Source organism: Novosphingobium sp. GV079 (assembly GCF_003058045.1).
GTDB lineage: Bacteria > Pseudomonadota > Alphaproteobacteria > Sphingomonadales > Sphingomonadaceae > Novosphingobium > Novosphingobium capsulatum.
This window is the reverse complement of sequence record NZ_QBUE01000008.1, coordinates 1-193,089: the sequence shown is the minus strand read 5'-3', so window position 1 is coordinate 193,089 and position 193,089 is coordinate 1. Positions and strand designations below refer to the sequence as shown.

182 protein-coding genes, 2 tRNA genes and 1 pseudogene are annotated in these 193,089 nt (G+C 65.3%); 71 read left to right on the top strand and 114 right to left on the bottom strand.

All coding sequences use genetic code 11. The features are described 5' to 3' along the window. Positions 1-303: 303 nt before the first annotated feature. The 4 genes from C8K14_RS12660 to aguB all read right to left on the bottom strand — a co-directional run bounded on the left by C8K14_RS12660 (position 304) and on the right by aguB (position 3,149). Positions 304-813, bottom strand: a complete 510-nt coding sequence (locus C8K14_RS12660) for an AlpA family transcriptional regulator (protein ID WP_133726809.1) — start codon at positions 811-813, stop codon at positions 304-306. A gap of 854 nt (positions 814-1,667) precedes the next feature. Continuing rightward, positions 1,668-1,743: transfer RNA gene (locus tag C8K14_RS12655), tRNA-Lys, on the bottom strand. A 32-nt stretch (positions 1,744-1,775) separates the two neighbouring features. Beyond that, positions 1,776-2,288, bottom strand: a complete 513-nt coding sequence (gene folK / locus C8K14_RS12650; RefSeq protein ID WP_107716910.1) for a 2-amino-4-hydroxy-6-hydroxymethyldihydropteridine diphosphokinase — start codon at positions 2,286-2,288, stop codon at positions 1,776-1,778. Positions 2,289-2,294: 6 nt separating this feature from the next. Further along, complete coding sequence (aguB, locus tag C8K14_RS12645; RefSeq protein WP_107716909.1) at positions 2,295-3,149, bottom strand: N-carbamoylputrescine amidase; 855 nt, start codon at positions 3,147-3,149, stop codon at positions 2,295-2,297. Positions 3,150-3,287: 138 nt separating this feature from the next. On the opposite strand from aguB, the gene msrA reads away from it, so the two are divergent. After that, complete coding sequence (msrA, locus tag C8K14_RS12640; protein WP_107716908.1) at positions 3,288-3,845, top strand: peptide-methionine (S)-S-oxide reductase MsrA; 558 nt, start codon at positions 3,288-3,290, stop codon at positions 3,843-3,845. A gap of 75 nt (positions 3,846-3,920) precedes the next feature. Here the strand turns inward: msrA and C8K14_RS12635 are convergent, their stop codons facing one another. Then, positions 3,921-5,162: an aspartate kinase gene (locus C8K14_RS12635; protein WP_171792895.1), complete on the bottom strand. Its 1,242-nt coding sequence runs from the start codon at positions 5,160-5,162 to the stop codon at positions 3,921-3,923. 103 nt (positions 5,163-5,265) lie between these two features. On the opposite strand from C8K14_RS12635, the gene ubiG reads away from it, so the two are divergent. Then, positions 5,266-6,006: a bifunctional 2-polyprenyl-6-hydroxyphenol methylase/3-demethylubiquinol 3-O-methyltransferase UbiG gene (gene ubiG, locus C8K14_RS12630; protein WP_107716907.1), complete on the top strand. Its 741-nt coding sequence runs from the start codon at positions 5,266-5,268 to the stop codon at positions 6,004-6,006. Position 6,007: 1 nt separating this feature from the next. Here ubiG and C8K14_RS12625 read toward each other — a convergent pair whose 3' ends face one another. Next, positions 6,008-6,361, bottom strand: coding sequence for an arsenate reductase (locus tag C8K14_RS12625; protein ID WP_107716906.1), 354 nt, complete (start codon positions 6,359-6,361; stop codon positions 6,008-6,010). Continuing rightward, a complete protein-coding gene (locus tag C8K14_RS12620) occupies positions 6,358-6,669 on the bottom strand; it encodes an antibiotic biosynthesis monooxygenase (RefSeq protein WP_054130825.1) in 312 nt (103 codons plus the stop codon). Before C8K14_RS12620 ends, C8K14_RS12625 begins: the two co-directional genes overlap by 4 nt. 77 nt (positions 6,670-6,746) lie before the next feature. On the opposite strand from C8K14_RS12620, the gene aroC reads away from it, so the two are divergent. Together aroC and C8K14_RS12610 are read left to right on the top strand one after the other, a co-directional pair. After that, entirely contained in the window at positions 6,747-7,826 is a 1,080-nt protein-coding gene (aroC, locus tag C8K14_RS12615; protein WP_107716905.1) for a chorismate synthase, read from the top strand. Between the two features lie 112 nt (positions 7,827-7,938). Then, a complete protein-coding gene (locus tag C8K14_RS12610) occupies positions 7,939-8,220 on the top strand; it encodes a hypothetical protein (RefSeq protein ID WP_054130826.1) in 282 nt (93 codons plus the stop codon). 79 nt (positions 8,221-8,299) lie between these two features. Here C8K14_RS12610 and C8K14_RS12605 read toward each other — a convergent pair whose 3' ends face one another. Continuing rightward, on the bottom strand, positions 8,300-11,095 hold the full coding sequence (locus C8K14_RS12605; RefSeq protein WP_107716904.1) for a TonB-dependent siderophore receptor: 2,796 nt from the start codon (positions 11,093-11,095) through the stop codon (positions 8,300-8,302). A 204-nt stretch (positions 11,096-11,299) separates the two neighbouring features. On the opposite strand from C8K14_RS12605, the gene C8K14_RS12600 reads away from it, so the two are divergent. Continuing rightward, positions 11,300-13,246: an isoaspartyl peptidase/L-asparaginase gene (locus C8K14_RS12600; protein WP_107716930.1), complete on the top strand. Its 1,947-nt coding sequence runs from the start codon at positions 11,300-11,302 to the stop codon at positions 13,244-13,246. 117 nt (positions 13,247-13,363) lie between these two features. On the opposite strand, the gene metH is transcribed toward C8K14_RS12600, so the two are convergent. From metH to C8K14_RS12580, 4 genes are read right to left on the bottom strand one after another with little or no spacing between them, the layout of a single operon-like run. Further along, entirely contained in the window at positions 13,364-16,000 is a 2,637-nt protein-coding gene (metH, locus tag C8K14_RS12595; protein ID WP_369974054.1) for a methionine synthase, read from the bottom strand. Then, complete coding sequence (locus C8K14_RS12590) at positions 16,000-17,064, bottom strand: homocysteine S-methyltransferase family protein (protein WP_107716903.1); 1,065 nt, start codon at positions 17,062-17,064, stop codon at positions 16,000-16,002. The genes metH and C8K14_RS12590 overlap by 1 nt, the downstream gene beginning before the upstream one ends. Next, entirely contained in the window at positions 17,061-18,002 is a 942-nt protein-coding gene (gene metF / locus C8K14_RS12585; protein ID WP_107716902.1) for a methylenetetrahydrofolate reductase [NAD(P)H], read from the bottom strand. Before metF ends, C8K14_RS12590 begins: the two co-directional genes overlap by 4 nt. A 5-nt stretch (positions 18,003-18,007) precedes the next feature. Beyond that, positions 18,008-19,030 (bottom strand): metalloregulator ArsR/SmtB family transcription factor, encoded by a 1,023-nt coding sequence (locus tag C8K14_RS12580; protein ID WP_233251067.1) that lies wholly within the window; start codon positions 19,028-19,030, stop codon positions 18,008-18,010. Between the two features lie 203 nt (positions 19,031-19,233). Here C8K14_RS12580 and C8K14_RS12575 point away from each other — a divergent pair, with 203 nt between their 5' ends. Next, on the top strand, positions 19,234-19,581 hold the full coding sequence (locus C8K14_RS12575) for a hypothetical protein (RefSeq protein WP_054132703.1): 348 nt from the start codon (positions 19,234-19,236) through the stop codon (positions 19,579-19,581). Between the two features lie 61 nt (positions 19,582-19,642). Continuing rightward, positions 19,643-19,840 carry a hypothetical protein gene (locus C8K14_RS12570; protein WP_062786878.1) on the top strand — a complete coding sequence of 66 codons (198 nt, stop codon included), beginning with the start codon at positions 19,643-19,645 and terminating at the stop codon, positions 19,838-19,840. 316 nt (positions 19,841-20,156) lie between these two features. Here C8K14_RS12570 and C8K14_RS12565 read toward each other — a convergent pair whose 3' ends face one another. Together C8K14_RS12565 and C8K14_RS12560 are read right to left on the bottom strand one after the other, a co-directional pair. Beyond that, a complete protein-coding gene (locus C8K14_RS12565) occupies positions 20,157-21,158 on the bottom strand; it encodes a cation diffusion facilitator family transporter (protein ID WP_107716900.1) in 1,002 nt (333 codons plus the stop codon). 56 nt (positions 21,159-21,214) lie between these two features. Beyond that, positions 21,215-22,477, bottom strand: a complete 1,263-nt coding sequence (locus tag C8K14_RS12560) for an RsmB/NOP family class I SAM-dependent RNA methyltransferase (protein WP_107716899.1) — start codon at positions 22,475-22,477, stop codon at positions 21,215-21,217. Positions 22,478-22,549: 72 nt separating this feature from the next. On the opposite strand from C8K14_RS12560, the gene C8K14_RS12555 reads away from it, so the two are divergent. Continuing rightward, the gene (locus C8K14_RS12555; RefSeq protein WP_107716898.1) at positions 22,550-22,738 is read left to right on the top strand and encodes a DUF1674 domain-containing protein; all 189 of its coding nucleotides are present in this window, start codon (positions 22,550-22,552) and stop codon (positions 22,736-22,738) included. Between the two features lie 18 nt (positions 22,739-22,756). On the opposite strand, the gene C8K14_RS12550 is transcribed toward C8K14_RS12555, so the two are convergent. The 9 genes from C8K14_RS12550 to C8K14_RS12510 all read right to left on the bottom strand — a co-directional run bounded on the left by C8K14_RS12550 (position 22,757) and on the right by C8K14_RS12510 (position 29,158). Beyond that, positions 22,757-23,437: a murein L,D-transpeptidase catalytic domain-containing protein gene (locus tag C8K14_RS12550; protein ID WP_233251066.1), complete on the bottom strand. Its 681-nt coding sequence runs from the start codon at positions 23,435-23,437 to the stop codon at positions 22,757-22,759. Positions 23,438-23,491: 54 nt separating this feature from the next. Continuing rightward, positions 23,492-23,980: a GNAT family N-acetyltransferase gene (locus C8K14_RS12545; RefSeq protein WP_022678147.1), complete on the bottom strand. Its 489-nt coding sequence runs from the start codon at positions 23,978-23,980 to the stop codon at positions 23,492-23,494. Continuing rightward, a complete protein-coding gene (locus C8K14_RS12540) occupies positions 23,977-24,567 on the bottom strand; it encodes a hypothetical protein (protein WP_022678146.1) in 591 nt (196 codons plus the stop codon). Before C8K14_RS12540 ends, C8K14_RS12545 begins: the two co-directional genes overlap by 4 nt. Next, complete coding sequence (gene ispG, locus C8K14_RS12535; protein ID WP_022678145.1) at positions 24,564-25,703, bottom strand: flavodoxin-dependent (E)-4-hydroxy-3-methylbut-2-enyl-diphosphate synthase; 1,140 nt, start codon at positions 25,701-25,703, stop codon at positions 24,564-24,566. The genes C8K14_RS12540 and ispG overlap by 4 nt, the downstream gene beginning before the upstream one ends. Before the next feature lie 54 nt (positions 25,704-25,757). After that, positions 25,758-26,276: a GNAT family N-acetyltransferase gene (locus tag C8K14_RS12530; protein ID WP_022678144.1), complete on the bottom strand. Its 519-nt coding sequence runs from the start codon at positions 26,274-26,276 to the stop codon at positions 25,758-25,760. Between the two features lie 33 nt (positions 26,277-26,309). Beyond that, positions 26,310-26,864, bottom strand: a complete 555-nt coding sequence (locus tag C8K14_RS12525) for a DUF924 family protein (protein ID WP_107716896.1) — start codon at positions 26,862-26,864, stop codon at positions 26,310-26,312. 15 nt (positions 26,865-26,879) lie between these two features. Further along, positions 26,880-27,302 carry a hypothetical protein gene (locus C8K14_RS12520; RefSeq protein WP_022678142.1) on the bottom strand — a complete coding sequence of 141 codons (423 nt, stop codon included), beginning with the start codon at positions 27,300-27,302 and terminating at the stop codon, positions 26,880-26,882. Positions 27,303-27,392: 90 nt separating this feature from the next. Then, on the bottom strand, positions 27,393-28,835 hold the full coding sequence (tldD, locus tag C8K14_RS12515) for a metalloprotease TldD (protein ID WP_107716928.1): 1,443 nt from the start codon (positions 28,833-28,835) through the stop codon (positions 27,393-27,395). Between the two features lie 89 nt (positions 28,836-28,924). Continuing rightward, the gene (locus tag C8K14_RS12510; RefSeq protein WP_062786897.1) at positions 28,925-29,158 is read right to left on the bottom strand and encodes a zinc-finger domain-containing protein; all 234 of its coding nucleotides are present in this window, start codon (positions 29,156-29,158) and stop codon (positions 28,925-28,927) included. A 96-nt stretch (positions 29,159-29,254) separates the two neighbouring features. Between C8K14_RS12510 and C8K14_RS12505 the strand changes: the two genes are divergently transcribed. Then, on the top strand, positions 29,255-30,214 hold the full coding sequence (locus tag C8K14_RS12505; protein WP_107716895.1) for an ABC transporter ATP-binding protein: 960 nt from the start codon (positions 29,255-29,257) through the stop codon (positions 30,212-30,214). Between the two features lie 90 nt (positions 30,215-30,304). Here C8K14_RS12505 and C8K14_RS12500 read toward each other — a convergent pair whose 3' ends face one another. Continuing rightward, positions 30,305-30,532, bottom strand: a complete 228-nt coding sequence (locus tag C8K14_RS12500) for a hypothetical protein (RefSeq protein ID WP_133726808.1) — start codon at positions 30,530-30,532, stop codon at positions 30,305-30,307. 187 nt (positions 30,533-30,719) lie between these two features. On the opposite strand from C8K14_RS12500, the gene nadB reads away from it, so the two are divergent. Next, positions 30,720-32,312, top strand: coding sequence for an L-aspartate oxidase (gene nadB / locus C8K14_RS12495; protein WP_022678137.1), 1,593 nt, complete (start codon positions 30,720-30,722; stop codon positions 32,310-32,312). 60 nt (positions 32,313-32,372) lie between these two features. Here the strand turns inward: nadB and C8K14_RS12490 are convergent, their stop codons facing one another. After that, positions 32,373-32,624, bottom strand: a complete 252-nt coding sequence (locus C8K14_RS12490; protein WP_022678136.1) for a GlsB/YeaQ/YmgE family stress response membrane protein — start codon at positions 32,622-32,624, stop codon at positions 32,373-32,375. Positions 32,625-33,291: 667 nt separating this feature from the next. On the opposite strand from C8K14_RS12490, the gene C8K14_RS12485 reads away from it, so the two are divergent. Together C8K14_RS12485 and C8K14_RS12480 are read left to right on the top strand one after the other, a co-directional pair. Beyond that, entirely contained in the window at positions 33,292-35,358 is a 2,067-nt protein-coding gene (locus tag C8K14_RS12485) for a ribonucleoside-diphosphate reductase subunit alpha (protein WP_233251065.1), read from the top strand. Between the two features lie 355 nt (positions 35,359-35,713). Further along, positions 35,714-36,106 carry a PepSY-associated TM helix domain-containing protein gene (locus C8K14_RS12480; RefSeq protein ID WP_107716893.1) on the top strand — a complete coding sequence of 131 codons (393 nt, stop codon included), beginning with the start codon at positions 35,714-35,716 and terminating at the stop codon, positions 36,104-36,106. 128 nt (positions 36,107-36,234) lie between these two features. Here the strand turns inward: C8K14_RS12480 and C8K14_RS12475 are convergent, their stop codons facing one another. Further along, positions 36,235-36,492: a DUF2171 domain-containing protein gene (locus tag C8K14_RS12475; protein WP_054132693.1), complete on the bottom strand. Its 258-nt coding sequence runs from the start codon at positions 36,490-36,492 to the stop codon at positions 36,235-36,237. A 320-nt stretch (positions 36,493-36,812) separates the two neighbouring features. On the opposite strand from C8K14_RS12475, the gene C8K14_RS12470 reads away from it, so the two are divergent. Then, positions 36,813-37,868, top strand: a complete 1,056-nt coding sequence (locus C8K14_RS12470; protein WP_054132692.1) for a ribonucleotide-diphosphate reductase subunit beta — start codon at positions 36,813-36,815, stop codon at positions 37,866-37,868. Between the two features lie 90 nt (positions 37,869-37,958). On the opposite strand, the gene C8K14_RS12465 is transcribed toward C8K14_RS12470, so the two are convergent. Next, positions 37,959-38,771 carry a MerR family transcriptional regulator gene (locus tag C8K14_RS12465; protein ID WP_107716892.1) on the bottom strand — a complete coding sequence of 271 codons (813 nt, stop codon included), beginning with the start codon at positions 38,769-38,771 and terminating at the stop codon, positions 37,959-37,961. Positions 38,772-38,952: 181 nt separating this feature from the next. Here C8K14_RS12465 and C8K14_RS12460 point away from each other — a divergent pair, with 181 nt between their 5' ends. Further along, a complete protein-coding gene (locus C8K14_RS12460; protein WP_107716891.1) occupies positions 38,953-40,116 on the top strand; it encodes an acyltransferase in 1,164 nt (387 codons plus the stop codon). A 479-nt stretch (positions 40,117-40,595) separates the two neighbouring features. On the opposite strand, the gene C8K14_RS12455 is transcribed toward C8K14_RS12460, so the two are convergent. The 5 genes from C8K14_RS12455 to C8K14_RS12435 form a co-directional block, all read right to left on the bottom strand. After that, positions 40,596-40,976 carry a VOC family protein gene (locus C8K14_RS12455; RefSeq protein ID WP_197279289.1) on the bottom strand — a complete coding sequence of 127 codons (381 nt, stop codon included), beginning with the start codon at positions 40,974-40,976 and terminating at the stop codon, positions 40,596-40,598. Between the two features lie 481 nt (positions 40,977-41,457). Continuing rightward, positions 41,458-42,510 (bottom strand): winged helix DNA-binding protein, encoded by a 1,053-nt coding sequence (locus tag C8K14_RS12450; RefSeq protein WP_107716890.1) that lies wholly within the window; start codon positions 42,508-42,510, stop codon positions 41,458-41,460. A 106-nt stretch (positions 42,511-42,616) separates the two neighbouring features. Then, positions 42,617-43,165, bottom strand: coding sequence for a murein L,D-transpeptidase family protein (locus tag C8K14_RS12445; protein ID WP_107716889.1), 549 nt, complete (start codon positions 43,163-43,165; stop codon positions 42,617-42,619). 30 nt (positions 43,166-43,195) lie between these two features. Continuing rightward, complete coding sequence (locus C8K14_RS12440; RefSeq protein WP_022678126.1) at positions 43,196-44,485, bottom strand: adenylosuccinate synthase; 1,290 nt, start codon at positions 44,483-44,485, stop codon at positions 43,196-43,198. A gap of 143 nt (positions 44,486-44,628) precedes the next feature. Further along, positions 44,629-45,777 carry an ATP phosphoribosyltransferase regulatory subunit gene (locus C8K14_RS12435; RefSeq protein ID WP_107716888.1) on the bottom strand — a complete coding sequence of 383 codons (1,149 nt, stop codon included), beginning with the start codon at positions 45,775-45,777 and terminating at the stop codon, positions 44,629-44,631. 586 nt (positions 45,778-46,363) lie between these two features. On the opposite strand from C8K14_RS12435, the gene C8K14_RS12430 reads away from it, so the two are divergent. Both C8K14_RS12430 and C8K14_RS22875 read left to right on the top strand, forming a co-directional pair. Continuing rightward, on the top strand, positions 46,364-47,680 hold the full coding sequence (locus C8K14_RS12430) for an HD-GYP domain-containing protein (RefSeq protein ID WP_107716927.1): 1,317 nt from the start codon (positions 46,364-46,366) through the stop codon (positions 47,678-47,680). A gap of 70 nt (positions 47,681-47,750) precedes the next feature. Continuing rightward, the gene (locus C8K14_RS22875; RefSeq protein ID WP_166643354.1) at positions 47,751-47,927 is read left to right on the top strand and encodes a hypothetical protein; all 177 of its coding nucleotides are present in this window, start codon (positions 47,751-47,753) and stop codon (positions 47,925-47,927) included. Between the two features lie 4 nt (positions 47,928-47,931). Here C8K14_RS22875 and C8K14_RS12425 read toward each other — a convergent pair whose 3' ends face one another. The 4 genes from C8K14_RS12425 to C8K14_RS12410 all read right to left on the bottom strand — a co-directional run bounded on the left by C8K14_RS12425 (position 47,932) and on the right by C8K14_RS12410 (position 51,710). Continuing rightward, positions 47,932-48,270: a hypothetical protein gene (locus C8K14_RS12425; protein ID WP_199223728.1), complete on the bottom strand. Its 339-nt coding sequence runs from the start codon at positions 48,268-48,270 to the stop codon at positions 47,932-47,934. A gap of 77 nt (positions 48,271-48,347) precedes the next feature. Then, a complete protein-coding gene (locus tag C8K14_RS12420) occupies positions 48,348-48,695 on the bottom strand; it encodes a YigZ family protein (protein WP_054132686.1) in 348 nt (115 codons plus the stop codon). 96 nt (positions 48,696-48,791) lie between these two features. Next, on the bottom strand, positions 48,792-50,375 hold the full coding sequence (gene serA, locus C8K14_RS12415; protein WP_107716887.1) for a phosphoglycerate dehydrogenase: 1,584 nt from the start codon (positions 50,373-50,375) through the stop codon (positions 48,792-48,794). 198 nt (positions 50,376-50,573) lie between these two features. After that, the gene (locus C8K14_RS12410; RefSeq protein WP_062786925.1) at positions 50,574-51,710 is read right to left on the bottom strand and encodes a phosphoserine transaminase; all 1,137 of its coding nucleotides are present in this window, start codon (positions 51,708-51,710) and stop codon (positions 50,574-50,576) included. Between the two features lie 209 nt (positions 51,711-51,919). Here C8K14_RS12410 and C8K14_RS12405 point away from each other — a divergent pair, with 209 nt between their 5' ends. Then, positions 51,920-52,615, top strand: coding sequence for an extensin family protein (locus C8K14_RS12405; protein ID WP_107716886.1), 696 nt, complete (start codon positions 51,920-51,922; stop codon positions 52,613-52,615). Between the two features lie 118 nt (positions 52,616-52,733). Then, positions 52,734-53,390, top strand: a complete 657-nt coding sequence (locus C8K14_RS22385; RefSeq protein ID WP_133726807.1) for a hypothetical protein — start codon at positions 52,734-52,736, stop codon at positions 53,388-53,390. Positions 53,391-53,775: 385 nt separating this feature from the next. Here C8K14_RS22385 and C8K14_RS12400 read toward each other — a convergent pair whose 3' ends face one another. The 6 genes from C8K14_RS12400 to C8K14_RS12375 form a co-directional block, all read right to left on the bottom strand. Continuing rightward, complete coding sequence (locus C8K14_RS12400) at positions 53,776-54,435, bottom strand: response regulator transcription factor (protein WP_233251064.1); 660 nt, start codon at positions 54,433-54,435, stop codon at positions 53,776-53,778. Between the two features lie 260 nt (positions 54,436-54,695). After that, positions 54,696-55,433 (bottom strand): proteasome-type protease, encoded by a 738-nt coding sequence (locus C8K14_RS12395; RefSeq protein WP_022678113.1) that lies wholly within the window; start codon positions 55,431-55,433, stop codon positions 54,696-54,698. 106 nt (positions 55,434-55,539) lie between these two features. Beyond that, complete coding sequence (locus C8K14_RS12390) at positions 55,540-56,355, bottom strand: transglutaminase family protein (RefSeq protein ID WP_107716885.1); 816 nt, start codon at positions 56,353-56,355, stop codon at positions 55,540-55,542. Positions 56,356-56,374: 19 nt separating this feature from the next. Then, entirely contained in the window at positions 56,375-57,322 is a 948-nt protein-coding gene (locus C8K14_RS12385) for an alpha-E domain-containing protein (protein ID WP_107716884.1), read from the bottom strand. Positions 57,323-57,343: 21 nt separating this feature from the next. Next, the gene (locus C8K14_RS12380) at positions 57,344-58,777 is read right to left on the bottom strand and encodes a circularly permuted type 2 ATP-grasp protein (protein WP_054132257.1); all 1,434 of its coding nucleotides are present in this window, start codon (positions 58,775-58,777) and stop codon (positions 57,344-57,346) included. A gap of 222 nt (positions 58,778-58,999) precedes the next feature. Next, complete coding sequence (locus tag C8K14_RS12375) at positions 59,000-59,788, bottom strand: triacylglycerol lipase (RefSeq protein WP_107716882.1); 789 nt, start codon at positions 59,786-59,788, stop codon at positions 59,000-59,002. A 142-nt stretch (positions 59,789-59,930) separates the two neighbouring features. On the opposite strand from C8K14_RS12375, the gene C8K14_RS12370 reads away from it, so the two are divergent. After that, complete coding sequence (locus C8K14_RS12370; protein WP_107716924.1) at positions 59,931-60,554, top strand: glutathione S-transferase family protein; 624 nt, start codon at positions 59,931-59,933, stop codon at positions 60,552-60,554. A 328-nt stretch (positions 60,555-60,882) separates the two neighbouring features. Here the strand turns inward: C8K14_RS12370 and C8K14_RS12365 are convergent, their stop codons facing one another. Beyond that, the gene (locus tag C8K14_RS12365) at positions 60,883-61,476 is read right to left on the bottom strand and encodes a DUF3617 domain-containing protein (RefSeq protein ID WP_158271909.1); all 594 of its coding nucleotides are present in this window, start codon (positions 61,474-61,476) and stop codon (positions 60,883-60,885) included. A 116-nt stretch (positions 61,477-61,592) separates the two neighbouring features. Here C8K14_RS12365 and uvrB point away from each other — a divergent pair, with 116 nt between their 5' ends. Further along, positions 61,593-63,779, top strand: coding sequence for an excinuclease ABC subunit UvrB (gene uvrB / locus C8K14_RS12360; protein ID WP_107716880.1), 2,187 nt, complete (start codon positions 61,593-61,595; stop codon positions 63,777-63,779). A gap of 125 nt (positions 63,780-63,904) precedes the next feature. Further along, a complete protein-coding gene (locus C8K14_RS12355) occupies positions 63,905-64,471 on the top strand; it encodes a hypothetical protein (RefSeq protein ID WP_062786945.1) in 567 nt (188 codons plus the stop codon). Positions 64,472-64,475: 4 nt separating this feature from the next. Here the strand turns inward: C8K14_RS12355 and C8K14_RS12350 are convergent, their stop codons facing one another. From C8K14_RS12350 to C8K14_RS12340, 3 genes are all read right to left on the bottom strand, one after another. Then, a complete protein-coding gene (locus C8K14_RS12350) occupies positions 64,476-64,961 on the bottom strand; it encodes a helix-hairpin-helix domain-containing protein (RefSeq protein WP_062786948.1) in 486 nt (161 codons plus the stop codon). A gap of 170 nt (positions 64,962-65,131) precedes the next feature. Continuing rightward, positions 65,132-66,235 carry an acyltransferase gene (locus tag C8K14_RS12345; RefSeq protein WP_107716879.1) on the bottom strand — a complete coding sequence of 368 codons (1,104 nt, stop codon included), beginning with the start codon at positions 66,233-66,235 and terminating at the stop codon, positions 65,132-65,134. Positions 66,236-66,408: 173 nt separating this feature from the next. Then, entirely contained in the window at positions 66,409-68,562 is a 2,154-nt protein-coding gene (locus C8K14_RS12340) for a malate synthase G (protein WP_233251063.1), read from the bottom strand. A gap of 188 nt (positions 68,563-68,750) precedes the next feature. Between C8K14_RS12340 and C8K14_RS12335 the strand changes: the two genes are divergently transcribed. The 4 genes from C8K14_RS12335 (at position 68,751) to C8K14_RS12320 (ending at position 72,727) form a co-directional block, all read left to right on the top strand. Beyond that, positions 68,751-69,956: a hydrolase gene (locus C8K14_RS12335; RefSeq protein WP_107716878.1), complete on the top strand. Its 1,206-nt coding sequence runs from the start codon at positions 68,751-68,753 to the stop codon at positions 69,954-69,956. 6 nt (positions 69,957-69,962) lie between these two features. Further along, complete coding sequence (locus tag C8K14_RS12330) at positions 69,963-71,000, top strand: arginine N-succinyltransferase (protein WP_107716877.1); 1,038 nt, start codon at positions 69,963-69,965, stop codon at positions 70,998-71,000. A gap of 17 nt (positions 71,001-71,017) precedes the next feature. Beyond that, positions 71,018-72,283: an N-succinylarginine dihydrolase gene (locus C8K14_RS12325; RefSeq protein WP_054132263.1), complete on the top strand. Its 1,266-nt coding sequence runs from the start codon at positions 71,018-71,020 to the stop codon at positions 72,281-72,283. 183 nt (positions 72,284-72,466) lie between these two features. Continuing rightward, positions 72,467-72,727 carry a hypothetical protein gene (locus C8K14_RS12320; RefSeq protein WP_022678100.1) on the top strand — a complete coding sequence of 87 codons (261 nt, stop codon included), beginning with the start codon at positions 72,467-72,469 and terminating at the stop codon, positions 72,725-72,727. An 80-nt stretch (positions 72,728-72,807) separates the two neighbouring features. Here the strand turns inward: C8K14_RS12320 and C8K14_RS12315 are convergent, their stop codons facing one another. From C8K14_RS12315 to rplU, 3 genes are all read right to left on the bottom strand, one after another. Next, a complete protein-coding gene (locus tag C8K14_RS12315; RefSeq protein ID WP_054132264.1) occupies positions 72,808-73,371 on the bottom strand; it encodes a GNAT family N-acetyltransferase in 564 nt (187 codons plus the stop codon). 227 nt (positions 73,372-73,598) lie between these two features. Then, a complete protein-coding gene (rpmA, locus tag C8K14_RS12310) occupies positions 73,599-73,868 on the bottom strand; it encodes a 50S ribosomal protein L27 (protein ID WP_022678099.1) in 270 nt (89 codons plus the stop codon). 23 nt (positions 73,869-73,891) lie between these two features. Next, on the bottom strand, positions 73,892-74,188 hold the full coding sequence (rplU, locus tag C8K14_RS12305) for a 50S ribosomal protein L21 (RefSeq protein WP_022678098.1): 297 nt from the start codon (positions 74,186-74,188) through the stop codon (positions 73,892-73,894). 227 nt (positions 74,189-74,415) lie between these two features. Between rplU and C8K14_RS12300 the strand changes: the two genes are divergently transcribed. Beyond that, positions 74,416-74,970, top strand: coding sequence for a hypothetical protein (locus tag C8K14_RS12300; protein ID WP_107716876.1), 555 nt, complete (start codon positions 74,416-74,418; stop codon positions 74,968-74,970). 4 nt (positions 74,971-74,974) lie between these two features. Here the strand turns inward: C8K14_RS12300 and C8K14_RS12295 are convergent, their stop codons facing one another. The 10 genes from C8K14_RS12295 to C8K14_RS22660 form a co-directional block, all read right to left on the bottom strand. Beyond that, complete coding sequence (locus tag C8K14_RS12295) at positions 74,975-75,430, bottom strand: molybdenum cofactor biosynthesis protein MoaE (RefSeq protein ID WP_062786965.1); 456 nt, start codon at positions 75,428-75,430, stop codon at positions 74,975-74,977. Positions 75,431-75,435: 5 nt separating this feature from the next. Next, positions 75,436-76,251 carry a ferredoxin--NADP reductase gene (locus C8K14_RS12290; RefSeq protein WP_062786968.1) on the bottom strand — a complete coding sequence of 272 codons (816 nt, stop codon included), beginning with the start codon at positions 76,249-76,251 and terminating at the stop codon, positions 75,436-75,438. Positions 76,252-76,518: 267 nt separating this feature from the next. Further along, positions 76,519-76,755 (bottom strand): MoaD/ThiS family protein, encoded by a 237-nt coding sequence (locus C8K14_RS12285; protein WP_062786970.1) that lies wholly within the window; start codon positions 76,753-76,755, stop codon positions 76,519-76,521. A gap of 5 nt (positions 76,756-76,760) precedes the next feature. Continuing rightward, entirely contained in the window at positions 76,761-77,768 is a 1,008-nt protein-coding gene (gene moaA, locus C8K14_RS12280; protein WP_107716875.1) for a GTP 3',8-cyclase MoaA, read from the bottom strand. Continuing rightward, positions 77,765-78,529: an SDR family oxidoreductase gene (locus C8K14_RS12275; protein WP_022678092.1), complete on the bottom strand. Its 765-nt coding sequence runs from the start codon at positions 78,527-78,529 to the stop codon at positions 77,765-77,767. Before C8K14_RS12275 ends, moaA begins: the two co-directional genes overlap by 4 nt. Further along, positions 78,526-78,900, bottom strand: coding sequence for a dihydroneopterin aldolase (locus C8K14_RS12270; RefSeq protein WP_022678091.1), 375 nt, complete (start codon positions 78,898-78,900; stop codon positions 78,526-78,528). Before C8K14_RS12270 ends, C8K14_RS12275 begins: the two co-directional genes overlap by 4 nt. 49 nt (positions 78,901-78,949) lie before the next feature. Beyond that, positions 78,950-79,840, bottom strand: coding sequence for a class I SAM-dependent methyltransferase (locus tag C8K14_RS12265; RefSeq protein WP_107716874.1), 891 nt, complete (start codon positions 79,838-79,840; stop codon positions 78,950-78,952). After that, on the bottom strand, positions 79,840-81,270 hold the full coding sequence (gene thrC, locus C8K14_RS12260; RefSeq protein ID WP_107716873.1) for a threonine synthase: 1,431 nt from the start codon (positions 81,268-81,270) through the stop codon (positions 79,840-79,842). The genes C8K14_RS12265 and thrC overlap by 1 nt, the downstream gene beginning before the upstream one ends. Positions 81,271-81,358: 88 nt before the next feature. Next, on the bottom strand, positions 81,359-81,964 hold the full coding sequence (locus tag C8K14_RS12255) for an SURF1 family protein (protein ID WP_107716872.1): 606 nt from the start codon (positions 81,962-81,964) through the stop codon (positions 81,359-81,361). After that, complete coding sequence (locus C8K14_RS22660; protein ID WP_233251062.1) at positions 81,964-82,353, bottom strand: DUF983 domain-containing protein; 390 nt, start codon at positions 82,351-82,353, stop codon at positions 81,964-81,966. Before C8K14_RS22660 ends, C8K14_RS12255 begins: the two co-directional genes overlap by 1 nt. Before the next feature lie 99 nt (positions 82,354-82,452). On the opposite strand from C8K14_RS22660, the gene C8K14_RS12245 reads away from it, so the two are divergent. Next, a complete protein-coding gene (locus C8K14_RS12245) occupies positions 82,453-84,228 on the top strand; it encodes a DUF885 family protein (RefSeq protein WP_233251061.1) in 1,776 nt (591 codons plus the stop codon). 21 nt (positions 84,229-84,249) lie between these two features. Here C8K14_RS12245 and C8K14_RS12240 read toward each other — a convergent pair whose 3' ends face one another. The 5 genes from C8K14_RS12240 to C8K14_RS12220 form a co-directional block, all read right to left on the bottom strand. Continuing rightward, on the bottom strand, positions 84,250-85,683 hold the full coding sequence (locus C8K14_RS12240) for a HAMP domain-containing sensor histidine kinase (protein ID WP_233251060.1): 1,434 nt from the start codon (positions 85,681-85,683) through the stop codon (positions 84,250-84,252). After that, entirely contained in the window at positions 85,683-86,414 is a 732-nt protein-coding gene (locus C8K14_RS12235; protein ID WP_107716870.1) for a response regulator, read from the bottom strand. Before C8K14_RS12235 ends, C8K14_RS12240 begins: the two co-directional genes overlap by 1 nt. Positions 86,415-86,432: 18 nt before the next feature. Then, positions 86,433-87,122, bottom strand: coding sequence for an EF-hand domain-containing protein (locus C8K14_RS22655; protein ID WP_158271907.1), 690 nt, complete (start codon positions 87,120-87,122; stop codon positions 86,433-86,435). 468 nt (positions 87,123-87,590) lie between these two features. Next, entirely contained in the window at positions 87,591-87,968 is a 378-nt protein-coding gene (locus tag C8K14_RS12225) for a VOC family protein (RefSeq protein ID WP_107716921.1), read from the bottom strand. 64 nt (positions 87,969-88,032) lie between these two features. Next, entirely contained in the window at positions 88,033-89,832 is a 1,800-nt protein-coding gene (locus C8K14_RS12220; protein WP_107716920.1) for an aminopeptidase P family protein, read from the bottom strand. 113 nt (positions 89,833-89,945) lie between these two features. Between C8K14_RS12220 and C8K14_RS12215 the strand changes: the two genes are divergently transcribed. After that, a complete protein-coding gene (locus C8K14_RS12215; RefSeq protein WP_107716868.1) occupies positions 89,946-92,036 on the top strand; it encodes a S9 family peptidase in 2,091 nt (696 codons plus the stop codon). 236 nt (positions 92,037-92,272) lie between these two features. Here C8K14_RS12215 and clpX read toward each other — a convergent pair whose 3' ends face one another. From clpX to C8K14_RS12190, 5 genes are all read right to left on the bottom strand, one after another. After that, on the bottom strand, positions 92,273-93,529 hold the full coding sequence (clpX, locus tag C8K14_RS12210; protein ID WP_022678079.1) for an ATP-dependent Clp protease ATP-binding subunit ClpX: 1,257 nt from the start codon (positions 93,527-93,529) through the stop codon (positions 92,273-92,275). Positions 93,530-93,677: 148 nt separating this feature from the next. Continuing rightward, the gene (gene clpP / locus C8K14_RS12205; RefSeq protein ID WP_022678078.1) at positions 93,678-94,373 is read right to left on the bottom strand and encodes an ATP-dependent Clp endopeptidase proteolytic subunit ClpP; all 696 of its coding nucleotides are present in this window, start codon (positions 94,371-94,373) and stop codon (positions 93,678-93,680) included. A 125-nt stretch (positions 94,374-94,498) separates the two neighbouring features. Then, positions 94,499-95,338 (bottom strand): hypothetical protein, encoded by an 840-nt coding sequence (locus tag C8K14_RS12200; RefSeq protein WP_107716867.1) that lies wholly within the window; start codon positions 95,336-95,338, stop codon positions 94,499-94,501. A 162-nt stretch (positions 95,339-95,500) separates the two neighbouring features. Next, the gene (gene tig / locus C8K14_RS12195; RefSeq protein ID WP_054132274.1) at positions 95,501-97,063 is read right to left on the bottom strand and encodes a trigger factor; all 1,563 of its coding nucleotides are present in this window, start codon (positions 97,061-97,063) and stop codon (positions 95,501-95,503) included. A gap of 71 nt (positions 97,064-97,134) precedes the next feature. After that, positions 97,135-97,219: transfer RNA gene (locus tag C8K14_RS12190), tRNA-Leu, on the bottom strand. 190 nt (positions 97,220-97,409) lie between these two features. Between C8K14_RS12190 and C8K14_RS22870 the strand changes: the two genes are divergently transcribed. Continuing rightward, positions 97,410-97,577, top strand: coding sequence for a hypothetical protein (locus C8K14_RS22870; RefSeq protein WP_166643352.1), 168 nt, complete (start codon positions 97,410-97,412; stop codon positions 97,575-97,577). An 18-nt stretch (positions 97,578-97,595) separates the two neighbouring features. Here C8K14_RS22870 and sppA read toward each other — a convergent pair whose 3' ends face one another. Beyond that, entirely contained in the window at positions 97,596-99,485 is a 1,890-nt protein-coding gene (gene sppA, locus C8K14_RS12185) for a signal peptide peptidase SppA (RefSeq protein WP_107716866.1), read from the bottom strand. Positions 99,486-99,569: 84 nt separating this feature from the next. Here sppA and C8K14_RS12180 point away from each other — a divergent pair, with 84 nt between their 5' ends. The 3 genes from C8K14_RS12180 (at position 99,570) to galE (ending at position 102,939) form a co-directional block, all read left to right on the top strand. Beyond that, positions 99,570-100,613, top strand: coding sequence for an aspartate carbamoyltransferase catalytic subunit (locus tag C8K14_RS12180; RefSeq protein ID WP_107716865.1), 1,044 nt, complete (start codon positions 99,570-99,572; stop codon positions 100,611-100,613). Beyond that, the gene (locus tag C8K14_RS12175) at positions 100,610-101,842 is read left to right on the top strand and encodes a dihydroorotase family protein (protein WP_107716864.1); all 1,233 of its coding nucleotides are present in this window, start codon (positions 100,610-100,612) and stop codon (positions 101,840-101,842) included. The genes C8K14_RS12180 and C8K14_RS12175 overlap by 4 nt, the downstream gene beginning before the upstream one ends. 83 nt (positions 101,843-101,925) lie before the next feature. Next, positions 101,926-102,939 (top strand): UDP-glucose 4-epimerase GalE, encoded by a 1,014-nt coding sequence (gene galE, locus C8K14_RS12170; protein WP_107716863.1) that lies wholly within the window; start codon positions 101,926-101,928, stop codon positions 102,937-102,939. Positions 102,940-102,966: 27 nt separating this feature from the next. Here the strand turns inward: galE and C8K14_RS12165 are convergent, their stop codons facing one another. The 3 genes from C8K14_RS12165 to C8K14_RS12155 form a co-directional block, all read right to left on the bottom strand. Next, the gene (locus tag C8K14_RS12165) at positions 102,967-103,215 is read right to left on the bottom strand and encodes a ribbon-helix-helix domain-containing protein (RefSeq protein ID WP_028657920.1); all 249 of its coding nucleotides are present in this window, start codon (positions 103,213-103,215) and stop codon (positions 102,967-102,969) included. A 43-nt stretch (positions 103,216-103,258) separates the two neighbouring features. After that, the gene (gene phbB / locus C8K14_RS12160) at positions 103,259-103,981 is read right to left on the bottom strand and encodes an acetoacetyl-CoA reductase (RefSeq protein ID WP_062787004.1); all 723 of its coding nucleotides are present in this window, start codon (positions 103,979-103,981) and stop codon (positions 103,259-103,261) included. A gap of 296 nt (positions 103,982-104,277) precedes the next feature. Then, positions 104,278-105,060: a hypothetical protein gene (locus tag C8K14_RS12155; RefSeq protein ID WP_107716862.1), complete on the bottom strand. Its 783-nt coding sequence runs from the start codon at positions 105,058-105,060 to the stop codon at positions 104,278-104,280. Positions 105,061-105,785: 725 nt separating this feature from the next. Here C8K14_RS12155 and C8K14_RS12145 point away from each other — a divergent pair. The 6 genes from C8K14_RS12145 to C8K14_RS12125 all read left to right on the top strand — a co-directional run bounded on the left by C8K14_RS12145 (position 105,786) and on the right by C8K14_RS12125 (position 112,063). Further along, positions 105,786-106,202 carry a DUF3576 domain-containing protein gene (locus tag C8K14_RS12145; protein ID WP_369801301.1) on the top strand — a complete coding sequence of 139 codons (417 nt, stop codon included), beginning with the start codon at positions 105,786-105,788 and terminating at the stop codon, positions 106,200-106,202. A gap of 89 nt (positions 106,203-106,291) precedes the next feature. Then, positions 106,292-108,832, top strand: coding sequence for a leucine--tRNA ligase (gene leuS, locus C8K14_RS12140; RefSeq protein WP_107716860.1), 2,541 nt, complete (start codon positions 106,292-106,294; stop codon positions 108,830-108,832). Between the two features lie 19 nt (positions 108,833-108,851). Continuing rightward, positions 108,852-109,388, top strand: coding sequence for an LPS assembly lipoprotein LptE (gene lptE / locus C8K14_RS12135; protein ID WP_107716859.1), 537 nt, complete (start codon positions 108,852-108,854; stop codon positions 109,386-109,388). Positions 109,389-109,398: 10 nt separating this feature from the next. Further along, positions 109,399-110,421 (top strand): DNA polymerase III subunit delta, encoded by a 1,023-nt coding sequence (holA, locus tag C8K14_RS12130; RefSeq protein ID WP_107716858.1) that lies wholly within the window; start codon positions 109,399-109,401, stop codon positions 110,419-110,421. A gap of 83 nt (positions 110,422-110,504) precedes the next feature. Then, on the top strand, positions 110,505-110,633 hold the full coding sequence (locus C8K14_RS23125; protein ID WP_255421341.1) for a hypothetical protein: 129 nt from the start codon (positions 110,505-110,507) through the stop codon (positions 110,631-110,633). Between the two features lie 8 nt (positions 110,634-110,641). Next, complete coding sequence (locus tag C8K14_RS12125) at positions 110,642-112,063, top strand: exopolysaccharide biosynthesis polyprenyl glycosylphosphotransferase (protein WP_233251058.1); 1,422 nt, start codon at positions 110,642-110,644, stop codon at positions 112,061-112,063. Between the two features lie 51 nt (positions 112,064-112,114). Here C8K14_RS12125 and C8K14_RS12120 read toward each other — a convergent pair whose 3' ends face one another. Next, on the bottom strand, positions 112,115-113,119 hold the full coding sequence (locus C8K14_RS12120; RefSeq protein ID WP_158271906.1) for an acyltransferase family protein: 1,005 nt from the start codon (positions 113,117-113,119) through the stop codon (positions 112,115-112,117). 26 nt (positions 113,120-113,145) lie between these two features. On the opposite strand from C8K14_RS12120, the gene C8K14_RS22380 reads away from it, so the two are divergent. From C8K14_RS22380 to C8K14_RS12105, 4 genes are all read left to right on the top strand, one after another. Then, positions 113,146-113,439 (top strand): hypothetical protein, encoded by a 294-nt coding sequence (locus C8K14_RS22380; RefSeq protein WP_133726806.1) that lies wholly within the window; start codon positions 113,146-113,148, stop codon positions 113,437-113,439. A gap of 168 nt (positions 113,440-113,607) precedes the next feature. Then, complete coding sequence (locus tag C8K14_RS12115; RefSeq protein WP_062787015.1) at positions 113,608-113,880, top strand: hypothetical protein; 273 nt, start codon at positions 113,608-113,610, stop codon at positions 113,878-113,880. A 306-nt stretch (positions 113,881-114,186) separates the two neighbouring features. Then, positions 114,187-114,456, top strand: coding sequence for a hypothetical protein (locus C8K14_RS12110; RefSeq protein ID WP_062787018.1), 270 nt, complete (start codon positions 114,187-114,189; stop codon positions 114,454-114,456). A gap of 240 nt (positions 114,457-114,696) precedes the next feature. Beyond that, positions 114,697-116,238, top strand: a complete 1,542-nt coding sequence (locus C8K14_RS12105) for an O-antigen ligase (protein ID WP_107716856.1) — start codon at positions 114,697-114,699, stop codon at positions 116,236-116,238. A gap of 16 nt (positions 116,239-116,254) precedes the next feature. Here the strand turns inward: C8K14_RS12105 and C8K14_RS12100 are convergent, their stop codons facing one another. The 3 genes from C8K14_RS12100 to C8K14_RS12090 form a co-directional block, all read right to left on the bottom strand. Further along, positions 116,255-117,046 carry a WecB/TagA/CpsF family glycosyltransferase gene (locus tag C8K14_RS12100; protein ID WP_107716855.1) on the bottom strand — a complete coding sequence of 264 codons (792 nt, stop codon included), beginning with the start codon at positions 117,044-117,046 and terminating at the stop codon, positions 116,255-116,257. 31 nt (positions 117,047-117,077) lie between these two features. Further along, on the bottom strand, positions 117,078-118,244 hold the full coding sequence (locus C8K14_RS12095) for a nucleotide sugar dehydrogenase (protein WP_062787028.1): 1,167 nt from the start codon (positions 118,242-118,244) through the stop codon (positions 117,078-117,080). Between the two features lie 204 nt (positions 118,245-118,448). Next, positions 118,449-119,939, bottom strand: a complete 1,491-nt coding sequence (locus tag C8K14_RS12090) for a phosphomannomutase (protein WP_107716854.1) — start codon at positions 119,937-119,939, stop codon at positions 118,449-118,451. Positions 119,940-120,497: 558 nt separating this feature from the next. Here C8K14_RS12090 and C8K14_RS12085 point away from each other — a divergent pair. After that, the gene (locus tag C8K14_RS12085; RefSeq protein WP_107716853.1) at positions 120,498-121,595 is read left to right on the top strand and encodes a glycosyltransferase family 4 protein; all 1,098 of its coding nucleotides are present in this window, start codon (positions 120,498-120,500) and stop codon (positions 121,593-121,595) included. A 24-nt stretch (positions 121,596-121,619) separates the two neighbouring features. On the opposite strand, the gene C8K14_RS12080 is transcribed toward C8K14_RS12085, so the two are convergent. After that, on the bottom strand, positions 121,620-122,690 hold the full coding sequence (locus C8K14_RS12080; RefSeq protein ID WP_084391035.1) for an acyltransferase: 1,071 nt from the start codon (positions 122,688-122,690) through the stop codon (positions 121,620-121,622). 61 nt (positions 122,691-122,751) lie between these two features. Continuing rightward, positions 122,752-124,095 (bottom strand): hypothetical protein, encoded by a 1,344-nt coding sequence (locus C8K14_RS12075; RefSeq protein ID WP_133726805.1) that lies wholly within the window; start codon positions 124,093-124,095, stop codon positions 122,752-122,754. Positions 124,096-124,364: 269 nt separating this feature from the next. Here C8K14_RS12075 and C8K14_RS12070 point away from each other — a divergent pair, with 269 nt between their 5' ends. Then, on the top strand, positions 124,365-125,393 hold the full coding sequence (locus tag C8K14_RS12070; RefSeq protein ID WP_158272934.1) for a glycosyltransferase: 1,029 nt from the start codon (positions 124,365-124,367) through the stop codon (positions 125,391-125,393). 131 nt (positions 125,394-125,524) lie between these two features. On the opposite strand, the gene C8K14_RS12065 is transcribed toward C8K14_RS12070, so the two are convergent. The 11 genes from C8K14_RS12065 to C8K14_RS12015 all read right to left on the bottom strand — a co-directional run bounded on the left by C8K14_RS12065 (position 125,525) and on the right by C8K14_RS12015 (position 137,917). Next, on the bottom strand, positions 125,525-126,961 hold the full coding sequence (locus tag C8K14_RS12065) for an oligosaccharide flippase family protein (protein ID WP_107716850.1): 1,437 nt from the start codon (positions 126,959-126,961) through the stop codon (positions 125,525-125,527). Between the two features lie 182 nt (positions 126,962-127,143). Then, entirely contained in the window at positions 127,144-128,331 is a 1,188-nt protein-coding gene (locus C8K14_RS12060) for a hypothetical protein (RefSeq protein WP_133726804.1), read from the bottom strand. 9 nt (positions 128,332-128,340) lie between these two features. Then, positions 128,341-130,527, bottom strand: coding sequence for a polysaccharide biosynthesis tyrosine autokinase (locus C8K14_RS12055; protein ID WP_233251056.1), 2,187 nt, complete (start codon positions 130,525-130,527; stop codon positions 128,341-128,343). 52 nt (positions 130,528-130,579) lie between these two features. Further along, complete coding sequence (locus C8K14_RS12050) at positions 130,580-131,140, bottom strand: polysaccharide biosynthesis/export family protein (RefSeq protein ID WP_133726803.1); 561 nt, start codon at positions 131,138-131,140, stop codon at positions 130,580-130,582. Positions 131,141-131,651: 511 nt separating this feature from the next. Continuing rightward, complete coding sequence (locus C8K14_RS12045) at positions 131,652-132,680, bottom strand: NAD-dependent epimerase (protein WP_062787051.1); 1,029 nt, start codon at positions 132,678-132,680, stop codon at positions 131,652-131,654. Between the two features lie 100 nt (positions 132,681-132,780). Further along, complete coding sequence (locus tag C8K14_RS12040) at positions 132,781-133,383, bottom strand: LptA/OstA family protein (RefSeq protein WP_062787053.1); 603 nt, start codon at positions 133,381-133,383, stop codon at positions 132,781-132,783. Positions 133,384-133,429: 46 nt separating this feature from the next. Continuing rightward, the gene (lptC, locus tag C8K14_RS12035) at positions 133,430-134,083 is read right to left on the bottom strand and encodes an LPS export ABC transporter periplasmic protein LptC (RefSeq protein ID WP_062787055.1); all 654 of its coding nucleotides are present in this window, start codon (positions 134,081-134,083) and stop codon (positions 133,430-133,432) included. Positions 134,084-134,110: 27 nt separating this feature from the next. Beyond that, positions 134,111-134,731, bottom strand: a complete 621-nt coding sequence (locus tag C8K14_RS12030) for a ribonuclease D (RefSeq protein ID WP_062787057.1) — start codon at positions 134,729-134,731, stop codon at positions 134,111-134,113. Positions 134,732-134,826: 95 nt separating this feature from the next. Next, a complete protein-coding gene (locus C8K14_RS12025; protein WP_107716846.1) occupies positions 134,827-135,717 on the bottom strand; it encodes a glycosyltransferase family A protein in 891 nt (296 codons plus the stop codon). 159 nt (positions 135,718-135,876) lie between these two features. Further along, entirely contained in the window at positions 135,877-136,737 is an 861-nt protein-coding gene (locus C8K14_RS12020; RefSeq protein ID WP_107716845.1) for a glycosyltransferase family A protein, read from the bottom strand. 151 nt (positions 136,738-136,888) lie between these two features. Then, complete coding sequence (locus C8K14_RS12015) at positions 136,889-137,917, bottom strand: glycoside hydrolase family 5 protein (RefSeq protein WP_158271902.1); 1,029 nt, start codon at positions 137,915-137,917, stop codon at positions 136,889-136,891. 11 nt (positions 137,918-137,928) lie between these two features. Here C8K14_RS12015 and C8K14_RS22650 point away from each other — a divergent pair, with 11 nt between their 5' ends. Then, positions 137,929-138,132 (top strand): hypothetical protein, encoded by a 204-nt coding sequence (locus tag C8K14_RS22650; protein ID WP_158272932.1) that lies wholly within the window; start codon positions 137,929-137,931, stop codon positions 138,130-138,132. A gap of 300 nt (positions 138,133-138,432) precedes the next feature. Here C8K14_RS22650 and C8K14_RS22865 read toward each other — a convergent pair whose 3' ends face one another. Then, complete coding sequence (locus C8K14_RS22865; RefSeq protein WP_166643349.1) at positions 138,433-138,582, bottom strand: hypothetical protein; 150 nt, start codon at positions 138,580-138,582, stop codon at positions 138,433-138,435. Between C8K14_RS22865 and C8K14_RS12010 the strand changes: the two genes are divergently transcribed. The 4 genes from C8K14_RS12010 to C8K14_RS11995 are packed head-to-tail and all read left to right on the top strand — an operon-like array spanning position 138,575 to position 141,804. Continuing rightward, a complete protein-coding gene (locus tag C8K14_RS12010) occupies positions 138,575-139,609 on the top strand; it encodes a mannose-1-phosphate guanylyltransferase (protein WP_062787068.1) in 1,035 nt (344 codons plus the stop codon). The genes C8K14_RS22865 and C8K14_RS12010 overlap by 8 nt on opposite strands. Next, entirely contained in the window at positions 139,606-140,412 is an 807-nt protein-coding gene (locus C8K14_RS12005) for a class I mannose-6-phosphate isomerase (RefSeq protein WP_107716843.1), read from the top strand. Before C8K14_RS12010 ends, C8K14_RS12005 begins: the two co-directional genes overlap by 4 nt. Before the next feature lie 43 nt (positions 140,413-140,455). Next, positions 140,456-141,145, top strand: coding sequence for a uracil-DNA glycosylase (ung, locus tag C8K14_RS12000; protein ID WP_062787074.1), 690 nt, complete (start codon positions 140,456-140,458; stop codon positions 141,143-141,145). Then, the gene (locus C8K14_RS11995; protein WP_107716842.1) at positions 141,142-141,804 is read left to right on the top strand and encodes a M24 family metallopeptidase; all 663 of its coding nucleotides are present in this window, start codon (positions 141,142-141,144) and stop codon (positions 141,802-141,804) included. The genes ung and C8K14_RS11995 overlap by 4 nt, the downstream gene beginning before the upstream one ends. Before the next feature lie 90 nt (positions 141,805-141,894). Here C8K14_RS11995 and C8K14_RS11990 read toward each other — a convergent pair whose 3' ends face one another. The 5 genes from C8K14_RS11990 to C8K14_RS11970 all read right to left on the bottom strand — a co-directional run bounded on the left by C8K14_RS11990 (position 141,895) and on the right by C8K14_RS11970 (position 152,107). After that, the gene (locus C8K14_RS11990) at positions 141,895-142,767 is read right to left on the bottom strand and encodes a hypothetical protein (RefSeq protein ID WP_133726802.1); all 873 of its coding nucleotides are present in this window, start codon (positions 142,765-142,767) and stop codon (positions 141,895-141,897) included. Positions 142,768-143,025: 258 nt separating this feature from the next. Next, positions 143,026-144,459 carry a glutamate synthase subunit beta gene (locus C8K14_RS11985; RefSeq protein ID WP_107716840.1) on the bottom strand — a complete coding sequence of 478 codons (1,434 nt, stop codon included), beginning with the start codon at positions 144,457-144,459 and terminating at the stop codon, positions 143,026-143,028. 13 nt (positions 144,460-144,472) lie between these two features. After that, complete coding sequence (gene gltB / locus C8K14_RS11980) at positions 144,473-149,113, bottom strand: glutamate synthase large subunit (RefSeq protein WP_107716839.1); 4,641 nt, start codon at positions 149,111-149,113, stop codon at positions 144,473-144,475. A 203-nt stretch (positions 149,114-149,316) separates the two neighbouring features. Next, positions 149,317-150,744, bottom strand: coding sequence for a hypothetical protein (locus C8K14_RS11975; RefSeq protein ID WP_107716838.1), 1,428 nt, complete (start codon positions 150,742-150,744; stop codon positions 149,317-149,319). Positions 150,745-150,838: 94 nt separating this feature from the next. After that, positions 150,839-152,107 (bottom strand): TIGR04063 family PEP-CTERM/XrtA system glycosyltransferase, encoded by a 1,269-nt coding sequence (locus C8K14_RS11970; RefSeq protein WP_107716837.1) that lies wholly within the window; start codon positions 152,105-152,107, stop codon positions 150,839-150,841. A 107-nt stretch (positions 152,108-152,214) separates the two neighbouring features. Between C8K14_RS11970 and C8K14_RS11965 the strand changes: the two genes are divergently transcribed. Continuing rightward, entirely contained in the window at positions 152,215-152,421 is a 207-nt protein-coding gene (locus C8K14_RS11965; protein ID WP_107716836.1) for a hypothetical protein, read from the top strand. Continuing rightward, the gene (locus tag C8K14_RS11960) at positions 152,414-153,772 is read left to right on the top strand and encodes a putative O-glycosylation ligase, exosortase A system-associated (protein ID WP_022675638.1); all 1,359 of its coding nucleotides are present in this window, start codon (positions 152,414-152,416) and stop codon (positions 153,770-153,772) included. The genes C8K14_RS11965 and C8K14_RS11960 overlap by 8 nt, the downstream gene beginning before the upstream one ends. A gap of 29 nt (positions 153,773-153,801) precedes the next feature. Here the strand turns inward: C8K14_RS11960 and C8K14_RS11955 are convergent, their stop codons facing one another. Beyond that, a complete protein-coding gene (locus tag C8K14_RS11955) occupies positions 153,802-155,082 on the bottom strand; it encodes a polyhydroxyalkanoate depolymerase (protein ID WP_199223727.1) in 1,281 nt (426 codons plus the stop codon). A 229-nt stretch (positions 155,083-155,311) separates the two neighbouring features. Here C8K14_RS11955 and C8K14_RS11950 point away from each other — a divergent pair, with 229 nt between their 5' ends. The 8 genes from C8K14_RS11950 to ribA all read left to right on the top strand — a co-directional run bounded on the left by C8K14_RS11950 (position 155,312) and on the right by ribA (position 162,369). Then, on the top strand, positions 155,312-157,192 hold the full coding sequence (locus C8K14_RS11950) for an ABC transporter transmembrane domain-containing protein (protein ID WP_255420063.1): 1,881 nt from the start codon (positions 155,312-155,314) through the stop codon (positions 157,190-157,192). A gap of 116 nt (positions 157,193-157,308) precedes the next feature. Beyond that, positions 157,309-158,124 (top strand): undecaprenyl-diphosphate phosphatase, encoded by an 816-nt coding sequence (locus tag C8K14_RS11945; RefSeq protein ID WP_107716835.1) that lies wholly within the window; start codon positions 157,309-157,311, stop codon positions 158,122-158,124. Between the two features lie 186 nt (positions 158,125-158,310). After that, positions 158,311-158,577, top strand: a complete 267-nt coding sequence (locus tag C8K14_RS11940) for a GlsB/YeaQ/YmgE family stress response membrane protein (protein ID WP_107716834.1) — start codon at positions 158,311-158,313, stop codon at positions 158,575-158,577. Positions 158,578-158,615: 38 nt separating this feature from the next. Further along, positions 158,616-158,894, top strand: a complete 279-nt coding sequence (locus C8K14_RS11935; protein WP_022675643.1) for a hypothetical protein — start codon at positions 158,616-158,618, stop codon at positions 158,892-158,894. 183 nt (positions 158,895-159,077) lie between these two features. Continuing rightward, complete coding sequence (gene rpmG, locus C8K14_RS11930) at positions 159,078-159,245, top strand: 50S ribosomal protein L33 (protein WP_107716833.1); 168 nt, start codon at positions 159,078-159,080, stop codon at positions 159,243-159,245. 135 nt (positions 159,246-159,380) lie between these two features. Further along, positions 159,381-160,043 (top strand): outer membrane lipoprotein carrier protein LolA, encoded by a 663-nt coding sequence (locus tag C8K14_RS11925; protein WP_022675644.1) that lies wholly within the window; start codon positions 159,381-159,383, stop codon positions 160,041-160,043. Between the two features lie 455 nt (positions 160,044-160,498). Continuing rightward, on the top strand, positions 160,499-161,290 hold the full coding sequence (locus tag C8K14_RS11920; RefSeq protein ID WP_054132378.1) for an exodeoxyribonuclease III: 792 nt from the start codon (positions 160,499-160,501) through the stop codon (positions 161,288-161,290). Next, positions 161,287-162,369, top strand: coding sequence for a GTP cyclohydrolase II (gene ribA / locus C8K14_RS11915; RefSeq protein WP_107716832.1), 1,083 nt, complete (start codon positions 161,287-161,289; stop codon positions 162,367-162,369). Before C8K14_RS11920 ends, ribA begins: the two co-directional genes overlap by 4 nt. A 70-nt stretch (positions 162,370-162,439) precedes the next feature. Here the strand turns inward: ribA and C8K14_RS11910 are convergent, their stop codons facing one another. From C8K14_RS11910 to C8K14_RS11885, 6 genes are all read right to left on the bottom strand, one after another. Next, positions 162,440-162,739, bottom strand: coding sequence for a hypothetical protein (locus C8K14_RS11910; protein ID WP_054132376.1), 300 nt, complete (start codon positions 162,737-162,739; stop codon positions 162,440-162,442). Between the two features lie 69 nt (positions 162,740-162,808). Then, positions 162,809-163,168 (bottom strand): hypothetical protein, encoded by a 360-nt coding sequence (locus C8K14_RS11905; protein WP_133726801.1) that lies wholly within the window; start codon positions 163,166-163,168, stop codon positions 162,809-162,811. Positions 163,169-163,205: 37 nt separating this feature from the next. Continuing rightward, the gene (locus tag C8K14_RS11900) at positions 163,206-164,144 is read right to left on the bottom strand and encodes a hypothetical protein (protein WP_043608310.1); all 939 of its coding nucleotides are present in this window, start codon (positions 164,142-164,144) and stop codon (positions 163,206-163,208) included. Between the two features lie 179 nt (positions 164,145-164,323). Continuing rightward, a complete protein-coding gene (gene recQ, locus C8K14_RS11895) occupies positions 164,324-166,126 on the bottom strand; it encodes a DNA helicase RecQ (RefSeq protein WP_107716830.1) in 1,803 nt (600 codons plus the stop codon). A 72-nt stretch (positions 166,127-166,198) separates the two neighbouring features. Further along, positions 166,199-166,678, bottom strand: a complete 480-nt coding sequence (locus C8K14_RS11890) for a DUF3592 domain-containing protein (protein ID WP_022675186.1) — start codon at positions 166,676-166,678, stop codon at positions 166,199-166,201. Between the two features lie 24 nt (positions 166,679-166,702). After that, positions 166,703-167,905 (bottom strand): cation:proton antiporter, encoded by a 1,203-nt coding sequence (locus tag C8K14_RS11885; protein WP_107716916.1) that lies wholly within the window; start codon positions 167,903-167,905, stop codon positions 166,703-166,705. Between the two features lie 123 nt (positions 167,906-168,028). On the opposite strand from C8K14_RS11885, the gene C8K14_RS11880 reads away from it, so the two are divergent. The 3 genes from C8K14_RS11880 (at position 168,029) to fumC (ending at position 170,113) form a co-directional block, all read left to right on the top strand. Beyond that, entirely contained in the window at positions 168,029-168,334 is a 306-nt protein-coding gene (locus C8K14_RS11880) for a hypothetical protein (protein ID WP_022675184.1), read from the top strand. 92 nt (positions 168,335-168,426) lie between these two features. Continuing rightward, the gene (locus C8K14_RS11875) at positions 168,427-168,687 is read left to right on the top strand and encodes a hypothetical protein (RefSeq protein WP_107716829.1); all 261 of its coding nucleotides are present in this window, start codon (positions 168,427-168,429) and stop codon (positions 168,685-168,687) included. Between the two features lie 46 nt (positions 168,688-168,733). Continuing rightward, the gene (gene fumC, locus C8K14_RS11870) at positions 168,734-170,113 is read left to right on the top strand and encodes a class II fumarate hydratase (RefSeq protein WP_107716828.1); all 1,380 of its coding nucleotides are present in this window, start codon (positions 168,734-168,736) and stop codon (positions 170,111-170,113) included. Positions 170,114-170,126: 13 nt separating this feature from the next. Here the strand turns inward: fumC and arfB are convergent, their stop codons facing one another. Genes arfB through pabB form a run of 4 tightly spaced genes read right to left on the bottom strand, consistent with a single transcriptional unit; the run spans position 170,127 to position 174,274 of the window. Beyond that, the gene (gene arfB / locus C8K14_RS11865) at positions 170,127-170,510 is read right to left on the bottom strand and encodes an alternative ribosome rescue aminoacyl-tRNA hydrolase ArfB (RefSeq protein ID WP_107716915.1); all 384 of its coding nucleotides are present in this window, start codon (positions 170,508-170,510) and stop codon (positions 170,127-170,129) included. Between the two features lie 32 nt (positions 170,511-170,542). After that, positions 170,543-171,196, bottom strand: coding sequence for an RluA family pseudouridine synthase (locus C8K14_RS11860; RefSeq protein ID WP_022675180.1), 654 nt, complete (start codon positions 171,194-171,196; stop codon positions 170,543-170,545). 54 nt (positions 171,197-171,250) lie between these two features. Beyond that, a complete protein-coding gene (locus C8K14_RS11855; RefSeq protein ID WP_166643351.1) occupies positions 171,251-172,426 on the bottom strand; it encodes a pyridoxal phosphate-dependent aminotransferase in 1,176 nt (391 codons plus the stop codon). Positions 172,427-172,432: 6 nt separating this feature from the next. Further along, the gene (gene pabB / locus C8K14_RS11850; RefSeq protein ID WP_107716827.1) at positions 172,433-174,274 is read right to left on the bottom strand and encodes an aminodeoxychorismate synthase component I; all 1,842 of its coding nucleotides are present in this window, start codon (positions 174,272-174,274) and stop codon (positions 172,433-172,435) included. Between the two features lie 106 nt (positions 174,275-174,380). On the opposite strand from pabB, the gene C8K14_RS11845 reads away from it, so the two are divergent. The 3 genes from C8K14_RS11845 to C8K14_RS11835 all read left to right on the top strand — a co-directional run bounded on the left by C8K14_RS11845 (position 174,381) and on the right by C8K14_RS11835 (position 179,237). Beyond that, complete coding sequence (locus tag C8K14_RS11845; RefSeq protein WP_107716826.1) at positions 174,381-175,955, top strand: helicase HerA-like domain-containing protein; 1,575 nt, start codon at positions 174,381-174,383, stop codon at positions 175,953-175,955. Next, the gene (locus C8K14_RS11840) at positions 175,955-176,272 is read left to right on the top strand and encodes a hypothetical protein (RefSeq protein ID WP_107716825.1); all 318 of its coding nucleotides are present in this window, start codon (positions 175,955-175,957) and stop codon (positions 176,270-176,272) included. The genes C8K14_RS11845 and C8K14_RS11840 overlap by 1 nt, the downstream gene beginning before the upstream one ends. A gap of 277 nt (positions 176,273-176,549) precedes the next feature. Next, positions 176,550-179,237: a M1 family metallopeptidase gene (locus tag C8K14_RS11835; protein ID WP_107716824.1), complete on the top strand. Its 2,688-nt coding sequence runs from the start codon at positions 176,550-176,552 to the stop codon at positions 179,235-179,237. A gap of 110 nt (positions 179,238-179,347) precedes the next feature. Here C8K14_RS11835 and C8K14_RS11830 read toward each other — a convergent pair whose 3' ends face one another. The 4 genes from C8K14_RS11830 to C8K14_RS11820 form a co-directional block, all read right to left on the bottom strand. Next, complete coding sequence (locus C8K14_RS11830) at positions 179,348-180,172, bottom strand: cytochrome c oxidase subunit 3 (protein ID WP_022674741.1); 825 nt, start codon at positions 180,170-180,172, stop codon at positions 179,348-179,350. 107 nt (positions 180,173-180,279) lie between these two features. After that, complete coding sequence (locus C8K14_RS11825) at positions 180,280-180,834, bottom strand: cytochrome c oxidase assembly protein (protein ID WP_022674740.1); 555 nt, start codon at positions 180,832-180,834, stop codon at positions 180,280-180,282. A gap of 39 nt (positions 180,835-180,873) precedes the next feature. Further along, positions 180,874-181,047, bottom strand: a complete 174-nt coding sequence (locus tag C8K14_RS22860; protein WP_166643350.1) for a hypothetical protein — start codon at positions 181,045-181,047, stop codon at positions 180,874-180,876. Between the two features lie 16 nt (positions 181,048-181,063). Next, positions 181,064-181,981: a heme o synthase gene (locus tag C8K14_RS11820; protein WP_107716823.1), complete on the bottom strand. Its 918-nt coding sequence runs from the start codon at positions 181,979-181,981 to the stop codon at positions 181,064-181,066. A gap of 189 nt (positions 181,982-182,170) precedes the next feature. On the opposite strand from C8K14_RS11820, the gene C8K14_RS11815 reads away from it, so the two are divergent. Beyond that, positions 182,171-182,740, top strand: a complete 570-nt coding sequence (locus C8K14_RS11815; RefSeq protein WP_022674737.1) for a bacterioferritin — start codon at positions 182,171-182,173, stop codon at positions 182,738-182,740. Between the two features lie 28 nt (positions 182,741-182,768). Here C8K14_RS11815 and C8K14_RS11810 read toward each other — a convergent pair whose 3' ends face one another. Then, positions 182,769-183,407: a TetR/AcrR family transcriptional regulator gene (locus C8K14_RS11810; protein ID WP_084391040.1), complete on the bottom strand. Its 639-nt coding sequence runs from the start codon at positions 183,405-183,407 to the stop codon at positions 182,769-182,771. Positions 183,408-183,507: 100 nt separating this feature from the next. On the opposite strand from C8K14_RS11810, the gene C8K14_RS11805 reads away from it, so the two are divergent. After that, positions 183,508-185,202: an acyl-CoA dehydrogenase family protein gene (locus tag C8K14_RS11805; protein WP_107716822.1), complete on the top strand. Its 1,695-nt coding sequence runs from the start codon at positions 183,508-183,510 to the stop codon at positions 185,200-185,202. 188 nt (positions 185,203-185,390) lie between these two features. Here C8K14_RS11805 and C8K14_RS11800 read toward each other — a convergent pair whose 3' ends face one another. Then, positions 185,391-185,600: a helix-turn-helix transcriptional regulator gene (locus C8K14_RS11800; RefSeq protein WP_210427002.1), complete on the bottom strand. Its 210-nt coding sequence runs from the start codon at positions 185,598-185,600 to the stop codon at positions 185,391-185,393. Between the two features lie 334 nt (positions 185,601-185,934). Here C8K14_RS11800 and C8K14_RS11795 point away from each other — a divergent pair, with 334 nt between their 5' ends. The 3 genes from C8K14_RS11795 to C8K14_RS11785 all read left to right on the top strand — a co-directional run bounded on the left by C8K14_RS11795 (position 185,935) and on the right by C8K14_RS11785 (position 191,111). Continuing rightward, a complete protein-coding gene (locus tag C8K14_RS11795) occupies positions 185,935-187,278 on the top strand; it encodes a gluconate:H+ symporter (protein ID WP_107716821.1) in 1,344 nt (447 codons plus the stop codon). A 14-nt stretch (positions 187,279-187,292) separates the two neighbouring features. Next, positions 187,293-187,970 (top strand): FadR/GntR family transcriptional regulator, encoded by a 678-nt coding sequence (locus tag C8K14_RS11790; RefSeq protein WP_107716820.1) that lies wholly within the window; start codon positions 187,293-187,295, stop codon positions 187,968-187,970. 114 nt (positions 187,971-188,084) lie between these two features. Next, a complete protein-coding gene (locus C8K14_RS11785; RefSeq protein WP_107716913.1) occupies positions 188,085-191,111 on the top strand; it encodes a glycosyl hydrolase family 28-related protein in 3,027 nt (1,008 codons plus the stop codon). A 30-nt stretch (positions 191,112-191,141) separates the two neighbouring features. On the opposite strand, the gene C8K14_RS11780 is transcribed toward C8K14_RS11785, so the two are convergent. Next, entirely contained in the window at positions 191,142-191,636 is a 495-nt protein-coding gene (locus C8K14_RS11780; protein ID WP_107716912.1) for a gluconokinase, read from the bottom strand. A 317-nt stretch (positions 191,637-191,953) separates the two neighbouring features. On the opposite strand from C8K14_RS11780, the pseudogene C8K14_RS11775 reads away from it, so the two are divergent. Next, positions 191,954-192,994, top strand: a pseudogene (locus C8K14_RS11775) (TonB-dependent receptor plug domain-containing protein); the annotation flags it as partial. Between the last annotated feature and the right edge of the window lie 95 nt (positions 192,995-193,089).

The window sequence follows — 193,089 nt, the reverse complement described above, 5'->3', positions numbered from 1 at the left end:
ATATCAGTCCATGCCATTGGTCACACCATCTTCTCGCAAGGACGGCGTGAATCACAACATACTGGTATCGCTCAACAACTTTCGGATCGGGCTCTTAGTCAATTGATTTTTTAAAGTCGCTCTAGGCGATCTCTTTGGGTATCCTGCCATTTGGAAAAATCCTTGATGAGCAGGTGTTGCCTATATGGCTCTAGAGAGCACTCTATGGCACTAGGCTTGGTCATAATAGTGATTAGCCTATTCACCTGTATATATTACATGGCTCGAACGTAAGCGGAGGGGTTTTCCCCTCCGCTATAATTCTCACTTTGCCTTGTTGGCCTGATCTTTGGCCGACCTGCTCGCGAATGAATGTTCCCGCTCGTATGCGGTAACATCGCGCAAGCGATAGCGCACACTCCGCCCGAAATAAGTGACCTTCGGTCCATCGCCAGCATAACGCAGGGTGCGGACATGCTTCACGGACATTCCCCAGCGTGCGGCCAACCATTTCTCGTCGAAGTATCGGACCTTCGGGGTAGACATATCGCCGGAAGCGGTTTGCTCGACAACCGAGGCACGCAGGCGCTTAAGCTCTTTCCGGCAGCGGCTCTTGGATTTCATAACCTCTTCGAGCCAGTCTGCCAGGGCTTGGCGCTCTATACCGATTTCCTTGGACACCGGGGCAGAACAAGCAGGACGCCGCTCAGCATGACTGCTTGGCGATTTTCCCTTGCCGGCAACGCTGGTTGATCCGGGACGACGCTGATGATCAGACGCGGCAAGCTTGTCCGGACCTTTGGTGAACGATTTTTTCCTCATGGTACTCTCCATAACGACGAAAGTGCAAGGCCGAGCGACCTGCACTCACGGGTTTACCGTTTTGGAAAATCCGAAATATCATGGGGTTTTTCGTAAAAATACGCCTGTTACAGGAGGTTTTCGCGCCATATGTGTCCCCAGTGACGAGGACACTTTACATCGAGTCAACTTTCGCTAATGTGTCCCTCCTAAGGAGGACACATGAGGCGCCTAGAGGACCCTTCCGAGCAAAATGTATTCAAACGCAGCAATCCAGCGCCAGTCGTAAAGAGGCTGTTTCTGCGTGAGGCCGCACTAATTCGACGTGGTTGGCTCAGCCGCATATGGGCATATCCAAAGCTTTCCTCGGCAGAACAGCTGACCACCGAGGCCCCAGAGGATTGGATGCTGCGGACGACTTATCGCTTGGTGAGATGGCTAATCAGATGCGGTCATCAAGAAATCCTATCGGACTTGGTCGATGACGAGGTGGGCACCCGGCATGGATCGCGTAACGATGTGAGCGATCAGCCGTTCAAGCTGGCGCTTCTCGCGATGTTTTGGTGGAGCGAATCGCTGTCAAACGAAACTGTCATAGACCGTCGGCGCCGAGCAGAGTTTGGGGATGCGATGGAGTACGCACGCCGACACAGAGTACCCTCAAAGCACCTATGCGGATTCATTAAACAGGCAGGAATAAAGCGAATCGCGCACAAGCTGAAGGTTGGGCATTGCGAGCCCGGCTTCAGACTTGGCGAGCCACACGTCACGGATGAGCATCGCGTATGCCCTGCAGTGCCACAGATTGCTTTTCAGCGTGGTTGCGATGTGGTTGCTAAGCCGTGAAGCGCCGCCATGAAAATGTCGCTTAAGTTGTTGTTTTTAAATGGTGAGCCCTGCTGGATTCGAACCAGCGACCTACTGATTAAAAGTCAGTTGCTCTACCGACTGAGCTAAGGGCCCCCGAGGCGCGGCTTGGCGCTTGGTTGGTGCGCTCACCTAGGGGCGGGGCGGCGGCGGGTCAAGCGGGAAGCCAGGTGTTTTGTCGCCAAACCTGTGAGTGGGTCGCGCCAATCGGGGGCGATGCGCATGGCTGGGCCCATCACGAACGGGCGCTGGCGGAACGCGGGATGCGGGATGACCAGGTTGGCGTGAATATCCGCCAGCGCCCCGCCCGACCACAACACGATATCGAGATCGAGCGTGCGCGCCCGCCACGGAGCGCCGCGGCGCACGCGGCCGAAGCGGTGCTCCAGGCCCTGCAACTGGGCCAACAGCTGCGGCGGATCGAGCCGGGTGGCGATCACCGCGCAGGCATTGGCATAGCGCCGCCGCGATGGACCGAGCGGCGCGCTGGCGATGATCGGCGAAAAGGCCTGCAGCGCCAGGCCCGCATCATCGAGCGCACGCGCCGCCGCGCGCAGCACCTGCGCCGGAGCCCCGTGGCGCGGGTGGCGCACGTTGGAACCCAGGGCGATCAGATACCGGTGCAGCGCGGTGGCGGGCATGCCCGATCAGATATCCTGCGACAGGCGGGTGTAAAGCTGCGGGCGACGATCGCGGAAGAAGCCCATGCCGGCGCGGTGCCGGGCTGCGGCATCAAGGTCGAGCGTGGCGGCCAGCACGCCGGTTTCCCCCGCGCCATATTCCGCGAGGAAATCACCCCATTCATTGGCGATGAAGCTGTGCCCGTAGAACGCCTGGTCGTTTTCTTCCACGCCGATGCGGTTGGCAGCCACCACCGGCATGCAGTTGGATGCGGCATGGCCGAGCATGGCGCGGCGCCACACGCGACTGGTGTCGAGATCGGCGTCATAAGGCTCGCTGCCGATCGCGGTGGGATAGAACAGCACCTGCGCGCCCATCAGCGCCATCGCCCGCGCGCATTCGGGATACCACTGGTCCCAGCAGATGCCCACGCCGATGCACGTGCCGAACACGTCCCACACCTTGAACCCGGTGTTGCCGGGGCGGAAATAGTACTTTTCCTCATAACCCGGGCCATCGGGAATGTGGCTCTTGCGATAGGTGCCCATGATCTCGCCATCGGCGTCGATCATCGCCAGGGTATTGTAGTAGTGCGGCCCTTCCCGCTCGAAAAAGCTGGTAGGGATGGCAATGCCCAGGCCCTTGGCCAGCTGCTGCATCGCCTTGACCGACGGGTCCTGGTCGAGCGGATGGGCCAGGGCAAAGCGCGCCTCGTCCTCGGTCACGCAGAAATAGGGGCCGGCAAACAGCTCGGGCGGCAGAACCACCTGCGCGCCTTGCGCGGCGGCCTGTTCCACCAGGGCGGAAACGGCGGCGATGTTGTCTGCCGCATCGGGCGAGTTGAGCGCAAGCTGGAGCGCGGCCACGGAAAGCTGGGTCATGGCCGTGCATCTATGCCCTTGGGCGTGTCAATTCAACGACAGCGGGCTACCCCGGCGGGCAATTCGCGCGCCAGAGGATGACAGGCGCCCCGCCCGTTCCTATCTGGGCAGCAAATCTTGCAGAAAGGGTTCCCCCGCATGGCGACGTCCTCCGCCACCCCCTCCGCCGCCAACCAGGCCATTCTGGCCGGTGGCTGCTTCTGGTGCACCGAAGCGGTGTTCCGCGACGTGATCGGCGTTTCCAACGTGGAAAGCGGCTATATCGGCGGCACCAGCGAAAATCCCACGTACAAGCAGGTGTGCAGCGGCACGACCGGCCATGCCGAAGCGATTCGCGTGACGTTCGATCCCGCCGTGATCGACTACAGTCAGCTGCTCGACATCTTCTTTGCCACCCACGATCCGACGCAGCTCAACCGCCAGGGCAACGACGTGGGCACGCAATACCGCTCGGCGCTGTTTCCGCTCGATGCCGCGCAGGAAGAGGAAGCCAAGGCCGGGATCGCCCGCGCCCAGGCAGAGCGCGATGCGCCGATCGTCACCAGCATCGAGCCGGTCGCCCCGTGGTATCCGGCCGAGGATTACCACCAGGAGTATTGGGAAGGCGAAGGCCAGCGCAATCCCTATTGCCTGGCGGTGATCCCGCCCAAGCTGATGAAACTGCGCAAGAGCTTTGCTGCGAAGGTGAAGGGGTAATCGCGTAGGGTGGAGGAAGGTTTCCACCACCCCCAACCCCCTCCTCTGAAGAGGAGGGGGCTAGTTTTTAGCGGGTTACTGGGCGTCGAGGCCGTAGGCGGTGTGCAGGATGCGCACGGCCAGTTCCACCTCGTCGGCATCGATCAGCACCGAAACCTTGATTTCGCTGGTCGAGATAGCCTGGATATTGATGCCGCGATCGGCCAGCGACTTGAACATCGTGCTGGCGACGCCGGCGTGGCTGCGCATGCCCACGCCGACCACCGAAACCTTAGCCACCTTGCTGTCGGCGATCAGGCGATACCAGCCGATCTGGTCCTTGCGCTCTTCCAGCAGGGCCTGGGTGCGGGCAAGGTCGGCCTGCGGGCAGGTGAAAGTCACATCCGTCTCGCCCTTGTCCTTGGCGATGTTCTGGATGATCATGTCGACGTTGATGTTGGCTTCGGCCAGCGGGGCAAAGATCGAGGCGACGGCGCCGGGGCGATCCGCGATCCGCGTGAGAGTGACCTTGGCCTCGTTCTTGTCGGCGGCGATGCCGGTGATCAGCTGGCGTTCCATTTCGTACCCTTCCAGTTCCTCGTCCGCGACGATCATCGTGCCGGGGATGGTGTCGGCGGCCGGCGCATCGTCGTCGATGAAGGATGACAACACCTGCACCCGCACGTTCTCCTTCATCGCAAGCGAGACGGAGCGGGTTTGCAGGACCTTGGAACCGACCGAGGCCAGTTCCAGCATTTCTTCGTAGGTCACGGCCTTGAGCTTGCGCGCCTTGGCCACGATGCGCGGGTCGGTGGTATAGACCCCGTCCACGTCGGTATAGATATCGCAGCGGTCGGCGCCGATCGCGGCGGCCACGGCCACGGCCGAGGTATCCGATCCGCCACGGCCCAGCGTGGTGATGCGGTTGCTCTCGGTCAGCCCCTGGAAGCCGGGGATCACGGCGATCTCGCCCGCGCCCATGCTGGCCAGCAGTTCGGCCGAATCGATGCCTTCGATGCGTGCCTTGGAAAAGGCATCATCGGTGCGCACCGGCAATTGCCAGCCCAGCCACGAGCGCGCCTTGCAGCCCAGCGCCTGGAGATGCATGGCCAGAAGGCCCGAGGTCACCTGCTCGCCGCTGGCCACCACCACATCGTATTCCGCCGGATCATAGAGCGCGCTGGCTTCGCGGCAGAAGTTGACGAGGCGATCGGTTTCCCCGGCCATGGCCGAAACCACCACCGCCACTTCATGGCCGGCGGCCTGCTGGCGCTGCACGATCCGCGCGACGCGGCGGATTCGCTCGGTTCCGGCCATCGAGGTGCCGCCGAATTTCATCACGATCCGGGCCAACGCTTGTGCTCCTGTCCACCTGCCAAAAGAAAGAATCTTGCCCGCATGACCCATGGACCATGCGAAAGCGGCGCTTTAGGGAGGTGGCATGAGCAATGCAACATCCTTGAACGCGCAGACCATCCGCCCGGAAGAAGCCGCCCATTTCGGCAAGTTGGCGGCCGACTGGTGGGATCCGAAGGGCCAATCGGCCATGCTCCATCGCCTCAATCCCGTGCGCCTGGCCTTCATCCGCGCCGCGATCGACACGCATTTCGGCGCCGATCCCCGCGCCTTGCGCCCCCTGGCGGGCAAGCGCGCGCTCGATGTGGGCTGTGGCGCGGGCCTCTTGGCAGAGCCGCTGTGCCGCATGGGCGCGGATGTCACCGCAGTGGATGCAGCGGCGGAAAACATCGCGGCCGCGCGCGCCCATGCCGAGGGAGCCGGCCTGGCGATCGACTATCGCCATGGCGAACTGGCGGACCTTGGCCTGGCCGGGTTCGACCTCGTCACCTCGATGGAAGTGATCGAGCATGTGGCCGACAAGCCCGCCTTCGTGGCGGCGCTGGCAGCAACGCTGAGCCAAGGCGGGTTGATGGTGCTGTCCACCCCCAACCGCACCCCCGCCTCGCGCCTGTTGATGATCGAGGCGGCCGAGCGCCTGGGCATGGTACCGCGCGGCACGCACCACTGGGACGATTTCATCACCCCGCTGGAACTGCACGACCTGCTCGACGCGGCCGGCCTCAAGATGGGCAACCCGCAGGGCATCGCCTGGAACCCGGCCAAGGGCCTACACCTGTCAGACGATCTGGCGCTCAACTACATCGTCACGGTCACGCGGGCCTGATTTACGCGGGGCTTAGCGCGGCTTCCCATTCGGCCGGCTTGAAGCCCACGAGCAGGCCGCCGGGATGCTCCACGATCGGCCGCTTGATCAGCGACGGCTGCGCCACCATCAGGGCCACGGCCTTGGCGGTGGTGAGGTCGGCCTTGTCTTCCTCGGGCAGCTTGCGGAACGTGGTGCCGGCCTTGTTGAGCACCTTGTCCAGCCCGGCCTGCGCCACCCAGCGCGCCACCTGGCCTGCATCGGCGCCCTGCTTCTTGTAGTCGTGGAACGTGTAGGCCAGCCCCTGCCCATCAAGCCAGGTACGCGCCTTTTTCACGGTGTCGCAGTTAGGGATGCCATAGACGGTCAGGCTCATGCCTTGGTCCTCTCGAAATGGTGGATACGGCTGGGGGTGCCGGCGAACAGGGTATAGCTTTCGTAGTAATCAGACCGGCCGCGACCTTGCACCTGCGCGTGATCGGCCTGGGTACGCCAGGCACGCGCCGCCGCTTCGCTGTCCCATTCCGACAGGGCGATCACTTCGCCATCGTCGGCGACATAGGATTTGAAGCTGCGGAAGCCGGGCTGGCGACGCGCCAGGTCTTCCATCGCCTGGGCATCGGCGGCGTAAGCGGCGGCATCGATGCCGGCGTGCTTGCGGTTGCGGAAGACGACGAGGTACATGGGTCAAGCGCCTTAGTGCGCCGCGCCGCCATCGACCAGTGGACATTTCCCGCGCCATAAGACAGAGCGCTGGCCCCATGAGCATCAATTCCTTCGGACACCTGTTCCGCTTCACCACCTGGGGGGAAAGCCATGGGCCGGCGCTGGGCGCCGTGGTGGATGGCTGCCCGCCCGGGCTGGCGATCGATGAAGGGATGATCCAACCCTATCTGGACGCGCGCCGGCCGGGCCAGTCGCGCTTTACCACCCAGCGCAACGAGCCCGACCAGGTCAAGATCCTGTCGGGCGTGTTCGAAGGGCGCACCACCGGCACCCCGATCAGCCTGATGATCGAGAACACCGACCAGCGCTCCAAGGACTATTCCGAGGTGGCCAAGGCCTATCGCCCGGGCCATGCCGACTATGCCTATGATGCCAAGTACGGCTTTCGCGACTATCGCGGCGGTGGGCGGTCTTCGGCACGCGAAACCGCCGCGCGCGTGGCTGCGGGCGGCGTGGCGCGGCTGGTGATCCCGGAAGTGACGATCCTGGCCTGGGTCAGCGCGATCGGTGGCGATGCCATCGACATGGCGAATTTCGATGCCGCGCAGATCGGCCAGAATCCGTTCTTCTGCCCCGATGCCCAGGCCGCCGCGCGCTGGGAAGCACTGGTGGACAAGGCGCGCAAGGCCGGCTCTTCGCTGGGCGCGGTGGTGGAATGCGTGGCCACCGGCGTGCCCGCCGGCTGGGGCGCGCCGCTCTATGCCAAGCTGGACGCCGAGCTGGCCCATGCGATGATGGGCATCAACGCGGTCAAGGGCGTGGAAATCGGCGATGGCTTTGCTGCGGCCGCCAATACCGGCGAAGGCAATGCCGATCCGATGCGCCCGTGCAGCGATGGCGGCAACCATGGCCCTGAGTTCCTGGCCAACCATGCCGGCGGCATTGCCGGGGGCATTTCCACCGGCCAGCCGGTGACAGTGCGCGTGGCGTTCAAGCCAACGTCCTCGATCCTCACCCCCATGCCCACGATCACCCGCGACGGCGAGGCGACTGACCTGTTCACCAAGGGCCGGCATGACCCCTGCGTGGGCATTCGCGGCGTGCCGGTGGTGGAAGCGATGATGGCGCTGGTTCTGGCCGACCAGAAGCTGCTGCATCGCGGCCAGTGCGGCTGAACAAGGCCGGACAGAGTCTGTACGCAGCTGGTACAAGCCATTCAGACTGGGAACATCCTGAAAGGCGCAGACGTTTTTTCCTACGTTGAGGACCTAACGCAGGAAGAACACGATGCTAGCCAAACTGACCAAGATCGCTGGCGTGGCCCTGGCCGCCGCGCTGCTTACCCCCGCTGCCGCGCAGGCGCATCCGCAAGGTTGGGAGCACAGCCACCGCGGAGATCACCGCGGCTGGGACAATCGGGGCTGGAACAACCGCGGCTGGGACCATCGCGGTGATCGCCGCGGCTGGGAAAGCCGTCGCTGGGAACACCGCCGGTGGGAGCGCCATGGCTATGCCCGCGATTGCCGCATCGTGTGGCGCCACCACGAACGCGTGCGCATCTGCCGCTAAGCGCGGATCGCAAACCTGACCACATTCAGGCGGGCGGCGTGTACCAACACGCCGCCCGCTGTTGCATGCGGCTCGCCGGTTAAAGCCCCTTCCCGCCCAGCTTCCAGGTCAGCTGTAGATAGAAGCTGCGTCCCACGCCATCGAACCACGAGATGTCGTAATAGGGATAGCTGCCATAAGTGCGATCGACATTGGGGCTGGTATCGAACAGGTTGGTCACCGTGCCCGAAACCTGGACATGGTCGGTGATTTTGTACTGGGCCGAAAGGTTGAAGGTGGTCGTCGGCTTGATGAACGCCGTTTCGTCATAATTGGGCAGGCGGCCGAGCATCTGGCCCTGCAGCGTGGTCGTGAACTTGCCGTTGACCAGGGTGAGGCTGGCCGTGCCCTTGTCACGCGGGATGTCATAGCCGCTGTCATAGGCCAGCTTGTTGATCACCGCGTCGCCGGCATACTGGCGGAACGTGTGATTGAACACATAGGTGTATCCCAGCGCAAAGGTGAGGAAGCCCAGCCCCTGGATTTCCGAGGCGCGCCAGTGGAACGCCACGTCGATGCCGTCGGTCTGTTCGCGCGCCACGTTGATCGGGTTGACGTAAACCCCCTGAAGCTGCCCTGCGAAGGCGCCGGAAGCATAGCGCTGCACCCGCGCGATGGCATCGAGGCAGGTGGGTGAACTGGCATTGACCGCCGCGCCCGAGACGGTTTCGCCCAGCACGCAATCGGATTCGCGGCGTAGCAGTTCATCCTTGCTGAGATCGAGCACCTGGTTTTCCAGCGTGACCTTGAAGTAATCGACCGAAACATCGACCGCGCGATCGGGCTGCCAGAACACCCCGGCGTTGATCGACTTGCTGGTTTCGGGCTTGAGCGCGCGGTTGCCGCTGCGGTGGCTGGTGATGCCAACCTCGTAATCGTCGCACTGGCTATAGGTGGCGCCGGCATTCTCGCGCCGGCAGGTCAGGTAATCGGTGCCATCCGGGTGGGTGTCACCATTGCCCGAAAACACATAGTGGAGATCGGGCGCGCGAAAGCCGGTGCCCATCGCGCCGCGCAGCAGCAGGCGGCTGGTCGGGCGCAGTTCTGCGCCCAGGTTCCAGGTGGCCTTGCCAAAGCTGTTGTCGACCACGTGGAAATGGTCATAGCGCGCCGCGCCGGAGAGCTGCAGGAACGAGAGTACCGGCACGCGCAGTTCGCCGCCCAGCGCCCAGTGGCGGCGGCTGCCCTTGCCGTCGCTGTCGGTCAGGCCAACGTAATAGTGCTCCAGCGCCTTGGGATCGGGGCGCAGGTCATAGCCCTGCCCGCCATATTCGCCCACCAGCGCCACGCCCACGGCCCCTGCCGGCAGGCGCAGGACTTCGCCGTTGGTCAGGCTGAAAGCGAGGTTATCGGTATAGGAACGCGGGTGATAGATCGCGTTTTCGGTGATCGAATTGTACTGCGCTGTGGTGAGCGGGGTATAGAACCGCGCCGGATCGGCCGAAAACACCGCATAGCCGCTATCGGGGTCAACGCCCTGCTGCTGGCCCAGGAAAAAGGCATTGGCCTTGGAGATCACCACCTGCGGGAACGATACCTTGCTGCGGTATTCCGAGTGGTTGAACGAGAGCTCATAAGCCCAAGCCTGGTTCTTGCCGAATTTGCCACGCAGGCCCGGCGTGACCGTGAAGCTGACCGAGCGATTGCGCGTCATGCCGTTGCGCAGGCCGCCCATTTCCTCGGGCGTGAACTGGCGATACCAGTTGTCCAGCTTGGTGGGATTGAGGCTGGTGGGCATCTGCGTGTTGTAGAACGTGCCCTCCTGGTTGCCGTCGGCGGTTTCGTAATACCAGGTCAGCACATCAGGCAGCAGCGCCACCTTGCTGTAGCTGGCCTGGAAATCGGTGAACAGTTCCATGCCATTGGGTAGGTCGAGCCCGATCGCGCCAAAGGCGTTCACCGATTTGCGCTCTGAAATCATCGTGCCATAGGCGACCGAGCTGTTCGAGCCGCAGTAATAGCCCGGCCCGCCATCTGCGCCATAGCGCGGGCGGCTGGCGCGGAACGTGCTGCCGCCGTTGAGGCCCGACAGGCTGGCGCAGGTCGCCGCGCCGGGATCGAGATAGTCGGTATATTCATCGGTGCGCAGGAACGTGCGGCGCGCCAGCCCGCCAACCGGATCGTCCAGCACCGAATCCTGCCGTGCGCGCTGATATTGCCACAGCGGCTTTTGATAGAGGCCTTCCACCCCGATCACGCCATGAAACGCGCCGGCATTCCAGCCGGTGGTCAAGGTCAGCCGGTGCGAGGCGCCGCCGCCGTGCTGCGTATCGCCATAACGATAGTCGATCCGCGTGCCATCGACGCTTTTCTTGAGCTGGAAATTGACCACGCCCGAAATCGCGTCCGAGCCATAGATCGCCGAGGCGCTGCCGCTCAACACTTCCACCCGCTCGATCAGGCCGACGGGAATGTTGGAAATGTCGGTGAAATTGCTCTGCCCGTTGAACGGCAGGGGAAAATCGGCAATCCGCCGCCCGTTGACCAGCACCAGGGTGTGGTTGGGACCAAGCCCGCGCAAGTCCACCTGCTGCGCGCCGGGCGTGAAGGCCGCGCCATTGCCCGATTGCTGGCTTTGCGTTTCGCCGCCATTTTGCGTGAGCGCGCGCAGCAGATCGGGTACCGACTGATAGCCATTGCGCAGGATGTCCTGCGCGGTCACGGCGGTGACCGGCGCGGGCCCTTCCATTTCCACGCGCGGAATGCGGCTGCCCAGCACGACGATCGCGCTTTCGGGAGCCGGGGTATCGTCCGCCTGGGACGCGACCGGCAATTGCGTGATAGACGCTGGCGCTTCCTGCGCATGGCCCGCGCCTGCCACGGCCAAGGCACTCATGGCACCACCCGCAATCAACCAAACCCTGGAAATGCGCATTATTGACAGCCCCCTGTGATCGCGCTTCGATAGGGGCTTATGGTTACAAGCAAATCCTATTTGCAACCATAATTCGCCAAACAATACAGTATCAATCGCAACTGTTACACGCTAACCACAGCAAAAGATGGCATATCAAGGGGCACGGGAATGCAGTTCTGGCGCATGGGATTGATCACAGTGGCAGGCGCACTGGCGCTGGCCAGCGGCGCGGCAGGCGCCTCGGAAGCAGGCTATACCCGCTATGTCATCGGTGATCTTGCCGCCCCTACCCCGGCCAAGGTAGCACCGGGCCTGCTGCTGGCCGGCGGTGGCGAATGGGACAGCGATGCTTTCCGCTGGTTCGTGGCGCAGGCCGGGCATGGCCATATCGTGGTGCTGCGGGCATCGGGCGCGGGCGATGCCGGCGATGAGTTCATGCACAGCATCGGCGGCGTCACTTCGGTCGAAACCTTCGTGTTCGATGATCGCAAGGCGGCAAGCGACCCGGTGGTGCTGGCCGCCGTGGCCAAGGCCGATGGCGTCTATATCGCCGGGGGTGATCAGGCCCGCTATGTGCGTTTCTGGCAGGGCACGCCGCTGGCTACCGCGCTCAACCGGCTGGCTGCCAGCGGGCACCCGATCGGCGGCACCAGTGCTGGCCTGGCGATCCTGGGCGCGCATGTCTATGGCGCGATGGACGGCGGCAGCGCCACGTCAGGCCCGGCCTTGCGCGATCCCCTGGGCGAGGGCGTGACCATGGTGGAGGATTTCCTGCACCTGCCGCGCATGGACCATGTCGTCACCGATACCCATTTCACCCGGCGTGATCGTCTCGGCCGCCTGATCGCCTTCGTGGCCAAGACCCGCGCGACCACGGCCGACAAGGCAGCGGTGGGCCTGGGCGTGGATGAAGGCGCCTCGCTGATCGTCGATGGCGCGGGCAAGGCACGGCTCAAGGGGCCGGCCGGCACCTATGCCTGGCTGGTGCAGCCGGTCGGCGCGCCGGGGGCCCGGCCGGGCCAGCCGCTCGATTGGCCGGCGATCAAGGTGACCGGGATTGGCCCTGACAGCGTGCTGGACCTCGGCACCCTGGTGGTTACCGCGCCGGCCTTTGCCGGCACTGCCAGCGTCAAGCAGGGCAAGCTCGCCGGCGTGCCCTATCCGGCCGATGCCGGCTGGTCGCTGGCCATTCACGGTGGCGCCGGCGCCGCGCCGCGCGGGGAAACCACGCCGGCCGAAGATGCCTCGTATCGCGCCGGGCTCAAGGCCGCGCTGGCCGCCGGATCGGCCGTGCTCAAGGCCGGCGGATCGAGCCTGGACGCCGTGGAAGCGGCCGTGCGCGTGATGGAAGATGATCCGCAGTTCAACGCCGGGCGCGGGGCGGTGTTCGATGCCGAGGGCAAGAACCAGCTGGACGCCGCGATCATGGACGGCAGCACTGGCGAAGCGGGCGCGGTGGCGGCGCTGACCACCACCAAGAACCCGATCCGCGCCGCGCGCGCCGTGATGGAGCATTCCCGCCACGTGCTGCTGGCCGGCGCGGGCGCAGACCAGTTTGCCCGCGAACAGGGCATCGAGCAGGTCGATCCCAAGTACTTCTTCACGCAAAAGCGTTGGAACGACTATCTGGAGTGGAAGAAGGAGCACGTCAGCGCGCTGTCGCCCCGTGTGCTCGATGCCACGCCGCGGCCCGAACATCGCTATGGCACCGTCGGCGCAGTGGCGCGTGATGTGCATGGCCACCTTGCCGCGGCTACGTCCACCGGTGGCCTGACCGGCAAGCGCTGGGGCCGGATCGGCGATTCCCCGCTGATCGGCGCGGGCACTTATGCGATCGATGGCAATTGCGCGGTGTCTGCCACCGGCACGGGTGAATACTTCATCCGCCAATCCGCCGGCCGCCAGGTGTGCGACCGTATCGCCTGGCGCGACGAAAAGGTGGGCGAAGCGGCGCAGGACACGATCGACGAAATCGCCGAAATCGGCGGTGATGGCGGGCTGATCGCCATGGACCGCGATGGCCACGTGGGCTTTGCCCTCAACACCGCCGGCATGTTCCGCGGCTCGATCAGCAGCAAGCAGGCGCCCGAAGTGGCGATCTACGCGGACGAAAAGCCCGTCCATCCCTGATCTTTTGCGCCCCCTCTTCTTCAGAGGAGGGGGTCGGGGGGTGGTGGAAACCTGGCGCAAGGCCCGGCACCACCCCCAACCCCCTCCTCTGAAGAGGAGGGGGCTTTTTGCCCAAACTTAGTCCAGGTTAGGGCGCAGCCAGCGTTCGGCCACGGCCAGATCCACCCCACGCCGCGCGGCATAATCGGCCAGCTGATCGCGGCCGATCGTGGCCACGCCAAAATACTGGCTGTCGGGGTGGGCGAAATAGAAGCCCGAGACCGCCGCCGTGGGCAGCATGGCCTGGCTTTCCGTAAGAACGATGCCGGCATTGCCCGGCGCATCAAGCAGGTCGAACAGGATCGGCTTGAGGCTGTGATCCGGGCACGCCGGATAGCCGGGCGCGGGGCGGATGCCGCGATATTCCTCGCGGATCAGCGCCTCGTTGGTCAGCTGCTCGCCCGGTGCATAGCCCCACAGCGTGGTGCGAACGTGACTGTGCAGGCGTTCGGCAAAGGCTTCGGCAAAGCGATCGGCCAGCGCCTTGAGCAGGATGTCGGAATAGTCATCGTGCCCGGCCTGGAAGCGCGCCAGGTGCGGCTCGATCCCATGGATGCCCACGGCAAAGCCGCCCAGCCAGTCGCCCGCCGGATCGATGAAATCCGCCAGGCAATAGTTGGCGCGGCCCCGGCTCTTGGCGAACTGCTGGCGCAGGAACGGCAGGCGCACCATCTGTTCGTCGTCATCGGGATGCAGCACGACATCGTCACCATGGCGCGCCGCCGGCCAGAAACCGCAGACGCCCTTGGCCGTCAGCCACTTTTCGGCAACGATCTTGTCGAGCATGGCGCGGGCGTCGGCATAGAGGCTGCGCGCGCTTTCACCCACCACGGCATCGTCGAGAATCGCGGGATAGGTGCCGGCCAGTTCCCAGGCGCGGAAGAACGGCGTCCAGTCAAAGCATTCGACCAGATCGGCCAGATCCCATTCGGCAAAGACGTGCAGCCCGGGCTGCGCCGGCGGCGCCGGCTTGTGCGCGAATTCGGCGACAAAGCCGTTGGCGCGCGCGTCTTCGAGGCTGAGCAGCTTCGATCCGCCCTTGCCCGCGCGGGCATCGCGCACGTGCTGGTATTCGTCGGCCGTGGCGGCGATAAAGCCTTCGGCCTGGGTATCGGACAAGAGCTGGCTGGCCACGCCCACGGCGCGGCTGGCGTCGAGCACGTGGACCACCGGGCCGTCATAGGCCGGATCGATGCGCAGCGCGGTGTGCACCTTGCTGGTGGTGGCGCCGCCGATCAGCAGCGGAATGGTCATGCCGGCGCGCTGCATTTCCTCGGCCACGGTTACCATCTCGTCGAGCGAGGGGGTGATCAGGCCGGACAGGCCGATGATATCGGCATCCTGCTCGCGCGCGGTGTCGAGGATCTTGGACCACGGCACCATGACGCCAAGGTCGATCACTTCATAGCCATTGCACTGGAGCACCACGCCGACGATGTTCTTGCCGATATCGTGCACGTCGCCCTTGACCGTGGCCATGACGATGCGGCCCTTGGGGCGCGCGCCGGCCTGCTTTTCCGCCTCGATATAGGGGATCAGGTGGGCCACAGCCTTCTTCATCACGCGGGCCGATTTCACCACCTGCGGCAGGAACATCTTGCCCGAGCCGAACAGGTCGCCCACCGTGTTCATGCCCTCCATCAGCGGGCCTTCGATCACCTCGATCGGGCGCCCGCCGCGCGCGGCAATCGCGGCGCGGGCTTCTTCGGTGTCTTCGACGATGTACTGGTCCATGCCCTTGACCAGGGCATGTTCCAGGCGGCGCACCACGTCCCAGCCGCGCCATTCCTCGGCGGCCTTTTCTGCCGCCTTGTCCTTGCCCTTGAAGCTTTCGGCCAGCGCGATGAGGCGCTCGGTCGCATCAGGGTGGCGCATCAGCAGCACGTCTTCGCAGGCATCGCGCAAGACCGGGTCGATCTGGTCATAGATGTCGAGCTGCCCGGCATTGACGATGGCCATGTCCATGCCGGCGGGAATGGCGTGGTAGAGGAACACCGAGTGCATGGCGCGGCGCACCGTCTCGTTGCCACGGAAACTGAACGAGAGATTGGACAGGCCGCCCGAGATATGCACGTGGGGGCAGCGTTCCTTGATCTCGCGCGTGGCCTCGATGAAATCGAGCGCGTAGCGGTCGTGCTCCTCGATCCCGGTGGCCACGGCAAAGACGTTGGGATCGAAGATCACGTCTTCGGGCGGAAAACCGATACCCATCAAGAGATCATAGGCGCGGCAGCAGATTTCCACCTTGCGCTCGCGCGTGTCGGCCTGGCCCTTTTCGTCAAACGCCATGACGACCACGGCGGCGCCATAATCCATGCACAGGCGGGCATGGTGCAGGAATGCGTCTTCGCCTTCCTTCATCGAGATCGAATTGACGATCGGCTTGCCCGAAACGCATTTCAGGCCGGCCTCGATCACGTCCCACTTGGAGCTGTCGATCATCACCGGCACCCGCGCGATGTCCGGCTCCGCCGCGATCAGCTTGATGTAGGTGGTCATCGCCTCGACCGCGTCGAGCAGGCCCTCGTCCATGTTGACGTCGATGATCTGGGCGCCGTTTTCCACCTGCTGGCGGGCGACTTCCACCGCCTTGGCATAGTCGCCCGCCAGGATCAGCTTCTTGAACGCGGCCGAGCCGGTGACATTGGTACGCTCGCCCACATTGACGAAACGCGAGCCGGAATTGGTCATCCCAGTTGTGTTCTGTTCGGTCATCACTTGATCATCACAAAAGGTTCAAGGCCGGCAAGGCGGGTGAGCGGTTCGGGCTGGGCTAGGCTGCGCGGCGCCAGGCCGCTGACCTTGCGCGCCATGGCGGCGATATGCGCCGGGGTGGAGCCGCAGCAGCCACCCAGCACGTTGACCTGGCCCGCCACGGCCCATTCGCCAACGAGGCCTGCGGTCGTGTCGGGCTCTTCGTCATACTGGCCCAGTTCGTTGGGCAAGCCGGCGTTGGGATAGATCATGATCAGCGTGTCGGCGGTTTCGGCCAGCGCTTTCACATGCGGGCGCAACTGCGTCGCGCCGAACGAGCAGTTGAGCCCCACGGTCACCGGGCGGGCATGGCGCACGGCATACCAGAATGCCTCCACCGTGTGGCCCGACAGGTTGCGACCCGAAAGGTCGGTCAGCGTCATCGACAGCATGATCGGCACTTCGCGGCCCAGTTGCCGCTCCAGTTGCTTGACCGCCATGATCGCGGCCTTGCAGTTGAGCGTGTCGAACACGGTTTCGACCAGGATGAAATCGGCACCGCCTTCGACCAGCGCCTCGGCCTGCTCGCGATAGACTTCGACCAGGAAATCCCAGTCGATCTCGCGATAACCGGGATCGTTGACATCGGGCGAGAGCGACAGCGTCTTGTTGGTCGGGCCGATAGCGCCGGCCACGAAGCGCGGGCGGCCATCGCGCGCGGCAAATTCATCGGCAACGCGGCGGGCCAGGGCCGCCGATTGCAGGTTGATCTCGCGCACGAGGTGTTCAGCGCCATAATCGGCCTGGCTGATGCGGTTGGCCGAAAAGGTGTTGGTTTCGGCAATATCCGCCCCCGCTTCGAAATAGGCGCGGTGGATCGCCTCGGGCACGTCTGGCCGCGTCAGCGCCAGGATATCGTTGTTGCCCTTCTGGTCGTGGGTGAGGCGCAGATTGCCGGCATAATCCGCCTCGGTCAGCTTGCGGTTCTGGATCTCGGTGCCAAAGGCGCCATCGGTGATCAGGATACGCTGGCGCGCCTGATCGAGCAGCGCGGCGCGCGCCTGGCTGGGGGCAAGATCGGTCATGCGGCATTCTCCAGGCCGGCGGCGCCGTGCGGGCGGCGGCCCAACAGATGGCAGATGGCATAGCTCAGCTCGGCACGGTTGAGCGTGTAGAAGTGGAAATCGCGCACGCCACCGGCGTAGAGGCGGCGGCAGAACTCGGCCGAAACCGTGGCCGCCACCAGCTGGCGCGAGGCAGGGTGGGTGTCGAGCCCGGCAAACAGGCTTTCCAGCCACGCCGGCAGTGCCGCGCCGCAGGCAGCGGCAAACTTGCGCGTCTGGGCAAAGTTGGACACTGGCAGGATGCCCGGCAGCACCGGCGCATCGATTCCGGCCGCAGCCAGCTTGTCCTGGAAACGGAAAAAGGTTTCCGGCTCGAAGAAGAACTGGCTGATCGCGCGGCTCGCACCGGCATCAAGCTTCCGCTTGAGATTGTCGATGTCTGCTTCCTGGCTGGGCGAATCCGGGTGGCTTTCGGGATAGGCCGCGACCGAAATATCAAACGGGGCAATCGCCTTGAGCCCGGCCACCAGTTCGGCGGCATTGGCATAGCCATCGGGGTGCGGGGTGAACGGCACACCGGGCGCGCCCATGTCACCACGCAGGGCGACGATGTGGCGCACGCCCGCTTCCCAGTATCCTTCGGCCACGGCGCGGATTTCGGCCTTGCTGGCGTCGACGCAGGTCAGATGCGCGGCGGCCGGCAGCCGCGCCTCGCGGATGATGCGCGCAACCGTGTCATGCGTGCGGTCGCGGGTGGAGCCGCCCGCGCCATACGTCACCGAGACGAATTCGGGCTGCAGCGGCGCCAAGGTCTGCACCACGTCCCACAGCTGCGCCATCAGCGCATCGGTCTTGGGCGGAAAGAATTCGAAGCTCACCCGGATATCGCCGGGCAGGCCGGCAAACAGCGGGGTATCGAGCGCGGTGCGCGCCTCGCGCAGCTGGTCGTAGCGGGTCATGGGTCTCAGCTCTTGGTAAAGGCGGAAGAGGGGGGCGCCGCAGCGGCAGCGGGATCGCGGCGCCGGGCGGTCCACAGCTTGACGATCAGTTCGTGCCCGGCCAGCGCCTGTTCGGCGAGCGGGGTAAACCCGGCATCGCCCAGCAGCTTGGCCATCTGCGCATCGGAAAAGCCCAGGCGGGCATGGGCATGGGCCAGGCGCAATTCCTCGCGATCGTGCGCGGCAAAATCGACCACGGCAATGCGCCCGCCCGGGGCAGTAACGCGCGCGGCCTCGGCCAGCACGGCCTCGGGTGCCAGGGCATAGTGCAGCACCTGGTGGAACAGCACCGTGTCGAACCCGCCATCGGCAAACGGCAGCGACAGGAAATCCCCCTGCACCAGATCGACCTGTCCGGCCGGCAGGCCCTGCAGCCGCGTGCGCGCCAGGCGCAGCATTTCCGGGCTCTTGTCGAGCGCAGTGACGTGGCTGGCACGCGGCGCGAGCAATTGCGCCATGCGACCGGTGCCGGTGCCCACGTCGAGCAGGTGGCCGAGCGGCTGGCCCGCGCCGGCCGCATCGAGCAAGCCGATCAGCGCGGCCTCCACCGGGCCATCGGCGATGTGCAGGCTGCGCAACTGGTCCCAATCGGCAGCATGGCGGGCAAAGTATTCGGCCGCGCTCGCCTCGCGCGTGGCGCGGATCGCGTCGAGATGCTGGCGATCCTCGCGCACTTCGCGGGCGAAATCAGCGTCCTCCGCCTCGGCCGCGGCAAGCACGCGGGCCAGCGCCGTGCCAAGCGCGGAGGGCGCCCCGCGCCGCGCGGTTTCTTCGGCAATCGCCGCGCGCAGGAACACCCAGCCACCCTCGCGCCGCCGCTCGGCCAGGCCCGCATCGCACAGGATCTTCACATGGCGCGAGACGCGGGGCTGGCTTTGGCCCAGTACCTGCGCAAGCTCACCCACGGCCAGCTCCATGCTGGCCAGAAGGCGCATGATGCGCAGGCGCGTGGGATCGGCCAGGGCGCGCAAGGATTCGAGCAGGTTCATGAGCGGTGGCATATAAAGCAACCTTTATATCGGTCAATCCATATAAAGAGTTCTTTATATCCGTAAGCAACCCTTACGAACGGCGCTGATCCACCAAGGATGCCCAGCCAAGTTTGCCATTGGCTTGACACTGGCGCGCCGGTAATACCCATAGGGCAAGTTTCGGCCATGCGCCGACAGGAACGAACAAGGAAGCCCCCACGATGAAGAAGCTCTTCCCGACGGCCATTGCTGGCGCTGCCCTGGTTGCCGCCGCGCTGTCGCTCTCCGCCTGCGGCCGTTCGGACGATGCCTCGACGGAAGCCTCGCCCGACAACGTGGAAATGCCGGCCGACGAACTGCCCGCAACCGATGTCTCGGCTGCCGCCCCGGCCCCGGTCGATGCCCCCGCCGCCGATCCCAGCGCCGCCGCGCAAACCGCCGAAGACGCCGCCCGCAGCGCCGCCGACAATGCCGCCGCCGCAGCCGACGCTGCCAAGGCTGCTGCTGCTGCAGCCGAAGCGGGCGACGCCAGCGCGAACGGTGGCGCCAACAGCAACCCCAAGATGTAACAGGCCCATGGCGCGAAGCGGTGCCTCGCACCCTTCGCGCCAGCCTGCCCCTCATCTGACCATGCGCGCATTTCTGGCCCTTGCCCTCATGCTGCCGCTGGCGGCCTGCCAGCAGGACAGCGACCCCGGCCCCGGCGGCGTCACCCGCGGCGAAGCCCGCGCGCTCGATGAAGCCGCCACCATGCTCGACAGCCGCCCGGCCCCGCCGCCGCTGGTCGATGCCACTGTGCCGGCAGACGCGGCATCAGCGGCGCCTTAGGAGGATATTTCGCGCAGAGGCGCTGAGGCGCAGAGAGAATGGAATCTCTGCGCCTCAGCGCCTCTGCGCGAACAATAATGCGTCTGAAATTGCCTGCTCGCGTACGTTCTCGCATTTTGCACGAGCAGAACAGCGGGACCCCGGATCAAGTCCGGGGTGACGATGAGTTTTTGCTTCATCTGTATTTTGTCGTCCCCCCGGACTTGATCCGGGGTCCCGCTTGATAACTTGCACCTTGGCTGCCGTCATCGCGCCAGACGCAGCGCACCACCAATCTCGCCCCGCCTCAAAGCGGATGACCCGCCCAGCCAAACCCTTAAACCTCCAGCGAGCAACCGCCGCAGTCGTCGGTTTCGACCTGGATCGTGGTGTGGCCGATGCCGAAATCATGCTCCAGATCGTGTGCCACATGGGCCAGGAATGCGTCGCCTGGGTGGCCCTGCGGCATGATCAGGTGCGCGGTCAGCGCGGTTTCGGTGGTGCTCATCGGCCAGATGTGCAGATCGTGCACCCGCGCCACGCCCGGCATGGCGGCCAGCGCGGCACTGACCTTGTTCGGATCGATCCCCGGGGGCACGGCCTGAAGACCCAGCTTGAGCGAGTCGCGCGCCAGACCCCAGGTGCCCACGGCAATCACCACCACGATGACCAGGCTGGTCAGCGGGTCGATCCAGGTCCAGCCGGTCATCGCCATGGCGAGGCCGGCCAGCACGACACCTGCTGAAACCGCCGCGTCGGCGGCCATGTGCAGATAGGCGCCGCGCAAGTTGATATCGTGCTTGCTGCCGCGCATGAACAGCAGCGCGGTGAAGGTATTGATGACGATGCCGATCGCCGCGACGATCATCACCGGGCCGGGCGACACCGCCTCTGGCTCCATCAGACGGCGCACGCTTTCCACCAGGATCGCGCCCAGCGCCACCAGCAGCAGCGCGGCATTGCCGAGCGCGGCCAGGATCGAGCTGGACTTGAAGCCATAGGTGAAGCGGCCCTGTGGCGGCCGCGCCGACAGCACGCTGGCGCCCCAGGCCATGAACAGGCTGAGCACGTCGGACAGGTTGTGCCCGGCATCGGCAACCAGCGCCATCGACCCGCTGATGATGCCATAACCACCCTCGACCACCACGAACGCGGTGTTGAGCGCAATCCCCAGGGCAAAGGCGCGGCCGAAGCTGGCCGGCGCATGGCTGTGCCCCGGGCCGTGGTGGTGGCCGTGGTCGTGCCCGTGGTCATGAGCATGGGCGTGGTGGTGGCCGTGGTCGTGCCCGTGGTCATGAGCATGGGCGTGGTGGTGATCGTGGTGGTGGCCGGCAGACATGGCGCCGGCTTAGCCACAAAAATCGCGCCGGCAAAATGAATTGCCGGCCATTTGCGTCACCCCTGGCGCCACCGCGCGGCAAAGAACCCGTCGATGCCGCCCTCTTGCGCCAGCATGCCAGGGTCGCTGCGCAGCCATCCCTGCGGCGTGGGCGCAATGCCCGCCGGCAATTCGCCCTCCTGGATCGGCGCCGGATCGAGACCGGCAAAGGCGGCAGCCTGCGCCTCGCCCTCGGCCGGTTCGAGCGAGCAGGTGGCATAGACCAGCGTGCCGCCCGGCCGCAGCCAGGCAGCGCTGCGGGCCAGCATCTGCGCCTGCAACTGGGTCAACTCGTCCATCGCGGCCAGGCGATGCAGCACATCGGGATGGCGGCGGCAGGTGCCCGTGGCGCTGCACGGCGCATCGAGCAGCACGGCATCGAACGGTTCATCGGGCTGCCATTTCAGCGCATCGGCCTGCACCACCGTGGCCGTCAGGCTGGTGCGCGCCAGGTTGGCCGACAGCCGCTCCAGCCGGCGCGCCGACTTGTCGAGCGCGGTGACGGTCCAGCCCGCGGCGGCCAGTTGCATGGTCTTGCCACCAGGCGCGGCACAGAGATCGAGCACGCGCCGCCCCTCACCCGTGCCGAGCAGGCGCGCCGGCAGGCTCGCCGCCAGGTCCTGCACCCACCACGCGCCCTCGGCAAAACCGGGCAGGCTCTCCACCGCCTGGCCGCGCGGCAGGCGAACATGGCCGGGCAACAGCGACAGCCCGCCCAGCTCCTCCACCCAACGCGCGGTTTCGCCTGCGTCGCGCAGGCTGAGATCGAGCGGCGGCGGCGTGGCGATGCCGGCGGCGATCGCGGCGGTACGGCCGGGCCAGGCCTGATCCCAGCGCGCGGCCACGGCCGGCGGCAGGGTGGGCGCATCAGGCAGCGCCGCCCCACGCTTGAGCAGCGCGGAAAACACGCCATGGGCCAGGCGGCGCGGACCGCCCATCAGCAGCGGCAGGCCCGTGGCGATCACCGCATGCGGCGGCAGCCCCAGGCGCAGCGCCTGCGCCAGCATCAACTGCAGCACGGCGCGCGCCTTGGCATCGTCGGGCAGCACGGTCTGCGTTGCGCTGTCGATCAGGGCATCGAGATCGGGCAGCCAGCGCAGCGCCTCTTGCACGATGGCCATGGCCAGCGCGCGGTCATCGCCACGCTCGATCGCGCGCAGCACAGGGGGCGCGGCCTGGTCGAGCGGGTCGCCACGGCGCAACACGGCATCAAGCAGGCGCAGCGCGGCGCGGCGTGCGGGCACGCCGGGGGTCTCATCGGTCTGTCGGTTAGGGGCCATCCCCGCGCCTATCGCGCCTTATGCCCCATTTGGCAATTGCGCGCGAAGACGCAAAGGCGCATGGCCAGTTGCATGGACAAGCCGCTTCCCGCCAACCAGCAGCGCGCGACGCAGCGCCCCGCGCCCTTTGCCAAGCCCGCCCACTGGACCGATGCCCCGGCCCCGCCCCCGCGCGTGGCCGAACCGGTGCAGGACCCTGACGGCCTTGACCCAACCCGCTATGGCGATTGGGAAAAGAACGGGATCGCGATCGATTTCTGAAACGATTGTCCGGCCGCCTCAGGCCAGGCCGAGACGATCAGCATAGATTAGCCGGCCGGCGGCCAGACGCCACAGCGCCTGGGTGAAATCCGCCTCGGGCATGGCAAAGCAGCCATCGCTGCGCCCGAGCTTGCCCCATTTGGCCAGCATGTCCGGGTTGGCATACCACGCCGGGTGCACCACGATCGCGCGGTCCTGCGCCATGTTGTTATCGGGATCGACCCCGGTCAGCCGGATCGAGCTGCCATATTTGCCGCGATACCATTCGTTGGTCACGAATGCCCCGCGCGAGGTAGCTAGGCTGTTGATCTGGTTTGAAAAGAACTTGAGAAAGCCATCGTGCTCGGGATCAGAGCCACGGCCATGGGCGACCAGGATCGAATCGACCCGACCAGCCTGCAGATCGGCAAAGTGGAAGCGCGGCAGCGAAGAGGGCAGCGAGAAATCGGCAATGCCGACCACATCGGTGTGCCACAAGAGATTGGCCACGCGATCGCGCTGCTGGGCCGCCACATCGAGCACGCGGCGATGCTGCTGCGGCATCGACCAGGCCTGGGCAAACACGCGCGGTGCGCTGGCAGCGCCGGCAAGCGCACCACCGGCGGCCACCATGCCGCGCAGCAGGCCGCGCCGTGACGTGCCTTCGGCATGCACGCTGCCGGCTGCGGCGCCGGTCTTGTCTGCCTGATGCTGCTTCATATTCCGATCATGCCATGGTTTTCATGGGTAAAAGCTGAACAAGGTTACCACGGATCAACCTTGGCTCACAGTCCCCAGTTGCTGCAACGCAGCACTATCTACCCGCATGATCCGCCATTCGTCCATCATGCGTGCGCCCAGTGACCGGTAGAACGCGATCGACGGCGCATTCCAATCGAGCACCGACCATTCCAGCCGCGCACAGCCGCGCGCGATGGCCAGGCCGGCAAGCGCCTGGAGCAGGGCCTTGCCCAAGCCGGCACCGCGCGCCTCGGGCCGCACGTAAAGATCTTCCAGATAAATTCCCGGCTTGCCTTCGAACGTGGAAAAGTTGTGAAAGAACAAGGCAAAGCCCTGCCCCACGCCGTCCTGCTCGGCCACCAGCACTTCGGCCATCGGGCGCGGGCCGAACAGATGCTCGCCCAGCGTGGCTTCGTCAAAGCGCACCGCGTGCGACAGCTTTTCATAGGCAGCCAGATCGCGGATCAGCTGCGCCACCAGTGGCAGATCAGCGCGCGTGGCCGGGCGCACCGCGATCGTCATGGCGCCGGCACCAGGGCATCGACGCCGATCCAGATCGTCATCGCCTGCCCGCCCATCGGCGGCGTGGCCGTTATCACCGCATAAGCATGGCCGCCGTCGCGCCGCGTTTCCTCGCCCGTCACGGTAAAGCCCAGCAGGGCCAGCGCGGTGTCCTTTTCCGCCGCGCTCACCACGTTCCAAGCGCGCTCGCGCGTTGCGCCGTCCTGGCCGCCGGTGATGCCGCGCAGCAGGATGAGGATCTGCGCATGGCGCAGCCGCGCTTCATCCGCGCGGCCCAGGCGCGGCAGAGCCTGTTCTTCCAGATAGAGCGCATTGAGATTGAGCGGATCGATCGCGCGTTGCGCCTGCGCCATGGCCAGGCTGCGCGCGGGATCACGCTCGATCGTGGCCCAGGCCGATTGCGCCTGGTCCCATTCGGGCACGGTGCCCCCCAGACGGGCACGGTTCTGCCAGCGCAGCGCGCGTGCATCCAGACTGGCATCGCCCTGCTCGAACCGCGCCAGGCCGGCCTGAAACGCGTCCTGCGCCAAGGCCGGCGCGGCCGCGATGATCAGCGGCGCGGCCAGCAGCACCATGGCCGGCTTCACTCTGCCGGCTCGCCCACTTTGGCCGCAGCCGCATCGGCCGCCGCTTCCATCTCGGCCGCCTTGGCCTCGACCAGGGCGACGATATGATCGAGCATCTCTTCGGACTGCACGGTGTGATCGGTCACGCCCGAGAGATAGACCATGTGCTTGCCATTGCCGCCGCCGGTCAGGCCGATATCGGTTTCGCGCGCTTCGCCCGGACCATTGACCACGCAGCCCAGCACCGAGAGCGAGATCGGCGTCTTGATGTGCTGCAGCCGGGCTTCCAGCGCCTCGACCGTGCGGATCACGTCAAAGCCCTGGCGCGCGCAGCTGGGGCACGACACCACGCGCACGCCGCGTGTGCGCAGGCCCAGGCTCTTGAGGATTTCAAAGCCGACGCGCACTTCCTCTTCCGGCTCGGCCGACAGCGAAACGCGCAAGGTATCGCCGATCCCGGCCCACAGCAGGTTGCCGATGCCGATCGCCGATTTGACCGTGCCGCCGATCAAGCCGCCGGCCTCGGTGATCCCCAGGTGCAGCGGGCAATCGACCGCTTCAGCCAGGCCCATATAGGCCGATACCGCCAGGAACACGTCAGAGGCCTTCACCGCCACCTTGTATTCGTGGAAGTCGTGGTCTTGCAGCAGCTTGATGTGATCAAGCGCGGATTCGACCAGCGCTTCCGGGCACGGCTCGCCATACTTTTCCAGCAGGTGCCGTTCCAGGCTGCCACCATTGACGCCGATGCGGATCGCACAGCCATTGGCCTTGGCCGCGCGCACCACTTCGGCCACGCGATCGGCCGAGCCGATGTTGCCGGGGTTGATGCGCAGGCAGGCAGCGCCCGCGTCAGCCGCTTCGAGCGCGCGCTTGTAGTGGAAATGGATGTCGGCGATGATCGGAATGCGCGATGCCTTCACGATCTTGCCCAGCGCCGCCGTGCTCGCCACGTCGGGGCAGGACACGCGGATCAGGTCCGCCCCGGCATCCTCGCAGCGGCGGATCTGGTCTATCGTCGCCACGGCATCTTCCGTGGGCGTGTTGGTCATGGTCTGGACGGTGATAGGGGCATCGCCCCCGACCGGCACGCTGCCCACCATGATCTGGCGGCTCTTGCGGCGCACGATGGTGCGCCAGGGACGGATCTCGCTCATGCTGCCGGCTTATACCGTGTGCCCCGCGCCATGGCCACCCGGCATGAAGGGTGATCAGAGCTTGCAGGCGTAAAGAAATTCCGGGTCGCAGTGGTTGCCCACCCAGAATTCGATATCGGCAATCTTTTCAAAGCCAAAGCGGTGGTAAAAGCGCTGCGCATCGGGGTTGTCGCTATAGACCGTGAGCTGAATCTCGTCGGCGCCACGATCGCGCGCGGTGGCCATCGCCCAATCCATCAGCTGCCGCCCCAAACCGCCGCCGATGCAGGCGGGATCGGTGTAGAGCTGCTTCAATTCCAGCGGCCTTTGCGGGTGCGTATAGTCGCGCGGCAGCGTGCTATCGAGCACCAGCTTGCAGAACGCGACCAAGCGCCCGTCATCCTCGATCACAGCGATGCGCATGCCCGGATCAGCGATCTGCCGCGCCGTTACCGCGTCGCTATGCGCCTCTTCCATGAACGCGGCAAAATCTTCCGGCTTGTAGAGATGCTCGAACTTGGCCGAAATCGCACGGCGGGCAAGGTCGGCCAGCGGCAGGGCATCAGCGGGGGTGGCAAGGCGCAGCGTCGTCATGCCAGGCTGCATAATGGCCTGGCGCGGCAATTGCTACCAATGGTTGCCGGCAGCCACGGCGCGCTTTTCCGCCGCCGAACTCACCCGGCCGAGCACGGCGTTGCGGTAGGGAAAGCGGCCAAAGCGCCAGACCATGCGCGCGTGCGCCACGGCAAAGCTGCGGATATAGCTGCTGCCCAGCGCGGTGAAGCGGGCAACGCTTTCGCGCTGCACCACCCGGTCTTCGCTGTGCATCAGGGGCATCAGCAGGAATTGCCGCGCATCGCGGTCCAGCCCGCGATCCCAGCCCCGGTGCAGGGCAACGCGGGTGAGCGCCAGGGCCAGATCGTCATAGGCAAAGGCCTGAGCGCTATCGCGAAAGGCATTGCGCGGCACCTGGTCGAACAGCAGGATCGCCGCGCGCAGCGTGTCACGATCCTTGGCCAACTCGGTGAGCGGCTGCGCTGCGATCGGGCCGAGCAAGGGCGCGAAACGATCGGCGATCGCCGCGTCGATTGCGGGATCGTTGGCAAAGCGGGCCTGGGGTGACAACGCACGGAACCAGAAATGCAGCAGATCCTGCGCCCAGAAACGCGGCGTCGTCACCATCGATTGGCCTATCCGTCAGTTCGCCTGCGCCACTTTGTCGGGCTTGGTATAGGGAATGAACTTGTCGAGCCCGACGAACCCGCGCCAGAAACCGCTGGTGCGATCGCGCAGTTGCACCGTGTCGATCGCGCAGAGTTCCGAACCGGTCAGCCGGGTGACCAGGATATCATCGCTGCGCAGCGATTCGGCGCCGGTGCGCGGCTTCTGGACATAGAGCGTGCGGCCCGAATCATAGACGATCGCGGTCTTGTCAAAGACCTGCGATCCGGCAACGGTGGGCATGTAGATGCAATCCACCGGCTTGCCCGGCACGCGCCCTTCCAGGCGCTTGTCCAGTTCCTGTTGCGGGGTCAGCCGCGGCTTGGCTTCGGCCATGGTTCCGGCCAGCGCCATGCTGCCCACGGCGAGCGAAAGAGCCAGCATTTTTGCCTGCTTCATCATGATTCGCCTCTTGGTCTTGCGTGTCTCTAATTGCTGACAGTCAGAATACCATGCCGGCGCTGAACTCCACCTGAAAAATGCGGAAGGTCAGGCCGTGCCCCCCACGGTCAGCCCATCGACCAGCACAGTGGGCTGGCCCACGCCGGCCGGCACGCTCTGGCCGCCCTTGCCACACACCCCAACGCCTTCGTCCAGCGCGAAATCGTTGCCGATCCCGGTCACCCGCGTCAGCACGGTGGGGCCATCACCGATCAGCGTGGCGCCCTTGATCGGATCGCCCAGCTTGCCGTTCTTGACGCGATAGGCCTCGGTGCAGGTAAACACGAACTTGCCGCTGGTGATATCCACCTGGCCGCCACCGAACGACTTAGCAAAGATGCCGTCCTTGACGCGCGACAGCAGTTCGGCCGGATCATCGTTGCCGCCGCGCATGAAGGTGTTGGTCATGCGCGGCATCGGCGCATGGGCATAGCTTTCGCGCCGGCCATTGCCGGTGGGCGCCACACCCATCAGCCGGGCGTTGAGCCGATCCTGGATATAGCCTTTGAGGATGCCATCCTCGATCAGAACGTTTTCTTGGGTAGGCGTGCCTTCATCGTCGATCGAGAGCGAGCCGCGCCGGCCCTGCCCGCCCAGGCCGAGCAGCGTGCCATCGTCCACCACGGTCACGCCGGGCGCCGCCACGCGCTGGCCGATTCGCCCGGAAAAGGCGCTGGTGCCCTTGCGGTTGAAATCGCCTTCCAGGCCATGGCCGACCGCCTCGTGCAGCAACACGCCGGGCCACCCCGGGCCGACCAGCACGGTCATCTCGCCCGCCGGTGCTGCCACCGCGGAAAGATTGGTCAGCGCCTGGTGCAGCGCCTGGTCGATACCGCGGCTCCAGGTCTCGGGCAGGAACAGATCGTCATAGAGCCGCCGCCCACCGATCCCGAACGAGCCGGTTTCGCGGCGGCCATGCTCTTCGACCACGACAGACACGTTGAGCCGCACCAGCGGTCGCACGTCATGCGCGACAAAGCCGTCGGCGCGCACCACCTCGACCACCGACCACGAGCCTGAGAGCGAGGCAGAGACCTGCACCACGCGGGGATCGCGGGCGCGCGCGGCGGCATCGATCTGTTCGAGCAGACGCACCTTGGCCTCGAACGGCACGCCATCGAGCGGCGAGGCATCGGTGTAGAGATGGCGGTTGTTGTTGCGCGGTGGCGGCGCCGGCTGGCCCTTGGCCCGATCGAGCAGCTTGAGCGTTTCGCCCGCCCGAGCGATCGCGGCGGCCGACACCTCGTTGGCATGGGCAAAGCCGGTCATCTCGCCCGAAACGCCGCGCAGGCCAAAGCCGGCATCGCGCGAATAGTCGGCCGTCTTCAGGCGCCCGTCGTCAAAGCCAAAGCTTTCGCTGGCCACGAATTGCAGGAACAGCTCGCCATCATCGCACGCGCCCAGCGCGCCGCGCACCAGGCGTTGCGCGTCATCGGGGGTGAGCAGGCCGGGGCGATAGAGCAGCGAGCGGGTGTCGGCAGAAAGCGTCATCCCGCCGATATAGGCACGCGCAGGGCCGCTGGCCAGCGGCGACCTGCCGGTGCGCCACAATTGGTGCGGCGCAACCGGTTAGCGCCGGTTCAGGCGGCCTGCGTGGCGCCTGTATCGATAGGCGTGTCGGCCGGGCCGCCCTTGAGCACGAAGCGCTTGTCGCAATAGCCGCATTCGACATAGCCCTTCTCGTCGATCTCGAGCCACACGCGCGGGTGGCCAAGAGCGGAAGGCTTGAAAGCGCCGGTCGTGCGGATGCCGCTCGACCCGTCGCAGCTGACGCGGGTGGCATCGGTGAAGATCGTTTCGGGAGGCTGGATCATGCCCCGCCGCCTAGCAAATGCCACCGCGCCGCACAATTGCCGTTTTGCCCCATTGAAGCCTTTACCTTGCCGCCAAGTGGAGGCAGGAAGCGCGGCATGAACGCCCCCGCCTCCATCGCCGAAACCGCCGCCGAACCCGCCATCCGCATCCGCGACCTGGTCAAGCGCTATGCCGCCACGGGCAAGGCGCCGGCCAAGCTCGCGCTCGAAGGCGTCAGCTTCGATGTGCCGCGCGGGGAAATCTTCGGTCTGCTTGGTCCCAATGGCGCGGGCAAGTCCACGCTCATCAACACGCTTGCGGGCCTGGTCCTGAAAACCTCGGGCACGGTGGAAATCTGGGGCCACGATATCGATGCCGACCGGCGCAACGCCAAGGCGGCGATCGGCATCGTGCCGCAGGAAATCGTGTTCGACCCGTTCTTCACGCCGATCGAAGTGCTCGATATCCAGGCTGGCCTCTATGGCGTGCCCAAGCACTTGCGCCGCTCGATGGAACTGCTGCGCGCGGTGCACCTGGCCGACAAGGCCAAGGCCTATTCCCGCTCGCTGTCGGGCGGCATGAAGCGCCGCCTGCTGATTGCCAAGGCCATGGTCCACACCCCGCCCGTGCTGGTGCTGGACGAACCGACCGCCGGGGTGGACGTGGAACTGCGCCGCCAGCTGTGGGAACTGGTGGGCGAACTCAATGCCGGCGGCGTGACCGTGGTCTTGACCACGCACTACCTGGAAGAAGCCGAGCAGCTGTGCGACCGCATCGCGATCATCAACCACGGCCGGTTGATCACCAACAAGCCGACGCGCGAACTGGTTGGCATGGCACGGGAAAAGGTCGTGGTGCTGACGCTGGACAAGCCGCTGGTGCAAGCGCCACAGCATCCCGCCTTCATCAAGGCGACCCTTAACGAAAGACAGGTGGAAATCACCTATGACAAGGACCGCAGCAACGCGGGCGAAGTCATGGCCCTGGTCCAGGGCATGGGCGTGCAGATTCTGGACGTGTCGACCCGCGAGGCCGATCTGGAAGACGTGTTCGTGAGCCTGACCGCCGGCGCCTGAGACGCCGCCGCAGCGCCATAAGTGCCCAGCAAAAAGGGGGTGCAGCCATTGTGGCCGCGCCCCCTTTTTTGCATCGGGAAAACCCTGTCGTTACTGGGCCTCGGCGCCCTTTTCGTCCAGCGCTGGCGCCCGCATAGCGCGCCAGCCGCCGCCTTGCCGACGATAGATCCGCTTACCGCAATCGACACATTCGGAATTGTAGTTGAAGCCATCCCATGCGACTTTATCCCGCTGTGGGCGATGGCGGTTGAACAGGCACAGGACACGACCGAACATCATTTTCCGCCTGACTCCGAAGGCACTTTTCAGATGCCGCATTCTTAACATTCCATCTGATGAAAATGAAGCGAAATTATAAGATTTCTATATCTTAAGTTATACATCTCCCGTCCAGGCCCGCTATCGGCACGGCCCACCCAGCGGCAAATCACTTTTCAAACCGGGCCCGCGCGGGCAAAGAGGCGCGCGTGAACACCCTGACCCCTTTTCCTCGCACGGCCCAGCCATGAGCGGGCACGACGTTCTCATCATCGGCTCGGGCGCAGCCGGGCTTACCGCCGCGCTGGTTCTGGCCGAACGCTGCCGCGTCATGGTGCTGGCCAAGGGCCGACTCGACGGGGGTTCAACCGCGTGGGCTCAGGGTGGCATCGCCGCCGTATTGGACGAAGGTGACACTTTCGAGGATCACGTGCGCGACACGATGATCGCGGGATGTGGCCTCAACCGGCGGGAAACCGTGGAATACGTGGTGGAGCATGCGCCCGAGGCGATTGCCCGCTTGGGCGAAATCGGCGTGCCGTTCAACGAAGAGGCCGGCAGCCTGCACCTGACCCGCGAAGGCGGCCATTCGCACCGCCGCATCGTCCATGTCGATGATGCCACCGGTGCGGCCGTGCAGCAGGCGCTGATCCGCGCGGCGATGGCGCACCCCAACATCACGCTCAAGCCCGACATGGTGGCGATCGACCTGGTCACCGATCGGCACCGCGCCCACCCCAAGGGCGATCGCCGCGTGTGGGGCTGCTATGCCCTCAACACCGCCAGCGGCAAGGTCGAATGCCTGACCGCGCGCGCCACGATCCTGGCAACCGGCGGCGCCGGGCGCACCTATCTGTTCAGCACGGCCCCGCGCGGGGCAACCGGCGATGGCATCGCCATGGCCTGGCGCGCGGGCTGCCGCGTGTCCAACATGGAATTCATGCAGTTCCACCCCACCTGCCTTTATAATCTGGAGGTCAAGAACTTCCTGATCACCGAGGCGGTGCGCGGCGAAGGTGGGCACCTCAAGATCCCGCCCGGCTTCCCCGGCGGTGGCGAGCGCTTCATGCCGCGCTTCGACCCGCGCGAGGAACTGGCCCCGCGTGACGTGGTGGCCCGCGCCATCGACCACGAGATCAAGCGGCTGGGGCTGGACTATGTCCATCTCGACATCAGCCACAAGGACCCCGAATTCGTCCGCGGCCACTTCCCCAATATCTATGAGCGGCTGCTGGGTCTGGGCATCGACATGACGCGCGAGCCGATCCCGGTGGTGCCGGCGCAGCACTATACCTGCGGCGGCGTGCTGGTGGACCTGTCCGGGCGCACCGATCTCACCGGGCTCTATGCCGTCGGCGAATGCTCGGAAAGCGGGCTGCACGGCGCCAACCGCCTGGCATCGAACAGCCTGCTCGAATGCTTCGTGTTCGGCGATGCTGCCGCGCGCAACATTCTCGATTGCTGGGACGAGTTTTCACCCCCGCCCGAAGTGCGCGGCTGGGACGAAAGCCGCGTGGCCGATTCCGACGAAGACGTGGTGATCAAGCAGAACTGGACCGAGTTGCGCCGGTTCATGTGGAACTACGTGGGCATCGTGCGCACCAACAAGCGCCTGGAGCGCGCCGCTCATCGCATTGCCCTGCTGCAGAGCGAGATCAACGAATACTATGGCAATGTGCGCGTCACGGCCGATCTGATCGAGTTGCGCAACCTGCTCCAGGCCGCAGACTTGATCGTGCAGAGCGCGCGGGCGCGGCGCGAGAGCCGCGGACTGCATTACAACCAGGATTTCCCCCAGGCGCAGCCCGCCGCGCGCGAGACCATCCTGGTGCCCGGCTGACCGGCGGCAGGCTGACCGGCGGCGGGGCCCCTGCCCGGCCGCGCCATCATCAAGCCGCTATTACCAGAAGTGGCGGCCCAGATAGATCAACAGCATCGCGCCCAGCACCGAGGCGAGGCAACCGGCGCGGTTGAACCCTTCGCTCACGCTCCCGCGTCCCGCCAGACTCGATGCCAGGCCGGCCACCAGCGCGCCGCCGATGCCCAGCGCGATCGTGCGGGCAAGGCCAATCTCCACTGCGCCGGGATAGAGAAAGCGGGCGGCGATGCCGACCAGCAGCCCCGACAGCAGCATCGAAAGGATATCGCGCATTACTCGTTCCTCCTGTGCGAAGGTGCCGCGCCCGGCAGCGGCGTGCCGCCCAGCCCTGGGGTCCTCCACTTGGTACACCCCCTATGGGTAGTGCGGCTGGGGATATCGTGCCAGTGCCTCTGGACATCGTATTTTCCACAGCAAAGCCAGCGGGTACGAAAAATATTTCGGACCCGTCATTTTTCCCTTGAAGCCTTGGAAAGCCCGCGCGTCGCTGCACTGCAGCATGAGCGGGACAGCGACGAAGCGAATCGTACTTGCGACGAATCGCGTAGCCCTTGAGGGCATGTGCCACTTGCCTGCCAGACCCGGTTCAAGCACTATGGGTTGTGGTCGTGGCCACGGAGGGCAACCAAACCTAGTTATATGTCAGGATGCACCCCATATAGGGTGCATGTGGCTCGTCCACCGTGGCGGAGCCTTTGACGTTGCTTGGGTTTTCGGCGTCGCGGCATGGCAGACAGGGATTCTGTTCCCTTTCTGTTTCAATTTATGGCATGATCGCGAGCGCGTTGAGTCGTCTCTCGTTGTGCCACCGAAGCCAGGCCGCAAGGGCCAGCACATGCTGGATCGCGCGGCCATTGGCAGTGTCAGCAATATCCGGTCCGTCACTCGCGGCGGGCCTCGTGCAAACGGGGAATGGAACGTGAATTTCAGGACCGGGGAAATGAACGATGGAACGGCTGTGATGGCGCAGGACGAACTGGGACTGGAAGGTGGCCTGGCCACCCTCGAACGCGACGCCGCGCCGGAGACCCCGGCAACCGCAACCAAGGCCACGCGCAAGGCTGCGCAACCGGCGGAAGCAAAGGCAGTGGACATGCAGGCAGACGACAAGGGTAGCGCGGATCTGGTTTCGGCCGCGGCCGCGATCATGGCCAGCGCGACGAGCGATGCCGCAAAGGCCCAGCCAATCGATTCCAAGTCGGTCAACCCGCGCCGCTTTACCATCGTCACCGATGCCGCGCGCGACGCCAAGCTGACGATCTTTGGCAAGGACACGCTCGACGATCGCTATCTGCTGCCCGGTGAAACCTACCAGGATCTGTTCGCGCGCGTGGCCGATGCCTATGCCGACGACCAGGACCACGCCCAGCGGCTCTATGACTACATCTCCAAGCTGTGGTTCATGCCCGCCACGCCCGTGCTGTCGAACGGCGGCACTGGCCGCGGCCTGCCGATCTCGTGCTATCTCAACTCGGTGGAAGACAGCCTGGAAGGCATCGTCAAGACCTGGAACGAGAACGTCTGGCTCGCCTCGCGCGGGGGCGGCATCGGCACCTATTGGGGCAACGTGCGCGGGATCGGCGAAAATGTCGGCCTCAACGGCAAGACCAGCGGGATCATCCCCTTCGTCCGCGTGATGGACAGCCTGACTCTGGCGATCAGCCAGGGCTCGCTGCGCCGTGGCTCGGCCGCCTGCTATCTCGACATCTCGCACCCCGAGATCGAAGAGTTCCTCGAAATTCGCAAGTCCTCGGGCGATTTCAACCGCAAGGCCCTGAACCTGCACCACGGCGTGCTGCTGACCGACGAGTTCATGGAAGCCGTGCGCGATGGCGCCGAATTCGCGCTGCGCAGCCCCAAGGACAAGTCGGTGCGCGGCAAGGTCGATGCCCGCTCGCTGTTCCAGAAGCTGGTCGAAGTGCGCCTGGCCACCGGCGAACCCTATATCGTGTTCTCCGACACCGTGAACCGCATGATGCCCAAGCATCACCGCGATCTGGGCCTCAAGGTTTCCACCTCCAACCTCTGCTCGGAAATCACGCTGCCCACCGGCATCGATCACCTTGGCAACGATCGCACAGCGGTGTGCTGCCTCTCCTCGCTCAACCTGGAAACCTGGGACGAGTGGCAGGGTGACAAGCACTTCGTGGAAGACGTGCTGCGCTTCCTCGACAACGTGCTGCAGGACTTCATCGACCGCGCGCCCGACGAAATGGCCCGCGCCAAGTATTCCGCCGCGCGCGAGCGTTCGGTCGGCATGGGCGTGATGGGCTTCCACTCGTTCCTGCAGAAGAAGGGCATTGCCTTCGAATCCGCCATGGCCAAGGCGTGGAACCTCAAGATGTTCCGCCACATCGCCGCCAAGGCCGACGAAGCCTCGCTGCTGCTCGCCCAGGAACGCGGGCCCTGCCCCGACGCGGCCGACATGGGCGTGATGCAGCGCTTCTCGTGCAAGATGGCCATCGCGCCGACCGCGTCGATCTCGATCATCTGCGGCGGCACCTCGGCCTGCATCGAGCCGATCCCGGCGAACATCTACACGCACAAGACGCTGTCGGGCTCGTTCGTGGTCAAGAACCCCTACCTGGAAAAGCTGCTGCGCGAAAAGTCCAAGGATTCCACCAATGTGTGGAACTCGATCCTGGAACGCGGCGGCTCGGTCCAGCACCTCGAATTCCTCTCGGCCGACGAGAAGGCGGTCTACAAGACCAGCTTCGAAATCGACCAGCGCTGGCTGCTCGAATTCTCGGCCGACCGCACGCCCTATATCGACCAGGCGCAGTCGCTGAACCTCTATATCCCGGCCGATGTCGACAAGTGGGACTTGCTGATGCTCCACTTCCAGGCTTGGGAAAAGGGCATCAAGTCGCTCTATTACCTGCGCTCCAAGTCGGTGCAGCGCGCCGGTTTTGCCGGTGGCGTGGAAGCGGACAACACCGCCGAGGCACGCCGGATCGAGCTTGACGTCAAGCAGACCGATTACGAGGAATGCCTGGCCTGCCAATAAGGGCTTGCCAATAAGGCCCAACCGCTGACCGCCTGGCGATAGGTATTTATCGCTCGAGGCGCTTCACCGAGGCCATTTGGGAAACGAGGGGGCGATCGGCCAGCATGGCATGATCGCCCCTTCCGGCCCCACCCAGCGGTCCCACCCGCCGGAATCGCGCCATTCGCTATCCTGCCCGTGATCGTTACCCAGTGAGCGTCACCCATGCCGGACCATGCCAAGACCCTGCCGATGTTACAGATGGCGACATTTCGCTGCTTGCCCCGGCTGGCAACACACCGTCACAAGGTGGCGCGGCCCGGCGATGCCAATGCCGGTATCGGCAGCGGGCCACAGGACCATAGGGGATCGTTCAATGCGCAAGTGGCACCGCTGGATTTCGGTGTTTTTCGGAGTCTTCCTGTTGTGGATCGCCGTGACGGGCACGCTGAGTCAGGTTGTTCCGCTGCTCAGCGGCGGGGACGGCGACCGGCCGGCCAAGACCATGGCGGATGCAACCCCGGCCAAGCCGGCGTTCGTCTGCCCGCCGGACTATATGTGCCGGCCCAAGCCCAAGGGCGGCAAGTCCATCGTCGGGTTGCTGCACCATCTGCATTCGGGCGAAAGCTTTGGGCCGGTCGGGGTGCTGATCAGCACGCTGTCGGGCTTTGCGATGATCTTCTTCAGCTTTTCGGGGCTGTGGATGTACATTCAGATGTGGCGCAACCGCAAGGATCGCAATCTCAAGCCGGGCTGGTTCTGGAACTAGGCGACCAAGGAAAAAGCGCCTCGCCACTTACGACGTGGAGCGAGGCGCCTTCCGGTCGCCAGGGACGACCTAGCCGCGAAGGGGACGCGGCTTTTCGTGAAACTTTACCCAATATGGGAAGCGGAAACCTACTTTTCCTCTTCCTCAAAGGTCAGGGCGACGTCGGCATTGGCCGAAAGACGCACCGTGTCGCCTTCGACGCCGGCCACCAGGCCGAGCGACAGGTAGTGATGGTGCCCTTCGTGGGCGCCGCTCTTGGCCTTGGTCAGCTTGATGCGATGTCCATCGACATGATCGACCGTGCCAACCGGGGCACCGTCTGCGCCGATGACGGCCATGTGCTCGCGAATCTGGCTTGCGATGGGATTGCTGTCGTTGCCGGTCATGCCCAGCCTCCTGCATTGTGTGGTGGTATGAGGGATGCGGGCCGTGTTCGCCCGTCTGCCCCTGTGCCCACAATGCCGCGCCTGGCCGGCCGTTCCCGGCATTATACCCTGCGATCGCATGTCGCGCCCGAATGGGCAGACACCGCTGGTTGGCGCAAGCCGGAATGCGCCCGGCGCGCCGCGCAGTGCCGCCGCGCCGGCGCTCCACCCTTTCTTCCGGGCCCGTGGCGACACCGCCCTGGCCTTATACCCTCCAGGCCGGCTTTCCCTGCCGCCTGAAACAGCCCATATTCATTCGAATTCCAACAGGATTGCCACCCATGTCCCTTCTTGAAGCCCGCAAGACCTACAAGCCCTTCGAATATCCCTGGGCCTATGAATACTGGAAGCGTCAGCAACAGATTCACTGGATGCCGGAAGAAGTGCCGCTGGGCGAGGATTGCCGAGACTGGGCGCAGAAGCTGTCGGACCACGAGCGCAATCTGCTGACGCAGATCTTCCGCTTCTTCACCCAGGCCGACGTGGAAGTGCAGGATTGCTATCACGAAAAGTATGGCCGGGTGTTCAAGCCCACCGAAGTGAAGATGATGCTGGCCTCGTTCTCCAACATGGAAACGATCCACATCGCGGCCTATTCGCACCTGCTCGACACGATCGGCATGCCGGAAAGCGAATACGGCATGTTCCTCGAATACGCCGAAATGAAGGACAAGCATGATTACATGCAGAACTTCGGCGTGGACAGCGACGAAGACATTGCCCGCACCCTGGCGATGTTCGGCGGCTTCACCGAAGGCCTGCAGCTGTTCGCTTCGTTCGCGATGCTGATGAACTTCCCGCGCTTCAACAAGATGAAGGGCATGGGGCAGATCGTCTCGTGGTCGGTGCGTGATGAATCGCTGCACTGCGAAGGCATCACCCGCCTGTTCAAGGAATTCTGCAACGAGCGCCAGTGCCTGACCAAGGCGGTCAAGGAAGACATCCTCGATTGCTGCCAGAAGACCGTGCGCCTGGAAGATGCCTTCATCGACCTGGCGTTCGAGCAGGGCCCGGTTCCGGGGATGAGCCCCAAGGAAATCAAGCGCTACATCCGCTACATCGCCGATTGGCGCCTGGGCCAGCTGGGCTTTGATCCGATCTACATGATCGAGGAACACCCGCTGCCCTGGCTGACCCCGCTGCTCAACGGGGTGGAACACGCCAACTTCTTCGAAACGCGCGCCACCGAATATTCCAAGGCGGCCACGCGCGGCAACTGGAACGATGTGTGGTCGAACTTCGACAACCGTCGCAACGCCAAGGCAGCCAACACGGTTGAAGAACCGACCGAAGAAGACGTCGACATGTTCGGCGCGGCCGGCATCGCTGCCGAATAAGGCCCCGAACACGGCATAGGCCTCAGGCCAACGAGAGCCTCGTCCCGTGCGCCGTGCACGGGGCGAGGCTCTTGCGCATGGGGCGGCTGATCAGGCCGGCGGCGCCATGAACGCGGGCAAGGGGCCGATATCCTTGCCCGCCTTGCGTGCGGCCGCGGCCGCGGCGGCGATGAAATCCCAAACCTGCTTGCTGAAGCCGGGATCGGCCTCGCCCTGCCAGTTGTCCATGTCGGCATAGAGGCGGCTCGCCCCTTCCCACATCATCGGGCTGGCCTGGCGCGTGAACGGTTCCAGCAACGCCAGCCATTCGCGCACCAGCGCCAATGCGGCATCGCTGGCAGGATCGAGCGGCAGCATCGCCTCGATCCGGCGCCCCAGTGCCTGCCACTGCGCATGATAAGCTGCTTGGTCAAACGGGGCCGCCGCGGGCATCGCCGCCTGCCAGTGGGACTGCTCTTCTGCCGTATAGTAGCGATCGAGCACCGCTTTCCACGCCTGTTGTCCATCTGTCATCATCGTATCTCCCTTGCGGATCAGCGAGCAGAGCGTCGCGGCATCGAGCGGCTCGCCTCGGCCGACGCGGGACAATGCGGAATCGATCAGCGTCAAAGCCTCGGTGATCTCGGCGGCCTGCTGCACCAGTCGCTCACGCTGTGCCGACAGCAACGCTGCCAGATCGATCGGCTTGCGATCGAACAGGCGCTTGATCTCAGCAAGGCTCAACCCGGCTTTCTTCAACGCCACGATGCGGTGGATGCGCTCAAGATCGGCCGGGCCGTACCAGCGCCGCCCGGATTGAGTGCGCAGCGGCGCCAAGAGCCCGCGCGCTTCGTAAAAGCGCAAGGCGCGGGCAGTCAGCCCCGTACGGCGGACCACGTCATCGATGGCAAGCGAATCATCCATGACCGCGATCTAGCGGTTGACCCTGCGTCAACATCAACCCCCTTGGCATCCCGCGCCACGGCAATGGCTCGGTTTCCGATCCACCACGCGTTGCGATGCCGATGCAAAACCACGATCCCATGCAACACCCGGCGCGCCGCAACCTGGCTGCCCGGAAGCGGACGCAAGGGGGCGCTGGCAGATGACAGATGGCGCGCGCGCTGGCGCGACGGATCTCGGCGAAAGCCAGCACGTTACACAGCGGTTTGGCCTGCTCGATGCCTTGCGCGGCGTGGCGGCGCTGGTCGTGCTGGCCTATCACCTGGTGCAGCAGCACAGCCTTTCGGCCCTGCCCCATGCCGGGCTGGCGGTCGACTTCTTCTATACGCTGTCAGGCTTCGTCATCGCCTTTGCCTATGACGCGCAGGTGCGCGACGGGCGCCTGTCGCGGGCCGGCTTTGCCCGGGCGCGGGCGCGGCGGCTCTATCCCCTGCTGGCGCTGGGCACGGTAATGGGCTTTAGCGTGTTTCTGGGCGCGGTGTTCCTGCGCCACAGCGTGTCCTTGCGCGATGCCCTGCTCGCACTGGGCTTTGCCCTCGCCCTGCTGCCCTGCCCGCTGTTTCCACAATGGCCCACTGCCTTTCCGCTCAACATGGCGGCATGGTCCCTCGCGTTCGAAGCCTATGTGAACCTGGCCTATGCCCTTGTCGCCCGCTTCCTGTCGCAGCGGGTGCTGCTGGGGTTGGTCGGCCTGGGCGCCGTGCTGGTGGTGGCAGACATCGCCCACTTCGGCCGCCTGATGGGCGGAACGGACAAAGCCGATTTCGCATTTGGCGCGGCGCGGGTGGTCTATCCGTTCTTCGTCGGCATCCTGATCTTCCGCTGGCGCCGCGAACCCGCGCGCCGCCGCCCCGTGCTCGCTATTGCCCTGTGCACCGGCCTTGCCGCCGCGCTGCTCATCGTCCCGGAACGCATGATCGGCCTCGATCCGGCGATCTATGACGGCGCATTGGCGCTGATCGGCTTTCCCCTGCTGGTCTGGCTGGCTGCCGCCGTGCCGCTCGACGGCCGCATGGCGCGCGCGGCGCACTGGCTCGGTCTGCTCAGCTATCCGATCTATATCCTGCAAGGCCCGGTGCTGCGCCTCGGCGTGGAACTGGGCCGGCACGCGCCGCTGCCCGCGGCAGCCCTCGCCCTGGTGCAAGCAGTGGCCGTCATAGCCGTCGCCTGGGCCGCCAACCACTGGTTCGATGCACCCGTCCAGGCCTGGCTACGCCGCGCCGAACGCCGCCGCCACACCAAGGCGGCGCCGGCGGACCAAGGCCAAGCTCCATTTCCGCGCGCCTTGCGCTCATCCCGGACTTGATTTGCACACTGGGCCGCGTTGCCAGCGCATGAATGCGCGACGCCGGCGGTTGGGGCGTCTGCTACCGTTTTACCCACGCCCTTGGGTGTGTGGGGATTCAGCCCATGGCGGGCTGCGAACGACCGCTTTTCGCGCTTCCGGTTCACGTACCAAAAGTACGCTGCGCTCCGGGCCCCGAAAATCAGCCATTCTTGCGCCACGCTGGCCTAAATCCCCATACACCCTAGCTTGCCGCCGTCAGGTTTGGCGCGTCTGCGCGAAATAGCCATCATCTGCGGCGGGTAATCGGGGAGGCAGTTTGCGATGAGCACCAGTCGTTTACGATTGCCAAATCGAACGTCTGGATGCGTCTGAGCCGGCCATGCCACCTTGCCGAAAAGCCGATGGCGGCGTGTCGCGCGCGGGCCGGGACAGGGCTGCCCGGCCCTGCGGAGCGCCTAATCGCTCGCTGGGCCGGCGCAGATACGGATGCGAAAACGTTATCCGGGGATGTGAATCCCACAAAGCTTGTTGCCGTCTGGATCGCGCACATACGTCAGGTGGATAGTCCCCATCGCGGACGCTCGCGGACCAGGGGCGTCTTCGATTGACGTTCCGCCGTTGGCCACCGCGACGTCATGAAATTGTTGAACTTGCTCGGGCGAATTGCACGAGAATGCGACGGTGGCCCCGTTCGCGACGGTGGCGGGCTCATCGTTGATCGGCTGGGTGACGATGAAGTTGGTTCCGCCCTGGTTCGGGTAGAAAAGGCGCGTATGTCCGCTTCCCGCGATGTTGATCATCGGCTCTGGCACGCCGAGAACACCCAAAACCGCGTCATAGAACCGCCGCGAGCGCTCAATGTCGTTGGAGCCTACCATTGTGTGGAACAGCAATTTCTCTCTCCGCATAGCTGATAGAAGGCTTGTGGAGGCGATGCGGGATCGGAGCAAGCGGCGAGTGCGCTGTCAGCCGATTTAGCAAGCCGAGCCGGTCGCGCTCAGCGGCCAGCGGGGGAATTTCAGGATATCAGATGTTTAGCGAGAGCTGCTGCTGTTCGAAACGTTACGTCGCAACGGTAGAAAAGCATCGATCGTTCATGCCATCATCCAGTATTCATTGATCACATTTCGCAATATCATGCGGGAGGCAGCGCGGTTGCAGCTGCCATGTGCGCCGACGCGACTAGGCGGCGTGAACAACACTGTTTTACGCATAAAGTGGGGCAAACTGTCACGTACTCGTCAGGTTCTCGGCAAAGCGCCGAAACGTGCCTTTGTCACTGAACACTGGTGTGCGGCTGGCGCCCGGGAGGCATGCCCCAGCCGCCATCGCAACACCGCGCGACGAACGCGGGCGGGATCAGACCAGCGCGTTGGCCGATGAGCCGAGTTCGGCGAAGTAGCGGGCCATGGCGTCGGCGGCCTTGTCGGTGAGGGTGATGAAGGCGCGGCGGCGGTCGGTTTCGTCGTCTACGCGCTGGAGCAGGCCGGCATCGGTCATCTGGCCGATCCAGCGCAGCGCGGTGGTGGGGGGCACGCCCGAGGCGATGCACAGCGAGGTGACCGACACGCGCACGTGCTCCACGCGGGCGGCGGTCAGATCGAGCAGCATGTCCCACGCCGGATCGGCGAACAGGTCGCCCTCGAAAAAGCGGGCGCGCAGCTGGCGTTGGCGGATGATCTTGCGCACCAGGCGCGGATCGGGCAGCGGCGGGCGGGCGGTGCGCACCAGGCGATCGGTGCCTTCGTCGAGCTTGGCCGGGCCGGCTTCGCCGCCCTCTCCGTTGAAGCGAAACGCGGAGGCGCTTTCCACGTCGGCCGCGTTGCCGGGCGAGAGCTGTTCGAGCCGGGCGGCGATGTTGGTGACCTGCTCGGTGAGGCGCAGCAGAGTGAGGCGGTCTTCCTCTCCCAGTTCGCGCACGCGGTTGCCGGTGCGGGCGAGCACGCGGCCCATGGCGATCACCCGCTCGGCCCGGCTGGGGGTGACCAGGATCTGCGCTTCTGACTGGTCAAGGCAGCCAAAGACATCATCGAGCGAGCCGATGCTGGTGGATACCACCAGTTGCGAACCGCTTTGCGCCGCGCAGCTATCAAGCCGGGACAGCGCGGCCAGTTCCAGTCCGTCGATCACCGGGCAATCGACCAGCACGAGATCACCCAACCCCGGGGCGGCCGCATCGGATACCAGCCGTTCGAGATCGCTGGTCTGCGCCACGCGCAGGCCGGCGGCGGCGGCGTCTTCGGCCATTTCGGCGCGCAGATAGCCGCGATCGGCAAAGATCGACACGGCAAGCGGCTGAACCCCGCGCCCTTCCCCGGCGCCCCAGCCGAAAGAACGCTCCTGCACCCTGTCATCCGCCACCCCAGCATCGCCGGGAAGCCCATAGTCAAAACGCGCCGCAGCCTGCCCCATTGTCCCCACTCCGTAAAATCGCGTATGCGAACACTTGCGGAACAAAGCAGGATCAGGTCAACGCCAGATGCCTCGGTTTTGGAGCGAGAAAGTCCGAGAGAGCTACTCAGGGCACGATATCTATGGGCGTTCCATCGCCAACGCGCTGCCAGATTTCCTCGATTTCGGAGTTTTTGAGCGCGATACAGCCTTCGGTCCAATCACCCGGCGCGCGCAACGGGCCAAATCCGTTGGGCTGGCCATGCAGAAAGATCTGCCCGCCCGGCGCGCGGCCGGCCGCCGCGGCATAGGCGCGGTCGGCGGCATCGGGATAGGAGATGTGCAGCGAGAGATGATAGGCGCTCGCCGGATTGCCGTGGTCGATGGTATAGTGCCCCTCGGGCGTGCGGCCATCGCCCTCGAAATGCTTGGGGCCGGATGGCGCCGGGCCCAGCTGGATGCCGGTGAAGACGCGCAACGGGCGCCCACTCTCATCAAGCAGGACCAGGCGCCGCGCGGCCTTTTCCACGCGCACCCGCGCCACCTCTGCTCCGCTATCGCCCACCTCGGCAGCAACCGTCTGCGCCCGCGCAGGCGTTTCATGCAAGAGCGGCGGCAAGGCCCAGAGGCCCGCCGCCGCACATGCCAATGCCAAGAGGGCGATGGAGCGGCGCATGGCGCCATCCTATCGCCCTGGCCGGCGCGATCAATCCACGAAGGGATCGCGCACGAGAATGGTATCTTCCCGCTCGGGTGAAGTGCTGACCAGCGCCACCGGCGTTTCGATCAGTTCCTGGACGCGCTGGATGTACTTGATCGCCTGCGCGGGCAGATCCGCCCACGAGCGGGCGCCGGCAGTAGTGTCCTGCCAGCCGTCCATTTCCTCGTAGATCGGCTCGACATTGGCCTGGTCGGCGGCGTGGCTGGGGAAATAGTCCAGCACCTTGCCATTGAGGCGATAGCCGATGCAGATCTTCACCTTGTCGAACCCGTCGAGCACGTCGAGCTTGGTCAGCGCGATGCCGGTGACGCCCGAAATGGCGCAGGACTGGCGGGTGAGCACGGCATCAAACCAGCCGCAGCGGCGCTTGCGCCCGGTGACGGTGCCGAATTCGTGGCCGCGTTCGCCCAGGCGCTGGCCCACGTCATCGGCCAGTTCGGTGGGGAACGGACCGGAGCCGACGCGGGTGGTATAGGCCTTGACGATGCCCAGCACGAAGCCGGTGGACGCCGGGCCCAGGCCCGAACCCGACGCCGCCGTGCCCGACACGGTGTTGGACGAAGTCACGAACGGATAGGTGCCATGGTCGACATCGAGCAGCACGCCCTGCGCGCCTTCGAACAGGATGCGCGCGCCGGCCTTGCGCACCGCGTTGAGGCGCTTCCACACCGGCTGCGCGAACTGCAGCACGTAAGGCGCGATGTCCTTCAGCTCTGCCAGCAAAGCCGCGCGATCGACCGGCGGCTGGCCGAAACCGGCGCGCAGCGCATCGTGATGGGCGCACAGGCGATCGAGCTGCGCATCGAGCGCGTCGAGATGGGCGAGATCGCACACGCGAATGGCGCGGCGGCCAACCTTGTCTTCATAGGCCGGGCCAATGCCGCGCCCGGTGGTGCCGATCTTGCCGGCGCCGGCGGCCGTCTCGCGCAGGCCATCAAGATCGCGGTGCAAGGGCAGGATCAGCGGGCAATTGTCGGCAATGGCAAAATTGTCGGCGTTGATTTCCACGCCTTGCGCGGTCAGCTTTTCGATCTCGGCCTTGAGCGCCCATGGATCGAGCACCACGCCGTTGCCGATGATCGACAGCGTGCCGGTGACGATGCCCGAGGGCAGCAGCGAGAGCTTGTAGACCTGTTCGCCCACCACCAGGGTGTGGCCGGCGTTGTGGCCACCCTGGAACCGCACGACCGCATCGGCGCGGCTGGCCAGCCAGTCGACGATCTTGCCCTTGCCTTCATCACCCCACTGGGCGCCGATCACGGTTACATTTGCCACAGATACACTCCTCCACCTGCCAGGTGGACCCGAACAGCGCCCTTCGACAGGACTCGGCGCAGCGGGTGGGTTGGGCGCGATGACGCGCAGGATGTGTGCGGGGGGCGCCCTAGTGGCACCGCCCCGCCAGAGTCAAGAGCCTGTCATGCCGCCGGAAGCGCGACCGGGCCATCTGCTCCCAGAACGTGGGTGCAGCCCAGGGCCGCGGGTTCGTCGCCGGCGTCGAGTGCGGCGACGGTGCGCCAGCCGATAGCGCGCAGCCGCGCGGCCGCCGTGCGATCGTGGCCCAGCGGCAGGAACAGCTTTTCGGCCGGCGCTTCGGCACTGGCGATCAGATCAATCAGCGCATCGGGATAGAGCGAAAAGCCGGTCGCCACTTCGCTCGCGCCGCCATCGGGCGCAGCGATGCGATAGGTGCCGCCCCGCCCCAGCGCGCCGCGCACGCCATCGGCATAGAGCACGAAGCCGAACCATGACTGGTATTCAAAGCCATGGCGTTCGGACGGATCGAGCGTCAGGCGCGCACGCCCATCGAGCCGCGCGGCGATCTCGCGCAGCGCAGCGATACGCCCGGCGAGCGCGCCACCGGCATCGATCGCCGCCAGCTTTTCGATCGCGGTGTCGAAATCGCCCGTGGCATAGAGCAGCGGCACATAGGCCTGCCCACCGGCATCGACCAACCCGCCGGCATCCTTGGTATCGAGCTCGCGCCGCACCGCATCGATCTGGCCGGGGCCAAGCGGCAGGGCCTTTTCGGCCAAGGTATCGACGAGATCGGGCAAAGTGAAATCGACGCTGACGCCCGTGGCGCCGGCGGCCTGCAGCGCCTCGATCGCCACGGCGACCACTTCGGCGGCGGCGGCGACGTTGTCCGCCCCGATCACTTCAGCGCCGCACTGCAGCTTTTCGCGCGCGGGATCGAGCCCGTCGCCCTTGATGGTGACAACCTGCCCGGCATAGCACAGGCGCAGCGGGCGCGGCGCGGCGGCCAGGCGGGTGCCGGCGATGCGGCCGATCTGCGGGGTGATATCACTGCGCAACGCCATCATCCGCAGCGATTGCGGATCGACGAAGCGGAACATGCGGCGCGAACTGATCCCGGCCATGCGGCTGGCGAGCGAGCGTTCGAACTCGATCATCGGCGGGAGCACGCGGTCATAGCCATGGCCTTCCATCACGCCATGGATCGTGCGCATCACGCGCGTGGCGGCGGCCGCCGCGCGCGGCAGGCGGTCTTCCAGGCCTTCGGGAAGCAGATCGGCGGGCAGGAGATCGGGATCGCGGGTGTCCATGGCCCGGGCCTTTAGCGGCATTGGCCTGCGCCGGGTAGGGAAAAAGCCACGCCCCGCGCCTGTCCCGCCTCCAGCCCCACGAACAAGGCGGTGGGCACGCTTGGATGGGCCGGTGGCAAGCTGAGCGCCACGCCTCACGTACCGCATGACGGCAACGTGATTCAGGCGGCAGGTGCCGCCGCGGGCGATATCATTACAGCGCAACGCGATCACCGATCTGGAAATACGCTACGACCTGCTCGATAGCTATTCGGACCTGGTGCAGGCGAACCTGCGCGCTCACCTGCCCGCGCACCCGCGGCGGGGTGGCGTTTCCATTCTTTTCGCCATTCGGGTTCAACGGGCGCTTTCTTCACACCCGTATCAGCGTGAACTGGTAAATTCGAGCAAATACAATTGGAACCCGGGGGGGGCGGCCGAAAACGGCCATCCCTCTTTCTGTGCGGCATCGCCCGAATGGGCACAGACACGGCAACGCGACCTTAACGCGAATCATGTCACCAATTTGGAGACAAAAAAGAACAGGGGTCGTCCGATGCGCCATGCTTTCGCGCAAGAATTCGCGTGCGCCACACCAGCCGTGGCCATGACATCGCTGAGCGAGATCCTCGGCGCATTCTCCTATGCCCTCGATCTGACCGAGGGGCAGCCGGCCGGCCATTCGCTGCGCGCGTGCTGGATCGCCAGCCAGATCGCCGTGGCGCTGGGCCTGTCGCCGGCAGATCGGCGCACCATCTATTATGCCACGCTGCTCAAGGATCTGGGCTGTTCGAGCAATGCCGCGCGCATTGCCCAGCTCTATCTGGCCGACGATCGCGCGTTCAAGCATGAGTTCAAGCTGATCGGCCAGGGCCTGGGCCCAACGCTGGGCTTTGTCTTTCGCCGCACGGGCGCGGGCGAGCCCTTGCCAGCGCGCATGCGCGCGATAGCCACGATCCTGCGCGATGGCAGCCGAATCGCCACCGACCTGATCCAGACCCGCTGCACCCGCGGTGCCACGATCGCACGGCAACTGCGCTTTCCCGAAAGCGTTGCTGGCGCCATTGCCGCGCTGGACGAACATTGGGATGGTGGCGGCAAGCCGCTGGGTCTTGCCGGACACGCCATTCCCCTGCCCGCGCGGCTCGCCCTGCTGGCGCAGATCGCCGATGTGTTCCAGATGGCCGCCGGGCCCGAAGCGGCGCTGGCCGAAGTGCGGGCGCGGCGCGGCACCTGGCTCGATCCCGAACTGGTCGATGCATTCGTGGCGGTCAGCGCCCGGCCCGGCTTCTGGGGCGATTGCAACGATCCCGCGCTGGAACTGCATGTCCAGGCGATGGAGCCGGTCGAAGCCCGTGTCACGGTGGACGAGGCCTATCTCGACGATATCGCCGATGCCTTTGGCGCGGTGATCGACGCCAAGAGCCCCTATACCGGCGGCCATTCCTGCCGGGTGGGCCGCTATGCCACGGCGCTCGGGCGTGCGGTGGGCGTGGCAGACACAGAGCTGGGCGCGCTGCGCCGGGCTGCCGTCCTGCATGACGTTGGCAAACTGGCCGTGTCGAGCCGGGTGCTGGAAAAGCCGGGCAAGCTTGACGACGGGGAATGGGTGGAAATGCGCAGCCACGCGAGCCACACCACCGCGATCCTGTCGCGCATCGGCCCGTTGCGCGACATGGCCGCCATTGCCGGCGCGCATCACGAACGGCTGGATGGCAAGGGCTATCCACTGGGTCTGAACCAGAGCCTGATCGCCACCGAGGCGCGCATCATCAGCGTTGCCGATTTCTATGACGCGCTCACCGCCGATCGCCCCTATCGCGCCGCCATGCCGGTGGACCGCGCCCTGGCGGTCATGGAAGCCGAAGTGGGGAAGGCGATCGACGGCGCCTGCTTTGAAGCCCTGCGCGCTATGGTCGCCTGAGCGAACAGCCGGCCGCCACAACAAAGGCGGCTCAGGCCAAGTTCATGATGGGCAAGGCACGGGGCAGGCCATGGTTGCGATCGGTTGCCTTGCCCTGTTGATCTTCCCCATTCTCGGCCTGATCGCCGGGGGACTCTACGCCGGGCGCAGTGGCGCAGAGTGGGGCGCCGCCACAGGCCTCGCCCTGGCGATGGCGCTTAGCGGGGCCATGGGCTGGGCTCTGGTCAAGGCAGCACGCCAGCGCTGAACGTTCAGCGCGAAAGGCGGCGCAGGTTGGCGCGCACCTTGCGTCGATAGGTCTGCACCACGCGTCGTGCTTCCCCATGCGGCGTGGGGATGGCTTTTCCCGCCAGCAGTGCGCGCGAAGGGGCAAGCGCCAAATCCCACCACACCTGGCCCAGCGTTTCCACCTTTTCCGTCACCATGCGCTGGCTTTCGGCAGCGGCGCGGGGATCAGCCAGAGCGACCAGCCACATCCGCCGGGCGATGACCATGGCCGCCTCGCTGCCCAGCATCATCTGCTGGTTCCACAAGGGGAGCATCGGCGCCAGCCAGGCGGCAGGCGACGGAACGGTAGTGGTGCTGGTCATGCAGTGTCCTTGATCGGCGTGTGACGGGTAAACGGCCGGCGGCGTGCAAAGGTCCGGGGCACGTGATGCGCCCTCGATCACAGGCTGTCCAGATAGGCCCTCACCGCCGTCTGCACATGGCGAAAGCGATCGCCGCCCAGATGCTTGCCGCCATACCAGCGCGTGACGATCACCAGATGGTCGCGCAGCCCCTCGCGCTCCAGCATGCGCAGGATCACCATGCCCGCCCCGCTTTCGCCATCGTCCTGCTTGATCGGCCCGGCCGCGCACAGCAGGCCCCAGGTATTGTGTGTGGCCTTCGCGAATTTCTTGATGGTCTTGAGCTGCTCCACCAAGGCGCGCGCCTCTTCCGCCGAACCACAGGGCGCGCCGGACACGGCATATTTCGAACCGCGATCGGAGACGATGTTGTCGAGCGTGCGCATGGCTGCGGACCTGACGCAAAAAGGGCGGCGCCGCAAGGCACCGCCCTTTCCTGCCTTTCAGGCCTTGGCCCGCGCGCGGCGGGCCGCCCAAAGCGATTAGAACTTGAGCGCCTTGATCAGGCGCACGCCCTGGATTTCGCGCGCCTGGGCGAGCACGGTTTCGCTGACCGGGCTATCGACCGAGAGCAGCAGCACCGCTTCGCCACCGGCTTCGCGGCGGCCGAGGTGGAACGTGCCGATGTTGATGCCGGCGGTGCCGAGCAGCGTCCCGATCGAGCCGATGAAACCCGGCGCGTCGGTGTTGACGATATAGAGCATGTCGCCGTCGAGATCGGCTTCGATGCCGATGCCGAAGATTTCCACCAGGCGCGGCTGGCCGTTGCCGAACAGCGTGCCGGCCACCGAGCGGTCACCCTGGCTGGTCGAGACGGTGACGCGCACCAGGGTGCGGTATTCGCCTTCGCGATCATGGCGCACTTCGCGCACGTCAAGCCCGCGTTCCTTGGCCAGGAACGGCGCGTTGACCATGTTCACGGTGTCGGAATACTGCTTCATCACGCCGGTGAGCACGGCTGCGGTGATCGGCTTCTGGTTGAGCTGGGCAGCAGCGCCTTCCACCTCGATGGCGATCTTGGCGAGGTTGTCGTGCGCCAGCTGGCCCACCAGGGTGCCGAGCTTTTCGGCCAGCGCCATGTAGGGCTTGAGCTTGGGCGCTTCCTCGGCCGACAGCGAAGGCATGTTGAGCGCGTTGGTGACGCCGCCGGTGACCAGGAAATCGGCCATCTGCTCGGCCACCTGCAACGCCACGTTGACCTGGGCTTCGGTGGTCGAAGCGCCCAGGTGCGGGGTGCAGATGAAGTTGGGCGTGCCGAACAGCGGGCTGTCCTTGGCCGGCTCAGTTTCGAACACGTCGAGCGCGGCGCCGGCGATATGGCCGGAATCGAGCAGTTCCTTCAGCGCCTTTTCATCGACCAGGCCACCGCGCGCGCAGTTGACGATGCGCACGCCCTTCTTGGTCTTGGCGAGGTTTTCGGCCGAGAGGATGTTGCGCGTCTGGTCGGTCAGCGGGGTGTGCAGCGTGATGAAGTCTGCCTTGGCCAGCAGGGTTTCCAGATCAGCCTTTTCCACGCCCATTTCCACGGCACGCTCGGGCGTGAGGAACGGGTCGAAGGCAACGACCTTCATCTTGAGGCCGAGCGCACGGCTGGCAACGATCGAGCCGATGTTGCCCGCGCCGATCAGGCCCAGCGTCTTGCCGGTCACTTCCACGCCCATGAAGCGGTTCTTTTCCCACTTGCCGGCCTGGGTCGAAAGATCAGCCTCGGGCAGCTGGCGGGCGAGCGCGAACATCAGGGCGATGGCGTGTTCGGCCGTGGTGATCGAGTTGCCGAACGGGGTGTTCATCACCACCACGCCCTTGGCCGACGCAGCCGGAATATCGACGTTGTCGACGCCAATGCCGGCGCGGCCGACAACCTTGAGGTTGGTCGCAGCTTCCAGGATTTCCTTGGTCACCTTGGTCGACGAACGGATCGCCAGGCCATCGTACTGGCCGATGATCGCCTTGAGTTCCTCGGGCGTCTTGCCGGTGATCACGTCAACGTCGCAGCCGCGCTCTTCAAAAATGCGGGCGGCGTTGGGGTCCATCTTGTCGGAAATCAGAACCTTGGGCTTGGTCATGGTCTTTGCTCCATGGGGTGCGCCAGATGACACGGCGCATGCCGGGAATGCCGGCAGGAATGGGGATTGGCTGTTTCATTCTTCCGTCATGCCGACTTGATCCGGCATCCCGCTTCTTGAGCGTAGTGCTGCCGCAAAAGGACAGCGGGACCCCGGATCAAGTCCGGGGTGACGCGAGAATGTTGATCCGCTGGAAAATCAGGCTTCAGCAGTGGCCGTCAGCTGGGCATAGGCCCAGTCGAGCCAGGGGCCGAGCGCCACGATATCGGCGGTGTCCACCGTGGCGCCGCACCAGATGCGCAGGCCAGCGGGGGCATCGCGATAGCCCGCGATATCAAAGGCAGCGCCTTCCTTTTCGAGCAGGCCGGCAAACTTCTTGATGAAGTCAGCGTCAGCGCCTTCGACGGTGAGGCACACCGAGGTGCGCGAGCGGATGCCGCTGTCGACTGCGAGATGGCCGAGCCAGCTGCGTTCGGCAACGATCTTGTCGAGCGCATGGGCGTTGGCCGTGCAGCGCGCCTTGAGGCCATCGAGGCCACCGACCGACTTGGCCCATTCCAGCGCGAAGATCGCGTCTTCCACCGCCAGCATCGAGGGCGTATTGATCGTTTCGCCTTTGAACACGCCTTCGGCAAGCTTGCCCTTGGAAACCAGGCGGAACACCTTGGGCAGCGGCCAGGCAGGGGTGTAGGTTTCGAGACGTTCGACCGCGCGGGGGCCGAGGATCAGCACGCCGTGCGCGCCTTCGCCGCCCAGCACCTTCTGCCACGAGAAGGTCGCCACGTCGATCTTGTCCCACGGAATGTCATAGGCAAAGACCGCACTGGTCGCATCGGCAAAGGTCAGGCCTTCGCGATTGTCAGGGATCCATTCGCCATCGGGCACGCGCACGCCGCTGGTGGTGCCGTTCCAGGTGAACAGCACGTCATCGGCGAAATCGACCTTGGACAGATCAGGCAGCTGGCCGTAATCGGCGCGGAGCACGGTGGGCTCCAGCTTCAATTGCTTGACCGCGTCGGTAACCCAGCCTTCGCCAAAGCTTTCCCAGGCCAGCGTGGTCACGCCGCGGGCGCCCAGCATGGTCCACATCGCCATTTCGAACGCGCCGGTATCGGAACCGGGCACGATACCGATGCGGTGGGTGGCAGGCAGTTGCAGCACGTCGCGCATCAGGTCGATCGCGAGTTGGAGGCGCGCCTTGCCGATCTTGGCACGGTGCGAACGACCCAGCGATTCGGTGGCGAGTTTGTCCAGAGAATACCCCGGCGGCTTGGCGCACGGACCCGAGGAAAAGAAAGGACGCGCCGGCTTTGCGGCGGGAATACCAACAGTCATGTAGACTCTCCTCACAGAGAGCACGCGCGGCGTTGGGACCGCGTGGCCCGGCGCCGCTTCTAAGGACGCCAGCCGGGTTGTCAATCGACCCTGCAAAAAATGCTGCGCCGGCATGCTGCTGCGCGGTTCGTCGCAAAAACTGCGGCAACGCGCATCTGCGGGCTTTCCATTTACCCTGCAGTAACCAAGACTGCGTCAGGCTTAACCTTATGGCACGACGCGTTCTTCTTGCCTGGGCCATGCTGCCGGTGGTTACCCTTGCCGGCTGTGTCGATGCCCCACGCGGCCCGCGCCGGCCCGCCCGCTCGGTTTCGGCGCGCATGGTCTCGCACCCGGTCGTCCAGCCCGTGCCAAGCTCGGTCGCCACGCGCGCCTGCCTGGTTTCGCTGCGCCAGAATGCGATCGGCTATGTGCCGGTGCCCGATCAGTATTACGGCGCCGGATGCAGCACACTGGGCAGCGTGCGCCTGGCCTATCTGCGCAGTGACAGCACGCAACTGGGCCTGGCCAATGCCGGGCCGGTGACGTGCCAACTCGCCAATGCGCTGCAAGGCTGGGCGCGCTTTGGCGTGGACCGCGCCGCACAACAGATTCTGGGCAGCCCGCTGGTCAAGATCGAGACGATGGGCAGCTACAATTGCCGCAACGTGGCCGGCACTGCACGCCGCTCCGCCCACGCCACGGCCAACGCGATCGACATTTCTGGCTTCCTCCTAGCCGATGGCCGCCGCGTGACCGTGCTGCGCGACTGGCGCGACGAAGACCCACAGATCCGCGCCTTCCTGCGCGCCATCCACACCAGCGCGTGCAAGCGCTTCAACACCGTACTCAGCCCCGATTACAACGCGGCGCACCGCGATCACCTGCATCTGGAAGTAGGGAACGGGCGGCCGCTGTGTGGATAAAGGGCGGATTGGGCTTTGTGCTGTTCGGACGGGGCAGTTATTGGGTAGTTTGGGAAGAATACGGCTCTTCGCGACACGGTCCTAATGCGGTGGCCCCTAACCCTGCCAACCAGCTCAGATGAAGCGGGCGCTCTGGCCCTGGATAAAGCGTGGCGCATTTACAATTGCGGCGCTTTTTGCGCTTATCGCAATCAGTTCAGCTCTAGTCCTCTTGTGGAAAAAGCATCGGCTCGCTCAATTCAACCGAACCCACCTGCGGCCGTTGCTATTTGATGCAAGCAATCCGGTGTTGACCGACGCTCACGCCTTGCTGGCGCGATTGCAGAATCCCAAAGCGGCAAGCAGTCTTCAGTTTGCTGCTATGCCGTCGTTCGGCAAGAGATGGTTCGCAATATCGCTTTCTGAGACAGGCCCACGAAGCATTGGAGAAGTGATCATCACAACACCAGCGGGTCAGGTTCTGCGGAAAGATACATTCGTCGTGCCCGGAGACGATTTGGCTTCGTTCCTGCGGCAATGGGATGAGATCACTGATGGGTATTCAGGCGAAGGACGAATTCTTACCGATGGAAATCCATTAGCATTTGAGCGGCGGCGCGATGGGGCAATAAGCTCGGGAGAAGGGAACTCACCCTGTCATTACGACGTGTTAGGCGACTTGGCTGCGCGGGCTTTAGGCCAATATGTGCCAGAGCTTGCCGATCTACGCGATCCAACTCTTCCAGCGATACTGCAAAGCAAACTCTGTAAACGTTCCATTTTTGTGTGGCGCTGACATATACTCCCCCTTTCATTTGCTGAACTCCTAGAATCACGCAGTAAAACGCGTGTGCAGCCAATTCACAAAATGACTGATTTCGCGCAGAGGCGCAGAGGCGCAGAGATTCTAGCTTCTCCGCGCCTCTGCGCCTCTGCGCGACAAAGCTTTTATTGTATTCAGTTCATTGCCTGGCGGCGCGTGACGTCGCAGCGCCCGGCCCGGCATTTTCGTGGCGCGTTTGGGCTAACACGCCCCCTCCGACAGCCCTGCGGGCTGCCACCTCCCCCACGGTGTGGGGGAGGATCTTGGTGGCCTGCAGAATCCAGAAAGGCGGGAGATCACGCTTCCCGCCTTCCTGAAGCCCTCCCTCATGGCCGAATGTCGTGTGTCCGTTCCGGCGTCAGGCGGCGTCGCCCAGGCCGGTCGCCTCGATCCGCAGGCGGACGGCTTCGGCGGCGTGGCGAGCGCCGAGTTTGCCCATCATCTTCATGCGATGGATTTCCACGGTGCGCGGGCTGATATCCAGGTCACGCGCGATGGCCTTGTTGCTGCAGCCTTCCGCCAGACGGTCGAGCACCTCGCGTTCGCGCAGCGAGAGGCGGGCGATGCGCTGGCGTGCCTCCGCCGCGCGGGCGCGTTGTACGCGGTGCGATTCGGCTTCGTGCGCGGCGCGGCTGATCGCCTCGTTGAGCGGACCGATCTGGTTGGGAATCGCCAGGTAATCGAGGGCCCCCGCCTTGATCGTGCGCACCACCGCCCAGGTTTCCGGGGCATTGCCAATGGCGATAACTGGCAGCCAGTGCCCGGCACGCATCATCGCCACGATCAGCGCCGGCACCGCCTCTCCGGGCGGATCGTCATGCGCCAAGAGCAGCCCGGTACTGGGCGCGTGCGCCAGCAACTCGTCCGTACTGCCGTAAATTTCGGCATGATGTCCGGCGGCAAAGGCGAGACGAGCAAGCTGTGCCCGGCGGGCAGAGTCGCTATCGAGGATGTGGAGTGTGACACGTTCGACCATGGTGCCGAAGTAACCACTACGGGCTGCTTCCACGCCACGCATGAATGCTTCGAACTGAACGCTTCCTTCGGACTCAAGACCGGTTAGCTGCCCATATTCCTTAGGGAATTCGGCTCCGAAGCGGAGCCAACTATTTGGCTGAAGATCGCCGAGATATGACAACTTTGTTGACCTGCCCCTGAGTGTCCGCCGCACCCCAAGCGGTGGCGTTTCCCGAGGTTTGTTAATGACATATTGCGTTTCGAAACGTGAATTTTCGTCATTAACGCGGCAGTAATGATCCAGAGTGGCACATTATCCGATTAATCGAACCGATAGTCTGGCAGCTGATGGAACGCGTTGCGCAGCGCCTCGCTCCAACTGGACGAAATCGCGTTGAAATAGGGATCGTCGGCGCGGATGCGGCGCTGGTGCAGCGGCTCGAACTGGTCGCGCGCGATGACCGTCAGATCGAACGGCAAGCCCACCGACAAATTGGCCGCAACGGTCGAATCGAACGAGACCATCAGCAGCTTGACCGCCTGTTCGAAATCCATGCCCTTGTCATAGCCGCGCAGCAGGATCGGCCGGCCATACTTGGTTTCACCGATCTGGAAAAACGGCGTATCGAAGCTCGCCTCGATGAAGTTGCCTTCGGGATAGATCATGAACAGGCGCGGCTCCATGTCCCTGATCTGGCCTGCCACGATCATCGTCGCGGTAAAGCGCGCGCCCTCGCCCTGCACCGGGCCGGACTGGCGCCCCTCGATCACGCCGCGCAACAGGTTGCCGACATGGGTGGCAACCTGGAACATGGTGGGCTCTTCGAGGATCGACGGACGCCGCTCGCTGGGCGCCTTGTTGCGCTCCTCAAGCTGGCTGATCACCGCCTGAGTCGTCGCGAGGTTGCCCGCCGTCATGATCGTGATGACCCGCTCGCCCGGCACCGACCAGGTAAAGCTCTTGCGGAATACCGAAATGTTGTCGACGCCCGAATTGGTGCGGGTGTCGCTCATCAGGACGAGCCCCTTGTCGAGCATCATCCCCACGCAATAGGTCATTGTCCGTCCCCGTCCGGCCGGCGCGCGCCGGCCGGTTCCCCACTATCCTACACCTGCGATGCCTGCCGCAATGCCCTTGGCGGCACCGTGGCCTTCACGCAGGGTCTTATTGTTCCATGCGCTGTTGTTCAACGGCCAGGCTGACATGCATCGCTTCGTCACGCGCGCCATAGCGGATGCCGGTAATCGGCGCGCAGGCGGTGTAATCACAGCCAGTCGCCAGGTGGACATAGCGCGCATCGGGGCAGATCGCGTTGGCGATATCGAAGCCGACCCAGCCCAGTCCCGGCACATGGGCCTGGGCCCAGGCATGGCCGGCATCCTGTTCCACCCGATCGTCCATCATCAGGTAGCCGCTGGCATAGCGCGCGGGAACGCCGAGCAGGCGCGCAGCGGCGATGAACACGTGGGCCTGGTCCTGGCACACCCCGCGCCCGGCGGCGAGCACCTGCTCAGCCGAAGTGGCAACATCGGTGTGCCCGCTTTCATAGGCCACCGCCTCGCGCACCAGGGCACTCAGCGCGTGGAGCCGGGCCAGCACGTCTTCCGCCTCTTCGGGCAGGGCATCGACCAGTGCGCGCACGCGCGGGCCGCCCCGCGTCAATGCGGTCTGCTCGGTAAAATGCCACAGCGGCAGATGGCCGGACTGCTTGCCCATCACTCCGGCATTGTCAGCTGTCTGGACCACGCCCTGGCTGCGAATCACCACCTCGCGCGCGCCGGGCACGAACGAGATCAGCGTAACGCGGTTGCCGTTTTCGTCGTCGTACGACACCTCGGGCCGCGCGCCTTCCAGTTCGATCTCCCAGAACTCTGCGCTTTGCCCGCGGCAGGCCAGCGGGGTGAGGCGCAGGCGTTGCAGCCCGTGGGCCACCGGCGTGGAAAAGGTGTAGCGCGTGGTGTGGCTGATCGCGAGGCGCATGGGCGGCCTTCCCCTTTCCTTATTCGGTAAAGCGATAGTCGCGCTGGATCTGCTGCGCGAGGTGGTTGTTGGCGGCGATGAACTGGCCGATCACCTGGTGGAGCCCGTGCTCGAACACGCCATCGATCGTCTGACTCTTGAGCTGCTCGTGCGTGCGCGCGGCAATCTCGTGCGTTTCCAGCCGATCGCCGTATTCGACCGCCAGCCGATCGAGATAGTCGCGCAACTGGGCATAGCAGAACGCCAGGCTGCGCGGAAAACGCCCGTCGAGCATGAGGAACTCGGCAATGCCGCGCGCCTCCATCCGCCCGGCGTTGAGCCAGCGATAGGCACGGTCCCCGGCCACGGCCCGCAGCACGTTGTCCCACTGCACGTTGTCGAGGCTGGAGCCGACATAGGACAGCGAAGGCAGCAGCACATAGTACTTCACATCGAGCAGGCGCGCGGTGTTGTCTGCCCGCTCGATAAAGCTGCCGGCACGGGCAAAGTAATAGATATCGTTGCGCAGCATCGTGCCTTCCATCGCCCCGCGCACCAGGGTGGACTGGCGGCGAATCAGGTCGAGCACGCCGCCCAGGCGCGTTTCGGTGACAGTGCGGGCCAGTTCCTGCTTGAGGATCATCCAGCTTTCGTTGACCGCCTCCCACACCTCGCGCGTGATGCCGGTGCGAACCATGCGCGCGTTGTGGCGCGCCTGTTCGACCATGCTCAGCACGTTGCCGGGGTTGTCGCGATCGCGCAGGATGAAGTTGAACACGTTGCTGCCGGCATAGTCGCTGCCGAACTTGGCCTGATAGGCCCCCTGCAATCCCAGCGTGACGATGACCGAGCGCCATTCGTCGCTGGCATCGGCGGCGTCGCGGGTCAGCGCCATGCGAAAGCCGGCCTCTACCAGCCGCGCGGTATTTTCCGCGCGTTCGAGATAGCGGAACAGCCAGAAGATGCCGTTGGCGGAACGTCCAAGCATTTTATCGTTTTCCCTTCCGCCTCAATCGTCCAGCACCCAGCTGTCCTTGGTGCCGCCCCCTTGCGACGAATTGACCACCAGCGATCCTTTCTTGAGCGCCACCCGCGTCAGGCCACCAGGCGTGATGTCGATCCCCTGCGGCGAGACCAGCACGAACGGGCGCAGGTCGACATGGCGCGGCGCCAGGCCGGCCTTGGTGAAGATCGGCACGGTAGAGAGCGAAAGCGTCGGCTGGGCGATGTAGTTATCGGGATTGGCGCGCAGCTTTTCGGCAAACATCGCGATTTCGCGCTGCGACGAGGTGGGCCCGATCAGCATGCCGTAGCCGCCCGAGCCATGCACTTCCTTGACCACCAGATCCGCCAGATTGTCGAGCACGTAGGCCAGCGAATCGCTTTCCGAACAGCGCCAGGTGGGCACGTTGGCCAGGATCGGCTTTTCGCCGGTATAGAATTCGATGATCTCGGGCATGAAACTGTAGATCGCCTTGTCATCGGCAATCCCGGTGCCCGGCGCATTGGCGATGGTGATGCCGCCAGCGCGATAGACGTCCATGATCCCCGAAACGCCCAGCACGCTTTCAGGCTTGAACGACAGCGGATCGAGGTAATCGTCGTCGACCCGGCGATAGAGCACGTCGATCGCCTGCCAGCCGCGCGTGGTGCGCATGGCGACGCGGCCGTTCTCCACCTTGAGGTCGCTGCCTTCGACCAGTTCGGCGCCCATCTGGTCCGCCAGGAAGGCGTGCTCGTAATAGGCGCTGTTGAACGTGCCCGGCGTCAGCACCGCCACCACCGGCTTGTGCCCGCTTGCCGCCGGCGGGGCACAGGCAGCCAGGCTGCGTGCCAGGCGGCGGGGATAATCGGAAACCTCGCGCACCCGCACCTTGGTGAACAGTTCGGGGAACATGGCCATCATGGTTTCGCGGTTTTCGAGCATGTAGGACACGCCCGATGGTGTGCGAGCGTTGTCTTCCAGCACCATGAAATCATCTTCGCCAGTGCGGACAAGGTCGATGCCAACGATGTGGGTATAGACGCCGCCCGGCGGGGTAAAACCAGCCATCTGCGGCAGAAAGGCCTTGTTACCCTTGAGCACGCGTTCGGGCAGGCGCCCGGACCGGACGATTTCCTGGCGATGATAGAGATCGTGGAGGAAAGCGTTGAGCGCGCGCACCCGCTGCTCGATGCCCTTCGACAGGCGGCGCCACTGCGCGGCGTTGATGATCCGGGGGACCATGTCGAAGGGGATGAGGCGCTCTTCGGCGTCCTCGTTGCCGTAAACGTTGAAGGTAATCCCGGTCTTGCGGAAAAAGGCTTCGGCTTCGCCCGATTTTCGCCGCAGCAATTCGGGTGGTTGCTCTTTCAGCCACTCGCAATACCCGCTGTAGGCAGGGCGTGTGGAGCCATCGGCTTCAAGCATCTCGTCATAGGACGAGAGCGAGGATTTGGTCATGCAGAACCTCCCGTCTGGCCCATTGCTTGCACACGATTCGGCCGGCCGCAAGCGCCGATGCTGCGCGTGCGAAACAATTGATTCCATCGTGGCGCAGCCCCTTGCACAGGGCGATGTGGCGTGGCAGCATCCGCGCCGCGCCGGTTCGCGCCAGTTTTCGTGCGTTTACTGGCAGGAAAACTGACCAGACCGCCCGAAACGGCGGAATCTGCCCCGACAGACTCAGTAGCGCGCGACGAGATCGACGAGCGTGCGAGCCACCTGCGGATGGGCGGCAAAGCCCAGATGGGTCACGCGCAGCGGCACGACCAGATCGCGCTCGCCCGGCCAGCCGGCCGCGCTGCGCGGCGCGATGATCCCGTCGCGCGGGCTCCACAACGCGATCGTCGGCACCGGGGGCTTGGTGGCGAGATCCTGGGCCATCGGTGCCTCGTCCACGCTGTGGCCCGCAACGATCTGATAGGCGCGCCAGGCATTGTTGGCGCGGCGGTCACCCGAAAACGGTGTGCCCATGGTGATCACCAGGCCGACATGGTCCGGACAGGTCTTGGCCAGTTGGCGCGCAAACAGCCCGCCCAGGCTCCAGCCTACCAGGACCAGCGGCTCGCCCTCGCGCCGGGCCATTGTCTCCACCCGCTCGGCCAGCCGTTCAAAGCGGTCCTCGCTCGATCCGAAATTGAAGCCCAGGCCCCAGTCGCTCACGCGATGGCCCGCGCTTTCCAGTGCAGTGGCCAGCGGCTTCATGCGCACCGGATGCGTGCCGAACCCGGGCAGCAGCATCACCGGCCGGGCATGGCGCGCGGGCGGATAGGAGGGCAGCGGCGCGCCGCGCGCGGCCTGCCAATGGTCGATCGGGGTGGCCAGTTCGCCGATCAGCCGCGGCCAGGCCGGGCCGCGCACGCCCTCGGGCCGGGGCGCAAATGCCAACGCACGCCGCCGCGCCAGGGCAGCACCCAGCGTTTCGAGGTGTGCCCACGCGCTGCGTGGCGGAGAGGAAGGTTGCGTGGCCATGGGAATCACCGGCAAACAGCTATCGGACGCCGGGAAGGAACGCCAGAAAGACGGAATTGTTTCAAATTCATGTCACATTCGCCCGATAGGCAAAGTGGCAGCCATCTTCGCCAGCCCGGCGCGCGCCGTTCAAGGAGGCCCCATGATCACTGTCCACCACCTCAACAATTCGCGCTCGCAACGCGTGCTCTGGCTGCTGGAGGAACTGGGGTTTCCCTACAAGGTGAAGCGCTATGAACGCGACGCCAAGACAATGCTGGCGCCGCCCGAACTGCGCGCGGTCCACCCGCTCGGCAAGTCCCCGGTGATCGAGGATGACGGCCGCATCCTGGCCGAAAGCGGCGCGATCGTGGAATACCTGGTGGACAAGGCCGGCGGACAGTTGGGCGCGCCCGCGGCCGAACAGGATGCGCTGCGCTATCGCATGTTCCTGCATTATGCCGAAGGGTCGCTGATGCCGCCGCTGCTGCTCAAGCTGGTGCTGTCGCGCGTGCCGATCATGGGCAAGATCGCCTTGAAGCGTATCCAGCCGATGATCGACGTGCATCTCGATTTCGTCGAGCGCGAACTGGCCAGCCGGCCCTGGTTTGCCGGCCCCGCCATGACCGCGGCCGACGTGATGATGAGCTTCCCGATCGAGGCCGCCCGCGCCCGTGCCGGCCTTGACCAAACCCGGCCCCACACGATCGCCTGGCTGGACAAGATCCAGGCCCTCCCCGCCTATCGCCGCGCGATCGAAGTGGGCGGGCCTTACGCCTATGATTGAATGCGGCCGGCCGTGTTTCGCCTGAAATGCACACGATAGCACGAAGAGGTAGGTGCAGGTGCGTGGGCTTCGTGGCTTAGTGTGCGAACCAACAGGCCTGATTGGGCGCGATTACGGCAAGAAGCAGGCTACCCCCACCTGCGGCCACGCTGGCGTTTTGCACAAACAGAACAGCTGGCCCCCGGATCAAGTCCGGGGTGACGATAAGTTTTTACTTTATCTATATTTTCTCGTCACCCCGGACTTGATCCGGGGTCCAGCTTGATAACTTGCACCTGGGCTGCCGTCATCGCGCATGCGGCAGCCAGCCACCCGAAATCCCCCTTCCTTAAATCGCCGCGGCCTTTTCATCGGCGTCGGCCTGGGTCTTTTCCTGCGGGGTGCATTCACCCACGCGGTTGGACTGGGTGGCCACGTGCATGCGCATCTGCTTGCCGCCCGGGCCGCTGCCGGTCATGTCCATGTCCATGGTGAAGTGATCGCTGCCATAGCTGCCTTTGAGCGTGATCGTCTGCGTGCTGCCGTTGTGGCCGCAGTTGAGCACGCCGTCGATCTTGCCGTCGGCCATGGTGAAGGTCTTGTAGCGGCAGCTCTTGTCGGCCTGGCCGAAGAAATCGCCATCGGGGCGCGCGGCCTTTTCCTTGGTCAGGCATGACCGCTCGGCGCGGGCATGGCCCATCGCGTCCTTCATGCCCGCCACCATTTCCGGCGGCATGCCGGGCATGTCGATATCGATCGCCTTGACCTGGGTGCTCCAGGCGCCAGGCTGAAACTTCACCCCTGCGCCCGCCACTTTGGCCGCCACTTCACCGGCATCGGCATCCTTGGCCACCACGGCCGGCTCTTTCTTGCAGCCCGGCAGCAGAACAGCCAGGGTCAGCAGGACAGGCCCGAGCAAGGCGGATGGGGTCTTGGCAATCATCGTCACTCTCCCGTTTGGGGACATGACGCTATCACGCTCGCCGGGCCATGGCCATGGCGCGATCGGGCGCTTTGGGGCCGATTGCATCTGGGCCTGGTGTTCCCCATATGTTGCCCATGGCCGAAATCATCATCCGCAGGGGGCTGGAAGAGCCCGATACCTCTGGCAACTTTGTCCCGCACAAGCCGCAGCGGCCTGCAAAGCTGGAGCCGGGCCGCCCGTTCAAGGTGGTGTCGGAATATCAGCCCGCAGGTGACCAGCCGACCGCGATTGCCGACCTGGTGGCCAGCGCGCGCGAGGGCGAGCGCACGCAGGTGCTGCTGGGTGTGACCGGCTCGGGCAAGACGTTCACCATGGCCAAGGTGATCGAGGAATTGCAGCGCCCCGCCCTGATCCTGGCGCCCAACAAGATCCTGGCGGCGCAGCTTTATGGCGAGATGAAGAGCTTTTTCCCCGAAAACGCGGTGGAATATTTCGTCTCGTACTACGATTATTACCAGCCCGAAGCCTATGTGCCGCGCTCCGACACCTACATCGAGAAGGAAAGCTCGGTGAACGAGGCGATCGACCGCATGCGCCACTCGGCCACGCGCGCCTTGCTCGAACGCGACGACGTGATCATCGTCGCCTCGGTCTCGTGCCTCTATGGCATCGGCTCGGTCGAAACCTATTCGGCCATGGTGTTTGACCTCAAGAAAGGCGAAAGCGTTGACCAGGGCGAGATCGTGCGCAAGCTGGTCGCCCTGCAATACAAGCGCAACGACCATGCGTTTCAGCGCGGCACGTTCCGCGTGCGCGGTGACAACCTCGAAATCTTCCCCTCGCACTACGAAGACACCGCCTGGCGCGTGACCTTCTTCGGCGACGAGATCGAGGAGATTGCCGAGTTCGATCCCCTTACCGGCAAGGCCGATACGCGCCTTTCCCAGGTGCGGGTCTATGCCAATTCGCACCACGTCACGCCCGGCCCCACGCTGATGCAGGCGCGCGAGGCGATCAAGTTCGAACTGGCCGAGCGACTCAAGGAGCTTCATGCCGAGGGCAAGCTGCTCGAGGCGCAGCGGCTGGAACAGCGCACCCATTTCGACCTGGAAATGATGGCTGCCACCGGTTCGTGCGCGGGGATCGAGAACTATTCCCGCTTCCTCACCGGCCGCCTGCCGGGCGAGCCGCCGCCAACCCTGTTCGAATACCTGCCCGACAACGCGCTGCTATTCGTGGACGAAAGCCACCAGACCGTGCCGCAGATCGGCGCGATGGCGCGCGGGGACCATCGCCGCAAGATGACCCTGGCCGAATACGGCTTTCGCCTGCCCAGTTGCATCGACAACCGCCCGCTGCGCTTCAACGAATGGGAGGCGATGCGCCCGCAGACCTTCGCCGTTTCGGCAACGCCGGGCAATTGGGAGATGGAACAGGCCGGCGGCGTGTTTGCCGAGCAGGTCATCCGCCCGACCGGGCTGATCGATCCGCCAGTGCTCATCCGCCCGGTGGAAGACCAGGTGCAGGACTGCATCAACGAATGCCGCCTCACAGCCCAGAACGGCTATCGCACGCTGGTGACCACGCTGACCAAGCGCATGGCCGAAGACCTGACCGAGTTCATGCACGAGGCGGGCCTGCGCGTGCGCTACATGCATTCCGACGTCGAGACGCTGGAGCGCATCGAGCTGATCCGCGACCTTCGTCTGGGCGTTTATGACGTGCTGGTGGGCATCAACCTGCTGCGCGAAGGCCTCGATATTCCCGAATGCGGGCTGGTGTGCATTCTCGATGCCGACAAGGAAGGCTTCCTGCGTTCGGAAACCTCGCTGATCCAGACTATCGGCCGCGCCGCGCGCAACGTCGATGGGCGCGTGATCCTCTATGCCGATCGCATGACCGGGAGCATGGAGCGCGCGATCGCCGAAACCGATCGTCGCCGCGAAAAGCAGAACGCCTATAACGAGTTGCACGGGATCACCCCGGCCACGATCAAGCGCCAGATCGCCGATATCATCGCCGATACTGCCAGCCGCGACGGCGTGCTGGTGGACCTGGACGACGACAGCACCAACAACCTCGTCGGCCACAACCTGCGCAGCCACATCGAAGACCTGGAAAAGCGCATGCGCAATGCCGCAGCCGACCTGGAATTCGAAGAAGCCGGCCGCCTGCGCGACGAAATCCGCCGCCTGGAATCGACCGAGCTTGGCCTGCCCGAAGGCGATCGCAAGGCACCCGTGGTCGGCCGCAGCAACGAAGGCAAGCCCGGCACCCGCAAGACACGCTACGGCAAATCACAGAAGAAGTGGGGGAAGTGAGCGGCTGCTAACACGCCCTGGACGGAGTTCGATCCTCCCTCCGCAAAGCGGGGGGAGGTGGCGGCCGCAGGCCGTCGGAGGGGGGATGGTTGCTCACGGTGCGCATTCACGATAGCATCCGCGCCATGACCATGCGCCGTTGCATTTCGCTGCTCGCCCTGTCCATCCTCGCCGCCTGCTCGCAGCAAGCCCCGGCCCCGCAGGACAGCGGCACCCCGCTCAACGCCGTGCGCGTGCCTTTGCCGGAAAGCCAGCCTTTGCCGACGGCCCCGGCGGGTAATGACAAGCCGGTCTGGGCCGGCGCGCCGGGTGGAGACAGCGTGCGTTTCGGCACGCCAGGGGCGGGGCCAGATCTTTCGCTATCGTGCCGTCAGGGGGTTCTGGTGGTAACCCGGCATGTCCCGGCCGAAGTGGGCGCGCAGGCGCTGTTTGCCCTGCAGGGACGCAAGCGCATCGTGCGCCTGGCAGTGGATGCCACTTCGGTGCCGGGTTCGCCGGGCTATCTGTGGCAGGGCAGCCTGCCGGCGGGCGATCCGGCGGCCGAGGTGTTCGACGGGCCGTTTACCGGCACCCTGCCCGATGCCGGCAAGATCAGCGTGCCGGGCAGCGATCTGGTGCGCGCGCTGATCCGCCGCTGTGGCGCGCGCCCGGCCACGGGGGCGACACTGGCCGCGCCCCAGGCCCAGGAATGAAGCTTTAGAGCTTCCCGAACTTGTCCTCATAGGCAGCGGTATCGCCGCTGCTCAGCAGCTTGGCCTGCTCTACCCAATTGTCGCGCGTGGGGCGGCCGGCAAAAGCGCCAAGCTGCGCATCGATGCGGGCCACGTCCTCGTCGGTCCAGGCGGCAATCTGCGCAAACTGCGTCACACCCAGGCTGGCCAGTAGCGTCTTGAGCTTGGGCCCCAGGCCCTTGATGCGAGTGAGGTCATCACCATCGGCAGCCGCCAGGGCATCGGCCGGGGGCGCAGTGGGTGGCGGCGGCACCGGAATGGCCGCAGCGGGCGGCGTATCGATCAGCGCGGTATTGCGCTGCGCAGGCGCCGCGCCTTCAGACAGGACATCATTGAATTCGCGGCGTTCGGGTGCCTTGCCGCCCCGGCGCAGCAGGAGGAACGCCACCACCAGCAGCAGCGCTACGGCGCCTGCCACCAGTTGCCAGTTGGCCTCGATCAGTTGCAGCATCGTCTAAAGTTCCATGTCGTTCATCTGACCACAAAGATCAGAAAGGCGATTCGCCATGCGGGCAAAACCGCGCCCGCCCGATGGGATCGCTGCATGACGAAGCATGCACGGCTGCGCAAGACACTTGCAGGGATCATGGCGCGCGGCACACTTGCGCGCCTGGGCAGCGTTCAGCCCCGGACGGTGCCGCCCTGGCCGTGCTTGCGCCGCTCACGCATGCCATCGACACGACGCCCCAGGGCAATCATCGGCTTTTCGATGAAGCGGTGGGTAACATCGCTGAGCAAGAGCGACCCGACGGTGACCCCGGCAAAGCCGACGACCAACCCAGCGGGTACGCCAACGGCGGCAACCAACCGGGGTTGCAGCAGGAACAGGGCGTTAAGAAACAGGAAGTGCACCAGATAGACACTGAAGCTGATCCGCCCGATCCAGGTAAACAGCGGGGATTCGATGAACGCGGGGCGTGCCAAGGCGCTGACCAGGACCAGGCTCGCGAAAACCAGATCCGCCAGAAGCGCATTGGAAGTAGCCTTGGTCAACGCCATGGCCGGCACGGCCAGCAACAGCACCCAGAACAAGGCCCGCCAATTGATGGCGAAACGCTTTTGCAACGCAGGTTCGATCAAGGCGACGGCACAGCCGCTGGCAAATGCCGGCAGGTGCACAAGAAAGAAATAGGACGCGAAAATCGCAGCATCGGTGCCTTCCCCTGGCCCCCAGCGATCAAGCACGAGGCGCACGACCATTGCCAGCGGATAGGAAAACGCAGCCAGAGCAAGGAAGACCTTGCGGTTGCTCATCGTGGCGAACAGCAACGGGAACAGCACGTAGAACATGGCCTCTGCACCAATGCTCCACCCGCGGGGGACCACGTAATTGATCGATGACGGAAACCACCCGTGGATGAACAGCAGCGTGGTGATCACCTGAAACGCATTGGGCCGCGCGGCGTAATGGAATTCACCCAGCGCGCCGAGCGCGATATACACCGCGCCAGCCAGATAAAATATCGGAGCTATGCGGAAAAATCGCCTGGTGAAAAACTGCGCAACATCCATTCCGCGGCCGAAATAAACCTTGGTCAGGGTATATCCGCTCACCACAAAAAAGAGCTGAACGCCTCGTTTGCCAAAATCAAAAAACTGAAGAATGCGATGAGGCAATTCAGGAAATGCTTGGGATACGTGGACAATAATCACCAACAGGATGGCAATTGCCCGCAATCCGTCAAGATAGAGAAACTTTTCTTGACGCGCACTTGTCCCGTTCATCACTGCCCCACCCACAATTTGCCCGAGAAATTTTCGTCGCCAAGGTATGCTGCAGTGCAACCATGGACCACGATCGGGCTTTATGCAAGTTTGCCGGATGCACCGTCAGGATGGGCTGGCGCAGCGCGCGGCAAGGCATCTGCCCCGCCACGCGCCGCGTCATACTGTCGTTCTCAGGCCGGCTCGGCCACCAGAACCGCCGCCTTCTTGCGACGGCGCCAGGCGTGGAGCAGCGGCTCGGTATAGCCGCTGGGCTGGGCCACGCCCTGGAACACCAGGTCGCATGCGGCGCGGAAGGCAAAGCTCGTGTCCCAGTTGCCCGTCATCGGCTCATAGGCCGGATCCCCCGCATTCTGGGCATCGACCTTGGCCGCCATGCGCTGCAGCGCATCCATCACCTGCTCTTGCGTGCAGACCCCGTGCAGCAGCCAGTTGGCCAGGTGCTGGCTGGAAATGCGCAAAGTGGCGCGGTCTTCCATCAAGCCGACATCGTCGATGTCGGGCACCTTGGAACAGCCCACGCCCTGGTCGATCCAGCGCACGACATAGCCGAGCAACCCTTGCGCGTTGTTGTCCAGCTCGGCGCGGATTTCCTCTTCCGACCAGTTGGCGCCATCGGCCAGTGGGATCGCCAGCAAGGCATCGAGCGCCGGAATGGGCCGCGCGGCAATCTCGGGGCGGAGGCCGAACACATCCACCTGGTGATAATGCGTGGCGTGCAGCGTCGCCGCCGTGGGCGAAGGTACCCAGGCGGTGTTGGCGCCTGTGCGCGGATGGGCGATTTTTTCGACAACCATGGCGCGCATGCGATCGGGCGCAGCCCACATGCCCTTGCCGATCTGCGCCTTGCCAGACAGGCCGCAGGCGAGCCCAATGCCGACATTGCGCGCTTCATAGGCGGCGATCCAGCCGGCCTGCTTCATCGCGCCCTTGCGGATCATCGGGCCGGCCTGCATCGCGGTGTGGATCTCATCACCCGTGCGATCGAGGAAACCGGTGTTGATGAACACCACGCGATCCTTCACGGCAGCGATGCAGGCCGCCAGGTTAGCGCTGGTGCGGCGCTCCTCGTCCATCACACCCACCTTCACGGTATGGCGCGGCAGGCTGAGCAGATCTTCCACGGCATCGAACAGGTCATTGGCAAAGGCCACTTCGTCAGGCCCGTGCATCTTGGGCTTGACGATATAGATCGCGCCCTGGCGGCTGTTGCGGTGCTGACCCAGGCGCATCACATCGTGCATGGCGATGGCGCTGGTGATCACCGCATCCATGATGCCCTCGGGAATTTCCGATCCATCGGGCAGCAGGATGGCAGGGTTGGTCATCAGATGGCCAACGTTGCGCACGAACAGCAGGCTGCGCCCCGGCAGGGCAAAGGCGGTGCCATCCGGCGCGGTCCAATCGCGATCGGGTTCCAGCGCGCGGTGCATGGTCTGGCCGCCCTTGGCGAATCGTGCGGTCAGATCGCCGCGCATCAGGCCGAGCCAGTGACGATAGGCCACCAGCTTGTCCTCGGCATCGACCGCCGCGATCGAATCCTCCAGATCGACAATCGTGGTCAGCGCCGCTTCCAGCACGATATCGGCAAGGCCAGCCGCATCGGTGGCGCCGACCGGATGGGCGCGGTCGAGCACCAGTTCGATGTGCAAACCGTTGTGGCGGAACAGCAGGCCGCCCGGCTTGTGCCCAGCCCATTGTGCCGGATCAGCCAGGGCGGGCACGCCCTGCCCATCCCAATCGGCCCACGCCCCCTGCGCCAGCGGCAGCGTGGCGTCCAGAAAAGCGCGCCCCGCCGCGATCACCGCCGCGCCGCGCGCCGCGTCATAGCCACCCGGCCGGGCGGGCGCGGCATCCAATGCGTCGGTGCCATACCAGGCATCATACAGGCTGCCCCAGCGCGCGTTGGCGGCGTTGAGCAGGAAGCGATCGTTGAGCACGGGAACGACGAGTTGCGGCCCAGCCATGGTAGCGATTTCAGGATCGACGTCCTGCGTGCCCACGGCAAAGGGCGCAGGTTCGGGCACGATATAGCCGATCTCTTCCAGAAAGGCGCGATAGGCAGCAGGATCATGCGGCTGGCCCCGGCGCGCCACGTGCCAGGCATCGATCGCGGCCTGGATCGTCTCGCGCGTTTCCAGAAGCGCGCGGTTTACCGGGGTGAAACGCGCCACCAACCCGGCAAAACCCGCCCAAAACGCCCCGGCATCCAGCCCCAGCGGCGCCAGCACGTCGTTTTCCAGGAATGCGGCCAGCGCGGCATCCACCTGCAACCCGTCCCGCGTGATACGGGGGCGCAGGTCGGCAATTTCGGTAAACTCACCCATGGTCATCTGCCTTTGTCATCAAAACGGGCATGGCAATGCCGGCCATCGAACCGCATCCCTATCGGATACCGGATCTGTGCCGACCTGCCTATTGAACCTGGGGAGGAACACCCCCGTTCTGCCCGATTCGCACCGGCTTGGCAACAGGGGTTCACCCGGCCTGCGCGAACGGCTAGGTGTGGTTTCCGATGCAACAGCTTTCCGCCACCGAGCAGGCCCTGCTCGCCCCGATCGACGGCGCCCCCCTGCTCGACCAGGTTCTGGCATGGAGCGCGATCAACACCGGCACGCGCCATCTTGCCGGCCTTGCCCGCCAGGCCGCGCTCCTGGCCGATGCCTTTGCCGCGCTGCCCGGCACGGTGGAACTGGTGGCGCCGGCCCCCGTGGAAACCGTGGCCGCCGATGGCACCGTGGGCCAGCTTGACCACGGCGCCCACCTGCTGGTGCGGGTACGGCCCGATGCGCCCCGGCGCTATCTGCTGACCGGGCACATGGACACCGTGTTCCCGCCAGGCGATCCGTTCCAGACCACGACTTGGCTCGACGACACCACGCTGGGCGGGCCGGGCGTGGCCGACATGAAAGGCGGCATCGCCGTGCTGCTCGCCGCCCTCAGCGCGTTCGAGCGCAGTGCGGTGGCGCGCCAGGTCGGCTATGACGTGCTGATCAATTCCGACGAGGAAACCGGCAGCCTGTCATCCGCGACGCTGATCGCCCAGGTTGCAGCCGGCAAGGCCGCGGCGCTGACCTATGAACCATCGGCCCTGCCCGATGGCACGCTGGCGGGCGCGCGGGCAGGCAGCGGCAACTATGCCGCCGTCATCACCGGCCGGTCCGCCCATGCCGGGCGCAACCCCGATGACGGGCGCAACGCCATCGTCGCGGCGGCAGACCTGGCGCTGCGGCTCAAGGCCCTGCACCGCCCCGGCCTGTCGGTGAACCCGGCGCGGATCGACGGTGGCAGCGCCAACAACGTGGTGCCCGACAAGGCCGTGCTGCGCTGGAACATCCGCCCTGGGGCCGAGGCCGATGCACAAGGATTTGCCGTGGCGCTGGGCCAAGCCGTGACAGAGATCGAGCGCGCACACGATGTGACGATCCACGTGCATGGCGGGATCAGCCGCCCGCCCAAGCCACTGACCGAACCGGCGCTGGCGCTGTTCACGCTGGTGCGCGACTGCGGTGCGGCGCTGGGGCAGCCGATCGCCTGGAAGGACACCGGCGGCGTCTGCGATGGCAACAACATCGCCGCACTGGGCGTGCCGGTGGTGGATACGATGGGGGTGCGCGGCGGATCAATCCATTCGCCGCACGAATTCCTGATCGTGCCCTCGCTGGCAGAGCGCGCGGCGCTGTCGGCACTGGTGCTGCATCGGCTTTCCGGGGGAGAATAGCGCACCATGACGTTTCGCATTCGCGCCGCCCGCCCCACCGATGTGGAGGCCATGTACGAGATGGCCAAGCTCGGCGGCAGTGGCTTTACCAACCTGCCAGCTGATCGCGCCACCTTGCGCGCCAAGCTGGAGCGCGCCGCCGCCTGCCTGGCCGACCCGCGCGAAAGCCTGCCCGACGGGCCGGGCGATGAGCTGTTCGTGGTGGTGCTGGAAAACGTGGCGACCGGCGAACTGCGCGGCACGGCGCAGATCTTTGCCTGCGTCGGGCGCGGCGGGCCGTTCTATTCCTATCGCCTCACCACGCTGACCCAGCACTCGAAGGAACTGAACCGCACGTTCCGCGCCGAGATGCTGCATCTTGCCACCGATCTGGAAGGATCGAGCGAAGTGGGTGGGCTGTTCCTCCATCCCGCCGAGCGCGCCGGCGGGCTGGGCATGCTGCTGGCGCGCAGCCGCTATCTGTTCATCGCCATGCACCGCGCCCGCTTTGCTCCGCGCATCCTGGCCGAACTGCGCGGCGTGATCGACGAGCGCGGCGGATCGGCGTTCTGGGACGCGGTGGGCGGCAAGTTCTTTGGCATGGGCTTTCAGGAAGCCGATCATTTCAACGCTTTGAACGGCAACCAGTTCATCGCCGACCTGATGCCCAAGCACCCGGTCTATGTGGCGATGCTGCCGGAAAGCGCGCGCACGGCCATCGGCATGCCGCATCTCAACGGCCGGCCGGCCATGCGGATGCTGGAGGCAGAAGGGTTCGCCTATGAAGGCTATGTCGACATTTTCGACGGGGGCCCGACGATGACCGCCCGCACCGACCAGGTACGCTCCATCGCCGGGGCCAAGGCGGAAACCGTGGCCCACATCGCCGCTCCCGAAGGCCATGGCCCGGTGCGCCGCGTGCTGGCCGCCACCGGCCGCCTCGCCACGTTCCGCTGCACGCTGGGCGAAGTGACGCAAGGCGCCGATGGCCTGGTGATCGATCCTGTCGCCGCCGCCGCGCTGGATGTGCGGCCCGGTGACACTGTGTGGCATGTGGACCGCTGAAGAACGGAACGAACAAGATGGCACTGCTGGAAATAAATTTCGACGGGCTGGTCGGCCCCAGCCACAACTACGCCGGGCTGAGCCTGGGCAACCTGGCCTCGGCCAACCATGCCGGCCAGGTCTCCTATCCCCGCGCGGCCGCGCTGCAGGGGCTGGCCAAGATGCGCCACAACCTTGATCTTGGCTTGGTCCAGGGCCTGTTTGCGCCGTTGCCGCGCCCCAATCCGGGGCTCCTGGCGGCGCTGGGTCTTGCCGGACAAGAGCCGGCGGACGAGGCCGAACGCCGCCTGCGCGCGGCGGCCTGGTCGGCCAGCGCGATGTGGACGGCCAATGCCGCCACTGTCAGCCCCGCGCCCGATACCGCCGACGGGCGCTGCCATCTGTCTGCGGCCAACCTGGTGACCATGCCCCACCGAGCGCAGGAATGGCCCGATACGGTGCGCCAGTTGCGCCTGGCCTTTGGCGATGCCGCGCACTTTGCCGTGCACGATGCCGTGCCGCCCTGCTTTGGTGATGAGGGCGCCGCCAACCACATGCGCATGGCCACCAGCCATGGCGCCGCGGGCCTGGAAATCTTTGTTTATGGCCGCCCGGGCGGCGCCTTTCCGGCACGGCAGCACGAACAGGCCAGCCGCGCGATCGCCCGCGTCCATGGGCTCGATCCGGCGCGCTGCCTGTTCGTGGAACAGGCGCCAGAGGCGATCGCCGCCGGGGCTTTCCACAACGATGTCGTGGCCGTGGCCAACGAGCGCGTACTGTTCACCCACGAACAGGCCTTTGCCGATCCCGAGGGCACCTATGCCGCGATTCGCGACCGCCTGCCCGAGGCCGAAATCGTCGTCGTGCCGGCCAGCGCGGTAAGCCTGGCCGATGCCATCAAATCCTACCTGTTCAATGCCCAGCTGCTGACCCTACCGGGCGGAGAAATGGCGCTGGTGATCCCTCTGGAAGCCTGGGAAACACCATCGGTGCGCGGCTGGCTGGATACGATGCTGGCCGGCAATGGGCCGATTCGCCAGGTCTTGCCGGTGGACGTGCGCCAATCCATGGCCAATGGCGGCGGCCCGGCGTGCCTGCGGCTGCGCGTAGTGGCCGATCCGGCCACGGTCGATCCGCGCTTCCTGCTCGACAACGGGCGGATAGACCAGCTGGAACAAGTGGTTGCTGCGCATTGGCCCGAACAGATCGATGCTGCGGACCTGGGCCAGCAGGCCTTGGCAAACAGCGTGATCGCCGCCCGCGCGGCCCTGCTCGATGCCTTGGGCCTGACCGAACTGCACTGAGTGGAACTGCACGTAACCGACAGGCGTTGTCCTGCTGTCTGCGGAATTGTCGCCCCCCTTTACAATGAAGGGCGCGTTAAGCTTTAATGCGCCCGTATTCATTGGATTGGCACGAAGGTTGCTGATCGGGGTGGCAACAGGTCCGGCGGATCGCAAACCCAGCATGGAGACAAGGGACAACGCATGCTCCGCAAGATTGGCCGCCTCTTCCTGATCAAGAATCGCTTTGAGGCGTTTGCGGTTATCTATGCGTTGGCGCTGGGCGCGGTGGAACGTGGGCAGGCCTATCTTACCCGGTTTCCCGGCTTTGGTGGCAAGCTGCTGTTCCTGGCCACGACCTGCGCGGTGTTCATGGCCGGGGCCAAGATTCTCGATTGCCTCAAGTTCGAACAGGCCCGCGCGGCGGAAAAGACTCCCGAGCCAGAGGCTGCTCCGCCCGGCTGATCACTCTCACGCGGCTGGCGGCACGCGCTGCAACGAAAAAGCCCCTTCGGCCGATGGCAGAAGGGGCTTTTCCTTTTTCGTCAGGCGGCCAGGCGACGATCCCCATCGCAATTGCCAGGCGGATCGAGATCCAGGGCATAGCCGAGCGTGGGCGCTACACCGTCGCGGGCCCGGCTGGCGCCAGGGCGAATCTCGCCGGTGGAGCGGAAGCCCAGCTTGGCCAGGACCCGGCCCGAGGCGGGATTGTCGAGGAAGTGCCGCGCCGCCACGCGGCGATGGCCCAGCGTGGCCGCCAGCGTCAGCACTGCCCGCGCCGCCTCGGTGGCAAAGCCACGCCCCCAATGGGCACGGGCCACCCAATAACCGAGCAGCGGCGCCGCGCCGGGCGGGCCGTGCTCATCGGGCATCAGGCCCACGCTGCCAATCAGTTGCGCGCCTTCGGGCCCGGGCAGGGTAACGAAGAAATGCGGATAGCGGCCGTCCTGCGCCAGGGCAGCAAAGGCCCGCGCATCATCGGCACGATAGGGCCAGGGCGCCCGCGCCAGATGGCGCACCACCGCCTCGTCATCGATCAGGGCATAGAGTTCGGCCCAATCCTCGGGCCAACCCGGCCGCAGGAACAGCCGCTCGCTGCGAATGAACATCGGTAATCTCCAGTCAACCGCTCCCTTTCGCCGGATGCTTATGCACTTTCCGATGACAGGGATATTGCGTGCTGCGCCAAGTGCTTCGGTTTTCGAGGCAAATGGCGCCGTTGCGGATGAGGGAGACAAAGAAAAAGGGAGATGGGGCAAGGCCCCTCTCCCTCGTTCAGCCGGCGCGAAACCGGCGGGGCCATCCCATCAGGATGGCCCTTGGCATGACCATCCGCTTATTCGGCGGCTTCGGCCATCAGGTCGACCGACACGTACTTGCGGCCAAGCTTGCCGGCGTGGAAACGCACGCGGCCGTTGGCAAGCGCAAACAGGGTGTGGTCCTTGCCGAGGCCAACATTGGCGCCGGGGTACACGCGGGTGCCGCGCTGACGGATGATGATGTTGCCGCCGACCACGTCCTGGCCGCCGAACTTCTTCACGCCAAGGCGCTTGGACTGCGAGTCGCGACCGTTGCGCGACGAGCCGCCTGCTTTCTTATGTGCCATCTCTGCTTACTCCGAACTGGCGCTCAGGCGACCGACACGATGCGCAGCAGAGTCATCTGCTGGCGGTGGCCGTTCTTGCGGCGATAGTTGTGACGGCGGCGCTTCTTGAACACCACGACCTTTTCCGACTTGGCCTGGGCGATGATTTCCGCCGAAACGGTAATGGCCGAAGCGTCGGCCAGTTCGCCATCCTTGCCAGCCAGCAGGACGTCACCGAGGGTGATGGTTTCACCGGCTTCGCCAGCCAGCTTTTCCACCGCGATCTTATCTCCGGCGGCCACCCGATACTGCTTGCCGCCCGTGCGCACAATTGCGAACATGGTTCTGCTATCCGTTTCAAATGCCTGACCCACCAAGCACCCCGATCGGCCAATTCCGAATCGCGGACAGCGGGCAATGTGCCGGTTCCCCGCAATCATGCGAAGCCCCGGAAAGAGGGGCGCGGATAATCCAAGCGGGCCGGCATGTCAACGCCGGGGAAGTGGGAAATGCGCGAAGCAGGGCCCCTACCGCTGGCCATTGGCCGCCCACGTGCTATGGCACCGCCATGGCTTGCCTGTCCACTCGCTTCCTCGCCCTGCAACGGCTTTGCCTTGTTGGCCTGATCGCCGCCCCTGCCCTGGTCCTGGGCGGCTGCTCGCCCGATCGCGGGCGTTTCCCCTCGCTGGCGATTCGCCCGGCCGAACGCGCATTTGGCCAGGCCAAGGCCGCGCCAGCCGATGCGGCGGCAGCAGCGCCGGCACCGATTCCCGCCGATGCCACGCTGCCCCAGCGCCTGGCCGCACTGGAAGAGCGTGCACGCGAGGCGGATGCCCGGTTCATCGCTTTGGTGCCCGAAGCCACCCGCGCTGCCGCGCGTGCGCACAATGCCGCCAATGGCAGTGAGACCTGGAACCTGGCCCAAGTGGCGCTGGCCCGCCTCGAATCGGCGCGTAGCGACACCGCGATCGCTCTGGCTGATCTCGATGAGATGGCGACGGAAGCTGAAATCGCCGCTGTCGACCATCCCGGCCCCGATACGGCCCAAGTGGTCAATACCCGCGACTCGGTCGCCGCGCGCGTGGCGCAGCAGGATAGCGTGCTGGCGCAGTTGAAGGGCTGACGCCCTACCAGCGCGCGCGGTCGGCAAAATCCTGCGTGCGCGGCTCGATCCAGCGCCAGCCGGCCGCGGTCTTTTCCCGCTTCCAGAACCAGCTGTCGCTCTTGAGGTGATCCATCACGAAGTCGGTGGCGGCAAATGCCTCGCGCCGGTGGCGGGCGGCGGCGGCAACCATCACGATCGGATCGCCCGGCAGCATCACGCCGTGGCGGTGGATCACCAGCAACCCTTCCAGCCGCCAGCGGGTCAGGGCGGTGGCCGCCAGCGCTTCCATCCCCGGCAGGGTGAGCGGGGCATAATGGCGCAACTCCAGCGCTTCCACGCCATCGCCATCGCTGCCGCCATCGCGCACCTGGCCCAGAAAACTGACAACCCCGCCAGCACCGCCAAACTGCCCGGTAAAGGCAGCAAGCAGCGCGGCGGGGTCAAACGCCGCATCGGTGAGACGGACGTCTGCCGTCATGCCGATCAGCCGACGAACGCGCGTTCGATCACGAAATCGCCCGGCTTGGCGTTGGAACCTTCGACAAAGCCCATGCCTTCGAGCAGCGCGGCGAAGTCCTTGATCATGTCCATCGAGCCGCACAGCATGACGCGGTCGGTGGCGGGATCGAGGCGCGCCTCGCCGGGAATGCCCTCGAACAGCGCGCCGCTTTCGATCAGCTTGTCGATGCGCACGTTGTTCTTGAACGGCTCGCGTGTGACGGTGGGCACATAGTGCAGCTGCTGCGCAGCCTGTTCGCCCACCAGCGGATCTTCCGCAAAGCCGCTCGACAGTTCTTCGCGGAACGCCAGCTCGCTCACCTTGCGCACCGAGTGCACCACGACGACCTGTTCATAGAATTCATAGACATCGGGATCGCGCGCCAGCGACAGGAATGGCGCCAGGCCGGTGCCGGTCGACAGCATGAACAGGCGCTTGCCCGGCAGCAGAGCATCGGTCACCAAGGTGCCGGTCGGCTTCTTGCCAAGATAGATCTGGTCGCCGGGCTGAATCTTCTGCAGGCGCGAGGTCAGCGGACCATCGGGCACCTTGATCGAGAGGAATTCGAGTTCCTCGGCCCAGGCCGGGCTCGCCACCGAATAGGCGCGCAGCAGCGGACGGCCATTGTCTCCCTGCAGGCCGATCATCACGAATTCGCCAGAGCGGAAGCGGAACGAGGCCGGACGGGTCACGGTGAAGCTGAACAGGCGCTCGTCCCAGTGCTTGACCGTGAGCACGGTTTCCACCGTGGCTGCGGCCGTGGGTTCGAGCGTGGCGACTTCCACCTGGGGCTGAGACATCGAAAGCGGTTTCCTTGGCAATCGGCCCCGCACCCGCGATGGGATCAGGCCATGGGGCCGGGCAAGCTGGCCCGGCAAGCGCCGTCCCCATACGGATGCCGGGGCGCGCTGTCAAAAACCTGCCCTGCGAAAATAGCTTTCAGGGTCTAAAGTGGGTGGCATTGCGCACGGCGCCCTTCGACAGGCTCAGGGCGAACGGGTTTGGGCATATTGCGGTGATCTCCGTTCGGGCTGAGCTTGTCGAAGCCCCCCAAAGCCCCCGCCGCCTCAGCCGCCGCTCACCGGTGGCAGGAACGCCAGTTCGTCACCCTCGCCCAGCACCATCGCTTCGCTTTCGCCCACCAGCTTGCCATTGAGCGCCCAGCGCACCCGCTCGCCCAGAAGATCAAGCGCCAGCGCAGGGTCGAGCCCGGCGAGGATATCGGCAAGCGGGCCAGGCGTGACAGCCATTTCCGCGCAGCCGGCGCGGTCTTCCAGGCGGCCGAGGAACACGAGCTTGGCCATGGCGATCAGCCCCCGGTCGTCGACATGTGGCGCGAAACGGCCGGGGCCGCGCCGGCGCGGTCGATAACAAAGGCGTGGCGTTCCTGCTTTTCGCCCATGGCGCGGGCAAAGGCATCGGTCAGCGCGGCATCGGGATCGTCAGAGCGCAGCGCGGCGCGCAGGTCGACGCGCCCTTCCCCGCCCAGGCACATGTAGAGCTGGCCCGTGGCCGTAACCCGCACGCGGTTGCAGGTGGCGCAGAAATTGCCCGTCAAAGGCGTGATGAAACCGAGCCGACCGCCGGTTTCGGCAATATCGACATAGCGCGCCGGCCCACCCGTGCTCACCGCGTTGGGCACCAGCGTCCAGCGCTGTTCCAGATCGCGGCGCACGGCATCGAGCGGGAGGTAATGATCGAGCCGATCTTCCTCGACATCGCCCAGCGGCATCACTTCGATCAGCGTCACGTCATGGCCCTGGCCATGGGCCCAGGCGATCAGGTCGGGCAATTCATCCTGGTTCACGCCCTTGAGCGCCACGGCGTTGAGCTTGACCTTGAGGCCAGCCGCCCGCGCCGCAGCCAGGCCTTCGAGCACCTGGGGCAGGCTGTCGCGCCGGGCCAGCGCGGCAAAGCGGCTGCGGTCGAGCGTGTCGAGCGAAACGTTAATGCGGCGCACGCCGGCGGCGACCAGATCGTCGGCAAATTCGGCCAGCCGGGTGCCGTTGGTGGTCAGCGTCAGTTCCTGGAGCCCGCCCCCGCCCAGGTGGCGGCCCAGCGCGCGTACCAGATCGACCATGTCGCGCCGCACCAGCGGCTCACCACCGGTCAGGCGCAGCTTGGTGACGCCGCGATCGATGAACGCACGCGACACCTTGTACAGCTCTTCCAGGCTCAACACGTCGGCACGCGGCAGGAACGTCATGCGTTCGGGCATGCAATAGGTGCAGCGCAGGTCGCAGCGATCCGTCACCGACAGGCGAAGATAGGTTATGGCCCGCGCAAAGCGGTCAACCAGAGGCGCGGGCGCTGTCATCGTTCGAGATATACGAAGTCCCGAGGGTAGGATTCAAGGCTTGCGCCGGCATCGACGAAAAGAGTTTGTCCGGTCACCGCGCGCGCTGTCGCCAGATAGTGCACGGCATCGGCAATTTCATCGGCGCCCGGCAGGCGCTTCAAAGGCATGATCTCTTCCAGGCGGTGCCACTGGTCGGCGTCATAATCCTGCGTCGGCAGGATCAGCCCGGGCGCCACGCCGTTGACCCGCACTCGCGGTGCCAGCGCGCGCGCCAGGGTGCGCACCGCGGCATGCAGCGCCTGCTTGGACAGGGTGTAGCTCAACTGGTCGGGCACCGGGTTCTGCACGCGCTGGTCGAGAATATTGACCACGGCGCCTTCGTCCTCACCCAGCGCCTCGGCAAAGGCACGGGTCAGCAGCAGTGGCGCAAACAGATTGACGCCGAAATGCTGATCCAGCGCCTCGGGTGCGAGGCTGGCGATCGTGTCGTCCTGAAACAGCGACGCGCAGTTGACCAGAAGACGCGGTGCCTGGCCGGCGCGGGCGATGACATCGGCCAGCATCGCGGCCGGAAAGGCGCTATCGCCCAGATCGCCTGCCAGGGGGTGCACTGTCGCGCCCAGCCACTGCAACTGGGCGGTAAATTCGGGATCAAACGTGTGCGCATGGTGCGCGTGCAGCGCCAGGTCCCAACCCTCCTGCGCCAGCTTGCGGGCAATCGCGGCCCCGATTCGGCGCCATCCGCCAGTGACCAGCGCCAGCGGGCGGGGCACGCTCATCCGCGGCGGGCGCGGGTAAGCGTCATGCCGATATCTTCTCCAGCCTCGCTGATGGCGAGCTTCACGATTTTCACTTCCACCTGAGTCACCCGCGCATCCTGTACGAACAACGTCTCACAGATGTGGTCTGCAACCGATTCGATCAGTTGGAAATGCACATCTTTGGGCAATCCGTCGCTCGCGGCGTGCTTGAGGTCCATGTAGTTCTTGCTCGCGGTCAGCGGGCAATCGGCCGTGTAGCGGTCCTGGGGACGCAGCCAGGCACGGATGGAAATCCGCAGGGGCTGCGGACGGCCGGTCTCTTCCGAATAGATCCCGGTCAGGACATCGGTTTCGACATTGGCGACTTCGAGGATCAGGCTGTCAGACACGCGCGCGCCATTGGCACTTGGCCGCGCGAATGTCCAGCATCAGCCGCGCTTATGCCGCGCGGTTCCACCGTGCGAAAATCGCCGTGGGCAGGACGCGCCCGCCCGGTCCTTCCTCGGCCAGGGCCAAATCGCCATGCTCGATCGTGCCGGGCAAGTGCGCCAAAGCCTCGGCCAGCAAGCCGCCAATGGCGAGCGAGGACATGCGCACGGCATAGACCGTCAGGAACAGGAAGCTGCTGTTGGCATCGAGCAGGCGGGCGCAATCGGCGATCAGGCCGGGCAGGCTTTCTTCCAGGCGCCACACTTCGCCTTCCGGGCCACGACCGAACTTGGGCGGATCGAGGATGATGCCATCATAGCGCTTGCCCCGGCGCACTTCGCGCGCGGTGAACTTGGCCGCGTCGTCGACAATCCAGCGCACCGGGCGGCCGTCCATGCCCGAAAGCGCCGCATTGGCGCGGGCCTGGGCGACCGACTTTTTCGAGGCATCGACATGGGTAACCGGGCCAAAGCGCGACAGCGACAGCGTGCCGACACCGGTATAGCCGAACAGGTTGAGCGTGGCGGCATCGTCGCACCCGGCCAGGCGTTCGCCCATCCAGTCCCACACCGGCGCCATGTCGGGGAAAAAGCCCAGGTGACGGAACGGCGTGCAGCTGGCGGTGAACTGCACCGCGTTCCACGCCAGCGGCCAGCCTTCGCGCGGCACCGGGCCGTCAAACAGCCAGCGCCCGCCGCCATCCTCGTCGGAGCCCGGCACGAATTCGCCGTCTGCCTGCCAGTCATCAAGCGCCGGCGCCCACATCGCCTGGGGTTCAGGGCGGATGAAGCGATGCGGGCCATAGCGCTCAAGCTTGCGGCCATGGCCCGAATCGATGAGGGCGAAATCCCCCCAGGGCGATCCCACCATCAACTGCGGCTGGAGCGTAAGCGCGGCCATCAGGCGTCCGTCCCGCCGATCTTGGGCCCGATCTTGGGTGTGGCGCGCTCGGTCACATAGGCTGCCACGGCCTCGTACGTGCCAGGCAGATGGTCGCAACGTTCCTGCCGTTCGAACAGATCGCCCACCCGCGCGGGCAGCGGCGGGCGCACGCCGGTGGCGCGTTCCACCGCATCGACGAACTTGGCCGGATGGGCCGTGGCCAGGGTCACCACCGGGACATCGGTCGGCAGCCCTTCGGCCACGCGCGCGGCATGCAGGCCGATTGCGGTATGCGGATCAAGCACTTCGCCCGCTGCCTCATAGGCCCAGCGCATGGCCTGGGCCATCTGTGCGGGATCGCAGCGCGCGCTGGTGAACAGGCCGCCGATCGCTGCACGCTGGGCATTGGTCAGTTGCAGCGCCTTGGTGGCATCGAACTGCTGCATCTGCGCAGCGAGGACCGCAGCATCGCGCCCGCAGGCATCGAACAGCAGGCGTTCGAAATTGGACGAGACCTGGATATCCATCGACGGCGCCGCCGTGGGCGTAACCGTGCTGGCCGAATAGTCCCCGGCCGACAGCGCGCGGTGGAGAATATCGTTGATGTTGGTGGCCACGATCAGCCGCTCCACCGGCAGGCCCATCTGCGCCGCGACATAGCCGGCGAACACGTCGCCGAAATTGCCGGTCGGCACCGAGAACGCCACCTTGCGGTGCGGCGCGCCCAGTTGCAGCGCGGCGGCGAAATAATAGACCACCTGCGACATCAGCCGCGCCCAGTTGATCGAATTGACCGCAGCAATGCCATAAGTGCCGGTGATCGCAGCATCGTTGAACATGCGCTTCACCATCGCCTGGGCATCGTCAAAGCTGCCGTCGATGGCGATGTTATAGACGTTGGGCGCGATCACCGTGGTCATCTGCCGGCGCTGAACATCAGACACGCGGCCATGGGGGTGCAGCATGAAGATATCGACCTTGGCGCGGCCGGCCACGGCGTCGATCGCGGCAGAGCCGGTATCGCCCGAGGTGGCACCCACGATGGTCAGGTGATCCTCGCGGCGGGCCAGGAATTCCTCGAACAGCAGGCCCAGCATCTGCAAGGCCACGTCCTTGAACGCCAGGGTCGGGCCGTGGAACAGCTCGAGCACCCATTGCCGCTCGTCGAGCTGCTTGAGCGGGGTGACGGCGGCATGGGCAAAGCGGCCATAGGCCTGGCCGGTCAATTCGCGCAGGCGTTCGGGCGAAAGGCTGTCGCCCACGAAAGGCGCCATGATCCGCGCGGCCAGTTCGGCATAGGGCAGGCCAGCCATGGCGGCGATCTCATCATGGCTGAACTGCGGCCAGGCTTCGGGCACGTAGAGGCCACCGTCGGACGCGAGGCCCGCCAGCGTGACGCCTTCGAAATCGAGCGAGGCGGCCTGGCCCCGCGTGCTGACATACTTCATCGCCAATCCCCGTGTGCCGCGCCCACCGCAAGGGCAGCGCCCAATCATCACCGGCACGCCATCGCGCGCGTTGTCGTCAGCGCGGCGCCTAGCGCCCCGGGGGCATCGTGACAACCACCGCCGCGCCTTTCGCGCGCCGGCGCAGGGCCAGGGCATAGATCACCAGGGCTACGGCGGCGAACAGGAACCACTGCACCGCATAGGCCAGATGGTTGTTGGGAATGTCAGACGGATCAGGCGCGGCATTGGCGCCCAGGCCAGCAAGCGGCGGATCGGCAACCAGGCGGGTGATCTTGTGGAACGGGGCGATTCGGCCCGTGACCCGCCCACCATCCCATTGCGGCGGATGCGGATCGCGCGACCAGCCCAGTTGCACCAGCGCGGGCATGCCACCAGGCGCCTGGCAATGGGCAATGTGCACATAGCCACTTTCACCCGCAGCGTTGCGGCCGCCCACCGAATCCCACAGGCCAGGCTGCACCTGGCAATCGAACGTGGCGCGGCGATAGAGCACGGCCTTGCCATCGCCTGCCACGGGGAACGGGACCAGCGCGGGATTGACCAGCGCGGCGGCAAAGCGCGCCAGCAGCGCCTCTTTCTGCACCTTGCGCTGCAATTGCCAGAAACCCAGGCCGATCATCATCGCCACGGCCAGCAGCACGATGCAGGTGGGCAGCACGGGAATACGCCGCATCAGCCCTGCCCTCGCGGTGCCACGCGGGCAGCGAGCACCGCAGCGCGCACCGCACGCACCGCAAGGCCCACGATCAGCGCGCTCGCCGGACCCCACACCAGCGGATAGACCCACAAGGGCAGGCGCCAGATATCATCGACCCGCAGCGCGGAAAACACCAGCAACGCCACGAGCGGGATGACCACTGGATAGAGTGCGCGCCCGCTTGCCTCGTGCACGGCCAGCGGCTCGCCACAGGCGCGGCAATGGTCGTTAAGCTTGGGCGGCTCCCACACCCGGCCGGCCCAGACCATGCCGGGCGTATTGCAAGCCGGGCACGTGCCATGGCGCGCCACCTGCCACCAGCCTGGCCCGGTGGCCGATCTGCTGCTCCCGCTGTTTTCGCTCATGATCATCGGGATAGCGCCCGCGCCCGGCCCGGTCCAGCTTGCACATGGGCCATTTCCCACGCTACCCGGTTGCATCTGCAACAGGAGTATCGTGCCGCCGTGACCGTTCATCGTCTCCCGCTGCTCGCCGCCCTCCTGCTTGGCGTAGTCCAGCCAGCCCATGCGCAGGCGCCTGTCCCCGCGGTTGCTGCCAGTGCTTCCGCAGACGCCGCGTTCTATGCCCTGGCCGATGCTGAATGGACCTGGCGCCAGGCGCAGTTTGGCGATGACGAGAACGACGATCGCCCCAGCTATCGCCTGCCCGACGTGAGCGCCGCCGCCCAGGCCGCGCGCGAGGCGCGCTGGGCGCAAACGCTGAAAGCGCTCGACGCCATCGACCAGGGCGCGCTCTCGCCGGCCGCGCGCGTCAACTATGCGATCTATCGCTACCAGATCGAAACGCTGCTTTCGGCGCAGCGCTTTCACGAGTGGGAAAAGCCGCTCAATTCAGACACCACGTTCTGGGGCAACCTGGCCGATACCGCACGCACGCCGTTCCGCAACGAAAGCGAGGCGCGCGCCTATATCGCCATGCTGCATGCCGTGCCGCGCTATTTCGCGCAGCAGATGGCCAACATGAAGGCGGGGCTGGCACGCGGATTTACCGCGCCGCAGGTCACGCTCAAGGGCCGCGATCTGTCGCTGCTGCCGATAACGGACGCCAAGACCGCCGACGCCAACCCGTTCTTCGAGCCGTTCAAGGCCCTGCCCGCCAGTATTCCGCCCGCCACGGCCAAGGCCCTGGCCGACGAGGCGCGCACGGCGATCACCAGCGAAGTTGTGCCGGCGCACCGCGCCCTGCTCGCCTATCTGCGCAGCGATTATCTGCCCCATGCCCGCACTGGCCTTGCCGCCCAGGGCCTGCCCCAAGGGAAAGACTATTACCAGGCGCAGATTCGGGAATATACCACCACCGACCTGACGCCCGACGCGATCCACCAGATCGGCTTGGCCGAGGTGGCCAGGATCCGTGCGCAAATGCAGGAGATCATGACGCAGGTCGGCTTTACCGGTGACCTGCCCGCGTTCCTGGCCAAGCTGCGCAGCGATCCGCAGTTCGTCGCGAGCAGCCCGCAAGATCTGCTCAACCGTGCGGCATGGATCGCCAAGACGTTCGACGGCAAGGCTGCCGACTGGTTTGGCCGCCTGCCGCGCAAGCGCTTTGCCATTCGCCCGGTGCCTGCCGACATTGCCCCGTTCTACACCGCCGGGCGCGGCGGGCCGGGCGTCTATCTGGTCAACACCTGGAACCTGCCAGCACGCCAGCTCTATTCGCTGCCCGCCCTCACCCTGCACGAAAGCGCGCCGGGCCATGCGTTCCAGATGTCATTGGCATCGGAAAACAAGGGGCTGCCGGCCTGGCGCCAGCGCACCTACATTTCTGCCTATGGCGAAGGCTGGGCGCTCTATTGCGAAAAGCTGGGGGTGGAGATGGGCATCTACACCACGCCCTACGAACGCTTTGGCATGCTGTCGTACCAGATGTGGCGTGCGGCGCGGCTGGTGGTCGATACCGGAATCCACGCCAAGGGCTGGACGCGCGAACAGGCGCTGGCCTTCCTGCACGACAATACCGCGCTGTCGGATCACGAGATCGAGACCGAGACCGATCGCTATATCGCCTGGCCGGGCCAGGCGCTGAGCTATTACCTGGGCGAGATGGCCATCGTGGAGGATCGCGCCCGCGCGGAAAAGGCGCTGGGCGACAAGTTCAACATTCGCGCCTTCCACGATGCCGTGCTCGAACTGGGCTCGGTGCCACTGCCCGTGCTGCACGCCCGGATCGATCGCTTCATCGCCGAGGGTGGCAAGGGCCCCTATCCCGACGAGGAATGAGGCAAAACCGCGCCGGCGCGGTCAGGCTGCCAGCGGCAGGCGGAGCGTGGCAATCAGGCCCACGACCTGGCCCGCCTGCCAGCGGTTGGCAAGCACGAGCGAGCCCCCGTGCTGGTCGGCGATCGCGCGGGCCAGAGTCAGCCCGAGGCCCGTGCCGCCCGTAGCGGTATTGCGCGAGGCCTCCAGCCGGGTGAACGGCTCCATCATGCGCAGGATATCGCCTTCGGGAATGCCCGGGCCATCGTCCTCGATGCGCAGCACCGCCTCACCGTCTTCCCGTTCCAGCGAGACACGGGCACGCTGGCCATAGCGCAGCGCGTTGGACACCAGATTGCGCATGGCCCGGCGCAGCCAGGTGGCGCGCAGCGGCAGAACGATGCGCACGGTGTCTTCCAGCGTCACATCCTCGCCCATATCCTCGTATTCGCCCATCACGTCGGTAACGAGGGCCGAAAGCTCGGTCGTCTCCAACGGGTCAGAGGGGCGGCCAACGCGGGCGAGCGAGAGAATGTCGTCGAGCGAGCGGTTGATATCCTCGATCGTCGCGGCCATGCGCGCGCGCTCGTTCTCGTCCTCCACCGCCTCGATCCGCACGCGCAGCGCGGCCAGCGGCGTTTTCAGATCGTGGCCGATCGCGCCCAGCATCACGTCCTTTTCATCGAGCAGGCCAACAATGCGCGCTTCCATGGCATTGTGGGCCACGATCAGGCGGCGGATATCGTCAGGCCCCTCGGGTTCGAGCTGGCCATCGGCATTGCGTTCGCGGGCAAAGGCTTCCACCCGCCCGGTCAAGGCCTTGAGCGGCCGCGCAATGCGCCGCAGGATCAGCGCCACCGCACCCACCAGCACGAAATAGAGCAGCACCGTCTGCATCAGAAGCGAAAGGATTACTTGGCGCTCGTTGGCCGGCGAAAGGATGCGCGCGGTAAGCCAGGTGCCATCGGGCCGCTGGATCGAGGCGATGATCAGGCGGGCCTGCGGCCGATGATCGCCAAAGCTTTCCAGCCGCTTGCTGACATCGCCAAACCACGCCCCGACAATCGCATCCGCCTGGGGATCGCGCTCCACCACCAAGACCTGGCGATGAACCAGACCCTGGGTTTCCAGCACATCATGCAACGCGCTCGCCACGTCGCTGCGCTGGCGGTCACCCGGTTGTTCGGGCGAATTGACATCGACGCGCACGCGCAAGGGGCGTGGCAGGCGCCAGATATCGTCAGGCGGCGGTCCGTGTGGACGGCCATCAGGCGGGTGATTCTCGCGCGGTGGCTGGCCGATCAGGCGAAACGCCGCCTCGTTCACGGTCAGTTGCACGCGCCGCTCGTTCTGTTCGCGCCAGATCAGTGCGGCCGAAAGACCCTGCGCCACCAGCAGCGCCAGCGCGATCGCCAGGAGCATTTGCCCCTGCAGGCTGCGCGGTGCGCGCGATATGGTCCAGGCAGGCCAGCGCAGCATCAGTCGCGGCCTGCCACCTTGCGCACTTCGGTAGCGAGCATGTAGCCGCCGCCCCACACGGTCTGGATCAATTGCGGATTGCGGCTGTCTTCCTCGATCTTGCGGCGCAGGCGGCTGATCTGGTTGTCCACCGCGCGATCGAACAGATGCGCCTCGCGGCCCTGCACCATGTCGAGCAGGCGATCGCGATCGAGCACCTGGCGAGGATGATCCAGAAACGCCATGAGCAGGCGAAATTCGGCCGAGGAAATGGCGACGACCGCGCCTTCGCGATCGGTCAGCCGGCGCTTGAGCGGATCGAGCGTCCAGCCTTCGAATTCATAGACCAGCGCTTCGGGGGCATCGACGGCCACGCGCGCGCTGCGCCGCAGGACCGAGCGTATCCGCGCCACCAGTTCGCGCGGGTCGAACGGCTTGACCACGTAGTCGTCAGCGCCAATCTCGAGGCCGACGATGCGGTCGGTGGATTCACCCTTGGCGGTGATGAAGATCACTGGAAGCGCCCGGCTTTCGGCCAGGTGCCGGCACAACGACAGGCCATCCTCGCCCGGCATCATGATGTCGAGCAGCACGAGGTCGAACGTTTCTCCCGCGATCCGCGCGCGGGCTTCCACCGCGTTGCCCGCCTGGACCACGGCAAAGCCCTGGCGAACCAGATAGTCCGCCAGCACTTCGCGCAGGGCTGCTTCGTCGTCGACCAGAAGGATGCGGGTTACCGCTGCCTCGCTCATACCTGCGCTGCCCGGTGATCAGTTGCCGGCCGGCGGGGGCGGCGGCGGGCCGTCCATGCGCTCGCCATCGCGCCAGCGCGGACCGCCAGGGCCGCCTTTCCCGCCCCAGCGGTGGCCCTCACGGCCAAATGCGGCGCGGATTTCTTCGCGGGTAAGCTTGCCATCATGGTTGGTATCGGCCCTGTCGAATTGCGATTTGACCGCCGCATCATACGCAGCGCGGGTCACCGCGCCATCCTTGTCACGCAGGGCAGCGTGCAAAACCGCGCCAAACCCGCCCATGCGCATGCCGTGCCAGCCGTGGCGCCCGCCTTCGGGGGCCATGCCGCCCGGTGGCGGTGGCGGCGGCATGTCGCCATCACGGCCAGCCATGGGGGGCATGCCCGGCTTCATCATGTGATGCTGCGCCATGAATTCGGCGCGGCTGATCACACCATCGTGGTTGGTGTCGATCGCATCGAACCGCTGCGCGAGGCGCGCATCGCGGTCGGCCTGGTCGATCTTGCCGTCCTTGTTCACGTCCATCCTCTGCCACAGGGCATCGGCTTGCGCCTGGGCCTGCGCCCAGGTGATGCCACCATCGCCCATAGCGCGGCCAGGCGCAGCGGGATCGGCCTGTGCCGGCGCGGAGGCTGCGGCGGCATAGAGCGCGCCAGCCCCCGCGAGGGCGGCAAGGGCCCCACCAAGGCCAAGGACGCTTTTCTTCATCTGGGCAAACTCCGGACAGACAAGGGCACCGATCGCCATTGATGACGGTATCGGCACCGCAAAAAACCTGGGGGATGAGGAAGCTGCGGCGCCGCCATGCCGAAAGAGGCTAGGGACTAAGGGGGAGGGACACCCCTTCCGGCCGTGGGGACTGAAGTGGCGGGCACCGCAGCTTCCATGGCTCATTGTATAGGCCGTGGATGTCGCGCGATTATGTCGGGACAGGGGGTATTTTGTCGCCAATTGTCGCATCATTTCGGCAGGGGACCACTCTTCCCGCCTGACCCAACTATCTATCCAAAACAATAACTTAAAATAGTAAAATGCTCGGTGGAAACCGCCAAAGCCGCCGCATCTCCGGCAATTGTGGCGGGTGATTGTCCAGGCCGTGAAATAAGACCGATACATTCACGGCAAACGGCGCGAAGCCCCCTTCCCCGCCCGCGCCGCTGTGCCGGGTTATGCGGCTCAGGACGTGCCCATCACGAAGGCATTGAGCTTGTTACCATCGGGATCACGAAAATAGGCGGCATAGAACCCGCCGTCACCGCGCGGGCCAGGGGCACCTTCACAGCTGCCGCCATTTGCCAGGGCCAGGGCATGCAGCCGATCGACCTGCACCGGCTCCTTGGCCTCGAATGCGACCATGACGCCATTGCCCACGGTGGCCGGCTGGCCATCGAACGGCTTCATCAGCGCCACCCCGGCGGCGCCACCGGCCGTACCCCAGGCAATCGCCCCGGGCCATTCGAACATGCGCCCCGTGCCCAGTTCGGCCGCAAGCGCGTCGTAGAACGGTGCCGCCCGCTCCAGATCGTTGGTTCCGAGGGTAACATAACCGATCATCATCGCTCTCCTTGCAGCGAGTCGCCACCACAAGAACGTATCATGAACACAGCCAATCGCAAGATCAGATGGGCGCGCAGGCAGCCTCCAGCCAGGCGCGATCTTCACCCTCGAGCAGCGGCGCCAGCAGCGCCTGGGTGCGCGCGTGATAGTCGTTCCACCACACCCGCTCGGCCGGGGTCAGCAGGGCAACATCCACCAGTGCGCGGTCAATCGGGACGAAGGTAAGCGTCTCGAACCCACAGAACGCGCCTTCCGCGCCGGCGATCATGCGCTCTTCCACCAGGATCAGGTTCTCGATGCGGATGCCGTATTCGCCCGCCTTGTAATAGCCCGGCTCGTTGGACAGGATCATGCCGGGCAGCAGGCCCTGCCCGGTACCGGCCTGCGCGCCCGATGCCTTGGCAATGCGCTGCGGCCCTTCATGCACCGCCAGGAAGCTGCCCACGCCATGGCCGGTGCCATGGGCATAATCGAGGCCGGCCGCCCACAGGAACTGGCGGGCAAAGCTGTCGAGCGCGCCACCAGGCGTGCCCTGCGGAAAAACCGCCTGGTCCAGCGCGATATGGCCCTTGAGCACGCGGGTGAAGCGGTCCTTGACCTCGGCCGGCGCCTCGCCCGGCCCGATCCACACCGTGCGGGTGATATCGGTGGTGCCATCGAGATACTGCCCGCCCGAATCGACCAGATAGACGCTGCCCGGCGCAATCGCGCGGTTGGACTGTTCGTCCACGCGATAGTGCGGGATCGCCGCATTGGGGCCCGCGCCCGAAATCGTATCGAACGACAGGTCCTTGAGCAGGCCGGTCTTCTCCCGCTCGGCATGGAGGCGCGCGGCAGCGGAAAGTTCGGTTTCACCGCCCTTGGGTGCAGCCACCGACAGCCAGTGCAGGAACCGGCTCACCGCCGCCCCGTCACGCGCCTGGGCAGCGCGGTGGCCGGCCTGTTCAACCGGGTTCTTCCGCGCCTTGGGCAGCACGGTGGGATCGGTGAGCGTGAGAACCCGCGCTCCCGCCCCTTCCAGCGCGTGGAACACAGCCGCGACCGCGCGTTCCGGGTCCACCGCCACGGTCTTGCCCGCCAGCGCCGTCAGTGCCGGCACGAATGCCGCGCGATCCTGTACGCGCACGGCATTGCCCAGGTGCGCCACGAGCGCGGCATCAACCTTTTCGGGCGCAATGAACAGATCGACTGTACCATCGGCATGGGCCACCACGAACGACAGTGCCACCGGCGTGCGATCGACATCGGCGCCGCGCATGTTGAGCAACCAGGCCACGCCATCGAGCGCGGTCACCACTGCCGCATCGGCACCGTTGTCCGTCAGCCACTGCGCCAGCATGGCGCGCTTTTCAGCGACGCTCTGCCCGGCATGGGCATCGGCATGGGGCACGGCCAGCGCCGCCGAGGGCGCGGGCCGGTCCTGCCACACAGCGTCGATCGGGTTGCTGTCCACCGCCACCAGGCTGGCGCCCTTGGCTTCCAGCGCCTTGGCCACGCCATCGGCCCAGGGCTTGGCATGCAGCCAGGCATCATAGCCGATGCGCGCGCCGCGCGCCGCATGCTCGCCCAGCCAGGCCGCCGGGCTGGTCTGGGGCACCGACTGGTACTCATAGAGCCGCCCGTCCACCTGCTCGCGCACCTGGATGGTATAGCGCCCATCGACGAAGATCGCCGCACGATCCTTGAGCACCACCGCCGTGCCGGCCGATCCGCCAAAGCCGGTGAGCCAGCCCAGCCGCTGTGCATAGCCGCCGACATATTCGCTCATGTGCTCGTCGGAAATCGGGATGACGAAGCCGTCGAGCCCGCGTCGTCCCAGCTCGGCGCGCAGTGCTTCCAGGCGGGCTTCGTGGGTTTGCATCAACATGGCGGGGCGTCCTTGGGCGTAATGGGCAGGTAACTGGTTGGCATTGTAACCACCTGATGCGGCAGACGCCAGAGGCGCGCCTTGCAGGCCGGGCACAGGCACCATAGATGGCGGAGATGACCGCAGCCACCCCTATCGCCGCCCAGCCCCCCGTTGCCGCAAAAAAGCCGCACAGCATCAGCCATCATGGCGTGACGATCACCGACGATTACGCCTGGTTGCGCGATCCCGGCTATCCCGAGGTCAAGGATCCCGAAATCCTGGCCCATCTCGAGGCGGAAAACGCCTGGTTCCAGGCGCATATGGCCCCGCGCCAGCCGCTGATCGACCAGCTCTTTGCCGAAATGCGCGGACGCATCAAGGAAGCGGACAAGTCCGTGCCGCAAAAGGACGGCAACTGGGTCTACTGGATCGAGTACGAGGAGGGCGCGGAATACAAGAAGTGGTGGCGCCGGCCGATCGACGCGGCCGACGACGGCAGCGCCGACGAGCTGCTTCTCGACGAAGTGGCCCTGGCGCAGGGCCATGACTATTTCCGCCTGGGTGCCATCTCGGTGTCCAACGATGGGCGCCTGCTGGCCTGGTCGGTGGACGATAACGGCTCCGAGCGCTTCACCGCGCAGATCAAGGTGATCGCCAGCGGAGAGATCCTGCCCGACGAAATCCCCGGCACCAATTCAGGCCTGATCTGGGTAAAGGGCGATACGGGGCTGGTCTATAGCCTCGCCAACGAGAACTGGCGCACCGACAACGTGCGCCTGCACTGGCTGGGCCAGCCGCTCGACCAGGACGTGGAGCTCTACCATGAGGACGACGAGGGCTTTCGCGCCGGCGCCGCGCTTTCCGCCAACGAGAAGTGGCTGATCGTATCGACCGGCGACCACGAAACCAGCGAAGTGCGCCTGATCCCGGCCGATGATCCGCTCCAGGCGCCGATCCTGGTGCGTCCGCGCGAAAAGGGCGTGGAATACGACGTGGACCTGCACGGGGAGATGCTGTTCGTCCACACCAACGACACCCACGAGAATTTCCGCCTCGCCACGGCGCCGCTGGCCGATCCCGCCGATTGGACCACGCTGATCGCCGGCAGTGACGATTTCTATCTCACCGGGTTTGAACTGTTCCGCGATTTCTATGTCGTCGAGGGACGCGTGCGCGGGCTCGATCGCATCGAGGTGCGCTATTACGACGATCCCGCGCGGATCGAGCCGATCGCCTTTCCCGAGGCGAGCTATGAAGCCAGCCTGGGGGACAACCCGGAATGGGCCACGCAGACGCTGCGCGTGGGCTACGAATCGATGGTCAGCCCGTCTTCGGTCTTTGACTATGACGTGCCCAGCCGCACCCTCACGCGCCTGAAGGTGCAGGAAATCCCGTCGGGCTATGACGCCAGCCGCTATGAAACGGCGCGGCTCGATATCCCTGCCCGCGATGGCACGCTGGTGCCGGTATCGGTGGTGTGGCGCAAGGATCGCCCAGCCGGCGGGCCGCTGCATCTCTATGGCTATGGCGCCTATGGCATTGCCATCGGGCCGGGCTTTTCCACCACGCGCCTCTCACTGCTCGATCGCGGCATGGCCTATGCCATTGCCCACATTCGCGGCGGCGATGATCTGGGCCGGGGCTGGTACAAGGCCGGCAAGCTGGACGCGCGCACCAACACGTTCAACGATTTCATCGACGTGGCCCGTGGCCTGATCGACCATGGCTTTACCACGGCGGGGCGGATTTCCGCCTCGGGCGGTTCGGCCGGCGGCGAGCTGATGGGCGCAGTGATCAACCAGGCGCCCGACCTGTTTGGCGCGGTCGTGGCCGATGTGCCGTTTGTCGACGTGCTCGCCACGATGCTCGACGAAAGCCTGCCGCTCACGCCGGGCGAATGGCCGGAATGGGGCAACCCGATCGACGATGCGGCCGCGTTTCACCTGATCCGGTCCTATTCGCCCTATGACCAGGTCAAGCCGCAGGCCTATCCGCCACTGATGGTCACCGCCGGCCTTAACGATCCGCGCGTGACCTATTGGGAGCCGGCCAAGTGGGTCGCGCGCCTGCGCGAATTGAAAACCGACAGCAATCCGCTGATCTTCAAGACCAACATGGGCGCGGGCCACGGCGGCAAATCCGGCCGCTTTGAAAGCCTCAAGGAAGCGGCCGAGGAATTCGCGTTCCTGCTGACCGAACTGGGTATCGAGGGCTAAAGCCCAGACAGCAGTGATTGAAGTCCGTTCGGGCTGAGCTTGTCGAAGCCCTCTGACAGGGCGCGTCGTGCTGGCGCCCTTCGACAAGCTCAGGGCGAACGGGCGAGGTGTTTTGGGTTTGGCTCCCCTTTCCTCGCGTGCTCGGGCGCAAGCGCAACAAGCCTGCTGAGCTTGCCCCAAACAAAAACCCCCGCTGTCGCCAGCGGGGGTTTTTCATAGCTCCGAGACGGAAAGCCTCAGGCCGCCTGTTCCTTGCCCTTGAGGACCTGGACCGGCTCCTTGCGGCCATCGACCACGTCCTTGTCCACCACCACTTCGGTCACGCCGTCGAGCGTGGGCAGATCGAACATGGTGTCGAGCAGCAGGCCTTCGACGATCGAGCGCAGGCCACGCGCGCCGGTCTTGCGTTCGATGGCCTTCTTGGCGATCGCTTCCAGTGCCTCGTCGGTGAAGGTCAGCGTAACGTCTTCCAGCTCGAACAGCTTGGCATATTGCTTGACCAGCGCGTTCTTGGGTTCGCGCAGGATCTGCACCAGGGCCGCCACATCAAGATCGTTGAGCGTGGCGATGACCGGCAGACGGCCGATGAATTCGGGGATGAGGCCGAACTTCTGAAGATCTTCCGGCTCTGCCTTCTGCAGCAGTTCGCCCACGCGGCGCTTGTCGGGATCGGCGACATGGGCGCCGAAACCGATCGAACGCTTCTGCAGGCGATCGGCGATGATCTTTTCCAGGCCGGCAAAGGCGCCGCCGCAGATAAACAGGATATTGGTCGTGTCCACCTGCAGGAATTCCTGCTGCGGATGCTTGCGCCCACCCTGCGGCGGCACCGAAGCCGTGGTGCCTTCCATCAGCTTGAGCAGCGCCTGCTGCACGCCTTCGCCCGACACGTCGCGCGTGATCGACGGGTTCTCGGCCTTGCGGCTGATCTTGTCGATCTCGTCGATGTAGACGATGCCGTGCTGGGCCTTCTCGACGTTGTAGTCGCTGGCCTGCAGCAGCTTGAGGATGATGTTCTCCACGTCCTCGCCCACGTAGCCCGCTTCGGTCAGCGTGGTAGCGTCGGCCATGGTGAACGGCACGTCGAACGTCTTGGCGAGCGTCTGGGCCAGCAGCGTCTTGCCCGAGCCGGTGGGGCCAACGAGCAGAATGTTGGACTTCGACAGCTCGATGTCGCCACCCTTGCCGCTGTGCTTCAGGCGCTTGTAGTGATTGTGCACCGCCACCGAGAGCACGCGCTTGGCGCGGTCCTGGCCGATCACATAATCATTGAGCGTCTCGAAGATGTCGCGCGGCGTGGGAACGCCACCGTCCTTCTTGCCGGCGATGCCCTGCTTGGTCTCTTCCCGGATGATGTCGTTGCACAACTCGACACACTCATCGCAGATAAAGACCGTCGGCCCGGCAATGAGCTTGCGCACCTCATGCTGCGATTTGCCGCAGAAGCTGCAGTAGAGCGTGCTTTTAGAGTCCGATCCGGAAAGCTTTGTCATTCTTCAATCCCAGGCGCCCCTCCACGAGGGGCGGGCCCGGCTATCCTACTACCCCAAGGGTATTAATCAACCGGACACGAAACGAGGTGATGGTATCTGCCACGCGGCTCCTTTCGCAACGCTTAAGGAGCCGGGACAGAAGAGAAAATCAGGCCGAAGGCGCCCCGCCGGTGCCGCTTTCGACGCCGACCTGTTCAGATTGGGGACGCGATTCGAACACCTTGTCGACCAGACCGAAGGCCAGAGCCTCGTCCGCTTCGAGGAAGGTATCGCGGTCCATCGCCTTCTCGACCTCTTCCAGGCTCTTGCCGGTGTACTTCACATAGAGGTCGTTCATGCGCTTCTTGATACGCAGGATTTCGCGGGCCTGGATCTCGATATCCGAAGCCATGCCCTGCGCTCCGCCCGAAGGCTGGTGGATCATGATTCGCGCATGCGGCAGCGCGATGCGCATGCCCGGTTCGCCCGCGGCGAGCAGGAAGCTGCCCATCGAGCAGGCCTGGCCGATGCACACGGTCGACACGCGCGGGCGGATGTACTGCATGGTATCATGGATCGCCATGCCCGCCGTCACCACGCCACCGGGCGAGTTGATGTACATCGAAATGTCCTTCGAGGGGTTTTCCGACTCGAGGAACAGGAGCTGGGCCACGATCAGTGACGCCATGTGGTCTTCCACCTGGCCAGTCACGAACACGATGCGTTCGCGCAGCAGGCGGCTGAAAATGTCGAAGCTGCGTTCGCCACGGCTGGTCTGCTCGACGACGACCGGGACGAGCGCGCCAGTCACCGGATCAGCGTGGAACTTTCCTTGGGCAGAGCTGCTGCCGAACACGTCGAGCATGGGAATCCTCATCTGGTTGCGATGGCCTATGTCGCGTGCCAGCAAAGGATGTTCAAGGGCATTAACCGCGAATGCGCGGGAATGCGTGGATAGTGGGCCAGATTCGGGCGGCTTTCGCCGCGTGGTCAGACCTGCACCCGCGCCCGCAGGGCTTCGAGTGCAGCCAGTTGTGCTTCCATCGCCCGCAGGCGGGCCTCGGTTCGGGCCACCCGCTCGCGCAACTCGCGGCTGCGCCTGCTTCCCGGCAGCAACCTTGCCAGGAAGCGGCCCGCGTCGCCCAGGCTGGCGGCCATGGCATCGAGCAGGCCCGGGCGCGGCACGGCCGGCGCGCGATGGCGCGGCAGGGGGCTGCGATCATCGGGCGCTACCCAGTGCACACCAGGCGGCGAAGGCTGCAGCAGTGGCTGCGCGGCAGGCATCTCGGCCGGCGGCGCACAAGCGGCCGCGACTTCCGGTGTGGCAGCCGCGGAGCGGCGCGCGTGTTCGGCGGTGATCATCGCGCGACGCTGCGCCTTGCGCGCGGTGCGGGTGCCCGGGCGGGGCGGCAGATCGCGATGCGGCGCCTTGCGCGGCGGCTCTTGGCGACGCGAATCGTGACCTGGCCGATCACGATCGGGCTGCCCTTGCGGTATGGTGGCCGGCCCGCGCGGCGCGATGAACGGCGCGCGCAGCGGCGGCGTGGCGGGCAGTGCGGGCGGAATCATCCCCGCCGGCCAGGCCGCCGTGGTGATGATCGCGCCACGACGGGGCGGCAGGATGAGATCGGACGGAAAGGCCGGCGTGGCAGCCTGGGCCAGCAGGAATGGCCGGGTAAAATCGGCCTTGGCCCGCTTGCTGGCGGCCTTGGCGGCAGGCGGACTGACTGCTGGCGGACCGGCAGTTGGCGGAACGGCAGATGAAACTGGCGCCTTGGCCGGCACACGCTGGCCGGATCGAGCGCCCTTGCGATTGCGCACGGTATGCATCGGCAGATCCCCCCGGGTTCCGATGTGACCGATTCTCTCATGCCAGGAATCACCGCGCCAATCCGCATGATGCCTGAGGGCAAACACCTAAAAGCAAACGGGGCGCCACCGTTGCCGGCAGCGCCCCATTTTTGTTTCTTGATCAGGCCGTGTGGCGCTGGATCAGGCGTCTTCGCCTTCGGCGGTCGCCTTCTTGGCGGCCTTCTTCTTGGCGGGCTTGGCTTCGCCTTCAGCGGCGGGTTCCGCCTCGGCGTCGGCCGCAGCCTTCTTCTTGGCCGGAGCCTTCTTGGCGGGCTTGGCCTCTTCGGCTTCGCCAGCCGCTTCGGTTTCGGCTTCGGCCTTCTTGGCCGCCTTCTTCTTGGCGGGCTTGGCTTCGGCCGGAGCGGCAGCGGCGCCTTCCTCGGCTTCAATCGCGGCCTGGAGCTCTTCGCGGGTCACTTCGCGCTCGCTGACTTCGGCCTTGTCGAACAGGAAGTCGACGACCTTGTCTTCATAGAGCGGGGCGCGCAGCTGGGCAGCGGCCAGGGGCTCGGAGCGCACATAGTCGATGAAGCGCTGACGATCCTGTTCGCGGTACTGCTGGGCCGCCTGGCGGATCAGCATTTCCATTTCCTGCGCAGTGACGACCACACCGTTGGCCTGGCCGATTTCCGACAGGAGCAGGCCCAGACGCACGCGACGCTCGGCGATCTTGCGGTAATCGTCCTTCTCGGCTTCGATTTCCTTGAGCGCTTCCTCGGGGTTTTCCTCGTTCTGCGCTTCCTGGGTCAGCTGCTGCCAGATCTGCTCGAATTCGGCTTCCACCATCGAGGGCGGCACGTCGAAGTCATGGCCGGCAGCCAGCTGGTCGAGCAGGGCGCGCTTCATCTGGGTGCGGGTCAGGCCGGCAGTTTCCTGCTCCAGCTGGCCCTTGAGCAGGCCACGCAGCTGTTCCAGGCTTTCCAGGCCCAGCGCCTTGGCGAAATCGTCGTCAGCAACGAATTCACCCGGATTCTTCACCGCCTTGACCGTGATGTCAAAGGTGGTTTCCTTGCCGGCCAGGTTGGCGGCGGGATAGTCCTCGGGGAAGGTCACGGTAATGACCTTTTCGTCGCCGGCCTTGGCGCCAACGAGCTGTTCCTCGAAACCGGGGATGAAGCGGCCAGCGCCGATTTCCAGCGCCTGGTCTTCAGCCGCGCCACCTTCGAAGGGTTCGCCGTCCAGCTTGCCGAGGAAGTCGATGATCAGCTGGTCGCCGTCCTTGGCTTCCGCGCCTTCGGCAGCGTCGCTGAACTTCTTCTGGCCGGCGGCGATGCGGTTCACCGCTTCGTCCACCTGGTCTTCGGTCACGGGCACGACCAGCTTGTCGAGCTTGAGCCCATCGAGCGCGGGCGCTTCGACCTTGGGCAGCACTTCGAGGCTGACGGTCAGCTTTGCGTCCTGGCCTTCTTCATAGCCTTCGCCCAGCGACACGTCCGGCTGCATCGCGGGACGCAGCTGGTGGTCGGCCACCAGCTTGTCCATCGCTTCGCGAATCGTGGTCTGCAGGGCTTCCTGGTGCAGGGCCGGGCCGTGCATCTTCTTGACCAGGTTGGCCGGCACCTTGCCCGGGCGGAAGCCCGGCATGCGCACCTGGGGGGCAATCTTCTTGATTTCACCTTCCACGCGCGCGGCAATGTCCGCCGCCGGAATGGTCACGGCGTAGGCGCGCTTCAGGCCCTCGTTGCTGGTTTCGACGATCTGCATCCTGATCCAACTTTCTCGACTGACGCCGTGACAGGCGCCTCAAAATCCGTGCAAAGCCGGGGGGTGAACCCTGGTGCGGGCGAAGGGACTCGAACCCCCACATCTTGCGATACTGGAACCTAAATCCAGCGCGTCTACCAGTTCCGCCACGCCCGCATCCGGCAAAAAGCGAGCGGTGCCCCTATCGCAGCCGGGTGAAAAGCACAAGCCCGGCGCGCTTTCCCCCTGGAACAAGCGCGCCCACGCGGGGAACAAGCACCCTGGCGCGCGGTTGCCCGTTCATGCCCGCGCGATTTTCGCGTGGCAAAGGTCCGGCAAAACAGACCGGTCGCAAGGAGCATCTGCCATGGCCAGCACACCCCCGCCCGATCGCATCGACCCGCAATCGCCGCCCGACGTTCCGCCGGCGATCACCCCGCAGGAAACCCCCGAACCGCCGCCCAGCGAAACCCCGCCGGTAACGCCAGACCGGATCGATCCGATCAGCCCCGACGAATTCCCGGCGCAGGACTGATCGGTTCCAACGCAGGCGTCAGAGCAGCTTGCCCAGCAAGGCCAGCCATGACGCCTGCTCCATCAGGCCCTGGGCCGCGGGCGGCGGCGCCACGGCCGCAGTCCCGCCGCATTCCAGGCAATAGACCTGCGCACCTGCGGTGCTGTTGAGCCGGCCCAGATCGGCCAGCACGCGCCAACCCAGTGCCTGCTGCCGCTGGGCAAGCAGACCGGTAACATCGCCCGCCGCGCGGCTATCGGTGCTGCCATCATCGCCCATCAGGCCCGACAGGAAGCCCTGCCAGCCGCCGGGATTGCTGCCCAAAAATTCGGCATGCCAGCTTTCCGCCTTGGCGGCCTTGGCAGCCCAGGCCACGGCATCTTCCAGTTCACCGAACTGATCCACCAGGCCGATCTGGCGCGCGGTGCCGCCATCCCACACCCGGCCCTGCGCGATCTTGTCGATATCCTGCGGGCTCTTGTGCCGGGCATCGGCCACCAGGCGCAGGAACCGCGCATAATAGCTTTCAACCGACGCTTGCGAGAGCGCCTCGAACTGCGGGCTGAGGCCGCCAACCACATCGGGCTGGCCCGAGAGCGGCGTGGTGCGCACACCGTCCGCGGTGACGCCATAGCTCGCCAGCGTGTCCTCAAAGCTCGGGATAACGGCAAATACGCCGATCGAGCCGGTGATCGTCGCCGGTTCGGCAAACACCCGCTGCGCCGGGGTGGAGACCCAATAGCCCCCGCTTGCCGCAAGGTTGGCCATCGAGACCGCGACCGGCAGCCCCTTGGCGCGGGCCCGGGCAATCGCCGCACGGATGCGCTCTGCTGCCGTGACCGAGCCGCCGGGCGAATCCACCCGCACCACCAGCGCGGCGTAGTTGCCGCTGGCCACGGCCTGGTCGATCAGGTTGGCAATGCGCGTGCCGCCAGCCGAGCCCGGCCCGGCATCGCCATCGACGATCGTGCCGGCCACGGTGACCACGGCAATCGCCTTGCCAGTCGTCGGGGCGGGCTTGTCGGCGAGATATTGCGCCAGGGTAGAGCCCTTGTAGCCGCCCTCGCCCGCCGCCGGATCATGGCCGACCAGGTCGCCCACGCGCTTGCCGAAGGCGATCTTGTCACCCACCTTGTCGACCAGCCCGGCCTTGACCGCCGCCTGCGCCATGTCGCCACCGCTCTGCGCCAGCCATTGCGCCGGATCACGCGTGACCAAGTCGATATTGGCCTTGGGCCGCGCCTTGGTCACTTCCGCCTTCCAGGCCGACCACAGCGCGCCATAGATCGCGGAGAGGTTCTCCTTGGCCTCGGGTGAGGCATCGCTGCGGGCATAGGGTTCCACCGCAGACTTGTAGGTGCCCACCTTGAAGATGTGCGCCTTGACCTTGAAGCGGTCCATCAAGGCCTTGTAATAGAGCTGAGAACCGCCTGGCCCGGTGACCACCGCGCCGCCGATCGGATCGACCCATGCCTCGCTGGCGTGGGCCGCCAGCTGCACCGCATCGTCGGTATAGAGCAGCGCGCGCACCAGCACCGGCTTATGCGCGGCGCGCACCTTGTCCATCGCCGCGCCGATTCGGCTCATGTGCACCTGACGGCCGCCGGTGAACTGCTCCAGATCGATCACCACGGCCTTGATGCGGCTGTCATCGGCCGCCGTCTCGATTGCGCGGGCCACGTCGCGAGCCTGGAATTCGTGGGCGGGCGCCTCTCCCGACAGCAGCAGCTGCGCCGGTGCCAGCGCGCTGCGTTCTTCCACCACGCTGCCGTCCAGCGTGATGGTCAGGGCGCCATCGCGGACCTGGCCGGGCGTGGGCCGCAGCGTCAGCGCGGCATAGAGCGCCCAGAAGAACAGCAGGAGGAACAGGAGGACAAGGCCATCCTTGATCGCGACGAGGACTTTCCAGACCGAGCGGGCAAATTTCATGGGGGATATCTAGCCAGCCGGCGCGGCCCGCGCCAGTCGAAACACTTGTCGGGAAGGCCGCGCAGGTCTAGGGCGTGGTCTTCGATGCACCCATCGAGCCAATCCCCCTCGTCAGCCAGCCCGGCGCGCAGCTATCCTGCGGGCGGCCTTGCCTTTCTCCACCGCGATCTGACCGGAATCGGCCAGCTTGCCCGGCACGAGATCCTCTACCTGCTGGACGAGGCGGAGCAGTGGGTGGAACTCAACCGGCAGTCGCAAAAGCGGGCCGACCTGCTTTCGGGCCTGACCATCATCAACGCCTTTTTCGAAAACAGCACGCGCACACTGCTGTCGTTCGAAATCGCCGGCAAGCGGCTGGGCGCCGACGTGGTCAACATGCACGCGGCCACGTCCAGCGTGAAGAAGGGCGAAACGCTGATCGACACGGCGATGACGCTCAACGCGATGCGGGCAGACGCCATCGTCATCCGACATGCCAGCTCGGGCGCGGTGCGGCTGATCGCCGAAAAGGTCGATTGCCCGGTGCTCAACGCCGGTGATGGCCAGCACGAACACCCCACCCAGGCGCTGCTCGATGCGCTGACCATCCGCCATGCGCTGGGCCTGCCCAAAGGCAGCGATCTCAACGGTCTGCGCGTGACGATCTGCGGCGATATCCTGCACAGCCGGGTGGCGCGGTCCAACATCCTGTCGCTGACCGCGCTGGGCTGCGAGGTGAGCGTTTGCGCCCCGCCCGCGCTGATGCCGGCGGAAATCGAGGTGATGGGCGTCAAGGTATTCCACGATTTCGACGCCGCGCTCAAAGGCGCGCAAGTGGTGATGATGCTGCGCCTGCAGATGGAGCGCATGCAGGGCCAGTTCATCCCCTCCCCGCGTGAATATCGCCACCTCTATGGCCTGTCGCTCGATCGCCTGGCCCAGGCCGAGGCGGGCGCGCTGGTCATGCATCCCGGGCCGATGAACCGCGGAATCGAAATCGACAGCCAGGTGGCCGATCATGTCGAACGCAGCCTGATCACCCGCCAGGTGGAAAGCGGCGTGGCGATCCGCATGGCCTGCCTGGAAGTGCTCACCCGGCGCGCCCGGCAATTGCCCGGCTGGGAACCGCTGGGCGGAGAAAACGCATGACGCCGCAACCCCTTGTCATCACCAATGGGCGCCTGGTCCTGCCCACCGGAGAGCCGATGGCCGCCGATCTGCGCTGCCAGGGCGGGCGCATCGTGGCGCTCGGTGCCGAGGCCGTGGCCCAGGATGGCGATGCCGTGTTCGATGCGCGCGGCGCGCTGGTTGCGCCGGGCCTGGTCGATCTGGGCGTGTTCGCGATCGACAAGCCGGCGTTTCATTTTGGCGGAATTACCCGCGCCGCGCTGATGCCGGATCAGGGCCCGCCGCTTGATCACCCGGCGCGGGTGCGGTTTGCCGCGCAATCGGGCAAGCCCGATTTCTGGGTCCACCCCCTCGCCGCTGCCACGCGCGGGCTTGAAGGTGCCGAACTTGCCGAACTGGCGCTGATGCGTGATGCCGGGGCGCGCGCGGTCAGCACCGGTCGCCGCTGGATCGCCGATTCGGGCGTGATGCTGCGGCTCCTGTCCTACTGCGCGATGCTCGACCTTGTCGTGGTGACCCATGCCGAGGACGATGGCATCACCGGCCATGCCGTCGCCACCGCCGGCGAAGTGGCGACGCGGCTGGGCCTGCCCTCTGCCCCGGCCGAGGCGGAAAGCCTGGCTGTGGCGCGTGATATCGCGCTGGCCGAAATGACCGACGCGCGCCTGCACATCCGCCAGGTGACCACCGCCAAGGCGCTCGATCTGGTGCGCGCCGCCAAGCTGCGCGGCGTGCAGGTGACGGCAGGCGTTACCCCGGCCCACTTCATGCTGTCGGACCTCGAACTGGTCGATTTCCGCACGTTTTGCCGCTTTTCCCCACCGCTGCGTGCCGATGCCGATCGCAAGGCCGTGATCGCGGCCATCGGCGATGGCACGATCGACGTGATCGCCTCGGGCCACGACCCGCGCGGGCCAGAAGACAAGCGCCTGCCCTTTGCCGATGCCGAGCCGGGGATGGCAGGCGCAGAAACCCTGCTGCCGCTCACGCTGACCCTGGTGCGCGACGGCGTGATCGACATGGCCCGCGCCTTTGCCCTGCTGGCCGGCAATCCCGCCGCGCTGCTCGGCGTCAACGCCGGGCGCCTGGCGGTGGGCGCAGAAGCCGATCTGGCCGTGATCCATCCCACCCGGCCCTGGGTGGTCAATTCCGACAAGATGGCCGCAAGCGCTGGCAACACCCCGTTCGACCGCCGCCCGGTCGAAGGGCGCGTGCTGGCGCTGTGGAAAGGCGGCGCCCGGATCGATTAGGGCGGCCGCACGCCCACAACTTTTGCATCTTCCTCTTTCATGGCCTCGGCAGCGGGGCTCCAGCGCCAGAAAAGGTTCGCATCATGTCGAAAGTTCCAGTCCTTGTTACCGGCGGCGCAGGCTATATCGGCAGCCACGCCGTGCTGGCCCTCAAGGATGCCGGCTGGCCGGTTACGGTGATCGACAATCTGGTAACCGGATTTCGCTTTGCCATTCCCGATGGCGTGGCGTTCTACCAGGGTGACATTGCCGACCAGGACCTGCTGGCCCGCATCATCGCCGAACAGAATATCGGCGCGATCATGCACTTCGCCGGCTCGATCATCGTGCCGGAATCCGTGAGCGATCCGCTCAAGTACTACCACAACAACACGGCCAAGACCCGCAGCCTGATCGAGGCGGCGGTGACCGGCGGCGTGAAGCATTTCATCTTCTCCTCCACCGCCGCCACCTATGGCGTGCCCGAAGTGTCGCCGGTGACCGAGGACAGCGCCAAGCAGCCGATCAATCCCTATGGCATGTCCAAGCTGATGAGCGAGATCATGCTGGCCGACACGGCGCGCGCGCATCCGCTCAACTTCTGCGTGCTGCGCTATTTCAACGTTGCCGGCGCCGATCCGCAGGCGCGCACCGGCCAGTCGACGGCCGGGGCCACGCATCTCATCAAGGTGGCGGTGGAGGCGGCCCTGGGCAAGCGTGAGAGCGTTGGCGTGTTCGGCACCGACTTCGCCACGCCCGACGGCACCGGCGTGCGCGATTACATCCACGTCTCCGACCTTGCCAATGCGCACGTCCTGGCGCTCGATGCGTTGATCGCCGATCCGGCCCGCTCGCTTACCATGAACTGCGGCTATGGCCGGGGCTTCTCGGTGCTGGAAGTGCTCGACGCGGTGGACCGAGTGACCAACATGAAGATCACGCGCGTGCTGCAAGGCCGCCGCGCCGGCGATCCCGACTCGCTGATTTCCGACAACAGCCGCATCAAGGCGACGCTGCCCTGGGTGCCGCGCTATGCCGATCTCGATACGATCATTGCCCACGCCATTGCCTGGGAACGCAAGCTGACCGAGATTCGCGGCGAGAATTCGGCCGATTGACCGGAAACGTGGTGGAGCTGCGCGCGCTCAATCGCTGCGCGCAGCTGCCACGGCTTGCGCCGCCAGCCACAGGCGAATCGCCCCGGCGAGGCCGGGCGGCGTCGGGCTGGCAATGCGTTCGGCATCGATTCGCGCGACCAGCGCATTGAGCGGCAGGCCTTCAGCCTCTGCCGCGCGGCGCAGCCAATCCCAGAACAGCGGTTCCAGGCTGATCGAGGTCTTGTGCCCGGCAATTTCGACCGAGCGCTTGACCGGAGGATGATAGGGACTGGTCATGCCGCAGGCGACGGGCGGCACGCGCGGTGCCGCCCGTCAAACATCAGTACATGTGCTGGCCACCATTGATCGACATCGTCGATCCGGTAACGAAGCCGCCCTCTTCCGAAGTCAGGAAGGCAACGCCACGCGCGATTTCGCTGGCCTGGCCGAGGCGGCCGGTGGGAATGCGGGCAACGATCTTTTCCAGCACGGCGGGCGGCACCGCCGCGACCATGTCGGTATCGATATAGCCCGGCGCGATGGCATTGACCGTCACGCCATACTTAGCGCCTTCCTGGGCCAGGGCCTTGGTAAAGCCATGAATGCCGGATTTGGCTGCGGCATAGTTGACCTGGCCATACTGGCCGGCTTGGCCGTTGATCGAGCCGATGTTGACGATGCGGCCCCAACCGCGATCACGCATGCCCTGGAACGTGGCCTTCGCCATGTTGAAGCAACCGCCCAGGTTGATGCGCATGACCTCGTTCCAGTCATCGAAGCTCATCTTGTGCAGCACGCCATCGCGGGTGATGCCGGCGTTGTTGACCACGATATCGATCGCGCCCACTTCGGCCGCCACGCGGGCGCAGCCTTCCAGCGTCGCTTCGTGATCGCCCACGTCCCAACGGTAGGCCTTGATTCCGGTTCGTTCGGTAAAGGCCTTGGCCTTTTCCTCGTTGCCCGCATAGTTCGCAACGACGGTTCGTCCCTGTTCCTGCAAGGCAAGGCAGATCGCTTCGCCGATACCCCGGGTTCCGCCCGTTACGATGGCCACTCGCGTCATTCTTGTACTCCCGTACTTCACCAGCTTGGAGAGCGGCTAGGCTAGGGTGATGACACCCGCGCGACAAGCCGGCTTGCGTCCAAACCGATAAATTTCTTCGACGAATATCGATAAGCAATGGCGCAGGATTGAGGCAGTGATGCTGCGGCCGGAAAACGCAGCAAATGCGCCTGCTCGCCCCATGCGGACCGCGGCCACGCGCAGGATGGTGCTGGCGCAGCTTGCAACAAAAAGGCCCGCCGAAGCGAGCCTGTTGTTCCACCAAAATGGAGAAGATCGCGGGGGCAATGCGACGATCAGAAGCGGAACTGCGTTCCGAGGTAAACCGCCTGGCTGTCCTGGCGTGCATCGGTCAGCGGATGCAGGCGATCGCGGTCCGACGAATAGCGAACACCCGCAGTCACATCGAGATTGCGCGTCAGGCGATAGCTGCCGCCGAAATCGACCTGGTAATCGCCCTGGGTTTCCAGCGTGCGCGGGGCGCGACCAGCGCGCTCCTTCTCATCCAGCGCGATGCGCGGCGCGAGACGGCCAGTGCTGCCCGTGGTGGCAGCGGCCGACGGCGTGGCCACGGCAAAGTGATTGAGATCGGGCATGTCGAGGCGCTGCGTATCACGGTCGAAGCCGTCGCCGGTGCCAAGACCGCTGGTCACGGCAAAGCTCTGATAGCCGCGCGCCATGCCCAGGTTGAAGGCATTGGGCACGATGCGCAACGGGGTGCCGTTGCCGGCAGCGCCGCCGATGTTGCCGAGCACGCCACGCACCGAGATCGCCCGGGCAACTTCCGGGTTGACCCGCACAGCCACGGTGATGGCGCGGTCCGCACGCGAATCTGCGCCGGCCGGAGTGAAGCGGAACATATGGCTGTTGCCAAGGCCACGCACGGTGATCGCGGCAGCCAGCTTGGGATCGCCCGAAGCCGGGGTGAACGAACCGATGCCGCCGCGCGCCGCCAGGCTGACCTGGGCAAGCGGCTTGAACGAGCCGGTGACGGCACTGCTGACCGTGGGGGCGATGACCAGGCCAGCGGCAATGCAGGTGGCGGCGAGCAACGGCGCCCGCAGCGCGCGCGGCAGCATGGAACGGCGCAAGCCCTGCGCGTTCGCTTTTTTGCTGCCCCTGCCGCTCATGTTCCTGCCTGCTTCCTGTCTTTGGTCGTTGCGAATCACATTATGCATCATGCGATCGATGTGGCCGGTAAAACGACGCTAACATGACGAAGGCATGACACTCCACTTCGATGTACTCCTTCGCCCCGGTGATTTCCAGATTGGAAACGTCGGAACCGCCAAGGATTTCCCGCGCTGTGGCCAAGTAGTGACACCAATGCCGGACCACCTGCCCAAACACCCCGGATTGCGGGCCAAAGTGCATCCACCCACCCTTGCTGCAATCGGTTTTGGTTGCCCGGTCATTCACCACGCGTTCACCGCCGCAACCGCTTCAACCGTCAGTGCTCCACGCCCTTGTACGCCGGGGATTTGCCAGCTCAGATGAAACAATGCGCGTGTCCTGGCAACGCGGCTTGCCGGGCAGCGTACCAGGGTGATAGAGGCGTGGCCAAAGCAACCGTGCGAGGCCACGGAAAATTTTTCTCTGCCGTGCGCCAGCACGGTTTTATCATCGCCGCGGGGATGACCGCCGCTGCGCCAGACAGGACAGGATTGACGTGACGATCAGCGCCATCGCCCGCCACAACACCACCGCGGCCCCTGCCACTGCACCGGCTGATGCCGCCGGCCAGATCCGTGGCGCCAGCCGGACGATCGGCCGCGCGCTTGCCGTCGGCATCCTGGCCGTGGCGATTGCCGGCTGCGCAAGCCATGGCCACAAGAAGCTCGGCAAGCTCGAGCGCATGCGCACCGATATGGCGTCCAGCAAAGTGACCACGATCGGCGTGAATGCCTACCTGTGGCGCGCCACCCTCGATTCGCTGTCGTTCATGCCGCTGCTGCAGACCGACAGCAACGGCGGCGTGATTGTCACCGACTGGTACACCAGCCCGCGCAACCCGGGCGAACGCATCAAGGTAACCGTGTCGATCCTCGACCAGGATCTGCGCGCCGACGCCCTGCGCGTCGCGGCGAGCCGCCAGGTCTCCCAGAACGGTGTGTGGGTCGATGCGCCGGTCCAGGCCGCCACCGTCCAGAAGCTGGAAGACGTCATCCTGACCAAGGCGCGCGACCTGCGCCGCCAGGCGCTGCCTTCGGGCATCAACTGACCGACCCTACCCTTATCGACCGAAACGGTGGCACGCCCGGCAGCGGCACGCGCTTGCGATAAGGCGTGCCGCTTCCTAAAGAGCGCGCCATGACTTCCGCCCCGTCTTCAGAACCCACCCGTTTCGATTCCGCAACCGCCGATCTGCGTTGGCAGAAGGCGTGGGACGATGCCCAGTCCTTCCGCGCCGACGATACGAGCGCGAAGCCGCGCAGCTATGTGCTCGAGATGTTCCCCTATCCGTCGGGGCGCATCCACATCGGCCACGTGCGCAACTATACCATGGGTGACGTGCTGGCGCGCTACAAGCGCATGATCGGGCACGAAGTTTTGCATCCCATGGGCTGGGACGCCTTCGGCATGCCGGCGGAAAACGCCGCCATGGAAAAGGGCGTGCATCCGGGCGGCTGGACGCGCGAAAACATCGCCAACATGAAGGCGCAATTGAAGCGCCTGGGCTTCGCGCTCGACTGGAGCCGCGAAATCGCCACGTGCGAGCCGGAATATTACGGGCATGAACAGGCCCTGTTCCTCGATCTCTATGCGGCAGGCCTGGTCTATCGCAAGGAATCGGCGGTCAACTGGGACCCGATCGACCACACCGTGCTCGCCAACGAGCAGGTGATCGACGGGCGCGGCTGGCGCAGCGGCGCACTGGTCGAAAAGCGCAAGCTGAACCAGTGGTTCCTGAAGATTACGGACTTCGCCGACGAACTGCTCGAAGGGCTGTCCAGCCTCGACAAGTGGCCGGAAAAGGTGCGGCTGATGCAGGAAAACTGGATCGGCAAGAGCCAGGGCCTGCAATTCGCGTTCGACCTGTCGAACGGGGACAGCCTGGAGGTCTATACCACCCGCCCCGACACGATCTTTGGCGCCAGCTTCGTCGCCGTGGCCGCCGATCACCCGGTGGCGCAGGGCGTGGCCGCCGGCAATCCCGCCGCGCAGGATTTCATCGCCCTGTGCAAGCAGGGCGGCACCACTGCGGCCGAGCTGGAAACGGCGGAAAAGCTTGGCTTTGACACTGGCATTACCGCGCGCCATCCGCTCACCGGGGCGGCGCTGCCGGTCTACATCGCCAACTTCGTGCTGATGGATTATGGCACCGGCGCCATCATGGCCGTGCCCGGACACGACCAGCGCGACTTCGACTTCGCCACCAAGTATGGCCTGCCGATCCTGCGCGTGGTCGCCACCGATCCCGCCGACGCCGACAAGCCGTTTGGCGCCGAAGCCGAAGCGGGCGATGGCGTGCTGGTCAACTCGCAGTTCCTCGACGGGATGAGCGTGGCGCAGGCCAAGAAGGCCGTGATCGACCGCGCCCAGGGCGAAGGCTGGGGCCAGGGCCAGACCGTGTGGCGCCTGCGCGACTGGGGTGTGAGCCGCCAGCGCTATTGGGGCACGCCGATCCCCTTCGTGCACTGCGAAGTGTGCGGCGTGGTGCCGGTGCCCAAGAAGCAGCTGCCGGTCACCCTGCCCGAAGACGTGGATTTCTCGGTGCCGGGCAATCCGCTCGACCGCCATCCCACCTGGAAGCATGTGCCCTGCCCGCAGTGCGGCCACGCGGCGCGGCGTGAGACCGACACACTCGACACCTTCGTCGACAGTTCGTGGTATTTCCTGCGCTTTGCCAGCCAGCCAGCCGATCGCCCGTTCGATCCCGACGTGATCAAGCAGTGGCTGCCGGTGGAACAGTATATCGGCGGCATCGAGCATGCGATTCTGCACCTGCTCTATGCCCGGTTCTGGACCCGTGCGCTGGCCCGCATTGGCAAGATCGAGGTGACCGAGCCGTTCGGCAGCCTGTTTACCCAAGGCATGGTCACGCACGAGACCTATTCGCGCGTCGATCCCGCCAATGGCCAGCCGATCTGGTACGCACCGGGCGAGGTGGAGCGCACCGGCGACGGAGCAACGCTCAAGGCCGATGGCCAGCCGGTGGAAATCGGCCGCGTCATCAAGATGTCGAAGTCCAAGAAGAACGTGGTGGATCCCGACGATATCGTGGCCCGCTATGGCGCCGACGCGATCCGCTGGTTCATGCTGTCAGACAGCCCGCCCGAGCGTGACCTGCCTTGGTCGGAAGCCGGAATCGAGGGCTGCGCGCGCTTCGTGCAGCGGTTGTGGCGCCTGTTTGCCCAGGCCGATGCCAGCGCCACGGGCGAGGACAAGGCGCTCGATCGCAAGGTCCACCAGACGGTGCATGCCGTCGCGCTGGATATCGAGGCACTCGGCTTCAACAAGGCCGTTGCGCGCATCTATGAGCTGACCGGCGCCACCGAAAAGGCCGCGCCCTCGGCCAGCCGCACCCAGGCGATCCGCACGCTGCTGCTGCTCGTGGCGCCGATGATGCCGCATCTGGCCGAAGAAGCCTTTGCCACGCACGGCAGCGGCCTGGTGGCCGACGCCGCCTGGCCGACGGTCGATCCGGCCCTGCTGGTCGACGACGAAGTGACCGTCGCTGTTCAGGTCAAGGGGAAGCTGCGTGATACGCTGACCGTCGCCAAGGGCACCGCGCGCGAGGAACTGGAAGCCCTTGCGCTGGCATCCGACAAGGTGCAGCGTGCACTCGACGGGGCAGCTGTGAAGAAGGTGATCGTGGTGCCCGATCGATTGGTGAACCTTGTTGTCTAAGTCCCGCATCACGCTCTGTATGGCCTTGTTCTGCCTGCCGCTGGCCGGCTGCGGGTTGCAGCCGATGTATGCCGGCGGCGGATCGGGCGCCGTGGCGCGGGCGGTGTCTGCGGTGGACGTGGCGCCGATCGCCGGCAAGTCTGGCTGGCTGGTGCGCCACGCCCTCACCGACCGGCTGGGCAGCGGGGGCAAGCAGCCGCAGTATCGCCTCGACGTGCGCCTTGACGAAAAGCTTCAGGGCCTGGGCCAGCTGTCGGACGACACCATCACGCGCGAGCGGCGCACCTTGCGCGCGCGCTATCAGTTGGTCGATCTGGGCAACGGGGCAATCGTGCTCGATGCCACGGCATCGGCCGACGCCGGGCTCGACGTGGTCTCGAGCGAATACTCCGTGATTGCGGCCGAACAGACCGCGCAGGAAAACCTCTCGCGCGAAATCGCCGACCAGATCATCACCCGCGTCGCCACCCGGCTGCGCGAAAAGACCCAGGGCACTGCGCCTGTCGCCGTGCCTGCCGCCCCCGCGCCTTCGCCCTCTCCTGCCCCCGGCCAATAGGCCGATCGCCGTGAAGGTTACGCAAAAGACCTTTGCCGGCGCGGCTGCCCGCGCCGCGCAGGATTGCCGGATTTTCTATTTCTGCGGCCCCGACGAAGCCGGGGCAGCCGATGCTGCCGCTCGCATCGCCGGCCTCCTGGGCGAGGCGGAGCGGGTGGAACTGGCCGGGGCGGAACTGCGCCGCGATCCTGTACGCCTGGCCGACGAAGCGCGCTCGGTTTCCCTGTTTGGTGACCGCCGCCAGATCCATGTACGCACCGCCGGCGATGAAGTGTTCGATGCCGTCGAAACCCTGCTGGCTAGCCCGGTAGACGGCTGGCCGGTGCTGATCGTTGCCAGCGCGGCCACCGACAAGTCACGCGTGGCCAAGTTGCTGGGTGATCGCGGTGATACCCTGGTCGGCATGTTCCATCCGCCCGATCTGCGTTCGGTCGTCGATGCCGTGCGCGACATGGCCGGTGCGGCCGGCCTGCGCATGACCGGAGATCTCGCCGAGCGCATCGCCCGCGCCACCGCGCTCGATACCCGCATGGCGCGCAGCGAGGTGGAAAAGCTCGCGCTCTATCTCGATGCCAGCCCGCAATCGCCGCGCACAGCCGACGCCGCCGCGCTTGATGCCATCGGCGCATCAACCGAAGACGATGGCATGATGCCGGTGGTCAATGCGGTGCTGTCTGGCGACAGCCGCCGAATCGGCTCTGAACTGGCGCGCGCGCGCGAAATGGGAATTAACCCCGTCGGTTTGCTGCTTGCGTTCGAACGACGGGCCGCACAATTGGCGCAACTTGCGGGGCGTATGGGAAGTCGCAGCGATATCAATAGTTTCCTGGAGCAGGAAATGGCTGCGCGGCGAGTCTTCTTTCGGGACAAGCCCGATCTGGCAAATCAGCTCAAGCGCTGGCGAGGCCGCCGCCTGGAGCGACTTTTGCAACGACTTATTTCGTTACATCGCAGTTTGTTGGCCGATAGCCGCAACGCCGATCTGGCACTTTGGCAGGCCCTGGCGGAAATTGCGCGGGCTGCAGCGCGCTAGGCACGGCCGATCGCTGCCGTAGTGCATGCTGCGGAACCATGCTAAGCATAGATACTTGCCATTATGGGGCAAGCATGTAGATATTGCAGCGCAACAAAGACCTGTTCGGGCGCAGCGGCGGCCACAAGTCGACCGGATGGGGCACGATTCGCCTTACCTGCGCCCTAAAACGAAGGCTGCTTCATTGCGGCACCGGCATCGAAGGACAGTGAGAGCGGCAATGACCACGCTAGATCTCCCGGCCCAGACGGCCCAAGCCAAGCAGAGTGAGCAGCGTTCGACTAGCGCCGCGCGCCTCAAGCTACCGCTTGCCGCTTCGCTCGAACATCGCCGCCTGCAGTGCTACATGATGCTGATCCTGCTCGACGTGCTGATGATCATCGTCGCCATGCTGGGCGCCAGCGAGGCGCAATACGGGATGACGCCCGCTTCGCAGCTGCGGCAACTGGCGTTGCTGGTGCCGTTCTACGTAATCGCCGCGCTGGCCTTCAACGCCTACTCGCTTTCTGCGCTCACCTCGTCGCGCTTCAGCCGGCATCGGGCCTTTGCCTCGCTGCTCGCCGCCTTCACGATGCTGATCTTCATCGCCTTTTTCGCCAAGGTTTCCGACCAGATCTCGCGCGTGTCGACCGGCGCCAGTTTCCTGGCCTGCGCCATCACGTTGATCCTGGCGCGTACCGCGGTGCAGCCGCTGATCCGCAAGATGTGCGGCCCCACGGCGCAGAACGTTCTCATCCTCGATGATGGCGGCCTGCCGGTGCGCATTCCCCACGCCTGGCATATCGATGCCCGCCAGCACCGCCTGGTGCCCAATCGCAACGACCCGCACATGCTCGACCGCCTGGCCATGTTCATGACCAACATGGATCGCGTGCTGGTCAGCTGCCCGCCAGAGCGGCAGATGGAATGGGCAATGGTGCTCAAGGGTGCCAACATCACCGGCGAACTGATCGATGAAACGGTGGTGGCGATGGGCGTGCTTGGCGCGCGCCGGGTCAACGATACCGGCTCGCTGGTAGTCTCGGCCGGGCCGCTGGGCATGCGCGGCCGTGCGGCCAAGCGCGCGATGGACCTGGCCATTGCCGGGTCGGCGGTCATGTTCCTCGCGCCGCTGCTGTTGACCGTGGCCTTGCTGGTCTATCTCGAAGATCGCGGCCCGATCTTCTTCAAGCAACAGCGCCAGGGCCGCAACAACCGGCTATTCTGGATCTACAAGTTTCGCTCGATGCGCGTGGCGCAGCTCGATTCGGCCGGTGCCCGCTCCGCCAGCAAGGACGATGATCGGATCACCCGCATCGGCCGCCTGATCCGCCGCACCAGCATCGATGAACTGCCCCAGTTGCTCAATGTGTTGCGCGGCGACATGAGCATCGTCGGCCCGCGGCCCCATGCCTTGGGCTCACTTGCCGGCACCAAGCGCTTCTGGGAAGTCGATCCGCGCTACAATCAGCGCCACTCGCTCAAGCCCGGCCTGACCGGCCTCGCCCAGGTTCGCGGTTTCCGTGGCGCCACTGACACCGAAGCCGATCTGTCAGGCCGCTTGCAGGCCGATCTAGAGTACCTTGATGGCTGGACGATCTGGCGCGATGTCCAGATCATGTTCGCTACGTTCACGGTGTTGATCCACGACCGGGCGTTCTGAGGCTCATACCCCAGGCAGATGCGCCGCATTGCGCATCTGCCGCCGCAAAACTCAGCTTGCTGAGACAGCAGCCGCTTTAAGTCGCGGAACGCCCAGATAGGGGCACGCCCACGGCACGACCCGCTGCGCGATGAGCGCAAAGGCCACTGGCACCGCGACAGACAGCAGCGTCACAGCAAACTGGTTCTGCAAGCCCGCCGCGTTCAGCGCGAAATGAACTGCCTGGTGCAGGAAAAGGATCGGCAAGGTCAGCCGTCCAATGGTCGCAAAGCCGGTCAACAACACATCGACGCGGGCGATCCCCCGGGCCAGCACAAAAACAAGCTGACTGCCGGCGATTGCCAGCATGATGCCGAAGACCGGCAAGCCCAATTGGCCCTGCTTGAGATCCAACGCAAAGTTCTGGCGCGCCGTCATTTGATCAACCGCCGCCGCGGCAAGAATGACCAGCAGCGACAGGATCGTGAGCAACCGGGCCTGGCTGGTCCACGGCATGATCCGCCCGATCCAGATGAACAGCAGCACGGCGGGCACCGAAAGCAGGCCCAGCGGCAAAGGCCCGGCGACAGGCAGGCTGGAAATACCCTGCGCGATGGCGAACACTACCACGAAAGCGCCGAAGAATTTCCAGGAGCGCTCTGCCCCGAGGCCGTTTTTGAACATCATATAGATGACCAGGGCGATGTAGGCGGCGGTCAGATACCAGAACGGGCCGACCACGCCGGCGAGATAGTTTCCGCCCAGCACCAGGTTTTTCGCGAATTCCATGCCTTCATGAGGCGATTTGTGGAAGGTCTTCAGGGCATACGGGCTACCGACCAGTATCAGGTAGGTGACGTAGGGAACAAGGAACGTATGCGCGCGGCTCCGGGCGATTTCCTGCCAAGGCTGGTCTTTCATTACCATTGACGTCAAGAAGACGAAAAACGGCATGTGGAAGGTAAATATTGCATAGCTGACAGGGATATTGCCAACGTAAGTCATCACATGCCCGGCAACCACCAATATTATGCCGATCCCCCGGGCACAATCAATCCATGCTACTCGGCCGTGCATCGCGCATTTCCCCTCATCACCTTCCCATGACCTTAGGCGGCGCGGACACATTCCACAACGCCGCGGTTGCCAGGAAGCTGCCAAGCGGAACCCTGACACTCGCTTCTCAGCAAAGCCAATCTTTGTATCGAGGCAAAGCAACGACGATCGGCACCGTTGAGGTCACCCCTTCCCGGCTGGTTACCCGCGTCAGAAAAGCGGGTGTGTTCTCGCAGTTGCAAAATCATGTCGGGCACCAAAACCCTGGCGGCAGGGTAACTTTAGCAGACACGTCATCAGGCCATGCGCCAGGCGATTCGCGCCTGCGCGTCGTTTTTTGACGTCAAATTATCCACGTGGACGGGGCAAAATGCCCAGAAACGTTGGAACCAATTCAAAACCATGACGTTTTTGCCAACGCTCGGGAAATGCTGCAGCGCAAATAAGGTTCTTGCGGGTGCGGCCAGATTACGGTATTTTTACATAGTATTTTTCACATAGGGGTACTTATGAAGCTCTCCGGCATTGTTGGCACCCTGGTTGCCAGTTCCATCCTCCTCACCGCGCCCGCTTACGCGGAAAGCGTCCGCGCTGCCTCGCCGGCTTCGGTCCAGCCCGTGCGCGCCAAGCTGCTCAAGCGCAGCGCGCAGAACGTGGCCACCACCAGCAACGATGCCGACACTCTGCTGGGCTTGCTCGTGGCCGTGCCGATCGTTGCCACCGCCGTGGTTATCGGCGTGAAGAAGAAGGACAGCCCGGTTCCGATTTCGCCGGGCGTCTGATCGCTTCCCTCCCGATTGGTGCTTCAAGGCCCGCCGTATTCACTTACGGCGGGCTTTTTGGTGGGTGTTCGCAAACTTGCCAAGCGGGATTCCGGCGCCCTTCTTGCGCCTTGGCGGCATGTAAAGAGTTTGGCGAATAGTACGCCAATTGTGCTTTTCTGGTATCAGGCACGGGCAGCAAGCGCTTGCTGCCTGCATCATCATGCCGCTGGAAACGCACACTTTGCGGCACTGCAAAATAAAATCTTGCCCGAAATACGTAGATACACTAGAACGGCAGGGTAAGCCGATTCTGGAGTTGAGACCATGAACATCATGAAGATCGCCGCCATCGGCGCCGTTGCGAGCATGCTCGTAGCTGGAACCGCACAGGCCGCCGCCACCCGCCCGGTCGCCCCGGTCGCCGCTGTGACCGCCAAGAAGCTGGCCCGCTCGTCGGCTCCGGTTGCCGGTCAGGCCAAGGACGTTGATGGCGTTGTCGTGGGCCTCGCTGCCCTCGCCGCTTTCGGCGTTGGCACCTACGAAATCGTCAAGAAGGATAACAATCCGACTCCGACCGTTTCGACCGGTTCCTGATCGCTGACGAACAGTTAGAAAAAGGACCTGCAGGCCTCTGGCTTGCAGGTCCTTTTTTTTGACCTGAGGCGGCCAGCGAGGTAGGTCGTTACGCCTTGGCAAAAGCCTATTTGCTGGCATGCACCGCGCCGGCATGACATAGCGACGAGTGGCACCTTGGCGAACAGCGCACCTTCCGACGGCATCGACAATTCTTCCCGGCGATCGTCGCGCCGGCGCCGCTCCTCCTCATCCAATCCCTTGACCACCGCCAATGCCGACATCTCCGGCCAGCGCGGCCGCCGCCGCCGCTCGCGGCATCGCGGGGAAAGCAAGACACCGGCGCTGATGCCGCCGCGCTATCGCCTGACGCATGTGGGCCTGCCGCAGACCGGCGTCCTGGTGATCATCGGTGCGCTTGTCGCTGCGCTGTTCCTGGGTGGGGGTGGCACCACCAACCCTGACTCCGAAACGGCGCTGCAGGTGATCGTGGCACTCACGATCGCGCTGCAACTGCTCTGGCCCCGGCTACAGACCGGGCTGGGGCCCGTGCCCAGGTCTGCCTGGGCCATTGCGGCGCTGGTCATCGTCATTCCGGTTGCGCAGCTGATCCCCCTGCCCCCGTCGCTGTGGCATGCCCTGCCTGGCCGCGACGTAGAAGTGGCAGCGCTCAGCCTGATCGGCGCGGCCGACCGCTGGATGCCGTGGAGCATGGCGCCGGGCCGCACGTTCATTTCGCTGCTGGCAACGGTTATCCCGCTAGTGCTCCTCTTGGTCGTCAGCCGTACCGATCTGGCTGGCAGGATGTGGATCTGCGCCACGATCGTGCTGTTCGCGCTGCTGTCGATCCCGCTTGGCACCTTGCAGATTTCGCGGGCGGGCGGCCACAACTGGACGCTCTACGCCTATTCGCACACCGGCGTCATCGTCGGCTTCCAGGCCAACCACAATGCCGAGGCAGACGTGCTGGCTATTGCCCTGCTCGCTGCCGGCGTGCTGGCTTGCGGGTGGGTCGACAAGGTGCGCAACCGCACGGCGTTCTGGTGCGCCACGGGCCTTACTGCGGCCATCCTGGCCATCACCGCGCTGCTGACCGGTTCGCGTACCGGCATCGTGCTCTTGCCGGTGGCCGTGATTGGTTGCCTGGCCATGCTGTGGCCAGTCATGCGCCAGCACATGTCGGCAGGCCGGCTCTGGCTGATGCTGCTCGGCGGCGCTGCGGTTGCCGCCTTGGCGCTGCTTAGCGGCCTTCGATCGATCGACCGCATTCTCGCTCGTTTTTCCAACCTCAAGGACGCGCGATCCGACATCTGGAAGGACACGGTCGAGGCAATCGGCACGATCTGGCCAGCTGGCAGCGGCGTGGGCAGCTTCCCACCGATCTTCAACGCGCATGAGCGCCTGGAAGTGGTGACCAACACCTTTGCCGGCCGCGCACACAACGATTGGCTGGAATGGACGCTCGAGGGCGGCCTGCCCGGCCTTGTCGTGCTGGCGGCGCTGCTGGGTCTGCTGATCTGGCTGCTGTGGCGGCGCATCGTTGCCGAACGCAGTGACCAGGCCACGCTGCTCTCGCGGGCGCAGGCAGTGTTCGCGTGCGGCGTGCTGGTGATCCTGGGCGCGCACGGCCTCGACGATTTCCCGTTCCGCTCGATGGCGCTGGCCTCGCTGGCCGCCGTGGCTGCTGCAATGCTGCTGGTGCCCTATCGCCAGGCAACGCAACCCCTGGCCATGCCCCGCCCCGATACCGAGCCCGACGCCGATACGGCCGCGGCGACGGGGATTGTCGCCGAATTGGCGTGAGCCCGCAATCGGCGGGTCAGGTGCGCGGCGGTACGATCGGAGCCAGCCGCCGGCCCGCCAGGATGCCGACAAGGAACAGGGCGTCGCCGGCATAGCGCGGCACCAGGCGGCGCGGCTCGCTGAGCATGCGATGCAGCCATTCCAGGCTCATGCGTTGCACCCAGCGCGGCGCGCGCGACTTGCGCTGCGACGAGAAATCGAGCGCGGCGCCCACGCAGAAGATGTGCGCCGGGGGTAGTTCGGCAAAATGGCGGGCCACCCACAGTTCCGATTTGGGCGCCCCCACGCCCATGAACAGATGCGTGGTACCCAGCGCGGCGATCTGCGCCACCAGGTTGGCACTATACGCCGCGTCACGCTCAAAGCCGTAGGGTGGGCTATCCTGGCCGATGGCATCGGCAGCAAATCCACGCGCCACCAGTTGTGCCGCCAGGGCCTGCGCCGCTTCTGGCGCGCTGGCGACGAAGAACGGCCGATCGATCCCCGGGCGCAACTTGTCGAGCAGCGCGGGAAACAGATCGGCACCTGTCACCACCGGCACGTCGTGCCGCGTCTGCAGACGCACCAGCATGCGGATGGGCCGGCCATCGACGGTCACAACCGCCGCCTTGCCATAGGCCTCCTGAAACAGGGCGTTGGTTTGCAGCAGGCGCAAGTGGTTGACGTTGCAGGTGCAATAGAGCTGCGGCGTAGCGGCCTGCTGCAGCGCGCGCTCGACCAGCTGGTCCAGGGTGGCGCAATCGAATGCCAGCCCATAGCGGGAAAACAGGATGGCATCGCGCCGTTCGGCCATGCTCGATGTGGTCATGCTTCCCCCCTGCAACAGGCCACGCTCCTGCTCAGTCCGAACCGAACAGGTCACGGGTGAAGACCTTGTCCTTCACGTCCTCGATCTGTGCGGTCATGCGGTTGGCGATGATCACGTCGCATTCCGCCTTGAACGCAGCAAGATCACGCACCACGCGCGAACCAAAGAACTGGTCCTGCGGCAGGGCCGGTTCATAGATCACCACTTCGATGCCCTTGGCCTTGATCCGCTTCATGATCCCCTGGATCGAGGATTGGCGGAAATTGTCGGACCCAGCCTTCATCACCAGGCGGAACACGCCCACCTTGCGCGGCCCGCGCGCGATGATCTGGTCGGCCAGGAAATCCTTGCGGGTGCGATTGGCGTCAACGATCGCGCGGATCAGGTTCTGCGGCACTTCGAAATAGTTGGCCAGCAGCTGCTTGGTATCCTTGGGCAGGCAATAGCCGCCATAACCAAAGCTGGGGTTGTTGTAATGCAGCCCGATGCGCGGATCGAGGCCGACGCCGCGAATGATCTGCCGCGTATCCATGTCGCCGGCGATGGCATAGCTGTCGAGTTCGTTGAAGAACGCCACGCGCATGGCGAGATAGGTGTTGGCGAACAGCTTGATCGCCTCGGCCTCGCGCGGGCCGGTGAACAGTACTTCAACGTCCTTTTTCACCGCGCCTTCGCGCAGCAGCTCGGCAAAGACCCGGGCGCGCTCGGATTCCTCGCCCACGATGATACGCGAGGGGTGGAGATTGTCGTACAGCGCGCGGCCTTCGCGCAGGAATTCCGGGCTGAAGATAACCTGGTCGGTTCCCAGCCGGGCGCGCACCTCGTTGACGAAGCCAACCGGGATGGTGGACTTGATCACGATCACCGCGGCCGGATTGGCATCGCGCACCATCTTGATCACTTCCTCTACCGAGGAGGTATCGAACTTGTTGGTGTCAGCATCGTAATTGGTCGGTGTGGCGACAATGACATAGTCGACACCATCGAGCGCCTCGGCCGCATCGACCGTGGCCGTGAGGCGAAGCGGACGCGTCGCCAGGAAATCTTCCAGCTCGGCATCCACGATCGGCGCCTTGCGCTGATTGACCAGCGCCACCCGTTCCGCAGAAATATCGACAGCAACCACGTCATGGTGCTGTGCCAGCAGGACAGCATTGGACAGCCCGACATAACCGAGCCCAAAAACGGCGATTTTCATCCAGCAATACTCACATCAGGCCTTGAAAATGCCGCAGATGCGACCGCAGCATGGCATTAACCATACCAAGCATGGCCGACCGCTTCTTGGCAGCATTCAGGCCATGCTCGGGTCCGATAGCGTTGGCTGCGAGTATTCGGCTTTGGCGCGGCCACAGTCAATCCATTTATGCTGCAACTGCACAAAGCCGGCCCGCAGGCCCTGTCACTGCTGGCTGGCGAGCTTCTGCACCAGTTGCATCGCTGCGCTGCTCAGGCTGGCGGCCCACTCGGCGCTGGCGCTTTCGGTGTAGACCCGCAGTTCCGGCGCATTGCCGCTGGGACGCAGGTGGATCACGTCGCCCTCGGCAAAGGTGGTGCGCAGGCCGTCGGTCTTGTCGAACGCGCTCGCCTTTCCGGCCAGGTCGCCAAACGTTTCGGACAGGCGCGCCAGCACGTCGGCATCGCTGCCTTCCTCCAGCCTGGAAATCAGCGCCTGGCTCTGGCTGGTGGGAATGTTCTGCAAACGCTCGCTGAAGGTAAAGCGGGCGGGCAGCGTTGCTTGCAGGGCCGTAAGCGCAAGGCCCTTGGCCCGCGCATCGACCAGCACCGCCACCATTGGCAAGACAGCGTCGCGCGTGGGCAGGGCGCCCAGCGTGCGGCCATGGGCCGAGATCGGGCTACCAAGGATGAAGCCGCCGTTGGCTTCATAACCACAGGCAACCGCCCCTTGCGCCAGGAGATCGTTCATCGCCGCGATGACGAACGGCGAGCCGATCCGCGTGCGCGCGATCGCCGCAAACTGGCCCGAGAGTTCCAGCGCGGAGTTAGAGCTGACCGGCGTGGCGACCCCGGTAACGCCGAGCGCCTGCGCACAGAGGATGCCCAGCACGTCACCGCGCATCCACTGGCCGGTTTCATCAGCCAGCAGCGGGCGATCGGAATCGCCATCGGTCGAAAGAACCGCATCGAGGCCGCGTTCGGCCGCCCATTGCCGGCCAAGCTCCTGGTCCTCTGGCCGTACGGCCTCGGTATCGACGGGGATGAAGCGTTCCGACCGGCCGAGAGGCACGGCGTCCCCGCCCAGCCCCGACACGATCGCCACCAGCAGATCGCGGCCAACCGCAGAATGCTGATAGATCCCGAGCTTCAGACCCTTGAGCGCCTCGGGCCCGAAGAAATCGACATAGCGGGCAACGTAGGGCGCCGCCGCGTCGATCGCCCCTTGCCCTTCTGGCGCCTGCCGCAGCATGTCATCCGCGTCGAAGATATCGGGCACGACCACGTCCTGGCTGCGGATGGCTGCCTCGTCGGGCTTGAGCACCTCGCCATCGGCGCGGTTGAACTTGATGCCGTTGCGGTCGTCAGGGATGTGGCTGCCGGTCACCATCAGCGAAGGAATGCCCTGGGCAAAGCCATGCAGCGCCACGGCCGGAGACGGCACGAAGCCGCAGTCCTGTACCTCGCCGCCCATATGCACGATCGCCGCGGCGCAGGCGGCCATGATGCGGGGGGAAGAGGGCCGCAGATCGCCGGCAATCGCCACGGCGCCGCCAGGGGCGAACTGGCCGACCTCTGCCATATGCTGAAGAAAAGCGCAGGTGTAGGTGAAGCAGACCTTGTCGGTCATGGCCGTAACCAGGCCGCGCGCCCCGCTGGTACCGAACGCAACGCCCGAACTGGCCATCAGGGCGGAAACCGAAAGTGTCTGCGTCATAGGTCCTTGTCACTCCACTGGCATTGCGTCGCGGCCACGGTGCTGGCCCATGGCGACGGGCATCGGCATATCAATATGACGTTACAACGATGCAACGCGGGAAAGGTCCACTCGCCGGCTGCGCGATCCTGGCGCAAGCCACCGCCCCTGCCCGCGCCTGTTGCCTGACTGCTATTTCGCATCTGCAAATTTGGCAAGCGGCCTGTGCAGTCCAGCAGATCACGCCCAGCGGCTTTGCTCCGGGCGCGCTAATCGACGCGATATCGCCGTGCAAAGTTGTAAAAAGCCGGGGGAGCCAGATGCTGCATCCCTGTTTTGCTGCCGATTCGGAACAGGCCTGGAGCCCCACTCAATTTTGCGTTGCAGCATAGCCTGCTCGTTGTTGCAGGCAAAAAAGCAAACCGCATCCAGCCGGATACGTTGCAACGCAGCAAAATTCAGGGCAATGAACGCGCAAGGGATGGTGACGGCCCGCCGGGAAAACCGCGCGAAAGGCTCGTGGCATCCGCCGGCTGGGACGCTGGGGCTGGAAAGGTGGGATCGACCGTGAAACCAAGCATGATTCTCGTTTGGCATGAAGCCGGCAACAAGCTGTATCACGATCGCTTTCGCGAACTGGGCAAGCTGTTCGATCTGACCGTGCTCGGTCCCGAGATTTTTGCGGGCAAGACCTATGCCCCGGTCACCGAAGAGAATTTCAAGCTGCTGCTGTTCCCCAGCCTGGCCCATGGCCATTGGCTGACCTATGTCAGCGCAGGGATGCTGTCTTACATCCGCGCGCATCCGCCGCAGGTGCTCTATATTCACGAAGAGCCGCATTCGCTGACCGCATTCCTGGCAGCCTGCCTCAAGCGGCAAAGCACGTTCGTGCTGGAAAGCAGCGCGATCAACATGAAGGGCAATTTCAGCGGGGCCAACCTGATGGAACGCGTGGTCTACGCGCGGGCTGACATTATATTTCCCAAGAATACCGAAGTCGCCGGCGTGCTGCGTGCGCGCGGCGCGCGGCCAGAACGGATCGTGGCGCCGCTCGGCAATGGCGTGTCGCTGCAATCGTTCAGCCCCACGCCCAAGGAAGAGGCACGCGCGCGCCTAGCCGCGCTGTTTCCCGATGCGGCGCAGGCTTTTACCGGCAAGCTGCTGGCTGGCTATGCCGGGCGGATCTGGCGGCCCAAAGGGCTGGAATACTTTGCCCGGGCGGCCGCCAGTGCCGATGCCAGCCTTCTGCTGTGCGGGCCGGTAAGCGATCCTGACGTGGCCGACGCCGTGCGCGCCAGTGGCGGCGTGCTGCTGCCGGCACTCAACAAGGAACAGTTGCCAATCTTCTATTCGGCACTGGACCTGTTCGTGCTGCCCAGCGTGCCCACCCCCAACTGGCGCGAACAGTTCGGCCGTGTCTGCGCCGAAGCCGTGTTCTGTGGCACTCCGACGCTCGGCTCCAATGTCGGCGGCATTCCCGGCGTGGTGGGCGCCGAGGCGATCTTCGAACCTGGCGACGAGGCGGGCCTTGCCGCGCGGATTGCCACCCTCAAGGACGCCAGCACCCGCCAGGCCCTGCTCGACGCACAGTTGCGGCATATCGAGGACAATTTCTCGTGGACCTCGATCGCGCGGCGCATCGCAACGGAAACACAGCGCGTGGCCAACGGCGGATAAGACCGCCCGCCGGCGGTCAGCGCCTCAGGCGCTGATCGCGGCGGCCTTACCTCTATTCTCCAGCCGCTTGCCCAAGGCGCGGGCGAGATGGTGCGATGGTGCCTCCACCGCCTTGTAGAAGGCCCAGCCCACCACAAGAATGCCAAGGTTCACCAAGACCCAGAAGGCGATCGGGTTGGTGGCCAGCAGCGGCGCCACCAGCGCCACGACAAACTTGTGCGTGAGGTACAGCGAGTAACCTGCCAGGCCGAAGCGCTCCAGCCAGGCGACCGGGCGCGCGCCAGTGCCACGCGCCATTTCCGCCGCCAGCCAGAACATGCAGAACACGCCGAACACCCAGATCGTCCAGGTGTAGCCGATCGAGATACGACCGGCGTGGGCCGACAAAACCGTCGTCAGATAGCAGAACGCCACGGCGCCGACGCGATAGGCCCAGACCGGAACGGCGGCCGATGCCTTGGTAATGCCGTCGATATGCTCAGCCAGATAGCACCCCATCAGCCACAGCGGCGCGCAGAACAGCCAGGTCAGCGGCCAACCGAACGACCAAAGGTAGATGTTGCCGGGATGCGTGGCGATCATGGCCAGCGAAATGACCTGCGACACGAGCAAGACCCGCCCGATGCCGAAGCGGATGATCAGCGGAAAGACCAGCGGATAGAGCGCGTAATAGATGATTTCGGCATAGACCGACCAGGTCACGTGCGAGAGCGATTCCTGATAGTCTGGCCCCAACAGCCACGCTGCCACCAGCACCACGACCAGCGGCAGGCAGATCCGTACGCCGCGCCGGGTGAGGAACGGCAGCGGATCGATCTGCTGGCGCCGCAGGCTGGCGCCATGGATCAGGAAGCCGGAAATCAGAAAGAATACCGCCACCGCCGCGGTGCCGTTGAACGTCGTCTTGCACAGCATGTAGAGCAGCTTGTGAAACAGCGTATCGGGCTGGACGAGGCTATCGATCGGGAAGCGTGCCCCGTGCGAAAACGCCACCCACATGGCGGTCACGAACCGCAATGTATCCAAGCCAGAGAAAATCGCCTTCTTACGATTCACCTCGACAATTTCAGGTGGATTTTGAAAGCTATTCCCCATGGATATCAACACCACCCCGAAAATGTGAGTACGTTTCCGTGCGACGCAGATCGCGCCATCTTTACGTGTAAGCCCTTCTGGCTGAAGGATACTTTGGCGTTTTTCGCGTAATCATCGCGAGCGCATAGCGCGACACGTCTTCGGGCCAGCTAGCGATACCCACCAGAAAACCCAACAGGCTGGCCGTCTTGATCGAGAAAACCGCGCCGCCGAAAAGCAACATGGCGGTGATGTAGAAACTCATGATGGCAGAGAGGGTGGCATTGCCGCCGGGGCGCCGGGTCCATACCCCCGAATAGTGAAATACTCCCACGAATATGCCCAGGAACCCCATGGCCCGCATCATGTAAAGAATACCACTATCGCCAATCCGGTCGCTAACGACGTTACCGATCAACAAATTCCATACGGATGTTTGAGAGATAACATCGAACGTCAAGCCGATCCGGTACACAAACTCAGAGCTGTCGTTTCCGCGAGAGAACGCATAATACAGGCCAGCAACGGTAAGGACGATCACCGGTGCGACAAAGGCTGCAAGCGGGATCAAGCGGATGCGCAGCAGGAAAATAACCGCCGACAAGGCGATCAGCGCAGAGGCCGCGCGGGAGTCGGACATCAGCGCGAGCAGCAGGCAAACCGCAATGCAGCCCAGGCGCACGATCATGCGGCCGTTGTAAACGGCACCATAATAGGTCGCCATGATGAAACCGAAGTACCCAAGCGATAGCGGCTCTAGAAACGGACCGCCAACGCGGTGGCTGGATATCGCGAAGAACGAACCGCTGCTGCGATAGGCACCGGCGTAAAGGCCGTCCTGCATTTTCGCACTAAGGCCGGCATTGGCCACCCAGCTGCGCGTCGCGATGAGAAAGCGCGAGGGGTTGGCAAGGGTGGTGAAGGCAGTTGGCGCCACCGCCTCCAGAGCCACGACCAGGCAAACCGCGATCAGCAGGCAGTGCATCCACAAAGGCTTCACAAACCGGGCCGAGCGTCCCAACGCAATATAAAGCGGGATGAAAACGCAATCGTAGATAGCCTTGGCATCGAAGCCGTTGATCGCGGTTCCCATCAGCAAAAGCAGCAACAGCATCCCGAGCGAACATTGCTCCTGGATGGTGAGGCGAATGGGCCATAACAGGATCAATCCGCCAGAAATTGCGGTGACTGCAATCTGCGCTACCGTCACGGACGTGTTGTTCATGCCGATGCCGTGGGCATTGGCAATGGCCAGCACGAAATTCAGGAACATCGACCCAGCTACGGCCAGGAAGCACAGCCAGGCGTGGGTTTCGGCCTGGGCCATGGTTTTGAGGTCGGGAGCGGGGACCCGGCGCGGGGCGATGGGCCGTGGCAGAGCGCTGGCAGCCGGCATCGCCGCAAGGGCTTGGGAGGAGTTTTTCATTGCAGGCCTGGCCTTTGCTCTCCGGCCGCGCCGGGGTCTTGCTGTCGTGCAGCATAGACGAGAGTGACGGCCCGGTGCAAGCGCGCCCACACCCCGCCCCGCCGCGCAACCAGCGCATCTTGCGGCAGCCTGTCAGCACGCTGGAAGCAGACCGGCAGGAAATGTTGCATTGCAGCGCAATAGGCTCCAATAGTTGCACGGAACGGGTCCACCTGCGCAAGGCCGGACCAGACATTGCGGGGAAACTGACGGTGGCGATTGCGGTTGATTTGGTTCTGGCCACGCGGCCCAATGCCTCCACCGGGATCGAGCGCTATGCCATCAACCTGTTCAAGGCGATGCGCGAGCACGCGCCGGACACCGTGGCCTTCGTCGATCGGCGCTCGACCGTGCTCGATGGCCCAAACGTTATTGCGGTCGATGGCGGCTTCCGCGGTTGGCTGGCCCTGCCCCGTTCACGAGCCTTTCGCGATGTAGACTGCGATGCGCTGGTTTGTCCGGCGTTCCCGCCCAGCCCGCTGGCCCTGCTCGGCAAGGCACCGGTATTCCGCATCATTCATGACGATTTTCCCTGGACGCGGGGCGAAGCGATGAACCTGCGCGGGCGCTTTCTGTTCAAACATTGCGAGGCCGCCATGGCGCGCCGCTATGGCGATGTCATGGCCCCCACCACATTGATGGCCGATAGCCTGAGCGCGATCCTGCACCGCCCCGTGGGCACGATCGGCAATGCTCCCGGCATCGATCTGTCCCTGGCCCCGGCGCCAGATCGCGGCCAGGCGCAGATCATTGCCGTGGGCACGATCGAGCCACGCAAGAACTATGACGCCGTGCTCGATCTGGCCGAAGCCCTGCCGGCGCCGTGGCGCGTGCAGATCGTCGGCCGACGCGGCTGGGGCCCGATCGCGGAAACCTGGGACAGCCGTCTGGCGCGCCACGAGGCCCGCGTGGAATGGCACGGGCATGCGTCGGACGCCGCCCTTCTGGGCCTATACCAATCGGCTGACTGCTTTGTGAGCATGTCGCTGGCCGAAGGGTTCAACATGCCACTGGTCGAGGCGGCGAGCCTGGGCTTGCCAGTGGTGTGCAGCGACATCGAGATCCACCGCCGCGTGGCGCCGCCGTGGGCGCGCTTTGCCCCGCTGTCGATCAGTGCCGCTGACCTCGCCGCGATCGTGCGCGAAGCGGCCGCGACGCCGCCTTCGGCACAGGATGTCGCGCGCTATGCCCATGCTTTCAGCTGGGGCGGCATTGCCCAGGCGCTGATTGGCCGCATCAAGGCTGCGCGGGCGAAATAAGGCGGGCGCACCAAGCCCGCCCGCCGTGCCTTATAGCCTGATGGCGTTTCGTTGAAACGCCATCAGGCTATAAACTTTTATGGTCGTGCGATTTTTGCCAAAAACCGGTTCCCACTTTTTGTCATCGCACTCTAGCGCTTGCGGATGGCGCGGATCACGAAATCGATCCAGGCCCGGAACATCACCAGCGACACCCCCGCATAGATCAGCATGGCCACGGTGGTCATGATCAGCGCCGGCACCAGCTTGGCCAGGTCAAGATGCAGCATCCACACCACGCCATGCAGCGCCACGGCAATGCCCACGGCCACCAGCAGCGGCACGGTCGTCGCCGCAGCCTGGTTGGTCATCCGGATATCGGGCGACACGCGCTTGAGCACGACCAGCAGTGCCGCTGCGCCGAGCAGGCAGCGCAGGCTGAACATTCCGGCCGCCCAGATGATGCCGAACCACGCGCCCAAGGCCACCATGATGACGTTGGCAACGGTCTGGTAGAGGTTGTTGAAGAACGGCAGCTTGGGACGGCCGCTGGCGACCAGATAGGTCTGCACCGGCACCATCACGGCAACCGAGGGCAGCGACAGCAGGAACAAGGTCACCGTTTCGGAAAGATGCGGCCACTTGTTGGAGAAGATCACCGCGCTGACGAACGGGCTGGCAAATGCCGAACCGAGGAACGAGACCGGGGCAATCACGCTGGCCACGCCGCAGGCCTGCCACATCGCTTCCAGCGTGCGCTCCCGGTCACCCACCATGCGCGAGAAGATCGGCAGCAGGATGCCGTTGATCGGGTTCATGAACAGGCTGGTGGCCAGATCGAGCACGGTGCGGGCCAGGCGGAACACCCCCGTTGCCGTTGGCCCGGCGATCAGGCCCACGACGAGATCGACCGAACGCACGTTGACCTGGTTGAGCATCGACCAGCCGAGCAGCGCACCGGAGAACCGCGTGAGCGAGCCCATTTCGCGGAACGTGGCGACGCCGCGCGGGCGCCATTTCGCCGCGATCAGGCTGATCGCAGTGGAAATGATCGGCGCCACGGTGACCTGCACCACGATGCTCCACGCGCCAAAGCCGTACACCGCCAGCCCACAGCATGCGACGCCGGCGATCGCCTGGCCCACGGTCTTGCGGATGGCCAGCACGCGATAGGCAAACGTGCGCATCAGCAGGCCTTCCGGCACCACGCCCACCGCCGCCAACAACGGCGCCAGCGCCGTGGGCAGGATCATAAGCCACACCGTCTCGTAACCCGGCATGGCCCGGAACACCAATGCCAGCCCCACCACGAAGGCCGCGCACGCCGCGCCCAGCAGCAGGAACAGCCAGAACGCAGTATCGAGAAAATGCTGCGTCGCTTCGTCGCGCTGGACGATCATCTGGTTGCCGGTTTGCAGGGTCGATGCGGCGATCAGCGCCGGCGCCGTCGCCATCGCGGCAACGCCGAAATCATGCGGGCCGAGAAACAGCGCTGCGGTGAGCATGACCACGGTTTGGGTCAAACGCTCTGCCAGCACCTGCAGCAAGGACCAGAGTGCGCCTCTGACAGCGAGTTTTGAATAGCTCATCGTGTTCGAAACCGCTCCAGCGCTTGTCGGGGCTGCAGCACAAGATGCTGGCCGGGCCCCGCAACGTCCCCGCTTCTCCTACCTTGCGTTTTGCAGTGCAGCAAGAGCCGCTGCGCAGCAGATGAGATCATTGCCTCGCGTATTGCTGCGTCCTGCCGTTGCGCCTGCAGCAACGAAGGCTATCAGGCGCCGACACGCTCCAGCCGCACGTCGGAAATATGAACGCGCGTACCTGGCGCCAGCCAGAACGAGATCAGCCGCGCCCGGCAGGTATCGTCGATCGCGGTTTCGATCATGGCCCGTCCCGGTGCCGCGGGATCGGCCTGGGCCGCAACCGCCTCGCCGCGATCGGCGGTGCAGCCGATGCCCACGCGCAAGGCGGCGAGCGCAGCCGGGCCTTGCTCAGGCATGGCCCACGACAGCTTGTAGCGGCCAGGCGAAAGAATCGTCAGCTGTCGCAGCACCGAACGCGAAATGCCACCGTTGACGCGCATGTCGAGCGTCCGCGATCCATTGCCCGCTTCGTCAAACAGCAGTTCCACCGTGCCACTGGCTGGCAACTGCCAGTTGAAAAAGGTCACATTCCCCTTACCGTCGAGATCGAGCCCACGGAAATGCCCGTCGTGAACGAGGCCCGGTTCTGGATCGCAGGCGCGCGACCACAGGTCTTGCCCTTCGTCGAGCAGATTGGCCTGGAGCATGCGGTTGACCAGCGGCGCGACGTCGGCGCATTGCAGCGCCGCCTTGGGCATGCGCCGCACCACCTCGGCGCGATCGGTCAGCAATTCAGGCGTAAGGGCATCGCGCGGCGCATAGAACTTGACTGCCCAGGCTGGATGCTCGGCCAGGCGCGCCGCCAAGGCGGCACGCCCTTCGGGACTGGCGGTCAGATCGGCAAAAGAGGAATCACGCGCAAGAAAATCAGGATCCTGGCGCAGCACGGCGTCGAGCCGCTGTGCCGCCATGTCAGCATCGCCGAGGTCGAACGCCCGCGAATACCAGTAGAGCTGGGTGGCAGTATCACGCCAGCCCAACCCGGCCGAGACGCGAAAGGCGGCATCGGCCTTGTCGCCATGGCCCAGCAGGATTTCGGAGCGGCCGATCAGCCCCACGACCTGGGCATCGACAGGGTCACCGAGCAAGGCCATGCGCGCGAAAGGCAAGGCCTGCGCCGGAGCATTGTTGACCAGGGACCGCGTCGCCAGCGCACGCGCGGCCATGGTGTCATAAGGGAAAACGGGCGGGGCGTGCGGATCTCCCTCATCAGAGATCCAGCGCCCCAACCCGTTGATCGCGGCAACCGTGGCATAGCCGAGCAGGAGTACGGCAAGGCAGATACTCGCCCAGCGCTGCCCAGACATCTTTGCCACGGTTTGCACTCAGTTCGCGTTTTCTGACGTGTAGCGGTAGTAGTTGTAGCCGTAGTATTCCGAGTAGCGGTTGCCGACGCGCGAGGCATCGAACATCGTAAGCACTGCGCCCAGAACGTTGGGCTGCATGCCGCGCAGGCGACGCAGCGAGGCCCGCAGCGAGCCACGCCGGCTGCGATCGGACTGCACCACCATGACCACGCCTTCGACGATCGCCGCCATCAGCGGAGCATCGGCCAGGCCCAGCACCGGCGGGCTGTCGAGGATGACCACGTCAAACCGTTCGCTCAGTTCGTTGAGCACGCCGGCCAGGCGGCCCGAGCTGATCAATTCGGTCGGGCTCGGCGGCAGCGGACCCGAGGTGATCACCGTGAAGTTTTCCTCGTCGGTCGCGTGCAGCACGTCGTCGATGGTGTGCTGGCCGGTCAGCAGGCTCGACATGCCCTTGTCGTTGGCAACGCCGATGACCGCATGCAGCGCGGGGCGCCGCATGTCGACGTCGAGCAGCAGCACTTTGCGGCCCAGGCGGGCAAGACCGCGGCTGACGGCGACGCTGGTGGTCGACTTGCCTTCAGACGGCTGCGAGCTGGTGATGAGGATGGTCTTGGGCAGACCATTCGCCGTCGAGTAGAGCAGCGAACCACGCAGCGAGTTGTAGCTTTCGCTGACCGCCGACTTCGGATCGGCCAGAGCTTCGCCCGGCGTCGTGTCCTGTGACTTGGGGATGACGCCAAGGAGCGGCATCGCCAGCTTTTCCTCGATGTCTTCGGGCACACGCACCGCATCGTCCAGCTGGAAGCGCACGAGCACCACCAAGCCGGAAATGACCAAGCCAGCCAGCAGGGCGATCAGCATGTTGTTGAGTAGCACGGGCGAGCTCGGCATGCTGGGCGGCTCGGCCGAATCGATGATCGCGATATTGCTGGCGCTGATGCCGGCTGCCGCGTTCAGTTCTTTGTAGCGCTGCAGCAGGCCGTCGTAGAGTGTGCGGTTGGTCGTCGCCTCGCGGGCGAGCAGGTTGTACTGCACCGAACGGTCCTGTTCGGCCAGAGTCGAACCCTTGAGTTCACTCAGCTGTGCGGTCAGCTTCTGCTCGGCGTTGAGGGCCGCATCATACTGCTCCTTGACCGAGGCGCGGATGCTTTGGGCGATGGCGTTGATCTGCTGGTTGATCGCAGCGATCTGCGCCTTGGCCGCCTGTACCGTGGGATACTCGTCGAGGTGGCGCGCACGCTCCCGTTCCAGATCAGCCTGGGCCGTAGCGCGGGCGGTGAGCAGCGTGGAGATCGACTGGTTGGTCAAGACTTCCGGCGCGCCCATCAGGTTGCCGCTGGAAAGCGCACGCCAACGCTGCTCTGCCGCCACGCGGGTAACCTGCGCATTGCTCAGTGCCGTATTGATCTGCAGCAGCGTCGACATCGTCACCGATCCGCCGCTATCGCCGCCTCCGCCGCCCGCCGCGTCAGATGCGCCGGCATCGTGCAGACGGATCAGGCCCGCCTTGCGCGCGTATTCGTTCAGGTCACGCTCGGACTGTTCGAGCTTGGCCTTGGCTTCGGCCAGCTGCCCGGAGATGAAGTCCCGCGCATAGGCAGAGCTGTCATAGCGGCGCTGCAGGTTGGCCTGGATGAATTCCTCGGCCCAGGCATTGGCGATATTGGCCGAAAGCTTGGGATCGATGCTGGTAAAGCTGATCGTGGCCAGGCGCGATGCCGGCGTGATGTCAGCCAGCTCTGCCTTGTTGAGCAGCGACAGCGTATAGGCGCGGCGCTGCGCCGCCGTGGCCGTCGGCTTTGGTGCAGGCACGCCCATGCCGGCATAGAAGCTGGCGTTGTCGACCAAGCGCAGGCGCTGGGCCACGCGATCGGCAATTGCCCGGCTGTTGAGGATCGCGATCTGCGTCTTGAGGAAGCGATCGGTATCCCCCGCCGAGGCGGCTTCAGACTGCGAGGGGTCCTGATCATCAGCCAGAACCTGGGCAGACTGGTTGTTGATCTGCACCGTGGACGTCGCGGTGAAGTGCGGCGTCATCAGCATCGTGATGACCAGCGCTAGAGCCAGCGCCGCCCCCACGATCAGGCAGATGATCCACAGGTTGGCGCGAACCACCATGAACAGCTTGCGCAGATCGATCGAGGAACCGGCATCGCCGGCCCCGTTGGGTTCGTCCGCCTGGTCCATGAAGGCTCTGGGCACGAATTGATCGGCCGCAGCGTAGGAAAGATTTTTGTTCACACTACCGCCGATTTTAGAAGTTCCGAAGAACGTTGAGGAGCCCAGCCATGGAAATCAGGTCGCGATAGGCCGACTTGGTCTGCGAGAAGCCGACCACAACCACATCGCCGCCAATGATCTGCGGGTCGGGGTCCAGCCCCTTGCGGATACGATCGATGTCAAAGCGCGCTGCCATGCGCTGGCCGTTGACCGTCCTGAACAGGATCGTCTCATCCAGCTTGGCGATGCGCGTGGGGCTCGACGCCATCGAGATTGCGCCCAGCAGCGTGGTGTTCGACTGCACCGGATAGGCGCCAGCGCGATTGACCTGGCCTTCGACCGAGACCAGCTTCTGCGCCGGGGTTGCCACGTTGATGGCCACCTGCGGGTTGCGCAGGTATTTCTCGCCCAGCACCTTCTCGATCGCGCGAGACGCGTCAGCCGGAGAGAGCCCGGCCACCAGCACCGATCCTGCCAGCGGCAGTTGGATGCGGCCGGCTTCATCAACGATCAGGCGCGGCGCGCTCAGGTCGGGCTCACCCAGAACCGTGAGCGTCAATTCGTCGCCCACGCCGATCGCCACACTGGCTGGCATCTTGGTATCTGCCTGGGGAGGCGCCACTTCGTAGGCCTCTTTGCCACGAACAGGCCTTGCATCGGCAACTGCCGCGCCAAAAGCGATGGAACAAACCAGCGCTGCGGCAGCGCCCAATACAAGCGCGATATTCGAGTTGGACCTCACGTTATTCCTTGCTCCTGCAGAAAGGGTAGCCTTTGGCCTGCACCGCCGGCTGCCACGCGGGACGCCCCATTTTCGATCTATCTGTTGCGGAATGCCAGCTTATGCTGCTTTGCACAATACCCCAATTGGCAGGCAAAATCCCTCGACTATGCCTTGCGGTATAGTTTGCCATCAGCGCATTGCACAGGCCAGCAGTCTTGTCGCGGGTTTGCTGTGGGCGAATCTCCGCTCGTCGCTTTTGCGCGTCGTTTCAGCGCGCAACACAATCCGTCAAGCCGCCGCTCACAGACGCCCACGTGCTGCGCACAAAATGCGACGAAGGCGTCCCGCGCTGCGCAGGACGCCTGTCAGCATTGGGCGGGGGTCAGCGTGATGGCGCCACGTAGGCGCGGAACCAATCAACGAACGCGCCTACACCGGCTTCAACACTCGTCGCCGGCTTGTAGCCCAGATCGCGTTCCAGATCCGTCACATCGGCATAGGTATCGGGCACGTCACCCGGCTGCAGCGGCAGCAGGTTGCGCTGCGCCTTGCGTCCCAGGGCGTTTTCCAGCGCCTCAATATAGGCGGTCAACTTCACCGGGGCGTTGTTGCCAATGTTGTAGATGCGATAGGGCGCGTTGGACGTGGCCGGATCGGGCTTCATAGCGTCCCACGCCGGATCAGGCTGTGCCGGGCGATCGAGCGCGCGAATCACGCCAGCAACGATATCATCCACATAGGTGAAATCGCGCGTGTGGTTGCCGTGGTTGAACACGTTGATCGGCGTGCCATCGAGAATCGCCCGGGCAAACAGGAACAGCGCCATGTCCGGCCGGCCCCAGGGGCCATAGACCGTGAAGAAGCGCAGGCCAGTGGTCGGCAGCCGATAGAGATGGCTGTAGCTGTGCGCCATCAACTCGTTGGCCTTCTTGGTGGCCGCGTAGAACTGCAGGGGATGGTCCACGCCGACATGCTCGCTGAACGGCATCGCCTTGTTGGCGCCATAGACCGAACTCGTCGAGGCATAGACCAGATGCTCGATCCCACCATGGCGGCAGGCCTCGAGGATATTGGTAAAGCCCACGATGTTGCTTTCAACATAGGCGTGGGGATTCTCGATCGAATAGCGCACGCCTGCCTGTGCCGCGAGATTGACCACGCGGCGCACCCCGCCTTGGGTAAACGCTTCCTCTACCGCGGCGCGATCGGCCAGATTGGCGCGGAAGAAGCGATAGGGCGCTCCGGTGCGAGCGGCGGTTTCCGCAAGGATCTTGAGCCGCGCTTCCTTGATTGCGGGATCATAGTAATCGTTGACCACGTCCAGGCCGACCACGGCATCGCCGCGTTCAAGCAAGGTCTTGGCGGTGTGAAAGCCGATGAAGCCAGCATTGCCGGTAACCAGGGTAGCCAAGCCACATCTCCATGTTCGGGCGACAACGCCGCGCGCTCGCTCCCGCCATAGCCGGCAGAAGCGAACAAAGTGTAACGCCCGCCCGCGTCTGGGAAAGCGGTCAGCTGGCCTTCTTGGCCACGTTGAACGTGCCGGTCACGCGGCCGCTCGATGTCGTGGTGGTGCCGCCCGTGCCGCTCGGCGCGCCGCCGCTGCGCCCATCCACGCTCGATAGCCCGGTGTTGAGGTCGATCACCAGGCGGCCACCGTTGAGCGTATCCTTGCCCCGGCGCAGCGCGACATTACCCACCATGGTGATGATCTTGCGCGGAATATCATAGACGGCCGTGTTGCCGCTGGCACGCTGGTCGCCCCGCGTGACCACCACGCCGCCGGCTGCATCAATGCGCTGCACCTGTACCGTCTGCGCGTCGGTATAGGCGAGCGTGGTGCGCGCGGCCTGGAGCCGCAGGTCTTCCTGGGTGATATCGACGTTGCCGGTCAGCACCACGCGCTTCTGCTTGTCCTGCAACTCCATGCGGTCTGCCCCGAAATTCACGGGCGCATTGGAGTTGTGCTTGCCAAAGGTCTGCGCATCGAGATGCGAAGCCCCGGCCACCACCGCAGCCGACAGGGCAAAGCCGCAGGCCAGCGAACGCAGTGCCAGAACCCGCGTGGACACGCGGCCAGCGGTGCGCGGCGAGGAAGGAAGCGGGTCGATCATCTTCAGCGTTGTCCTCATCGAATCGCGCGGTACGGCGTGGCAGGCCTCAGGGTTTGGCCGGCAGCGGCAGCTTGCCCTGGTCCATCCGCATGTGGGCATGCCCTTCCAGCGTCACAACCCGATCGTCAAGATTGGCAACGATGCGGTCCGCTGAAAAAGTGCCGGTAGGCAGGCGGCCATCGACGTGGCCATCGCTGACCAGTTGCCGCTTGGTCAGGTCGATCGAGGCACCGTCGGTGATCATGCGATACCCATCGGAGCTTTCGAAATTGACCACGCCCGGCACGGTAATGAACTGCCGCCCGAAATCATAGGCGCCTTGCTGCGTCGTCAGGATCGCGGGGCCATTCTTGAGCATGACCCGGGCGGTTACGTCCTTGAGCTGGACCACATCCTGCGCGGCCGAATGCTGCACAGCGTTGCCGGCCGTTACCGAAAAGGTCCGCCCCTTGTTATCTGCCCCGCGATACATCGCGCTGACGACCTTGAGGCGATCCTGCACGACGGCCACCTTGGTGCGATCGAGCAGAAAGCTGATCTCGCCGCGCGGGGCCAGCGGGCTCAACACCATCACCGCCAAGAGCGCACCGATCAAGCCAGGCAGCACCACGGCCAGCATGCGCACGGTCCGATCATGCCGCCCGCCCGGTGCCGCCTTGTGCCGACGGCGGCTGCGCATCTGTTCTGCCTGGATGGTCATGGCGTGAAGATCATGGCAGGTGCAGGCTTACTCGTGGCTGAAGATATCGCGGTCGGCCCAGCCGGCAATGTCGAGCAACGCGCGCGTCGGCAGGAAGTCGAAGCAGGCCTGGGCGATTTCCGAACGCTTTTCCCGCGCCAGACGTTCCACCAGGATGGCGTGGGCACCGTGGAGATAGCGCACATCGGACGCGGCGTATTCCAGCTGCGGATCGCTCAGCACGCTGCCGCCCCAGTCGCTCGATTGCTGCTGCTTGGAAATCTCCTTGCCCAGCAATTCGCGCACCAGGTCCTTGAGGCCATGGCGATCGGTATAGGTACGCACGAGCTTGGAGGCGATCTTGGTGCAGAACACCGGCGTTGCCATCACGCCGAGGTAATGATGGATCGCCGCCAGGTCGAACCGGGCGAAATGGAACAGCTTGAGCCGGGCAGGATCGGCTAGCACAGCGCGCAGGTTCGGCGCCGCATAATCGCTACCCACCTTGAACCGCACGAGGTGTTCATCCCCCTGCCCGTCGGAAATCTGCACCACGCACAAGCGGTCGCGCGTGGTGATCAGTCCCATCGTTTCGGTATCGACGGCGATGATGCCCGGCGCCAGGAGATCGGCGGAAGGCAAGTCTTCTTCATGCAGGTAAACGGCCATGCCCGCGTGCTTAGGCCGGTTCGGCCGATGCGGCAACCCCAAGGCCTGCCGCCCGGAAATGCCGCGCCGGCCAAATGCCATCACCGGGCAGCCGCTCAGGCTGCCACCGGGTGATACTCCTGCAGCAGCACCGGGCTATCAAGCAGTTGCGCCTCCATGTTGACCGGCAGTGCCGGCTGCAACAGCGGGCCGACGAGCAGGCCGCAGGTACGCACGAAATAGTCGGTTGCCTCGGAAAAGCGCAACTGCACCGCCAGCAGCACCATCTTGGCCGCAGCGCGGCCTGCGGTGCGGGCATACCCGGTCCAGCCACGATGACGGATCGAAACCGCGCCATTGCCCAAGGCATAGGAGAACATCTTGTTGCGATGGTCTGCCGGCTTTTCGATCGCGGGATGATCGAGTTCCAGATCGCGCAGCCGCATGCCCTTGTGCCCCGAACGCAGCAGGCGCAGGCCAAGGTCTGCCCCCTCGCTCGCGCCGTGCAAGCAGCCCACACCCAAGTGGACGTCAAACTTGTTTGCCAGGAACACCGTGCGCCGCAGGATCAGGCCCGGTTCCCAGAAATTGCCGGAAATGGTCCGCTCATCGAACACGACATCGGCTTCGATGCGGCGCGAAACCTGGTTGGCGCCTTCGCCGCAGACGTTGGAATTGACGAAATCGAGATTGTTTTCGGTCAGCACCCGCTGCGCGCGGGCGAGATAATCGGGCGCAGCCGGCATCGTGTCGTCATCCAGGAACCAAATCCAGTCGCCCTTGGCCTGGCTGGCACCAAGATTGCGCGCCAGCGACAGCGCACGCACCTTGCACAGGAAGATGCGAACCTTGGGATGAATGAACTCCGGCCCCGGCTCTTCAAAAGACTGCCACACCACGATCACTTCATCGAGCAGCTCGAACTCGCAGATCGCCTTGATGATTTCCAGCAGGCGCGCGCGCCGGCCACGGCTGGCGCTGGTGGGGATGACAGCTGAAAAAGACATTGGTCCGGTCCCTGACTATGCGCAGATCACGCAAGGCGGCATGAGAGTGGCCATGCCGCACGCGCGCACTGCGTGCGCAAAAGTGCCTAGCAAATCCGAAAACGCGAAACAATTGATCATTTCGCACTTGCAGCAATGGGTGCAACAGCGCTGCGCCACTCAATCGAGATCGACCATGCCGAAGCGCTCGATCATGCGCTGGATTTGCACGTCATTGCCCGATTGCGACACATTGGTGGACATCAGCGATTCTTCCTGCGTCCCGCGCCAGTTGGTCGACACGAACTTGCCGCCCACCTTGCGGTATCGCGTGCCGGCGCGACGGGCCATCCAGTAGAGCCAGACGTCGTCGGCGTTGGGGCAGATGGCCTTGAACGTTGCGACGTCCAGCACCTCGGGATCAAAGCAGCCGGGAAAATAGAGCACGCCACCGTGGCCCGTGCCGAGCAGATCACCACGTGGCGCCGATGCGGGGGTGTTTTCATCAATGTTGCCCTGCCATTCCAGATAGGGCCGGATGGCGCCATCGGCCGTCCGCGTGATCGCGTGCGCGCGACGACAGATGATCGCCGGTGCGTTCGGATCGAATTCCTCGGTCAGCACCTTGACCAGATCGCGGGGATAATAGCAGTCATCATCGACGGTGATGATGTAGTTTGATCCGTCCTGCGCGAGCGATGGAATGATCTTGTTGTAGGACTTGGCATTTTCACAGAAGTGAATGGTCAGGCCATGTGCTTCGAGCGCGCGGATGCGATCGGTGATGGCATCCTTGTCTTCCCACGAAATCCACAGTTGCACCTCGTCCGGGCGCACCTCTTGGTCCAAGATGCTGCGCAGCGTCAGCGGCAGCGTGCCAAAGCGCAGCGGATAGGACGTGAGCGACATGACCAGCTTCCCCGGCAGGCTGTGCCGGCGCGGATTCTTCACCGTCGGGAAATTCAGCACCTGCCAATAGGCCGCTGCCAGATTGCGGGCGACACGCCCCTTTGCCTTCAACTTTCCCAACAGATCTGCCATGTACCAGCCCCCTTTTTACGCCACCGCTGTACCACAGCATTGCATCAACGCATTTGCTGTCGCAGGCGATCGGGCAGGCCCAACACGCGCCCGCCCCCCGTGTCGCCGGCGAGTGGCCAGCCCCTTCCGAGGCCGGCCATTCGCCATTTCATCAAAGATAATGTTGCATCAAAATCACCTGCGGCTTTTCGACACCGTCTACCGGGTCTGCCGACGCCATGTTGCGTCCCCATGTCCCGCCACCGGCAAAATAGGTGGCACCGACAAAGACATCGGGGTTTGCCGTGATAAAGTTGAGCAGGTCGGTCAACTCCTTCATGAATTCCGGGGCGGGGCCACAGCCGAATTCGCCTACGAACAGCTTCATGCCATTCTGCCTGGCCCAGTTGGTCACGCCGATCAGGCTTTGCGACCCCGATCCGGGCATCACCGGCCCCACCCCGCCGCCATAGCCGCGGTTGAGATACTGGTGGATGTCGAAGCCGAAATTGCCAACCGGATCGTTGACGCCGAGCATGACCTGGGCATTGCCGCTCGACAGCCAGGAATGGCCACCGGTCCAGGCTATCCCGGAAAACAATACCTTCGATCGCGCGCCGGCGCTGCGGATGGCACTGACTGCGGCATTCTGCATGTCCAGATTGAGCTGCGGCGGCATATCGTGTGGCTCGTTCATCAGGCCATACCATACCAGCGAATGCTGCCGATACCGCTCGCCTATCCGCCCCCAGAAATCAGCGAAGTCATCAATCGTCACGCCCGAACCGGGCGTGCCGATGATCGCCTTGTTGACATGGCCATAGTCGTGGGAGTCGAGGACGGCGACAGCGCCGGCCGCGTTGATCGCGGCGACCATCGCGTCAAGCCCGGTCAGGGCCGACTCCAGCAGCGGCCCGCCCGGTTCGGGCTGCAACCGCTGCCACAGGAACGGGATGCGGAAGATATTGAAGCCCTTTTGCAGGAAATAGTTCATGCTGGCAGCGCCAGGCCACTTCCAGCGCCCCCCGATCGCCTCGAACTCTGCGCCGGCAAGGTTGACACCAATCCGGGGCCGGCCCCTGCGGGTTGCCGCCAGGGCACTGCCGCCTGGCGCCAACAGCGCGCCAGCACCAAGGCTGGCCAACGAATTGAGGATCACGCGCCGCGAGACACCGTCGTTAGCAGATGCAGTGTCGGACAAGGCCGTTTTGGATGGCGCTGCTTTCCATGGGTTCATGGCTTGAAACTTTCGGACAATCGGAACAACAAACGATCAACCCTTGGCGATGGAATTATCGAGCCTGGGGCGACATCGTCGGTCAAGGCGTATCCAGGACCAAGAACCCGACCGTAACGCATCGACCAAACCCCTTGATGAACCGCGCCGGCATCAGGCGGCATGTGAACGAAGTTTAATGCAATAGAGCTATGTCGCGACGACGTTCCGCCAAAGCTGGCGCATGCTGCCAAGGCGCTGTTGCCGTTGCCAACCCATAGCGTGCACCGGCATGGGGCACAACACGGCAAATGCTGCACCGCAAACACAGACAGCTCCTGCGTCGTTTGGCCATAACCGGAAAGGGCGCCAACAGGCCGCAAAATCAGTGGATAAACGCCTTGTGACGGAACGATTTGTCACGCGGGCCGTTTGTTAGCCTGCGGTTTGCTTATGCCGTGGTGCAGCGATTTGGCGGTTGCCGCCCGTTTGTCGGTGCATTAGGGATGAGGAACGGTGACCAGCGAACCCTTGCCAGACGCGATGCGCGCCGATCTGCGGCACTCGTCAACGCGCACGGCAAGATGCTGCCAACCAGCCATTTTGGCACGCGGCAACATGAAATCAGGAACGTCAAAGACCATGATCACCCCGGTTATCCTGTGCGGCGGCAGCGGCACTCGTCTGTGGCCGCGCTCGCGCAAGGCAAAGCCCAAGCCGTTCCTGCCGCTGGTCGGCGAAACCACTCTGTTTGAAGCTTCCGTGCTGCGCTGCAGCATTGATGCAGGTTTTGCGCCGCCAATCGTGGTTACCGGCGCGCAACATCTCGATCATGTGGTCGACCAGTTGCCCGATCCGGCTGCCAGCCAGATCATTGTCGAGCCCGAAGGCAAGAATACCGCCGCCGCCATCGCGCTGGCCGCGCTGCGCTTGCCTGCCGATGCGATCATGCTGGTCTGCCCCAGCGATCACCATATCGGCGATTGCGATGCCTTCCAGACTGCAGCCAAGGCTGCGGCGAAGCTGGCCGCCGATGACTGGCTGGTATCCTTTGGCATTGCCGCCACCTCACCGGAAACCGGCTTTGGCTATCTCAAGCAAGGCGATCCGATCGAAGGCACTGGCGGCCGCAAGGTGGAACGCTTTGTCGAAAAGCCCGATCTTGAACGCGCCCAAGCCTTCCTCGCGGACGGTGGCTATGCCTGGAACGGTGGCATCTTTGCGTTCCGCGCCGGCCATTTCCTCGACGAACTCGCCAAGCACCGCCCCGATATTGCAAGCGCTGTGCGCACAGCGGTGGACAAGGGCCATGCCGATGGCAACGCCTTCCATCCCGATCCCACCGAATTTGCCCGCATCCCCGGCGAATCGGTGGACTATGCCGTGATGGAAAAGACCGATCGCGCCGCCATGGTGCCGGCAACGATGGCTTGGTCCGATATCGGCAACTGGCAGGCACTGCACGAGGCGCTCGACAAGGATGACGTGGGCAATGCCACCAAAGGCCGCGTCGAACTGAAAAACTGCAGCAACGTGCTGGTCCATACCGATGGTCCGCGCGTGTCGGTGGTAGGCGCCAGCAATCTCATCGTGGTCGTCGATGGCGATGAAATCCTGGTGTGCACGCCCGAAGGGGCGCAACTTGTCGGCAAGCTGCAAGGGGCCGCCAACCAATGAGCAAGCTGCCGATCCGCGAAGTTGAAAAGCCCTGGGGCACGGATGTTCTTCCCGCCCCGTTCTCCACGCCCGAAGGCAAGCGCATCGGCGAGATCTGGTTCGAGCCGCCCGCCGATGTTCCGAGCCTCTTGGTGAAGTACATCTTCACCAGTGAGAAGCTTTCGGTCCAGGTTCACCCGAGCGATGCGCAAGCGGCGGCTGCGGGCGAAAAGGACCGGGGCAAGGAAGAATGCTGGCTGGTCATCGCTGCTGAACCCGGGGCCACACTGGGCGTCGGCTTCAAGGGCCATGTCGACCATGACACCATGCGTGCGGCAGCGCTCGATGGCAGCATCGAGGACATGCTGGTGTGGCATCCGGTCAAGCCGGGCGATTTCTTCTATATCCCGGCCAACACGGTGCACGCGATTGGCGCCGGCGTGAGCGTGATCGAGATCCAGCAGAACAGCGACATTACCTATCGCCTCTATGACTATGGCCGCCCGCGCGAATTGCATCTCGATGCCGGCATCGCTGTGTCGCGTGGCGAACCGCTCGATCCCGCGCTGCACCGGCACATTCCCGATACCGGCACGGTGGAACTGGCGAGCGGTGCCTATTTCACCGCGCACCGGCTCCAGGGCGTACCCGACGCAGCGCTGCGTGCCGAATATGCCGGCCCATTGCTGGTCATCCCGCGCAGCGGCAGCGTCACGCTGGGCGACGACGTGCTGAACCCAGGCGACTGCGCTTCGGCAGCAAGCATCGATGCACTGACGTTCGATCCCCAGGGCCAGGCCATCATCGTGCGTCCCGCCACCTGATTGAAGATAGCGCGCATCGCCTTGTCCGTGATAGGCCCGGGGCATGAGCGCTTCTTCGGTTCCTGAAAGCTGGGCTGCGGCCCTTGATCCTGTGCTGGCCAGCCGCCCCTTGCGGGCCCTTGGCGGCTTCCTGAAAGCAGAGGAAGCTGCTGGCAAGACGATCTATCCTCCACGGGGGGAACGGCTTGCCGCGCTCGAACTGACGCCGCTGCCCGCCGTGAAAGTGGTGATCTTGGGGCAGGATCCCTATCATGGCCCGGGCCAGGCCATGGGGCTCGCCTTCTCGGTGCAGCGCGGGGTGAAAGTGCCGCCCAGCCTGGTCAATATCTACAAGGAGCTGGAAAGCGATCTGGGCCTGCCGCGGCCGGCCCATGGCAATATCACTCACTGGGCCCGGCAGGGTGTTCTACTGCTCAACAACGCATTGACGGTGGAGGCAGGCCAAGCGGGATCGCACCAGGGCAAGGGGTGGGAAGAATTCACCGATGCGGCGGTTGCCGCCGTGGCAGCGCGGCCTGATCCCATCGTGTTCCTGCTGTGGGGCAGCCACGCCCAGAAAAAGGCCGCGCGCGTGCCCGGCCTCGCCTCTGGCGCGCATCTCGTGCTCAAGGCGCCGCATCCCAGCCCGCTGTCGGCCCATGCCGGATTCTTCGGCTGCCGCCATTTCAGCAAGACCAACGCCTTCCTGGAAAGCCACGGGCAGACGCCGATCGACTGGCGGGTCGATCCATGAACGCCGCGACTGGCGCCGATTCGGTCGGGCCGAACTGGTCGCTGCCGGCGATGCGGCAGGCCCAGGCCCTGGCCTGGACCGCCGTGGAGCGGATTGCCTCGGCCATGCACCCTGGCCTGCGCGAGAGCGAGGCAAGAGCGATCGGCCAAGCCGTTCTTGGCGAACTGGGCATGGGCGAGGCGTGGCACCCAATGATGGTGCGTTTTGGTGCAAACACCTTGCGCGTCTTCAGCGACCGTGGCGGCGAAGACCTCGCGCTCGGCCAAGACGACATCTTTTTCATCGACATCGGCCCCGTGCTCCTGGGCCACGAAGCCGACGTCGGCGCGAGCTATGCGGTGGGTGAAGACCCGGACATGCACGCCTGTGCTGCCGCCGCGCGCGACCTGTGGCACCGCGTGGCCGCCATCTGGAATCACGGCGCGATCCGCGGCACCGCGCTCTATGCGCGGGCTGCTGCGGAAGCTGAGTCCATGGGTTGGCAACTCAACCTCGACGTGCGCGGCCATCGCGTGGCCGATTACCCCCATCCCTCGCGCCAGGCCGGCAAGCTCGGCGATCTTGACACCCTGCCCACCGCTGGCCTGTGGATTCTGGAAATCCAGATCCGCCACCCCACCCGGCCGTTCGGTGCGTTTTACGAGGATTTGCTGGGTTGATGATAGCTGGCCCGAAGGTTGGCTGGTTAGCGCCGATGAATCGGTGGAAATTGGTGGGGAGCGGACATTCGGCGAGGGTAGCAACGGACGCTATTTACAGGGTAGATCAGCGGCGTAGATGCGCCATCCAGCGACCGAAGCGGCGCGCTGTCGATCAGAACCACCATTCGCGATCGATCCGAAGCTCTCGCCGGTGATTTGATTGAGCACCGCATCCAGCCCATCCACCACTTGCTCAGGGCCGTAATGGCGCATCGCTTCGAAGGCGTTAGGCGTGTGATTCACGAGCGAAATTGCCTGCGTGCGAAGGGCGCGTCGATCATCCATCTGCGCGACGATGGCGGGTACTGCGGCTTCACCAAGGGCTACGAGTCGATCGAAAACCCGCTGCTGCTGATCGCCGCTGACCCGACCAAGTCGGGCGACGAGTGCGCGCACCTCCGCGAAACGCGGCAGAGTAGTGTCGGCGCGCCACGATGCGACTATCCGCGCTTGCCGGGCCGCCTCGGCACGCGCAGCGGCCACCGTCAGGTCAGTTGCGCGCTGCAAGGCGTCTGGCGTGTAGCCCGCGAAATATAAGCCAACCGGACCCTCATCCACGCGCGTGAGGAACAGCATCGCCGGTTTACCCGCAAAGCGGAGCACCGACTCAATTGAGGGCTTGTAGGCAGCATCCTGTGGATAGAAGCGAATGGTGACACTGCCGACGCTTCCGCCCTTCACCGCACCCTCGACCTGTAGCGGAATGTCCAAATACTCAGGTGACGCCTTGCGCGCTTCATCGGCAAGGCGCTGCTTTGGCACATCCATTTTGCCAAGCAAAACGAGATCAGAAGCAGCGAGCAAGGCCGCTAGCTTGGGGTCGGCTGGACACTGAAGCGCAGCTGCTGGTGCGGAAGTGACAGCAGCTGGCGCGACGCTCGATCCCAACACGGCGACGAGGAGTGTGGTTTGCAGCAACATGGGTGAGACAATGCCACTTCCGACGCATGTCCGCTATTAGGCGGATGCGGACAATCGCAGCAGAGTTTCGCAACCATCACCTTCTATTACGGTTCGCGCGGATGCGCCGAGGAATTTGACTCTCTGCGCCTCCGCGCCTCTGCGCGAGAAATTCCTTGCGCACTGGCCAATATTGGTCGCATCGGCGCACCGGCTCCCACCACGAAAAAGGGCGCCCGTTGCGGGGCGCCCCTGTTTCTTGCGGAGTAAACCAGCCGTTCAGCGCGGCAGTTCGGTCACGCCCATCAGTGCTTCATCCACGGCGCGCGCGCACTGGCGGCCTTCGCGGATCGCCCAGACCACCAGGCTCTGGCCACGGCGCATGTCGCCACAGGCAAAGATGCCATCCACGCTGGTCTTGTAATCGACCGTGTTGCCCTTGACGTTGCCACGCGCGTCAAGGTCCACGCCAGCCTGTTCGAGGAGGCCCTGCTTGCGCGGGCCGACAAAGCCCATGGCGAGCAGGATGAGATCGGCCTTGATCACGAATTCGCTGCCCGGCACTTCCTGCATCTTGCCGTCGACCCATTCGACGCGCACGCATTCCAGGCCGGTCACGTCGTTCTGGCCGACCACGCGCTTGGTCAGCACGGCAAATTCGCGGGTCACGCCTTCTTCGTGGCTGGACGAGGTGCGCAGCTTGAGCGGCCAGTTCGGCCAGGTCAGCGCCTTGTCTTCCTTTTCGGGCGGACGCGGCATGATCTCGAGCTGGGTCACCGAGAGGGCACCCTGGCGGTTTGACGTGCCAACGCAGTCAGACCCGGTGTCACCGCCACCGATCACCACCACATGCTTGCCCGTGGCGGTAAGCGAACCACGCGGCGCGGCGCGGATTTCATCATCGCCGGCCACGCGCTTGTTCTGCTGCGTCAGGAATTCCATGGCAAAGCGCACGCCCGGCAGTTCGAAGCCAGGAATGCCGATCGGCCGGGGATCTTCGGCGCCGCCAGACAGCACCACGGCATCGAAGTTTTCCTTGAGCGAGTCGACCGACACGGTCACGCCCACTTCCACCGAGGTACGGAAATCAACGCCTTCGGCCATCATCTGTACGAGACGACGGTTGATCAGGTGCTTTTCCATCTTGAAGTCGGGAATGCCGTAGCGAAGCAGGCCGCCCACGCGATCCGACTTTTCGAACACGGTCACCGAATGGCCGGCGCGCGCCAGTTGCTGCGCGGCGGCCATCCCGGCCGGACCCGAGCCGACCACGGCCACCGACTTGCCGGTCTTCTTGGCCGGCACCTGCGGCTCGATCCAGCCTTCCTTCCAGCCCTTGTCGACGATGGCGCATTCGATCGACTTGATCGTGACCGGCTGGTCGACGATGTTGAGCGTGCAGGCCGCCTCGCACGGAGCGGGGCAGACGCGGCCGGTGAATTCCGGGAAATTGTTGGTCGAATGCAGGTTGTCCAGCGCCTCGCGCCAGTCGCTTTCATAGACCAGGTGGTTCCAGTCCGGGATCTGGTTGTTCACCGGACAGCCGTTGTGACAATAGGGAATGCCGCAGTTCATGCAGCGCGAGGCCTGACCCTTGAGCGAGGCTTCGTCATGGGGAACGATGAACTCGCGATAGTGCTTGAGGCGCTCGGCCGGGGCGTCATAGCCCCGGTCCTTGCGATCGAGTTCGAGAAAGCCGGTTGCCTTACCCATTGTATTCTATTCCTTATTCCGCAGCGACCGACGCGGCTTCAAGGCGTTCAGCCTCAAGCTGGCGGAGCGCACGCGCATAGTCGCGCGGCATGACCTTGACGAAACGCACCACTTCCTGATCCCAGTTGTCGAGGATCGCGCGGGCCCGCTTGGACCCGGTATGAAGCAGGTGGCGCTCGATCAGCACGCGCAGACGATCGGCATCATGGCGCAGCATGTCACCCATGCCAAAGTCGTTGACGTCCACCCCGCGCTGCTGCGGGCGCCCGGCCCCATCGTCTTCGTCGCGGTCAGCCGAAACCGGCAGGACATCGACCATGGCACCGTTGACGAGCGAGGCGAAGTTGCCATCCATGTCATAGACATAGGCCACGCCGCCAGACATCCCGGCGGCAAAGTTGCGGCCGGTCTTGCCTAGCACGACGACGACGCCCCCGGTCATGTATTCGCAGCCATGGTCGCCGGTGCCTTCGACCACCGCCAGGGCGCCCGAATTGCGCACGGCAAAGCGTTCGCCGCCCACGCCGTTGAAGAACGCTTCCCCGGCAATCGCACCATAGAGCACGGTGTTGCCGACGATGATGTTCTCGGCGGCCTCGCGGTCGACATGCGCCGGCTGGCGCACGATCACCCGGCCGCCCGACAGGCCCTTGCCGACATAGTCGTTGGCATCGCCCACCAGATCGAGTGTGACACCATGGGCGAGGAATGCGGCGAACGACTGGCCCGCCACGCCCTTGAACGCGATGTTGATCGTGTTGTCGGGCAGGCCGGCATGGCCATAGCGCCGCGCCACTTCGCCCGAGAGCATCGCGCCCACGGTACGGTTGACGTTGATCACCGGGCGTTCGATGCGCACCGCCTCGCCCGCTTCCAGCGCCGGTGCGGCCGCCGCGATCAGATCGTTGTCGAGCGCGGCATCGAGGCCGTGATCCTGATGGCCGGTCCAGTTGAGGCTGGTTCCTGCCACCGGCTCCACCTTGTGCAGCAGGCGCGTAAGATCGACGCCCTGCGCCTTCCAGTTGGCGACGACCTTGCGGGTATCGAGCCGGTCGACCCGGCCGACCATCTCGGCAATGGTGCGGAAGCCCATCTCGGCCATGATCGCCCGCAGCTCTTCGGCAACGAAGAAGAAGTAGTTGATCACATGCTCGGGCTGGCCAGTGAAGCGCGCACGCAGGACGGGGTCCTGCGTGGCCACACCCACTGGGCAGGTGTTGAGGTGGCACTTGCGCATCATGATGCACCCGGCCGCGATCAGCGGCGCGGTGGCAAAGCCGAACTCGTCGGCGCCGAGCAGCGCGGCGATCGCCACGTCGCGGCCCGTGCGCAGGCCGCCGTCGGCCTGCACGCAGATGCGGCTGCGCAGGTTGTTGAGCAGCAGGGTCTGCTGGGTTTCCGCCAGGCCGATTTCCCACGGGCTGCCGGCATGCGTCAGCGAGGTCAGCGGCGAAGCGCCGGTCCCGCCTTCATAGCCCGAGATCGTGACATGGTCGGCACGCGCCTTCGACACGCCCGCAGCCACGGTGCCCACGCCCACTTCCGACACCAGCTTTACCGAGACGCGCGCCTTGGTGTTCACGTTCTTGAGATCGTGAATCAGCTGGGCAAGGTCTTCGATCGAATAGATGTCGTGGTGCGGCGGCGGCGAGATCAGGCCGACACCCGGCGTCGAGTGGCGGGTCTTGCCGATCACCTTGTCGACCTTGTCACCCGGCAGCTGGCCACCTTCACCGGGCTTGGCGCCCTGGGCCATCTTGATCTGGATGTCGTCGGCATTGACGAGGTATTCGGCGGTGACGCCAAAGCGGCCCGAAGCGACCTGCTTGATCGCCGAGCGCATCGAATCGCCGTTGGCCAGCGGCTTGAAGCGATCGGGTTCTTCCCCGCCCTCGCCGGTGTTGGACTTGCCGCCGATGCGGTTCATCGCGATCGCCAGCGTGGTGTGCGCCTCGCGGCTGATCGAGCCGAAGCTCATCGCGCCAGTGGCAAAGCGCTTGACGATCTCGCTGGCCGGCTCGACCTCATCGAGGCTGAGCGGCTTCTCGGCCGGCTTGAGCTCCATCAGGCCACGGATGGTGAGCATCCGTTCCGACTGGTCGTTGATCGTCTGGGCAAATTCCTTGTACTTTTCAGGAATGTTGCCGCGCACGGCGTGCTGCAGGCTGGCGATGTTGCCCGCCGTCCAGGCATGCTCTTCGCCGCGCAGGCGCAGCTGGTACATGCCGCCCACGTCGAGCATCTTCTTGTAGATCGGGTTGTCGCCATAGGCCGTGGCATGGCGGCGCACGGTTTCCTCGGCCACTTCCTTGAGACCGACGCCCTCGATCGAGGTGGCGGTGCCAGTGAAGTATTGGTCGATGAAGCCCGACGAGAGGCCGACGGCGTCGAAGATCTGCGCGCCGCAATAGGACTGGTAGGTCGAGATGCCCATCTTGGACATGACCTTGAGGATACCCTTGCCGATCGCCTTGATGTAGTTCTTCTGAACATCATAGGGCGTGAGCGGCAGGCCCTTGTCGACGCGGATCGCCTCGAGCGTTTCGAACGCCAGATAGGGGTTCACCGCCTCGGCGCCATAGCCGGCGAGCACGCAGAAGTGATGGACTTCACGCGCTTCGCCGGTTTCCACGACCAGCCCGGTCTGCATGCGCAGGCCCTGGCGCACCAGGTGATGATGCACGGCGGCGGTCGCAAGCAGGGCCGGCATGGCGATGCGATCAGCGCCTTGCGCGCGGTCCGACAGGATCAGGATGTTCTTGTCGGCCAGCACCGCTTCGGTCGCCGCCCAGCACATTTCCTTGATCGCCATGGCCAGGCCATCGGCGCCCGAGGCCGCGTCCCAGGTGGTGTCGATCGTGGCGGTGCGGAACGCGCCATCGAGCGCGGCTTCGACCGAGCGGATCTTGGCCACGTCCTCGTTGGTGAGGATCGGCTGATCCACTTCCAGGCGCTTGTGGCTGCCGGCATCGTGGCCGAGCAGATTGGGGCGCGGGCCGATCATCGAGACCAGGCTCATCACCAGCTCCTCGCGGATCGGGTCGATCGGCGGGTTGGTGACCTGGGCGAAGTTCTGCTTGAAATAGTCGTAAAGCAGGCGCGAGCGCTTGGACAGCACGGCAATCGGCGTGTCGGTGCCCATCGAACCGATCGGGTCTTCACCCACGGCCGCCATAGGCTCCAGGAACTTGGTGACGTCTTCCTGGGTATAGCCGAACGCCTGCTGACGATCGAGCAGGCTGTCGGTCGACGCGGGCAGCGCCACCACTTCCGGCTCGACCACTTCGAGTTCCTTGAGCTTGTACTGGGCCGCGCCCAGCCATTCCTCGTAGGGCTCAGCGGCAGACAGCTCGGCCTTGAGCTCGTCGTCCTCGACGATGCGGCCCTGCTCCAGATCGATCAGCAGCATGCGGCCGGGCTGGAGGCGCCACTTGCGCACGATATCTTCCTCGCGGAACGGCAGCACGCCGCTTTCCGAGGCCATGCAGACGAGATCGTCACGCGTGATCGAGAAGCGCGCGGGACGCAGGCCATTGCGATCGAGGGTGGCACCGATCTGGCGGCCGTCGGTGAAAGCCACCGCTGCCGGGCCGTCCCACGGCTCCATCAGCGCGGCGTGGTATTCATAGAACGCGCGGCGCTTGGCATCCATCAGCGCATTGCCGGCCCAGGCTTCGGGCATCAGCATCATCATCGCATGGGCAATGCCATAGCCACCCGCGACCAGCAGTTCGAGCGCGTTGTCGAGGCTGGCCGTGTCGGACTGGCCATGCGGGATCAGCGGCCACATCTTGTCGAGATCCGGGCCGAGCAGCTCGGATTCCATGGTGCGGCGGCGGGCGTTCATCCAGTTGACGTTGCCGCGCACGGTGTTGATTTCACCGTTGTGCGCCACGAAGCGGAACGGATGCGCCAGCTTCCAGCTGGGGAAGGTATTGGTGGAAAAGCGCTGGTGCACCAGGCCGAGCGCCGAAACGCAGTCCGGGTTGCGCAGATCGTCATAGAACGAGCCGACCTGGCCAGCGAGCAGCAGCCCCTTGTACACGATCGTACGCGAGGAGAAGCTGGGCATATACAGCTCGGTCACGCCGGGCAGGCCATGCTTTTCGGCCATGGCCGCCAGCGGGTTCTGCGTCTGCTTGCGGATCGCCAGCAGCTTGCGTTCGAACGCGTCCTGGTCGGCGCAGTTTTCGCCGCGCTTGATGAAGCACTGGCGGATCACCGGCATCGAGGCGATCACGGTCTTGCCCAGGCCATCGAGCGTGGTCGGCACATCGCGCCAGCCGATCAGTTCCTGGCCTTCCTTGGCGATGAACTTCTCGAACTTTTCGATCACGAACGTACGTGCGGCTTCGTCCTGCGGCAGGAAGCACATCGCCACGGCATAATCGCCCGGCTGCGGCAGTTCCTTGCCTTCGCCAGCCGCCCACTTGCGGAACAACTGGTCGGGCAGCTGGATCAGCAGGCCGGCGCCATCGCCCAGCAGCGGATCGGCGCCCACGGCACCGCGGTGGTCGAGATTGCGGAGAATCTCCAGGGCTTGGCCAATAATCGCGTGGCTTTTGACGCCTTTGATGTGGGCAATGAAGCCCATGCCACATGCGTCATGCTCGTTACGCGGATCATACAGGCCCTGAACCGGCGGAAATCCCATCGCGTTGATCGTCCCTACACCCAAAAAAGACAGCTCGCACGAATCACGACGCCGGAATGCGTCAAAAATTGCGCGAGAGTCCCCCATGACTGTTGGAAAGTTATTTTGCAACCGGTCAGGACCACCCAAACGGGAAACCGTGCAGGGAAATACGGATGCGATGCCGAAATGTCGCAGCGCAGCAGGGCGATGCGATCACAGCATCAGCGTTGGGCAGTCATCCGTTGCAGCGTGGCGAGTGCATCGCGCAGGGCCTGTTCGGTGCTGGCGGCATCGCGCGGGGCATCCTCGGCCTCGTCCTCAACCGCTTGAAAACGGGTGGGAACGGCAGCCAGATAGGGCCGCTCGAACGGCGCCGGAGCAGCGCTCGCCACCTCATCACCGTCCGGACGCTGGGCGCGGCCCTGGCCGGGGAAGATCACAACCGGCTGCGGCGATGCAGCACCGCGGCCAGAGAGGAAATGGCGCGCCGGATCGCTCCGCCGCACGGCCGCGGCCATGTCGAGCAGCGAGGAATAGCGTTCTTCGCGTACCGCGCCTTCGGGCTGGCCCCGGTCGGTGCTGTCAGCATCTGCCGCACCGAGGCGCGACGGGCGCGGCATGGCGCGCACGTCGCGGCCGTCCAGCCCGGCCAGATCGTCGGCGACGCTGTCGAGCGCGCGGCGGTGGTCGGCAATCGCCAGCGCCAGCCGCTCGACCAGTTGCACCAGCCCGAGGCCATCGAGATCGGCCTGGGCGACTGGCGAAGGCCCGCTTTCCCCCATCGCGTCACGCGCCTTGGCAAAGAGCGACGGCGTCAGCGCGGGCGATGCCACCACCACCGGGGCGGGATCGTGCGCTGCAACGTCCGCTGCTTTCACAGCATCCGGTTCTGCCTGCGCTTCGGCTTCGGCTTCGGCTTCGGCTTCAGCTGCGGCTGCCGTTTCGACTTCAGGTTCTGCCGCAGGCACGGCGTCCGCCTCTGCCTCAGCGACGATCGGCATTTCAGTCGGCGCTTCCACGGCTTCTTCGCGGGGCGCCGCTTGCTCGCGGGCTACCGTCAGGAACGCGGGCGGCACGAACAGGTCGGCCGGTTCTTCCTCGTTCTCGTAGATCGCAAAGGGATCGAAGGCCGCCGGGGCCAGCTCGGCCGACAGCGCATCATCGGCCGCCAGGGGGCGCAGGCGCGGCAGCGTGCTGGCGGGCTCATCGATCAGGATCGCGGTTTCGGATTCATCGATCATGTCCGCGCTCACCACCAGGGGGCGGCGCGGCGGGGCGTCGGGGTGGGCATCGCGCGCCCGCACCCGGGGCGCGACCGGCGCTTCATCCTGCACTTCGGCCCAGGTGGCGGGATCGATCGCTACGCGGTGGCGGGCGCCCAGGCGCAGGCCCAGCGCCAGGCCGATGACGCCGCCCAGCCCGGTCAGCAGCAGTGCCACCAGGGCGCGCGCGGTAAAGCCGAGCGGCGGCGCGGCAGCCGCCACAAGATGGGGCAGGCCGCTGGCAACGACCACGCGCTGCAGCAGTTCGACCGGAACGGCAAAGCTGGCAAGACCGAACAGCGCGGCAAACCACAGCGCGGCAAGGGCGGGAAACAGGCGATGGGCGGTGATCGGCTTGGCCTTGGCCTTGCGCTTGGTCTTGGTCACCTGTGCTTACCCCCGTTTGTACAACCACCTGCGCATCGAACCGGCGCGAATCGGTCTTTGCGCAAGCCTGCGCCAAGGCCAATATCCTGACAATTCAGGCAGCCAGGCCAGGCGTGTCTAGCCCTTGGGCTATCAGGCCTTGGTAAACGGGAAGATAACGCGCCGCGTTGGCGGCCCAATCGTGCGCGGTTTCGACAAAGCGGCGGGCCACGACGCGCTGCGCGTCCCACTGCGCGCGGCGGGCAAACAGCGCGACCATGGCCTGGGCCAGCGCGGCCGGATCGTCGGGCGCAAACAGCGTGCCGGTCTGCCCATCCGCGATCAGTTCGCGATGCCCACCCACATTGCTCGCCGCCACCAGCTTGCCCTGGGCCATCGCCTCCAGCGGCTTCAATGGCGTAACCAGGTCGGTCAGGCGCATGGCCTTGCGCGGATAGCACACCACGTCGGCCAGCGCGTAATAGCGGTCCACCTCGTGGTGGGGCACGCGGCCGACGAAATGGATGGCATGGGCAGCCGGGCTGGCCGCAGCCTGGGCGCGCAGGGCCTCCGCCGCCGGCCCGCCGCCCACCAGCAACAGCCGCGCGCCGGGCACTGCGGCAACGATCGCCGGCATGGCAGCGATCATGTCGTCGAGCCCTTCATAGGGGTAGAAGCTGCCAAGGAAGCCGATCACCGGCCCTTCCCCCAGCCCGAGCTGCGCGCGCAAGGCGGCATCGGGAGCAGGCGGCGTGCCGAACAGAGCGAGGTCGACGCCGTTTGGCATGATCGTGATCTTGGCCGGGGCCACGCCGCGTGCCACCAGATCATCCTTCAGGCCCTGGCAGATGGTGACGACGGCATCGGCGCCCGCCACGACGCGGTTTTCCAGTTGCCGGGTGAGCCAATAGCGCGCCGATCCCTCGCGCCCGGTGCCGTTGCCCACGGCAGCGTCTTCCCAGAACGCGCGGATTTCATAGACCACCGGCAGCCCCAGGCGGCGGCCGGCGCGCACCGCGGCCAGCCCGCACAGCGCCGGGCTGTGGGCATGCAAGACATCGGGCCGCCACTGGCGCGCCAGGTCGACGATGCGATCCGCCAGCGCCCCGGCCTCGCGCCACTCGCGCAGGCCCGGCGGGCCAGAGGCCACGCCGGGGGTGCGGTGAAAGCGAAGGCCGTCATGGATTTCCAGGTCATCGCCGAGCGCGCTGCCCGGCGCCAATTCGGGCCGGGGTTCAGTCGGGGAGACACCGTGGCGCAAGCCGGTCAGCCCGCGCACTTCCAGCCCATGGCCTTCCTGCGCCTTGAGGATCGCGCGTGTGCGAAAGGTATAGCCGCTATGCAGCGGCAGGGAGTGATCGAGGACGTGGAGAATCCGGGCCATCCCCGATGCTTGGCACAGCAAGCCTTAACGCGCTGCAAATTCTTCGCTTAACGCGGCGTCAACCCTGCGGCACTATTCCCGGCGGCTATGGCAGGCGGCGCACCACGATGATCGACAAGATTACCATCTTCGTGCCGCATATCCTGATGGCGCTGATGATCTGGAAGCTCGTCCACCGCGCCGATCTGGACGATGACCCCGCCCTGCCCAATCGCCGCCAGCCGCTGATGGGGCGGCGCGCCACCCCGCGCCCCGATAGCGACGGTGCCCAGGCCAACGCAAACAACCCCGACAGGACCGGGCGCGATGCTTGACCTGTTCTTCACGGCATTCTGCCTGGCGTTCCTGGGCGCCGGGCTCAAGCGGCCGTTCCTGTTCGTGATGGCCTATGCCTATATCGATATCGTCGCGCCGCAGAAGGTCAGCTGGGGCTTCCTTACGCACATCCCGATCTCGCTGATCGCGTTTTCCTGCGCCCTGCTGGGCTGGATCGTGGCCGAAGACAAGAACGGCATACGCATCTCGCCGCGCCAGTTCGTGCTGCTCCTGCTGCTAGTCTATTGCGGCCTCACCACCCGCACCGCCGATTTCCCGGTAGAGGCGGCGGCGAAGTGGGACTGGGTGTGGAAAGCGCTGATCTTCGCGCTGTTCCTGCCGCTGACCCTGCGAACCCGCCTGCGCATCGAGGCGCTGACACTGACCATGGTGCTCTCGGTGGGCGTGATCGTCATTGGCGGCGGGATCAAAACGCTCAGCTCGGGCGGCGGCTATGGCGAACTGCGTCTGCTGGTGAACGACAATACCGGCCTTTACGAAGGCTCGATCATTTCCACGGTGGCGATGTGCGTCATTCCCCTGGCGCTATGGCTGGCCAACCACGGCACGATCTTCAAGCCGGACTGGAAGGCCAAGCTGTTTGCCGCCGGCATCTGCTTTTCCTGCCTGCTCATGCCGGTGGGCACCCAGGCGCGCACCGGGTTGATCTGTGCGGCGGTGCTGGCGGTGATGATGCTGCGCTCCACACGGCGGCGCATGCTCTATATCAGCATCGTCTGTGCCGGAGCGCTGATCGCGGTGCCGCTGCTGCCCTCCAGCTTTACCGAGCGCATGGGCACGATCAAGAATCACCAGGCCGACCAGTCTGCCTCCACCCGCGTGGCGGTGTGGAAATGGACGATCGAATTTGCCAAGACCCACCCGTTCGGCGGCGGCTTCGACGCGTTTCGCCAGAACAGCGTGAGCTATGACACGGTCAAGGCCGACTATGCCGGCGCCAACAACGCCGCGATCGAGACCGACCATATCGAGGAAAAGGGCCGCGCCTATCACTCGGCCTATTTCGAGATGCTGGGCGAGCAGGGCTATCCCGGCCTTGCCCTGTGGCTGCTGCTGCACCTGATGGGCGTGTTCCAGATGGAACTGATCCGGCGGCGCTATCGCAAGGACCCGCCGGAAGGATTTGCCTGGGTTTCGCCGCTGGCCGATGCCCTGCAACAGGCGCAGATCTGCTACCTCGTCGGCTCCACCTTCGTCGGCATCGCGTTCCAGCCGTTCTGCTACATGCTGGTGGGGCTGCAATGCGGGCTATCGGCCTATATCGGCCGGGTGCGACGGGCCGCACCGGTGCCGTTCGTACAGCGCCGGGCGATCCCTGCACAGGCCTGAGGCGCCGGGCGGGGAACGGCCGCCGTATCTTAGCTCACCGCAGCCAGCTTGTTTCCGCGGCGCGGCTTGCCATCTGCGGCATTGTCGCGCGTGGCATAGCGGGCCATCCATGTCTCGATCACCGGGGCAATGGTCTTGCGCCAGCGCGAGCCGTTGAAAATGCCATAGTGGCCCACTTCGGGCGCCAGCAGGTACTGCTTCATGTCGGCCGGCAGGTTGGGCGTAACCTTGAGCGCGGCGCGGGTCTGGCCGATGCCGGAAATATCGTCGCGCTCGCCTTCGATGCACAGGATCGCAGTGTCGGTGATCGCGCCCAGGTCAACCGGCTGGCCGCGATGGATGAATTCGCCCTGCGGCAGGGCGTGGCGCTGAAACACCACGTCCACCGTCTGGAGATAGAATTCGGCCGGCAGATCGCAGACCGAGCGATATTCATCGTAGAACGTCTTGGTCGCCTCGGCGCTTTCTTCCGCGCCCTGCACCATGTGCTGGAACAGCTTGTAATGGCTCATCATATGGCTGCCCAGGTTCATCGACATGAAGCTGGTGAGCTGGACGAAGCCGGGATAGACCTGTCGCCCGGCGCCGGGATAGTTTTCCGGCACGGTGGTGATGACGTTGTGCTTGAACCAGACGTAAGGCTTGGTCACAGCATGATCGTTGACCGCCGTGGGGCTTTCGCGCGTGTCGATCGGGCCGCCCATCATCGTTAGCGTCAGCGGGCGGCAGGGATGCTTCTGCGCGGCCAGCACCGCGGTGGCGGCAAAGGCCGGCACCGAAGGCTGGCACACCGCCATCATGTGCGTGCCCGGGCCGATATGCTCGAGAAAGCCGATAAGATAGTCGATGTAGTCGTCGAGATTGAAGTGTCCTTCGGCCAGCGGCACGTATTTGGCGTCGGCCCAGTCGGTGATGTAGACCTCGGCCCGCTCCAGCAGGCGTTCCACCGTCCCGCGCAGCAGCGTGGCATAGTGCCCGCTCATCGGCGCCACCAGCAGCAACCGCGGCGCATCGGCGCCGAGGCCATCATGGGTAAAGCGTTTGAGATCGCCGAACGGGCGATGCACCACGGTGGTTTCGTGCACCGCGTGCACCTGCCCATCGACCTGGATGGTGCGGATCCCGAACGCCGGCTTGCCCCGCGGCGCGGTGGCGTGAGCAAACACGTCGAGCGCGGAAGCCATGGTCTGGTTGGGGCCATAGGCGGAAAAGGGCAGCCGCGGATCATTGAGCATGTCGGCCATCATCGAGGCCCAGGCACTGCTCGCATTCATCAGCGACCGCTGGATTTCATAAGCCTTGTACAGCACGTGGATACTTGCCTTTCTATCCGCTGCCCGCCGCGCGCAGCCCGCCGGCATGGCGTGGCGCAGCGCGGCAATCATGCGTCCCTTGCCGCGATAGTGCCTGCGAATCGCGCTGGCTGCAATGCAGCATCATGGACAGGGCGCGCGGTAATCAGTCCACAACAGATGGGAACATGGCCTGGTGCACGCAAGGCCCCTTCCGGTCTGGCGCGCCATCGGCTAGGTCCGCCCCATGGAAGAGGTTCCCCAGGAACGGCCCGCGCCGGACATGCCCGCCCCCGGCTCCAACCCTGCCGTTGGGCAGGCGCCCGCATCGGCCCCAAGCGCGCCGGCGGACGCGGATGAAACCCTCACCGTGCCGCCCGCGCCGCGCCGCCTCACCCCGCTGCGCATGATCTGGCGCGAGGCGATCAAATATCCTGGCCAGGTCGCCGCCGCGCTGATCGCGCTGGTCACCACCTCGACCGCGACCATTGCCATTCCCGCCCGCTTCAAGGGCATCGTCGACCAGGCCTTTGGCCCCCACGCCCAACCCGGCGTGATCGACCAGGCGTTCCACACCCTGCTGCTGATCGTGGTGGTGCTCGGTTTTGCCACCGCCATCCGCTTTTACTACGTATCGTGGCTGGGCGAGCGGGTCGTGGCCGATATCCGCGCCCGTGTGCAATCCAATCTGCTGCGCCTGCCGCCGGCCTTTTTCGAGACGAACAGCCCCAAGGAAATCTCTTCACGGATGACGTCGGACACGGCGATCATCGAGCAGGTTGTGGGCACTACCGTTTCAATCGCGCTGCGCAACACCATCACCGCGCTGGGCGGGCTGATCTACCTGTTCTTCCTGGCGCCCAAGCTGACCGCCGGGCTGGTCATCGGCATTCCGGTGGTGATCTTTCCGATCGCCTGGTTCGGCAGCCGCCTGCGCAAGGTTTCGCGATCGAGCCAGGATCGCGTCGCCGATATCGGCGCGATGACCGCCGAAGTGCTGGGCGCGATCCGCATCGTGCAATCATTCGGCCAGGAAGGGCGCGAACGCGCGCGCTTTGCCGGGGCGGTGGAGCGCACCTTCGATACCGCGCGCCGCCGCATCCTGATCCGCGCGATCATGACGGCGGTGGTGATCTTCCTGGTCATGGGCGGGATTACCGCCCTGATGTGGCAGGGCGCGCTGGGCGTATCCAACGGATCGCTGACCGGCGGCACGATCGCCGCCTTCGTGCTGACCGGCGGCATCGTCGCCGGATCGTGCGGTGCCCTGACCGAGGTCTATGGCGATCTGTTGCGCGGCGCGGGTGCGGCTGGCCGGCTCAACGAACTGCTGCTCGAACAGCCCGATATCGCCCCGCCGGCGCGGCCGATCACGCTGCCCAGCCCGCCGCGCGGCGCGCTGGCGTTCCAGAACGTGGCCTTCCGCTATCCCAGCCGGCCCGAGATTTCCGCCTTGGCTGATTTCTCGCTGACGGTGGAGCCGGGTGAAACAGTGGCGATCGTCGGTCCCTCGGGCGCTGGCAAATCCACGCTGTTCCTGCTGGCGCAGCGGTTTTACGATCCGCAGGGCGGCGTGGTGCGCATCGATGGCGTGCCGCTGCCCCAGGCCGATCCTTCGGAAATCCGCGCGCGCATGGCCCTGGTGCCGCAGGAAGCAGTGCTGTTTGCCGCGAGTGCGCGCGACAACCTGCGCTATGGCGCGTGGGACGCCACCGACGAGGCGATCTGGGCAGCCGCCCGCGCCGCCAATGCCGAGGAATTTCTGAAAGCCCTGCCCGAGGGGCTCGACACCTTCCTGGGCGAAAGCGGCGCGCGCCTGTCGGGCGGGCAGCGCCAGCGAATGGCCATTGCCCGCGCCCTGCTGCGCGATGCGCCGATCCTGCTGCTCGACGAAGCGACCAGCGCGCTTGACGCCGAAAGCGAACGCCTGGTGCAGGATGCGCTCGATCACCTGATGCAGGGGCGCACCACGCTGGTCATCGCCCACCGCCTTGCCACCGTGCGCGCGGCCGATCGCATCGTGGTGATGGATGGCGGCAGGATCGTGGAACAAGGCAACCACGCCAGCCTGATCGCCGCCGACGGGCTCTATGCCCGGCTTGCCCGCATGCAGTTCGAAGGGGTCTGAGCGCCAGCGCCACGGCTCTTCCGTGCCGCTGCCGGCGCCAAGGTTACCGATTTGCCATGTGGGCAATGCATGGAACGGCTTGAAAGCAGTGCTGCACTGCGGCAAGTCGGGTGCCCATGGACAGCCACACCATTACCGCCGTCATTCTCGGCATCGTCGAAGGCCTCACCGAGTTCCTTCCCGTTTCCTCCACCGGGCACCTGATCCTCGCCACCGAACTCCTCGGCTTCAATGCCAAGGAATGGGAAGTGTTCAACGTGGTGATCCAGCTGCCGGCGATCCTGGCGGTGGTGGTGCTCTATTGGCGCACGTTCGTCGATGTCGCCAAGGGGGCGCTGCGGGCCGATCCCGATTCGCTGCACTTCGTGCGCAACGTGCTGGTGGCGTTCATTCCCTCGGCGATCCTGGGCGTTTTGCTCAAGAAAAAGATCGACATGCTGATGGAAACCCCGGCGGTGGTGGCCGCCGCGCTGGTCGTGGGTGGCGTGCTGATCCTGGTGATCGAGCGGCTCTCGCGGCAGGGCGAATACCAGCCGGTCAGCAAGCTGCCGCTACCCAAGGCGCTGGCCGTGGGGGTGATGCAGTGCCTGGCCATGATCCCGGGCATGTCGCGTTCGGCGTCCACCATCATGGGTGCCTTGTCCATGGGCATCAACCGCAAGACGGCAGCAGAATTCAGCTTCTTCCTGGCCGTTCCGACGATGTTCGGTGCCACGGCCAAGCAGCTGTGGGACAATCGCCACGAACTGACCAGCGGCGCGGCCAGCGTGGGCTGGGGCGATATCGCCGTGGGCGGCGTGGTCTCGTTCCTCGTCTCGCTGGTGGTGATCAAGTTCTTCGTCACCTATATCGGCCGCCACGGCTTTGCGCCCTTTGCCTGGTACCGCATCGTGATCGGTGCCGGCGCACTGGTGTGGTTGCTCGGCGTCTAAAAAACGCGCATTTCCGCCCCTGCCGATGACATGCCGATGACCCCGCAGCCCACCCGGGCGGCGGGGTTTTTCACGGCCTTCAAGAGCATCACGCAACGTTCTGTCGCAAATGCGGAACCAACCCCCGCGTGGCGAATTATCCCACCCAGACAGCCACTCGTGGCAACAACAAAGGGGTAAACCGTCATGGGCCTTATCGTTCTCTTGATCGTTGGCGGCGTTCTGGGCTGGCTTGCCAGCATCGTCATGCGCACCGATGCCCAGCAGGGCGTCTTCCTGAACATCGTCGTCGGCATCGTCGGCGCCATGATCGGCGGCTTCCTGCTTGGCCCGCTGATCGGCGGCGGCAGCATCACCAACGGCATCTCGGCCGGCAGCCTGGTGGTTTCGTTCCTCGGCGCGCTGATCCTTCTGGCCATTGTCAATCTCGTGCGCCGCGGTTCGGTGCGCTGAGCCGGCCATTCCGGCCAAACTAACAGGGAGAGCCCGTTATGAAGTTCGCCAAGTACGCCCTCGTTCTGCCCGTCGCTGCGCTCGGCCTCAGCCTCGCTGCGTGCGAAAGCAAGCAGGAAAAGGCTGCCGACAAGACGGCTGACGCCGTTGCTGCCCAGTCGGACGCTGCTGCCGACGCCATCGATTCGCAGGCCGCCGACGCTACCGGCGCTGCCGCTGACAAGATGAACAGCAAGGCCGATGCCGTCCGCGCCGAAGGCAAGGACGAAGCTTCGGCGATCAAGGAAAACGCGGAAAAGGCCGAAAAGGCCCACTGATCTCCCGCGGACAAAGGATTTCGGGGCGCCAGGCATCAGCCTTGGCGCCCCGTTTCCTTTCTACAAGGCTTGACTTTCACGGCCGCCTCCCGCAATGGCGGCCCCCTGTCAGGGCGGCGCGCGCCGCCCGTTTTGTTTGAGCAAGCGGCGCGCTGACGCCTAGAAGGATTTTAGGACAAGCCCATGGCAAAGCCAACTACCGTCAAGATTCGTCTGGTTTCGACCGCAGACACCGGCTTCTTCTATGTCACCAAGAAGAATCCGCGCAACACCGCCGAAAAGATGACTTTCCGCAAGTACGATCCGGTGGTGCGCAAGCACGTGGAATTCAAGGAAGCCAAGATCAAGTGATCTGAAGGCTTTCCTGCCAGAACATGCACAAGGCCGGGGCTTGTCTCCGGCCTTTTGCGTTTTCGGGCGCTGAACGGGCGATTCGGAACCGAAAGGTTCACGGGCAGTTCAATGCGACTGCCTCAAGGAGTGGCGATGAACAGCTTGACCAAGATCCTGCGCGCCGGGCCGATTGCCGGCCTGGCTGCCGCACTTTTCGTTTCGCCGGGCGTGCCCACCGCGCTGGCCGCCCCCGCTGCGCCGGCAGCAGCCCCTGCCAACGATGTCGACCGCGCTGTTGCCGCACTGCGCGCGATTTCGACGATGCGCGCCGATTTCGTGCAGACCGATCGCAACGGCCAGCGTCTGACCGGCACGGTCACGCTGCAGCGCCCCGGCAAGATCCGCTTTCAGTACCAGCCGGGCGTGCCGCTACTGATCGTATCCGATGGCGCCGCGCTGACCGTGATCGACTATGAAGTGCGGCAGGTGTCGCGCTGGCCGATTCGCAACAGCCCGCTGGGCGCGCTGCTCAACCCGGACAAGGACGTGGCGCGCTATGCCCGCCTGCTGCCCACCACCAACCCCGACGTTGTCAGCCTGGAAATCAAGGATCCGCGTCATCCCGAATATGGCACGATGACCATGATCATGGTCCGCAAGCCCGGCGCGCCGGGCGGGCTGCAGCTCGATAGCTGGGTGGCGCTCGATTCGCAGAACCAGCGCACCACGATTCGCCTGTCGAACCAGCAATATGGCGTGCCGGTCCCGGCCAACACCTTCCGCTTCAACGACCCGCGCCCGCAAATCCGCCATTGATTCACCCGCTGGCCGCAGTGGGCGAACGGTTCATCATCGTTACCAGACCCTCTGCGACACTTTGCGAACAACCAGACCCTTCCGTTCATCGGGCAGCAAGCGGCCCGCCCCTAGAACGGTTTCAGACGAGACGGACAAGACGGGTTTCCCCCCTGTTGCCCGGTCTGACTTCAACCTCTCGTCGACCGCGTGACGAACGCACATGGAACCCTCGGACCATTGCCCCCGGTCCGAGGGTTTTCCTTTTTTGTGGTGTTGCGGGGCGTCCGGGCGGCTGCGAACGGCACCCGGCTGCGCTTCCGGTGCTCACGACCTTTGAAGGTCGCTGCGCGCCGGTTCTCGCCGGGCGCCATTCTCGCTCGCCCGGCCATCCCCGCAACGCCACAAAAAACCCCTTGGACCAGGGGATGTTTATCCGCCTTGCCGGGGTGGGCGGGCGATCGTAAAGCGCTGCCATGGTTTCGATCGCCACCTGGAATATCAATTCCGTCCGCCTGCGCGCCGATCAGGTCGTGCGTTTTCTGGAAGCGGAACAGCCCGATGTGCTGTGCCTGCAAGAGATCAAGGTGGCAGAGCACCTGTTCCCACACGAGGTGTTCGAAAGCCTGGGCTATACCCATCGCGCGATCCACGGACAGAAGGGCTATCACGGCGTGGCCACGGTCAGCCGCCTGCCGCTGCGCGAGTTCAGCCGGCACGATTGGCAGGACAATGGCGAGGCGCGCCATGTCGGCGTGGAACTGCTCGGCGCCGGCCAGGGCCTGATTCTGGAAAACGTCTATATCCCGGCCGGTGGCGATATCGCCGACCGCGCGCTCAATCCCAAGTTCGGCCAGAAGCTCGATTTCCTGGAGCGGATGACGCGCTGGGCCGACAAGATCGATCGCCCCACGCTGATCGTCGGTGATTTCAACATCGCCCCGCTGCCGCAGGATGTCTACGACCACAAGGCGCTGCTCAAGGTGGTGAGCCACACGCCGATCGAGGTGGAAACGCTGCAGCGCTTTGCCGATGCCCATGGCTGGGTAGACCTGGGCCGCAAGCACATTCCCGCGCCGGAACGCAACTATTCGTGGTGGTCCTATCGCTCCTATTGGCGGCAAAAGGACCAGGGCCGCCGGCTCGACCACATGTGGGCCTCGCCAGACCTGGCGCCGCAATCGCTCTCGCATCGCTTTGTCGAGGAAACCCGGCGCTGGGAGCAGCCTTCCGACCACGTGCCGCTGATCACCGAGTTTGCTCTTTGACCACGCCGGCGGCTGCGACGCGCCGGGTGGCACGGGCGCTTGATGCCCTGCGCCACGGCTGGGCGATCCGCGTAACGGATGCGGCCGGCGCGCTGGATCTGCTGCCGGCCGAAACCGGCTTTGCCCAGCCCGGGCTCTATGCCGCGCAGATGCTGATTTCGGCAGCACGCGCCGCCACGCTCAAGCTGGCGAACCAGCGTCACGCCGCCGTGCCCCATGCGCCGGTGCTGATTCACGCAGCCGAACCGTTCACACTCGCGAACGCACGCGATCTGGCTGATCCGGCGCACGATCTCGCCAGCCCGTTGCGCGGGCCATTTCGCGCCAGCCCGATCGCGTCGCTGGCCGGCGCCGAAGCCGCGATGGAACTGGCGCGGCTCGCCGGCATCCTACCCGCGTTCCTGGTCGGCAGCGGGATCGACGTGGCCGAAACCGTGGCCGCGACCGATCTGGCGCAATTCAAGGACCCGCTCAATCTCACGATCCAGGCCCGCGCGCGCCTGCCGGTCGATGCCTGCGAAGAAGCAGAGATCATCGCCTTTCGCGCCCGTGACGATCTGCGCGAGCATGTCGCCTTGATCGTGGGGCAACAGGACAATGCTGTGCCGCCGCTGGTGCGGCTGCACAGCGAATGCCTGACCGGTGATATCCTTGGCAGCCTGAAATGCGATTGCGGCCCGCAATTGCAGGCCGCCCTGGCACGGATGGCCGCCGAAACGACGCAGGCGCAGGGTGGCTGGGGCGTCCTACTCTACCTGCGCCAGGAAGGCCGCGGCATCGGCCTGATCAACAAGCTGCGCGCCTATCAGTTGCAGGACCAGGGCTTTGACACGGTCGATGCCAACGAACGCCTGGGCCTGCCTTCTGAAGCACGCGATTTTCCGGTGGCGGCGCGGATGCTGGACCTGATCGGGGCACGGCAGATCCGCCTGATGACCAACAACCCGGCCAAGGTCGCGGCGCTTGAAGCGCTGGGCGTAACCGTGCTGGAACGGGTCGCCCACCAGTTGCCGGCCAACCCGCACAACGCGCGCTATCTCGAAACCAAGCGCGATCGCACCGGGCACTTGCTGAAGTAACGTCTCGTTGGGCTGGGTTTCCACCACCCCCAACCCCCTCCTCTGAAGAAGAGGGGGCTTTTCGTATTGGTCAAAACGCGCGGAACATCACCAGCCCAACGCACAACACAAACACCGCGGTACCGGCAATGCCCTTGGCCAGATCGGCCAGCGTAAAGCGATCGAGGTGATCGGCGCGAAAGCGGGCATAGCCGCGCCCGATCGTGTCGTTACTGGCGATCATCCCCACATCGAGGGCATTGGCCTCGCGCTTGAAGTAGTGGACGAGCATGCCGTGTTCCTCGGGCGTGACATCGGGATAGGCGGCAAGCAGGGCTTCGACATGCGCACGGCGGGCGAGCGCCGTGGCGCTCTGGGTCTGAATGGTCATTTCTCTGGTATCCTGGCAAAAACGGTACAGGCCCGCGCCACCGAGGGCGCAGGGCGATCATGGTTTTTGTCAGGCGTGCGGGGGGGCCCGCGGGGTTCCAGGCGCGCGCAGCGGCGCAGTGGGCAATGGCGGCCCGGTGGCAGGTGGCGTCGCCTGGGCTTGGCGGGCCAGAATCGGCACCACCAGCAGCGGCAGCACCACGGCGATCGTCGGCAGGAGCGGCACGGGTGGCAACGCCACCATGCGTGCCACGGCCACGTGCGGCCGCGCGGGGGCCACGGCCACTTCCACGGTATCGACCGAAAAGGCCGAACCACTGCGCAGCGCAACCGGCGCTGCCCCGGGCGCCAAGGCGCTCAGGGCAATCGTCAGGACCAGCAGTGCCGCCCACAGGCGGCCGGCCAGATGCAAGGGCAACCGGTTCAACACGCGGGCAACCTAGGGAACGTGACGCCGCAGGGCAAGGTCAGCGCCGCTCGAACCGGGCGATGCCGGGGCCAAGCGCATTGTTGCCCACGGTGATCCGGTCACCAGACCAGTCTGCCACGAACACCGTCGGGCGCGACAGGCCGGGCACCAACCGCGCGGTGTTGCCGGTGATAGTCAGGCCATCGGCGCTGTGCTCATGCCCTTCTGCGGCGTTGGCAATGAACGTGCTGTAGTTTTCCTTGTCGCGTCCCTGGACGAACCAGTTGCCTGAAATCAGGCCCGTGGCGCCGATCGACAGGTCGATCATGTAGTTGGTGGTGTGCCCGCGGCTATCGTCAAAGCTCGAATCGGTCACTTCGATGCGGCCGGCATGGCTTTTCACGTAATGGCCGCCGGTGCCCTGCTCGAAGCGGCTGCGGCGGATCACGACGCTGGCCTCGTCACCGAAATAGAGCGAATGCGCGCAGGACAGCCCACGATCGCAACGGCCGAGCCGGGTAAACGTCGATTGTTCGATCACCACGTGGCCAGCGGGGAAGTTGGCGGAAAGAATGCCTTGCTCGCTATCGCGGAACCAGGCCTCGCGCACGGTCAGGTCACCGCGTTCGAGCCGGATACCCGCGCCATTGGCATCAAACGCACGCATGTTCTGGAACACCAGTCCTTCCACGCGCATCGATTGCCCGCGCATGACGAGCGCGGCCTTTTCCTCGCACACCTTGCCATCGAAGATCGCCTGGCCGGGGACGGCCGCGACATACGTCACATTGCCATGGGGCTGCACGCCGCAATCGTGCCAGGTGCCGGGCGCGATGCGGATGGTGCCGTCGCCCTCGCCCAGCGAATTGATCGCATCCTGCAGATGGTCATACCCCTTGCCGGTTTCGACCACAGTGAATGGAGCGCCACCAGGTGCCGACTGCGCCAGCAGGGCACCAGCGGGGATCGCGGCGAGAACGGCCACGGACAGGAGCATCAGACGCTGCCGCAACGTGCGGTGCCGGCTCAGGCGGGTTTGTATTTCGGTCAGCATGGCGTTCACTCGGCTCCCCACCAATTGCAGGCAGCCTAGCGAAAAATGGTTGACCGTCCATTTAGGTTCCAGCGCCCGCTGTGCCGAAGCGGGGCACACCCGCCACCGGGCCGCCGGAAAGGCTACAAATGCGCGCGGATTGCGGCGAGGAAGCGATCGCCATAGGCATCGCGCTTGCGTGCGCCGACGCCGCCGATCGCCGCCATCTCAGCCAGCGACGTGGGCCGCGCCGCTGCCATTTCGCGCAGCACGGCATCGTGAAACACCACATAGGGCGGCACATTGGCTTCCTGCGCGATTTCCCGGCGGAGCGCGCGCAGTGCATCGAACAGCGGATCACCCACGGGATTGAGCGCGGCACCACTGCCGGCCTTGCCCCGGCGCCGGCCGCCGCCACGTTCGCGCAGCGGGGGCAGCACCACGTCGACCCGCGCCTGCCCTTTGAGGATTTCACGCGCATCGCCGCCCAGCGCCAGGCCGCCATGTTCGGTCGGCAACAGGCTGCCGCGCGCCTGGAGTGCACGCGCCAGCGCCTTGAGCAAGGGCGCCTGATCGGACGGCACGATGCCGAACACCGAAAGCTGATCGTGGCCGCGCGCGGTCACGCGTTCATCGGCCACGCCGGTAAGCACCTTTTCGAGGTGGCCCAGGCCATAGCTTTGCCCGGTGCGATAGACTGCCGACAGCAGCTTCTGCGCCAGCTCGGTGGCATCGGTCAGCCCTGGCGGATCGAGGCAATTGTCGCAATTGCCGCACGAGGCCGGCGGATCTTCGCCAAAGTGGCGCAGCAGCACGGCGCGGCGGCAGGCCGGGGTTTCGACCAGGCCAGCCAGCGCATCCAGGCGGGTGCGCTCGCCCTGGCGGCGGGTCTCGTCCACTTCAGCCAGGCGCTGGCGCGCGCGCGCGAAATCGTCTGCCCCCCACAGCAGCAGCGCCACCGAGGGATCGCCGTCGCGCCCGGCACGGCCGGTTTCCTGGTAATAGCCCTCGATCGACTTGGGCAGGCCGGCATGGGCGACAAAGCGCACGTCGGGCTTGTCGATGCCCATGCCAAACGCCACCGTTGCCACGATCACCATGTCTTCGCTGGTGACGAAAGCTTCCTGGTTGGCCGCGCGCGTTTCAGCCGGCAGCCCGGCGTGATAGGGCAGCACGCTGCGGCCGGTCTCGCCCAATTGCTCGGCCAGCTTTTCCACCTGTGCGCGGGTGGGCGCATAGACCACACCGGGGCCGGGATTTTCGGCAATGAAGCGGGTCAACTGGCGCAGCGGATTGTCGCGCGGGGCGATGCGATACTGGATGTTGGGGCGATCGAACCCGGCCACGATCAGGCCATCGTGGGGAATGCCCAGCTGTTCGAGGATATCGGCGCGGGTGTGGCGATCGGCCGTGGCCGTCAGCGCCAGCCGCGGCACATCGGGAAACGCGTCCATCATCGGGCGCAGCAGGCGGTAATCGGGGCGGAAATCGTGGCCCCATTCCGAAACGCAGTGCGCCTCGTCTATCGCGAACAGCGCGAGCGGCGCCTTGCCCAGCAGCTCGCGGAAATGGGACTGGCTGGCGCGTTCGGGCGCGACATAGAGCAGGTCGAGCTCGCCATTGCGGAACCGCTCGATCGTCCATTCGCGGTCGGTGTCCACGCTGGTCAGCGCGGCGGCGCGGATGCCGTTGGCCGTGGCCGAGCGCAGCTGGTCGTGCATCAGCGCGATCAGCGGCGAAACCACCACGCAGGTGCCCGGCAGCATCACCGCCGGCAATTGATAGGTAAGCGACTTGCCCGCCCCGGTGGGCATGACCGCCAGGGTGGATCGCCCGCCCAGCACGCGGCCCACCACCTGGTCCTGCACCCCGCGAAAGCCGGAAAAGCCGAACACCTGCGCCAGGCGCTGGCGCGCGGCATCAAGATCGGGCGAAAGATCGGGCATAACGGCAGTCACGCCGCCGCCTATGGCAGATAGGGGCGCACCCGGCTAGCCCAAGCGCCTAACGCAGAAGGGCTAGCCCAACAGGCCCGCCAGCATCGGCGGCAGGCCGATCGTCCTGATCATCTGCACCACCACGAACAGCAGCACCAGCGAAAGCAGGCCCCAGGCGCCCCATGTGAACGGGCCGAGCACAGTGGCGCGCGTGGGATCGGCCGGATCATACCACACGGTATAGGCGCCCGCTGGCTTCCACCCGCGGTGGACCCAGCGATGCACCAGGGCGCGCCGCTCGATCCCGTCCTGGTCGCGAAAGCGGATTTCGTCCTCGATATAGCGGGTATCGTCGCCATCGCGCCAGTTCCATCCGCGCGAGGTGAACATCGTCATCCCCAAAGACCAGAAATCCTCGGACTGCTGGCCCTCGCTATAGTCGCTGCGCCAGACCATTGCCGGCGCAGGGCACCAGGTGCCGAACAGGCACAGCGCCCGCCACACGCAGAATACGAAGAACAGCCAGCACGCCAGTGCCGCCAGGACAAGGAAATCGGCCATGGCCCCTGTCCTAGCGGCAATCCGTCAAGAATTTGCTGCCGCCAGCCCTTTGAGTTTGGGGCGTACGATCGGCATGGTCAGCATCGTGCTCAACACCGCCATCAGCAGCAGCGCCGTAAACGCTTCGGGCGTGATGATCTTCTTGTCGAGCAGGACGTTGACGAAGATGATCATGATCAGCGCCTTGGTCTGGAGCATCCAGCCGATCACGCTGGCCTCGCCCTTTTTCCAGCCCAGGATGCGGCCAGCGAGGTGCACGCCGATCAGCTTGCCGGCCACCGAAGCCACGAGCAGCAACACCGCCGCGCCCAGCACGGCCGTCAGGCCCAGCCCGCCGACCTGGCCCCATTGCGTGCGCAGGCCGGTGGACAGGAAGAACACCGGCATCACCGCCAGCAGCAGGAAATGGCGGAACGCGTCGCGCCGCCCCTGCTCGAACCAGCGCGCGTCAAGCACCGCACCGGCCAGGAACGCGCCCACCATGAAATGCAACCCCGACCAATCGGCGGCAAAACCCACCGCCGCCAGCCAGACCAGTGCGATATGCCAGCGATCATCCTCACGCACACGGTCCATCAGCCGGCGCAGGCCCCAGGCCGCCACGGCAAACACCACCAGGAACAGGCCCTGGCGCCCGATGCGCTGCCAATCCAGCAGGATCAGCGCCAGCACGCCCCAGATCGCCACATCGTCCATGCTGGCATAGCGCAGCAGGCGCTGGCCCAGCGCCGTGCGGAAGATGCCGAGCTTTTCCATCAGCAGCACCAGGATCGGCAGCGCAGTAACGGCACAGGCCATGCCGATGCCGGCAACACCCTGCCCCCAGGTGCCCTTGGGGCCAAGCCAGCCCGGCACGGTGAGCAGCGCGGCCGCCGCCACCGCGCCCAGCAGCAGCGGGGTAAGCAGCGCGCAACTGGCGGTGATCAGGGTTTCGCGGGCATTGCCCCAGGCATCGGCCAGATCGAGTTCCACCCCGGCGATGAACACGAACAGGCTGACCGCCCACCAGGCCACGCCGTTGAGCGCGCCGATCACCTGCGGATTGAACACGAACGCGTAATAGCCGGGATAAAGCGCGCCCAGCACGCCCGGCCCGAGCAGGATGCCGCCCACGATCTGCACCACCACCAGCGGCGCATGATCATCGCGGTTGAACACGCGCCACACCAGCCATGGCACCGCTAGGATGATCGTCAACGCAATCAGGAAGATTTCACTGGTGCCCATGCCAGTGCCCACGCCCGTACCCATGTCCCGCTCCTACCCCCAAAATGCCCCGGCACACTTGCCGTGGGTCAAGGCGGGCTCCATCTGGCACAGTATCGTGTGGGTGCAAGAGGAGCGACCGCCATGGCGTTTGATCTGCGAAACGCACTGCAGCGCAAGGAGGAATACGAATCCGCACGCCTCACCGCGTTCGAATTTGCCGAAACGGTGCGCGCGCTCAAGGCGATGGCGGCCGACCGCGCGCTGCATCCGCGCCCCTTGCTTGACGCCATGGTCGAGCAGGGTCTTGCCAGCGCACTAACCATGATCGCGCGGCAGGCGGGGCAGAGCGCCGACGCGGTGGAGGGCGCATTCCTGCGGGCCAGAGCCAGGGCACGCGCAGACCTGATCGCGCTCCATGGCGATCCCTCGCCCGTGCGGCTGGGTTAAGCCCCTCCGCATTATGCCTATGCCCTCCCTTAAAGCCCTGCCCGTCCGGCAACTGCTAGCCTCTGTCCGGCAACAACGGCAGGAGCAACGGCATGGATATGCACCACAGCTTTTCCCCATCGGCGGAATGGCGCGCGGCACGCGAGAGCGAACTGGAATTCATCGAGATGGCACGCGCGATCCGCGATCTGGCGCGCGAGTTGGGCGTTGCGCCCGACCAGGCGGTGGATCGCCTGGCCGAGCGCGGCCTGCATGCCGCGCTGTCCCTTCTGGCCGAACAGGCCGGCCCCACAGTCGAAGCCCGCTTTCTCCAGCGCCGCGCCCAGGCCGCCACAACCCACCGCCCACTTTGACACCACCGGGGTCCACGCCGCCCCGGCGCCGCGAAAGGACCCCGGCATGACCACCCGCATCGAAAGCGACAGCATCGGCACGATCCCGGTGCCCAATACCGCCTATTGGGGCGCGCAGACCCAGCGCTCGATCGAGAATTTCCCATTCGGCGCGGGCGAGCGCATGCCGATCGGCATCGTCCATGCGCTGGCCCTGGTCAAGCAGGCTGCCGCCCGCGTCAACCGCGCCCATGGGCTCGATGCCCGGCTCGCCGATGCCATCGAAAAGGCCGCCGCCGAAGTGGTGGCCGGGCATCACGATGACCAGTTCCCGCTGGTGATCTGGCAGACCGGCAGCGGCACCCAGAGCAACATGAACGTCAACGAGGTGATCGCCGGCCGCGCCAACGAGGAACTGGCCGGCACGCGCGGCGGCAAGAGCCCGGTGCACCCCAACGACCATGTGAACCGCGGGCAATCGTCAAACGACAGCTTCCCCACCGCGTTGCACGTAGCAGCAGTCGTCGCGCTCAACCGCGAACTGCTGCCCGCACTCGACCTTCTCACCGCCTCGCTCGATACCGCCGCGCGGGAATGGGCCGGGATCGTCAAGATCGGGCGCACCCATCTGCAGGATGCCACGCCGCTGACGCTGGGGCAGGAATTTTCCGGCTATGTCCAGCAATTGCGCGATGCCCATCAGCGCTTGCGCCATGCCGAGGAGCACCTGCTGCGCCTCGCCCAGGGCGGCACGGCGGTGGGCACCGGCCTCAACGCGCCGGAGGGCTTTGCCGAGGCGATGGCCGCTCAGTTGGCCGACCTTACCGGCCATGCCTTTGTCCCGGCGCCAAACCGGTTCGAAGCGCTCGCGAGCAACGATGCCCTGGTGCAGTTTTCGGCGACGCTGGCGACGCTCGCCGTGGCGCTGACCAAGATCGCCAACGATATCCGCCTCCTGGGCTCAGGCCCGCGGTCTGGGCTGGGGGAGTTGGACCTGCCGGCCAACGAACCGGGCAGTTCGATCATGCCGGGCAAGGTCAATCCCACGCAGTGCGAGATGCTGACCATGGTGGCCGCGCAAGTGATCGGCAACCACCAGGCGGTGACGCTGGGCGGCCTGCAGGGGCATCTGGAACTCAACGTGTTCAAGCCGATGATCGGCGCGGCGGTGCTGCGCTCGGTTCACCTGCTGGCCGTGGGCATGGAAAGCTTCGCCGTGCGCTGTGTCGACGGGATCGAGCCCAACACGCGCCGCATTGCCGAACTGGTCGATCGCTCGCTGATGCTGGTAACGGCGCTGGCCCCCGAAATCGGCTATGACAATGCCGCCAAGATCGCCAAGCACGCCCATGCCGCCGGCCTGACCCTGCGCGAGGCCGGGCTGGCGCTGGGCCTGGTGGACGCAGCCATGTTCGACCGCCTGGTACGGCCGCAGGACATGGTGTGAAGGATCGGTCCGCCTAATCCAGGCGGACTTTGCCGCGGCCGGCCTTGACCGCGCCGCGGATCTTCTTGCCTTGCAGGCGCTGCACCTTGCCTACGCGATTGAGGCGCGACTTGGCGCGCTTTTCCGGCAGCTTGCACGCGTCGCGCAGCAGGTCGGCCAGCCGGACGCGGGCATCTTCGCGGTTGGCTTCCTGCGTGCGAAAGCGGCGCGCGGTCAGCACGATCTCGCCGCCAGCGGTAAACTTGCTGCCGGCCAGTTCCTTGAGCCGGTGAAACACCGGCGGGCCCAGGCGCAAGGCGAACACGTTAATGCGCAGTTGCACCGCCGTGGCCACCTTGTTGACATTCTGTCCGCCCGGCCCGGCAGCCGCGATGAAGCTTTCCTCCACAAGGCCCATGGCACGGGCCACGATCGCCTCGGGAGTGTCGGTCACAGCGTGAAGCCCAAGCCCGCAATATCGGCCGGGATCGGCGCTTCGGCCACGATGGCCTCCTTGCCCTCGCGCGGCATGACCAGGCGCGTGGCGTGGAGCAGAGTGCGGGCCGCGCCCTTGCCATCGCCATAGACCGGATCGCCCAGCAGCGGGGCACCCAGGCCAGTCAGCGCATGGACGCGGACCTGGTGGGTGCGGCCGGTTTCAAGGCGGAATTCCACCAGGGTGCGGCCCGGCAGCCGGGCCAGCACGCGCCAGTGGGTGACGGCGGGCTTGCCCTTCTTGGCCGCGATCATGCGCCAGCCGGCAGCGGCGCTGGAAATCTTGGACAGATTGAGCGCGATGGTGCCAGCCGTTCCTTCGACATCGCCAGCCACCACGCCCCAATAGACCTTTTCCACCTGGCGCGCTTCGAACGCGGCGGAAAAGCGCTTGAGCGCCTTGGGATTGCGCGCGAGCAACAGGCAGCCCGAGGTGTCGCGGTCGAGCCGGTGGACCGGCGCGGGCAGGCGCTGGAAGCCGAGCTTCAATTCATCGAGACGGTCTTCCAGCGAGATGCCGCCGGCACGCGGCCGGTCGAGCGGCAGGCCGGCCGGCTTGTCGATGACCAGCGCTTCGCCGTCTTCGAACAGGATGGGGATTTCGATCATGCCCACCCCTTGCGCGCGAAATCGCCGGCGGGCAAGCGCGGCGGGCGTAAATCCTCAGGCCAGCGCCGCCGCAATGCGCCGCAGCGCTTCATCCAGCACGGCATCATCGGCGGCAAACGAGATGCGGAAGCCCTGCGCACCGCCAAACGCCGAGGCCGCCACCACCGCCACGCCATGTTCCAGCAGATGCAGGGCCAGCGCCTCGTCATCACCAAAGCGCTCCATCAGCGGCGTGGCATCGATCATACAGTAGAACGCGCCATCGGGCACTGGCGTCGACAGGCCGGGAATGGCGTTGATCGCGGCAACGACCTTGTCGCGCCGGGCGCGGAAACGCTCGCGCCAATCGGCGAGGAACGCTTGCGGGCCAGCCAATGCCGCCGTCGCGGCGGCCTGGGCGATCGAGCAGGGATTGCCCGAATTGTGCGACTGCAGCTTGGCCATGGCCTTGATCAGCCATTCCGGCCCGGCCGAAACCCCGATGCGAAAGCCGGTCATCGCATGGCTTTTCGAAACGCCCGACACCGTCAACACGCGGTCGGCCAGATCGGGGCATTCGACCGCCAGCGTGGCATGCGCGCCGCCGCCATAGCGCAGCGGGGCATAGATATCGTCAGACAGCACCAGCACGCGCGGGAAACGGCGCAGCACGTCGCCCAGTGCGCGCAGCTCCGTGGCCGGATAGGTGGCGCCAGTGGGATTGCCCGGGCTGTTGAGCAGCAGCCAGCGTGTGGCAGGCGTGATCGCGCTGGCGAGTTGGTCGGGCGTGATGCGAAACCCGCCGCTGGCCTGCGTCGGCAGATCGACCACGCTGGCCCCGGCAAAGCGCACGATTTCCGGATAGCTGACCCACCAGGGCGAGGGAATCAGCACCTCGTCACCCGGATCAAGCGTGGCGAGCAGCGCCTCGAAGATCGCCTGCTTGCCACCTGCCGTCACGATCACCTGGCTGGGCGGCACGGCAAGGCCGAGGTCGCGCTGGAAATGCATGGCGGCTGCTTCACGCAAAGCCAGCGTGCCAGGCACGGCGGTATAGCGGGTCTGCCCGGCATCGAGCGCGGCCTTCGCCGCCGCAATCACATGGGGCGGCGTGGGGAAATCAGGTTCCCCCACCGACAGCGAAATGATGTCGCGACCAGCGGCGCGCAGTTCGATCGCGCGGTCGGTCATGGCATTGGTGCGCGAGGGTGCGATGCGGCCCAAGGCGGCGCTGGTAGCGTGGTTGTCCATGATGGCTCAGCCCTGCCCCAGGAGGCGCGCCGGCATCAGGCCGCGCAGCGCATTGCCCAGGAAAAAGCCCTGCGCCAGGTCTTCCAGGCGAACCTCGCCCTCCACCGCGCGGCCTTCTTCCAGCAATTGCGCGCGCAGCACACCGGGCAGCAGGCCCAGATCGGCCGGCGGGGTGAAGAGCACGCCATCGCGCTCCACGAACACCGAGGTAAAGCAGCCTTCGGTGATCAGGCCATCGTCGCGGCGCAGCAGGGCTTCCTGCGCGCCAACACCACGCGCTGCCTTGAGGCCAGCCTCGTAAAAGCCGCGATCGGTAGTCTTGTGGCGCAAGCGCCAATCGCCGGTGCTGACCGGCAAGGGCAAGACGGCGCAGGTCACCGGCCCAGCAAAGGCAGGCGGCAGCGGCGCTGCCTCCAGCGCATGGGCGCCGCTGCGCGCCACCACCAGGCGGACCTTGGCCGGGGCACCGAGATCGAAGCACAGTGCGTGGATGGCGTTGCGCAAGGCATGGCGATCGAACGCAAAGCCCAGCGCCTGCGCACTTTGCTTCATCCGCTCGAGATGCCGCTCCAGCAGCGGGATGCCCGCCGTCGGATCAAAGGCCATGGTCTCGATCAGATCGGCACTGCCGGCGTTCAGGCGCAAGAAATTCCCCTTTACCACGCATTCGCGCCATTCGCCCATTATGACGGAATCCGCGACCACGGCCGAGCCAACCCCCATGGTCGCCCGTCCGCCGGCCGCGCCGGGATGGTCTGGCACCAGGCGCACGGTGCGGATTGCCACATTGAACGCCGCGCTGCCAGCCCCCGGCGCATCGCCGCGATCAGGCGCCGCGTTGTCGGGCACATCGACAAAGCCGATCGATCCGCAATAGAGCCCGCGCGCATCGCGTTCGGCCATGTCGATCCATTCCATCGCGCGAATCTTGGGCGCGCCGGTGATTGATCCGCAGGGAAAGATGGCGTGCAGTACATCGGCCACGGCCACATCGGGCTGCATCTGCGCGGTCACCGTGGTGACCATCTGGTGCACGGTGGGATAGCTTTCCACGGCAAAGGCATCGCGTACCTTGACCGTGCCGGGCACGGCCACGCGCGACAGATCGTTGCGCATCAGGTCAACGATCATCAGGTTTTCAGCGCGATCCTTGGGATTGGCAGCGAGCGCGGCCTTGAGCGCGGCATCTTCGTGCGGGGTGGCGCCGCGCGGCGCGGTGCCTTTCATCGGGCGCACGGTCACACGATCGCCGCGCCATTCGAAAAACAGCTCGGGCGAAACCGAAAGATGCCAGTGCGATCCGTCCCACAAGACGGCGCCATGCCCGGCCAGCGCATCACCACGCAGCGCGGCATAGATCGCCAGCGGATCGCCCTGCCAGGAACCGGCCAACTGGAACGTCAGGTTGGCCTGATAGATATCGCCGCTGCGGATCGCCTCCTGCACCTGGGCAAAGGCGCGGGCATAGCCGCCGGTCGAATGCGTCGGGCCCAGCGGACCCAGCCGGCCGCCGCTGCCCTGCCCGGCGCTTTCGCGCGCCAGCCAGGCTGCCACGTCTGCGCTGGCCATCGGCGTCATCTGGGCAAAGCGGGCAAACCACACCAGCGGCCCGGCACTGCCGCTGCGCGCCGCCGCGCGCGGCAGCAGCCGCTCTTCCAGCGCCAGCCCGGCTTCGTAGGCCAGTGCGCCAGCCCACCATCCCGGCGTTGCGCCGATCCGCGCCAGGGCCGCGTCCACCTCTTCGGGCCGGCGCGCCACCACGATCTCCAGCGGCGCTTCATAGAGGCGGGCCGAGCCGTGATCGCCTTGGCGGGCATCATCGAGCAAAAGAAAGGGGGCGCGTGTCATTACCCCACGCGCATAGCGACAAGCCGATGCGGATGCAAAAAGCCCTCGCGGGCAATCGCGGCTCATCCTACACAGCAAAGCAACAAATCGAGAGAGAGTGCGGCGGATGGACGAGATTTTCCTGGGCCTGGGCGCGAAGGGCGAACGCGAAGTGCTGTTGCTGAGCCGGGCCAACCGCCATGGCCTGGTCGCCGGGGCCACCGGCACCGGCAAGACCGTGACCTTGCAAGGCATGGCCGAACAGTTCAGCCGCGCCGGGGTGCCGGTGTTCCTGGCCGACGTGAAAGGCGATCTTTCCGGCATTGCCATGCCTGGCAGCCCCACGTTCAAGCACGCCGCCACGCTGGAACAGCGCGCCAAGGACCTGGGCATTGCCGACTATGCCTATGCCGATAACCCGGCCGTGTTCTGGGATCTGTATGGCGAGCAGGGCCATCCCATCCGCACGACGATTTCCGAAATGGGGCCACTGCTGCTCGCCCGATTGATGGGCCTTAACGAAACCCAGGAAGGCGTGCTGACCATCGCTTTCCGCTATGCCGACGACAACGGCCTGCTGCTGGTGGACCTGGCCGACCTGCAGGCCGTACTGGCTGCCTGCGCCGAAAACGCCGGCGCGCTCGCCACCAAATACGGCAACGTGACCAAGGCCAGCGTAGGCGCGATCCAGCGCCAGCTGCTCGGCCTGGAAAGCCAGGGCGCCGATCGCTTCTTTGGCGAACCGGCCTTTGAAATCCACGATTTCCTGCAGGTGGACGAACAGGGCCGCGGCATGGTCAACGTGCTGGCCGCCGACAAGCTGATGCAGAGCCCCAAGCTCTACGCCACGTTCCTGCTGTGGCTGCTGTCAGAACTGTTCGAGGCGCTGCCCGAAGTGGGCGACCCGGAAAAGCCGTGCCTGGTGTTCTTCTTCGATGAAGCCCACCTCTTGTTCGACGATGCACCCGATGCGTTGATGGACAAGGTGGAGCAGGTCGTCCGCCTCGTCCGCTCCAAGGGCGTGGGGGTCTATTTCGTCACCCAGAACCCGATCGACATTCCCGAGAAGGTGGCGGGCCAGTTGGGCAACCGCGTGCAGCATGCCCTGCGCGCGTTTACCCCGCGCGATCAGAAGGCGATTCGCGCCGCAGCTGAAACCTTCCGCATCAACCCCGATCTTGACGTGGGCCAGGCGATTACCGAGCTCAAAGTGGGCGAAGCGCTGGTCTCGATGCTCGACGCCGATGGCGCGCCGGGCATGGTCGCACGCACCCTGATTGCGCCGCCGCGCTCGCGCCTGGGGCCGGTCAGCCCGGCCGAGCGTGCTGCCATCCAGTCCGCCAGCCCGTTTGGCGGCAAATACGATACCGCCGTCAACCGCGAGAGCGCGGCCGAAGTGCTGGCACAAAAGGCGGCAGACGCCGCTGCTGCGGCGCAGACCGTGCAGGAACAGGGCGCAGACGCCCAGCGTGCCCAGCCGCGCCAGTCCCCCACGCTGTGGGGCCGCGCTGGCAAGGCCGCCATGGGCGCCGTCGCCTCATCGGCCGGAGCGATGGTCGCCGCCCAGATCGCCGGCAAGAAATCCCGCGCGGCGCCCGTCGCCAGCGGAGTAACGGCAATGGTCGGCTCGATCGCCACGAGCCTGGGCGGCGAAGCCCTGGGCCGCTTTGCGCGCGGGCTGCTGGGTGGGTTGTTGCGGTAATGCTCCACGACGACATGCAAGGACATGATGCTTTGCTGGACGGGCTGGATTTTGACCCCGTCAAAGGGGTCGTGTCCCTGCGGCTGCAGGCGTACCCGAAACCTGACGCCACAACGCGAACCGCGATCGTCGTGTTCTTCGAAGGCGTCACTACTGTCGCCATGCATGCAGACATTGCCTCGCTTGCCGGCAATCGGTTCGCAGGGAATGTCAGCTACTGGCATATGGCCGATAGCCGCGGAACGTCATACATTTACCTGACCGAGGGATATATCGCGATCACGGCAGAGGGTGTGCCGAAGGTGGTTCAGTCTTGATCCCAGGTAGCAGGTAGCGCCGTGTGCATTGTTGCGTACAGCGAACCCACTTTCCTTCGCCACCCTCGGACTTGATCCGGGGTCCAGTCCGGGGTGACGATGCTTTTTTGCGCGCCGGTCGATTAAGACACCATCAGTCAATGGGCTGCGCGTGCCATTGACTCACACGCCACCAAGCCGTTGGCAGATCAATCCCGGCGGTTCGTCGAAACCGGTTGCACGTGCAACGAGCCGGGCGCAAGCAGGCGCCCAGCCTCTTTTCGCGTGAAAGGATTCCATGCGCGCTCTGCTTCTTGCCGCCACGATGCTGGCCGGCACTCTTGCCGCCGCCCCGGCACTTGCCGCCCCTGCTGCTTCTGCCGATGCCAAGGCGATGACCATTCCCGCCGCCGCTGGCGTGATGCCCGTGGGCAAGCTCGGCAATGCCGTGGTGCCCCGCGCCTATCGCCTCGATTTCACGCTCGATCCGGCCCAGCCGCGCTTTACCGGCCATACCGAGATCGACGTGACCGTGAACCAGGGCGGCCGCTATGTGTGGATGCACGGGCTCGATCTCAAGGTGAAGCAGGTTGTCGCCAAGGTGGGTGGCAAGACGATTGCCGGCACGTTCCAGCAGGCCGATCCCACCGGCGTGGCGCTGGTCACCTTTGCCCAGCCGCTGCCCAAGGGCGCCGCGACGCTGGCGTTCGATTATGAAGCCGGCTTCAACGATGGCCCCACCGGGCTGTTCCGCGTGCACGTGGACAACCAGTGGTACAGCTGGAGCCAGTTCGAATCGATCGATGCGCGCGGCGCGTTCCCTTCGTTCGACCAGCCCGGCTTCAAGACGCCCTATACTGTCACCATCACCACGCCGGCGGGCCAGCGCGCGGTAAGCAACGCGCCCGAAGTGGCGACCGAAACGCGCGGCGCCCAGACCGTGCACCGCTTTGCCCCGACCCTGCCGCTGCCCAGCTACCTCGTGGCGGTAATGGCCGGTCCGTTCGTGAGCGTGGATGGCGCCGTGCCGGCCACGCCGCAGCGCGCCACCCCGCTGCCGCTGCGCGTGGTTTCGACCAAGCCCAATGCCGACAAGCTGGCCTTTGCCCTCGATGGCACCAAGGGCATCGTCAGCCACCTGGAGAACTATTTCGGGCAGGCCTTCCCCTTCCCCAAGCTGGACCAGATCACCGCGCCGATCATGCCGGGCGCCATGGAAAATGCCGGGGCCGATCTTTACGAGGATTCGCTCCTCGTGCTCGATGACAAGGCCTCGACCGCGCAAAAGCGCAACTTCGGCATGGTCGTGGCACACGAGCTGGCGCACCAGTGGTTTGGCGACATGGTCAGCCCGGCCTGGTGGGACGATATCTGGCTCAACGAAAGCTTTGCCAACTGGATGGGCTTCCGCATCGGCAACGAATGGCGTCCCGATCTCAACATCGGGGCCGGCGCGCTGGAAGAAGGCTTTGCCGCGATGAACACCGACGCGCTGATCGTCGGCCGGCCGATCCACCAGAAGATCGAGCGCAACAGCCAGATCGACGCGGCCTTTGACACCATCACCTATGGCAAGGGTGGCCACGTGGTATCGATGATCGCCGCGTTCATGGGCGATACCAAGTTCCGCGACGGCGTGCGCGGCTACATGGCCAAGCACAAGTACGGCAACGCTAGCACCGCCGATTTCTTTGGCGCCATGGCCGATGCTGCCGGTGATCCGCGCATCCTGCCTGCGATGCAAAGCTTTACCGACCAGCAGGGCGTGCCGCTGGTGACCTTTGCCCCGGCCGGCCAGGGCAAATGGAACGTGACACAAAGCCGCTATGTCCGGCTCGGCACACAGGCCCCGGCCCAAGCCCTGGCCCAGACCTGGGGCGTGCCACTGTGCCTGCGCCAGGGCGATGCCCGCGTCTGCCAGCTGCTGGTGGACAAGAGCGGCACCGTGGCGATCGCCGGCAGTGGCGCGCTGATGCCCAATGCGGGCGGCACCGGCTATTACCGCTTCGAACTGCCCGCCGCGCAGTGGGACAGCCTGATCGCGCAGGGTTCCGCCCTGCCCGGCGGCGAAGCCCTGGCGGCGATCGACAGCCTGGAAGCCAGCTTCCTGGCCGGGCGCGCCACGCCAGCGCAGCTGGTGGCGGCCGCGCGCAGCTTTGCCGCCAACCCCGACAGCTACGCCAGCGACGGCGCGACCGGCCAGCTTGAAGCATTCGACGATCGCGGCATGTTGTCCCCGGCTGCGCACGAGGGCCTGCGCCGCCTGGTGGCCGAGGTGCGTGGTCCGCAGCTGGCCCAGCTGGGCTTCGATCCGCGCGCCGGCGCGCATGCGGGTGACGATCCCGATCAGCAGCAGCGCCGCGTTGCCCTGGTGGCGGAAATGTCGGGCGTGGCCGAAGACGCCGCGCTCAATGCCAAGCTGGCCAAGGCGGTCGACGGCCTGCTTGCGGGCGATGCCGCCGCGCTCGATCCTGCGTTCTACAACAGCGCGTTCAAGGCCTGGCTCAAGCCGCGCGGCCTGGAAGGCGCCAAGGTGCTGATGGAAAAGGCACTGTCGACGGAAGATCCGCTGCTGCGCCCGGCCGCCCTGCGCGCCGTGGGCCGCAGCAACGATCCGGCCGTGGCCAAGTGGCTGATCGAAGAGTTTTCCGACAAGCGCCTGCGCCTTTCGGAAAAGCTGACCGGCATTTCGCTGGCCATCGCCTCGCCCAAGACGGCTGACTATGCGTTTGCCTGGGCCAATGCCCACGTCGACACTCTGCTCTCCAGCGGCGGTGGCATCTTCCTGGCGCGCAGCCTGCCCCAGGCCGTGAGCGGATTCTGCTCGGTGGACAAGGCCAAGACCATTGCCGCCTGGCGCCCGCACTTTGCCAACAACTCCGGCGCCCTCGAACTCGACCGCGCGATCGAGCGGGTGCAGGATTGCGCCGTGCTCAAGGACCAGCGCTCGGCCGCGCTCTCGGCCGAACTGGCCGCAGTGAAGTAACGCCGAGCCGCCACCCTGGGCTATCCCGGGGTGGCACCCACAAAAAAAGGGGCGCCTTCCAGATCCGGAAGGCGCCCCTTTTTGTGGGCTATAGGCAGGCGTGTGGGCGGTTATTCGACCACCGCGCCCCAGTTGCCCCAGACGTAGATGGCCACGAACAGGAACAGCCAGACCACGTCGACGAAGTGCCAGTACCAGGCCGCCGCCTCCAGGCCGAAATGCTGGCGCGGCGTGAACTCGCCCCGCTCGGCGCGGATCCAGCACACGATCAGGAAGATCGTGCCGATGATCACGTGGAAGCCGTGGAAACCCGTCGCCATGAAGAAGGCAGAGCCATAGGTGTTCTTGCCAAAGGCGAACGGGGCATGGACGTATTCATAGGCCTGGATCGAGGTGAACAGCAGGCCGAGCAGGATCGTGGCCGTCAGGCCCAGCTTGAGGCCCTTGCGATCGCCATGGATCAGCGCGTGATGGGCCCAGGTCAGCGTGGTGCCCGAGCACAGCAGGATCAGCGTGTTGAGCAGCGGCAGGTCGAACGCGTTGATGACCGCCTCGATCGCCTTGGGCGGCCACACGCCGCCGATCACGTCGGTGTTGAGCTTGCTGGGGAACAGCGAGAAATCGAAGAACGCCCAGAACCAGCCGACGAAGAACATCACTTCCGAAGCGATGAACAGGATCATGCCATAGCGCTGGTGCAACTGCACCACCGGGGTATGATCGCCGGCGTGGGCTTCCTTGATTACCTTGCCCCACCACGAAAACATCGTGAGCAGGACACCCAGCAGGCCCAGCAGCATGATCTGCGTGCCGCCAGCCATCTTGTGCATGTAGAAAACGCCGCCGCTGGTCATCACCAGGGCTGACATAGCGCCCATGAACGGCCAGATATCGGGCGGCAGGATGTGATAATCGTGGTTCTTGGCGCCGGCCATGATCGTCTACTTCCCCCAAGGCTTAACCAGCATCCTCGTGCGCACAGCGACGGGAGCCATTTTTGTGGTGGCTGCAATGTCTATCGGGCACATCTGGCCCGGTCCAGTCAATTTGCGGCCTTGTTGAACGTATAGCTGAGCGTGATTTCCGGGATATCGCGCGTGTTCGCGTCATCCAACATAGCCGGGTCCACGTAGTAGACCACCGGCATGCGCACTTCCTGACCCGGCATAAGCTTCTGATAATTGAAGCAAAAGCACTGAATCTTGTGAAAGTAGGAACCGGTCTGCTCGGGTGTCACGTTGAACACCGCGCGGCCCACGATGGGCTGGTCGGAATTGTTGCGGGCGGTGAAGAAAGCGATCTTGCGCTCGCCGATTCGCCCGTCCTGCGTCACCTGCTCGGGCTTGAACGTCCACGGCAGGCCGGGCGCGACATTGGCATCGAAACGTATCGTGATCGGGCGCAGCGTGGGCTTGACCTTGGCCGCCTGGGCCGCAGTGGCCCGCTGGGTGGTGCCGGCAAAGCCCGTGGCCTGGCAGAACATGCGATAGAGCGGCACGGCGGCATAGCCCATGCCCAGCATGCCCAAGGCCGCCGCGCCGGCGATGATCGCCACCTTGCGATTGGCCCGGGTGGTTTTGTCGATTGCCGCTGCCACGCTTTCTCTCCCTTATCCGCCCGCCCGGCATTGTCCGGGTCAGGCGTGCTGTGCGCTTTCGTTGCGGTGTGCGGCCTGCACACCCAGTTTCACGACGGTGATGGCAAAAAACAGCACCACCAAAGCCCCCAGCACCAGTCCCAAAGCGCGGTTGCGTGCTTTCTGTCGCGCACGAAAGGCTTTCAGGTCAATATTTTCCGGCTTGTCGCCCACGTTGTTTCCTCTCCGCTCAGGCCCACCCCTGGAGCCCGGCAAACCGATCCAGCACCAGCGCGGCGAACAATGCAAACAGATAGAGCACCGAATAGCCGAACAGCCGCTTTTCCGGCTTCATCTTGTCATTGGCCACGCTGTCGCGCAGGCCCACCCGCATGGCCAGCACCAGGAAACCCAGGCCGAGCAGCGCCGCCGCCACGCCATAGACCAGCCCGGCGCCACCCAGCGCCCATGGCACCAGGCTCACGGGCACGAGCACCAGGGTATAGAACAGGATCTGCCGGCGCGTCGCCTTTTCACCCGCCACCACCGGCAGCATCGGAATGCCGACCTTGGCGTAATCGGTCTGCACGAACAGGGCGAGTGCCCAGAAGTGCGGCGGCGTCCACAGGAAGATGATCAGGAACAGCACCACCGGCATCCAGGTGATGTGCCCGGTAACGGCCACCCACCCGATCAACGGCGGAAAGGCACCGGCCCCACCGCCGATCACGATGTTCTGCGGGGTGCGCGGCTTGAGCCACACGGTATAGACCCAGGCATAATAGAAGATCGAGATCGCCAGGATCGCGGCCGCCAGCCAACCGATCGCCAGGCCCATGACCACGACCGATCCGCCCGACAGGGCAAAGCCGAAATCGCGTGCCGATTCGCGTTCCATCCGCCCGGCCGGCACTGGCCGCCGCGCGGTGCGCTTCATCCCAGCGTCGAGGTCTGCCTCCCACCACTGGTTGAGCGCGGCAGCGCCACCGGCGCCCACAGCAATGCACAGAATCGCCGCAAACCCCAAGACCGGATGGATCTCTCCCGGCGCGGCGAGCAAGCCGCACAGCCCGGTAAAGATCACCAGCGTCATCACGCGCGGCTTGGTCAGCGCAAAGAAATCGCGCCAATCGGCGGGCATGCGCAAGGGAGTCGTCACTAGGTCCATCGTGACGCGGCTATAGCAGCCCCGGCCATGAGGGAAAGTGTTCAAGGATAGCGAGCGGCACGCGCGATCATCCCCGGCGATCACACCCGCCCTGTCGGGCAATGGAACCGGAGGGCGGCCCGATCATTTGCCCGGTGTCACGGCATGGCCACCTCGATCCATGCCATCCCTTTTGCAGGAGCATGTTCCATGGCCACTGCCACCGCCGCCAAGCCGGCCAAGTCTGACGCCAGCTTTACCGACACCGCCACCCTGCGTGCCCAGGCCCGCAAGCATATCGACCAGGGCCCGGTCACCCAGTCCTTCCCCAAGGACCGCGAGGTGATCATCGCCCAGCTCAACAAGTCGCTGGCCACCGAATGGGTCTGCGTGCTGCGCTATATGCGGCACTATTACACTGCCGATGGCCTGGTTTCGGAACCGATCAAGGCGCATTTTCTCGAGCACGCCAACGAAGAGCGCGCCCATGCCGACAAGCTGGCCGAACGCATCGTCCAGCTGGGTGGCGAACCCGATCTCGATCCTGCCACGCTGACCCAGCGCAGCCATGCCGAATACCAGGTGGGCAAGACGCTCAAGGACATGGTCAAGGAAGACCTCATCGCCGAACGCATCGCGGTGGAAGCCTATCGCGAACTGATAGCCTATGTCGGCGATCGCGATCCCACCACGCGGATCATGCTGGAAGGCATTCTGGCGCAGGAAGAAAACCACGCCGACGAATTCCGCGATCTGCTCGAAGGCTGGCAGGGGGAATAATCCCGCCGCCTTGCCCTTAATGTGTCGATCAATGCCCGGCGGCGCAGTCCTGCGTCAGCCGGGCATGCAGTTTGGCAATCATCTGCTGCCGATCGGCCAGCGCAAGATCGGTGCGCTGCGCGACATAGCGCAGGAGGGCGTAGGCCTGGTGCGCGCGCCATTGCGCGTCTGCCACCCCACAACCCAGTTCCACGAACTGGTCCACCAGATAAGCCGTGCGCGCCGCGTCCACCGCGCCAACTGCGGCCCGTGCTGCCGCTGATCGGCGTGCCCAGCCCATGATGGCCAGTTCCAGATCGGCCGCCAGCGCCGCCGCACCGGAATGAAACGGCAGTTCCATCAATCGCTTGATCCGCAGCGCGACGTCGGGCTCGTCACGCATCAGCCGCTCTTGCACCATCAGCGTCGATCGTGCCTGCCATTCCTCCAGAACGGCTGCCAGCAGCGCATTGCGGTCCTTGAAATGCCAGTAAAAGCTGCCCTTCGACGCCTTGAGGTCGATCGCCAGCTTTTCCACGCGCACCTGCTCGACGCTGCTGTCGGCCATCACCCGGATCGCCGCCGCGATCCAGTCGGCGCGGCCCAGGCGCTTGCTGTGCGCCAATGGCGCGGCCGCTGCTGGCGCTGCGACGGGATCGGACGCTGGATTGGACGGGGACGACGTCATGCCATGCGGCTTAGGCGCCTTGCCATGCCCCGTCCAGAACCGGCCTTGACCCAGGTCCGTCCTCAAACCATACGGTAGCGTATAGAGAGAGGAACCCAAGATGTCCTACGCCGATGCCGCCGGCACGATCGTCGCCCAAATCCTGGCCCTGCCCGAATTCGTGCGGGTGCAGGCGCTATTTCCCGATGCCGGGTTGGACGAAGCGATGCTGCTCGACATCATCGGCGCGGCCGGTGACCTTGCCGAAGGCGTGATCGAGCCGTTCAACGCCCAGGCCGATCAGGTTAGCTGCCGCCTGGAACAGGGCCGCGTGCGCTTGGCACCAGGCCATCATGACGCCTGGCAGGCCTTTGTTGCCGGTGGCTGGACCACGATAGAAGGCGCGCCACAGTGGGGCGGCGCGGGTCTGCCGATGCTTGTGCACAGTGCGTGCGAGGAACTGCTCAACCGCGCCTCACCCGCCTTCGGCATGCTGCCCACGCCGATGCGCTGCGCGACAAAGGTGATCGAACGCTATGCCGACCCGGCGCTGTGCGCCGAATGGGCGCCGCGCCTGGTCGATGGCAGTTGGGCCGCGACGATCTGCATTTCCGAGCCCGACGCCGGGTCGGACGTGCCGCGACTGCGCACTGCCGCAGTGCCCCATGCCGATGGCACCTGGCGGATTACGGGTGAAAAGATCTGGATCAGCTTTGGCGATCACGACCTTACCCCGCGCATCGCCCACATGGTGCTGGCGCGCACGCCCGAAGGTGAGCATGGCGCGGCGGGGCTCAGCCTGTTCCTCGTTCCTTCGGATGTCGCTGGCCAACGCAATGCCGTGATCGTGCGACGGATCGAGGAAAAGCTTGGCCTGCACGGCTCGCCCACCTGCGCCCTGGGGTTCGAGGCGGCGACGGGCCACCTGATCGGCACACCGGGACGCGGCCTCGCCCAGCTTTTCACAATGATCATCGGCATGCGGCTGTCGGTCGGCAGCCAAGGGGCGGGCCTGTCGGGTGCCGCAGCCAGTCTCGCCTGGCGCTATGCTGCAGAGCGGCGGCAGGGCGGCAGGGCAGATGCCCCGCCGGTCACCATCGACCAGCACGGCGATGTCCAGCGCATGCTGCTGGGCCTGGCGGCGCGCGCCGAAGTCACACGGGGGCTCGTGCTGACCGCGTCAGCCGTGGCAGACCTTCAGGCCCACGAAGACGATGACGCAGCCCGCACCGAAGCGGGACTGGTACTGGCCTGGCTACTGCCGATCACCAAGAATTTCGCGGCCGAGGCAGCGAGCCTGTGCGCCAACGACGCCATCCAGGTTCTCGGCGGCGCCGGCTATACCCGCGAATGGCCAGCCGAGCGCTATCTGCGCGATGCCCGCGTTCTGGCGATCTACGAAGGCACCAGCGGCATGCAGGCGCTCGACCTCGCCCTGCGCCGCGTGCTCGGCGATGAAGGCCGCGCCTATCGCGCCTTCCTGGCAAAGGCCCGCGGTGATGTAGACCGGCTCGGCAATGCCACCCTGGGGGCGCTGCTCGACATGCTCGAGCAGGCCGCATCGGGCCTCGACAAGCCGACGGCAACGGTCGTCGCCTATCCGTTCCTGCAACTGGCATCCCTGGCCACGACAGGATGGATCGCCGCCCGGCTGGCGGCACTGTCGGGCAGCCCGGTGCACGATCACCTCGCCGCGCTGGGCCGCCATTGGCTGCTTCTGGCGCAGGCGCAGGCATTGGCCGAAGCGGCGCTCACATCCCACGGGCAAGCCTTGGTGGCGGCATTCGATGATGTCGATCGCGGCTATCTGGGCTGAACGTGAAAAAGCCCCACGCCGTTGTTCGGCTGGGGCTGTTGTGTGGTGATGTTGAGAGATGGTTGAGGGCAGGATTTGCCTGGGCGGCGTCGGCATACATCAGATGCGCTGCCGGCGATTTCGCCTTTTCCCGCTCCCTTGCTACCGCACGCCCCGAAACCTGCTGCCGAAAACGTGTTGGGCGGAACCTACTGGGCGAGGATGGACTGGGCGGCGATCGCCACCTGGGTGCGGTTGCGCACGTTGAGCTTGCGCATCAGCGCGGTCATATGAGCCTTAACGGTCTTTTCCGCGATGCCCAGGTCATAGGCGATCTGTTTGTTGAGCTGGCCCGAGCGCACGCCCTGCATCACTTTGAACTGGGTAGGGGTCAGGCGGACGGCGGGCGCCTCTGACAGGCGCTGCGCCGGCTGGTTCGGAACACTGGCAGGGGCAAAGTCGGTCACCGTTGTCTCTCCCTATCGCCTACCGTTGCGGCATCTACCGCGCGTCCATGCTCGGATCGGCATGGCGAAATCCAATATCAGTTAGACAGCTTTCTGATATTATGCCGGAGTTATCCCGTCAATACACGATTTATTGCTGAAATCGACGCCCACCTGTTATACAACTTTTCGCAGAACAAGCGCAGGCAGGCAGCGCCGTGGCGCGAGAGGAGAGCAGGATGGGCCATCACGGATCGGGGCAAGGCAGGCTGGGGCGAATCGCCACCACCCGGACGGCGGCAGCGCGATGAGCGACGATCTGCGCCTGGTCCTGGCCGCGCTGCTCGGTATTGGCCTCGCCATCGCCCTGATCGTGCGCGGGCGGTTCCATCCCTTTCTCGCCCTGCTCTGCGGCGCCTTTGCCGTGGGCATCGCGGTCGGCATGCCCGTCGCCGAAACCGCCAAGGCGGTGCAGAAAGGCGCCGGCGACGTGCTGGGCGGCACCGGCCTCGTCGTGGCGCTGGGCCTCTCGCTCGGTGCCATGCTGCAACTGTCGGACGGGGCGGGCGTGCTGGCCCGCATGGCGCTGCACCATGGCCGGCCGGCAGCGGCCCCTTGGCTGAGCATGGCGGTCGCGCTGCTGATCGGCCTGCCGCTGTTCTTCGAAACCGGTGTGGTGCTGCTGCTACCGATCGCGGCGGCGGCAGCCGCAGCGATGACCGGGCCGGCTGATGCGGGCACCACGCGCCTGCGCCTGCTCCTCCCGGCGTTGGCAGGCCTCTCCACCCTGCATGCCCTGGTGCCGCCCCATCCCGGCCCGCTGCTGGCCGTGGACGCACTGCACGCCAGCCTGCCGCGCACGATGCTCTATGGCCTGCTGATCGGCGTACCCACGGCGATCGTGGCTGGCCCGCTGTTCGCGCTGTGGATCGCGCGCCGGGTTCGGCCCGATGCCCCGGTGATGACGCCGGCCGCGCCAATCGTCACCGCGCCCGGCGTGGGCCGCGCACTGCTGTGCGTGCTGCTGCCGGTGGTACTGATCGCCGCCGGGCAGATCGCCGCCGTGGCGCCGCCAGCCCTGGCCCCGCATCTTGCCTGGCTTGGCCTCGCGAGCAATCCGGTGCTTGCGCTGGTGCTCGCCAATCTCGTCGCGCTGCCGCTGCTGTTCGGCTGCGGGTTCAGCGCCCCGGCGATCCAGGGCGCGATCTGGAAGGAAGCGATGGCCCCGGCCGGAGCGATCATCCTGGCGATCGGCGCGGGCGGCGCGCTCAAGCAGGTGCTGGTCTCGGCCGGCCTGGCCGATTTCCTGGCCCACCTCGCCGCCCACGGCGGCATTCCGGCGCTGCCGATGGCCTGGGCCGTGGCGGTGTGCATCCGCCTGGCCACCGGATCGGCCACGGTCGCCACGATCACTGCCGCCGGCATCATGCCTGGGGTAGTCGCCGCCACCGGCGCCTCGCCGGAATTGACCGTGCTTGCCATCGGCGCTGGCTCGGTGTTCTTCTCCCACGTCAACGATCCGGGGTTCTGGCTGGTGCGCAGCTATCTCGGCACCAGCACGCCCGACACGTTCCGCACCTGGTCGGTGCTGGAAACGCTGATTTCGGTGGTAGGCCTGGCGCTGGTGCTGGCCGCCGGATGGATCGTCTGAAGAAGGGGAGGACCATGCACGAGGAACGCCTGGCCGATCGCGCCTATGCCGGGATCGTCGAACTGATCAACACCGACGATCTCCAGATCGGCGACCGCCTGCCCTCCGAAACGCGCCTGGCGGAAATGTTCGGCATGTCGCGCACCGTGGTGCGCGAGGCGCTGGTCCGCCTCGCCTCCGACGGATTTACCGAAGCGCGGCGCGGCGCCGGCTCGTTCGTCAAGCGGCGTCCGTCCGAACGGCTGGGCAGCCATCTGCCGATGCAGAACCTTGCCGCCACCATGGGCAGCTATGAAGTGCGCCTGGTGCTCGAGGCAGAAGCGGCACGCCTGGCCGCGCAGCGCCGCTCGGCCGAACAGATGCTGGTGATCGAGCGCGCGATGGACGCGCTGCGCGCCGCCCTGCAAGCGAGTGGCCCGGCCCATGTGGAAGACATGGACCTGCACCGCGCCATTTTCGAAGCGACCGCCAACCCGATCTTCGTCTCCAGCTTCGATCACATGCATGACGAGATCGACCGCATCCTGCGCGCCGGGGTCGATATCTCGCGCTCCCGCCCGCCCGCCGCGATCAACGCCATGATCGAGGAACACGAACTGATCGTCGACGCTATCCGCGCCCAGGATGGCGATGCCGCTGCGCTCGCGATGCGCTGGCACCTGTGGCAGGGGCGCAAGCGGCTGATGCCCTGAGCGCCTGAAATTCCACACAGTTAAGACCATGGTCGCGCCTGCCCCGGCGCGCGCCAGCCGCTATCCCGGCCGGATCGGGTGAGGAGAGGAAACGTGGTGCCACGGCAGGCCTGGATGATCGGAACAAGCATTCTGGCGGCCATCGCGCTCGCCCCAACCCTGGCACAGGCCAAGACCCCATCGGTGTTCGACCAGATGCCCGGCGACACCCAGGCGATCACCGTGCGCGCGGTGGGCGATGGCAAGGCCGACGACAGCGCCGCGATCCAGCAGGCGCTGGACCAGGCCGGGGCGCGCGGCGAAGGCGTGGTGTTCCTGCCCAGCGGGCGCTATCGCATCACCCGCTCGCTGTTCCTTTGGCCAGGCCTGCGCCTGATCGGAACGGGCAAGACCCGGCCGGTGCTGATGCTCGGCGATGCCACACCGGGCTTCCAGCAGGGCGTGGCCACCATGGTGATCTTCACCGGGCGCGGTCCCAAGGGCAGCCCCACTGCCGGCGACGGCAAAGTGCCGTTCCCCCCGCCCGACGCGGTGCCGTTCAATCCCGCCATCGCCGACGCCAATTCCGATGCGTTCTATTCGGCCATGGCCAATATCGACATTGCCATCGGCGCGGGCAATCCGGCGGCAGTGGGCGTACGCTTCCACGCCGCGCAGCATGCCTATCTGCGGCACATGGACTTTCAGGTCGGTTCGGGTCTCGCCGGCGCCTATCAGGTGGGCAACATGGCGCAGGACGTGCATTTCCACGGCGGCCGCTATGGCATCCTCAGCGAAAAGACCTCTCCCGCCTGGCCGTTCACGCTGCTCGACGCCACATTCGACGGCCAGCGCGAGGCCGCCATTCGCGAGCACGAGGCCGGGCTCACCCTGGTCAACGTCGCGCTGCGCAACGTGCCGGTGGGGATCGCCATCGACGAAGGCTATGGCGACTGGCTGTGGGGCAAGGACGTGCGCTTTGAAAACGTCAGCCAGGCTGGCGTGGTCATCGCCAACGCCAACAACGCCTATACGCAGATCGGCTTCGACAACGCCGTGGCCAGCCGCACCCCGGTCTTCGCCCGTTTTCGCGAAAGCGGCAAGACCGTGGCCGGCGCCGCGCCGGTTTATCGGGTGAAGAGCTTCACCCACGGCATCACCCTGCCCGGCCTGGGTGTGCCCGGCGCGGTTGAAACGCGCATGGACCAGGCCGCGCTCGCCGCCCTGCCCCGGCCGCGCGCCCCAGCGATCCGCGCGCTGCCCAGCCCGGCGCAATGGGCCAACGTGCGCGCACTGGGCGCCAACGGCGATGGCCGGACCGACGATACCGCCGCCCTGCAACGCGCGATCGCCACGCACCGCGTGCTCTATTTCCCGATCGGCCGCTATGTCGTCACCGATACGCTGACGCTACGGCCCGACAGCGTGCTGATCGGGCTCCACCCCGATCTCACCCAGATCGTGCTGCCCGATGGCACCCCCGCGTTCCAGGGCGTCGGCGCGCCGCGCGCGCTGGTCCTGGCTCCTGCCGGCGGAGAGGCCATTGTCACCGGGCTGGGCCTGTTCACCGGCGGCATCAACCCACGCGCCACCGCGCTGTCGTGGCAATCGGGCGCCGGCTCGCTGGTCGAAGACGTGAAATTCCAGGGCGGCCACGGCACTCTGGCGGCCGATGGCACCCGCTTCGATCCCTACAACGACACCCATACCGCCGACAAAGACCCGCGCCGGCGTTGGGGTGGCCAATATCCCAGCCTGTGGGTGAACGCGGGCGGCGGCGGCACCTTTGCCAATATCTGGACGCCCAATACCTATGCCCAAGCCGGCATAGTCGTGTCCGACACGCAGACGCCCGGCCATGTCTACCAGATTTCAGCCGAGCACCATGTCCGCACTGAATTCGGCCTCACCCGCGTCGCCAACTGGGAATTCCTCGCGCCACAGACCGAGGAGGAAGCCGGCGAAAGCCCCGATGCCGTCTCGTTCGACATCCGCGAATCCCGCAATATCCTGATCGCCAATCTCCACGCCTATCGCGTCACCCGCTCGCGCCAGCCGGCCCGTGCCGCCGTGCGGATCGAGCGTTCGGCCGACATCCGCCTGCGCAACGTGCACGTGAACGCCGAAAGCGGCTTTGCCACCTGCGACGAAAACGGCTGCGCCACGTTCCTGCGCGCCAGCAAGTTTCCGTTCGAAAACGCGCTGCTCGACGTGACGCATGGCCTGGAAGTGCGCGAACGCGAATTTGCCGTGCTCGACGTGCCCGCCAATCCGGTTGCGCCGGCAGCGACCAGGGTGCCCGTGACCAAGCTCGCCGACGGATTTTTCTCCGCCAGCGGCGGCGTGGTCGACGCGCAGGGCAAGCTCTATTTCATCGATCATTTCCAGCAGCGCATTCATGGCTGGAGCGAGACCGAAGGGCTGACCACCGAACGCGACGCCCCACTCGATCCGGTCAATCTGACAATGGACCGGACGGGCAACCTGATCGTGCTCTCCGCGCTCGGCCGCAACGGCACGGTCTATGCGTTCAAACCCGGCACGTCGGCGCAGGCGCTGACGGTGATCCCGCCCACCGCCGCCGCCACGACACCGGCCCCCGACCGGCTCACCGTCCTGCCCGGCAACCTCTGGGTCAACGGTGAGTTTCGCAGCCAGCTCGATCCGGCAACCTACCGCTTCACCACCCTGGCAGAGATGTTCGCCCGCGATGTGGCGCTGCCCAAGGCGCAGGAATATGTCTCGCCCGATGGCAGCCTTGCCATCCCCGCCTATCGCGTGTTCCAGCAAGGCCCGGCCGACCATCTCGGCTGGCGCTTTTCCGATTCGCTCGATGCCTATGGCCTGGTCACCGCCCGGCCCGACGCGCGGGTGTTCCTGAGCAACGAGTCAGAAGACCGGACCTATTCCGCCCGCCTGGGCGCCGGCGGCGCAGTGACAGACCTGCAACCCTTTGCCGATCGCGGCGGGGAAAGTGTGGCATCAGGGCCAGACGGACGAGTCTACATCGCCAATGGCCAGGTCTTCGTCTACGACGCAGCAGGCCGCCCGATCGACCGGATCGACGTGCCCGAACGCCCCCTGCAATTGCTGTTCGGCGGCAAGGACGGGCGCACGCTCTACATCCTAACCCACCACGCCCTCTTTGCCGCACGGCCCTGAGGAAACCGAACCTGCAAGCGCGCTGGAACGCTAAGCTGCGAGGCGCTGGGCGATCCAGGCCAGGATCGCATCGGCCAGCCGATCCTGGCCCTGCGTGGAATCGAGAGTAAGCGCTGGCTCATCCGCGCCGGGTCGCTCCAGCGTGTCCAACTGGCTATCGAGCAGGCTCGGCGGCATGTAGTGCCCTGGCCGGTTGCCCATGCGCCGGGCCAGTTCGGCCAAGGGCGCATCGAGCAGGGCAAAGGCGATCGGCTCGGCTGCCGCGGTAGCCAGCCGCTCGCGATAGGCGCGCTTCAGCGCGGAACAGGCCGCGACCACCACGCCGCCTTGCCGCACCGCCTGGCCCATCGCCGCGCCCAGGTGATCGAGCCAGGGCCAGCGGTCTGCATCGGTCAGGGCGATGCCCTCGCGCATCTTGGCGACGTTTGCCGCCGAATGGAATCCATCGCCTTCCAGGAATGGGCAGTCCAGCCGCGCCGCCAGCGCCGCGCCCAGTGTCGATTTGCCGCTGCCGCTCACGCCCATCACCACGATGGCCAGCGGCGCCACGCTGTGGCCTGCAATCTTGCCCGACACGCTTCTGTCCTTCCTGCTTTGCCGTCCCCGCATGGCGTGCGCCGCGCGGGTTGCATGACAGCCATGTCAACAGCGTCCTTAGCCGCGTCGCCGGCGCCCGCCCAATTAGGACCATGGTCGCGGCTGCGCCAGGCGCCCCGCGGTCCTATGCCCTCACCACGGAAACCGGGCTGCCAACGCCAGGACCACGCGCAAGATTGTTAGCGATACCAAGCCAGGCCGGGGCAGCGCCACCGGCCGAGGGACCAGCCATGGGGGAGATTTCGATGACCACCACGCCAACCGCCACGTCGAGCAGCAGGCCGCTGCGCACCGCCCTGGCCAAGGGCACCGCGCTCGTGGCGCTGGCCTGGGCCTGCCCAGTGCTCGCGCAAGAGGCCGCACCGGCCGCCCTGCCCGAGACCCCTGCCCCAGCAGCGGCGCCCGCCCCCAGCACCGGGGAAATCGTCGTCACCGGTTCGCGCATCACCTCCAGCGGCTTCAGCGCGCCGACCCCCACGCAAGTGCTCAGCGCGGCGGTGATCGCCAAGAGCGCGCAGCCCAACATCTTCACCACCATCGCCCAGTTGCCCTCGCTCCAGGGCAGCACCGGTGCGACCTATGGCACCAACAGCACGTCCAGCGGCACCCAGGGCCTCAGCTCGTTCAGCCTGCGCGGCCTTGGGCCGATCCGCACGCTTACCCTGCTCGACGGCCAGCGCGTGGTCGGCGCCAATGTCACCGGCGTGCCTGATATCAGCCTGTTCCCGCAATTGCTGGTCGATCGGGTCGACGTGGTCACTGGCGGCGCATCGGCATCCTATGGATCGGACGCGGTGGGCGGCGTGGTGAACTTCGTCACCAACACCCACTTCGAGGGTTTCAAGGCCAACGCGCAGAACGGCATCACCACCTATGGTGATGATTACAACTACACGTTCCAGGCTGCGGCCGGGAAATCCTTCATGGATGGCCGCCTGCATGTGGTGGTCAGCGGCGAATACAGCCATGAAAACGGCGTTCCCGCCTATGGTTTCGGCGAAGGCCCCGGCCCCAACGGGCGCGACTGGTACGAGACCGAAACGCTGATAAACACCGGCCTGCACACCGATGGCAGGCCGCAATACCGCAACAGCAAGCATGCCCAGGCCTATCAATACACCAAGTATGGCCTGATCACGGCCGGCCCGCTCCAGGGCATCGCCTTCGACCAGAGCGGCAAGCCGTTCAATTTCGTCTATGGCTCCAATGGCGTGCCCGACAAGAACGCCGCCGGCACCGTGACCGGTTGCAACAACGGCTTCTGCGTGGGCGGCGATCTTTCCGGCTGAGGTGGTCCCGCCTTCCTGGACAGGTTTGCGGCAAAATTAAGCTCAAACCGGTGTCGTCATGCCGCGAGTTTGGTCATCAGATCATGGGGGGC

Excerpts from the sequence above, each read along its gene's own strand:
- C8K14_RS12215 (WP_107716868.1), top strand. The coding sequence starts at position 89,946 with ATGGCGGAGATGACCGCAGCCACCCCTATCGCCGCCCAGCCCCCCGTT.
- C8K14_RS12420 (WP_054132686.1), bottom strand. The coding sequence starts at position 48,695 with ATGCGCACGCTCGACAACATCGTCTCCGATCGCGGTTCGAAATATGCC.
- C8K14_RS12290 (WP_062786968.1), bottom strand. The coding sequence starts at position 76,251 with ATGTCTCAGCCCCAGGTGGAAGTCGCCACGCTCGAACCCACGGCCGCA.
- C8K14_RS12510 (WP_062786897.1), bottom strand. The coding sequence starts at position 29,158 with ATGATCCAGCCTCCCGAAACGATCTTCACCGATGCCACCCGCGTCAGC.
- C8K14_RS12375 (WP_107716882.1), bottom strand. The coding sequence starts at position 59,788 with ATGGCCACGCAACCTTCCTCTCCGCCACGCAGCGCGTGGGCACACCTC.
- C8K14_RS12410 (WP_062786925.1), bottom strand. The coding sequence starts at position 51,710 with ATGACTGTTGGTATTCCCGCCGCAAAGCCGGCGCGTCCTTTCTTTTCC.
- C8K14_RS11810 (WP_084391040.1), bottom strand. The coding sequence starts at position 183,407 with ATGACGTCGTCCCCGTCCAATCCAGCGTCCGATCCCGTCGCAGCGCCA.
- C8K14_RS11985 (WP_107716840.1), bottom strand. The coding sequence starts at position 144,459 with ATGGGTAAGGCAACCGGCTTTCTCGAACTCGATCGCAAGGACCGGGGC.
- C8K14_RS12095 (WP_062787028.1), bottom strand. The coding sequence starts at position 118,244 with ATGAAAATCGCCGTTTTTGGGCTCGGTTATGTCGGGCTGTCCAATGCT.
- C8K14_RS12445 (WP_107716889.1), bottom strand. The coding sequence starts at position 43,165 with ATGCGCCGCTCCATCGCCCTCTTGGCATTGGCATGTGCGGCGGCGGGC.
- ispG (WP_022678145.1), bottom strand. The coding sequence starts at position 25,703 with ATGAGCGAGATCCGTCCCTGGCGCACCATCGTGCGCCGCAAGAGCCGC.
- C8K14_RS12040 (WP_062787053.1), bottom strand. The coding sequence starts at position 133,383 with ATGATCGACCCGCTTCCTTCCTCGCCGCGCACCGCTGGCCGCGTGTCC.
- C8K14_RS12175 (WP_107716864.1), top strand. The coding sequence starts at position 100,610 with ATGACGCCGCAACCCCTTGTCATCACCAATGGGCGCCTGGTCCTGCCC.
- C8K14_RS12395 (WP_022678113.1), bottom strand. The coding sequence starts at position 55,433 with ATGACCTATTGCGTGGGGATGATGCTCGACAAGGGGCTCGTCCTGATG.
- C8K14_RS12575 (WP_054132703.1), top strand. The coding sequence starts at position 19,234 with ATGAAGAAGCTCTTCCCGACGGCCATTGCTGGCGCTGCCCTGGTTGCC.
- C8K14_RS12300 (WP_107716876.1), top strand. The coding sequence starts at position 74,416 with ATGGCTTGCCTGTCCACTCGCTTCCTCGCCCTGCAACGGCTTTGCCTT.
- phbB (WP_062787004.1), bottom strand. The coding sequence starts at position 103,981 with ATGACGCGAGTGGCCATCGTAACGGGCGGAACCCGGGGTATCGGCGAA.
- C8K14_RS12335 (WP_107716878.1), top strand. The coding sequence starts at position 68,751 with ATGCAACAGCTTTCCGCCACCGAGCAGGCCCTGCTCGCCCCGATCGAC.
- C8K14_RS12025 (WP_107716846.1), bottom strand. The coding sequence starts at position 135,717 with ATGTCTTTTTCAGCTGTCATCCCCACCAGCGCCAGCCGTGGCCGGCGC.
- C8K14_RS11885 (WP_107716916.1), bottom strand. The coding sequence starts at position 167,905 with ATGGGCACCAGTGAAATCTTCCTGATTGCGTTGACGATCATCCTAGCG.
- folK (WP_107716910.1), bottom strand. The coding sequence starts at position 2,288 with ATGCCCGCCACCGCGCTGCACCGGTATCTGATCGCCCTGGGTTCCAAC.
- C8K14_RS12385 (WP_107716884.1), bottom strand. The coding sequence starts at position 57,322 with ATGCTTGGACGTTCCGCCAACGGCATCTTCTGGCTGTTCCGCTATCTC.
- C8K14_RS12600 (WP_107716930.1), top strand. The coding sequence starts at position 11,300 with ATGGGATTGATCACAGTGGCAGGCGCACTGGCGCTGGCCAGCGGCGCG.
- serA (WP_107716887.1), bottom strand. The coding sequence starts at position 50,375 with ATGACCAAGCCCAAGGTTCTGATTTCCGACAAGATGGACCCCAACGCC.
- C8K14_RS22380 (WP_133726806.1), top strand. The coding sequence starts at position 113,146 with ATGACCTTAGGCGGCGCGGACACATTCCACAACGCCGCGGTTGCCAGG.
- C8K14_RS11965 (WP_107716836.1), top strand. The coding sequence starts at position 152,215 with ATGATCGACAAGATTACCATCTTCGTGCCGCATATCCTGATGGCGCTG.
- C8K14_RS12065 (WP_107716850.1), bottom strand. The coding sequence starts at position 126,961 with ATGAGCTATTCAAAACTCGCTGTCAGAGGCGCACTCTGGTCCTTGCTG.
- C8K14_RS11785 (WP_107716913.1), top strand. The coding sequence starts at position 188,085 with ATGATCGGAACAAGCATTCTGGCGGCCATCGCGCTCGCCCCAACCCTG.
- C8K14_RS12365 (WP_158271909.1), bottom strand. The coding sequence starts at position 61,476 with ATGATTGCCAAGACCCCATCCGCCTTGCTCGGGCCTGTCCTGCTGACC.
- C8K14_RS12580 (WP_233251067.1), bottom strand. The coding sequence starts at position 19,030 with ATGAACCTGCTCGAATCCTTGCGCGCCCTGGCCGATCCCACGCGCCTG.
- C8K14_RS12005 (WP_107716843.1), top strand. The coding sequence starts at position 139,606 with ATGAGCAAGCTGCCGATCCGCGAAGTTGAAAAGCCCTGGGGCACGGAT.
- C8K14_RS12075 (WP_133726805.1), bottom strand. The coding sequence starts at position 124,095 with ATGAAAAACTCCTCCCAAGCCCTTGCGGCGATGCCGGCTGCCAGCGCT.
- C8K14_RS12020 (WP_107716845.1), bottom strand. The coding sequence starts at position 136,737 with ATGGCAGATCTGTTGGGAAAGTTGAAGGCAAAGGGGCGTGTCGCCCGC.
- C8K14_RS12590 (WP_107716903.1), bottom strand. The coding sequence starts at position 17,064 with ATGACCGATCTTGCCCCCAGCCAGGCGCGCGCCGCGCTGCTCGATCAG.
- C8K14_RS22650 (WP_158272932.1), top strand. The coding sequence starts at position 137,929 with ATGGCGCTGCTTTCCATGGGTTCATGGCTTGAAACTTTCGGACAATCG.
- C8K14_RS12225 (WP_107716921.1), bottom strand. The coding sequence starts at position 87,968 with ATGATCGGTTATGTTACCCTCGGAACCAACGATCTGGAGCGGGCGGCA.
- C8K14_RS12555 (WP_107716898.1), top strand. The coding sequence starts at position 22,550 with ATGGACAAGCCGCTTCCCGCCAACCAGCAGCGCGCGACGCAGCGCCCC.
- C8K14_RS12115 (WP_062787015.1), top strand. The coding sequence starts at position 113,608 with ATGAAGCTCTCCGGCATTGTTGGCACCCTGGTTGCCAGTTCCATCCTC.
- C8K14_RS12155 (WP_107716862.1), bottom strand. The coding sequence starts at position 105,060 with ATGCTGCCGCGCGCGCTGCGGGCGCCGTTGCTCGCCGCCACCTGCATT.
- C8K14_RS12235 (WP_107716870.1), bottom strand. The coding sequence starts at position 86,414 with ATGAGCGAGGCAGCGGTAACCCGCATCCTTCTGGTCGACGACGAAGCA.
- C8K14_RS12550 (WP_233251066.1), bottom strand. The coding sequence starts at position 23,437 with ATGAAGCAGCATCAGGCAGACAAGACCGGCGCCGCAGCCGGCAGCGTG.
- C8K14_RS12400 (WP_233251064.1), bottom strand. The coding sequence starts at position 54,435 with ATGCGTGGCGTGGAAGCAGCCCGTAGTGGTTACTTCGGCACCATGGTC.
- leuS (WP_107716860.1), top strand. The coding sequence starts at position 106,292 with ATGACTTCCGCCCCGTCTTCAGAACCCACCCGTTTCGATTCCGCAACC.
- rpmA (WP_022678099.1), bottom strand. The coding sequence starts at position 73,868 with ATGGCACATAAGAAAGCAGGCGGCTCGTCGCGCAACGGTCGCGACTCG.
- nadB (WP_022678137.1), top strand. The coding sequence starts at position 30,720 with ATGAGCGGGCACGACGTTCTCATCATCGGCTCGGGCGCAGCCGGGCTT.
- C8K14_RS11790 (WP_107716820.1), top strand. The coding sequence starts at position 187,293 with ATGCACGAGGAACGCCTGGCCGATCGCGCCTATGCCGGGATCGTCGAA.
- C8K14_RS12200 (WP_107716867.1), bottom strand. The coding sequence starts at position 95,338 with ATGCATACCGTGCGCAATCGCAAGGGCGCTCGATCCGGCCAGCGTGTG.
- C8K14_RS12110 (WP_062787018.1), top strand. The coding sequence starts at position 114,187 with ATGAACATCATGAAGATCGCCGCCATCGGCGCCGTTGCGAGCATGCTC.
- tig (WP_054132274.1), bottom strand. The coding sequence starts at position 97,063 with ATGCAGATCGTCGAAACCAGCAACGAGGGCCTGAAGCGCGCCTACGCC.
- C8K14_RS12450 (WP_107716890.1), bottom strand. The coding sequence starts at position 42,510 with ATGGGGCAGGCTGCGGCGCGTTTTGACTATGGGCTTCCCGGCGATGCT.
- C8K14_RS11835 (WP_107716824.1), top strand. The coding sequence starts at position 176,550 with ATGCGCGCTCTGCTTCTTGCCGCCACGATGCTGGCCGGCACTCTTGCC.
- C8K14_RS12085 (WP_107716853.1), top strand. The coding sequence starts at position 120,498 with ATGATTCTCGTTTGGCATGAAGCCGGCAACAAGCTGTATCACGATCGC.
- C8K14_RS12120 (WP_158271906.1), bottom strand. The coding sequence starts at position 113,119 with ATGCACGGCCGAGTAGCATGGATTGATTGTGCCCGGGGGATCGGCATA.
- sppA (WP_107716866.1), bottom strand. The coding sequence starts at position 99,485 with ATGAAATTTGCCCGCTCGGTCTGGAAAGTCCTCGTCGCGATCAAGGAT.
- metF (WP_107716902.1), bottom strand. The coding sequence starts at position 18,002 with ATGACCCGCTACGACCAGCTGCGCGAGGCGCGCACCGCGCTCGATACC.
- C8K14_RS22875 (WP_166643354.1), top strand. The coding sequence starts at position 47,751 with ATGGTTGCGATCGGTTGCCTTGCCCTGTTGATCTTCCCCATTCTCGGC.
- C8K14_RS11990 (WP_133726802.1), bottom strand. The coding sequence starts at position 142,767 with ATGTTGCTGCAAACCACACTCCTCGTCGCCGTGTTGGGATCGAGCGTC.
- C8K14_RS12475 (WP_054132693.1), bottom strand. The coding sequence starts at position 36,492 with ATGACCGGCAACGACAGCAATCCCATCGCAAGCCAGATTCGCGAGCAC.
- C8K14_RS12425 (WP_199223728.1), bottom strand. The coding sequence starts at position 48,270 with ATGACCAGCACCACTACCGTTCCGTCGCCTGCCGCCTGGCTGGCGCCG.
- C8K14_RS12530 (WP_022678144.1), bottom strand. The coding sequence starts at position 26,276 with ATGACGACGCTGCGCCTTGCCACCCCCGCTGATGCCCTGCCGCTGGCC.
- C8K14_RS12330 (WP_107716877.1), top strand. The coding sequence starts at position 69,963 with ATGACGTTTCGCATTCGCGCCGCCCGCCCCACCGATGTGGAGGCCATG.
- fumC (WP_107716828.1), top strand. The coding sequence starts at position 168,734 with ATGACCACCCGCATCGAAAGCGACAGCATCGGCACGATCCCGGTGCCC.
- C8K14_RS12625 (WP_107716906.1), bottom strand. The coding sequence starts at position 6,361 with ATGAGCCTGACCGTCTATGGCATCCCTAACTGCGACACCGTGAAAAAG.
- C8K14_RS11890 (WP_022675186.1), bottom strand. The coding sequence starts at position 166,678 with ATGGCCGATTTCCTTGTCCTGGCGGCACTGGCGTGCTGGCTGTTCTTC.
- C8K14_RS12660 (WP_133726809.1), bottom strand. The coding sequence starts at position 813 with ATGGAGAGTACCATGAGGAAAAAATCGTTCACCAAAGGTCCGGACAAG.
- C8K14_RS12350 (WP_062786948.1), bottom strand. The coding sequence starts at position 64,961 with ATGCTGCAACTGATCGAGGCCAACTGGCAACTGGTGGCAGGCGCCGTA.
- aguB (WP_107716909.1), bottom strand. The coding sequence starts at position 3,149 with ATGACCCAGCTTTCCGTGGCCGCGCTCCAGCTTGCGCTCAACTCGCCC.
- C8K14_RS12470 (WP_054132692.1), top strand. The coding sequence starts at position 36,813 with ATGTCCCTTCTTGAAGCCCGCAAGACCTACAAGCCCTTCGAATATCCC.
- C8K14_RS12125 (WP_233251058.1), top strand. The coding sequence starts at position 110,642 with ATGACCACGCTAGATCTCCCGGCCCAGACGGCCCAAGCCAAGCAGAGT.
- C8K14_RS11900 (WP_043608310.1), bottom strand. The coding sequence starts at position 164,144 with ATGCTCCTGTCCGTGGCCGTTCTCGCCGCGATCCCCGCTGGTGCCCTG.
- C8K14_RS11970 (WP_107716837.1), bottom strand. The coding sequence starts at position 152,107 with ATGGCCCGGATTCTCCACGTCCTCGATCACTCCCTGCCGCTGCATAGC.
- C8K14_RS12255 (WP_107716872.1), bottom strand. The coding sequence starts at position 81,964 with ATGCGGCGTATTCCCGTGCTGCCCACCTGCATCGTGCTGCTGGCCGTG.
- C8K14_RS12325 (WP_054132263.1), top strand. The coding sequence starts at position 71,018 with ATGGCACTGCTGGAAATAAATTTCGACGGGCTGGTCGGCCCCAGCCAC.
- C8K14_RS12570 (WP_062786878.1), top strand. The coding sequence starts at position 19,643 with ATGCGCGCATTTCTGGCCCTTGCCCTCATGCTGCCGCTGGCGGCCTGC.
- C8K14_RS12635 (WP_171792895.1), bottom strand. The coding sequence starts at position 5,162 with ATGAAATTCGGCGGCACCTCGATGGCCGGAACCGAGCGAATCCGCCGC.
- moaA (WP_107716875.1), bottom strand. The coding sequence starts at position 77,768 with ATGACAGCGCCCGCGCCTCTGGTTGACCGCTTTGCGCGGGCCATAACC.
- C8K14_RS12485 (WP_233251065.1), top strand. The coding sequence starts at position 33,292 with ATGAACGATGGAACGGCTGTGATGGCGCAGGACGAACTGGGACTGGAA.
- C8K14_RS12050 (WP_133726803.1), bottom strand. The coding sequence starts at position 131,140 with ATGCCAGCCAGTGTGGCGATCGGCGTGGGCGACGAATTGACGCTCACG.
- C8K14_RS12610 (WP_054130826.1), top strand. The coding sequence starts at position 7,939 with ATGCTAGCCAAACTGACCAAGATCGCTGGCGTGGCCCTGGCCGCCGCG.
- C8K14_RS11820 (WP_107716823.1), bottom strand. The coding sequence starts at position 181,981 with ATGGACCTAGTGACGACTCCCTTGCGCATGCCCGCCGATTGGCGCGAT.
- C8K14_RS12010 (WP_062787068.1), top strand. The coding sequence starts at position 138,575 with ATGATCACCCCGGTTATCCTGTGCGGCGGCAGCGGCACTCGTCTGTGG.
- C8K14_RS11845 (WP_107716826.1), top strand. The coding sequence starts at position 174,381 with ATGGACGAGATTTTCCTGGGCCTGGGCGCGAAGGGCGAACGCGAAGTG.
- C8K14_RS12500 (WP_133726808.1), bottom strand. The coding sequence starts at position 30,532 with ATGCGGCATCTGAAAAGTGCCTTCGGAGTCAGGCGGAAAATGATGTTC.
- ung (WP_062787074.1), top strand. The coding sequence starts at position 140,456 with ATGAGCGCTTCTTCGGTTCCTGAAAGCTGGGCTGCGGCCCTTGATCCT.
- C8K14_RS11860 (WP_022675180.1), bottom strand. The coding sequence starts at position 171,196 with ATGATCGAAATCCCCATCCTGTTCGAAGACGGCGAAGCGCTGGTCATC.
- uvrB (WP_107716880.1), top strand. The coding sequence starts at position 61,593 with ATGGCCGAAATCATCATCCGCAGGGGGCTGGAAGAGCCCGATACCTCT.
- C8K14_RS12480 (WP_107716893.1), top strand. The coding sequence starts at position 35,714 with ATGCGCAAGTGGCACCGCTGGATTTCGGTGTTTTTCGGAGTCTTCCTG.
- recQ (WP_107716830.1), bottom strand. The coding sequence starts at position 166,126 with ATGCCCGATCTTTCGCCCGATCTTGATGCCGCGCGCCAGCGCCTGGCG.
- C8K14_RS12380 (WP_054132257.1), bottom strand. The coding sequence starts at position 58,777 with ATGACCAAATCCTCGCTCTCGTCCTATGACGAGATGCTTGAAGCCGAT.
- rpmG (WP_107716833.1), top strand. The coding sequence starts at position 159,078 with ATGGCAAAGCCAACTACCGTCAAGATTCGTCTGGTTTCGACCGCAGAC.
- C8K14_RS12265 (WP_107716874.1), bottom strand. The coding sequence starts at position 79,840 with ATGGCCGCGCTTACGCTCCAGCCGCAGTTGATGGTGGGATCGCCCTGG.
- C8K14_RS11840 (WP_107716825.1), top strand. The coding sequence starts at position 175,955 with ATGCTCCACGACGACATGCAAGGACATGATGCTTTGCTGGACGGGCTG.
- C8K14_RS12460 (WP_107716891.1), top strand. The coding sequence starts at position 38,953 with ATGACAGATGGCGCGCGCGCTGGCGCGACGGATCTCGGCGAAAGCCAG.
- arfB (WP_107716915.1), bottom strand. The coding sequence starts at position 170,510 with ATGGGCCTTGTGGAGGAAAGCTTCATCGCGGCTGCCGGGCCGGGCGGA.
- C8K14_RS12560 (WP_107716899.1), bottom strand. The coding sequence starts at position 22,477 with ATGGCCCCTAACCGACAGACCGATGAGACCCCCGGCGTGCCCGCACGC.
- C8K14_RS22655 (WP_158271907.1), bottom strand. The coding sequence starts at position 87,122 with ATGAAGAAAAGCGTCCTTGGCCTTGGTGGGGCCCTTGCCGCCCTCGCG.
- C8K14_RS11795 (WP_107716821.1), top strand. The coding sequence starts at position 185,935 with ATGAGCGACGATCTGCGCCTGGTCCTGGCCGCGCTGCTCGGTATTGGC.
- C8K14_RS12455 (WP_197279289.1), bottom strand. The coding sequence starts at position 40,976 with ATGGTAGGCTCCAACGACATTGAGCGCTCGCGGCGGTTCTATGACGCG.
- C8K14_RS12275 (WP_022678092.1), bottom strand. The coding sequence starts at position 78,529 with ATGAGCGTGCCCCGCCCGCTGGCGCTGGTCACTGGCGGATGGCGCCGA.
- C8K14_RS12295 (WP_062786965.1), bottom strand. The coding sequence starts at position 75,430 with ATGACGGCAGACGTCCGTCTCACCGATGCGGCGTTTGACCCCGCCGCG.
- C8K14_RS12490 (WP_022678136.1), bottom strand. The coding sequence starts at position 32,624 with ATGCGCGATATCCTTTCGATGCTGCTGTCGGGGCTGCTGGTCGGCATC.
- C8K14_RS11950 (WP_255420063.1), top strand. The coding sequence starts at position 155,312 with ATGGAAGAGGTTCCCCAGGAACGGCCCGCGCCGGACATGCCCGCCCCC.
- C8K14_RS12345 (WP_107716879.1), bottom strand. The coding sequence starts at position 66,235 with ATGAACGGGACAAGTGCGCGTCAAGAAAAGTTTCTCTATCTTGACGGA.
- C8K14_RS12240 (WP_233251060.1), bottom strand. The coding sequence starts at position 85,683 with ATGCTGCGCTGGCCTGCCTGGACCATATCGCGCGCACCGCGCAGCCTG.
- C8K14_RS22660 (WP_233251062.1), bottom strand. The coding sequence starts at position 82,353 with ATGAGCGAAAACAGCGGGAGCAGCAGATCGGCCACCGGGCCAGGCTGG.
- C8K14_RS12285 (WP_062786970.1), bottom strand. The coding sequence starts at position 76,755 with ATGGCCAAGCTCGTGTTCCTCGGCCGCCTGGAAGACCGCGCCGGCTGC.
- C8K14_RS12320 (WP_022678100.1), top strand. The coding sequence starts at position 72,467 with ATGCTCCGCAAGATTGGCCGCCTCTTCCTGATCAAGAATCGCTTTGAG.
- pabB (WP_107716827.1), bottom strand. The coding sequence starts at position 174,274 with ATGACACGCGCCCCCTTTCTTTTGCTCGATGATGCCCGCCAAGGCGAT.
- gltB (WP_107716839.1), bottom strand. The coding sequence starts at position 149,113 with ATGGGATTTCCGCCGGTTCAGGGCCTGTATGATCCGCGTAACGAGCAT.
- clpP (WP_022678078.1), bottom strand. The coding sequence starts at position 94,373 with ATGCTCGACGTGTTCGGCAGCAGCTCTGCCCAAGGAAAGTTCCACGCT.
- C8K14_RS12080 (WP_084391035.1), bottom strand. The coding sequence starts at position 122,690 with ATGGGGAATAGCTTTCAAAATCCACCTGAAATTGTCGAGGTGAATCGT.
- C8K14_RS22385 (WP_133726807.1), top strand. The coding sequence starts at position 52,734 with ATGAAGCGGGCGCTCTGGCCCTGGATAAAGCGTGGCGCATTTACAATT.
- C8K14_RS12165 (WP_028657920.1), bottom strand. The coding sequence starts at position 103,215 with ATGACCAGTCCCTATCATCCTCCGGTCAAGCGCTCGGTCGAAATTGCC.
- C8K14_RS12605 (WP_107716904.1), bottom strand. The coding sequence starts at position 11,095 with ATGAGTGCCTTGGCCGTGGCAGGCGCGGGCCATGCGCAGGAAGCGCCA.
- C8K14_RS11945 (WP_107716835.1), top strand. The coding sequence starts at position 157,309 with ATGGACAGCCACACCATTACCGCCGTCATTCTCGGCATCGTCGAAGGC.
- C8K14_RS11815 (WP_022674737.1), top strand. The coding sequence starts at position 182,171 with ATGGCCACTGCCACCGCCGCCAAGCCGGCCAAGTCTGACGCCAGCTTT.
- C8K14_RS12370 (WP_107716924.1), top strand. The coding sequence starts at position 59,931 with ATGATCACTGTCCACCACCTCAACAATTCGCGCTCGCAACGCGTGCTC.
- C8K14_RS22870 (WP_166643352.1), top strand. The coding sequence starts at position 97,410 with ATGGCCAGCACACCCCCGCCCGATCGCATCGACCCGCAATCGCCGCCC.
- C8K14_RS12180 (WP_107716865.1), top strand. The coding sequence starts at position 99,570 with ATGCACCCATCGAGCCAATCCCCCTCGTCAGCCAGCCCGGCGCGCAGC.
- C8K14_RS11880 (WP_022675184.1), top strand. The coding sequence starts at position 168,029 with ATGGCGTTTGATCTGCGAAACGCACTGCAGCGCAAGGAGGAATACGAA.
- lptC (WP_062787055.1), bottom strand. The coding sequence starts at position 134,083 with ATGACCATCCAGGCAGAACAGATGCGCAGCCGCCGTCGGCACAAGGCG.
- C8K14_RS12390 (WP_107716885.1), bottom strand. The coding sequence starts at position 56,355 with ATGCGCCTCGCGATCAGCCACACCACGCGCTACACCTTTTCCACGCCG.
- C8K14_RS12525 (WP_107716896.1), bottom strand. The coding sequence starts at position 26,864 with ATGGTGACGACGCCGCGTTTCTGGGCGCAGGATCTGCTGCATTTCTGG.
- thrC (WP_107716873.1), bottom strand. The coding sequence starts at position 81,270 with ATGAAGTATGTCAGCACGCGGGGCCAGGCCGCCTCGCTCGATTTCGAA.
- C8K14_RS12355 (WP_062786945.1), top strand. The coding sequence starts at position 63,905 with ATGACCATGCGCCGTTGCATTTCGCTGCTCGCCCTGTCCATCCTCGCC.
- C8K14_RS12435 (WP_107716888.1), bottom strand. The coding sequence starts at position 45,777 with ATGGACACCCGCGATCCCGATCTCCTGCCCGCCGATCTGCTTCCCGAA.
- C8K14_RS11910 (WP_054132376.1), bottom strand. The coding sequence starts at position 162,739 with ATGACCATTCAGACCCAGAGCGCCACGGCGCTCGCCCGCCGTGCGCAT.
- C8K14_RS11960 (WP_022675638.1), top strand. The coding sequence starts at position 152,414 with ATGCTTGACCTGTTCTTCACGGCATTCTGCCTGGCGTTCCTGGGCGCC.
- C8K14_RS11830 (WP_022674741.1), bottom strand. The coding sequence starts at position 180,172 with ATGGCCGGCGCCAAGAACCACGATTATCACATCCTGCCGCCCGATATC.
- C8K14_RS12220 (WP_107716920.1), bottom strand. The coding sequence starts at position 89,832 with ATGCAAACCCACGAAGCCCGCCTGGAAGCACTGCGCGCCGAGCTGGGA.
- C8K14_RS11875 (WP_107716829.1), top strand. The coding sequence starts at position 168,427 with ATGGATATGCACCACAGCTTTTCCCCATCGGCGGAATGGCGCGCGGCA.
- clpX (WP_022678079.1), bottom strand. The coding sequence starts at position 93,529 with ATGACAAAGCTTTCCGGATCGGACTCTAAAAGCACGCTCTACTGCAGC.
- C8K14_RS12430 (WP_107716927.1), top strand. The coding sequence starts at position 46,364 with ATGACATCGCTGAGCGAGATCCTCGGCGCATTCTCCTATGCCCTCGAT.
- C8K14_RS11780 (WP_107716912.1), bottom strand. The coding sequence starts at position 191,636 with ATGGGCGTGAGCGGCAGCGGCAAATCGACACTGGGCGCGGCGCTGGCG.
- C8K14_RS11805 (WP_107716822.1), top strand. The coding sequence starts at position 183,508 with ATGTCCTACGCCGATGCCGCCGGCACGATCGTCGCCCAAATCCTGGCC.
- galE (WP_107716863.1), top strand. The coding sequence starts at position 101,926 with ATGTCGAAAGTTCCAGTCCTTGTTACCGGCGGCGCAGGCTATATCGGC.
- msrA (WP_107716908.1), top strand. The coding sequence starts at position 3,288 with ATGGCGACGTCCTCCGCCACCCCCTCCGCCGCCAACCAGGCCATTCTG.
- C8K14_RS11935 (WP_022675643.1), top strand. The coding sequence starts at position 158,616 with ATGAAGTTCGCCAAGTACGCCCTCGTTCTGCCCGTCGCTGCGCTCGGC.
- C8K14_RS12030 (WP_062787057.1), bottom strand. The coding sequence starts at position 134,731 with ATGGCCGTTTACCTGCATGAAGAAGACTTGCCTTCCGCCGATCTCCTG.
- C8K14_RS11940 (WP_107716834.1), top strand. The coding sequence starts at position 158,311 with ATGGGCCTTATCGTTCTCTTGATCGTTGGCGGCGTTCTGGGCTGGCTT.
- aroC (WP_107716905.1), top strand. The coding sequence starts at position 6,747 with ATGAGCATCAATTCCTTCGGACACCTGTTCCGCTTCACCACCTGGGGG.
- lptE (WP_107716859.1), top strand. The coding sequence starts at position 108,852 with ATGGCCTTGTTCTGCCTGCCGCTGGCCGGCTGCGGGTTGCAGCCGATG.
- C8K14_RS12465 (WP_107716892.1), bottom strand. The coding sequence starts at position 38,771 with ATGGATGATTCGCTTGCCATCGATGACGTGGTCCGCCGTACGGGGCTG.
- C8K14_RS12565 (WP_107716900.1), bottom strand. The coding sequence starts at position 21,158 with ATGTCTGCCGGCCACCACCACGATCACCACCACGCCCATGCTCATGAC.
- C8K14_RS12545 (WP_022678147.1), bottom strand. The coding sequence starts at position 23,980 with ATGACGATCGCGGTGCGCCCGGCCACGCGCGCTGATCTGCCACTGGTG.
- C8K14_RS12405 (WP_107716886.1), top strand. The coding sequence starts at position 51,920 with ATGGCACGACGCGTTCTTCTTGCCTGGGCCATGCTGCCGGTGGTTACC.
- C8K14_RS11925 (WP_022675644.1), top strand. The coding sequence starts at position 159,381 with ATGAACAGCTTGACCAAGATCCTGCGCGCCGGGCCGATTGCCGGCCTG.
- rplU (WP_022678098.1), bottom strand. The coding sequence starts at position 74,188 with ATGTTCGCAATTGTGCGCACGGGCGGCAAGCAGTATCGGGTGGCCGCC.
- C8K14_RS12100 (WP_107716855.1), bottom strand. The coding sequence starts at position 117,046 with ATGACCACATCGAGCATGGCCGAACGGCGCGATGCCATCCTGTTTTCC.
- C8K14_RS12520 (WP_022678142.1), bottom strand. The coding sequence starts at position 27,302 with ATGAAGCAGGCAAAAATGCTGGCTCTTTCGCTCGCCGTGGGCAGCATG.
- C8K14_RS12620 (WP_054130825.1), bottom strand. The coding sequence starts at position 6,669 with ATGTACCTCGTCGTCTTCCGCAACCGCAAGCACGCCGGCATCGATGCC.
- C8K14_RS11855 (WP_166643351.1), bottom strand. The coding sequence starts at position 172,426 with ATGGACAACCACGCTACCAGCGCCGCCTTGGGCCGCATCGCACCCTCG.
- C8K14_RS12340 (WP_233251063.1), bottom strand. The coding sequence starts at position 68,562 with ATGGGTGAGTTTACCGAAATTGCCGACCTGCGCCCCCGTATCACGCGG.
- C8K14_RS12090 (WP_107716854.1), bottom strand. The coding sequence starts at position 119,939 with ATGACGCAGACACTTTCGGTTTCCGCCCTGATGGCCAGTTCGGGCGTT.
- ubiG (WP_107716907.1), top strand. The coding sequence starts at position 5,266 with ATGAGCAATGCAACATCCTTGAACGCGCAGACCATCCGCCCGGAAGAA.
- metH (WP_369974054.1), bottom strand. The coding sequence starts at position 16,000 with ATGACCGAACAGAACACAACTGGGATGACCAATTCCGGCTCGCGTTTC.
- C8K14_RS12315 (WP_054132264.1), bottom strand. The coding sequence starts at position 73,371 with ATGTTCATTCGCAGCGAGCGGCTGTTCCTGCGGCCGGGTTGGCCCGAG.
- tldD (WP_107716928.1), bottom strand. The coding sequence starts at position 28,835 with ATGACGCTTTCTGCCGACACCCGCTCGCTGCTCTATCGCCCCGGCCTG.
- C8K14_RS12505 (WP_107716895.1), top strand. The coding sequence starts at position 29,255 with ATGAACGCCCCCGCCTCCATCGCCGAAACCGCCGCCGAACCCGCCATC.
- C8K14_RS11995 (WP_107716842.1), top strand. The coding sequence starts at position 141,142 with ATGAACGCCGCGACTGGCGCCGATTCGGTCGGGCCGAACTGGTCGCTG.
- C8K14_RS11920 (WP_054132378.1), top strand. The coding sequence starts at position 160,499 with ATGGTTTCGATCGCCACCTGGAATATCAATTCCGTCCGCCTGCGCGCC.